Here is a 230686-nt window from a genome sequence, read left to right as displayed (position 1 = left end):
GGTGCGCAAAGTCTCCGACCGTACGTTCCTGCTGCACCTCGGCGGCAAGATCGAAGTAACGCCGAAGGTCGCGCTGCGCACCCGTGACGAGCTGTCCCGGGCCTACACGCCGGGCGTCGCCCGGGTCTGCCTGGCGATCGCCGAGAACCCCGACGACGCCCGACGCCTGACGATCAAGCGCAACACCGTCGCGGTCGTCACGGACGGCACGGCCGTCCTGGGCCTGGGCAACCTGGGCCCGGCCGCCGCGCTGCCGGTGATGGAGGGTAAGGCCGCCCTGTTCAAGCGGTTCGCCGGGGTCGACGCCTGGCCGGTCGTGCTCGACACCCAGGACACCGACGAGATCGTCAACATCGTGAAGGCGATCGCGCCGGCGTACGGCGGCATCAACCTCGAAGACATCGCCGCGCCGCGCTGCTTCGAGATCGAGGCCCGGCTGCGCGAGATGCTCGACATCCCGGTCTTCCACGACGACCAGCACGGCACCGCGATCTGTGTGCTCGCCGCGCTCACCAACGCCCTGCGGGTGGTCGGCAAGAAGCTGGCCGACGTACGCGTGGTGGTGTCCGGCGCGGGCGCCGCCGGCACAGCGATCATGAAGCTGCTGCTCCGGCAGGGCGTGGGCGACCTGATCGCGACCGACCGGCCGGGCGCCCTGTACCGGGGCATGCCGGGGCTGAACGAGTCGTGGCAGTGGCTCGCCGACAACACCAACCGCGAAAACTTCAGCGGCGACCTGCGCGGCGCGGTCCGGGGCGCCGACGTGTTCATCGGCGTGAGCGCACCCAACCTGCTCACCGGCGACGACATCGCCACGATGGCGCCCGACTCGATCGTGTTCGCCCTCGCCAACCCCGACCCCGAGGTGGACCCGCGCGCCGCCCGCGAGCACGCCGCGATCGTCGCCACCGGCCGCTCCGACCAGCCCAACCAGATCAACAACGTACTGGCGTTCCCGGGCGTGTTCCGCGGCATGCTCGACGCGCAGGCGCGCGCGTTCACCGACGAGATGGCGCTCGCGGCGGCCCGGGCCATCGCCGACACCGTCGGCGCGGACAAGCTCAACGCCAGCGTCATCGTGCCCAGCGTGTTCGACGCGCGGGTGGCGCCGGCGGTCGCGGCGGCCGTGCGCGCCGTGGCCAAGGGCGAGGAGACCGTACGGCCGGGCGAGGGCCTGGGCGCCGAGGACGGGTTCCCGACCGACGGGTACCACGCGAACGCGGCGGCCGACATCCTGCGGACCACCGTCGACGCGCCGCCGCTGCTGCCGGACCCGTCGGCGCAGTGACGCCGACCGGGGGCGGGGCGACGCAGGCGCCGCCCCGCCCCCGGTGAGCTACTTCACCCCGGCCCCGGTGAGCTACTTCGCCCCGGCCCCGGCCACGCCGACCGGCCGCGAGCCGTCCGGCCCGGGCAGCCGTACGTCGAGCGCCTCGGTGTCCACCGTCCCGTTCGCCACGATCACCGCGGGACCTGCCAGCCAGCACGTCTCCTCGTCGAGCACGACGGTGAGGCGGCCGCCCGGCACGTCGACGGCGACCGTCCCGGCGCTCAGGCCGGCGTCGGCCAGCGCCACGGCCGCCACCGCGCACGCGCCCGATCCGCACGACAGCGTCTCCCCGGAGCCGCGCTCGTACACGCGCATCCGCACGTGCGCGTGTGCGCCCGGGACCGCCACCACGCCCGGCGCCGAGAACTCGACGTTGACGCCGGACGGGAAGTCCGCGTCGCTGAACTCCGGCGAGGTGGACAGGTCGAGACCGGCCAGCTCCCTGGTGCCGGCCACCCGGCAGACCAGGTGCGGATTGCCCACGTCGACGGCCGCGCCGTCGTACCGGCGGCCCTCCACCCTCGCCACGCTCTGCCCGTACACGCGGGGTTTGGACAGGCCGGCGGCGACCTCGTCGGCGGTGACCACCGCGCGCACCACCCCGGCGCGGGTCGCGATTGTCAGCTCGCCGCCGGCCGCGTAGCCGGCCTCGGTGAGGTAGCGCGCGAACACCCGCACGCCGTTGCCGCACATCTCCGCGTACGTGCCGTCGGCGTTCCAGTAGTCCATGAACCACTCGGCAGCGCCGGCGTACCGGACGGCCTCGGGGTGGGCGCCCGCCCGGACGACCCGCAGCACGCCGTCGGCGCCGATGCCCCGGCGGCGGTCGCACAGCGCGGCGACCAGCCTGGGCGTCAGTGGCAGCAGCCCGTCCGGGTCGGGGAGGATGACGAAGTCGTTGCCGGTGCCATGCCCTTTGGCGTAGGTGATCGCCATGCCGTTTCCTAACACGTCGACATCATGACACCGCGGCGAACGCTTGCGCCCCGGCATCATCGCGCTGCGATGAAAGCTGCCGCTTCGGCAGACGCCGCCGGGACGAAGTCCGGCGCCGCGGCGTCGAGCCACCGGATCCGCGGATCGCGCCGGAACCAGGACCGCTGACGCCGTACGAAGCGACGGGTCGCCCTGATCGTCTCCGCGTGCGCCTCGGCCTCGGCGTACTCGCCCGCGAGGAACCGCAGGACCTGCTGGTAGCCCAGGGCCCGGCTGGCGGTGCGCCCCTCCCGCAGGCCGCGGCGCTCGAGCTCGCGCACCTCGTCGACCAGCCCCGCGGCCCACATGTGGTCGACGCGGGTCGCGATCCGCTCGTCGAGCAGCTGCGAATCCAGGTCGACGCCGACCTGGCAGGCGCGGTAGTACGGTCTGGGCTGCTCCGGCAGGGCGGCGGTGAACCGCCCGCCGGTGAGTTCGATCACCTCCAGGGCCCGCACGATGCGCCGGCCGTTGGTGGGCAGGATCCGCGCCGCCGCGGCCGGATCCGCCGCCGTGAGCCGGGCGTACAGCGGCGCCGGCCCGTGGGCGGCCAGTTCGCGCTCCAGGTCGGCGCGCAGGGCCGGGTCCGTGCCGGGGAACTCGAACTCCTCCAGCACCGCCCGCACGTACAGACCCGACCCGCCGACCAGCAGCGGAACCCGGCCGCGGGCGAGCACGTCGTCGATCGCGGCGCGCGCCAGCCGCTGGTAGACCGCGACGCTGGCCGGCTCGGTGACGTCCCAGATGTCCAGGACGTGGTGCGGTACGCCCGCGCGCTCGGCCGGAGTGAGCTTGGCCGTGCCGATGTCCATCCCCCGGTACAGCTGCATCGAGTCGGCGTTCACCACCTCCCCGCCGAGCGCGTGCGCGAGCGCGAGGCTCAACGCGGACTTGCCGGCGGCGGTCGGCCCGACGACGGCGATCACCGGTCCGGACAGGTGCGTCATGGCCGGTCCGCCGGGAAAATCGGTCCGGTGAGCGCGGAGGCCCCCCTGTTCGCGGTCAAATACCCGGGTGACGACGCCCACAAGACCGACCGGGCGCGGTACGGTGACGACAACTCCGGTGTCCGGTGTCCGACGCCGAGCGCCGGGAACCGTGTACGGGTCGCCCGTGACCGCGCCGCTCCGGGGTCACCTGTGATCCGCCGAGTGTTGATTTCGGCGGCGACACCGGGGATTGGGAGCGTCCGGTTCGGGCAGACGGCGACAACGAGGGGCACGCCAAAACGGTATCGGGTGTCTTCACCCGGTCCGTCCCGCACTGGGCGAAAACTTCAGGTGACAGCGCGACGGCAAGGTCACGGTTCGGCTGCGGCCGCTCGACGCGGATGGGGGCGGACCTGTGAGAATGAGGCCCTGAACGAGTGAATACTGCTGTGCGCTGGCGGCGGCATCGGGGTTACCCGAACCCTGCGGACGCCGGGAAGACGAGGATGGGCAAATGAGCGAGCGAAGCGAGCGAATCGGGGGGCTCAGCGCGGTAGAGCCTCATGCCGAGCTGAGCGAGGTGGCGGCATGAGCGACCCGACGGCATTCGGTCGAATCGACGCGGACGGCACGGTGTACCTGAAGACGGCGGCGGGTGAACGCGTTGTCGGATCGTGGCAGGCCGGTACCCCGGAGGAGGGGTTGGCGCACTTCGCCCGACGTTTCGCCGACGTTGTTACCGAAGTGGACTTGATCGAGGCCCGCCTCGGCAGCGGCACCGCCGACCCGTCGCACTCCCTCAGCACCATCCGCCGCCTGCGGAGCAGCCTCGACACCGCGCACGTCATCGGCGACGTCGACGGCCTCGCCGCGCGCCTCGACAAGCTCGCCGCGATCGCCGAGGAGAAGGCGGGCGCCGCCCGGACCGCCCGGGACGCGGCCCGCGCGGATGCGATCGCCCGCAAGACCGCCCTCGTCGAGGAGGCCGAGCAGATCGCGACCGAGGCGACCGGCTGGAAGGCCGCCGGCGACCGGCTCAAGGAGATCCTCGACGAGTGGAAGACCATCCACGGCGTCGACAAGAAGACCGACGGCGAGCTGTGGAAGCGGTACGCGGCGGCCCGGGACGGGTTCACCCGCCGCCGCGGCGCCCACTTCGCCATCCTTGACGCGTCCCGCAAGCAGGCGCAGGCCCGCAAGGAGGAGCTGGTCGCCGAGGCCGAAAGCCTGTCCGACTCCACCGAGTGGAACGCCACGGCCGCCCAGCTCAAGGAGCTGATGAGCGAGTGGAAGGCCGCGCCGCGCGCTTCCAAGGAGGCCGAGCAGAAGCTGTGGGAGCGGTTCCGGGCGGCCCAGGACGCGTTCTTCAGTCGCCGTAGCGAGGTCTTCTCCGCCCGGGACGCCGAGCTGAGGGGCAACCTGGATCGCAAGCAGGAGCTGCTGTCGCAGGCCGAGGCGCTCGACATCGACGCCGACCCGAAGACCGCGCAGGCCAAGCTGCGCGAGATCCAGGGCCAGTGGCACGACATCGGCCGGGTTCCACGCGACGCGGCGGGCGGCCTGGACCGGCGGCTGCGCGCCATCGAAGACCGCGTCAAGCACGCCATGGACGCCGCGTGGCGGCGGACCCCGCCGGAGGCGAGCCCGCTGCTGGCCCAGATGCGCGAGCAGGTCGCCGAGGCCGAGCAGCGGCTGGCGAAGGCGCAGGCGGCGGGCGACGCCAGGCGGATCCGGGAGGCCCAGCAGGCGCTGGAGTCCAAGCGCAGGTTCCTGGAGCTCGCCGAGCAGAGCAGCTGACCGGACCAGCCCCTGTCCCGGCCGCGGGGCCGGGACAGGGGCGACCGGACCGCGAGCGGGGTCGGGACAGCGCGGGCGGGCGGACCCCACCGGGCCGGACACACCTTGGCCGGACGCGATACGGTCGGAAACCGTGACCACCGTCGACCGCGTCATCCCGTTCTCGACCGTCTTCAACTTCCGCGACCTCGGCGGCTACCCGGCCGCCGCGGGGAGCACCGTCCGCTGGAGCCGGCTGTACCGCTCGGACGGGCTGCACCGGCTGACGCCGGTCGACTTCGAAGACTTCGCGGCCCTCGGCGTGCGCACCGTGCTCGACCTGCGGCGGCCCGACGAACTCGAGGCCGACGGCCGGGTGGCGGAATCGTTGGGGCTCGCCTACCACAATCTCAACTTCCACGCCGACCTGTGGCCGCAGTTCACGCTCGGCGCCGCGTTGCCGCGCTACCTGGCCGACCGTTACGCGGAGATGGCCGAGGGCGGTCTCACCGGCCGCAACGCCGTGGCCGCGTCGCTGCGGCTGATCGCCGACTCCGACTCGACCCCGCTGGTGTTCCACTGCGCCGCGGGCAAGGACCGCACCGGGGTCCTCGCCGCGCTGACCCTGAGCCTGCTCGGGGTGGCCGACGACGACATCGCGGCCGACTACGCCCTCAGCGCCGAGTCCGAGCGCCGCTTCCGCGAGTGGCGCCGCAGCCTCGCCGCCGACCGGCCGGAAGAGGACGGCCACTCACCCTGGCAGGTCGACCCGTGCCCGCGGGACGCGATGCACCTGTTCCTGGTCGAGCTACGCGAGCGGCACGGCTCGGTGGAGGGGTACGCGCGGCGCGCCGGCATCACCGACGCCCAGATCGAGCGGCTGCGCGAGCACATGCTCGACTGACCGGGTACCTCTCGTCAGTCGCAGCCGCACGCCGCCGCCGGGGCGCTCGCGGCCGGGGCCGGCGCGCCGATCGTCGGCATTCCGAGCGACACCCCGGGGGTACGCACGGCCTGGCCGGCCGCCCACACGTCGCCGGCCCGGGTGCGCCGGTGGGAGACCAGCGGCTCGTCGGCGTTGAGGTGGTGCGGTGCGGCGTACGTGATCGTGGTGTGCACGATGTCGCCCGGGCGCACGTCGGGAGCGCCCACGAAGTGGACCAGTCGCCCGTCGCGGGCCCGCCCGGACATCCGGCCGGTGGCGCCGTCCTTGCGCCCCTCCCCGGTGGCCACCAGGACCTCGACGGTCTGCCCGACGAGCTTCTTGTTCTCCGCCCAGGTGATCTCTTCCAGACAGGCGACCAGCCGGTCGTACCGGTCCTGGACGACCTCCTTGGGCACCTGCTCGTCCATGGTCGCGGCGGGCGTACCGGGGCGCTTGGAGTACTGGAACGTGAAGGCGCTGGCGAACCGGGCCTGCCGGACCACATCGAGGGTGCCCTGGAAGTCCTCCTCGGTCTCGCCCGGGAACCCGACGATGATGTCGGTGGTGATCGCCGCGTCCGGCATCGCCGCACGGACCCGGTCGATGATGCCCAGGTAGCGGTCGGTGCGGTAGGAGCGACGCATCGCCTTGAGGATGCGGTCGGAGCCCGACTGCAGCGGCATGTGCAGCTGGTGACAGACGTTCGGGGTCTCGGCCATCGCCGCGATCACGTCGTCGGTGAAGGCCGCGGGGTGCGGCGACGTGAAGCGCACCCGCTCCAGCCCTTCGACGCCCCCGCACGAGCGCAGCAGCTTGCCGAACGCGTACCGGTCACCGAACTCGACGCCGTACGTGTTGACGTTCTGCCCGAGCAGGGTCACCTCGAGGATCCCCTCGGCCACCAGCGCCTCGACCTCGGCCAGGATCTCGCCGGGCCGGCGGTCCTTCTCCTTGCCGCGCAGCGACGGCACGATGCAGAAGGTGCAGGTGTTGTTGCAGCCGACCGAGATCGACACCCAGCCGGCGTACGTCGACTCACGGCGGGTCGGCAGCGTCGACGGGAAGACCTCGAGCGACTCGAGGATCTCGACCTCGGCCGCGGCGTTGTGCCGGGCCCGCTCCAGCAGCGTGGGGAGCGAGCCGATGTTGTGGGTGCCGAAGACGACGTCCACCCAGGGTGCCCGCTTGACGATCTCGCCGCGGTCCTTCTGGGCCAGGCAGCCGCCGACGGCGATCTGCATGCCCGGGTGGGCCTTCTTGACGGGGTGCAGGTGTCCGAGGTTGCCGTAGAGCCGGTTGTCGGCGTTTTCGCGCACCGCGCACGTGTTGAACACGACCACGTCGGGCTGCTCGTCGCCGGCGGCCGGGACGTACCCGGCGTTCTCCAGCAGGCCGGAGATGCGCTCGGAGTCGTGCGCGTTCATCTGGCAGCCGTAAGTGCGCACCTGGTAGGTGCGTGGCCGGTCGGAGGCGCTGGCTGGCGCGGTCATGTTACTCATGTCGGTTGTACAGCGTATCCGTACCGGTCGGGAGACGAGAATGTGCCGCAGCATCAAGACGCTCCGCCCACCGTTCACCGCTGAGGTGAGTCAGGCCGACATCGAGGCGGCGGCGCTCCAGTACGTCCGCAAGATCTCCGGCTACCGCAAGCCTTCTGTCCGCAATTCAGCAGCTTTCGACCAAGCTGTCGCAAAGGTCGCGGAGGCCACCCGTAACCTGCTCACCGAGCTCGACATACACGGTGTTACCCGGATGTGATCTCTGGGTACGACGATCGATGCGAACGCACAGCACGAAGGCGGGGTTCATGACAACGACGTCGTCAGGTCAGCCACTGATCGTGATGGACCGGGTCAACAAGCATTTCGGCTCGCTGCACGTGCTCCGCGACGTGGACCTGACCGTCGACCGCGGCGAGGTGGTCGTCGTCATCGGCCCGTCCGGATCCGGCAAGTCGACCCTGTGTCGTTCGATCAACCGGCTCGAGCCGATCGACTCCGGCGAGATCCGCTTCGACGGGCAGCCCCTGCCGGCGGAGGGCCGCGCGCTCGCCCGGCTGCGCAGCGAGGTCGGGATGGTGTTCCAGTCGTTCAACCTCTTCGCACACCGGACCGTCCTGGAAAACGTCATGCTGGGCCCGGTCAAGGTACGCAAGGAGAAGCCCGCGGCCGTCCGCGAGCGGGCCCTCGCGCTGCTGGAGCGGGTCGGCATCGCCAACCAGGCCGACAAGTACCCGGCACAGCTGTCCGGCGGGCAGCAGCAGCGGGCGGCGATCGCCCGCGCGCTCGCCATGCAGCCCAAGGCGATGCTGTTCGACGAGCCGACGAGCGCCCTCGACCCCGAGATGGTCGGCGAGGTGCTCGACGTGATGACCTCGCTCGCCGCCGACGGCATGACCATGATCGTGGTGACCCACGAGATGGGGTTCGCGCGGCACGCCGCCAACCGGGTCGTCTTCATGGCTGACGGCCAACTCGTGGAGCAGGCCCCGCCGGCGGAGTTTTTCACCAATCCCCGAAGCGACCGGGCCAAGGACTTCCTGTCCAAGATTCTTACGCACTGACACCATCCCGGCTCAGTGCCGTTCAGCTGAGGGGCCGACCCCGGATCGGCCCTCTCAACAAGAGGAGTTGATAGATGCGACTGACCCGTTTCGCGGCGCTCGCGGCGTCTGCCGCGCTCATGTTGGGCGCGGCGGCCTGTGGTGGCGGCGGCAGCAGCGGCGGCTCCGGCTCTGACGTCAAGAAGGACGTCAAGTTCGACGCCGGCACCACGATGGAGGCCCTCAACAAGGCCCAGAAGATCAAGATCGGCACCAAGTTCGACCAGCCACTGTTCGGCCTGAAGGGCCTGGACGGCAAGCCGGCCGGGTTTGACGTGGAGATCGCCAAGATCATCGCAGGCGAACTGGGCATCCCGGCCGACAAGATCGAATGGGTCGAGACCCCGTCGAAGGTCCGTGAGGAGTACATCGAGCAGGCCAAGGTCGACATGGTGGTCGCCACGTACACCATCAACGACGCCCGCAAGCAGCGGATCGACTTCGCCGGCCCGTACTACGTCGCCGGGCAGCAGATCCTGACGCGCAAGGACGACAACTCCATCAGCGGCCCCGACTCCTTCAAGGACGGCACCAAGAAGGTCTGCTCGGTGACCGGGTCGACACCGGCGAAGACCATCGAGCAGTACCTGAAGGACAAGGCGACCCAACTGGTCCTGTTCGACACCTATGCCAAGTGCGCGGACGCGGTGAAGAACAAGCAGGTCGACGCACTGACGACGGACAACGTCATCCTGTCGGGCTTCGTCTCGCAGAGCCCCAACGACTTCAAGCTCGTCGGCTCGAAGTTCACGCAGGAGCCGTACGGCATCGGCGTGAAGAAGGGCGACACCAAGTTCCGTGCCTTCATCAACGATGTCCTGGAGAAGATCGCCAAGGACGGGCGCTACGAGAAGGCGTGGAAGGACACGGTCGGCAAGGTCGACTCGAACACGCCGAGCGCACCGGCCGTCGACCGGTACTGAGCTGACGTCGTAGATCTGGAGGGTGAGCGGTGAACGTACTGGTCGACCGGTTTGACGTCTTTGCCGGTGGCTTCTGGCTCACCCTCCAGATCTGCATACTCGCCGGCATCGGGGCGCTGCTGATCGGCACGATCATGGCGGTGCTGCGGATCTCGCCGGTGGCGCCACTGCGCGCGGTCGGCACCGCCTACGTGACCGTGTTCCGCAACGTGCCACTGACGGTCGTGCTGTTCTTCTCCGCGTTTGGACTGCCCGCCCTGGGCTCCAACGCTCGCTTCCTGGATGTTCCCGGCCTCAACGTGGTGTTCAGCCGCCTGGGCACCGATCTTCCGTACTTCCGGTTCGCGGTGCTGGGCCTGTGTCTGTACACCGGCGCCTTCGTCTGTGAGGCGCTGCGCAGCGGCGTGAACGCGGTGGCGCCGGGCCAGGCCGAGGCCGCCCGCGCGATCGGTCTGACGTTCACCCAGAGCCTGCGGTACGTGATCCTGCCGCAGGCCTGGAAGTCCGCGGTCGTCCCGCTGGGCAGCGTGATCATCGCAATGATCAAAAACTCTGCCCTCGCCGGGTTCTTCGGCGTCGTCGGTGATCTCTCCCAGACCGCTGACTCGCTCGTGTCCGCCGACGGACTTCCCCTGATCCCGGTCTTCATCGGCATCTCGATCGGATACTTGATCATGACGGTTCCGCTGGGCATACTCCTCGACCGCGTCGAGCGACGGGTGGCGACGCGATGACCGCCACCCCGACGACCCCCGCGGGGACCGCCGCTAAGCGCCCGCCACGCCGCCTGACCACGCCGCAGACCAGCGTCCTGTACGACGCGCCGGGTCCACGAGCCAAGCGGATCACCCTGGTCGCCAGCGTCGTCATCGGCATCGCGATCATCGCCGGGGCCTGGCTCTTCGTGATCGAACCGCTGCGCGACAAGGGACAGTTCAGCGCGGAACTGTGGGGACCGCTGATCGACCCGTCGAACGCGAGTTTCACCCTACTCTGGCAGCGGCTGGGTCAGGGCGCACAGGCCACTCTGGCGGCAGCGGTGCTGTCGATCCTCAGCTCGCTGATCTTCGGTACTCTCCTGGCCGTCGTCCGGATCCAGCTCAAGGAGCTCGCTCAGCGCCGGTACGTCGGACTGCCGGCCCCGGCGGCGCTGGTCCTGCGCGCGCTGACCTGGGTGCTCAACGTCGTGACCCGGGTGTGCGTGGAGATCTTCCGCGGCCTGCCGGTCGTCATCACGATCTTCTTCGTCGGCCGCGGCCTGCCCGGATTCGGGCTCGACTTCAGCAACCCGCTCTGGTACCTGGTGATCGGCCTCACCATTTACAACATGGTGGTGATCGCGGAGATCCTGCGCTCGGGCATGGAGGGGTTGCCCATCGGGCAACGCGAGGCGGCCGCCTCGATCGGCCTGACGCCGACGCAGACCACCCGACTGGTGCTGCTCCCCCAGGCATTCCGCATCATGTTGCCGGCCTTGATCAGTCAGCTCGTGGTGGTCCTCAAGGACACGTCACTGGCGTTCATCATCAGCTATGAGGAACTGCTCAACGTCGCCAAGCAGGCAACCCAACTCCTCCACAACCCGATTCAGCTGTACTTCGTGGTGGGCCTCTTTTTCATCCTGGTCAACTACTCGTTGTCCAAGCTCGCCGGGTATGTCCAGCGGCGGCTGAGCCGGCGCGGCTCGTCAATCAGCGCTTCCGAGGACGCGGCGACCACCGAGGCCGTCGCCGTGCCGGGAAGTGTCACGTAGTCGGTAGCCTGAACGACCGACCCGCGGAGATCGCCGGGCGTTTCAGCGGGCGATCTCGGTGACGCGCGACTCCCGCACCACCGTCACCCGGATCTGACCGGGGTAGGTCAGCTCCTCCTCGATCTGCTTGGCCACGTCGCGGGCCAGCACCGCGGCGCCGATGTCGTCGACGTCGTCCGGGCGCACCATCACCCGGATCTCGCGCCCGGCCTGCATCGCGAAGACCTTCTCCACGCCGGCCTTGCCGCCGGCGATCTCCTCGATACGCTCCAGGCGCTTCACGTACGCTTCGAGGCTCTCGCGCCGCGCCCCGGGCCGGCCGCCGGAGCAGGCGTCGGCGGCCTGTGTCAGCACAGCCTCGATGGTCTGCGGCAGGACTTCGTTGTGGTGCGCCTCGATGGCGTGGACGACCTCGTCGGACTCACCGTACTTGCGGGCCAGGTCGGCGCCGATGAGGGCGTGGCTGCCCTCGACCTCGTGGGTCAGCGCCTTTCCGATGTCGTGCAGGAAGGCGCAGCGCTTGATGATCGCCGGTTCCAGCCTCAGCTCGGCGGCCATGATGCCGGCGATGTGCGCGGTCTCCACCAGGTGCTTGAGGACGTTCTGCCCGTAGCTGGTCCGGTACCGCAACCGCCCGAGGAGCGTCATCAGTTCCGGATGCAGGTCGGTGATGCCGACCTCGACGAGGGCGTCTTCGGCGGCCCGCTGGCACAGCCGCTCGACCTCGTGTTTCGCGAGGTCGAACACCTCCTCGATCCGGTGCGGATGGATCCGGCCGTCGAGAACGAGTTTCTCCAGCGTCAGCCGGCCGATCTCCCTGCGTACCGGGTCGAAGCAGGACAGCAGCACGGCCTCCGGCGTGTCGTCGATGATCAGGTTCACCCCGGTCACCGACTCGAAGGCGCGGATGTTGCGGCCTTCGCGGCCGATGATCCGGCCCTTCATCTCATCGCTGGGCAGATGGAGGACGCTTACGACACTCTCGGCCGTCTGTTCGCTCGCGACCCGCTGGATGGCGTCGACGACGATGTGCCGGGCGCGCTGTTCCGCGGTGGCACGGGCGTCGTGTTCGATGTCGCGGACCAGCAGCGCGGCCTCACGCTTGGCCTGGGCTTCGATGGACTCGATGAGCTCGGCTCGCGCGACCTCCGCCGTCAGGCCGGCGATCCGCTCCAGTTCGCGGCGACGGCTCTCCTCGGCGTCGGCCAGGGCCGCTTCCCGCTCGACGAGCGCGTTCTCGCGGCCGGACAGGTCGGCCTCGGTGACGGTGATGCGCCGGTCCCGTTCGGCCAGCCGCTCGGCGTCCTCCGCGAGCAGGCGCTCCCGCTCGTCGAGGCGCCGCTGACGCCGTTCGGCGTCCTGGGTCTGCTCCTTCGCCGCGGCGGTGAGCTGGGCCACCTCGCGTTCGCCGGCGCGGCGGGCGGCGGCGCGCGCCTCTTCGGCGTCGTGCTCGGCCTGCCGGTGTGCGCGTTCGAGTACCGCCTCGGACTCGGCACGCGCGGCGTCGAGGATGCGGCGCGCCTCCGCGCGGGCGGCGCTCGCCTCCGCCTTCGCCGCCGCGGCTTCGGTACGCGCCGCGGCAGCCGCGGCACGCGCCTCGTCGACTGCCCTGGCCGCCTCTTCCGCGGTGTCCCGCAGAGATGCGAGCGAGTTCTCGTGCCGGTCTTTCTCGACCAGGTACGCGGCGTCCGGCTCGCCGGAGGTCAAGGGCTTCGGAGTGTCCTGCAGCCGCCGCATCAGCCGCAGCCCGACAAAGATGAGAATGATCAGGAGGATGGCTACGATGGCGACGAAGAACGCAAGCGCGATCTCTGCCGGTTGCATGGCCTCCCCCTCCCCGTCAGCGCCGGCAAAGCGGCGCGGCCGTGTTACCGGTTTAGGAGATGCCCGGATTCGCGGTGGGGGCCGACGTCAGATCCGCCCCACGGCGCCTGGCGGGCGTCGCGAGTGGCGACAGGTATCAACAGGCGGCGACGCGGCCACGTCGGACCTGCCGGAGCTAGCCGTACAGCTAGCAAAAAGTTGCTGATCTGTAACGCGATCTATGTTGTGCGGTTGAATCCGCGGTGGTGGGCGTTCTCCTCCAGTAAGGCGAGGCTAGGTCGTAGAGGGCGCTTCGGTCAAGGAGTCATGATCAGACCCGGAGCGGGATGTACGGTGCGGGTAACAGCCCGATGACCGCCTGTCCTGCTCAGACTGCGATGCCGGGATGCACGGCAGCCTGAAATTGGTGCGTAATAGCGCATTCACGTCTGACGATGAAGGAAATCGCGGCCCGGACGTAGGTTAGATCACTTACCGGCGCGTAGCATCGCCGGCCGAACGCCTGGGGTGTCGTTACCCCGAGGCTTCGTTACCCGGAGCCTCATCACTCCCCCGGGCCGGCCGCCTCAGCGAGCGCGTCGGGGTCGATGCCGTCGGCGAACTCCGCGGTCTCCGCCTCGGCGGCGAGCGCGTCCTTCACCACTCGGATCGCCAGTCCGGCCGGGTAACCCTTGCGGGCCAGCATGCCGACCAACCTCCGGAAGGCAGCGTCCGGTGCGGCGTTTCGCTCGACCCGCATCCGGCGGGCGACGAGCACCCGGGCAGTCTCCTCCTCCGTCTGCGGATCCAGCTCGTCGAGGGCCTCGTCGACCGCCTCGGCGTCGACGCCCTTGCGCCGCAGCTCGCCCGCGAGGGCCCTGCGGGCCAGCCCTTTGCCGTGGTGGCGGCTGGTGACCCAGGCCCGGGCGAACGCCTCGTCGTTGATGATGCCGACCTCGTCATAGCGGTCGAGCACCTGGTCGATGACGTCCTCGGCGATACCGCGCCGGTGCAGCGCCGTGGCCAGCTCGGCGCGGGTACGCGGTCGCACAGCGAGCTGCCGCAGGCAGATCTCCCGCGCCAGCTCGGCCGGGTCACGGTTGGGGTCGGCGGCCGGAGCGCCCCGGCCACGACTGGTGGACCGTGCGGCCGGAACGTCCCGCTGAGACGAATCAGCGGAGCCCCGGCCGCCTCGGTAGCGACGACCTGCCACAGATCAGCCGAGACTCAGAAGTCCACCGACTCGATGTCGACCGGGCCACCGGCCGCGTCGCCCGCGCCCGCGCCGACGCCGAGCTTCTCCAGGATCTTCTTCTCGATCTCTGCCGCCACGTCCGGGTTTTCCTTGAGGAAGTTGCGGGCGTTCTCCTTGCCCTGCCCGAGCTGGTCGCCCTCGTACGTGTACCAGGCGCCGGACTTGCGGATGATGTTCTGCTCCACGCCGACGTCGATGAGCGATCCCTCACGGGAGATGCCCTTGCCGTACATGATGTCGAACTCAGCCTGCTTGAACGGCGAGGCCACCTTGTTCTTCACCACCTTGACGCGGGTGCGGTTACCCACGACCTCGGTGCCGTCCTTGAGGCTCTCGATGCGGCGCACGTCCAGCCGCACCGAGGCGTAGAACTTCAGCGCCCGACCACCGGTGGTGGTCTCGGGGCTGCCGAACATGACACCGATCTTCTCGCGCAGCTGGTTGATGAAGATCGCCGTGGTGCCGGAGTTGTTGAGGGCGCCGGTGATCTTCCGCAGCGCCTGGCTCATCAGGCGGGCCTGCAGACCGACATGGCTGTCGCCCATCTCGCCCTCGATCTCGGCGCGCGGCACCAGCGCGGCGACCGAGTCGATGACGATGATGTCCAGCGCGCCGGAGCGCACCAGCATGTCGGCGATCTCGAGGGCCTGCTCACCGGTGTCGGGCTGGGAGACCAGCAGCGCGTCGGTGTCGACGCCCAGCGCCTTCGCGTACTCGGGGTCGAGCGCGTGCTCGGCGTCGATGAACGCCGCGATACCACCCTCACGCTGGGCGCTGGCGATCGCGTGGAGCGCCACGGTGGTCTTACCGCTCGACTCCGGGCCGTAGATCTCGATGACCCGGCCGCGGGGCAGGCCGCCGATACCCAGCGCGACGTCGAGGGCGATCGAGCCGGTCGGGATCACCGCGGTCTGCGTGATCGGACGCTCGCCCAGTCGCATGACCGAGCCCTTGCCGAACTGCTTGTCGATCTGCGCGAGGGCGAGGCCCAGCGCCTTCTCGCGGTCTGGCATCGCTGCCATGTTCGTCACCCCTGTATTGGCCGTCTTCGCGGATGTGGTCGGTCGCTTCGTCACCTGGCACACGCTAGGCCCTGGGTCCGACAAAAACGCGCCGGCAGGCCGTGGCTGTGGATAGAGCGTCCGACGTACCGCTGTGGACAATACCCGTACAAGTGTTCGAGGCAAGTACCGACACCCCCGCCTCGGTCCGGAGTTTTTACCGCGCACAGGACAAAACGGCGGTTCGGGTAGCGGGGCCCTGACCGGTCGGCCGAGCCCGACCGGAACGAACGAGCCCGGTCGGCCGAGCCCGACCGGAACGAACGAGCCCGGCCGGAACGAGGCTGCCACTCAGAGATCTTGGGGAGTTTGACAGCGCATGGCGGGCCCATACGGTGCCAAACTCCCCAAGATCCAGAAGTGACGCTCAGCGGAGCTTGGCCGGCACCCGGTCCGGATAGGCCGCGACGACCGCCCGCCACACCTTGTGGGTCTCCTCGCCGGCGGCCAGGGCCTCCTCGATCGTGCGCCCGCCGAGCTGCGAGAGGACCTGGTCATGGGCGACGCTGCGCGAGTACCCGGGCCCGAAGACCTGCTCGAGCCGCTCCCAGAAGTCCGTCAACCGCACCCTCTAGCTCCCTTCCGACATCGCCAATGCCGGCACCGTCCGGCTGGCCAGCGCGATCAGCGGCACAGTCGCGATCGCGGCCAGAAGGGTCAACGTCGGATAGCTCGACCAGGAGACGACGAGCCCGGAAAGTGCGCCGGCAACGGCGCCGGCCAGTCCCATCGCCAGGTCCGACAGGCCCTGCACGGCCGGCCGGACCACCGTACCCACTGACTCCGACAGTAACGTCGATCCCGCCACCATGGTCGCGGACCAGCCCAGCCCCAGGAGCGCCAGCCCGGTGGCGAGCCGCGCCGTGTGGTGCCCCGCCGTGCCGGCCACCGCGCACGCGAGGAGCAGGGTGGCGACACCGCCGAGGATCACCGGACGGCGGCCCAGCCGGTCGGTCAGCCAGCCCACGACGGGCGACAGCGCGTACATGCCACCGATGTGCAGGCTCAGCACGAGCCCGACCACACGCAGCACGTCGCCGTGGACGTAGCCACCGATGTGCACCGGGGTCATGGACATGACGGCCACCATCACCACGTGCCCGACCGCCACCGCGGAGATGCCCAGCCGCGCCGCCGGCTCCGAACGGACCGCGCGCACCGCGTCCCGCAGCCCGGCCGAGGCTACGGACGACGCCTCGCCCGCGGTCCCGCGCGCCACGAGCAGCGGGTCGGGCCGGAGCACGACCATGATCGCGAGCGCGACGACCCCGAACGCGAGGGCGCTGAACACGAACGGCCCGGTGTACTCGGGTAGGCCCGAGCGGCGGGCGTACCGGTCGGCCAGCGGAGCGACGTTGGGGCCGGCGACCGCGCCGATCGTGGTGGCCCACACGATCAACGACAGCTGCCGGCCACGCCGGGCGGGCGCGGCGAGGTCGACGGCGGCGTAGCGGGCCTGGAGGTTGGCGGTGTTACCGCCGCCGAACAGGGCCATGCCGGCGAACAGCAGCGCCACCGAACCGATCTTCACGGCCGTGACCACGACCATCGCCCCGAGCACGCCGCACGTGTACGCGAACACCAGGCCCGGCCGTCGGCCCCGGTGACGGATGAGGCGGGTGGCCGGGATCGCCAGCAGCGCTGCGCCCACGACCGAACTGCTGGAGGCGAGGCCGGAGATTCCGGTACCGCCCATCGACGCGGCGAGCAGCGCGCCGACGGCGATGCCGATCGCCACGCCGATCCCACCGATGATCTGGGTTGCGAACAGCAGGGACAGGGTGCGGCGCTGTACAGCGGGGATGTCGACGACGTTCACAGGCCGAGCGACCGTCCGATGATCTCCTTCATGATCTCGGTGGTGCCGCCGTAGATCGTCTGGATCCGGCTGTCCAGCCACGCCCGGGCGATCGGGTACTCGCGCATGTAGCCGTACCCGCCGTGCAGCTGCACGCAGCGGTCGGCGACCTTGTTCTGCAGCTCCGTGGTCCACCACTTCGCCTTGGCCGCGTCGACGGCGGTCAGCCGGCCGGCGTTGTACTCGGTCACACAGTGGTTGACGAACGTGCGCGCGATCGTCACCTCGGTGTCGAGCTCGGCCAGGAGGAACCGGTTGTGCTGGAACTCCCCGATCGGCTGGCCGAACGCCTTCCGGTCCCGCGCGTACGCCAGGGTCAGCGCCAGCATCCGCTCGCAGGCGGCGACCGCGGAGACGGCGATGCTGAGGCGTTCGCGGGGCAGGTTGCCCATGAGGTGGTAGAAGCCGCGGTTCTCGGTACCGATGAGGTTGTCGACCGGCACCCGGCAGTCATCGAAGAACAGCTCGGCGGTGTCGTTGCCCTTCAGGCCCACCTTGTCCAGCCGGCGCCCGCGGGTGAAGCCGGGCGCGCCGCGCTCCACCACGATGAGGCTCACGCCGCGCGCACCGCGGTCCGGGTCGGTCTTCGCCACGACGATCACCAGGTCGGCGTGCTCGCCGTTGGTGATGAACGTCTTCTGGCCGTTGATGACGTACTCGTCGCCGTCGCGCACGGCGGTGGTCCGCACGCCGGCGAGGTCGGAGCCGGCGCCCGGCTCGGTCATCGCGATCGCCGTGATCAGCTCGCCGGAGCAGAAGCCGGGCAGCCAGCGCTTGCGCTGGTCCGGTGTGGTCAGCTCGGTCAGGTAGGGTGCCACGACGTCGTTGTGGAGCCCGAACCCGAGGCCGGTCAGCCCGGCGCCGACGATCTCCTCGTCCAGCACCGCGTTGTACCGGAAGTCACGCTGGCCGCCCCCGCCGTACTCGGCGTCGACGTCCATGCCGAGCAGGCCGGCCGCCCCGGCCTTGCGCCAGACGTCGCGGTCGACGATCCCGGCCCGCTCCCACTCGTCGTGGTGCGGCACCGCCTCGCGGGCGAGGAACTGTCGGCAGAGCTGCCGGAAATCTTCGTGGTCGGGCTCGTACAGGTGCTGGTGCATGTGTTCCGTCCGGTGGGGTGAGACCGGCCGGCCCGGGGGTGCGCTGCGGGCCGGCCGGGTTGTCGCGTGGGTCAGGCGCCCACAGCGCCGTAGATGCTCTCCGGCGCCTCGGTGACCTCGGACGGCGCCGGCTTGGCGACCGTCACCTTCGTACCGAAGTCGGAGAACGTGGTGTGCTGCTTGATGGGGGTGCCGTTGACGGTCATGGTGGTGTCCATGCTGGACAGGTAACCGTTGTCGTCGACGGTGGCCTCGAAGGGCACGGCCTTGGCCGAGTCACCCAGCGTCGACCCCAGCTTGGAGTTGCCCGCGAACGCCGGCGTCTTCGTGAGGTCCAGCGTGCCCTTGTAGTGCTTGTCGGAGACCTTCTGCACCGAGGTGGCGCCCTTGAGGTTGTTGTAGGCACCGCCCGGGTCGCCCGGATCCTGGATGCCGAGCTTGCCGGCCGCGAACTTCGCGGCGTCCACGTGCAGCCACTTGCCGTCACCACCGAGGGCGCCGGCGCCGGGCAGGTTCGCGGGAAGCTTCAGGTAGATCTGCCCGTCGACCATGAGGACCGTCATCCCCATCGCGGCGTCCATGGTGACCACCTTGTTCGCCGGGTCGGCGGCCCCCTGCACGGCGAACCCACCGCCGTCGGTCGAGAACTTGTACCTGGTGGTGCGCAGCTTGTCGGCCGCCGCGATCACCTCGTCGGCGGCGCTCGTCGACTTCGCCGCCGTCATCGCGCCGCCCGACGACGACGCGGCCGGGCTCGCCGTGTCACCGGCCTTGCAGCCGGCCGTCATCAGGGCGCAGCCGGTGAGCGCGAGCGCCGCGAGCCAGGTCCGGTTCCGCATCGATCCTCCCCGAATGACGTGGAACCGGCATGCTATCGCCCGGCGGCCAGCCTTTCGGTCACAACCCGCAGGTCGTCGACGAGCCCCCGATAGGCGGCATCGCGGTCGTCGGCGCGGAGCACCGCCGAGGGGTGGATCGTGGCCAGCACGAACGCGTCGTCGTGGGCCTCACCCGCGAAATCCTCCGGACGGTAGGCCGACTCCGGCCACGGCATGGGCACACCGCGCTGCTTCGTCACCCGGAAGGACGGGCCGAGCAGGCCCTTGGCCGCGACCGCGCCGAGCGCGATCACGGCGCGCGGGTGCAGCAGGCTGAACTCCGCCACCAGCCACGGCCGGCAGGCCATGATCTCGATCCGGTCGGGGCTGGAGTGGATGCGCCGCTTGCCCGGCGCCGCGGGCTTGTGCTTGAAGTGTTTGACCGCGTTGGTGACATAGGTGCGGGAGCGGTCCAGTCCGGCGTCCGTGATGGCCCGGTCGAGCAGCTTGCCGGCGGGCCCGACGAAGGGATGGCCCCGCCGGTCCTCGATGTCGCCCGGCTGCTCGCCGACCATCACGACCTCGGCGTCGGGCGGCCCCTCGCCGAACACCGTCTGGCTGGCGTCCTTGTACAGGTCGCAGCCCCGGCACCCCTGCGCGGCCGCGCGCAGCCGATCGAGGTCTTCGGTCGCCGGCACGAACGGCGCGGCGGTCGGGACGGTGTCGGTCATGACGCCGTTCTACCCGTGGGCTACGACAGCTATGCGGATCGAGCGCCCGGCTCGGGGTGGACCGCCCGCAGCACGGCGTCCGCGAGCGGCTCCACCTGTGCCAGGTCGAGCGGGCTGATGGTGATCCGCAACCCCGGCGGCGTGTCGACGCGAAACGCCGACCCGGGCGCCACGGCGTACCCGTCGTCGCGGAGCCGGGCGAGCGCGGCGGTCTCGTCGCCGACCGGCACCCACACGTTGATCCCGGTCCGGCCCGCCGCCGCCAGTCCGCGCGAGCGCAGCGCGGCGAGCAGCGCCTCGCGCCGGGCGGCGTAGCTGTCGGCCGCCGCGCGGATGAGCGCCGGCATCGACGGATCCCGCCACAGCTCCAGGACGAGGCGCTGCAGGACAGTCGAGACCCAGCCGGCGCCGACCCGCATCCGCCCTTCGATGCGCGCCACGGTCGCCTCGTCTCCGGCGACGACGGCCAGCCGCAGATCGGGCCCGTACGGCTTGGACACCGAGCGGATGAACACCCACGAGCCGGTCGCCCCGGCGAGCGGATGCAGGCCGACCGGGGACAGCTCGGCCGCGTGGTCGTCCTCGACCACGAGGACGTCCGGGTACCGCCCCAGCAGCGCGCGAAGCGCGGCGGCCCGCTCCTGACCGACGGCGGCACCGGTCGGGTTCTGCGCGCGGGTGGTGACGACGACGGCGCCGACCCCGCTCGCCAGGGCGGCCCCCAGCCGGGCTGGCGTCGGGCCGTCGTCGTCGACGGACACCGGCACCGGCGACAGGCCGAGGGCGGCGATGAGATCGAGCAGGTTGGCCCAGCCGGGATCCTCGACGGCGACCCGGTCGCCGGGGCGCAGGTGGGCGGTGAGCGCGCGCTCGATTCCGTCGAGGGCCCCACCGGTGATGGTCAGCGCGGGCGCGGTGACCGGCGCGAGCCGCTCGCGGGCCAGGTTGAGCAGTTCGGGTAGCGGACCGCTCGCGGCGTACCCGACGGGATCGCCGTTGACGCGACTCAGGGCGGCCCGCAGTGACGGCAGCAGGCGCGGGTCGGGCTCACCGGCCGACAGGTCGAGCACGCCGGCGGGTACCGGCGGCCGGCGGGCGTGGCGCGGCTGCAGCGGTGGGCGGGCGCGGACCCGGGTACCGGCGCGGCCGGCCGTCTCGATCACGCCGCGCTCCCGCAGCGTCCGGTACGCCGCCGCGACCGTCGCCGGGCTCACGCCGAGCGTGGCGGCGAGGCCGCGCACCGGGGGCAGCGCGGCACCTGCCTCCAGGTGCCCGCCGCGCACCCCGGCCTCGACGCTGACGGCAATTTCCGCCGCGGTCGATCCGGCGATCTGATAATGTGCTGACACAGATCAGAGATTGTACTAGTACATAGGAGCGTACGCAATGTACCCGGCCACTCCCCGCACGACCGCGCTGCGCCACCGCGACCGGCTGACCTACGACGAGGACGTCGTGCACGCGATCCTCGACGAGGCGCTCGTCTGCGACCTGGCCTTCGTCGTCGACGGCGCGCCCCGGGTGCTGCCCACCCTGCACGTACGCCTGGACGACACGCTCTACCTGCACGGCTCGACGGGCAGCCGGCCGCTGCTGGCCGCCCGCGACCCCGAGGGCCTGCCGGTCTGTGTCGCGGTGACCCTCCTCGACGGCCTCGTACTGGCCCGCTCCCAGTTCAACCACTCGGCCAACTACCGGTCGGTGATCGCGCACGGGGCCGCGCGCCTGGTGACCGACGAGACCGAGAAGCGACGTGTGCTGACCGCGCTCGCCGACAAGGTCGCCGTCGGCCGGGCCGCCGACAGCCGGCCGCCCACCGACAAGGAGTCGGCGCAGACGGCGGTGCTGGCGCTACCGCTGACGGAGGTGTCGGCGAAGGTCCGCACGGGCGGGGTCAACGACGACCCGGAGGACTACGCGCTACCCCACTGGGCCGGCGTCCTGCCGTTGCGGCTGACGCCGGGCATTCCGCAGCCGGACACTGGCGTGACCGTACCCGTGCCGGACTATCTGCGGCCCACGCGGTCGCCGTGGCACACTCCCGCGACCATGCGGGGCCGCCACGTCACGCTCGAACCGCTCGATCAGTCCCACGTGGACGGTCTGTTCGCGGCCACCGCCGACGACGAGGTGTGGCGCTGGCTGTCGACCCGGCGCCCGGCGGACCGCGACGCGATGGCCGCGTACGTCGCCACCGCGCTGGAGATGGCGCACACCGGCGCCCGGGTGCCGTGGGTACAGCGGGACACGGCCACCGGCGCGGTCATCGGCTCGACGTCGTACTACGCGATCGACCCCGCGAACCGGGCGGTGGCGATCGGCCACACCTTCATCGGCCGGCAGTGGTGGCGTACCGGCGTCAACACCGAGGCGAAGCTGATGCTGCTGCGCCGGGCGTTCGAGGACCTGGGCGCGGAGCGCGTGGAGTGGCACACCGACATCCGCAACGAGCGCTCCCAACGGGCCATCGAGCGCCTCGGCGCGGTCCGGGAAGGCGTCCAGCGCCGGCACCGGCTGCGCCCCGACGGCTCCTGGCGCGACACCGTCCTGTACTCGATGACCGCGCAGGAGTGGCCGGGCGCCCGGGACCGGCTGACCGCCCGGCTCGCCGAACTGTCATAGCGCCGCACCGCTGGCGGCCGGCCACGCGCGTACGCCGAGATCCGCTACCGGCCGCCGGCCAGTTCCCTGAAGAAGTCCTCGTCCGGCCCCTGCCCGAGCACCTCGACCGCCGCGCCGGTCCGCTCGGCGTACTCGGTACGGGGGAACATCGCGCCCAGGCGGGGAAAGCGGCGGGCCACCTCGGCGGGGTCGTCGAAGTCCCACCGCTCCCCGGTCGGCTCGGGCGACAGCGCGCTGTCGTGCCCCCGCGCCTCCAGCGCGTCGTCGAAGCTTTCGTCATCGCCGGCCACCTGCGCGTACGCCCGGCCCGCGACGTAGTCCAGCGACTCCCACTCCGGCCACTCGTCCTCGGCCCAGCTGTCCACCGGCCGCCCGGCGAGGCGAACCACCTGCGGCACGTCGACCAGGGCGTCCGGGTCGACGATCACCCGCTCGAACAGATCACGTCCCAGCCCCACCAGCCACGCCTGGAAATACCAGAAGCCATCAACCGAACACAGTCCGTCACATATCTGATAAGCGGCGCCCCACATGTGCCAACTGTCGGCCCAGCGGTGAAGCCGGTCGAGCCACACCTGAAAGTCCACAATCTCGGCCTGTGGAAGCCGGCTGAGCTGCAGCGTCAGCCACTCCAGCCGCTCATCGGGGTCGGCGGTGTGCCGCCAGGATCCCTCGATGAGGTGCCAGAACGAGTCCATCTCCATGGGAGGGAACCCTGGCATACGGCCACAACCAGCCAGACAGCGGCCGGCTAATACGTGTTTAACGACGTGAATCAGTGCTCGACAAAGCGATTTCCGCCGCGCGACCGCACCTGGAGGGCCTCGGCCGTGTCGTCCGGCGGCCTGGCCGGTCCGGGCACCGCCACGCCGGGGACGCCCCGCCGTACCGGCCCACCCTCGGCCTGCTGCAGCCGCGCCTCCAGCTCGGTCAACCGGGTGTGGAACTCGACCAGCCACGCCTCGGTCTCGGTGCGGACGGTGTCGTTGACGGCCGCGGCGAAGGTCCGGACGAAGTCGATCAGCCGTACCGCGTCGGTACGGTCGGGTTCCCGGGCCGCCATCGCGACCATCTCCCTGGCCCACGCCGCCTGGTACTCGACCAGCTGAGCGCGCAGCGAGGTCGCCGTGGCCATGTAGCGCTGCCAGGACGACGAGAACCCGAAGGACCTGTCGTACGCGACGCAGCCACCCGCGAGCGCCAGCAGCAGGAAGCCCCAGTTACCGGCGACGGGCCGGGCGGCGGCGAGCGCGACGGCCGGGACCGCGGCTCCGGCCGTGGCCAGGACCACAGCGACCGTACGGAGGGCCCGCGACCAGCGCGCCTTGGTCCGCTTCTCGGACAGGTACCACTCGATGGCATCGGTCGCCAGGCGCTCGCCCCACCCGTACAGCTCGTCGAGGCTGTGCCGGATCTCGGTACGTGACCAGGTCAGCGGCGGGAACTCGGTGAGGTAGAGGTCGACGCCGTGCCGCGGCTTCGGCGGGTCGTCGTCCGGCCTGGCCGGCAGGGGCTGCTCCGGTTGGGCTGATGCCTCTGTCACACAGCGGACTGTAGCCAGCTGAAGACCCGTTGCGGGTTCGCGATCGAGTCAGGTTTCCGACCGCGCACCCCCGTCGATCTGTTCCGCGCGGCTGTCACCGCGACCACCACGCGTTCTCGTCGCGCCCGCCGCGCAGGTACGCCGCCTCGGGAGGCCGGAGGTCCGGGCGTACCCGCGCCACGCGCTCGAGTACCGCGTTGACCTCATCGTCCGGTCCGGCCCGCCACAGCAGTTCACGGAGCTGGCGGAAGACCGCGGGCAGTTCACCGGCGAGGCTGTCGGCGTGGTTCACGAGCCAGGCCGCCAGTGGATGGCGAAGGTTGACCGGGTAGCCCTGCCACATCAGCACCTCCTCCGGGCCGGCGTAGGGCAGGAAGAACAGCGGCGGGAACCGGAGGAGTCCGGGGGGCAGCGGCGGACGTTCGACCGAACGGAACCGGAACCAGACCGCGTGGCCGGTCCCACCGTCGGGCGGCACCTCGAGGTCCAGTTCGGTCTGGACCAACGCGCGGGTCACGAGTTCGTAGAAGCTGAACTCATACTCCCTGCGTCCGAAGTCCTGCCACTTCATAGGGTACAGATAATTGCTCGGCAGGGGCCCGGACCGGTGCGCGCTGACCTGCCACCGCTTGCCGACCGCCGCCGACGCCCTCAGCGCGGCAGCCGAGACCCGACCGGCAGGGGTGGCGATGACGGCCTCGTCACGCCACTCGCCCTGCGTGACCAGCGGATCGTCCAGCATCTCGCGGAGCGACGGACTCACGGCCGGCGCTGCAGAGAGCTCGGTGACCATCAGCTCGGACACGATGTCGGCCGGCAGCGATGCCGGTGACCGCAGCACCGCCCGGCGTACCGCCAGATGGAGCGCTGAATTGAGGGCGAAGGGCAGCGCCAGGATCCGCTCCCGGGCCACGTCGAGATCGGGGCGCAACCGGTCGGTCAATCCGACCGCACCGGTGAGCGACAAGGTCACACCGGACGGCGAGTCCCCCACGCGCTGGAAGCTCGGAGCTGGCAGCGCGATGCCGTTGTGGCCCCAGGCGGTCGCGTTGTACCTCTGCCGCATCGCCGCCAGGAAGGACCGCACCTCCGGCCCGTCCAGTTCACATGGTGAGATGTACCCCGGGTATGCGTCCGGCCGGAGTTCCAAGCCCGACAGGAGCTCCAGCAGGAAGGTTCTCCAATCGACGACCCCGTCGCGCCCGGGCCGATAGGAACCGGACGGGCGGTCGCTCCCCGACCCGCGCGGTCGGTTCAGGTCGGCCCGGTCAACGTACTCCGGCATCAGCGCTCTGACCCTGTCGAGGAGCTCCCGATCCAGGTCCCGAGTGACTCGCACCTTGAGCGGAGTGGCCATCCAAAAGGGGTCGAAGGTCAGCCAGTAGCCCCGCACGCATCGCCCGAGCAGTGCCCGGATCTCGGGATCCACCTCACTGATGACGTCCGCCGGCCAACCCGCCAGGAGATCCGAGTAGGCGTCGTTGTCCGGCTCCTGCGGCACCGTCGCAACGACGGCGACGAGTTGACCGGACAACAGCGGCGTCGCGCTCGCCGACGTCAGGTCGAGCGGCAGGGCGACCAACCGGACCGGCCCGAGGTAGCGCAGGTCGGCGGCCATCTCCGGCTGGCCGTGCGTGCACACCTCCACCGGCCGGTCGAGTGACGGCCGCCGCAGCACGTCGGTGGTCGCCCGGGACAGCCGGTCACCGTTGGCGAAGACGGGAACGGGCGGTGCGAACAGGTACCCGTCGAGGCGCGGCACCAGCTCCGCCGCCTCCACCACGGATCGCCCCGGATCCACCCGGACGGCGATGCTCGTACCCGGACGGTCGCGGTAGCCCTTCTCCCAGCCGAATCGGGACGGCATCGGATCCGGGGCCATCTCGCCCTTCTGCAGCACGAAGAACTCGTCGTCGCGCTTGATCGACAACCGCACCGGCTCACCGACCGCGCCGCCGGCACCGGCCCGCAGCGTCGACACCTCCACCGCGTCACCGACGAGGAAACAGGACAGCACGCCGATGCCGAACCGGCTGATCGGCGTGAACCCGGACGCCCGCCCGCCGGCCCGCAGAACCTCGGCCCGGAACTCCGGCGAGCGGTAGTAGGAGCGGCCGACCTTGAGGAAGAACCGGCGTACCGCGTCCTCGTCCATGCCCATACCGGAGTCGTCGAAGCGCACCCAGAGGTAGCCGGCCTCGTCCTCCCAGTACGTCACGTCGATGCGGGGCTCGTCGCCGGCCGGCGGTTGACCGTGCAGCTCGCCGCACAGGCGCACCGCGTCGATGGCGTTCTGGAGCAGCTCGCGCAGGAAGGCGTACGGGTTGCTGTAGAGCTGTTCGCCCATGAACAGGTCGAGCACGGCCTCCCGGTCGAGCTCGAAGCGGAACTGCCCGTACACGTACCCTTCGCCGTGGATGTTGGCGCGGTCCACACCCGCTGGCAGGTCCAGCTCCCGCCACTGCGGACAGAAGCCGAGCAGGACCCGGCAGCGCTGCAACTCCTCCTCGACGACGTCCAGGAACGCGCGCACGGCGTGCTCCACAGCGGGCCTGTCCGGGTGTGCGCTGAAGCCCAGCTGATAGTTCGGCCGGCGGGGATCGGGGAAGTGGAATCCACCCGCGCTCAGATGCTTGAGCCATTCGTCGTCGCTGACCGCCCGGTGCGACGTCTCCCGCCGGGCCAGCCCGAGATGGTCGTAGACGCTGCGCGGCGACCGGGTGGCGTCGAAGTCGAGGATGTCGGCCAGCCGGAGCAGGACTGCGCAAAAGCGCAGATCGCAGTGATCATTGAACGAGATCGGATCGAACTCCGGCCCGCGTAGCTCGGCCGCGTCCAGGTTGTGGCTGCGGCACAGCCGGATCAACGGCTCTCGCAGGCTGAAGCCGTTCCACCGCAACCGGTCGTCGGGGACGCGGGCGAGCATGTCGCGTACCCGGTCGGCGTGCCGCCACCGGCAGTACCACTCCAGCACCGCCGGGGTGGGGCCGTCACCGTTCTCGCGGTACGCGACATACGCCTCGGGCTCGGCGGCGAGGAAGCTCTCGAACTCCTTCTCCGCCGTGACGGCGTCGAGCTCCGCGGGGGTGTACACCATGCCGAGGTCGTGGAAGTGCGCGGCGAGGATCAGCATCGCCGCCTCCAGCTGCGAGACCTTGGCCAGCTGGTCACCGAGCAGCTTCTCCATCAGTACGCGTACGTTCTCGGCGTGCCGCCGGTCGTGCAGCGTATAGGTCGGAAACGTCTCTACGACCCGCGCGAGCAGCGGGTCGGCGTGCGCGACCAGGTGTTCGACCGTGGCGAGGTTCGCCGCGGAGGCGCCCTTGAGAACATCCCACAGCGTCCGAGATCCACGTCGTGCGGCCACCCGGCGGACAGTAGTGACGGTCACGCGGCTTGGCGATCGTCGAGTCGAGTCGCCTATCCGATATCCCGGGCCGGATGATCGCGAGGCTTTTCCCTGGCTGTCATACCCGCGAGGCAGGATTGGGGCCATGAACGTGCTGGAACGGTTCGGGGCGGCGACCCGCGCCTGGTTCGAGTCGGCCTTCGCCGAGCCCACGCCGGCCCAGGCCGGCGCGTGGAGTGTGATCTCGGCCGGCCGGCACGCTCTCGTGGTCGCGCCCACCGGCTCGGGCAAGACGCTCGCCGCTTTCCTGTGGTCGCTCGACCGGCTGGCCGCGACGCCGCCGGCAGAGCCGGCTCCGCCGGCCCGCTCGGCCCAGCCCGCTCCGCCGGCCCGCTCGGCCCAGCCCGCCGCCCGGCGGTGCCGGGTGCTCTACGTCAGTCCGCTCAAGGCGCTCGCGGTCGACGTGGAGCGCAACCTGCGCACGCCGCTCGCCGGCATCCGGCAGGCCGCAGCCCGCCTCGGGCTCGAACCACCCGACATCACCGTCGGCATGCGCACCGGTGACACCCCGGCCGACGAGCGCCGGGCGTTCACCCGCCGGCCGCCCGACATCCTCATCACCACCCCCGAGTCGCTGTTCCTGCTGCTCACGTCGGCGGCCCGGGAGGCGCTGCGCGGGGTCGAGACAGTAATCATCGACGAGGTGCACGCGGTGTGCTCGACCAAGCGGGGCGCCCACCTGGCGCTGTCGCTGGAGCGGCTCGACGCGCTCCTGGACCGGCCGGCGCAGCGGATCGGGCTGTCGGCCACGGTCCGCCCGATCTCCGAGACCGCCCGCTTCCTCGGCGGCGCCGCAGACGTGGAGATCGTGCAGCCCCGCACCGCCAAGACGATCGAGGTGAGCGTCGAGGTCCCGGTGGAGGACATGACCCGCCTCGACGAGGTGGTCGAGGACGCCGACCCCGACGGGCCGCGCCGGGCGTCGATCTGGCCGGCCGTCGAGGAGCGCGTTCTCGACCTGATCGAGGCGCACCGCTCCACGATCGTGTTCACCAACTCCCGGCGCGGCGCCGAACGACTGTGTGCCCGCCTCAACGAACTGGCGGCGCAGCGGCACGGCGAGCCGGCGCCGCTGCCCCCTGGCCGGATGCCGGCCGAGGTCATGGCGCAGTCGGGCCTCGCGACCGGCGCGCCGCCGGTCGTGGCGCGGGCCCACCACGGCAGCGTCTCGCGCGAGGAGCGCCGTCAGATCGAGGAGGCGCTCAAGTCCGGCCAGCTGCCCGCCGTCGTGGCCACGTCCAGCCTCGAGCTCGGCATCGACATGGGCTCGGTCGACCTGGTGGTGCAGATAGAGTCCCCGCCGAGCGTCGCCGCCGGCCTGCAGCGCATCGGCCGCGCCGGCCACCAGGTGGGCGCGGTGTCGCGCGGCGTGGTGTTCCCGAAGCACCGCGGCGACCTGGTGTCCTGCGCGGTGGTCGGGGAGCGGATGACCGAGGGCGCGATCGAGGAGCTGCGCTACCCCCGCAACCCGCTCGACGTGCTCGCCCAGCAGATCGTGGCGATGGTCGCGATGGATCCCTGGCCGGTGCCCGAGCTGGCCGCCGTGGTGCGCCGCGCCGCCCCGTTCGCCGAGCTGCCGGAGTCGGCGCTCACCGGCGTGCTCGACATGCTCTCCGGGCGCTACCCGTCCACCGCCTTCGCCGAGCTGCGCCCCCGGCTCGTCTGGGACCGCGCCGCCGACCTGCTCACCGGCCGTCCGGGTGCGCAGCGGCTGGCGGTCACCAGCGGCGGCACCATCCCCGACCGGGGAATGTTCGGCGTCTTCCTGGCCGGCGCAGAGTCCGGAAAGCGGGTGGGCGAGCTCGACGAGGAGATGGTGTACGAGTCGCGCGTCGGCGACGTGTTCCTGCTCGGCTCGACGTCGTGGCGGATCGAGGACATCACCCCCGACCGGGTGCTCGTCTCCCCCGCGCCGGGCTCGGCCGCGCGCATGCCGTTCTGGAAGGGCGACTCGCCGGGTCGCCCGATCGAGCTGGGCCGGGCGATCGGCGCCCGGCTGCGCGAACTGACCCGGCTGGGCGATGAGGCGGCCCGGGCCAACCTGCGGGCCGGCGGACTGGACGACTGGGCGGCCGGCAACCTGCTGGCCTACCTGGCCGAGCAGCGCGAGGCCACCCGGCACCTGCCCGACGACCGCACCGTGGTGGTGGAGCGGTTCCGCGACGAGCTGGGCGACTGGCGGCTCGCCGTGCACTGCGTGCTCGGCGCGCGCGTCAACGCACCGTGGGCGCTGGCCATCGGCCGGCGGCTGGCCGAGCGGTACGGCGTCGACGGGCAGGTCCTGCCCAGCGACGACGGCATCGTCGTACGGCTACCCGACATCGTTGATGAGCCGCCGGGGGCGGATCTGGTGGCGTTCGACCCCGAGGAGATCGCCCAGATCGTCGAGGAGACCGTCGGCACCTCGGCGATGTTCGCCGCCCGGTTCCGCGAGTGCGCCGCCCGCGCGCTGCTGCTGCCGCGCCGCGACCCGCGCCGCCGCCAGCCGCTGTGGCAGCAGCGGCAGCGCTCGGCGCAGCTGCTCGACGTGGCGCGCGACTACCCCGACTTCCCGATCACGCTCGAGGCGGCGCGGGAGTGCCTGCAGGACGTCTTCGACGTGCCGGGGCTGGTGGCCGTGATGCACCAGCTGAGCAGCCGCAAGGTCCGCATGGTCGAGGTGGAGACGCCGCGGCCGTCCCCGTTCGCGCGGTCGCTGCTGTTCGGGTACGTCGGCGCGTTCCTGTACGAGGGCGACGCGCCGCTCGCCGAGCGCCGGGCGGCCGCCCTGGCGTTGGATGCCACCCTGCTCGGCGAGCTGCTCGGCCGGGTCGAGCTGCGCGACCTGCTCGACCCCACGGTCGTGGTGGAGACCGAGCGCCGGCTGCAGTGGCTGACGGCCGAACGGGCGCCGCGCGACGCCGAGGACGCCGCCGAACTGCTGCGCCTCCTGGGTGACCTGACCCCAGCCCAGGCGGCGGAGCGCGGCGTCCGGGCCGACTGGCTCGCCGAGCTGGCGACGGCGCGGCGGGCCATCCGGGTACGCATCGCCGGCGAGGAGCGCTGGCTCGCCGTCGAGGACGCCGGGCGGGTACGCGACGCGCTCGGCGTCGCGCTGCCGGTCGGGCTGCCGCTGGCCTACCTCGAACCCGTCGCCGACCCGCTCGGCGATCTCGTCGCCCGGTACGCGCGTACCCACGGCCCGTTCACCGCCGCGGCCGCCGCCGCGCGCTTCGGACTGGGCGTGTTCGTGGTCGAGCAGGCGCTCAAACGGCTGGCGGCGGCCGGACGGGCGGTCGCCGGCGAGTTCTCCCCGGGCGGCGCCGGTTCGGAGTGGTGCGACGCGGAGGTGCTGCGGCTGCTTCGGCGGCGCTCGCTGGCCGCGCTGCGCCGGGAGATCGAGCCGGTGCCGCCCCGCACCCTCGCCCGCTTCCTCCCCCGCTGGCAGCACATCGGCGGCGAGCGCGCCCGCGGCATCGACGCCGTCGCCGCGGCCGTCGAACAGCTGCAGGGCGTCCCGGTGCCCGCCTCCGCGCTGGAACGGCTCGTGCTGCCGGCGCGGGTACGCGACTACACGCCCGCCCACCTCGACGAGCTGACCGCTGCGGGCGAGGTGGTGTGGGCCGGCGCCGGTTCGATCCCCGGCGGTGACGGCTGGGTCACGCTCGCGTTCGCCGACGCCGCCCCGCTGCTGCTCGCGCCGCCCGACCCGGACGCCGCGACCTCGCCGCTGCACGAGGCGGTGCTCGACGCCTTCGACGGCGGCCAGGCGCTGTTCTTCCGCTCCCTGGCCGAGCGCGTCGGCGGCGTGGACGACGACGATCTGCTCGCCGCCGTGTGGGATCTCGTATGGGCCGGCCACCTCGCCAACGACACCCTCGTGCCGCTGCGGGCCCGCCTGTCCGGTGGCGGGGCGCACCGGTCCCGACCGGCGGCCGCGGCCCGCTCGCGGTACCGGCGACCGGGCCGGGCGTCGCTGTCCGTGCTGCGGTCAGGTCCGCCGACGGCGGCCGGCCGCTGGTACCGGCTGCCGGAGCGGGACACCGACCCGACCCGGCGGGCCGCGGCGGCCGCGGACGCGCTGCTGGAACGCCACGGCGTGGTCACCCGGGGCGCGGTCGCGGCCGAGGGGATGCCCGGCGGCTTCGCCGGGGTGTACCCGGTGCTCGCCGCGCTGGAGGAGCGGGGGGCGGCCCGGCGCGGGTACTTCGTCGAGGGGCTCGGCGCGGCGCAGTTCGCCCTGCCCGGTGCCGTCGACCGGTTGCGCTCGCTGGACACCGACGGCGACCCGGACGCGCTGGTGCTCGCGGCGACCGATCCGGCCAACCCGTACGGGGCGGCGCTGCCCTGGCCGGAGCGGGTGGTCGACGCCGGCGACGGCGAGAGCGGCGGCCACCGGCCGGGGCGTAAGGCGGGCGCGTTGACCGTCCTTGTAGACGGCGACCTGGTGCTGTACGTGGAGCGCGGCGGGCGGACCCTGCTGTCCTTCGTGGACGCTCCTGAGGTGCTGGCGGTGGCCGCGAAGGCACTGGCCGAGGCGGTGCACGCGGGGGCGCTCGGCGCGCTGTCGGTGGAGCGGGCCGACGGCGCGGGGATCCATTCGTCCCCGCTGCGTGACGCGCTCGCGGCGGCCGGCTTCCGGGCCACCCCGCGCGGTCTGCGCCTGCGCTCTTCGCCGTGATCACGGAAAGTTCAGGTCGCGGTAGCGACACCGGGTATCCGTGATCATGAACGAGCTCGGGTGGTCGTCGAGCTCGATGGCCGCGTCGCCCACGCGGACGAGGCGCGCTGGCGGGACATGCGCCGCCACAACGCATCCCTCGCCGACGGATGACGCGTGCTGCGGTACGGCTGGGCCGATGTGACCAGGGATCCGTGCGCGGTGGCCGCCCAGGTGGCTGCGCTGCTGCACATGGCCGGCTGGCGAGGCGCAGCGCGTCCATGCCGATCCGGCTGCCCCGTACAGGACGGCCCTCATGATCGCGGAAGTATCAGGTAGCCATAGCCACGCGACGCTTCCGTGATCATGAAAGGCGCGTGTGACAGGGTGAAGTGATGCGACTTGTCATCTTCATCGAGCCTCAACGGGGCGCCTCGTACGCCGACCAGCTCCGAGTCGCCCGGCACGCTGAGGAGCTGGGATTCGACGGCTTCTTCCGCTCCGACCACTATCTGGTGGTGGGCGAGAGCGACGGGTTGCCCGGCCCGACCGACTCCTGGGTCACGCTCGGCGCACTGGCGGTCCAGACGTCCCGGATCAGGCTGGGGACGCTGGTCACGTCCGCGACGTTCCGGTACCCCGGCGTGCTGGCGATCAGCGTCGCGCAGGTCGACGAGATGAGCGCTGGCCGGGTCGAGCTGGGGCTGGGCACCGGCTGGTTCGAGGCCGAGCACAAGGCGTACGGCATCCCGTTCCCGTCGCTGAAGGACCGCTTCGACCGGCTCGAGGAACAGCTCGCGATCGTGACCGGGCTGTGGACCACGCCGGTGGGTGACCGCTTCGCCTTCCGGGGCGAGCACTACGAGATCGAAGACTCGCCGGCCCTGCCGAAACCGGCGCAGAGCCCGCGTCCACCGATCATCATCGGGGGGACCGGCGCCCGGCGCACCCCGGCGCTCGCGGCCCGGTACGCCGACGAGTTCAACGTGCCGTTCTCGTCCGTGGAGGAGACGGCGCAGATGTACGAGCGGGTCACGGCGGCGTGTGAGCGCGCGGGCCGGGACAGCCTGCCGGTGTTCTCGGCCGCCCAGACGATCGCCTGCGGGCGTACCGAGGCGGAGGCGCGCAAGCGGGCCGAGGCGATCGGCCGCACCCCGCCGCTGTACGGCACTCCGGCCCAGGTCGTCGACCAGATCGGCCGGTTCGTCGACCGCGGGGCCACCCGGCTGTTCCTGCAGGTCCTCGACCTCGCCGACCTCGACCACCTCGACGTGATCGCGTCGGAGATCGCGCCACAGCTCGCCTGACCTCTCGCAGATCTTGGACAACGACCAGTCTGGCCCGCGGGCTTCGCCGGGCGGCCCAGACCAGTCGCGACCAGTCTGGCCCGCGGGCTTCGCCGGGCGGCCCAGACCAGTCGCTTGGCGGGCCTGTGACCCCGCCAAGTGTCCAAGATTGCGAAGAGCTAGGTACCGCCGTTGGCGATGGCGGCGCTCGGCGCGTTGAAGTTGCGTACCGGCTGGTTGCGCAGCGCGTCCGCCATGGTCTTGGCGACCGCCGCGTCCACCGACGACGCCACGCCACCGCCCACGGCGTCCTGCGGATTGTCGGGGTTGCAGGCGATGGCGGCGGCGGCGACCTGTGGGGTGAAGCCGACGAAGCTCTCGGTGCTCTCACCGTCGGAGGTACCGGTCTTGCCCGCCACCGGCCGGCCGACGATGGTGTTGACCTCCTCGCCGGTGCCGCCGTTGCACTTGCCGAAGAACGACTGCTGCCCGACCGGGCACCGGGCCGCGTCCGTCGCCGCGCGCGCGATGTCCTCGCTCACCACCCGCTGGCACGTCGGGTTCGCCTGGGGCAGGGACCGGCCGTCCGGACCGGTGATCGATACGACCGGCAGCGGCGGACAGTACATGCCCTCGGCCGCCACCGTCGCGTACGCGTTGGCCAGGTCCAGCGGGGTGGTCTGGGACACGCCGAGGGTGAACGGCCCCCAGTCGTCCGGCGTGTCCGAGGCGATCTCGGCGTCCAGGTCCGCGCGGAACTTGATGCCGAGCCGCTGGGCCATCGCGACCGCCTTGCCGGCGCCGATCTGCTCCTCCAGCCAGACCCAGTACGTGTTGACCGAGCGGCCGAACCCGTCCCACATCGAGCGCGGTCCGTCCATCCAGGCGGGGTTGGCGTTGGGCGGGCAGTAGTGGCCGCCGCAGGCGGCGCCGCCCCCGGGCCAGTGCGTGACGATCGCCGCCGGCGCGTTGAACATGGTGTTCAGCGGCTTGCCGAGCTCCAGCGCCGCGAGCATCGTGAACATCTTGAACGTCGACCCGGCCTGGTAACCGGCCAGGCCGTCGTCGCCCGCGACGTACTGGTTGACGGAGTTCGGGTACGGCGCGTCGTCGGGGTTGGGCTGCAGGCTGTAGCGGCGGTTGACGGCCATGGCGAGCACCCGACCGGTGCCGGGCTGGACCGCGGCGATCGGCAGCGCCTTGGCGTTGCCGTACTGGTAGACGTTCAGCGACTCGCGCAGCGCGCTCGCCTGGATGTCGGGATCCAGCGACGAAATGATCTTGTATCCGCCCCGCTTGAGGTTGAACTCGCGGATCGCCGTCGAGGCGCCGAACGCCTGCTGGGTGTCCCACCACTGGTGGAAGTAGTCGCAGAAGAAGCCCCAGTCGGCGTGCTCCTCGGCCACGGACACGCACTTGTTCGGCGGGGGCGGGCCCTGGTGCAGGCCGAGCGGCCGGTCATTGGCCTGCTTGGCCTGCTTGGCGCTGATATACCTCAGCTTCACCATGGAGTCCAGCACGTACGAGCGGCGCTCCATCGCCAGCTTGGGGTCGCCGTTGATCGGGTTGTCCACCTCGGGCGACTGCACAAGCCCGGCGATCATCGCTGATTCGGTCAGCGTCAACTGCTTGGCCGGCTTGTTGAAGTAGATCCGGGCGGCGGCCTCGACGCCGTACGCTCCCGCGCCGAAGTACGCGATGTTCAGGTACCGGCGGAGGATCTCCTTCTTGGACATCTTCTTCTCGAGCGCGACCGCATACCGCATCTCCTGCACCTTGCGTGAGGTGTCCTCGATGGTCGCCAGCCGCCGCTGCTCCGGCGTCAGGTTCGGATCGCTCTTGAGGACGTTGCGCACGTACTGCATCGTCAGCGTCGACGCGCCCTGCTTGACCTGGCCGCTGCCCTGGTTGGCCACCAGCGCCCGCAGCACACCCTTCAGGTCGACGCCGTGGTGCTGGTAGTAGCGGCTGTCCTCGGCCGCGACGATCGCCTTCTGCATGACGGGTGAGATCTCCGCCAGCTTCACGTCGGTCCGGTACTCCTCGTAGAACGAGGTGATCAGCGTCTTGCCGTCGTTGGCGTACAGATACGACACCTGGGACGGCGGCGGCGTGCTCAGGTTCTGCGGCAGCTTCTCGTACGCGTCGACGGCTGTCTTGGTCACCAGTCCGGCGCCCAGCGCGGCGGGCAGGATGGCGCAGGCCAGGATGACCGCGAACGTGACGGCCTGCACGAGGACCGTCACGATCTTGAAGAACCAATACCCGATCACGAGCGGGCGCTACCGCTACCCGGAGACGAATCGCCTACGCGGTCAAGACTGTCGGCAATCTCACGGACGACTCCAAGCGTGTTCCCAGATTGGCAACGCGAAGCGGCACGCGCAGCCCACCGGATAGGCTCTTGGTCCATGCCCGGGTACGACTGGATCAGCTTCACGACGGACTACGGCCTGTCGGACGGGTTCGTCGCGGCGTGTCACGGCGTGATCGCGCGGATCGCGCCCGCCGTACGGGTCATCGACGTGACGCACCAGGTGCCGCCGTCCGACGTGTCGCGGGGCGCCGCCGTGCTCGCCCAGACCGTGCCACACCTGCCGCCGGCGGTCCACGTCGCGGTCGTCGACCCGGGGGTGGGCACCGCCCGCCGGGGCGTGGCGATCGAGGCCGCGCAGGGCCTGCTCGTCGGCCCGGACAACGGCCTCCTCCCCGCCGCCGCGGAGGCGCTGGGCGGCATCCGCGGGGTGGTGAGCCTCGACGACCCGGAGTGGTTCGCCAGCCCGGTCTCCCCCACCTTCCACGGCCGGGACATCTTCGCCCCCGTCGCCGCCCGCCTCGCGACCGGAACCGCACTGTACGACGCCGGCGCGGAGGTCGACCCGGCGACGCTCGTACGGCTGCCGGAGCCGGCCGTCATGGTGGGCGAGGACTGGCTGGAGGCGGAGGTGACGACGGTCGACCGGTTCGGCAACGTGCAGTTGGCGGCGCCGGGCGAGACGCTCGACCGCCTCGGCGAGCGCGTACGCATCGGCGGTCTGCACGCGCGGCGGGCCGTCACGTTCGGCGACGCGCCGCCGGGCGCGCTGGTCGTGTACGTGGACTCCGCCGACCGGGTGGCGATCGCGATCAACGGGGGTCGGGCGGTCGTGGCGCTCGGTGTGGCACCGGGTGACCTCGTTCACCTGACCACGGCGTAGGAGCGGCAGAGAGACCACCCGGTTCGGGTGAAGCCGCCTCCCGATCCCGTCTGACACGGTTCCGACAGCGGGTGACCCGCACCCGAAGGGAACCGACATGGCCGCTCCAGACGTGAAAACGCGCCGCCCGACCCCCGCCGACCCGATGCCCGGCGCCGGCCCCGATCTCAGCTACCTGGACGACGAGGTCCGCGAACTGCCACCCGAGCTCGGCCAGGACGCGCTCGCGGTGCTCGAAGGCCGCAGCTTCATGTACTCCGACTCGGTCGGTGACGTGCCACCCGGCTCGATCGGGGGGCTGGTCAGCGCCGACACCCGGCTGCTGGACAAGTGGGTGCTCACGGTCAACGACGCGCGGCTGCTCACCCTGCGCTCCAGTACCGTCGAGCACTACTACGCGGCGTTCTACCTGACCAACCCCGATATGCCCGGCCTCGGCGCGAACACCCTCGGCGTGCGCCGGGAGCGGGTCATGGGCGGCGGCATGGCCGAGCGGATCGAGATCCGCAGCTTTGCGACCGGTCCGCGCCAGCTCGAGGTGCGGCTGGCCGTCGCGAGCGACTTCGCCGACCTGTTCGAGATCAAGGAGTGTGTGCGCAACCGGAGCTCGCAGATCCGCCACGAGCACGCGTCCGACGGGTCGCGGCTGTCGCTGGTGTACCGCAACGACGACTTCACAGCCCGCACGGATGTGTTCGCCACGCCGCCGGCCACCCGTATCGAGGGCGACGACCTGGTCTGGCAGGTCGAGCTGCCCCCGGGCGGCGAATGGAAATGCGACCTGTACATCCCGTTCGCACACAAATTCGACACCGGCGAGATCGCGCCGACGCGGCATGACTTCCACACCTTCATCAGCCGGACCGGCGACCCGATCACCGAGTGGCGCCGCAACGTGGCCCGGGTGGAGAGCGATTGCCACGAACTCGAGTTGATCTACGACACGACCCGGCGCGACCTGGCGGCGCTGCGGATCCCGACCCGGGCCGGCGACGAGAGGGCGGTCCTGCCGGCCGCCGGACTGCCCTGGTTCCTCACGCTCTTCGGTCGCGACACCATCATCACCGCGTACCAGACGCTCACCGTCGGTCCCTCGCTCGCCCGGGGGGCCCTGGTCGAGCTGGCGGCGTTCCAGGGCACCGAGTGCAACGACTTCAAGGACGAGGAGCCCGGCAAGATCCTGCACGAGGTGCGTACCGGCGAGCTGACCCAGCTCGGGCTGCGCCCGCACAATCCCTACTACGGCACCGCCGACGCCACGCCGCTGTGGCTGATCCTGCTGTCGGAGTACTGGCGCTGGACCGGCGACGACGCTCTGGTCCGGGAGCTGCGCGACAACGTGCAGGCCGCGCTGGACTGGATCGACCTGCACGGCGACCGCGACGGCGACGGCTACGTCGAGTACCAGACCCGCTCGCCGCAGGGGCTGGGCAACCAGTGCTGGCGCGACTCGTGGGACGGGGTGCTGTACTCCGACGGCACGATGCCGCCGCTGCCGATCGCCACCTGCGAGATCCAGGGGTACGTGTACGACGCCAAGCTGCGCGTCGCGGAGTTGGCGGACGGCCCGCTGGGTAATCCGGCGCTCGCCAGGGCGCTGCGCGAGGAGGCCGAGCAGCTGCGCATCCGCTTCAACGAGGACTTCTGGATCGACAAGCGGGGCGGCTACTACGCGCTGGGCCTCGACGGCGACAAGCGCCCGATCGACTCGATGACCTCCGACATGGGCCACCTGCTGTGGTCGGGCATCGTCCCCGACGACCGGGCCGGCATCGTCGTCGGGCAGCTGATGTCCGACCAGATGTTCTCCGACTGGGGCATCCGTACCCTGGCCACCACGGACAAGGCCTACTGCCCGATCGGCTACCACCGCGGCACGGTCTGGCCGCACGACAACTCGCTGATCGCCATGGGCATGCTCCGGTACGGTCACCGGGACGCCGCCAACCGCCTGTCGATGGCGCAGATCAACGCGGCGTGCATCTCGGGCAACCGGCTGCCGGAGGCGTTCTCCGGTTACAGCCGCGCCTACGCGGAGTTCCCCGTGCCGTACCCGACGGCCTGCAACCCGCAGGCCTGGGCCTCCGGCGCGCCGCTGCTGTACCTGCGCTCGATGCTCGGCCTGGAGCCGGTGGACCGGGAGGTGACGTTGAACCCGGACGTGCCGGACGAGATCGGCCGGATTGCGATCAAGGGTCTCAAGGCGTTCGGTACCCGCTGGGACGTCGAAGCCATCGGTCGTAAGTGCCACGTGCGACTGGCCCGTTGACGAGCTCGTCCCGACAAGGATGTGAGTGAACTAACGGTGCCCCGGCGGACCTTGCCGGGAATCATCGACTGACTTGTGGGGAATCACAGAGAGCGAAGCCGGTCGAGGTTCGCCCTCTTCGCAGCACCCTACGTCTGCCCGAGTCATCCTCGCCGGCCGCCGGATGACCCGACAGACGGAGATTGATGTGGCAGATCCGACCGGCGTGGTGAAGCGGCCGAGAAGGCTTGCCCCGCTCGATGGCCTTCGACTGGTCGCGGCCCTGACGGTGGTCTTCTACCACTACATCGGCCAGGGCACCCGGGCCTGGGGCGCGGACACGTCGCACCTGTTCCCCCGCGCCCATCCGATCGTGTCGTACGGCTGGACCGGCGTGCAGCTCTTCTTCCTCATCAGCGGCTTCGTCATCTGCATGAGCGGCTGGGGCCGCACGGTCGGTGACTTCGCCGTGTCCCGGGTGGTGCGGCTGTACCCGGCGTACATCGCCGGCGTCCTGCTCACCTCAGCGGTGATCACCGCCCTGCCCCTGGTGACGGAGCGGCCGACGCCCGGCCGGGTCCTGGTCAACCTGACGATGCTGCAGGAGGCTTTCGGGGTCCAGCACATCGACTCGGTCTACTGGACGCTCTGGGCCGAGCTCCGGTTCTACCTGGTGTTCTCATTGCTCGTCTGGTGCGGCCTCACCTACCGGCGCGCCGTGCTCTTCTGCGTGTTGGGCGTCGCCGCCACGATCCTCGCCGACCATAGTGACAACCGGTGGGTGCTCATGGTGGTCCAGCCCGAGAACCTGCCCTTCTTCATCGGCGGCATCGCCATCTACCTGATGTACCGGTTCGGGGCCAACGCGCTGCTCTGGGCCATCGTCGCGGCCTGCTACGTGCTGGGACAGCGACAGATGATCGACAGGCTGGACGTCATGGCCGACGCGACCGGGGCGCACGGGTCGGCCTGGGTGGCCGGCGGCCTTCTCCTCGCCTTCTACCTGCTGATCATCGCCGTCGCGTTCGGTGCGTTCTCCTGGGCAAACTGGGGCTGGCTGACCGCCGCGGGAGGCCTCACCTACCCGCTGTACCTCCTGCACGAGTACATCGGCTGGACCCTGATCAAGCGGTTCCAGCAGGCCCTGCCACGCCAGGTGCTCCTGCTCGCCGTCGTGACCGGGATGCTGGCGCTGTCCTGGCTGGTGCACCGGATGATCGAGCGGCCCCTGGCGCCGCGCCTGAAACGGTGGCTGAAGGGTGTCCTGCACGCATTCCGCCGGGATCACGCCGAGCGGACCGCCTTGCCGGGTCAGCCAGCGGCGCCGGGTCAGGCGACGGCGCCGGGGCAGCCGACGGCGCCGGGTCAGGCGCCGCTGCCGCAACGGCAGCCGGCGGCGCCGCGGATCGCCCGTCAGAGGTCGCCGATCGCCGCGCGAACCGGCGCACCCGGCGTCGGGTGCCTCACAGCTCCTGCTCCAGCTGAACACTCTGCGGGGTGAACCCGTTGCGGGCGTAGAACGCCAGCGCCCGCTCGTTCGCGGCGTAGGCGGTGACCGCGGCGAGCTTCGCGCCCCGGCCGCGCGCCCACGCCATGAACTCGGCGACCAGCGCGGCGCCGACGCCCGCGCTGCGGTACTCCGGTCGCACGTACATGCTCTCCAGCTCGGCCACCCGCGCCGGCCGCACGGTGGTCTCCCGTTTGATCCGGCCGATCAGCGAACCGGCCACCTTGCCGTCGACCTCCGCCAGCCAGCACCGCGTGGTCGGCCCCGTGAGCAGACCGCCGAAGTACTCGTGGCCCTCCCGGCGCGGCCAGCCGAGATCGGTGTACGGGTCACGCTGCCCGGCGTCCTCTGCGAACAGCTCCGCTGACAGCTCCACGACCTCGTCGAGATCCCGCCTGGTAGCGGTCCGAATCGTCACACCCACGTAGTCGATCGTAGAGTCGGATGCTGTGCCCGAGGGTGACACGGTATGGAACACCGCGCGGGCCGTGGACCGGGCACTGACCGGACAACGGATCCAGCGCGGCGAGTTCCGCGTGCCGACGCTCGCCACGGCGAACGTCAGTGGCTGGACCGTGGTGGGCTCGGCGAGCCGCGGCAAGCACCTGCTGCTGCGCTTGAGCACGCCGGACGACGAGCGGTACACGCTGCACTCGCACCTGCGCATGGACGGCGCGTGGCGGATCTACGCGCCCGGTGAGCGGTGGCGCGGCCGCACCCACACCGTCCGGGTCGTCCTGCACACCGCGACGCACGTAGCCGTCGGCTTCCACCTGCACGAGCTGGCCCTCGTGCCGACCGCCGACGAGCAACGGCTGGTCGGCCACCTCGGCCCCGACCTGCTGGGCGCGGACTGGGACGCGGCCGAGGCGGTCCGCCGGCTGCGGCTGCGGCCTGAGCGGGCCATCGCCGACGCGCTGCTGGATCAGCGCAACCTGGCCGGCATCGGCAACCTGTACAAGGCCGAGACGCTGTTCCTGCGCGGCCTGTCGCCGTGGACTCCGGTGTCGGAGGTACCCGACCCGGAGGGCCTCGTGGAGCTGGCGCGGCGCCTGATGACGGCCAACCTCGGCCGCTGGGACCAGGCCACCACCGGCTCGCTGCGCCGGGGCGAGAAGCAGTGGGTGTTCGAGCGGGCCGGATCACCGTGCCGGCGCTGCGGCACGACGATCCGCCGGGCCAGCGAGGGCGACTACGAGCGGATCACGTACTGGTGCCCGACGTGCCAGCCCGGCCCGGCCCCGGCCGGCGGGACCCGGCCCACGCTCGCCCGCGACTAGAGCGCAGGCCCGGTCGACTGAGCGCCGGCCCGGTCGACTGAGCGCAGGCCCGGTCACGGCACGGTCGGTCCGGCGGTACGCAGTTCGGACAGCCCGATCGCGATACCGCGCAGCAGGTCGGTCGCTTCGCGCAGCCGGCCGACGGCCGCGTTCCCGGCCACCGGCCGGCCCTCCTCGGCGACGTACCCGGCGGCGGCCGCCACGAGCTGCTCGTACGCGCTGACCCCCTCCTCGAGCTGGGCCACCAGCGCCGCGTGGCTGCGGGTGAGCTGCTCGTCGGGTGCCAGCCGGAACGCCCGCTCGACGCTGGCGGCCCGCTCGGCCAGGTCGCGCAGGGCCTTCTCGGCGGCTGCGGCCTCCGCGAGCGCCGGCTCGGCCGGGCCGCCCAGCCGGCCCGCCAGCCCGGCGAGGGCCGCGGCGGCCCGGTCCAGTCGCTGCCACGCGGAGACGACGGCGGTGCCCCGTAGCCGTACCCGCTCACGCTGCCGGTACAGCTCCCCGAGCACGCCGTCGCCGCCGGGCAGCCGGCGTACCACCGCTTCGAGCCGCCGCCGCGTACGGTCGGCGGCGAGCGCCGGATCGGGCGGAGGCGGCGGTGACGCGGCGAGCGCGCGGGCGTCGGTCCAGCGCAGGCCGGCCATGGCCACCGAGCCACCGGCGGCGGCCGCCCAGAGCACGTCGGGCAGCCCGAGCCCGTGGTACGGCAGGAGGACGGCAGCCGCGCCGGTGAAGATGCCGGCGCGGACGGTCCAGCCCCGCGCCGAGCGGCGCAGACGGCGCAGCCGCCGGTCGTACGTGGCTCGGGGATCGCCTGTCACTGCCGTCCTCCTCCGATCACATGGCGCGGATCAGCCAGCCGAGGCGGCGTCGCCGGTCGGCTTGTCCTTGGCCATGCTGGCCCGGATCTCGTCCAGCCGGGAGACCCCGGCGTCCTTGGCCCCGGACCCTTCCACCGCCTGCCGCTGGGGCGCGCCGGCGAGCTGCTCCCCGGCCATGCTGGCGCGGATCTGGTCCAGCCGCGACGCGCCCGCCATGTCGAGCGAGGACTTCTGCACCTCGAGCATGCGCCCTTCGACGGAGTTGGACGCGAGCTCGGCGCGCCCCATCGCGTTGGCGTAGCGGCGCTCGATCTTCTCGCGGACCTCTTCCAGCGAAGGCGTGTTGCCGGGCGCGGCGAGCGAGCTCATCGACTCCAGCGACTTCGCGACGGTCTCCTGCATCTTGGCCTGCTCGAGCTGGCTGAGCAGCCGCGTACGCTCGGCGATCTTCTGCTGCAGGATCATCGCGTTGTTCTCCACCGCCTGGCGGGCCTGCGTGGCGGCGTTGAGCGCCTGGTCGTGGAGGGTCTTGAGGTCCTCCATCGACTGCTCGGCGGCGACAAGCTGGGTGGCGAAGGTCTGCGCGGTGTTCTCGTAGCGCGCAGCCTCCTGCTCGTTGCCCTCGGCGCGCGCCTTGTCGGCCAGTACCAGCGCCTGGCGGGCCGAGCCCTGCAGCTTCTCCACCTCGGCCATCTGCCGGGACAGCTTCATCTCCAGCTGGCGCTGGTTGCCGATGACGGCAGCGGCCTGCTGGACGAGAGCCTGATGCTGGCGCTGCGCATCCTCGATCGCCTGCTGGATCTGCACCTTGGGATCGGCGTACTCGTCGATCTTGGCGCCGAACAGCGCCATCAGGTATCGCCAACCCTTAGCGAACGGATTCGCCATGTCTCATGGTTCCTCTCTGCGGCTATGTCTCGCCGTGGTGCATCGCGGTCGGCGACGACCGCCGTGACGGGGCGGTCGCGGGCGGCCACCCCGGGCAGGGAGGCCGGTGACGACCGCCGTGACGCGGCGCCGGCTGTGTCTAAACGGACGTGCCTCCATCGTCGCAGGCGAGCGCTAGACCGTCACGGGCCCTCCGGGGGATCCCCGACAACAATTCCGGCATTTCACCTCGGTTGGGCCTCATCGGCCTCCCCGAGGGCCGATCGGGACACCCGTTCCGCCTCCGCCAGCCCTGCCCGCATACCCTCCAGATCACCGGTCAACTCGGCCAGCCGGCTGGTGGCCAGCGACCCGCCGCCCGTCGTGGCGTGCAGCGCCAGCAGTTCGGCCACCCGCGTCACGAGGCCCTCCAGGCCGAGGGCGGCCGACTCGATCCGCGCCAGCAAGGTCTCCCGCGCCTCCCCCAACCTGCCCGCCACGGCAAGCTGATCGGCGACGGCCCGCAGCGCCCGCTGCCGCTCCTCGCGGATCGGGCCGGCCGGAAGCGAGCGGAGTTCGCGCTCGATCGCGCCCTGGTCGCGGCGCAGCCGGTCCACCGGGATGGTCGACAGGGTCTGTTCGAGCAGCGTCACCTGACCGGCGAAGCGCCGCAGATCAGCCAGCACCCCGGCGGCCTGGTCGTCGACGTCGGAGACCTGGGCGCGCAGCGCCGCGTCCCACGGGGACTCGGTCTGCCGACGCAGCGTGCCGACAGCCTGCTCGGCCCGGCGCAGCCAGCGCTCCGCGTCGCTGCCGCGCGGCGGCGACGGCAGCCGCGGGTCCACGTCGGCCACCTCCGCGCCCCGCCCGGCCCGGTCGACCAGCGCGCCGAGCCCCACCCGTACCCCGTAGACCAGGCCCGCCACCCCCAGGCCGACGGGTACGCCGACCGGCAGCCCGGCCGGGGACAGCGCGCCCACGACGGCCGCGCCCACCCCGCCGAGCAGCCCCGCGGCGACGATGCCCCACGGCTCGGTCAGTTGCTGCCTGATGCCCATGCGCCGTCCGTCTAGAAGTTGCTGACCACGTTGACGAGGACGTCGTCGATGCTGGACGGGTCGCGGGCGTCGTACGCGGCGGCCCGCGACGACGACGAGATCCGCTTCAGCGTGCCCAGATCGGCCTGGTCCCCGTACGCGATCGTGAACACCCGTACCGAGTTCTCCAGGTTGGCGGCGTCGAGGTCGCGCAGCAGGCCGTCCAGGTCGTTGTCCCTGGGGTACTCGTTCTTGCCGTCGGTGAGCAGCACGACCGCGTTGATCCGGTCCGGCGTCGCGGCGGCCAGCAGTTTCTGCTGCGCCGCGCGGGTCGTCGCGTACAGGGCGGTGCCGCCCTCGGCGTGCATGCCGGCGATGACCTGCTTGATTCGGGCGGCGTTGCCGGAGACCGCGCCCATCGGCACCTGCTCGGTGTACGGCGTGCCCGCCCCGCGCTGCTCGGTGGAGAAGGTCCACAGCCCGACCTCGTCGTCCGGCGCGAACAGGTCGATCGACCGCAGCGCCGCCTGCTTGGCGACCTCCAGCCTGGACTTGCCGCTCGCGGTCAGGTCGGCCATCGAGCCGGACACGTCGAGTACGAGCAGCACGCGCGCCCGCTTGCGCTGCCGGTCCCAGGTGTCGAGCGCCTTCGTCAACACCACCGGGGCGGGCGGGTCGAGCACGTTCACCCGCTGGCCCGGCAGCAACCCGTTAGCCTGCGACAGCGCGCTGCCGGCCGTCCCGTCGAAGCCGCGGAACGCCGCGTCCTTGAACCGCTTCTGCTGCGCGGGCGCCTGCAGGTACGCCAGGAAGTCGCCGGCGGCGGCCTTCTCCTCGTCGCTGGCGGTCGCGAGCACCACGTACGGGTTGTCCGAGACCAGGGTGCCTTCCTTCGGGTAGACCGCGACCAGCGGTACCCGCGGCTTGTGCCCCTTGCCGGCGAGCTTCGGGTCGCCGGTCGGGTTGCCCTGGTTGTAGTCGTAGACCGACTTCTCCTCGACGGCCACCGCGCTGATGTAGTTCATCCCCCGGCCGTGCGCGTCCGCGTCGGCGAGGTTGGCCAGGAACGTCAGCGTCGTGTCGCCGTAGTGGACGACGCCGCCCTCCACGCCCTTGACGAAGTCTCCGACCTTCGGGTCGGCCAGGTCCGCCTCGGTCAGGTCGCCCGAGCGGCCCGTCGCCGCGAAGTACGACCCGACGGTGGCGTTGAGCCCCGACGTGGAGAAGTGCGGGTTGGTCTTACCCAGCCGGAAGCTGCCCCACTCGGGGTGGCCCACGGCGCCCCAGCCGCGCGGATCGTTGGTCAGCCCCAGGACGTCCGACCAGCCCAGCGGCTTGGCCGGCCAGCCGAGCGCCTCCGCCATCGGCTTCGGCATGGCGAGTACCAGGGGTGTCTGGGCGATGGACGCCGGCTTGGCGTCGCCGAGGACGCTGCCCTTGTCGGTGGTCGCCACGCGCTGGCGCAGCAGCGACACCCACGACGAAGCGGCCGGGGTCCACACCTGCGGCTCGGGCCCGCCGTCACGCCGGGCGTCCCAGCCGGCGGCGAGCGCCTCCATAGCGGCACCGGACGCCTTGCTCACGACCCGCACGTCGGCGCACTTTCCGTCGAACCTGCGGCCGCTGGCGTTGTAGCCGGCCGCCAACTGGCCCAGCAGGGCGGACTTCTCGCTGGACGCGACGACGGTGAGCGGGATGCAGCCGGCGCGGGCCGCGCCGGACCCGCCGCCATGGCCACGGGCCGGTCGGAGCGCCAGGTAGATCCCGACGATCACCACCAGGCCGATAACAACGGCAGCGACGAGCGACACTGAGCTTCGCCGCCGCGTCGAGGTGTCAAGCACCACCATTGCCTCCGGGGGAACCTGGCCGGCGTGTGCCGGCTAAAGGAACCCTCAGTGTCGCAGGTGGCTGCGAAAAAGTTGATCTCAGGCGGCGCAGACGACGTCGCGATCGGCGGACTGTCGACCGGCGCGGGTCGCCCGCAGCGTGGTCTTCAGCGGGCCGTCGTGACGCACAGCGACCGAAACCTGGCCGTCGGTGAGCTGGGGCGCATGCGCCGCAGCCGCCGCGGTGCTCTTGGCGGCACCGGTCGCGGTCTCGGCGCTCGAAGCGGCCGGCTCGCCGACCGGGATGCTCTCCATCTGCTCCGCCAGCGCCATCGTGTCGCTGACCTCGCGCAGCACCTCCGAAAGCTGGGCGCCGAGGGCGTCGCAGATCGAGGAGAGCAGCTCGCTCGACGCTTCCTTCTGACCGCGCTCGATCTCGGACAGGTAACCGAGGCTGACGTTGGCTGCGGTCGACACTTCGCGGAGGGTGCGCTGCTGTGACTGGCGCCGCGCCCGGAGCGCATCGCCGATCACCCGACGGAGCAGGACCATCGCACCCCCTTCATCGACGACCCGAGAATTTGCAAACGGACCTGGTCATGCAACGGTACCCGCTTTGTGAGCGAACGACACCCTCCATTGCCAAGCCTCACCGGAAAGGGCAGTCCCGGTCAGCCGGCGGCACCCAGCGCCTCCGCCAGCAGCTCCAGGGCCGCGGCGACCGCACCGGCCCGGATCCGCGGCCGGTCGCCATCGAGCGTCATGCCGCGCACCTCTCCCCCGTGCGGCCCGCGGCAGGCCAGGTAGAGCGTGCCGACCGGCAGCCCGCCCTGCGACTCCGGACCGGCCACTCCCGTGGTCGCCACGCCCCAGTCCGCGCCGCACACCCGACGCGCGCCGTCGGCGAGCGCCAGCACCACGTCGGGATCGACCGGCCCGCGCTCGGCCAGCAGGTCCCCCGGCACCCCGGCGAGGCTGCGCTTGAGGTCGGTCGCGTACACGACGAGGCCACCGCGGAACACGGTGCTGGCGCCGGGCACGTCCACGATCGTCGCGGCGAGCAGCCCGCCGGTCAGCGACTCCGCCACCGCAAGGGTCTGCCGCCGCTCCCGCAGCAGCCGCAGCACCGGTTCGGCCAGCTCCGTCACGGCACCTGCTCCTCCATCGTGTCTGTCGCCCCGGTCAGCTCCTCGACGCTCGCCCCGGGGGCGGCGCGCCGCAGCCGCAGCGCCCGCAGCACATAGTCGGCGCCGGTGACCAGGGTGACCACCACCGCGAGCCACATGACCCAGCCGCCGATCCGCGCCGCCGACGGGGGCAACGGCAGCAGGTACCAGGCGATCGCCAGGATCTGCAGGGCCGTCTTGACCTTGCCGCCCCGGCTGGCCGGGATCACGCCCCGGCGGATCACCCAGAACCGCAGGGCGGTCACGCCCACCTCGCGTACTGCGATGATGGCCGTCGCCCACCAGCTGAGCCGGCCGTACATCGACAGCAGCACCAGCGCGGTGCCGGTCAGCGCCTTGTCCGCGATCGGATCGGCGACCTTGCCGAACGACGTCACCAGATCCCAGGTGCGCGCGATCCAGCCGTCCGCGAAGTCGGTCAGCGACGCCACGCTGAACGTCACGCAGGCGGCGACCCGCCAGCCCGGCCGGCTCATGTCGGACGCGACGGCGAACACGGCGAAGACCGGGATGAGCACGATCCGCAGGGCCGTCAGGGCGTTGGCGACGTTCAGCAGTGGCACGCGGCGGGCCGGCGCGGACGGCGGCACCGTCACGACCGGCTCGCCGACGACAACACCTTCTCGGGTACGGCCACGAGGTCCACGCCGGCGCTGCCGGTGACCCGGGCGGCCACGAGATCCCCGGGACGCAGGGTCGCCAGCTCCACGCCGCCCTCAACCAGGGTGGTGGAGCCATCCACCTCCGGCGCCTGATGGGCGGCGCGGCCCTCGACCTCGCCGTCTTCGCATGCGTCGACCAGCACCTCGACCACCGAGCCGACCCGGTCGTCGGCGCGCTGGGCGCACAACTGCTCCACCAGGTCGGTGATCCGCTGGTACCGGCGCTGCACCGTGTCGGCGCGGACCTTGCCCGGCAGGCTCGCCGCCTCCGTGCCGTCCTCGTCGCTGTAGGCGAAGACGCCGACCGCGTCCAGCCGTGCGGACTCAAGGAAGCGCGCCAGCTCGTCGACATCGGCGCGGGTCTCGCCCGGGAAGCCCACGATGAAGTTCGACCTGGCACCGGCGTCGGGGGAAAGCGTACGGACCGAGGCGAGCAGATCCAGGAACCGCTCGGTCGAGCCGAAGCGCCGCATCCGGCGCAGCACCGGCTCGCTGGCGTGCTGGAACGACAGGTCGAAGTAGGGCGCGACGCCGGGCGTGGTGGCCAGCACCTCGACCAGGCCGGGGCGCGTCTCCGCCGGCTGGAGGTAGGACGCGCGCACCCGCACGATGCCGTCGACCGCCGCGAGCTGCGGCAGCAGCTTCTCCAGCAGCCGGGGGTCGCCCAGGTCCTTGCCGTACGAGGTCGAGTTTTCGCTGACCAGGACCAGCTCCCGCACCCCGGAGCGGGCCAGCCACTCGGCCTCGGCGAGGATCTCCTCCGGCGTACGCGACACGAAGGCGCCCCGGAAGCTCGGGATCGCGCAGAACGCGCAGCGCCGGTCGCAGCCGGAGGCGAGCTTGAGCGAGGCCACCGGGCCGCCGTCGAGGCGCCGACGCAGCACCCCGCGCAGGTGTGCCGGGGTGTGCTCGTCGACGGTCAGGTGCCCGGGCACCACCACGTCGGCAGCGCGCCGCTCGACCGGGGTCAGCGGCAGGAGGGTGCGCCGGTCGCGGGGCACGTGGGACTCGATCTTCTTCCCGTCGAGCACCTCGGACAGCCGCGCCGAGATCTCCGGGTAGTGGTCGAAGCCCAGCACCGCGTCGGCCTCCGGCAGGCTGTCGGCCAGCTCCCGGCCGTACCGCTCGGCCATGCAGCCGGTCGCGACCACCTTCGCGCCGGTGTCGGTGGCCGCCAGCAGCGTGTCGATGGAGTCCTGCTTGGCCTGCGCCACGAACCCGCAGGTGTTGACGAGCACCACGTCGGCACCGGCCGCGTCGGTGCTCACCTGCCAACCGTCGCCGGCCAGCCGGGCGGCCAACTCCTCCGAGTCGACCTCGTTACGGGCACAGCCCAGAGTGAGCAGGGCCACCCGACGGTCGCCGGTAGGAGGTTTTTGCATGCTCCGAGGGTACCGATGTCAGCCCAGGCCCATCGAACCCGACTCATCGTGATCGCGGAAACACTCCGCTGTCGTCACGATCAGGACTCATCGCCGCCGCGCAGGCTGTCCAGGATCTCGGCCAGCTCGTCGGGCTTGACGAGCACCTCGCGCGCCTTCGAGCCCTCCGACGGGCCCACGACCCCGCGCGTCTCCATGAGGTCCATGAGCCGGCCGGCCTTGGCGAACCCAACCCGCAGCTTGCGCTGCAGCATCGACGTCGAGCCGAACTGCGACGTGACCACCAGCTCGATCGCCTGGAGCAGCAGCTCGAGGTCGTCGCCGATGTCCTCGTCGACCTTCTTCTTGTCGCTCTCCTTCGGGGCCGTCACGTCCGGGCGGAACTCGGGCTCCCGCTGGTTCTTGCAGAACTTGACGACCGCGTTGATCTCTCGCTCGTCGACCCAGGCGCCCTGTACCCGGATCGGCTTGGACGCGCCCATCGGCAGGAACAGGCCGTCGCCGCGGCCGATCAACTTCTCCGCTCCGGGCTGGTCGAGGATGACCCGCGAGTCGGCGAGGCTGGAGGTGGCGAACGCCAGCCGGGACGGCACGTTCGCCTTGATCAGGCCGGTGACGACGTCGACGCTGGGCCGCTGGGTCGCCAGCACCAGGTGGATACCGGCGGCCCGGGCCAGCTGGGTGATCCGGACGATCGAGTCTTCGACGTCGCGCGGCGCCACCATCATGAGGTCGGCGAGCTCATCGACGATGACGATCAGGTACGGGTACGGCCGCATCACCCGCTCGCTGCCCGGCGGGGCGGTGATCTGGCCGGCGCGCACCTTCCGGTTGAAGTCGTCGATGTGGCGTACGCCGTTGGCGGCCAGGTCGTCGTAGCGCATGTCCATCTCGCGTACGACCCAGTCGAGAGCGTCGGCCGCCTTCTTCGGGTTGGTCACGATCGGGGTGACGAGGTGCGGGATCCCCTCGTACGCGGTCAGCTCGACCCGCTTCGGGTCGACCAGCAGCAGCCGTACCTCGTCCGGGGTGGCCCGGGTCAGCAGCGACACCAGCAGCGAGTTGATGCACGACGACTTACCGGCACCGGTCGCGCCGGCGATGAGCAGGTGCGGCATCCTGGCCAGGTTGGCGGTGACGTACCCGCCCTCGATGTCCTTGCCGAGGCCGACCACCAGCGGGTGGTGGTCGGAGGTGGCCACCGCCGAGCGCAGCACGTCGCCGAGCGTGACGTTCTCCCGGTCGAGGTTGGGGATCTCGATGCCGACCGCGCTCTTGCCCGGGATCGGGCTCATGATCCGCACGTCGGGCGACTTCACCGCGTACGCGATGTTGCGGGTCAGGGTGGTGATCCGCTCGACCTTCACGCCCGGGCCGACCTCGACCTCGTACCGGGTGACCGTCGGTCCCCGGGTGAAGCCGGTGACGGCGGCGTCGACGTTGAACTGCTCGAACACCGCCTGCAACGAGTTGATGACCTCGTCGTTGGCCCGGGTGCGGGCCTTCGGCGCGTCGCCCTTGGCCAGCAGGTTGGGTGGCGGCAGCTTGTAGTCGGCGTCGGTGAGCGCCAACTGCTCGGCGCGGGTCGGCGGCGGGGTGTGCTCCGGCGGCGGCTTCGGCTGCTTCTGCTTGGCCTTCTCGGCCTGCACCGCCGACCGGGACAGCACGACCGTCTCGTAGGCGGCGAAGTCGTCGTCGCTCTGCGCCTCGGGCTCGGCCATGCTGGCGTCGAGGGCCGCCTCGGCCAGCAGCGGATCCCCGCTCTTGGCCTGCCGGCGGCGCGACGACCGCCGCAGACCCCGCCCCGTCTCCTCGGCAGCAGCCGCGGGACCCTCGCCGTGCAGATCGTCCTCGATCATCTCGTCGGCCGGCGAGACGCCCATCGCGAGGTCGCGTAGCTGCCGCAGCCGCTGCGGGATCTGGTTGACGGGCGTCGCGCTGACCACGAGCACGCCGAACAGGCACAGCATGATCAGCAACGGCACGGCCACCCAGGCGCTCACCGCCGAAGCGAGCAGCCCGCCGGCCAGCCGACCGAGCAGGCCACCCGCCTTGTCCATCTGCGCCGGGGCGGTCGGACGGCCGAACCCGAGGTGGAACAGGCCCGCGGCGCCCAGGAACAGCGCGGTCCAACCCACGACGAGGCGGCCCTGGCTGCCCTCCTCGGCCGGCGTGCGCATGAACCGGATGCCGCCCACGACGAGCAGCAGCGGGAACGTGATCGAAACCGAGCCGAAGAACATCCGGGTGACGTCGGACAGCCACTGCCCGACCGGCCCGCCCGAGTTGCCCCAGATCGCCACGCCCAGCACCAGCGCCAGGCCGATCAGGGCCAGCCCGGCGCCGTCGCGGCGGTGCTCCTCGTCCAACTCCCGGGCGCTGGCGGCCTGCCGGCCCACCCCGCGGGCCACCCAGCCGATCATGTGGGCCAGGCCCATCCACAGGCCCATGAGCGCCCGCGCGATCAGGCCGAACCCGCTCGCGTACACCCCCGGCCGACGGGCCGCGCTGCGCTGGCGCGCCACCGGCTGCCGGGCCTGCGACGCCCGTCCGGAACGCGCCGTCGAGGCGCGGGTGGACTTCGCGGCGGCGGTACGCGCGGACGACCCGCGCGTGGAGGTGCTCGCGCGGCGCTTCGTCTGAGGGGTACGGCTCGCCACACTGCCACCGTAACGGCGGCGGTCCATGGATGGGGCTAGGCGCGCCGGGGACGTCCGGTCCGCACCGCGCCTTCGCCGCGTCTTCGCCGCGTCTTCGCCGCGTCTTCGCCGCGCGAACCGGCCCGCCGCGGTGCATACTCCCCCGGGGGGAGGGAGCAGCCATGGCGGCACCGGTACGGCATCCTGGGTGGCCAAGGCCACCGTTCACCGTGGACACCCTGTTCACGCTGCCCGACAGCGGGCTGCGTTACCAGGTGCTCGAAGGTGACCTGATCGTCTCGTCCGCCGCGCAGCCGCGGCACAACCTGGCCGCCGACCGGCTGCGGGCCGCCATCGCGGCCGCCCTGCCGCCCGACGCCGAGGTGATCCGCAACAGCGCGGTACGGCTGCCCAACGGCGACGGCCCGATACCGGACCTCCTGGTCACCACGGCCGATCCCGACGAGTCCCCGCACGGCATCCCCGCCGCGCTCATCCACACGGTCGTCGAGGTCGCCTGTCCACAGGCGACTCCGGCCAACCGGGTGACCAAGCAGTGGCTCTACTCGGCAGCGGGCATTCCCTGCTACTGGCGGGTGGAGCTGCGACCGTGGTGGGAGGACATGTGCCCGGCGCCGGCGATCGTCGTCCGGATGCTCGGCGAGGACGGCGACTGGCGGACCACCCTGCACCCCGCCGGTGAGACGGCGGCCCTGCCGCTCCTGGTCGGCCGCAGCCGGCTGCTCACCGTCGAACTGGACCCGGCCACCCTCGTCGGCCGCCGGGCGTCGACACCGACCGGCCCGTCCGCGCCGCGGACCCCGGCGCAGGCGTGGGCGGTCCGCACGTGAGGAGAGGCCTTAAACCTCCACGACGGTCGGCACGATCATCGGGCGGCGCCGGTACTTCTCGTTGACCCAGCGGCCGACCGTACGGCGCACGATCTGCTGAAGCTGGTGCGGATCGGTGATGCCGTCCTGCGCGGCGCGGTCGAGCGCGTCCGTGACCAGCGGCAGCACCTCCTCGAAGATCGCCGGGTCCTCGGAGAAGCCCTTCGCCGACACCGTCGGGCCGCCCACGACCTTGCCGTTGACCGAGTCGACGATGACCGTGGCGGCGATGAAGCCGCCGTCGCCCAGGATGCGCCGCTCGGTCAGGAGCGACTCCCCCACGTCGCCGACCGCGAGGCCGTCGACGTAGACGTACCGCGACTTCACGTGGCCGACGAGCCGCGCCTGGCCGTCGACGAGGTCGACCACGTCGCCGTCCTCGCACAGCACGACCCGGTCGGCGGGCACGCCGGAGTCGATCGCCAGACGCGCGTGCGCCCGCAGGTGCCGCCACTCCCCGTGTACGGGCATGAAGTTGCGCGGTTTGACGACGTTGAGCAGGATCAGCAGCTCACCGGCTGCCGAGTGGCCGGACACGTGGACCTTGGCGACGTCTTTGTGGATGACCGTGGCGCCGGCGCGCGACAGCTGGTTGATCACTCGGTACACGGCGGTCTCGTTGCCCGGCACCAGCGACGACGCGAGGACGATGGTGTCGCCCGCCTCGATCGTGATGTGCCGGTGGTCGCCGGTGGCCATCCGCCCGAGCGCGCTCATCGGCTCGCCCTGCGATCCGGTCGACATGAAGACGATCTCGTCATGGGGCAGGGTGGTCGCCTCGTCCAGCCCGACCACGAGCCCGGCCGGGATGCGCAGCAGGCCCAGGTCGCGGGCGATGCCCATGTTGCGCACCATCGACCGGCCGATGAAGGCGACCTTGCGGTCGTGCGCGACGGCCGCGTCGAGCACCTGCTGTACCCGGTGCACGTGGGAGGCGAACGACGCGACGATGATCCGGCCGCGGGCGGAGTCGAAGATGGTGTCGATGACCGGGCCGATCTCGCGCTCCGGCGTGACCACGCCCGGGACCTCGGCGTTGGTGGAGTCCGACAGCAGCAGGTCGACACCCTGCGCCCCCAGCCGCCCGAAGCCGGCCAGGTCGGTCAGGCGGCCGTCGAGGGGCAGCTGGTCCATCTTGAAGTCGCCGGTGTGCAGCACGGTGCCGGCCGGGGTGGTGATGGCGACCGCGAGCGCGTCCGGGATCGAGTGGTTGACCGCGAAGAACTCCAGGTCGAAGTGGCCGAGCCGCTCTTTGCGCCCCTCGGCGACGGTCAGCGAGTACGGGGTGATGCGCCGCTCGGCGAGCTTCGCCTCGACCAGTGCCAGCGTGAACTGCGAGCCGACCAGCGGGATGTCGGACTTGTGCGCGAGCAGGTAGGGCACCGCGCCGATGTGGTCCTCGTGGCCGTGGGTGAGCACGATCGCCTGAATGTCGCCGAGGCGGTCGAGGATCGACTCGAAGTCGGGCAGGATCAGGTCGACGCCGGGCTGGTCGACGTCGGGGAAGAGCACGCCACAGTCGACGACGAGGAGCTGGCCGTCGTACTCGAACAGGGTCATGTTGCGACCGATCGCGCCGAGGCCGCCGAGCGGCGTGACGCGCAGCGCCCCCTTCGCCAGCGGTGGTGGCGGTGCCAGGTCGCGGTTTTGCTCGGTCACTCGGTCGCTCCCAGGTGGTGCGTCGACAGCGCGTGGGACTCGATCGCGGCGGCGGTCACCGCGTCGCCCAGCGTCAGCCCGGCGGCGGCGCAGTCCTCGCGCAGCCGGGCGATCTCGGCCGGGCTCGCCTCGCACAACGGCGGGCGGACCGGGCCGGCCGGCAGCCCCTGCAGCATGAGCGCCGCCTTGGTGAGGATGACCCCCTGGGTACGGAAGAAGCCCTCGAACACCGGCAGCAGCTTGTGGTGCAGTTCGAGCGCCCGGGCGGCGTCGCCCGCCTCGTACGCGGAGATCATGTCCTTGGTGGCGCTGCCGAACAGGTGGGTCGGCACGCCGACCACCCCGACGGCACCGATCGACAGCAGGGGCAGCGTCAGCTTGTCGTCTCCGGAGTAGACGGCGAGGTCGCAGCGCTTGGTGACCCAGGCTGTCTCCACCAGGTCACCCTTGGCGTCCTTGACGGCCACGATCCGCTCGTGCTCCGCCAGCCGCACCATCGTCTCGGTCTCGATCGCCACCCCGGTGCGCCCCGGGATGTCGTAGACCATCATCGGCAGGCCGCACTGGTCGGCCACGGTCGCGAAGTGGTACTGCACGCCGCTCTGCGGCGGCTTGTTGTAGTAGGGGGTGACCACGAGGATGCCATGGGCCCCGGCCTTCTCCGCCGCGCGGGCCAGGTCGACGGTGTGCCGGGTGTCGTTCGTGCCCACCCCGGCGATCACGTGCGCCCGGTCACCGACGGCTTCGAGGACGGCACGCAGCGTGGCGTCCTTCTCCGCGTCGGTGGTCGTGGCCGACTCGCCCGTGGTGCCGTTGACCACGATGCCGTCATTGTTCTGCTCGTCGACCAGGTAGGTCGCCAGCCGCGCCGCGCCGTCGGTGTCCAGGGAGCCGTCCGGCTTGAAGGGCGTGACCATCGCGGTGAGGAGTCGTCCGAACGGTCGGCGCGGGTCGAGAGAACTAGCGGTCATAGCTCACAACCTAGCGTGCGGGCGTCGCCCTCGATTTCTGCCCTCAAGATCCGCATCGGATCACGCCTCCCACGCGTACGGGCTCGCCGCGATCTCCGTGCCGTCGGCGAGCGTGGAAATGGCAAAGTCCCCGAACGCGTTCGGCGCCACCCGCTGCAGCTCGCGCAGGCAGGCCACCGCGACCTGCCGCATCTCCACGTCGGCGTGCTCCGTGGCGCGCACCGCGACGAAGTGGCGCCACGCGCGGTAGTTGCCCGTCACCACGATGCGTGTCTCGGTGGCACCGGGAAGCACCGCCCGCGCCGCCTGCCGGGCCTGCTTGCGGAGCAGCGTGACCGCCTGCCCGTCCGGGAGCTTGCGCTCCAGCCCCTCCAGAATCTCATGGTAGGCGCGCACGCTCGCCTCCGCCGCCGCCACGAACTTCTTGTGCAGTTCGGGGTCGGCGGCGATGACGTCCGGCTCCACGATCTCGGCGTCGGGTTCGCCGAGGTAGCGGGGCGACAGCTCGGAGAACGACAGGTGTCGGTGGCGTACCAGCTGCTGGCTCAGGGCCCGGGAGACGCCGGTGAGGTAGAAGGTGGCGACGCCGTGCTCGAGTACCGACAGGTGGCCCACCTCGATGAGGTGCCGCAGGTAGCCGGCGTTCGTCGCGGTCGCCGGCACCGGCTTGGACCAGGACTGGTAGCAGGACCGGCCGGCGAACTCCGCGAGCGCCTGCCCACCGTCGGCGTCGGTGGACCAGGGCACGTCCTCGGGCGGCTCGAAGTGCGTCCACCCGATCATCCGTACCCGCGGAGCTACGACCTGAGCCACGGTTGCCTCCTTCGTACGACGGGATCAGGCTAGTCGCCCGGCCGGCGACGCACTCATGATGTCTTCTAGACGCTTGACTGACGTCATTTGTGACGTCATAGTGAAGGCATGGATCTGACGCCATACCTCGAAACCCTCCGCCGGGACCTGGCCTCGGCGGCCGCCCCCGGCGGTCCCGACGTCGCCCGCGCCGCCGACCTGCTCGCGGGCTCGCTGGAGGCCTCCGTCCGGCTGTGCCTGCTGGAGGTGCTGTCCGACGCGACCGCGGAGATCACGACCCAGCTGGACGCCGCGAACGTCGAGGTACGGCTACGCGGCCGCGAGGCCGACCTCGTCGTCACGGAGACTCCCCACCTCACCGCTCCGACCCCACCCCCGCCACCGTCCGGCGAGACGGGCGACCTCGCCCGCATCACGCTCCGGATGCCCGAGCCGCTCAAGGAGCAGGTCGAGCAGGCCGCCACCGCCGAAGGGGTCTCGGTCAACGCCTGGCTGGTGCGCGCCATCACCGCAGCGCTGTACGCCGGCCCGCACCGGCCCCCCGTCCCGCCCATGCCGCCCATGCCACCCGCGCCGCCGCGATCACCCCGCGGGCAGCGCGGCCGCCGCATCACCGGCTTCGCCCAGTCCTGAGCCAGCCCGAGGAGACCACGATGTACGAGTTCGACTGCCCCGCGCCGGTCACGCTGTCGTTGCGGATGGCCGCCGGCAACGCCGAGATCTCAGCCTCCGACCGCCGCACCGCCACGGTCGAGGTCAGCCCCGCCGACTCGAGCGAAGCCTCCCGCGACGCCGCCGCCCGCACCCGGGTGGAGCTGCGTGACGGCACGCTGCACGTCGAGGCGCCGGAGTGGACCGGTTGGCTGTTCCGCCGCGGCCCCCGGCTGCGGGTCGAGGTGCGCCTGCCGCAGGACGGCGACCTGACCGTGAAGACCGCCTCGGCCGACGTCCACGCGACCGGCCGCTACCGCCGCGCGACCGTGGCCAGCGCCTCCGGCGACACCTCCGTCGAGCACGTCACCGGCGACGCCGCCCTGAACGCCGCCAGCGGCGACCTCCAGGCCGCGCGGGTCGACGGAAACCTGAAGCTCAACTGCGCCTCCGGCGACATCACCGTCGGGTACGTGGGCGGCGACACGTACGCCCACTCCGCCAGCGGAGACGTCGCCATCACGCACGCGGGCGGGTCACTGCGGGCCACAACCGCCTCGGGCGACATCCGCGTAGGTACGGTCACCGCCGGCACCGTGCGCGCGAACTCCGCCTCCGGCGACGTCGCCATCGGGGTCGCCGCCGGCATCGGCGTGTGGCTGGACCTGTCGTCGATCTCCGGCGACACCCGCACCGACCTGACGATGCCGGCAGGCCACGGCGACGCGTCGGCCGCCGCGCTCAACCTGCAGGTGCGCACCGTCAGCGGCGACATCGACGTGCACCGGGCGATCGAGCACGCCGCCGCATGACGACGGCGTGCCGCTGACGGCCGGCCCGCCGGCCGTCAGCGGGGTCGGTGGCACAGCTCAGACGTAGAACCAGGTGAACGGCGCGAACGGTAGGTTGCGCAGCACCGAGAAGACCAGCCACGCGCCGAGGAACACCGGCAGCGTCAATGGCGGGATCCGCAGCGCGGGCAGCACGTCCCGCTTGAAGATCAGCTTGGCCGACCAGGCTATGTAGACGTACAGCAGGAACGGCACCGCGAACACGAACAGCGCATGGTTGCGGGCGGCCTGTGGCAGGTTGCCGTGCAGCAGGTACCAGAACGCGCGGGTGCCACCGCAGCCCGGGCAGTCGAAGCCGGTCGTGAGCTTGAGTAGGCAGGTGGGCGAGGCGTACGCGCCGGGCGTGGTCGGATTGTTGACCAGCACGTAGCCCACCGCGCCGGCGAAGCACGTGGCGATCGCGGCCGGAGCGGCCCAGGCCGGAGAGCGTGCGGCGACCTTGACGACCAGCCGGCTGACCCGTCCGGGCGGCGGCAGGGTGTAGGCCGGCCCCGGCGGACAGCTCTCGACGTGCTCGGTGGTCGGGCTCATGACTGCCTCGCCAGAGGTCGAAGGGCCGGTCTGCGGTGAAGGATCGACTTCACGGTACACCGACGGCCTCCTACCCAGCGGCCTCGCCCGTGCGGAGCGCGGCGGCCAGCTGCGCGGCGAAGTCGCCGCCCTCCGGCGCCGCGACCGCGTCCAGCTCCAGCCACCCGGCCAGCCGGCGCAGCTCGGCGGCCAGCGCCTCGGCCACCTCGCCGGGGCGCGGGTGGCCTCGGCCCGCCCGGCCCGTCGGCGTCGGCTCGATCCAGGCGGCGGGCACCCGCAACACCCCCGCCGGCCGGTCAGCCTTGAGGTCGACCCGGGCCACCAGACGGTCACCGAACAGGAACGGGAGCACGTAGTAGCCGTGGACGCGCTGGGCGGCCGGCACGTAGATCTCGATCCGGTAGCGGAAGCCGAACAGCCGCTCCGTGCGCCCCCGCTCCCACACCAGCGGATCGAACGGGCTGACCAGGGTCGCCGCGTGGACCCGGCGCGGCAGCCGAGCCTCCGGGTGCAGGTAGGCGGGCTGCTGCCAGCCCTCGACGGTGACCGGCAGCAGCTCGCCCGCCTCGACCAGCTCGCCGATCGCGGTCCTGGCGGCCGCCACCGGCAGCCGGAAGTAGTCACGGAGGTCCTTCTCAGCCGCCACGCCCAGGGCCCGGGCCGCGACCCGGACGAGGTCGCGCTGCGCGTCGGCGGGCGCCGGGGTCGGGGCCTCCAGCACCGCGCGCGGCAGCACCCGCTCCGGCACGTCGTAGACGCGCGCCCACGCGCCGTTGCGCCGTGCGGCCATCACCTCGCCGGACCAGAACAGCGCCTCCAGCGCCGTCTTCACGTCCGACCAGTTCCACCCCCAGTGCTCCCGCCGGACCGGGGCGTCATCCTCGATCTCGGCGGCGGTCAACGGCCCCCTCGTACGCACCTCGTCGAGCACCCAGCGAACCAGGTCCGGGCGCTCCCGGCTGATCCGGGACACGCCGCCCCACGCGTGGCCGCCCGCCATCCGCCAGCGCAGCGCGGGCTGCAGGGAGACCGGTATCAGCGACGCCTCGTGCCCCCAGTACTCGAACAGCTCGCGCGGCGGCCGGTAGGCAGCCCGGTCGAGCAGGTCCCGCGGGTAGGGGCCGAGCCGGCTGTACAGCGGCATGTAGTGGGCCCGCATCAGCACGTTGACCGAGTCCATCTGCAGCAGGCCGACGCGGCGCACCACCCGGCGCAGATGACGCAGGTCGATCGTGCCGGTCGGCCGGCGGTCGGCGAACCCCTGCGCCGCGAGGGCGATCCGCCGCGCCTGCGCCAGGGAGAGCGAGGTCGGAGTGGGGACGGCGGACAGCGGCGCCGGCTCCGCCGGCGCGGTCGCATCCGAGATCGTTTCGAGCACCATCGACGCCGAGAATATCCACCCGGTCCGACGAAACCCGGTGGACCGGGCGGGCCGGCCGGAGCTACAAACGCCGGTATGACGCCGATGTCGGTCCGGCCCGCCACCGTCGACGACGCACAGGCGATCGCCGGCCTGCACGTCCGGTCGTGGCAGGCCGCCTACCGCGGCCACATGCCGGACAAGCTGCTCGACAACCTCGACCCGGCCGTGTGGACGGCCCGGTGGCGCCGCGGGCTGGAGCACCCCCGCCCGGCCGAGACGACCTTCGTCGCGATGGCCGGCGCCCGCATCGTCGGCTTCGCGACCGCCGTTGACGCGGAGAACGGCGAAGGCGCGGTCTCCGCCATCTACGTGGACCCTCCGTCGTGGGGCACCGGGGCGGGGCGGCTCCTGATGGACGCGGCCGTCGCCCACCTCACCGGCGGGGCGCGGCCGCGCGTCGTCCGCCTGTGGGCGCTCGACGGCAACGAACGGGCCCGCCGGTTCTACGAGCGGTACGGGTTCACGATCGACGGCGCCCGGGGAAGCCACACCGTCGGCGGCGCGTTCGAGGTGCCGACCGTGCGCTACACCCTCCAGCCCGGCTGAGCCGGCGTACCGGCCCGTCCGTACGCTGTCCAACCGTGGCACTGGGGTACGTCCGGCCCGCGCGCCCAGACGAGGCCGGCGAGATCGCGCGCATTCAGCTCACCACCTGGCAGGTGGCCTACCGCAGGCTCATCCCGCGCCAGGTGCTCGATGAGCTGGACGCCGGCTGGCTCGCCGAGCGGTGGCGTGAAGCGATCACCGCACCGCCGTCACCCCGGCACCGGGTACTGATCGCCATCGAGCAGGCCGAGGACTCGAGCCAGGCGACCGCTCATCCGGTCGGATTCCTCGCCGCCGGTCCGGCGGACGAAGCGGCGCTCGCACCGGGCGAGGAGCCGCTGGCCGTCGACGTGGTGGCCGTGACCGACCTGCTCGTCGAGCCCAGGTGGGGCCGGCGCGGGCACGGCAGCCGGCTGCTGGCGGCGGCCGTCGACCTGTGGCGCTCCGACGGATTCCAGACCGCGGTGGCCTGGGCCTACGACCGCGATCCGGCCACCCGCGGCTTCCTCGGCTCGGCCGGGTGGGAACCCGACGGCGCGCGTCGGGCCCTCGACGTCGACGACCTTCTGGTGCCGCAGTTGCGGCTGCACGTGGACCTCACTCCGGAGCCGGCGGAGCCCAACGCCGGGTAGCTACCGGGCGCCGAACACCGAACGCCGAACACCGCACAGCAATGTGCGCAACATTGCGGCCTCACAGCGATCGGAGGCCGCAATGTTGCGCACATTGCGCGGATCTTGAGGGCGCGGATCTTGAGGGCGCGGAAGGCTAGTCGAGCAGCGGGCCGAGGCCGACGGTCAGGCCGGGGCGCTCGATCACCTTGCGTACGGCCAGCAGCACGCCCGGCATGAAGGACTTGCGGTCGTACGAGTCGTGGCGGATCGTCAGCGTCTCGCCCGCGGTGCCCAGCAGCACCTCCTGGTGGGCGGTCAGGCCGGTGGCCCGGATGGAGTGGATCCGTACGCCCTCGACCAGCGAGCCGCGGGCACCGGCCATCTCCTCCTTGGTGGCGTCGGGCATCGCCGGCATCCCGGCCCGGGCCTCGGCGATCATCTCGGCGGTGCGCACCGCCGTGCCGCTGGGCGCGTCGATCTTGTTCGGGTGGTGCATCTCGACGATCTCGACCGACTCGAAGTGCCGCGCCGCGCGGGCGGCGAAGTCCATCATGAGCACCGCGCCGACGGCGAAGTTGGGCGCGATGACCACACCGAGGTCGGGCTTGTGCGTGAGCCACGACCGCACGCGGCTCAGGCGTGACTCCGAGAAGCCGGAGGTGCCGACGACCACGTTGATGTTCTGGTCGATGCACCAGTGCAGGTTGTCCATCACGACATCGGGAGTGGTGAAGTCGACCACCACGTCGGCGCCCGCGTCGGAGACGTTGAACAGCCAGTCACCGTCGTCGACCATCGCGACGAGTTCCATGTCGCCGGCGGCGTCGACCGCCTTGCACACCTCGGTGCCCATACGGCCCCGGGCGCCCAGTACGCCTACTCGGATAGGTTCACGCTCGTCGTCCACGGAGCCCAACTTAGTGCACGCGGCGCTTGCGGACCTATACGACAACGCCCGAGAAGTCGTGATCGTCGAACGGACCGATCACGGCCAGCGACGCGGGATTGACGAGGACCTCGGCCGCGACCGCCCGGACATCGTCCGGCGTCACCGCGTCGATGCGCGTGAGCAGTTCGTCCACGGTGAGCATCTCCGGATAGAGCAGCTCCCCCTTGCCCAGCCGGCTCATCCGCGAACCGGTGTCCTCCAGCCCCAGCACGAGCGAGCCCTTGAGCATGCCCTTGCCCCGGGCGACCTCGGCGTCGGTGACGCCGTCGGCCGCGACCTTCGCCAACTCGTCGCGCACGATCGCCAGCACCTCGTCGACCTTGCCCGGCGCACAGCCGGCGTAGACGGCGAACAGCCCCGAGTCGGCGAACTGCGAGGTGTACGAGTAGACCGAGTACGCGAGCCCCCGCCGCTCCCGGATCTGCTGGAACAGCCGGCTGGACATGCCGCCGCCGAGCACGTTGTTGAGCGCGCCCAGCGCGAACCGCCGCTCGTCGTCCCGGGTCAGCCCACGGCAGCCGAGCACCACATGCGCCTGCTCGGTGTCCTTGTTCTGCACCTTCACCTGGCGCCCGGCCACGGGTACGAACGGGGCGCGCGGCCGCCCGAGGGCCGGGACCCCCGACCCGTCGAAGGAGCGGCTGCGGGCGAAGGCGGCCGCGACCCGGTCGACGACCTCGGCGTGGTCGAGGTTGCCGGCGGCGGCCACGACGATGGTGGGCGCGCCGTACCGGCCGCGGTAGAACGCGTTTATCTGATCGCGGGTCAGCGCCGAAATCGTCTCAACCGTTCCCGAGATGCGCCGCCCGAGCGGGTGGTCGCCGTACACGGCGTCGGAGAACAGGTCGTGCACCTCGTCGCCGGGCTCGTCGTCGACCATCGCGATCTCTTCGAGGATCACGCCGCGCTCGGTCTCCACGTCGGGCTCGGCGAGCACCGAGTCCGCGACGAGGTCACACATCACGTCGATGGCCAGCGGCAGGTCACTGTCGAGCACCCGCGCGTAGTAGCACGTGTACTCCTTGGCGGTGAACGCGTTGGTCTCGCCACCGACCGCCTCGATCTCCGCGGAGATGTCCAGCGCGCTGCGCGTACTCGTGCCCTTGAAGAGCAGGTGCTCCAGGAAGTGGGAAGCGCCGGAGAGCTCCGGCGCCTCGTCACGTGAGCCGATCGACACCCAGATGCCGAACGACACGCTGCGCATCGCGGGGATCGCTTCGGTCAGGATGCGCAGACCGCTGGGCAGCACGGTACGACGTACCGTGCCGCCCAGCGCATCCGCCACAGGCGTGTGCGCCATCTCGTCGGTGATCAGCTGTGCCGCTGGCGCCGACGCCGCGGCTCGCCACCCTCGCCGGGCTGGTCGCCGGCGGAACCCTCGCGCTGCGGGCGGTCACCGCGCTCGCGGCTGGGGCCGCGGTCGGCGCGCTCGCCGCGGTCGCGCGGACCCCGGTCGCCCCGGTCGCGACCGGCCGGACGCTCGCCACCCTCGGCCGCGGCCGGCGCCTCTTCGCCCTCCGGCCGCACCTTGTCCAGGTAGATCTTGCCGCGCTGGTCGATTTCGGCGATCTGGACCTCGACCTTGTCGCCGACGTTGAGGTAGTCCTCGACCTTCTCGACCCGCTTGCCGTCGCCGACCTTCGAGATGTGCAGCAGGCCGTCCCTGCCGGGCAGCAGCGAGACGAACGCCCCGAACGGCGCGGTCTTGACGACCGTGCCGAGGAAGCGGTCGCCGACCTTGGGCAGCGTCGGGTTGGCGATCGCGTTGATGCGCTCGACCGCGGCCTCGGCGGCGGGGCCGTTGGTGGCGCCCACGTAGATGGTGCCGTCGTCCTCGATGGTGATGTCGGCGCCGGTCTCGTCCTGGATCGCGTTGATCATCTGACCCTTCGGGCCGATGACCGCGCCGATCTTGTCGACCGGGATCCGGATCGTGGTGACCCGCGGCGCGAACTCCGACATGCCGGCCGGGGCGGCGATCGCCTCGTCCATGACGTCGAGGATCGTGTGCCGGGCGTCGTGCGCCTGCTGGAGCGCGCCGGCCAACACGTCCGACGGGATGCCGTTGAGCTTGGTGTCCAGCTGGAGCGCGGTCACGAAGTCACGGGTACCGGCGACCTTGAAGTCCATGTCGCCGTACGCGTCCTCGGCGCCGAGGATGTCGGTGAGCGTCACGTACTGGGTCTTGCCGTCGACCTCGTCGGAGATCAGACCCATCGCGACGCCGCCGACCTGGGCCTTCAGCGGCACACCGGCGGACAGCAGCGCCATGCTGGACGCGCAGACCGAGCCCATCGACGTGGAGCCGTTGGAGCCGAGCGCCTCCGAGACCTGACGGATCGCGTACGGGAACTCCTCGCGCGACGGCAGCACCGGGATGAGGGCGCGCTCGGCGAGCGCGCCGTGGCCGATCTCGCGCCGCTTCGGCGAGCCGACGCGGCCGGTCTCACCGGTCGAGTACGGCGGGAAGTTGTAGTTGTGCATGTAGCGCTTGGTCTTGGCCAGGCCCAGCGTGTCGAGGGTCTGCTCCATGCGCAGCATGTTGAGGGTGGTGACGCCCAGGATCTGGGTCTCGCCCCGCTCGAAGAGCGCCGAGCCGTGCACCCGCGGCAGCACGCCGATCTGGGCGGAGAGCTGACGGATGTCCTTCGGCCCGCGGCCGTCGATGCGCACCTGGTCGCGCAGGACCCGGGTACGCACCTCCTGCTTGATCAGCGAGCGCAGCGCCGGGCCGATCTCCTTCTCGCGCCCCTCGAAGCGGGACGCCACGGCCTCGAAGGCCTTCTCCTTGATGCGGTCGAGCGCGTCCTCCCGCTCGGCCTTGCCCGCGATCCGCAGGGCCTCGGCGACGTCGTCGCGCACGGCCTCGGCGACCGCCGCGAAGACGTCGTCGGAGTACTCCAGGAAGACCGGGAACTCGGCCACCGGCTTCGCCGCGACGGCGGCCAGCTCGTCCTGGGCCCGGCACAGCTCGCGGATCGCCGGCTTGGCGGCCTCCAGGCCGCTCGCCACGACCTCCTCGGTCGGCGCCGTCGCGCCGGCGGCGACCAGGGCGACGGTGTGCTCGGTGGCCTCCGCCTCGACCATCATGATCGCGACGTCACCGTCGGGCAGCGTGCGCCCGGCGACGACCATGTCGAAGGTGGCCCGCTCCAGCTCCTCGTTGGTCGGGAACGCCACCCACTGCCCGTCGATGTAGGCGATCCGGGTGGCGCCGATCGGGCCACTGAACGGCAGGCCGGACAGCTTGGTCGACAACGACGCGGCGTTGATCGCCACCACGTCGTACGGGTGGGAGGGGTCGAGCGCGAGCACCGTCTCGACCACCTGGACCTCGTTGCGCAGGCCCTTGACGAAGCTGGGGCGCAGCGGCCGGTCGATCAGGCGGCAGGTGAGGATGGCGTCCTCGCTGGGGCGCCCCTCACGGCGGAAGAACGAGCCGGGGATGCGACCCGCGGCGTACATCCGCTCCTCGACGTCGACGGTGAGGGGGAAGAAGTCGAACTGTTCCTTCGGCTGCTTGCTGGCGGTCGTCGCGGAGAGCACGACGGTGTCGCCCAGCTGAGCGATGGCGGACCCGGCGGCCTGGCGTGCGAGCCGGCCGGTGGAGAAGGTGATCTCCCGAGTCCCGAAGCTGCCGTTGTCGATGACGGCGCGGCTGCTCTGCGTGCCGAGGTTGCTACCTTCGGTCATGGTGAGCTTTCACTCCTTAGAGGGTCTTCGGTACACCCGCTAGGGAGCCGGTCCGCGGCCGGTCTTCGATCGAAGCTCTCGGGTGGGTTGTGCGTGTTCCTCCCGGAAGCCACTACCGAGGACCGGTGCGCGATACCCCCCGGCGGCTTTCGTACCAGTCTGACATTACGCGTAAGGGGAGCGACCGGTAAGAACACGGGCCGCTCCCCCTCACGAGGTACTACCGACGGAGTCCGAGGCGCTCGATCAGCGAGCGGTAACGGGCGATGTCGGTCTTCTGCAGGTAGTTGAGCAGCCGACGACGGCGGCCGACCAGCAGCAGCAGGCCGCGCCGGCTGTGGTGGTCGTGCTTGTGCGTCTTCAGGTGCTCGGTGAGGTCGGCGATGCGCCTGGTGAGCATCGCAACCTGGACCTCGGGCGACCCGGTGTCACCCTCGGCGGTCGCGTACTCGGTCATGATCTGCTGCTTCACAGCGGCTTCGAGCGCCATGATCTCCCTTACTGTTCGGGCGTTGACGGTCCGCACCCACGGCGTCGTGCAGGCACGCGGACCCACGCCAGTTACCCGGCGTGATCTCAAGCCTAACAAACTCCGGGACAGAACCTGACGTCAGCCATTGACGCGCGGCGTCATCCGGCGACGATCCGGACAAACCACCCACCGGTCCGGCTAAGCCGGCGCGTCCGCCAAGCGGGGCGGACGCGCCGCCCGTGACCGCGCGGAGCGCCACAGCGGCCAGCCGACGGCGACCGCGACGATCACCGCGGAGAGGTGCCCCACTGAAGTGACGTCCAGCGCCGGCAGGCCGAGAAACGCGTTCGGGGCGAACAGCGCGAAGCCGGCGGCGGCCGGTAGCCGCTGCGCGCCGAGCCCGTAGAGGGCGCCGGCGACGAGCGCGCCGGCGACGACGTACGAGGGGCCGACGTCGACGATGTACCGGTCACCGGCTGGCGCCCGGCCGCCGGCGATCCGGTACGCGAGGATGCCCTGGCTGATCAGCGTGCCACCCACGTGCGCGGCCACGACGAGCGCGGCGGTCCGCCAGTTCCCCAGCGCCCAGTTCGTCACGCCGAGCCCGATCAGCGCCGTCAGTGCCCAGCCGGCCAGGCCGCCCTCGGTGAACAGCCCCGACACGACCAGGGCCGGCAGCGGATGGTGGCGGAGGTTGTCCAGGTTGGTGCTGGTCCACCCGAGCCAGGCCTGGCGGCCGTCGGGCGAGCGGGTACGGAAGGCCAGCGTCGTCGCGACGAGCGCGACGACGTAGGCCAGCGCCATCCCGGCGCGGGCCGGTACCTGGCGGACCAGCCCGCCCAGGGCGGGCCTCATCCCGCAAGCGCCTCGCGCGTCTGCGCCACGTCCTCGTCGATCTGCGCCACCAGCGGCTCGATGGCGGAGTACGTGCGCTGCTCGCGCAGGCGCACCACGAAGTCGAGCGCCAGCCGCTCACCGTAGAGGTCGCCGTCGAAGTCCAGCACGTACGCCTCGACCCGGCGCTCACGGCCGGAGAAGGTCGGGTTGGTGCCGATCGACACGGCGGCCGGCAGCCGCTCGCCGCGCCCGCGCACCAGCCACGCGGCGTACACGCCTTCCGCCGGCACCGCGGCGTGCTCGCTGGTGAGCAGGTTCGCGGTGGGGAAGCCCAGCTCCCGGCCGCGCCGGTCACCGCGGACCACGACCCCCTCGACGCGGTGCGGTCGGCCGAGCGCCCGGGCCGCCGCCTCGACGTCCCCCGCGTCCACGCACGCGCGGACGTAGGTCGACGAGAACACCGTGGAGCCGTCGGCGAGCAGGGGCGCCGCCTCGACCCCGAAACCGAAGGTCCGGCCCAGCCGCCGCAGCAGCTCGATGTCGCCGGCCGCGCGGTGGCCGAAGCGGAAGTTGTCCCCCACCACGACGAGCGCCGCGTGCAGGTGGGTCACCAGGACGTCGTGGACGAACTCCTCGGCCGGCAGCCGGGAGAAGTCCAGCGTGAACGGCTGCACGCAGAGCGCGTCGACCCCGAGCTGCTCGATCAGCTCGGCCTTGCGGGCCGGCTCGGTGAGGACCGGCGGGTGCGAGCCGGGCCGTACGACCTCCGACGGGTGCGGGTCGAACGTCACGACCACCGACTGAACGCCCAGTTCCTTCGCCCGCTTGACCGCGTGCCCGATCGTCTCCTGATGACCGCGGTGCACGCCGTCGAAGACCCCGATCGTGACGACCGAGCGCCCCCAGCCGGGTGGCGCCGCGTCGTACCCCCTCCATCGCTGCATGGCGGAAAGACTAACCGGCCGGGCTGAGTACGATCTCAGCCTTCGCCCGGCCGTCGCGCTCCGACACGATCGCGATCACTTCGCCGTCGGGTCCGAACACCGCGTACGGGCCGGCGATCCCGATCGCCTCCAGCGGGCCGCCGTGGCCGAGAACCCTGGCTTCGTCGGCGTCGGCGTCGCGGCGGGGGAAGAACCGGGCCGCGGCGGCCGACATCGGCAACGTGACCGGGTTGTCCCGCTCCGCCAGCGCCTCCAGCGTGTCGGCCTCCGCGATCGTGAAGCCGCCGACGGCGGTGCGCCGCAGGGCCGTGAGGTGCCCGCCGACGCCGAGGGCGGCGCCGAGATCGCGGGCGATCGCCCGGATGTAGGTGCCCGACGAGCACTCCACGTCGATGTCGAGGTCGAGCCGGTCGCTGTCGGTGCGGCGCAGGTCGCCGAGCACCAGCCGGGACACGGTCACCCGGCGCGGCGCGAGCTCCACCTCCTCGCCGGCGCGTACCCGCTTGTACGCGCGCTGCCCGTTGATCTTGATCGCGCTGACGGCGCTCGGCACCTGCTCGATGTCGCCGGTCAGGTTGACCAGCTCAGCCCGTACCCGGTCCTCGGTGACGCCGGCGGCGGACGCGGTGGCGGTCACGTCACCCTCGGCGTCGTCGGTGACGGTGGCCTCGCCCAGCCGGATGGTCGCGCTGTAACGCTTGGTGCTGCCGATGACGTACGTGAGCAGGCGAGTGGCCCGCTCCACGCCGACGACGAGCACTCCGGTCGCCATCGGATCAAGGGTGCCGCCGTGCCCCACCCGCCTGGTGTGAGCCAGGCGCCGCACGCGGGCGACGACGTCGTGAGAGGTCATCCCACCCGGCTTGTCGACGATGACCAGGCCCCCCGGGCCCGGTGGCGCTTGCTTCCTCACGGGGACCAAGCTTCGCAGATCGGTTAACGCACCACACCGACGACCGCCCACCGGTCCGAACGGGTCCGCGCCAGCAGCGCCACGAGCCGGATCACGATGAACAGGGTCAGGCCGGCCCACACCCCGGGCAGTCCGAGCCGCAGCCAGTACGCCAGCCAGATCGCGGGCAGGAAGCCGCCGAGGGCGGCCACCATGGTCAGGTTGCGCATGTACCGGACGTCGCCCGCGCCGATCAACACCCCGTCGAGGGCGAACACCACGCCGGCGAGCGGCTGCATGCAGACGAACCAGGGCCAGGCGAGCATCGCCTGGGCGAAGACCTGCGGGTCGCCGGAGAACAGCCGGGGCAGGACGCCCGCGCCGGCCCCGATCACCACGGCGAACCCCGCGCCGGAGGCGAGCCCGATGCCGGCGATGCGGCGGGCCAGGCTCCTGGCCTCGGTAACCTCGCCGCTGCCGAGCGCGGCGCCGACCAGCGACTGCGCGGCGATGGCGACCGCGTCGAGCGCCATCGAGCAGAACATCCACAGCTGCAGGGCGACCTGGTGCGCCGCGAGCGCCGCGGAGCCGAACCGCGCGGCCACCGTCGCCGCGGAGATGAAGCAGGCCTGGAAGGCGGCGCCGCGCACGAGCAGGTCGCGCCCGAGGACGAGCTGGCGGTACAGCACCGACGGGCGCGGCCGCAGCGACACCCGCTCGGCGACGAGTGCGCGTACGAACAGCGCGCCGGACAGCGTCTGCGCCGTCGCGTTGGCGATGGCCGACCCGATCAGCCCCACGCCGAACCCGTAGACGAGGACCGGGCAGAGCACCGCCGACAGCAGGTTTGCGCCGAGGACGTAGTACATCGGCCGTCGGGTGTCCTGCACGCCGCGCAGCCACCCGTTGCCCGCGGTGGCGAGCAGCAGCCCGGGCGCGCCGAGCGCGGCGACACGCAGCCACCGGGCCGCGCCGGCGGCCACGTCGGCGTTGTCACCGGCGAGGGCGTGCGCGACGGGGCCGGCGAGCAGTTGCGCGCAGACGGCCATCAGCAGGCCGGCGGCGAACGCGAGCCAGGACGCCTGCGCCCCTTCGGCGACGGCGCCGGCACGGTCGCCGGCTCCGTACCGGCGGGCGGACCGGCCGGTGGTGCCATAGGCGAGGACGGTGCCCAGCCAGGCGGCGACCGACAGGACGTTGCCGCCGATGGCAAGCGACGCGAGCGGCGTACGGCCGAGGTGGCCGACGACCGCGGTGTCGACGAGGACGTAGAGCGGCTCGGCGGCGAGGACGACGAGCGCCGGCAGGGCGAGCGCGGCGACCCGACGGAAGCTGGCGGTGGTGCTGGCTGGGGCGGTCATCGCCCCGGATACTGACACGGCCTAGGTAAGGCCGACAAGCCAGATCATTACTTACAGGTACTCCACCGGGGGGACGCCGCGGTCACCGATGCACCGCGGCGCCACGCGGGCGGACGGTCAGCCCCGCCGGTCCATCGACATCTGCAGCGCGGCGCGGGCCTGCTCCCGGATGTCCTTGGTGGTGGCCTGCGGTTTGGGCTGGGCCTTCTGCTGCTCAGACATGACAGGTCTCCTCGAACGTCGTATTCACGGCTGATGCGCCGGACCTCGCCTGGCCGGGGTCGCCGGCCGCGGGCGTCGCCCCGCGGGAGCCGAGTCGACGGGGTGGGTCGACCCTCACAAACCGAGTGCTGTGGTGCGCGCGCTGCCGCGCCTCCGGCTTCATCGGCCGGGTCGACCCGGGTGGGGCCGCCTCCGCTGCGATGACGACGGGACACGTCGAGCGGTACATCGTCTAAGCTAACGTTAAGTTTCACATCGTGCGCCGACTTCCCGCCATCCGGGACGACTGTGGGCAACACAACAAAGGGCTCGCAGGGTACGAACCCTGCGAGCCCTTTGTGATCGTGAACTGGTTTCCGCGCTAGCAGCCGAGCACCTGCCGGCGCCCCGGACGGGCCGGCCGTCAGCCCTCAGCCGTGGTCTCGGCTGGCGAGAGCGTCCTCGTCTTCGTCTTCGTCGGCACCCTCGTCGATCCGGTACGGCTGGGGGTCACCGGCGTACTTCGCCCCTGCCGCCCGACGCTGCACCTCGGCGTCGGCGCTGCGCGCGGCGGCCAGCAGCTCGTCGATGTGCTTGGCCTGGTCCTGCACCTTGTCGAGGATGAACGTCAGGGTCGGCGAGTGGCGAAGCCCCAGCGCCTTGCCCACCGTGCTACGAAGCATGCCCTTGGCGCTCTCGAGCGCGGCCGCGGTGCCCGCCTCGGCGGCGGCGTCACCCAGGACCGTGTAGTAGACGGTCGCCTCACGCAGGTCCGCGGTGATCCGCGCGTCGGTGATCGTGATCATGCCGAGCCGCGGGTCCTTGATCTGGGTACGCACCACCGACGCAACCAGTTCCCGTACTCGCTCGGCATGCCGGCGCAGCCGTGCCGGATCCGTCATGTCGCTCACCTCCGCGTGTCGACCAACGTGTCGACACTACCTGGGACGGGTCAGTCGTCGTCGCCGTGCAGACGCCGACGCACCGACAGCAACTCGATCTCCGGACGGCGCACGACGGCCTTCTCGCACGAGTCGAGAACCTCCGCCACGTGGCGGACCTCGGCGGCCACCACACCGACCCCGATCTCCGCTCGCCCGTGCAGGTCGAGCGCGCCCACCTCGGCCGCCGAAACCTCGAACTTTCGGAGCGCCGCGATGATCGGCCGCACGTACGACCGCTTGGCCTTCAGCGAACGCGAGTCGTCCGGCAGCAGCATGTCGAAGACGGCGGTTCCGGTGTACACGATCAAATTCTAGATTTCAGATCCGCCAGGGTCGAACGGGTTATGAACGCGAACGGCCCCGGGGCGCGAAGCCCCGGAGCCGTTCACCGTTGACATCGGTCAGCTGCGCGGCTTCTCGCGCATCTCGAACGTCTCGATGACGTCGCCGACCTGGATGTTGTTGAAACCACCCAGCGTGACACCGCACTCGAAGCCCTCACGGACCTCGGTCGCGTCGTCCTTGAACCGGCGCAGCGAGGCGATCGACGCGTTCTCCGCCACGACCGCGCCGTCGCGGACGACCCGCGCCTTGGCGTTGCGCCGGATCAGGCCCGACCGGACGATGCAGCCGGCGATGATGCCGACCTTCGAGGAGCGGAACACCTCGCGCACCTCGGCCGTGCCGAGCTGCACCTCCTCGTACTCCGGCTTGAGCAGACCCTTGAGCGCGGCCTCGATCTCCTCGATGGCCTGGTAGATGACGGTGTAGTACCGCATCTCCACGCCCTCGCGCTCGGCCAGCTCGCGGACCCGCTCGGCGTGCCGCACGTTGAACCCGATGATGATCGCGTCCGACGCGCTCGCCAGGTTGACGTCGTCCTGGGTGATCGCACCGACACCACGGTGGATGATCTTGAGCTGCACCTCGTCGGATACGTCGATCTTGACGAGGGCGTCCTCCAGAGCCTCCACCGAACCGGACACGTCGCCCTTGATGATGAGGGCCAGCGAGGTCTTCTCGCCCTCCTTCATCTGCTCGAACAGCGTCTCCAGCGTCGCCCGGCCGCGCGAGTTCGCCATCTGCGCCGCACGGCGGCGAGCCTGCCGCTGCTCGGCGATCTGGCGGACCGTCCGGTCGTCGTCGGCGGCCAGGAAGTTGTCGCCAGCTCCCGGCACCGCGGTCAGACCGAGCACCAGCACCGGACGGGACGGACCCGCCTCGGACACCGGCTGCATGTTCTCGTCGAGCATGGCCCGGACCCGGCCGTACGCGTTGCCCGCGACGATCGAGTCACCGACGTGCAGCGTGCCCTTCTGGACCAGCACCGTGGCGACGGGGCCCCGACCGCGGTCGAGGTGAGCCTCGATCGCGACACCCTGGGCGTGCCCGTCGATCGGCGCCCGCAGCTCCAGCGAGGCGTCCGCGGTGAGCAGGACGGCCTCGAGCAGCTGGTCGATGCCGATCCCCGGCTTCGCCGCGACGTTGACGAACATCGTGTCGCCGCCGTACTCCTCGGCGACCAGGCCGTACTCGGTGAGCTGCTGACGCACCTTGTCCGGGTTGGCCTCCGGCTTGTCGATCTTGTTGACCGCGACCACGATCGGCACCTCGGCCGCCTTGGCGTGGTTGAGCGCCTCGATCGTCTGCGGCATCACGCCGTCGTCAGCCGCGACCACGAGCACGACAATGTCGGTCACCTGCGCACCACGGGCACGCATGGCGGTGAACGCCTCGTGACCCGGGGTGTCGATGAAGGTGATCGCCCGCTCCTCACCCTCGTGCTCGACGTGCACCTGGTACGCGCCGATGTGCTGGGTGATGCCACCGGCCTCGCCCTCGACCACGTTCGCGTGCCGGATCGCGTCCAGCAGCTTGGTCTTACCGTGGTCGACATGGCCCATGACGGTGACCACCGGCGGCCGTACGACCAACCGCTCCTCGTCGATCTCGGCGTCGAGGTCGATGTTGAACTGCGCGAGCAGCTCACGGTCCTCGTCCTCGGGGCTCACGATCTGCACGTCGAAGCCCAGGTGCTCGCCGAGCAGCAGCAGCGTGTCGTCGGAGCACGACTGCGTCGCCGTCACCATCTCGCCCAGGTTGAACATCTCCTGGACCAGCGAGCCGGGGTTCGCGTTGATCTTGTCAGCGAAGTCGGAGAGCGAAGCACCACGCGACAGCCGGACAACCTGACCCTGACCGCGCGGAGCGCCCGAGCTCATCTGCGGAGCAGACAGGTTGTCGAACTCTTGACGCCGCTGCTTCTTCGACTTGCGGCCACGCGTCGGCCGACCACCGGGGCGTCCGAACGCACCGGCTGTGCCACCGCCACGACCACGGCCACCGCCACCGGGACGACCCGCGACACCGGCACCCGCGCCGGGACCACCACCGCCGGGTCCACCCCGGAAGCCGCCGCCACCGCCGCCGCCACCGCCGGGTCCACCCCGGAAGCCGCCACCGCCGCCGCCACCGCCGGGTCCACCCCGGAAACCGCCGCCACCGCCGCCACCGCCACGGAAGCCGCCGCCACCACCGGGACGACCGGCGCCACCACCGGGACCGCCCGGACGTGCCGGCCGCTGGCTGGGCATCTGGGACGGGTTGGGCCGTGGGCCGCCCATGGAGGCCGGGCTGGGCCGCGGCGGCATGTTGGCCGGGTTGGGCCGGGGCGGCATGTTGGCCGGGTTGGGCCGGGGCATGCCGGCCGGCGTCGGCCGCTGACCGCCGCCGACCCCGAACGGGTTGTTACCGCCGCTACGAGCCGGTGCACGACCACCCGGGCGCGGAGCCCCGGGCGTAGGGGTCGCCGGCGGCGGGCCCGGGCGGGGGCCCGGACGCGGACCGGGCGTGGTACCGCCGGCCGGGGGCTCCCGGCGCACGGTCTCACGCTGCCTGGCGGCCTGCTGGGCGGCCTTGACCTGGGCCTCCTGCTCGGCCTTGAGCGCGGCGGCACGGGCTTCCGCCGCCGCCACCTCGATGTCGTGCGCGCTCGCCGGCTGGACCACCGGCGCCTGCGGGCGAGGAGGTCCGGGGACCGGTCCCCGCTTCACCGGGGGGACCGGCTGCGCCGCGCGCTTCGGGGGTGCCGGACGAGCCGACACCTTGGGCTCACCGGCGGGCGCGGCCTTGGCCGGCGCCGCCGGAGCAGCGGGGGCGGCCGGCGCCGCCGGCGCCGCTCCTCCCGCTTCGAAGGCCGCGCGCAGACGGCGGGCGACGGGCGCCTCCACCGTGCTGGACGCGGACTTCACAAACTCGCCCATCTCCTTGAGCTTGGCGAGTACGTTCTTGCTTTCGACCCCGAGCTCTTTGGCGAGCTCGTGTACGCGGGCCTTGCCTGCCACTGCACTCCTCACTCCGAGGCCGGCGGCGGCAAACCCGCGCCGACCTCACTCGTGCACTTGAAGCCTGGTCATCTCAGGGACTTCATCGTGTGCTCATGTCGGTCGTCCTACCTTGCTGGTCCGGGTGGGGCGGGACGCGCCCACCATCGGCGAATCCGAGCGGATCGGCGTGGCACAGACGGTTTCGACCAGCGGACCGGTGTCCAGGACACCGGTGACACGAAGCGCGCGCCCGAAGGCGCGGCGACGTTCCGCCAGCGCGAGACACGCCGGGTCGGGATGAACATGAGCGCCCCGGCCCAGCCGTCTGCGTGCCGGATCGGGCACGAGGCTGAACGCGTCAGCACCCTGTTCGATCGCGACTACCCGCAGCAACTCGGAGGCTGGCACGCGCTTCCGGCAACCCACACAGGTGCGAAACGGCCGAGCAAGCTCGACCGTCGCCGAAAGTGCGCGACGTGCCACTGAGCCAGTCTACCCTCTGGTTCGACCTCGTCGTCAGCCCGCCTCGCCAGCACGATGTGACACTGATTGCGGCACGGTCTCCGTGTCCGGCCGGATGTCGATACGCCATCCGGTCAACCGGGCGGCGAGCCGGGCGTTCTGCCCCTCCCGGCCGATCGCGAGGGAGAGCTGGAAGTCGGGCACGGTCACCCGGGCCGCCCGGTTGACCGGGTCGACGACCTCCACCCGGAGCGCCTTCGCCGGCGACAGCGCGTTCCCGACGAACATGGCCGGGTCGTCCGACCAGTCGATGATGTCGATCTTCTCACCGTGCAGCTCGCTCATGACCGCACGGACCCGGCTGCCCATCGGCCCGATGCAGGCGCCCTTCGCGTTCACTCCGGGCACGGTCGGACGTACCGCGATCTTGGTCCGGTGGCCGGCCTCCCGTGCGATCGCCGCGATCTCCACGGTGCCGTCGGCGATCTCCGGGACCTCCAACGCGAACAGCTTCTTGACCAGAGCCGGGTGGGAACGCGACAGGGTGATCTGCGGTCCCCGGAAACCCTTGGCCACGTGTACGACCACGCACCGGATCCGCTGGCCGTGCTCGTAGACCTCGCCGGGCACCTGCTCGGCAGGTGGCAGGCTGGCCTCCAGCTTGCCCAGGTCGATCGTCACGATGCCCTTCTCGGCCCGGGCCTCGTGCGCCTGGATCACACCCGTTACCAAGTCGCCGTCACGCCCGGCGTATTCCCCGAAGTGGGCCTCGTCGGTGGCCTCGCGCAGCCGCTGCAGGATGACCTGCTTGGCGGTCATCGCCGCGATCCGGCCGAAGTCGTGCGGGGTGTCATCGTATTCGCGCACCACGCCGCCATCCGGGTCGATCTCCTGGGCGTACACGGTCGCGGCGCCGGTCTTACGGTCGATCTCGACCCTGGCGTGCGGGTTCGCCCCATCGGTGTGCCGGTAGGCGGTCAGTAGCGCGGTCTCGATCGCGGCGAGGATCGTGTCGAACGGAATCTCCCGCTCGCGTTCCAGGGCGCGGAGAGCCGCGAGGTCGATGTTCACTCCTCGTCGCCTCCTTCCTCGTCGTCGATCTCGTCGAGCTCATCGTCTGAGAGCTCCGTGATGCGGTTGAACTCGATCTGTACCCGTCCGGGGCCGAGCTCTTCGTACGTCAGCCGGCGCAGCTCGTCGTCGATCTCGAACTCCACGCCGTCGTCGGCGGCGGCCTTGACCCGGCCGACCACGGAGCGGTCGGCCACGGTCACCTTCACCAGGCGTCCGACATTGCGCCGCCAGTGGCGCGGCAACGTCAGCGGCCGGTCGATGCCCGGCGAGCTGACCTCCAGCTCGTACTCCCCCGGCACGAGGTCGCCGCCGGACTCCTCGGCCTCGTCGAGGGCGGCCGAGATGTCGCGGGACAGCTCGGCGACCGCGTCGAGGTTGACGCCCTCGTCGCTGTCGACGATCACGCGTACCTGGTGGCGGCGACCCACCCGCTTGAGTGACAGCGCTTCCAGGTCGTAGCCTGCCGCAGACACCACCGGCTCCACGACCGACCGCACGCGGGAGCGCTGGCCGGCGAGGTCCGTGGCGACGGCCGGCTGCCGCGGCGGCCGGGCACCCGCCCGCTCGCCGGCATGGCGGCGCCGCTGCTGTGGCATGTCCGCGCACCTCCCGCAATCGTCTACCCGAGCCCTGGCGGCCAGCGCCGTCAGACATCTGCAGGCAGCTGAGCCTCCACCCACGTCGAAAACGCGGGTGGTCTGAGGCCTGAGCGTAACGCGTGACCGCGCCGCGCGTAGCGGTACCGCTGCATTCGGCCGACTTTCCCCGCCGTCCGGGCCCGGCTGACGGCCGTGGCTGGCCCGGATGGTGTTGACTATGGGCCGTGCGGACGGGCGAGAAGGGCCGGGTACACAGCCGGCGGGCTGTGTTGGCGGCGGCGGTCGGCCTGGCCGGCGTCGCCGCGACCGGTGCCTGCGACGACCCCGGGTCGGCGGCCTCGCACCCGGTGCCCCCGGACCCCCTGAACCCCTTCTACCGCGACACCGCGGCGCTCCTGGGCCGCTACGAGGCGACCATCGCCGCCCAGCCCGGCCTCGCCGGACGCCTCGGCCCGATCCGCGACGCGCACCGGGCGCACCTGCAGGCCCTCGCCCGCGAGATCGGCCCCGGCCTCGACGCACAGTCCTCGGCTGCGCCGTCCGCCGGGGCCTCCGGTGACAGCACCGGGCCGCAGCCGGCCCCCCTCACCAGTCTGCTGGCCGCCGAGAAACAGGCGGCCTCGGCGGCGAGATCCGTCTGCCTCACCGCCCCCTCGTACCGGGCCGCGCTGCTGGGCTCCATCGCCGCCGCCCGGGCCACCCACGTGGTGGTGCTGTCGTGAACTGCGGGCACGACAACCGCGGGCGGGGCGCCGGAGCGGCCCGGTGACGGCGGAACGGCTCGCGGACGCGCTGCGCGCCGAGCACGCCGCGATCTACGCGTACGGGGTGCTCGGCGCCCGCCTCGACGCGGCCACGCTGCCGGTGGCCACGGCGGCCGAGGCGGCCCATCGCCAGCGCCGCGACGCCCTGATCCTGCGCCTGAACGCGCTGCACGCCACGGCGCCGCCGGCGGAGCCCGCGTACGCCCTGCCCGCGCCGGTGACCGATCGGGCCTCCGCGTTGACGCTCATGATCGGCGTCGAGGAGCGCTGCGCGGGGGTCTGGGGCCAGGCGCTGGCCGCTGTGAGCGGCGACGACCGGCAGTTGGCCGTGGATGCCCTGACCGACTGCGCCGTCCGGGCGACCAGGGCGCGCACGCTCGCCGGGGTGACGCCGGCAACGGTGCCCTTCCCCGGCCGCTGACGATCACTCTTCGGGGTGTCGCACGCGCGGCGATTTGCCATGGCCATACTCGGTATACATACTCGGTAGCCATGTCGATCAAGTTCGGCCTACTCGCGCTGCTCGAACGCGGAGCGATGTACGGCTACCAGCTACGCGCCGCGTTCGAGGAGTCCACCGGAGGCACCTGGCCACTCAACATCGGGCAGGTCTACACGACCCTCACCCGCCTGGAACGGGACGGCCAGGTGCGCTCGCTGCCGGAGTCGGACGCCGGACAGCGGCCGTACGAGATCACCGAGGCCGGCCGCGCGGAGCTGGCGATGTGGTTCGCCACCCCGATCAGCCGTACCGACCGGCCACGGGACGAGCTGGCGATCAAACTCGCGCTCGCGCTCACCACGCCCGGTGTGGACGTCCGCGCGGTGGTGCAGACGCAGCGCGCGGCGACCATGCGCACCCTGCAGGAGTACACCCGGCTCAAGGCGAAGTCCGACGCGTCGACCGACCTGCCCTGGCGGCTGGTGCTCGACGCGATGCTGTTCCAGGCCGAGGCCGAGATGCGGTGGCTGGACCACTGCGAGGCCAGCCTGGTCCGGCACCGGCCCGCCCCGGCGACCACCCGGCCGGAGTCCGCCCCGGCGACCACTCAGCCGGCGCCCGCCCCGTCCGAGGAGGAGGCGCGTCAGCGATGAACGTGCTGGAACTTCGTGACGTCCACCGCACCCACGGCACCGGCGACACCGCTGTGCACGCGCTGCGCGGACTTTCCCTTCAGGTGCGCCCCGGTGAGCTGATCGCGGTCATGGGACCGTCCGGCTCGGGCAAGTCCACCCTGCTCAACCTGGCCGGTGGGCTCGACCGCCCCACCCGGGGCGAGGTACGCGTCGAGGGGCGGGTACTCGCCGAACTGTCGCACCGCGGGCTGGCCGAGGCGCGCCGGCGCGGCATCGGATACGTCTTCCAGGCGTTCAACCTCCTGCCCAGCCTCACCGCCGTGGAGAACGTCGCGCTGCCGCTGGAGCTCGACGGCGTATCGGTACGCAAGGCCCGACGGGAGGCGCTGCGGTCGCTGGCCGACCTTGAGCTCACCCACCTGGCCGACCGGTTCCCCGACCAGATGTCCGGCGGCCAGCAGCAGCGGGTGGCCATCGCCCGCGCCCTGGTCGGACCGCGCCGGCTGGTCCTCGCCGACGAACCCACCGGCGCGCTCGACTCCGAGACCGGAGAGGCCGTCCTGCGCCTGCTGCGGACCCGGGTCGACGCCGGCGCGGCGGGAGTGCTGGTCACCCACGAGGCGCGCCATGCCGCGTGGGCCGACCGGGTGATCTTCCTACGCGACGGGGTGGTCGTCGACTCCTCCGGCCCGCTCGCGCAGCCGGAACAGCTCCTCGCCGTGCCCGGGGCCGGCGCGTGAGCCGGTTGTGGAGCGGATGGCACGCCGCGCTACGGGTCGCCCGCCGCGAGGCCCGGCGCAGCAAGGGCCGGTCGACGCTGGTCATCGCCATGATCGGGCTGCCGGTCGCCGCACTCGCCTTCGCCGCGGTCACGGTGGACATGTTCACGCTGCGGCCGATGGAGAAGCTGGAGCGCATGGCGGGAGCCGCAGACGCTGTGGTGATCCAGGCCGCCGACGGGCCGGTACACCAGGAGCCGGACCGGCTGATCTGGGCCCGGGACAATGGCGAGGAGCCCCCGCCGGCCGACCTGGACGCGGCCGCGGCCCGGGACGCCGTGCGGGCGGCACTGCCGCCGGGAAGCCGGATAGTCCCTGACGTCACGTTCGCCGTGCAGGTCGACACCGCGACCGGGGTCGGCGAAATAGAGGGGCGAGCCCTCGACCTGACCAACCCGATCACGCGGGGCATGGCCGTGCTGCGCGGTGGACGGGCACCGCACGGCCCCGGCGAGGTGGCGCTGTCGCGGCAGGCGGTCACCCGCACCGGCGCCGGCGTGGGCGGCACGCTGCGCCTGCCCGACGGGCAGCGGTACCGGGTCGTCGGCGTCGTCGAGTTCCCCGACCGGCTCCGCGAGCTCGCGCTGTTCGATCCGGCTCATCCACCGTCCGGCAAAGCGGTCTCGAACGCCGGTGAACGCCTGCTGGTGGACACCCCCGCTCCCCTGCGCTGGTCCGACGTCAAGCGGCTCAACCAGCGCGGCGTGGTGGCCCTGTCGCGGGACGTGGTGCGCCATCCGCCCGCCGCGAGCGAGGTCGTCCCGGTTGTACAGGGCGGCTCGGTGACGACGGAGAACGTGTCGCTGGGGGCGCTCGTCGTCGGCATGGCGGTACTGGAGATCGTCCTGCTGGCCGGGCCGGCGTTCGCCGTCGGTGCCCGGCGCCGCCAGCGGGACCTGGCGTTGCTGGCCGCGAACGGCGCGACCCCCGCGCACCTGCGCCGGGTGGTGCTCGCCGACGGGGTGGTGCTGGGCGGCGCCGGCGCAATCGCCGGGATCGTCGTCGGCATCGCGGTCGCCTTCGCCGCCCGATGGCCGGTGGAGGAGTACCTGGCCCACTCCCGTGCGGGTGGGTACCGGGTCTTCCCCCTGGCGCTCGCCGGAATCGCGGCGTTCGCGGTGACCACAGCGCTGCTCGCGGCCACGGTACCGGCTTTCGTGGCGGCCCGGCAGGACGTGGTCGCCGCGCTCGCCGGCCGCCGGGGCGCCACCCGGTCCCGCAAGCGGTGGCTCGTCCTCGGCACCGTACTGGCGGCATCCGGCGCGGCCCTCGGCGACCTCGGCGCCTGGCGGGTCTCGACGCCGCTCATCCTCGCCGGGCTGGTCGTCGCCGAGTTCGGCCTGGTGCTGTGTACTCCGGCACTCGTCGGACTTGTCGCCCGGATGGCTCGGATCCTGCCGCTCTCAGCGCGGATCGCGCTGCGCGACACCGCGCGCAACCGCGCCGCCGCGGCCCCGGCGATCTCCGCGGTGATGGCCGCGGTCGCCGGCAGCGTGGCGCTCGCCACCTACCAGGGCGGCGTCGACCTTCAGCAGCGGGGCCAGTACGAACCGTCCCTGCCGCACGGGTACGCGAGCGTGCGGTTCGACGACCCCTCGGGCGACGCGGCCACCTCGTCACCACCCGTCGGCGCGGCGGCCGAACTGCTGCGCACGAGCCTCGCCACCCGCGAGGTCGTGCCCGTGGTCGGTGCCGAGTGCCGGCCCGCCGAGTCCGAGGCGGCCTGCGAGCCCCGACTGAGCATGCCCACCGCCCGGCGCTGCCCGTACCTGGACCAGGACGAGGCTCGGCAACTGACCATCGCCGAGCAGCGGGCCGCCGCCCACGACCCGCGCTGCCGCACCAAGGCCTCATGGTCGTACGGCGTCGTCGACGTGCCGTTCGTGGTGGACGACGGCACCCGCCTGGCGACGCTCACCGGCGCCAGCGGCGACGAACTCCACCGCGCGGTCGAGACGCTGCGCGCCGGCGGCGTCGTGGTCTTCGACCACCGCTACGTCGACAACGACGAGGTCACGATCGAGCTCGCGATCCACCCGCTCGCCGGGGCCGTGCCGGGGCCACCCGCGCTGCGGACGTCGGTGCGGGCGCGCGGGTACGCCCTCGACGGCGGGACGGCCACCGCCCAGGCGATCATCTCCCCCACGATCGCCCGGCAAACGGGCCTGGAGCAGCAGGTCAAAGGGCTCGTAGCGGCGACGGTCCACGTGCCGACGCAGGCCGAGCGGGACCGGCTGGCCGCCGGCCTGCACCGCCTCGACGGGCATTACGCGTGGTCGGTGGAGGACGGGCCGGCCAAGGGTAGCGGTCTCATCATGACGGTCCTGAGCGTCGCGGCGGCGGTCATCGCGCTCGGCGCGGCCGGCATCGCGACCGGGCTGGCCGCCGCCGACAGCCGCCCGGACCTGGCCACCCTCGCGGCGGTCGGCGCTTCGCCGGGCGTGCGGCGGCGGCTCTCGCTGAGCCAGAGCGGGGTGATCGCCGGGCTGGGTTCGGTACTCGGGGCCGGGGCCGGTCTGGGCGCCGCCGTCGCGGTGCTGGCCGCGCTGAACCACCGCTACGCCGACACCTGGCCGGCCCCGCCGCCATACCCGATCACGGTGCCCTGGTTGAACCTGACGGTCGCGCTGCTGGTCGTACCCGCGATTGCGATGCTCGGCGCCGGCCTTCTCACCCGCTCGCGCCTACCGGTTGAGCGGCGTCTGTGAGACCCGCGGTGGCCGGGGCTGGTCCCCGGCCACCCGCCGACCCCAGACTGAACGCCATGAATGCATACACGTCCCTGATCAGGCGACTGGGCCACCAGGCGTGGTTCGCGGCCACCGCCCGCCGGCTCGTGCCCGTCGACCGCTGGCTCGCGCGGCGCACCGGCGGCCGCTGGTCGGCGATCGGCCGCCACGGGCTGCCGTCGCTGCTGCTGACGACCACCGGCCGCAAGAGCGGCCAGCCGCGCACCCAGCCCCTGTTGTACGCCCGCGACGGCGATGCGTTCGTCGTCATCGGCTCCAACTGGGGACAGGCACACCACCCGGCCTGGTCGGCGAACCTGCTCGCCGACCCTGACGCCATCGCGAGCGTCGACGGCACCCCGATCCCGGTACGCGCGACGCTCGTCACCGACGCCGAGCGGGACCGGCTGTGGCGGCTGGCGCTTTCGACCTGGCCGGCGTACCGCACGTACGAGCGGCGCGCGGGCGGCCGGGACCTGCGGATCTTCCGGCTGGAGCCGCGGTAGTCGGCGACCCCGGCCCCGGGACACCGTCAGCCGACGCTCGCGCCCACCGCCCGGCCGATGCCGTATGTGACCCCGGCCGCGGCGATGCCCAGCACGAACTGGCGCAGGCCGCTGCTCCACCACGGCCGGTTGGTGAACCGGGCGGTGAGCGCACCGGCGACGAAGAGCCCGATCGCGCCCGCGACCAGCGCCAGCCACAGCGCGTGCGACCCGAACAGGTAGGGCAGCAGCGGCACCAGCGCGCCGGCCGAGAAGCACACGAACGACGAGACCGCCGCGACCCACGGGCTGGGCGTGTCGTGGGGGTCGATGCCCAGCTCCTCCTGCGCGTGCACCCGCAGCGCCTGGTCGACGTCGTGGCTGAGGGCGGTCGCCACCTCGTGGGCGAGCTCCGGCGGCAGGCCCCGCTTGATCCACACCTCGGCCAGCTCCTTGGCCTCGGCCACCGGGTTGCGCTCCAGCTCGCGGCGCTCCTTGGCGACCTCGTGCTCGACCTGCTCGTTCTGCGTGCGCACACTCGTGTACTCGCCCAGGCCCATCGAGATCGCGCCGGCCACCAGGCCGGCCACGCCGGTCAGCACGATGCTGTGCGGGCTGACCCCGCCACCGCCCACGCCGGCGATCAGCGAGATGTTGGTGACCAGGCCGTCCATGGCGCCGAAGACCGCCGGCCGCAGCCAGCCGCCCGACACGTCCGTGTGGTGCGCCTCGTCGTGGGCCGCCGGGCTGGCGTCCCGGTCGGTCCTCGTGCCGCGCGTCCCCGCCGGGGCGGTATTAGCCTTCTGTACCGTTTCGTCGCTCGTGTGCGTCACGCCGACGATCCTACGGAAGAGTCAGGATCTCCGACCCGTCTTCGGTCACCACCAGCGTGTGCTCGAACTGCGCGGTCCACTTCCGGTCCCGGGTCACCACGGTCCAGCCGTCGCGCCACATCTCGTACTCGTGCGTGCCGAGCGTGATCATCGGCTCGATGGTGAACGTCATCCCGGGCTCGATGACCGTCGTCAGCGCCGGGTTGTCGTAGTGCGGGATGTACAGGCCCGAGTGGAACGTCTCGCCGATTCCGTGCCCGGTGAAGTCGCGGACCACGCCGTACCCGAAGCGCTTGGCGTACGACTCGATGACCCGGCCGATCACGTTGATCGGCCGGCCCGGCGCGACCGCTTTGATGCCGCGCATCATCGCCTCGTGGGTGCGCTCCACGAGCAGGCGCGCCTCCTCGGAGACGTTGCCGACGCAGAAGGTCGCGTCGGTGTCGCCGTGCACGCCGTGGATGTACGCGGTCACGTCGACGTTGATGATGTCGCCGTCCTCGAGCACCGTCGAGTCCGGGATGCCGTGACAGATCACCTCGTTGAGCGAGGTGCAGCAGGACTTGGGGAAGCCCCTGTACCCGAGCGTCGAGGGGTACGCACCGTGGTCGCACAGGAACTCGTGGACGACGCGATCGATCTCGTCCGTGGTGACACCGGGCTTGCAGTACTCACCCGCCAACTGCGTGGCCTGCGCCGCGAGCCGCCCGGCGATGCGCATCTTCTCGATCGTTTCCGGGGTCTGGACATCGGATCCCCGGTTGGGCCGGGGCCCCTTGCGTCCCACGTACTCCGGGCGCTCGATGTGCGGCGGCACCTGCCGCCAGGGGGTCTGCTTTCCAGGCTTCAGGGGGGCACGGACGGTCATGCACCCAGCGTAGCCGCCTACAACGGCATCGACGGCACGCCATCCGTGGGCCGGTCGGCGGCAACGGCCCGCCGGGCGGCCGCCGCGGCCGTCAGCGCCGCGAACATCCGCAGGTCGGAGGTCTCCTCCGGATGCCACTGCACGCCGACGACGAACGTCCGCTCCGGGTCCTCCACCGTTTCGATCAGCTCGTCCTCGGGGCACCACCCGGTGGGCGTCAACCGCCCCGGATCCTGCACGCCCTGGTGGTGCAGCGAGTTGACCATGACCGTGTCACCCAGGATGCGGTGGCAGGCGCTGCCCGCGGCGAGGCGCACCGGGTGCGTGCCGTACTTCGGACCGGTGGCGGGCCGGTGGTTGTCGTGGCCCAGGAGGTCGGGCAGGTGCTGGTGCAGCCGACCGCCGTACGCGACGGTCAGCAGCTGCATGCCACGGCAGATGCCCAGCACCGGCAGGTCGGCGGCGACCGCCGCGTGCACCAGTAGCAGCTCGGCGGCGTCCCGCTCCGGCCGGACGTAGGTGGCCGGGTGGGGCGGCTCCCCGTAGAGAGCCGGCCCCAGATCCGAACCGCCGGTGAAGATGATCGCGTCCAGCCCGTCGAGCGCGTCGACGTCGGGGGCATCCGGGGTGATCAGCACGGCCCGACCGCCGCTGGCGTGCACGGATCGTACGTACGACATCGGCAGGACCGCGGCGACGGTCTCGTTGTGCCCGAACCGGGCCTCCTCCGCGTACGTGGTCAGGCCGATGACGGGCCTCTTACCGTCGCTCACAGCGGCGTGACGTACGCGCCGGTGATGCCGCCGTCCACGACGAACGCCGACGCGGTCATGAACGACGCGTCGTCGCTGGCCAGGAACGCCACCGCGGCCGCGATCTCCTCGGGCTCGGCGAACCGGCCCATCGGTACGTGCACCAGCCGGCGGGCGGCCCGCTCCGGGTCCTTGGCGAACAGCTCCTGCAGCAGCGGCGTGGACACCGGTCCGGGGCACAGGGCGTTGACCCGGATCCCCTCGCGGGCGAACTGGACGCCCAGCTCGCGGGTCATCGCGAGGACCCCGCCCTTGCTCGCCGTGTACGCGATCTGGGAGGTCGCCGCACCCATCAGCGCCACGAAGCTCGCGGTATTGATGATCGATCCCTTGCCCTGCCGCTGCATGTGGGGCAGGGCGTACTTGCAGCACAGGTAGACGCTGGTGAGGTTGACCCGGTTGACCCGCTCCCAGGCGTCCAGCCCGGTGGTGAGGATCGAGTCGTCGTCGGGCGGGGAGATGCCGGCGTTGTTGAACGCGATGTCCACCCGGCCGTGGCGGTCGACCACGCCGTCGAAGAGTTCGGCGACCGACTGCTCGGCCGACACGTCACAGGCGACGAACTCGCCGCCCACCTCCTTGGCCGCCGCCGCACCGGCGTCCGGGTTGAGGTCGACCACGACCACCTTCGCGCCCTCGGCGGCGAACCGCCGCGCGGTGGCGAGGCCGATGCCGCTGCCGCCCCCGGTGACTACCGCGACGCGGTCCCGCAACCTGTCCACTTACTTCTCCCCTATCAGATCATGACTGCTGAGTGCTGATGAAGACGTTCTTGATGTCCGTAAAGGAGGAGAGGGCGTCGGGGCCCAGCTCACGGCCGAGGCCGGACTGCTTCATCCCGCCGAACGGGGTCCAGTACCGCACCGAGGAGTGCGAGTTGACGCTCAGGTTGCCCGAGTCGACGCCCCGCGCCACCCGGATCGCCCGGCCGACGTCGCGGGTCCAGATCGAGCCGGACAGGCCGTACTCGGTGTCGTTGGCGATGGCGAGCGCCTCCGCCTCGTCGGTGAAGGGCAGCACGGACACGACCGGACCGAAGACCTCCTCGCGCCAGTGCCGCTCGCGGCCGTCGCGGGCCAGCAGGACCGTCGGCGGGTACCAGAACCCCGCGCCGGACGGGCAGTCACCCCGGAAGGCGACGTCGGCACCGTCCACGTAGGAGCTGACGACCTCCCGCTGCTTGGCCGAGATCAGCGGGCCCATCTGCGCCGACTCGTCGGCCGGGTCGGTGCACCGGAACGCCTTGACGGCCGGCTCGAGCAGCTCCAGGAACCGGTCGTACACGGAGGCCTCGACCAGGATGCGCGAGCGCGCGCAGCAGTCCTGCCCCGCGTTGTCGAACACCCCGCCGGGCGCGGCGGCCGCGGCGGCCTCCAGGTCGGCGTCGGCGAACACGATGTTGGCGCTCTTGCCGCCCAGCTCCAGGGTCACCCGCTTCACCTGGTCGGCGCAGCCCGCCATGATCTGCTTGCCGACCGAGGTCGAACCGGTGAAGCAGACCTTGCGTACCGCCGGGTGGGTGACGAAGCGCTGCCCCACCACCGAGCCCTTGCCCGGCAGTACCGTGAAGACGCCCTGCGGGATGCCGGCCTCGCACGCCAGCTCGGCCAGCCGGATCGCGGTCAGCGGGGTCAGCTCCGCCGGCTTGAGCACGACAGTGTTACCGGCGGCGAGGGCCGGGGCGAAGCCCCAGCCGGCGATCGGCATGGGGAAGTTCCACGGCACGATCACGCCGACCACCCCGAGCGGCTCGTGGAACGTCACGTCCAGGCCACCGGGTACCGGGATCTGCCGGCCGGTCAGCCGCTCCGGCGCCCCCGCGTAGTAGTCGAGCACGTCGCGGACGTTGCCGGCCTCCCACCGGGCGTTGCCGATGGTGTGCCCGGAGTTGCGCACCTCCAGGTCGGCCAGCTCGTCGATGTGCTGGTCGACCAGGGCCGCGAACCGGCGCAGCAGCCGGGCCCGGTCGCCGGGCGCCACCGCCCGCCAGGCCGGGAAGGTGGCTGCCGCGCGCTCGATCGCCGCGTCGGTCTCCGCCAGGCCCGCCGCCTCGACGTCCGCGACGACCTCCTCGGTCGCCGGATTGATCACCTGCATGCTCTACAACCTCTCGAAACCGCGGTACAGCTCCCAGTCGGTGACGGCGGCGTCGAACGCCGCCAGCTCGACCCGGGCGTAGTTGGCGTAGTGGTCGACCACCTCGGCACCGAAGGCCTCCCGGGCGACCGCCGAGGACTCCCAGCGCTCCGCCGCCTCGCGCAGGGTCCCGGCCACGCGGGGCGCGCTCGCGTCGGCGTACGCGTTGCCGGTGCACGGGTCCTCGAGCTCGAGTGCGTTCTCGATGCCGTACAGCGCGCCGGCCGCCATCGCCGCGATCGCCAGGTACGGGTTGACGTCGCCGCCGGGCACCCGGTTCTCGAAACGCAGCGCGTCCGCCGAATGCCCAACCACGCGCAGCGCGCAGGTCCGGTTGTCGGTGCCCCAGCGCACCGCGGTCGGGGCGAACGAGCCCGGCTGGTAGCGCTTGTACGAGTTGATGTTCGGCGCGTACAGGAGGGTGAACTCGGGCATGGTCGCGAGTACCCCGGCCAGTGCCTGGCGCATCAGCGTCGACATACCGTGGCCGTCGCCTTCTCCGAAGACCGCTTCTCCGCTGTCGGAGCGCAGCGAGAAGTGGATGTGACAGGAGTTGCCCTCCCGCTGGTTGGGCTTGGCCATGAAGGTGAGCGCCATGCCCTCCTGGGCGGCGATCTCCTTGGCGCCGTTCTTGTAGACGGAGTGGTTGTCGGCGCAGGCGAGGGCGTCGGCGAAGCGGAACGCGATCTCGTGCTGGCCGAGGTTGCACTCGCCCTTGGCGCTCTCCGGTTGCAGCCCCGCGTCGGCCATCTCGTTGCGGATGCGGCGCAGCAGCGGCTCGACGCGGGCGGTGCCGAGCAGCGAGTAGTCGACGTTGTACAGGTTGACCGGCGTGAGGTCGCGGTACCCGCGCCGCCAGGCGCCCTCGTAGGAGTCCCGGTAGACGATGAACTCCAGCTCGGTGCCGGCGTACGCGACGAGCCCGCGCTCACCCAGCCGCTCCAGCTGGCGGCGCAGGATCTGGCGCGGCGACGCGACGACCGGCGCGCCGTCGAGCGAGGCGAGGTCGGCGAGCACGAGCGCGGTGCCCGGCTGCCACGGGGTGCGCCGCAGGGTGTCCAGATCGGGCACCATGGCGAAGTCGCCGTACCCGCTCGCCCAGCTCGACATCGCGTACCCGTCGACGGTGTTCATGTCGACGTCGACGGCGAGCAGGTAGTTGCAGCCCTCGGTGCCGTTCTTGACCACCTCGTCGAGGAAGTGACGGGCGTGGAACCGCTTGCCCTGCAATCTGCCCTGCATGTCGGCTATCGCGAGGACGACCGTGTCGATCGTGCCCGCGGCCACCGCCGTGCGCAGCTCATCCAGCGTCAGCATCCGGCCTCTTCCCTACCAAAGGACTAATAGCGAACCATTAACCGAGCAGACCGCGCAAGAGCTGTGCGGTCGCGTCGCAGTGCTCCTCCATCGCCGTACGCGCGCCGGCCGCGTCGCCGGCCAGGATCGCCTCGACGATGCGCGCGTGCTGGGCGTCGGAGTGGTCGAGGTTGCGCCGCAGCACCGGGATGGCCGCGAGCAGCTGATCGAGGCGAAGCTGCACGTCGGCGATGGCCTGCGCGACCGAGGCCGATCCGCTGGCCACGGCGATCGCCAAGTGCAGCCGGGAATCACCCGTGCGGCGTACGGCCGGGTCGCGCTCCCGGGAGGCGGCCAGGCTGGCGACGAGGTACGCCCGGTCGGCCGCCGACAGCGTCCGGCTCGCCGCGAGCGCCGCCGCGCCGGGCTCGAGCACCTGCCGGAAGTCCAACGCGTCGTGCAGCGTCTCGCCCATCTCGCGCGCGAGCGTGGCCGCGTCCGGGCGCTCGTCGGCCGAACCGGAGGCCGGGCCGGACGAGACCACGAAGGTCCCGCCGGCCCGGCCGCGCCGCGATTCCAGGTAGCCGGCCTCGCGCAACGCCCCGATCGCCTGCCGCAGCGTCACCCGGCTCACGCGCAGCTTCTCGGCCAGCTCCCGCTCCGCCGGCAACCGCTCGCCCGCGGTGACCATGCCCAGCTTGATCGCCTGGACCAGCCGGGCCACCGTGATCTCGAACGCGTTGCCGCCGCGTACCGGCCGCCACATCGGCATCCCAGCCTGCTGGTGGTTGTCGGCCGGCATCGGCCTCCCCCTTACGGCTCGTCGACCACGTGCCGCGGTCCGGTGAACCATTTCCGCGCGCTCAGGATCCACCACAGCCACGCGCCGAGCGCGACCACCCCGACCGCGACGATCGTGTAGTTGAAGTTGGACAGCGTGATCGGGCTGGCCGTCGGCAGGACGAACAGGATGCAGATGAGCACGACCCAGACGATCGCGGTCCCGCCCACCAGGCCGCTCCACCGGCCCAGGTTCCACGGGCCGGGCCGGAAGTCCGGGTTGCGCAGCCGCAGGTACACCGGTGCGACGTAGGCGATGTACAGGCCGATGACGGCGATCGACGTCACCGCCAGGTAGGCGGTGGTGTTCACCAGCGACGGCAGCACCAGGATCGTCGAGCAGGTCACGCACAGCCAGATCGAGTTGGTCGGCGTACCGGTGCGCGGGTTGACCTTCTTCCACAGCCGCGAACCGGGCAGCGCGCCGTCCCGGGCGAACGCGTACGACATGCGCGAGTTGGCCGTCACCGAGGCCATACCGCAGAAGAACTGCGCGACGACGCAGATGAAGAGCAGCAGCTTGCCCAGCCCCGAGCCGGCGGCGTCGATGAAGATCTGCGCCGGCGGCAGGCCGAGGGCGGTCGCCGCCTCCTTGTCGTAGCTCTGGATCGACCAGGTGATCGCGAACAGCAGGAAGAAGCCGGCGATCACCGACACGACCACGGACATGACGATGCCGCGGGGCGCGCTGCGCGCGGCGTTGTGGGTCTCCTCCGCGACGTGCGCGCTGGCGTCGTAGCCGGTGTACGTGTACTGGGCCATCAGCAGACCAATGAGCACCGCGTACGCGGTCGCGCCGCCGAAGCCGAACCCGGTGGTGTTCTTTACCTCGAAGAACACCTGGGAGAGGGGCTTGTGGTGGTCGGGCACGACCGCCAGCACCACGACGATGACCGCCACACCCACCAGGTGCCACCAGGCGCTGACGTCCGACAGCACCTTCACCAGGTTCACGCCGAACGTGTTGAGCAGGCCGTGCGCAATGATGATCACCAGGAACGTGCCGAAGAGGTTCCATTTGTTGACCTCGACGCCGGCGGTCATGCTCACGAACGCCATGGTCGTGGTGGCGGCGCCGAAGTCGATGGCGGCGGTCACGGCGACCTCGCCCAGGAAGTTGAACCAGCCGACGAACCAGGCCCAGGCGGCCCGGTTGCGGCGCGCGAGCGCGCTCGTCCACCAGTAGAGCGCGCCGGCGGTCGGGTACGCCGAGCAGATCTCGGCCATGGCGAGGGCGACCAGGGTGACCATGCCACCCACGAACAGCCAGCCGATCGTGATCGAGAGCGGGCCGCCCGCGTTCATGGCGATGCCGTACGAGGTGATCGCACCGGCGAGGATCGAGATGATCGAGAACGAGACGGCGAAGTTGGAGAAGGTGGACAGTCGGCGCCGAAGCTCCTGCTGGTATCCGAGTCGGGCGAGTAGCGACTCGTCGGAGTCGTCGGAGTCGTCGGCCGGCGTGACGGCCGGCTTCGGGGTCGTGGCGCTCATCGGTGTCTCCTCGTCAGGTGCGGTGAAGACAGTGGCGCAGGTCACTGTGCGCCCGATGATTCGCCTGGCTAACAACGCTGTCAATGGATCTCCACCAAATGGTGGATCTGAAACAGACCTTTTACGGCGACTTTACGACGGCCCGACCGGGGAGATCGCTAGAAGAGCACGGTCGCGAAGGTCCCGACCCGCCGGAACCCGCAGCGGGCGTACACCCGGCGGGCCGGCGCGTTGAAATCGTTGACGTACAGCGTGACCGTGGGCGCCACCCGGCGCAGGGCGTCGGCCACGACGGCGGCCATGCCGGCGGTCGCGAGCCCGCACCCGCGCCACTGCGGGGCGGTCCACACGCCCTGCACCTGTGCGGTGTGCCGCGTAATCACTGCCAGCTCCGCCTTGAAGGCCACCTGCCCGTCGATGAACCGGGCGTACGCCCGGCCGCCACGGACCAGATCGGCCACCCGGTCGCGGTACCCGGTGTCGCCGTCGACGACCGGCGACACGCCCACCTCCTCGGTGTACATGGCCACCGAAGCGGGGTAGAGCAGGCCGACCTCGTTCGGGCGGACGAGCCGTACGGCCGGGTCGGCGGCCACCATCGGGGCCGTTTCCGCGGCGAGCAGCGGCTGGCACTCCCGCACGTCGCGGGCCCGCCCCCAGACCGGGCGCAGCCGCTCCCACAACGGCAGCACCGCGGTCGCGTCACCCACGATGGACGAACAGATCCGCGTCTCCGAGCCGATCAGGTCGGCGAACGCGGCAACCGCCGCCGAGCCGGCCCGTACCGGGATGAGGTTGGCGCCGAGCCAGCACAGCGACTCCAGGTGACCACGGCTGCCGTACCCGAAGATCCGGGCGTCCTGCCTACGGCGGGACAGCCCGGCGGCGGCGATGCGTTCAGCGACCTGTGCGCCCGTGTAGGGCTCGAGGTCGAGCAGCCGTTCGACACTGGCGCGATCGGTGTCGCCGAGCAGCCGGACAGGCGCCGTGAGCATGCCTTCCAGCCTGCCAGATGCGCCCGCCCGACAGGAGAGCACCGGTCAGTTTTCGCGCCCTGCACGCCCGGACGGTGGAGTTCCGCCGGGCAGCGGTGGGCAAAGTGGCCGGTGCCGCTTACCGAACGGTCACGCTCGGGCCCAGCCCGCGTAGCTCCTCGGGCAGGTCGGCGCCCATCTCCTCGGCCAGCCGGACCGCCTCTTCGATCAGCGTCTCGACGATCTGCGACTCCGGCACCGTCTTGATGACCTGGCCCTTGACGAAGATCTGGCCCTTGCCGTTGCCGGACGCCACGCCCAGGTCGGCCTCGCGCGCCTCACCGGGCCCGTTGACCACGCAGCCCATGACAGCGACCCGCAGCGGCACCGGCAGGCCCTGAAGCCCGGCGGTGACCTCCTCGGCGAGGGTGTACACGTCGACCTGCGCCCGCCCGCACGACGGGCAGGAGACGATCTCCAGTCCGCGCTCGCGCAGACCCAGCGCCTCCAGGATCGCCGATCCGACCTTGACCTCCTCGACCGGCGGGGCGGACAGCGACACCCGGATGGTGTCGCCGATGCCCTCGGCCAGCAGCGCGCCGAACGCGACCGCCGACTTGATGGTCCCCTGGAAGGCCGGGCCGGCCTCGGTCACGCCGAGGTGCAGCGGGTAGTCGCACTGCTCGGCCAGCAGCCGGTACGCCCGGATCATCACGACCGGGTCGTTGTGCTTGACCGAGATCTTGATGTCGCGGAACCCGTGCTCCTCGAACAGCGAGCACTCCCACAGCGCGCTCTCCACGAGCGCCTCGGCCGTGGCCTTGCCGTACTTCTCCAGCAGGCGTTTGTCCAGCGACCCGGCGTTGACGCCGATGCGGATCGGCACCCCGGCGTCGGACGCCGCGCGCGCGATCTCCTTCACCTTGTCGTCGAACTTCTTGATGTTGCCCGGGTTGACCCGGACGGCGGCGCAACCGGCGTCGATCGCGGCGAATACGTACTTGGGCTGGAAGTGGATGTCGGCGATGACCGGGATCTGTGACTTCTTCGCGATCGCCGGCAGCGCTTCGACGTCGTCCTGGCTGGGCACGGCGACGCGGACGATCTGGCAGCCGGACGCCGTGAGTTCGGCGATCTGCTGCAGCGTCGCGTTGACGTCGGCGGTGAGCGTCGTGGTCATCGACTGGACGCTGACCGGCGCGCCGCCGCCGACCGGTACCGAGCCGACCATGATCTGCCGGCTCTTCCGCCGCGGGGCGAGTGGCTGCGGCGGAGCCGCTGGAATACCGAGATTTATCGCGGTCACAGGACTCTCACTTGGGAAGGGTGATTGGGTTGACGACGTCGGCGGTCATGGTCAGCACCACGAACACGCCGAGAACCGAGATCACCGCGAGGGTGATCGGTGTCAGCTTCACGTAGTCGACGCGGCCGGGATCGGGACGACCCCGGCGCGCGGCGATCCAGGAACGGATCCGCTCGAACCAGGCGATCGCGATATGGCCGCCGTCCATCGGTAGCAACGGCAACAGGTTGAAGATGCCGAAGAACAGGTTGAGCACGGCGAACAGGCTGAGCACGCTGGTCCAGTCGCCGACCGAGATCAGCTCACCGCCGATCCGGCTGGCGCCGACCACGCTGACCGGCGTGTTGGGGTCACGCTGACCACCGGTGATCGCGGTGACCAGAGCGGGGATCTTGCCGGGGATCTGCTTGAGCGACTCGAACGTCAGCACGACGACGTTGCCCATCTGCTTCCCCGTGAGCGCCACACTATGCACCGGGCCGGTGGTCGTCAGCGGCATCTTCGCCGAGACGCCGAGGATGCCGACCCGCTCCAGGTCGGTGTCCCGGATCTGGTCGGCCGGCTTGACGACGTTCTCCTTGAGCCGCTGGATCTCCGGGATGCGCACCGTCGCGGTGCGACTGGCGCCGTGCCGGGTGTACGTGATCGTGGCGTCCTTGTCGCCGAGGTTCTGCACCGTCTGGCGCATCTCGCCGTACGTCGAGATCGGCGTCCCGTTGATGGCGGTGATCAGGTCACCGGGCCGCAACCCGGCCTTGGCGGCGGGGCTGGCCTGGTCGGTGCCCGGCCTGCAGGCCGCCTCCTGCTTGGTCGCAGGATCGATCTTGAAGTCGGCGACGCAGGGCGCCACGCTGCCGACCGTCGCCGGAGACGTATTGACCTTGCCGGGGTCGGGCACGCCGATGAACGCGAAGAGCACCCACAGCGCCACGAACGAGAGGACGAAGTGGGCGAACGAGCCGGCGGACATGACGATCGTGCGCTTCCAGACCGGGAAGCGCCACATCGCCCGGTGCTCCTCGCCGGGCTCGACATCGTCGTCCTGCGGCGTCATCCCGACGATCTTCACGAATCCGCCCAATGGCAGGGCTTTCACCCCGTACTCGGTCTCACCCCGCCGGAACGAGAACAACGTCGGCCCGAAGCCGACGAAGTACCGGGTGACCTTCATGCCGAAGGACTTGGCCGCGCCCATGTGGCCGGCCTCGTGCAGACAAACCGAGATCAGGATACCGAGAGCGAAGACGACGATCCCGAATACCAGCGCCATCAGGCTCCTTTCACCCCCGCGATGATGTCACGGGCACGCGAACGCGCCCACGACTCCGCCGCGAGCACGTCCTCGACGGTACCCGGTTCCGCGAAATCCGGAGAATCACCGAGTACCTGCTCGATCGTGTCCACGATCGCGAGGAACGGCAGCCGGTGCGCCACGAACGCGGCCACGCACTCCTCGTTGGCCGCGTTGTAGATCGCCGGTCGGCAGCCGCCGGCCCGGCCGGCCGCCTTCGCGAGCGCGACCGCCGGGAAGGCGTCGGAGTCGAGCGGCCGCAGCTCCCAGGTGTGGGCCTGCGTCCAGTCGACCGCGGGCGCCGCCTGCGGCACCCGGTCGGGCCAGCCGAGGGCGAGGCCGATCGGCAGCCGCATGTCCGGCGGGCTGCACTGGGCGAGGGTGGAGCCGTCGGTGAACTCCACCATCGAGTGGATCACCGACTGCGGGTGGACCATGACCTCGATCCGGTCGTACCCGACACCGAAAAGCTCGTGGGCCTCGATCACCTCGAGGGCCTTGTTGACCATGGTCGCGCTGTTGATCGTGACGACCGGCCCCATGGTCCAGGTGGGGTGGGCGAGCGCCTCCTCCGGAGTGACGCCGACCAGCTCCGCACGCCGCCGGCCGCGGAACGCTCCCCCGCTCGCGGTCAGGATCAGCCGCGACACCTCGTCGGCGCGGCCGCCGCGCAGGCACTGCGCGAGCGCGGAGTGCTCGGAGTCGACCGGCACGATCTGCCCCGGTGCGGCGACCTTCCGCACGAGCGGGCCGCCGGCGACGAGGGACTCCTTGTTGGCCAGGGCCAGGGTACGGCCGGAGCGCAGCGCGGCCAGGGTCGGCGCGAGGCCGAGCGAGCCGACGACACCGTTGAGCACGACGTCACACGGCCACTCGGCGAGCTCGGTCATGGCGTCCGGCCCGCCGAGGATCTTCGGGATGCGGAAGTCGCCGGTCGCGTACCCCCGCTTGCTGGCCTCGGCGTAGAACGCGAGCTGCAGGTCCTGCACGGCGCTCGCCTTCGCCACCCCGACGACCTCGACCCCGAGCTCCAGGGCCTGGGCCGCGAGCGCGGCGACGTTGCCGCCGCCCGCGCCGATGCCGACCACCCGGAACCGGTCGGGATTGCGCCGGACGATGTCGATGGCCTGGGTGCCGATCGAGCCGGTGGAGCCGAGCAGGATGATGTCGCGGACAGTCACCCGATCATTCTCCCCGATCGGTCGCCGCGAGCCGGAACGCCTCCACCTCGACGCCGTACCAGCGGGTGGTGCGGCCGAGCGGATCCATGCCCAGCCGCCGGCAGACCGCGATCGACGCCGCGTTGTCCGGGCGGACCACGGCGTACACTTCGGGCAGGCCGGCGGCGAACCCGCGCTCGATCGCACCCCGGGCGGCCTCGGTGGCGTACCCGTGCCCCCACGAGTCGGGGTGCAGGTGCCAGCCGACCTCGACCTCACCGTCACCGTTGGGCAGCGGCTTGAACAGTGCGGAGCCCGCCACCACTCCGGTGTCGCGCACCTCGACGGCCCAGCAGCCGTACCGGTCGTCGCGCGCGTTGAACTCGGCCCAGCGCCGGACCGCGGTCAACGCCTCCGCACGGTCGGCCATCGCTCGCGGCTGCGCGCCGAGCCAGCGGGCGACCTCCCAGCGGGAGTAGATCGAATAGGCCCGGTCGAGGTCGGCCGGATCATCGGTCCACGGCCGGACGTCCAGCCGCGGCGTCGCGTACACGGGTTTCACCCGGGCGCCCCGTCCGGGCCGTCGCCCCGGGCGTCGCGGGCGTCGAGCGCCGCGGCGTCCTCCGGCGTCGGCGCCGAGCCACCGAGGTGGGCCGGCTGCCACCAGCCGTCCGCGGACCCCTCCGGCTTCTCCGGGTACTCCGACTGCGCCCGGTCCAGCAGGGCCGACATCCTGGCCCGCAGCTGCGCCGTGACGTCGTCGCCGTCGTCGCGGGGACCGGGCCGGAGCGGTTCGCCGATCAGGATGGAGATCGGGGTGTGCCGGCGGGTGAGCGTACGCGGCAGGTCCTTGGTCCACAGCCGCTGCGTGCCCCACACGACCATGGGGACGAGCGGCACCCGGGCGGCGGCCGCCAGGCGCGCCGCGCCGTTCTTCATCTCCTTGATCACGAACGACCGGCTGATCGTGGCCTCCGGAAAGACGCCGACGACCTCGCCGCCCTTCAGCGCCGCCAGCGCTTGACGGTAGGAGGCCAGGCCGGCCTTGCGGTCCACCGGGATGTGCTTCATGCCCCGCATGAGGGGGCCGGAGATCCGGTTCCGGAAGACCGACTCCTTGGCCATGAACCGGACGAGCCGGCCGGACGGCTGCGCTCCGAGGCCGGCGAAGATGAAGTCGAGATAGCTGACGTGGTTGCAGGCCAGGACCGCGCCGCCGGTGCGCGGCACATTCTCGGTCCCCTCCACCCGAATCCGGAGATCGAGCAGCCGAAACATGGCCTTGGCCGCGAGAATGACCGGCGGGTACACGAGCTCCGGCATGGCTTGACGCTACCGTCCCTGTCCAGCAGCGGCCACTCGGGCGGCTGCGATACGGAATTGGCGTGGACCTACACACAGCGGGCCGCGCATTGGCGCGGCCCGCTGGACGAAAAGGGAAAAGTCAGATCAGGCGGATGTTTTCGGCCTGCGGACCCTTACGCCCCTGGCCCACCTCGAACTCGACCCGCTGGTTCTCCTCGAGCGAACGGAAACCGCTGGCCGCGATCGCCGAGAAGTGGGCGAAGAGGTCCGCCCCGCCGTCGTCCGGCACGATGAAACCGAAGCCCTTGTCCGCGTTGAACCACTTGACAGTACCTACAGCCATGTCTTTCTCCTTCACGGGCTGATGACGGAATCCGCACCTTGCGGAAACCGGCGTGCCGAAATTGCGCACCCGATCCGGAAAAGCCCGGGTAAACCAAAAGCGCCCGCCGGTGCCGGTAACACCGCAGACGCTTACACAGTTTCTGGGGAACCACAATTGCAACGTCGGCAACGGTAGCACGGCCGTCGACGGCACGGTGGGTGTGACGGGGTACATCACACCACCGTGCCGGAGGTCGCTGTGCGGGCGGTGCCGGCCCGATCGCTACGACGCCGATTCCGCCGGCTCGCCGGCCTTGCGGGCACGCACCTTGTGGCCGACGCTCGTCAGGCACTTCCCGCTGGCCAGGTCGAACTTCCAGCCGTGCAGTTGGCAGGTCAGCACCCCGTCGTCGACCATGCCGAAGCGGGTCAGGTCGGCCTTGAGGTGGGGGCAGCGCCGCTGCACCACCCAGTCTCCGAGCGTGATGTCCTCGGCATCGGTGGTGCGCTCGTGCTCGTCGTACCAGCCTTCGGCGTACTGCAGGCGCTCCTCGGTCAGGCACTTGAAGAAGGCGTAGATGAACTCGTTGTACTGGCCGATGCGGGCAGCGGAGAACCGGCACGACAGGAACAGGGAGTTCACCCAGTCCCCCTCGTCGATGTAGATCAGGTGCTCGATCAACTCCCGCTGGGTGCGGAAGCGGTAGCGGACCTTCTCGTCGGCGTACGGCCGGACCTCCTTGCCCGGGAAGTCCACGACGATGGATTCGACCGACTCGCCGTCGTAACCAACGAGGTCGAAGCGCACCGGGCCACCCACGCCCTTGGCCATGTAGATGGACTCCTCGAGCAGCGGCTCGATGCGGCGCTTCAGCTCGGCCAGCACGTCGATCTCCGGGTGCCGCCAGGTCGCCTTCTCCGCCTCGATGATCGGGCGCTTACGCTCCCGCATCTGTTCGAGGTACGGCTTCTTGTCGGCGAAGAACTCCCGCACGTCCGGCACCGGGTGGGTGACCTTGCAGTCGTCGGCGGTCAGCTCGGCGACAGTGCCCGGCAGCAGGATCACCTCGTTGTCGCGGCCCAGCTCACGGTAGTGGTCGGCGAACCACTGCTGGTCGGGGAAGATGTTGCCCTCGTCGCCGAAGATGTCGTTGAACTGCCACAGCTCGTCGTCGAGGAAGCACGGGGGCCCGGCGATCGGGAACACCCAGGACGCCTTCAGGTCGTCGATGTAGCGGATCGTCCGGTCGAACTGGCGGTCGCGCTTCTGCTTGCCGAACGCACGCTTGGCGGACTCTGGCAGCTCGTACACCATCGGGTACCAGATCGCGCCGGAGAACTGCAGCAGGTGCGCGTGCACGTGGCCCAGCTCGGCGAAGATCGACAGGTCGGTCGGGCGGGCGTCGTTCTGGTTGAGCACCCGGACCCCGTCGTACTCCACCCACAGCGACGAGTCGCCGATCGGGCCGTCGGTCGGCGAGATCAGCGCCTGGATCATGATGTTCAGGCCGCCGTCGAGGGCGTGCACCTCATTGCTCTTCGTCTTGATGAAGCTGGTGAAGCCGAGGTCACGCAGTTCGTCCTCGAGCTGGCTGGTCGGGTACTCCGGCAGCAGGACGGTCGCCTTCTTGGTGACGAACCGCTTCAGGTGCGCGGCGTCGAAATGGTCCCGGTGCAGGTGGGACACGTACAGGTAGTCGACGTCACCCAGCGTCTCCCAGTCGAGCTGGGAGTTGTCCGGGAAGGGGAACCAGGAGGCGAAGTACGCCGGGTTGACCCATGGGTCGCACAGGATACTGCCCGCCGGGGTATCGATGCGCATACTCGCGTGGCCAGTCCCGGTCAGTCGCACCGCACGTCCCTCCTGTCACCGATCTGCCTTTCCGGCCCCGACGCTACCCGAGAAGTGACCGGCAAACCGAGACAGGGTTGCCCGCGCCGTACACCCCGCGCGGGTCGGCAACCCGGGCGTGCCAAACTAATCGCGAACAACCGAGTGGAAGGACCACCAACGTGGCTGGGAACGAGCCGGTTCTCTCTCCCGATCAGCTCAAGCCGACCAACCCGCGGAAAGCCCGGATCGGCGCGGTCGCCGCGATCGTGATCCTGCTGCTCATGACCATCGGTAACCACAAGGGCAACACCGAGAACTACTTCCTGATCGGTCTGGCCGCCCTCATCGTGGTCATGCTCGTCGGCGACTGGGTGCTGCGCCGCAACGGCCTGCGCGGCTGAACGACCCGCGCGTCAACGGTTCGGGGCCGCCGACGCGCTCGCGGTCGGCGGCACCCGGCCCGGCGGCAGCGCCCAGCCCACCTCGCCGTCCATGTGCACCTGCCAGCCGGCCGGCGCCGCATTGCGGCACGCCGCCTCGGAACCCGCGCACACCACGGCGTCGAGCCGGGAGTAGGACGGCGGGTGGTGCGGCAGCATCGAGGTCAACGCGATCAGCTTGCGGCCGGGTAACAGCAGCCACCACGGGTACTCCCAGGTGTCGTTCTGCTGGATGATCCCGACGTTCCGGGCACCGGAGGCGCGCACCACGGCCGCCACGGCGGTGTACTCGTCGGCCCACGCCGGACGCGTGACGAAGCGGGCGTGCCACCGGTCGAGCGCGAACACCGACTGCGACCCGACGAGCCGCCGCGGCCACCCGTACGCCACCGACAGCCCACCCGCCACGCCACCCACCACGAGGACCGCGGTCACGAAGCCCGCGAGCGCCGCCCGGGCGCGCGGGCGCCGCACGGGCGTGTGTTCCTGCCGCTCGGGCGTGTTTGCCTGCCGCTCGGCCGTGTGTGCCTGCCGCTCGGGCGTGTGTGCCTGCCGCTCTCCGGCCGCCTTGAGCACCGCGGCCAGCATCAGCCCGGCTGGCGGCGCCGCCAGGACCACCAGGTACAGGAACAGCCGGTTACCCCACGGCTGCCACTTCAGCATCGACGCGTGCAGCGCGAGGCCGGCCAGCACGACCAGGGCGTACGCCCGGCGCCGTCCGGCCGCCGCGCGGACGCCACCGAGCGCCGGCCGGACGAGGCAGACCGCCACCCCGACCATCATGATCAAGGCCTGTACCGGGTACGCCGCCTTGTCCTCCGACGGGTACCACGCCGCGACCGGGAACTGCGTGTCGTCGAAGGTGATCGCCGGGTCCGACGGGTTCACGCCCAGCCGGCGTGACACCGCCTCCACGCCGGCCGCCGTCGCCCGGCTCACGACGGGCACGGGCGTGTCGAGCAGCGTCTGCGCCTGCCGCAGCCCGTTGACGACGACCGCCGCCGGGTCGTGCCGCTGCATCGTGATCGAGGTCCGGAGGTAGTCCGGGCCGAGCGGGTTGCCGAACTCGGTGTAGACGCGCCACACGTACGACCCGGTGATCGCCGTCGTGAGGGCCAGGATGACCAGCGTGGCCGCGGCGAGGCCGGCGACCGCCCGGCCCCATCGGCCGGCGTCGGCGCCCCGGCGCAGCCCGGCCAGCCCCCACCAGAGCAGCAGCGGCGCGGCCGCGAACAGGCCGGTCTGCTTCGTCAGCGCGATCAACCCAGTGGCGACACCGAGCAGCACCACCGTCGCCGGCCCGGCCAGCCGCGTCGGCGCTGCTTTCGCCGCTTTCGCCGGGTGGCCGCCGACACCGTCGAGCGCCAGCGTCGCGAGGCACGCCACCCAGCCGGCCACGACGAGGTCGGTCTGCGTACTGCTCGCTTCGAGTACCAGCGCCGGGGTGCTGGCCAGTACGAACGCCGCCAGTAGCTGGGCGCGACGGCCGCCGCCGAGCTGCGCGGTGAGCCGGGTGACGGCGAGGACCGCGATCACCCCGGCCGACCACTGAAGCAGGCCGTACAGGGCGTCGCCGCCGGTGAGCAGGCGAAGGTGCAGCAGCACGTACTCCGCGCCCGGCGCGTAGGTGACCTGGCGATGGATCCGCACCGGGTAGAACGCCACGTCCTGGTCGGCCACCCAATGCTCGATCTTGGGCAGGTGGTAGGTCTGCGCGTCGAACGTGTTGGGCGGCGAGACGAGCGCGAGCGCCAGCTCGCCCAGCAGCAGGCAGCCGACGGCGATGGCGACCCAGCGCTCGGCGCGGGTCAGCCCCCGCCAGCGGTCCCCCAACGGAGTGCGCGGCTCGCCGCCGCCCGGGCGGTCACCGCGGCGCCGCCACCCGGCTGCCAGGCCCGTCAGAAGCAGGGCCAGTACCCAGGCGGACGCCACCCCGGCCGTCGTCAGCCGGTGCAGCGCGGACAGCGCCTCGACGCTCCCCACCGTGTAGCCACCGGCCAGCACGGCGGTACGTACGAGCGTCAGCCGGCCGGGCGCGACCACCCGGGTACGCGGCCGCACCGCGTACCCGAGAAGGACGATCGTGCCCGCCGGCAGCAGCACCAGCGGGAAGAGGAGCGGGTTCACCGGTCAGCGGCGGCGGCCCAGGATGTCCCGTACCTCCTTGAGCGCCGCGTCCACCTCGGCCTCGAAGTAGCCGCCCGGCACGAGGCTGAACTGCGACGGATCCAGCTCGGCTTCACTCAGCGCGACCGGCCCGCGACCCGACGCCATCGCGCTCACGATGTTCTCGAACAGCCGATCGACCTGCACCCGGTCGTACCCGCTGCCGAACCGGCGCAGCTGGAACGTCCGGCGCAGCTGGTCGATGTGGGCGACCTCCGGCGGCAGGGACATGTTCGGCGTGCTGACCGGGGTGGGCGGGCCGGCGGGGGTGGGTGGCGGACCGGCAGGCGCGTACGGCCGGCCGAACCCGCTGTCGGGTATCCGGATCTCGGTGGTCATCTCGCTCTTGCCGTGCCGGCCGGGCTCGAACGGGTTGTCGTAGCCGCCGCTGAACCGGGTGGGCTCGTCGTACGGGTCGAAGCCGCCGGGCGGCGGTCCGGCCGGCGCGGGCGCGACGGGCCGCGGCGCCATCGGAGGCGGCGTCATGGGCGGATTCATGGGCGGCGCCATCGGCGGAGGCGGCATCATCCGGTCGTCGCGCATCATGGGCGGCGCCATGCGCTCTGCCGGGGCCATCCGGTCCGGCGGAGCCATCCGCTCGCTGGGCTGCGGAGCCCGCTGCTCGCGCCCGTAGGCCGCGGTGCGCTCCTCCAGCTCGGCGAGCTGCCGCTCGACCCGGTCGAGGTGCAGGTCCACCTGCCACTCGTCGTATCCGCCGAACCGCACGCGGAAGACGACGTCGTGCACCTCCTGGGCGGAGACCGGGACGCCACCGGGCGGGTCACCTGCGAGCGTGGCCTCCACCCGGTCGAGGAACGCGTCCACCTCGTCGACCTTGTACCCGCGACGCAGCGCCTTACGCCGGAAGCGCTGACCCTGACTCGTCACCGTGTCTCCTCGCTAGCTGCGCCGAGCTGCCCCGTGCTCATTACAACCCTGTATTCGCGACTGCGGGGCCCGCTTCGCTCTACGGTCACGCTCACTGTCCCACTCCCGAAGCCGCGAGTTGTCCACACGCTCCATCGATTTCGCGGCCCCGGGTGTCACGGACGGTGGTCGGAACTCCGGCCGCCCGAAGCCGCCGGACGAATTCACGCTCGACCGGCTTCGGACTCGCGTCCCACCTGCTTCCCGGAGTCGGGTTCAGCGGAATGAGATTGACATGAGCGAGCCGGCCCGACAAGAGTTCTCCGAGGAGATCTGCCCGCCAGGGTTGATCATTCACGTCTCTGATCATGGCGTACTCGATCGACACACGGCGGCCGGTTTGCTCGGCGTACGCCCACGCCGTGTCGAGCACTTCGGCGACCTTCCACCGCTGGTTGACCGGCACGAGTTCGTCGCGCAGCTCATCGTCGGGGGCGTGCAGCGACAGCGCCAGCGTCACGGACAGCCCCTCCGCGGTCAGCCGACGGATCGCCGGCACCAGGCCGACGGTCGAGACGGTGATGTGGCGCTGGGACAGGCCGAGACCATCCGGAGCGGGATCGGTCAGGCGCCGCACCGCGTTGATCACACGCGGGTAGTTGGCCAGCGGCTCCCCCATGCCCATGAACACCACGTGGGACAGCCGGGCCGGCGAGCCGGGGATCGCGCCGCTCGCGGCGATGGCCGCGAACGAGACGACCTGGTCGACGATCTCGGCCGTTGAGAGGTTGCGGGTCAGTCCCGCCTGGCCGGTGGCGCAGAACGGGCACGCCATGCCGCAGCCGGCCTGGCTGGAGACGCAGACCGTGACCCGGTCGGGGTAACCCATCAGGACGCTCTCGACCAGCGAGCCGTCGTGCAGCCGCCACAGCGTCTTGCGGGTGGCGCCGTCGTCGCAGGTCAGCTCCCGCACAGGAGTCAGCAACGAGGGCAGCATGGACTCGGCCAGCCGGGCGCGCGTGGCGGCGGGCAGGTCGGTCATGGCGGCCGGGTCACGGACGAGCCGACCGAAGTAATGGGTCGACAACTGGCCAGCGCGGAACTCGCGCTCCCCCAGGTCAGCGACGGCGGCTCGGCGTTCGGCGGGATCGAGATCGGCAAGATGGCGCGGTGGCATGGCAGCTCGCCGCCGCGCAGGCGGGTTGGCCTGCGACGCGGAGCTGTCAATGATCGGGAGAGCTGTCATGGCCTCTCCAGTGTTCCATGCCGCGGGCCAGTTCGGCGGCGGCAGGCGCGCACCATGCCGGAAAGACTCGCGGCCCTGCCCGGCCGGCCGATTCGTCCATCCTTCACGTCGTGACCGGCGCCACGAGCGCCAGCACGGCGACGGCCGTCGGTACGGCGAACAGGATCGAGTCCAGCCGGTCCATGAGCCCACCGTGCCCGGGCAGCAGGCTGCTCATGTCCTTGATGCCCAGGTCACGCTTGATGAGCGACTCCGCCAGGTCGCCGAGCACGCCCGCCACGGCCACGGCCAGACCGAAGAGCGCTCCGTGCCACCAGGGCACGTCGACCATGAAGTGCAGCATCAGCGCGCCGCCGACCGCGGCGGCGAGCAGTGATCCGGCCGTACCCTCCCAGGACTTCTTCGGACTCACCGACGGCGCCATGGGCCGCTTGCCGAAGAAGACACCGGCGACATAACCGCCGGTATCGGACAGCACGACGGCGGCGAGCGTGGCCAGTACGCGAAGGCTGCCGCTGTCCGGACGCGCCAGCAGTACGGCGAAGCCGCCGAGGAACGGCACGTACACGGCGATGAGCACGGCCGCCACGACGTCACGGTGATAACCGGCCGGACCGTCCGCCAGCCGCCATACGAGGGCCGCGACCGCCGTGGCGATCAGCCCGAGGATGAGCGCCTCGGCCCCGCCGTACCAGGCCAGACCGGCCATCGCCATGCCACCGGCGACCAGCGGGACCATCGGCGGCCGCAGGCCCCCGGAGCGCACCGCCCGGACCATTTCCCAGGTGGCGACGATCATGGCGACAGCGGCGACCGCCACGAACGCGGGCCGCCACAGGAACAGCGACGCCACGACGATGCCTCCGAGCGTCACGCCCACCCCGATCGCGGCGGGGAGGTTGCGCCCGGCCCGGCCGCCCTTCTTGACGGGCGCGGGGGTGGGCGACGCCTCGGAGATGCCGGCCGCCTCCACCTGGCCGACCTCGTCCCCACCCTCGATGTTGTCGTCGGTCACAGCGGCGAACTCGGCCGTGGCGTCCTGGGGCGCCGCGAACTCGGCCGTGGCGCCCTGGGGCGCCGCGAACTCGGCAGTGGCGTCCTGAGCCGGCGCGAACTCGGCCGTGGCGGACGGGTCCCCCCAGACCAGGTCGGGACCGGCCGGCCGGAGCCCGGCCGTCGGCACGTCGTCGACGGTCTCCGCCGCCGCGTGCCGGCCGCGCTCCCGCGGCGGGTCGGCGTCGAGCCGGAGGCGGAAGCCGGTCTCTGCGTCATGGCTGCCGTTCGACCACGATTGCGGGTACGCGTCGGGCGCGGCATCGGCGTGCCGCGCCCGCTGTCGGCCCAGGCGGGGATCATCGTGGCCCGGATCCGTCGGATCGGGCCAGCCCGGGGAGTCGAGGTGCGCCATCAGACCTCGAGGAGCTCGGCTTCCTTGTGCCGGACGACCTCGTCGACGTTGGCCACGTACTTGTGGGTGAGGTCGTCGAGCTCCTTCTCGGCCCTGCGTACCTCATCCTCACCCGCCTCGCCGTCCTTGATCAGGCGTTCGAGCTCTTCCTTGGCCTTGCGCCGAACGTTGCGGATGGCCACCTTGGCCTCTTCGCCCTTGTGCCGCGCAACCTTGATCATGTCGCGGCGACGCTCTTCGGTCATCTGCGGCAGCAGAATGCGAAGCTGGGTTCCCTCGTTGTTCGGATTTACACCGAGGTCCGAGTCGCGGATCGCCTTCTCCATGGCGTGCAGCTGCGAGTTGTCGTACGGCTTGATAATCGCCATGCGCGGCTCCGGCACGGCGATGGAGGCCATCTGGGGAAGCGCCGTCGGCGTGCCGTAGTAGTCAATCATGATCTTGGCGAACATCGCCGGCGTGGCACGGCCGGTCCGGATCGTCGCGAACTCCTCCTTGGCGAAAGCGATCGCCCGGTCCATCTTCTCCTCGGCCTCGAAGAGTGTCTCGTCGATCACGTACTCCGTCGCCTCCTTTAGTCTGTGGGCCCTCAACAGCCCGTGGGGCCTACCGGCCTCACGCCGCCGTGATGAGCGTCCCGATCCTCTCACCAATAACGGCACGAATGATGGTGTCCGCACCCTCGGCCCCAAAAACGAGCATGGGCAGGCGGTTGTCCATGCACAAGCTGAAGGCGGCCGCGTCCGCCACCCGCAGTCCCCGTCGAAGCGCCTCCTCGAACGTCACCGTGTCGAGCTTGGTCGCGGTCGGATCGGTACGCGGATCGGCGGTGTAGACGCCGTCGACACCGTTCTTGCTCATGAGGACCGCGTCGGCGTGGATCTCGAGGGCCCGCTGGGCAGCAACCGTGTCGGTGGAAAAATACGGCATTCCGGCGCCCGCGCCGAAGATCACCACGCGGCTCTTTTCCAGGTGGCGGATGGCACGGCGCGGAATGTACGGCTCGGCGACCTGTGCCATGTTGATCGCCGACTGCACCCGGGTCTCGATGCCCTCCTTCTCCAGGAAGTCCTGGAGCGCCAGGCAGTTCATCACGGTGCCGAGCATGCCCATGTAGTCGGCGCGGGCCCGGTCCATGCCGTGGCGCTGCAGCTCGGCCCCGCGGAAGAAGTTTCCACCGCCGACCACGACCGCGACCTGGACGCCCTTGCGCACGACCGTGGCGATCTGACTGGCTATCTGCTGGACGACGTTGGGATCGACACCGACCGCGCCACCTCCGAAGACCTCCCCGGACAGTTTCAACACCACCCGGCGGGCGCGTGCGTGCTCGCCCGCCATGGATGCGGGTACGGCCAACTCGGCGGTGTTCGTCATCGGGAGCCCCTCCGTCGTGTGTCTGGTTCTACGGCGTCCGGCGGACGACCGGTGCGTCGACTGTTCGTCTACACCGCGGTCCTCTGTTTATGACAAGGGGGCCGCGGCGGTCCTGCACGGACACCGGCGACCCCCTTGTTATGGCGACTGTCGGCCGTCAGGCCTGGCCCACCTCGAAACGGACGAACCGGCTGACGGTGATGCCCGCCTCATCCAGGATCTGGCGGACCGTCTTCTTCTGGTCGGTGACCGAGGGCTGCTCGACGAGGACGAAGTCCTTGAAGAAGGCGTTGACCCGACCCTCGATGATCTTCGGCAGCGCCTGCTCCGGCTTGCCCTCCTCGCGGGCGGTCTGCTCGGCGATGCGCCGCTCGGACTCGACCACGTCGGCGGGCACCTCGTCACGGGTGAGGTACTTCGGCCGCATCGCGGCGATCTGCATGGCGACGCCCCGGGCGTCGTCGATCCGCGCCTCGTCGGACGCGCCGCCCGTGCCGGCGAACTCGACGGCGACGCCGACCTGCGGCGGCAGGTCCGGGCTCTTGCGGTGCATGTAGACCGCGATCTGACCGTCGAGCACCGCGAAGCGGTTCACCACGAGCTTCTCACCGATCTTGGCGGACTCGGCCTCGACGGTCTCCCCGACCGTGCGCCCGTCGCCCAGCTTGGAGTTGAGCAGCGCGTCGAGGTCGGCCGGCCGGGCCGCGTCGATGTGGCCGACGATACGGTCGGCCAGCGCGATGAAGTCAGCGTTCTTGGCGACGAAGTCGGTCTCGCAGTTGAGCTCCAGCAGCGCCTTGCCAGCGTGGGCGATCAGGCCCTGCGCAGTGGTGCGGCCGGCCCGCTTGCCGACGTCCTTGGCACCCTTGATGCGCAGGAACTCGACAGCCTTGTCGAAGTCGCCCTCAGCCTCCTGCAGGGCCTTCTTGCAGTCCATCATGCCGGCGCCGGTGAGGTCGCGGAGCCGCTTGACGTCTGCGGCGGTGAAGTTGGACATGACTCTCTCTCGGTTAAGACGTGGGTGGGCGACGATTCTCAGCCTTCTCCGGCCCCCACTCGCGCGACGCCGCGCTGCGAACGGGACCGGGCGCCGTCGCGCATCACCTCACGGGTGATGCGCGACGGCTGCCGATCAGGATTGCGCGGACTCGGCGGGCGCCGCCGGCGCGGCGTCGGTGGCCGCAGCGGCGTCGGAGCCCTGCAGCAGCTCGCGCTCCCACTCAGCCAGCGGCTCGTCGGCACCCACCGCGCCGGCCTCCGGCTTCTCGTCCGCCCGGCGGGCCTTGCCGGAGCGGGCGATCAGACCGTCGGCGACGGCGTCGGCGATCACGCGGGTGAGCAGTGCGGCGGAGCGGATCGCGTCGTCGTTGCCCGGGATCGGGAAGTCGACCTCGTCCGGGTCGCAGTTGGTGTCGAGCACGGCGATGACCGGGATGCCCAGCTTGCGAGCCTCGTCGACGGCGATGTGCTCCTTCTTGGTGTCGACGATCCAGACCGCGGACGGCGTCTTCTGCATGTCACGCAGGCCACCCAGGGTGCGGGTGAGCTTGACCTTCTCGCGCGACAGCTGCAGGGTCTCCTTCTTCGTGAAGCCCTGGGCCTGACCGGACTGCTCGATCGACTCGAGCTCCTTCATGCGCTGCAGACGCTTGTACACCGTCTGGAAGTTGGTCAGCATGCCGCCCAGCCAGCGGTGGTTGACGTAGGGCATGCCCACGCGCGACGCCTGCTCGGCGATCGCCTCCTGGGCCTGCTTCTTCGTGCCGACGAACAGCACGGTGCCGCCCTCGGCGACCGTGGTGCGGACGAATTCGTACGCCTTCTCGATGTAGTCGAGCGTCTGGCGCAGGTCGATGATGTAGATCCCGTTACGCTCCGTGAAAATGAAGCGCTTCATCTTCGGGTTCCAGCGGCGGGTCTGGTGCCCGAAGTGGACACCGCTCTCCAGCAGCTGGCGCATGGTCACGACGGCCATGTGTGATACTCCTCGGTTTGCCCTGGTTGTTGCGACGGGCCGGGTGGTCCGCCGCCCTGGCGCCGGTCGACGGCCGCGACTCACCCGGCATCAGTTGGGTGCCGGGACCAGGACGGCCGCCGCCTCGGACCGGTCGACGCACGTGTGGCCGAGCGGTGAGGAGGGCGCGCGAGGTCGACCACGCGAGGTGGTCGCCACCGTCGAGTGTACGCCGGGTCGCGACGGCTCCCCGTGCCACCCACCCAATCGCGTCAATCCCTCGCCGACCGGGCACCTGTCAGCGCGGACACCGTGGAGTTTTTCGCCGGATTCGCCCCATACGTTTGTTAATAGCGCCACTCCCCCGCCCGGCTGCGGAGATCTTGGGGACTTTGACACCGTATGCGGTGTCAAAGTCCCCAAGATTCGAAGTGATGCCGTCAGCTGGCCGCCAGCCCGGCGCAGACGAACAGGACCAGCCCGACCGGCAGGTACACCAGAGGCGCGCGCAACCAGACCCGCGCGCCGGCGCCTGGAGCGGCTGCGGCACCGCTGAGCAGCCCGTACAGGCCGAGGCCGAACATCGGCAGCCCGATCACCAGGAACGAACTCGCGATCGAGCCGCCCACCTGCACCGTCGAGCCCAGGAACGCCGCGACCAGCAGGCGCAGCGCCACCAGCTCGAACAGCACGGTGACCACCGCGATGGCGACGGCCGTACCGGGTCGACGCGAGCGATAGACGCCGTCACCGAGCCGACCGGGGCCTCCGGGCTGCCTCCGGAGCGCGGACCGGTCCAGGGGCTCGGTGGAGTGCCGCACCACCTGTGTCTCCTCATCGCGGCCGGCCGCGCTCCAGCCGGAGCCTGTCGTTCCTGAGCTCGGCGGGGCGGAGCTCGGCCCGGAGTACGGGCCGGCGGCGCCCGGCACGCTCGAGCCCGGCGCGGAGCCCGGCCCAGCGGCATTCGGCGGAGCGGAGCTGGAACCGGAGTAGGGGCCGGCGGCGTTCGGCGCGGCGGAGCGGGCCTCGCCAGCCGACGACTGACGGCCGGCCACCGGACCGCCACCAGAGACGGCGGAGGCGCCCTCACCGGAGACGTAGGGAAGGCTCGAGGTGGGCGCGGTGGTGGCCGGCCCCGGCGTCACCGGGGACTGCGACCCGTAGGAGGACGCGTACGAGGGCTCGGGCGTGAATCCAGGAGGAGCGGGCGGAGACTGTGGTGCGACCGCCGCCGCGTACCCGCCCTGCTGCTCAGCCGGCCGAGCGACGTCGCGGTAGCCCGAGTCGAAGCCGTGCCGCTGCTCCGGCGGCGTGTACCCGGTCGGAGCGCCGTATCCCAGGCCCGCGGACGGGTCGACGGGCACTGACGCGTAACCGGCCTCACCCGCGTAACCGGCCTCACCCGCGTAACCGGCCTCACCCGCGTAACCGGCCCCACCCGGGTAACCGGCCTCGCCGTCCGGCCGGTCCAGACTCGGCCCCGGGTTGCCCCGTTCCGGCTGATAGCCCGGTCCGTCCGCTTCGTCTGGCGCGTAACTGCGATGCGATTCCACAACCGGGCACCGTAGGCGACGGAGACAACCCGGCGCCAGACCCGGTACCGATCGGCCCGGCCAGCTACCCGGCTGGCCCTACGCTCATGCCATGGTCACCGACCCTCTCGTCGCCCGGATGCGTCCGTTCGGCACCACGATCTTCGCCGAGATGTCCGCGCTCGCCACGCGTACCGGCGCGGTCAACCTCGGGCAGGGCTTCCCCGACACCGACGGGCCGCCGGAGATGCTCGAGGCGGCGGTACGCGCGATCCGCGACGGGCGCAACCAGTACCCGCCTGGCCCGGGCATCCCTGAGCTCCGGGCCGCGATCGCCGCGCACCAGCGCGACTTCTGGGGCCTCGAGTACGACCCGGACGGTGAGGTGCTCGTCACCGCGGGCGCCACCGAAGCGATCGCCGCGGCGATCCTGGCGATGTGTGAAGCAGGCGACGAGGTGGTGTGCTTCGAGCCGTACTACGACTCGTACGCCGCCTCGATCGCACTCGCCGGCGCCGTCCGGCGGCCGGTCACGCTGCGCCCTTCCGATGGTGGTTATTCCTTCGACCCCGACGAGCTGCGCGCCGCGTTCGGCCCCCGTACCCGGCTGGTGCTGCTGAACTCGCCCCACAACCCGACCGGCAAGGTCTTCACCGCCGAGGAGCTGGCGCTGATCGCCGGGCTGTGCCTGGAGCACGACGCGGTCGCGGTCACCGACGAGGTGTACGAACACCTGGTCTTCGACGGCGCCCACGTCCCGCTCGCCGGCCTGCCCGGCATGCGGGACCGCACGGTGCAGATCTCCTCGGCCGGAAAGACCTTCTCGTGTACGGGCTGGAAGGTCGGCTGGGTGTGCGGCCCGGCTGCGCTGGTGTCGGCCGTGCTGCGGGTCAAGCAGTTCCTCACGTTCGTCAACGCCGCCCCGCAGCAGCCGGCGGTGGCGGTCGCCCTCGGGCTGCCGCGCTCCTACTTCACCGGCTTCCGGGACTCACTGCGCGACAAGCGCGACCGGCTGTGCGCCGGCCTGGCCGACGCCGGCTTCGGCGTGCTGCGCCCGGCCGGGACCTACTTCGTCACCGCCGACATCACCCCGCTCGGCGGCTCCGACGGTGTCGAGTTCTGCCGGTCCCTGCCCGAGCGGTGCGGCGTCGTGGCGGTGCCGACCCAGGTCTTCTACGACGACGTGGCGGCCGGCCGGCGCCTGATCCGGTTCGCGTTCTGCAAGCGGGACGAGGTACTCGACGAAGCAGTCGCCCGCCTGCGGAAACTCTCCGCCGCATAACAGATCGCCGGGTTGCACGCGACCCCGTCCACAGCCACCCTCGTCGTCCACATCTTGATCTTCGCTGATTGCTGGGCGCCCCCACCTCGGCCAAGGTCTTGCCTCATGACGCGAGCGACGGACGCGGTCGGGGCGTACGGGGAACGGGTGGCGTGCGCGCACCTGATCGAACAGGGCATGGTCGTGCTCGACCGCAACTGGCGGTGCCGGGCCGGCGAGATCGACCTGATCCTCCGGGACGGAGGCGACCTGGTCTTTTGTGAAGTCAAAACCCGCCGCAGCGACCGGTTCGGCGCGCCGGCGGAGGCGGTCGACACGGCGAAGGCGCGCCGGCTGCGACGCCTCGCCGCACAGTGGCTGGCGCAGGCCGGGCTGCGCCCGCACACGGTCCGCTTCGACGTGGTCAGTGTGCTGCCGCAACCGGTCGGGGCGGCCCGCGTCGAGCACCTGCGCGGGGCGTTCTGATGGGGTACGCCAAGGTCCACTCCGTCGCGCTGCTCGGCGTCGCCGGCGAGGTCGTCGTCGTGGAGGCGCACCTGGCCACCGGGCTGCCCGGCATGGTCGTCTCCGGCCTGCCCGACGCCGCGCTCGTCGAGGCGCGCGACCGGGTGCGGTCGGCCGTCGTCAACTCCGGGGAATCCTGGCCACAGCGGCGCATCACGGTCAACCTGCTGCCAGCCCACCTGCCCAAACACGGCTCCGGCTTCGACCTGGCGGTCGCCGTGGCGGTGCTCGCCGGCGCCGGTGCCGTCCCGGTCGACCTGCTGCGCCGCGCGGCCCTGCTCGGCGAGCTCGGCCTGGACGGCACTGTACGGCCGACGCGGGGTGTGCTGCCGGCGGTCCTGGCGGCGGCCCGCGCCGGCCTCGAACAGGTGGTCGTACCGCTCGCCAACGCCGCCGAGGCCGATCTCGTGCCCGGTGTGACCGTGCGGGCCACCAGGTCGCTGCGGGAGCTCATCGAATTCGCCCGGGAGGGCGTGCCGCTGCGTCCGCCCCCGCCCCTGACGGCCGCCCCGCCGCCGAGCGGGCCGGACCTCGCCGACATCCTGGGCCAGGAGCGCGGCCGCCGCGCGATCGAGGTGGCGGCCGCCGGCGGGCACCATCTGGCGCTGTTCGGTCCGCCGGGCGCCGGCAAGACGATGCTGGCGCAGCGCCTGCCGTCGATCCTGCCGGCGCTCGACGACGAGGCGGCGCTGGAGGTGACCGCCGTGCACTCGATCGCCGGGACGCTGCCGCCCGGCAGCCCGCTAATCCGCCGGCCACCGTTCCAGGCACCGCACCACACCGCCTCGATGGCCGCCCTGGTCGGTGGCGGTTCGGGCGTGGCCCGGCCGGGTGCGCTGAGCCTCGCTCACCGGGGCGTCCTCCTCCTCGACGAGGCGCCGGAGTTCAGCCGCCGGGCCCTCGACTCCCTGCGGCAGCCCCTGGAGGACGGAGAGATACGGCTGCGGCGCTCCGGCGGGGAGACCAGCTACCCGGCGCGGGTCCAGCTCGTCCTCGCGGCGAACCCGTGCCCGTGCGCCAGCCCGGAGGGAGACCGGAAGTGCGACTGCAGCCGGCTGGTCCGCCGGCGCTATCTGGGCCGGCTGTCCGGCCCGCTGCTCGACCGGATCGACCTGCAGGTGACCTTGCTGCCCGTCACAGCCGCAGCGCTCGTAGCCGATCAGCCGGCTATGGAGTCGTCGGCGGTGGTGGCGGCGCGGGTCGCGCGGGCCCGGGCCGCGGCGGCGGCCCGGTGGGCCGGCGTACGCGTCGCCCGTAACGCCGACGTGACGGCAACGACACTGCGCGACCACCGCTGGCGACTGCCCCGGTCGGTGACCGGCGCGCTGATCAGGGCGCTCGACCAGGGCCACCTCTCCGCCCGGGGCCACGACCGGGTGATCAAGGTGGCCTGGTCGCTGGCCGACCTGGACGGCCGGGACCGGCCCGATGCCGGTGACGTGACCGAAGCTCTCGAACTGCGGAAGGGGACCGCGCTGTGACCGATACCGACGAGGTTCGCCTGGCCCGGGTAGCGCTGGGCTGCCTGGCTGAGCCCGGCAATCGGGAGCTGGGCGTACTGGTACGACAGGTCGGGCCGGTCGACGCGCTCGACCGGCTGCTGAAGGGGTACGTGTCCGAACGGCTGCACGACACGGCACGGCTCCGGCTTGCCGACGAGCCCGATGCGCACCGGCTGGCAGGCTCTCTTGTGGACTCGGCAGACCGGCTCGGCGCGAGGATCGTCACTCCGGAAGACGACGAATGGCCGCCACAGCTCGACGACCTGGCCCATCTCAGCCGCGCGGCGGATGGACGCGCGGTCGAACGCGACACCGACCCGCCGCAGTGTCTCTGGGTTCGCGGCCACCCGGCGCTCGACGCGGTGTTCGACCGGTCCGTCGCGGTCGTCGGCGCTCGCGCCGCCAGCAACTACGGCACCTACGTCGCGACCGAGCTGGCGCACGGCCTGGCCGAACGCGACTGGACGGTGGTCTCCGGCGGCGCCTTCGGCATCGACGCCGCCGCGCACCGCGCGGCCCTCGCCGCCGGTGGGCTGACCGCCGCCGTACTCGCCTGCGGCGTCGACCGCCCCTACCCGCTCGGCCACGCGAACCTCTTTGACCGGATCGGTGAGGCCGGCCTGCTCATCAGCGAATGGCCACTCGGCGCCGCTCCCCACCGGCTACGGTTTCTGATCCGCAACCGCGTCATCGCGGCCCTCACGCGCGGCACGGTGGTGGTCGAGGCCGCCGGCCGCAGCGGTGCGCGCCAGACGCTCGGCCGGGCCCGGGCGCTGGGCCGGGCCGCCATGGCGGTGCCCGGCCCGGTCACCAGCGCGATGTCGGTCGGTTGCCACGCCGAGCTACGCGAGGTGGGCACCAGACTGGTCAACAACTACCGGGAGGTTCTCGAGGAGGTCGGCCGGATCGGCGACGACCTGGCGCCGATGCCGCGCGGACTGGACCGTCCACATGACACCCTCGATCCGATCGCCGCGCAGCTGCTCGATGCCGTGCCGCCGCGCCGGGCGAGTTCCGCCGAGGAGATCGCCGCGACGGCGGGAGTGAGCGGTCGGGACGCACGTCGCACCCTGCCCTCGCTGGTGGCTGCCGGCTTCGTGGTCGAGCACGACAACGGCTACCGGCTGGCGCCGAGGCCGTCCTGACCGGACGAACGGGCCGGGTGCCCGCGCCGTAACGGGCCGGATTTCCGCGCCGTGACGGGCCGGGTGCCCGCGCCGCGACGGGCCGGTTTCCTGCCCCGCACTGGTCCTCGGCCACGACAAGCTCATCTCGCCGGCGGGTTTCACCACAAACGATGGAGCTAGGACGTTTTCCGGCCACATCCACGGGTAGAGCCCGTTCACCTCAATCCACGAGGAGGCCGGTGGTAATGAACTCCTTCGTCGTTGTCCGCCTCGACGGTGCCGCACTCGTCTGGACCGACTGGACGCTCAACGGCACTGTCGCGCCCGAGCTGTACCGCGTCCTGCAGGAACTGTTGGACGCCGGCACCAGGCCCGTGGTCGTCGACCTCGTCGAAGTACCGTCCATCGACAACTCCGGCGTCGCGGTGCTCGCCGCAGCGGCCGTACGCGCGGGCCAGCTCGGCTTCGGGCTGGAGCTGCGCCTGCCGGGGGGCCATGCGATGGCGGTGCGCGACGCCGCTCAACTGCGCAGCGCACTCATGCTGGCCTACCCCACCGCCGCCTGAGTGGAGTCCGCGGCCTGAGCGTCAGGCGCGGCGCGCGGCTCACGCCGCACGCAGCCTCTCACGCCGTACGCAGCCTCACGCCGTACGCACGCATACCGTGTACGACTGTGCCACCGCCTCGACCGGCTCCCACGGACGACGCAGCCGCGCCCGCAGGATCCCGGGCTCGTGGACCCGCAGCACGAACAGCCGACACCCGGCCGCACCAGGACGCTCCGGCGACGGCGGCAGGTGACGGTCCTCCACGACCGTCAACCCGTCTGCCAGCTCCAACTCCCAGCGGTAGCCGGTGGAAGCGTTCTGCGGCAGCACGACTTCGAGGGTGTCGCCAGATGAGACGACGACGGTTGAGCCACCGTCGTCCAGACCGACCCGGACCGTCACGGTCCCATCATCCCCCGACCCGCCGCGGCGGGTCGGGGGCCGGCTTGTGGCAGCCGGTCGGGAGGCTGCCACGCGGCTTGCCGGCGAGGCCGGATCACACCGACCTCGCCGGCGTTCGCCGATCGGCGCCGGCTACTTCACGCCACCGGCGGTCAGGCCTTCCACGATCCTGCGCTGGAACAGCAGCACCGCGATGACCAGCGGAATCGTGACCACCACACCGGCGGCCATCTGCGTGCCGAAGGGCTGGTCGAACTGGTACTGGCCGGTGAACTGGGACACGATCACGTTCGCGGTCTTGTACTCGCTCTTGTTGACCACGCTGACCGCGATGATGAACTCGTTCCACGCCGAGATGAAGACCAGGATCGCGGTGGTGAACACACCCGGGGCCGCGATCGGCAGGATGATCCGACGGAACGCCTGGGACGGCGTGCAGCCGTCGATCTGGGCGGCCTCCTCGAGCTCGAACGGCATCTGCCGGAAGAACGCGGTGAGCAGCCAGATCGACAACGGCAGGGCGAAGCTCAAGCTCGGCAGGACCATCGCCTGGTAGGTGTTGATCCAGTTGATGTTGACGAAGAGCTGCCGGATCGGCACGACCACCGCGATGCCCGGGAACATCGACGTCGCGATGATGACCGACAGGAGGAAGCCCTTGCCCCGGAAGTCCAACCGCGCCAGGGCGTACGCGGCCGAAATGCCCAGGACGAGGGTGACCACCGTGGTGGCCCCGGCGACGATGACGCTGTTGAGCAGCGCGCGGCCGAAACCGTTGGTGGATGAGAACGCCGCCTCGAGGTTCTTGAGCGACAGCGGCATCGGCAGCGGCGCGTTGGAGAACTGGTCGTTCGGGCGCCGCAGCGCCGAGACGACCATCCAGTAGAACGGCGCCAGGCAGTACACGACGATCGCGGCGATGCCGACGTAGTACAGCCAGCTCGCCCCTCGCCTGCGTCGACGCTGGCCACCTCCGATGGCGGCGTTGCGCGCGACCGGTGCGGTCGCGACCGCCGCGGCCGGTGTCGTCTGGCTCACTTGGTCCTCCCCCCCTACACCACGGCCGACGATGTCGGCGCCGAGAAGCCTCACGAAGACGTACGCGACGATCGCGACGTAGAGGAACAGCACGGTCGCGTACGCCGCGGCGGGGCCGAAGTGCAGGTTGTCCATCTCGTTGTAGGCGAGGATCGACAGCGTGTCGGTCGACGACTTGCCCCTACCGATCAGCACGAACGGCAGGTCGAACATCCGCAGCACATCCAGCATGCGGAACAGCACGGCGACCACAAGCGCGGGCTTGACCAGCGGCAACGTGATCCGCCAGAACGTCACCCACGGGGTCGCGCCGTCCATCTTGGCCGCTTCGTACACCTCCGCGGGGATGATCTGCAGGCCGGCGAGCACGAGCAGGCCGATGAACGGCGCGGTCTTCCAGGTGTCGGCGATGACCACGGCCAGCCATGACTGGATCCCCTCCGTGGTCCACAGCACGTGAGCGTGGAGCACGTCGTTGGCGACGCCCTGAGCGGTGAAGATCCACCGCCAGAGCAGGCCGGAGATCGCCGTCGGGATGGCCCAGGGAACGAGGATGCTGGCCCGTACCAGACCACGGCCGCGGAACGCGTTGTTCATGATCAGCGCCATGCAGATGCCGACCACCGTTTCAATCGCGACCGTGACGACCGTGAACGTCGTGGTGTTCCAGAACGCGTTCCAGAACAGGTCACCGGACTCGCCCTTGAAGATGTTCGTGTAGTTGTCGAGCGAGAAGGACGACGTCCGGGTGATGAGCCCCGTGTTCGGGTCGATCCCTTCTGTGGACTTGATGAACGACAGCCGCAGCGCCGACACGATGGGGTACCCGATCACCAGGAGCAGCACGAGCACCGACGGGGACAGCAGGAGCATGGCCAGCCTGCCGACACCGACGCGGCGGCCCATCGACCGTCGTCGTGGCCCACGGGGCAGCGCGGTCGGCACCGGTGCCGAGGTCGTCGCGGTCACGGGTGGACCTCCTTCCGCGAAGGGGCGCCGGGCCGGGGCATCGCTGCCCCGGCCCGGCGTACCGCACGTACTTACTTTTTGGTGATCTCAGTCAGCTTCGACTGCAGATCCTTGAGCGCCTGATCGGACGACTTCGTACCGGTCAGCGCGGCGTAGGCGGCGTCCTGGATGGCGGTGGTGGCTTCGCCGTACTTGACGGCCTTCGGCCGCGGCGCGGCGTTGCTGACGGCCTCCTTGAGCGTCGGCAGGTACGGGAACTGCTTGACCAGCTCCGGGTCGTCGTACAGCGCGGCGTAGACCGGCGCCTCCGACGTCTTGAGCAGGTGCGCCTTCTCCTCGTCCTGGCTGGTGAGGAACTTGATGAAGTCCAGCGCGCTGGCCTTGTTCTTGGCGAACTTGCTGACCGCCAGGTTGTGACCACCGAGCGTGGCCTTGCCGGGACCGGTCAGACCGGGGATCGGCGCGACCGCGAACTTGCCGGCCACCTTGCTCGAACCGTCGGTGGCGTTGGCCTTCGCGTACATGTACGGCCACTGCCGCTCGAAGATCAGCTTGCCGTCCTGGAAGGCCCGCCGGGCCTCCTCCTCCTTGTACGTGATGGCTTCCTTCGGGATCGTGCCGTCCTGGAAGCTCTTGACCAGGAAGTCCAGCCCCTGCTTGGCCTGGGCGCTGTCCACCACCGGCTTGCCGGAGTCATCGATCACCTGGCCGCCCGCGGAGTCGATCGCCTCGCTGAAGTTGCAGGTCAGGCCCTCGTACTTTTCGAACTGGCCGGCGAAGCAGCTCGCGCCACCCGACTGCGGCGCGACCTTCTGGCAGTCCGCCTTCATCTCGTCCCACGTCTTGGGCGGCGACGCGATGCCGGCGGCGTCGAGCAGGTCCTTGCGGTAGTACAGGAGCCCGGCGTCGGTGAGGTAGGGCGCCGCGTACAGCTTGCCGAAGTACTTCGCGGTGTCGACCGCGCCCTTGAGCATCTTGTCCAGCGCGAACTGGTCTTCGGGAAGCTGCTCGATCCAGCCGTTCGCGGCGAACTCCGCCGTCCACACCACGTCCGTGTTGAGGATGGTGTACGCGTCCGACTTCGTCTGCGCATTCTGGATCATCTGCTGCCGCTGCTGGTCGGCGCTCTCCGGCAGCTCGATCAGCGTGGCCTTCTCGTTGGGGTGAGCGGAGTTCCAGTTGTTGAGCGCAGTCTGCAGGTAACCGGACGTGTCCTTACCGGTCGCGAGGGTAATCGGCCCCCGACCCTCGAACGCGCCCGCTTTGGTCGGTGGCGTGGTTGTCTTACTGCTACTACTACATGCCGAAAGGCCGACGACAAGCGCCAGCGCGCCGAGCGCGGCGACTGGCGCCATTAGTCCAAGTCGTCCTCGCATTGCAGCTCCCATCCGCATAGCTAATGCGCCGCAACGGCGTCAGCCCCGGCCTGGTGGACCTTGACTGATTCCCATCCGTTCACGGCGTTGGATGCTCGATCGTGTCGATATCCAATCCCTTCAACGGCAAAGGTGCAACGGCCGTTATCGCACTGTCATCTGCCGTTTTCCACTTCCTGATCTTCGAATGCCATGGATGACCGCCATTTCACGGGCCACGTAACCGCAGGCGGCGCGGCGACTTGACGAGTCGGTGCCCGCGCGGTGACCGTCGGTGTCGTGAGCGCGCGCGGAACCGAGGAGACCTACGCCAACCTGCCCGAAGCCATGCGGGACGCGGTCGATGCGTTCGCCCGGCACCTGGCGGGTGAGCGCAACCGTTCCCCGAACACCGTCCGTGCGTACGTCATCGACGTCGTGTCACTACTCGACCACGCCGCCCGCATGGGAGCGCGCACTCCGGCCGATGTGGACCTCGTGGTTCTGCGCAGCTGGCTCGCTCGGCTGCGGACGGCCGGCGCGGCGCGCACGACGCTCGCGAGACGAGGTGCCGCCGCCCGTACCTTCTGCACCTGGGCGTTTCGGGAAAAACTCACCCCGACCGACGCCGGTCAGCGCCTCGCCAGCCCGAAAGCCCGCCGGGAGTTGCCGGGTGTGCTGCGGGCCGACCAGGCCGCGGCGCTCGTGACCACGCAGACCCGCGACCCGGACGACACCCCGCTCATCCTGCGTGACCGGCTCGTCCTCGAACTGCTCTACGCCACCGGGATCCGGGTCGGCGAGCTGTGCGGCCTCGACCTGGGCGACGTCGACCGGGGTCGTCGGGTGGTACGCGTGTTCGGCAAGGGCGCCAAGGAGCGCACCGTGCCGTACGGCGCCCCGGCTGAGCAGGCGCTGGACGCGTACCTGCGGCGGGGTCGCCCGGCCCTGGTCAGTCCGCGCAGCGGCTCGGCCCTGCTGCTCGGCGCCCGGGGCGGTCGGCTGGTCGAGACCGCGGCGCGGCGGATCGTGTCGGCCGCCGCGACGGCCGCCGGGCTGCCGCACGTCTCACCGCACGGGCTGCGCCACTCCGCCGCGACGCATCTGGTCGAAGGCGGGGCCGACCTGCGCGCCGTCCAGGAGATCCTCGGACACGCGTCGCTGTCGAGCACCCAGATCTACACCCACGTGTCCATGGAACGGCTCCGCGCGGCGTACCGGCAGGCGCATCCGAGAGCGTGAGCCGCCCGACTTGTCCTCACGCACCCGACCGGCGGGTCGATGTCGCAAGCATGCCCGAGCCGAGTCACCCTACCGACCCGATCCGCTCTATAAGGTTGCTGTCGTGCCAGGGCGGATGATCGAGGGCGTGTACGTCGGGTGGGAAGCCGTCCGGGAATGCTTCTCGCTCGACCCGGCGGTCGCCTACCTCAACCACGGCGCGTTCGGCGCGGTGCCGCTCAGCGTGCAACGAGCCCAGCAGCGGCTGCGCGACGAGGTGGAGGCCGACCCGGTGCGCTTCTACTCGGTGGGCCTGACCGAGCGGGTCGCGCACACCCGCCGCCACCTCGCCACCTTTCTCGGCGCCGATCCGGACGCAAGCGCCCTCGTGGGCAACACGACGATCGGCGTCGCCACCGTGCTCAACTCCCTCGACCTGCGCGAAGGCGACGAGATCGTAACGACCGAGCACGGGTACGGCGCGGTCCGGTTGGCGGTCGAGGCGGTCTGCGCCCGTACCGGCGCGCGGCACCGCACGGTGCCGCTTCCACTGGCGCCCACCGACGACGAGGTGGTCGCCGGAATCACCGAAGCGGTGACGGGACGCACCCGGCTGGTGATCGTCGACCAGATCACCTCGCCCACCGCCCGTCTCTTCCCGGTCGCCCGGGTCGTGGCCGCGCTGCGGCCCGCGGATGTGCCGGTCCTGGTCGACGCGGCGCACGTGCCCGGTCAGATACCCGTCGACGTCACCGCCCTCGACGCCGCCTTCTGGACCGGCAACCTGCACAAGTGGGCGTTCGCTCCGCGCGGTACCGCGCTCCTCGCCGTGTCACCCGAATGGCGCGAGCGGATCCGGCCGCTCGTGGTGTCGTGGGAGCAGCCGGCGGGATTCCCGGCCAACGTCGAGTGGCAGGGCACCCTCGACTACACGGCCTGGCTGGCAGCGCCTACCGCCCTGTTCACGCTTCGGACGCTGGGCGTGGAGGTGGTCCGGGCCCACAACGCGGAACTCGCCGGCTACGGACAGCGGGCCGTCGCAGCGGCGCTCGGGGGCGACGCGCCGACCGGCGCGCCGGGACTGGCGATGCGGATCGTGCCGCTGCCCGGAGGGCTGGCGGGCGATCTGGCCGGCGCGGCGCGACTGCGCCAACGCATCGCCGACGAGTTGGGCGTGGAGGTGGCCGTGAACCCGTACCGGGATCGGGGGCTGCTCCGACTGTCGGCGCAGGTCTACAACCGCGCCGAGGAGTACGACCGGCTGGCCCAGCGGCTGCCGGGCTTGATCGCGACTCTCGCCTGATCGCGGATGTTCATCCGTGTCCCGGCACAGACGAATATCCGCGATCATGGCGTGTTCGTGGCCAGCGGGAGCAGGCGTACCCTCGCCACGCCGACGAGCGCCAGCGGGTCCAGGTAGGTCGCGCCCAGCCGCAGGCCCCAGTGCAGGCAGTAGACGGCCGGACAGCCGGGATGGTCGCCGTCCAGCTTGCCGATCACATCTCCGGCCCGCACCTGCTGGCCCGCCACGACGACGGGCGTGACCGGCTCGTACGTGGTGCGCAGGCCGTTCGGATGGTCGACGCTCACCACCCCCCGCCCGGCAAGCATGCCGGCGAACCGGACGACGCCGGGTCCGGCCGCGTAGACCGGCGCTCCCGCCTCCGCTGACAGGTCGACGCCTCGATGGCCGGGCAGCCACGGCTGCGGCGGGGGCGCGAAACGGCGTACGACCGATGGGCGGCCGTCCAGCGGCCAGCGGAAGCGCGCCCCGACGGGGGAACCGGGGGTACCGGGCGAGCTAGGCGACCTTGACGAGGCGGACGACCTTGGCAAGGCGGGTGGCATCGCTGCGCCCGGAGAGATGGGCGCGGCGGGCCGGGCCGGTGCGGCAGCCACCGGCCGAGCTCCGCCCGGCGCGCCGGGGCCGCCGACCATGAGCGCCAGCAGGGCGACCGTCAACACGATCGGCCGGACACGGGATGCAACCGGTACGCGGAAAGCGAGGGGCATGCCCGGTAGCGTCGGCCGGCAACGCCGGTACCCGCAACGGCCGAGCCCGCGGCTGTGGACAGCGAGGGTGGGTGTGGACGGGGCTGCGTAGCCCGAATGGATCTGCTACCGGGCCGCTCAGCCGGTGAAGCCGCTGTCGGGCAGCGAGATGTCCGGCTTCTCCAACTCCTCCACGTTGACGTCCTTGAAGGTCATCACGCGTACGTTCTTGACGAAGCGGGCCGGACGGTACATGTCCCAGACCCACGCATCGTGCATCTCGACCTCGAAGTAGACCTCACCGTCGGCGTTGCGTACGTGCAGGTCGACCTGATTGGCGAGGTAGAAGCGACGTTCCGTCTCCACCACGTAGGAGAACTGGCGGACGATGTCGCGGTACTCCCGGTAGAGCTGAAGCTCCATCTCGGTCTCGTACTTTTCGAGATCTTCGGCGCTCATCGCAATCCGCCTTCCATGCAGACATTGTCGCCCACCGCCACCGTTTCCGGTGCGGCCATGCCGGACGCCACGCCGACGGTACTCCGCGGCGCGCCCCGGTCCGCCACCGCCGCGACGTTGGCGTACGAGAACCGGTGCACCCGACACGGTCCGTGTCGATGCAATGCCGCAGAGTGCTCGGCCGTCGCATACCCCTTGTGAACCGCGAACCCGTACCCGGGCCAGGCGCGGTCCAGCTCCACCATGATCCTGTCCCTGGTGACCTTCGCCACGACGCTCGCCGCCGCCACGCACGCCGCCACCTGGTCCCCCTTCCACACAGCCAGCCCCGGAACGTCCAGGCCGTCGACCGAGAACCCGTCGGTGAGCACGTACTCCGGCCGCTGCGCCAACTGTGCGAGGGCGCGCCGCATGCCCGCCAGGTTGCACACGTGCAGCCCCATGCTGTCAATTTCGCCCGGTGGAATTACCACGACCGAGTGCGCCATGGCACGCACCATGATCTCTTCGTAGATCCGCTCGCGGGCGGCCGGGGTCAGCAGCTTGGAGTCGGTCAGACCGTCGATCTCGCCGCGCCGGCCGGCGGGCAGGACCACCGCGGCCACGACGAGCGGCCCGGCGCAGGCGCCGCGCCCGGCCTCGTCGGCGCCGGCCACGAACGTGAAGCCGCGCCGCTGAAGCGCCCGCTCGAGCGCGTACAGGCCGGCGCCGCGGTGGACCACGGTGCGAGGCGGGGTCAGCACGGTAGCTCCTCCCCTGACAGGGCACCGATCAGGTCCGGCAGGGACGGCGGGTAGAACGGCTCGTCGCTGGCGCGCAGCTCGTCGGCCGTCCACCACCGGTGCGCGTCGACGGTGGCCCGCTCGATCTCGTTGAAGCCGGCGACGTCGACCTCCCAGGAGTCGACCCGTAGCACGAAGTAGTCCTGCTCCTGCCGGTACCAGCGGCCGTCGAAGGGGAACTCGACGACGTCGCGGTGGACCGGCTCGCCGAGGGCCTCGGGGCCCACTCGCAGGCCGGTCTCCTCGAACAGTTCCCGGACCGCGCCCTGCGCGGGCGTCTCGCCGGAGTCCAGGCCGCCACCGACCGTGAACCAGTACCGGTGGTGCGGGCGGGCCGGGTCACAGCCGCGGAGCATCAGCACCCGCCAGGATGCGTCGACCAGCAGCACGCGGGCCGCCCGGCGAGGTGTCGCGTCGGGTCGAGTCATGGCATGCCCAGCCTACGACCGGCGTACCTCGCGTCTGCGGCCGCCACCCGGGACCGGAGGCTCACGCCTTCGGCGGGTCGGGTACCCGGTCGAAGGTGCCCGGCACGGTCAGCCACGTCCACCGCTGAAGCGGCCAGAAGACCACGAAGGCCCGCCCCACCACCGACGGGTACGGGATCGTGGCGGCGCTGGTGTCATGAGTGCGCAGGTACTGCTCCCGGGAGTCGCCGGAGTGCGACCGGTGGTCTCCCATCACCCACAGGCGGCCCTTGGGCACGACCACGTCGAACGGCTCGTCGCTGGGCAGGTCGGCCGTACCGTCGGAGTCGTGGTACAGGTACGGCTCGTCGAGGGCCTGACCGTTGACCGTCAGCCGGTGCTTGGCGTCGCAGCAGACCACGTGGTCGCCGCCGACGGCGATGACGCGCTTGATGAAGTCGACCTCGGTCGGGTCACTGCGCCACGAGGCGGGCGACTTGAAGACCACGATCTCGCCGCGGTGCGGCGAGCGCAGGTCGTAGATGACTTTGTTGACCAGCACCCGGTCGTTGATGTTGAGCGTGTGCTCCATCGACTCCGACGGGATGAAGAAGGTCTGCAGTACGAACACGCGTACCAGGAGTGCGACGACGAACGCCACGACGACGAGAACCGGTAGCTCGCGCCAGAACGAATTCGATCGCTTGTTGGTCTGCTCGTCAATCACGCGAGGAGCCTACGTCCTCGCCCGCGCCCGGTGCGTCGGGAACGCGCCGTAAAGGCGGAAGACGCGAGGATTGGCGCGGTTACCACCAGTTCCGGCACACCGTTCGCGGGCGCTGGTGCGACCGGAACGTGTCCGGGCGCCGCGGCGGCGACCGGCCTGGGCACCTTGTCGAATGTGGGCGGCACCCCGAGCCCGGACCAGTGGCTGCCCGGCCACACGATCACGAACGCCCGTCCGATCGCGTTTGCGATCGGCACCGCGCCCTGGCAGCGCGAGTCCTGGGACACCAACCTGTGGTCACCCATGACGAACATCTGGCCCTGCTCGACCTTGATCGGCCCGAACCGTCTGGACTGGCAGACCTTGGCGTTCGGCGGGGCGTCCAGCGGCGAGTTGTCGGTGACGTACGGCTCGTCGAGCGGGAAGCCGTTGACCGTGACGCGCCCGTTGGCGTCGCAGCACGCCACCGTGTCACCGGGCAGGCCGATGACGCGCTTGATGAAGTCCTTCTCCCCCGGCTGGCTCACGCCGACCAGGTCGCCGATCGTGCGGCCGAGCTTGGCGAAGAAGCCGCCGTTGGTGTCGACCTGGTTTTCCGGAGCCCAGTTGTCGGTGCCCCGGAACACGACGATCTCACCATGGTTCGGCTGACGTACGTCGTAGACGACCTTATTGACGAGCACCCGGTCGCCGACGAGGAGCCGTGGCTCCATCGAGCCGGATGGGATGAAGAATGCCTGCACCAAAAACGTGCGTACCAGCACGGCGAGGCAGAAGGCGACGATCAGCAGCAGCGGCAGCTCCTGCCAGAGCGGCATCTCCTTGCGTCGCCGGCGCACGCGGTCACCCCACGTCGCCCCGTCACCCGGGTCGGCGTCGAACTCGCGTCGAGACCCACCCGGCCGGCCGCGCTCCGTACCGTAGCCACGGCCTGAGCCATAGCCACGGTCCGCGCCGTAGACGCGGGAGGAGCGCCCGTATCCGGTGCTGGGGTCGACGCGGTCGCGCGGATCCCGTTGATAGGGCGAGTCGTCGTCGAGGGGCTCCCGGTACATCACTGCCGCAAGCCTAGATGGCCGACGCCACTTTGGGGATCCCGCGGGCTCGCGTCAGCTCGCCTGCTTCTCGCGCTTTTCCTTGATCTTGGCGGCCTTGCCCCGCAGCTCGCGCAGGTAGTACAGCTTCGCCCGGCGGACGTCACCGCGGGTGAGAACCTCGATGCGGTCCAGCGCCGGGCTGTTGACCGGGTAGGTCCGCTCGACGCCGACACCGAAGCTGACCTTACGGACCGTGAAGGTCTCCCGCAGGCCGGTCCCCTGGCGGGCGATGACGACACCCTGGAAGACCTGGATACGGGACCGGTTACCTTCGACCACCCGCGCGTGCACCTTGAGCGTGTCACCGGCGCGGAAGGCCGGGATGTCGGTCCGCTGCGACTGGGCGTCGAGAGCGTCCAGCATGTTCATCGCTGCTACATCCTCATGGCTCAAGGCGCACCGCAACGCGGTGCGCGGCTGAGATAAACCTGATCCGCCAGCGGACAACGGCCCGCGGCAACCCCACTACTTTGCCATATCGGAGGCCGGTATCTGAAATCCGGCCTCTGTCAGAAGCGCCACGTCACGTTTGTCCAGTTTTTCCGGCGGCACCGCGGCCAGCAGATCCGGCCGGCGGACCGCCGTCCGCAACAGCGCCTGATCGCGCCGCCAGCGCGCGATCCGACCGTGGTCACCCGATCGAAGGATCTCCGGCACCTCGTGCCCGCGCCAGGTCGAGGGCTTGGTGTAGACCGGCGCCTCCAGCAGCCCGCCCGTGTGTGACTCCTCCAGCAAGGAGTCGGCGTTGCCCAGCACGCCCGGCAGCAGCCGTACGACCGCCTCCAGGATGACCAGGACCGCCACCTCGCCGCCGAAGAGCACATAGTCACCGAGGGAGACCTCGGTGACCGGCATCCGGGTCGCCGCCTCGTCGATCACCCGCTGATCGATTCCCTCGTACCGGCCACAGGCGAACACCAGGTGCTCGGCTTCGGCCAACTCCTGCGCGGCGGCCTGCGTGAAAGGGCTCCCCGCCGGGGTCGGTACGACGAGGCGGGCACCGGGCGTGGCGACCGCGTCGAGCCCCTCGCCCCACGGCTCCGGGCGCATGACCATACCGGCGCCGCCCCCGTACGGGGTGTCGTCGACCGTACGGTGCACATCGTGCGTCCAGTTGCGCAGATCGTGAACGGCGACGTCGAGCAGCCCGGATGTGCGGGCCCGCCCGATGAGCGACAGGTCGAGCGGCGCGAAGTACTCGGGGAAGATCGTGACGATGTCGACTTTCATAATCTTCTCCCCGATCTTGGACAGTAACGCGACCTATAGGTGACACAAGTGTCCAAGATCGCGAAACGGTCAAAGGTCGAACAGGCCCTCAGGCGGGGTCAGCACGACCCGACCGCCCGCCACGTCGACCTCGGGCACGATCGCCTTGACGAACGGCACCAGCGCGCTGCGGCCGTCGGGGCGACGCAGGACCAGCAGGTCGGAGGCGGGGGCGTGGTCGACCCGGATCACCTCGCCGAGCGGCTCACCCTCACGAGTGACGGCGGCCAGGCCGACCAGTTCGAAGTCGCTGAACTCGTCCGGATCCTCGCTGGGCGGCAGAGTCTCGCTGTCGACGCACAACAGCACGCCGCGCAGGTTTTCGGCGATGTCCCGGTCGTAGACGCTGTCGAAGACGATGAGCAGCCGGCCCTGGTGCGGCCGGACGGTCTCGACCGTGAGGGTCGGGGGAACCTGAGGTGCGACCCGCTTACCCGGGTCGGTGACCAGCACCGACCCGGGTGCGAAGCGTTCGGCGGGATCGTCGGTGCGCACGTTGACGACGACCTCACCGAGGATGCCGTGCGGGCGCACGATCTGTCCGACGACGAGCAGCATCTGCGACTAGTACGAATCGACGATCTCGACGCGGACGCCGCGCCCGCCGATCGACGTGATCACCTGTCGCAGCGCCTTCGCGGTGCGCCCACCCCGCCCGATGACCGTTCCCAGGTCCTCGGGGTGGACACGCACCTCTAGGCGCTGACCACGCCGGGAGTCGACCATCCGGACGCGCACGTCGTCCGGGTGGTCGACGATGCCCTTGACCAGGTGCTCGAGCGCCGGGCGCAAGGCGTCAGGCCGTTTCGCCGGCGCCGGCACCAGCCTGCTCCTCCGCCTGCTCGGCCGCGGGCGCCTCGGCCTTCTCAGCCGCGGGCGCCTCGGCCTTCTCAGCCGCGGGCGCCTCGGCCTTCTTGGCCGCGGTCTTCTTCGCCGGCTTGGGCTCAGCAGCGGCCACACCGGCCGCCGCCTGGGCCTCGGCCTCGTACAGCGCGCGCCGGTCGGCCCGCGCGGGAGCGACCTTCAGCGGCTCGGGTGCCGGCAGACCCTTGAACTTCTGCCAGTCACCGGTCTTGGACAGGATCGCCTGCACGGCCTCGCTCGGCTGGGCGCCGACGCTCAGCCAGTGCTGGACACGCTCGGAGTTGACCTCGATCCGCGAGGGCTCCTCCTTCGGGTGGTAGATCCCTAGGAATTCGATCGCCCGACCGTCGCGCTTGGTGCGCGAGTCGGCGACGACGATGCGGTATTGCGGGTTGCGGATCTTGCCCATCCGCAGAAGCCGGATACGTACGGCCACTGTCTGCTCGCTCCTGGATTCGTGATTGAGATCCTCGCCGACCACACGCGGTGGGGATCGCGCGAACGGCAGCTCGGTGGACTGGTGACGTGCCCGGGTTAGAGGGCGCCGGACACGCACCGGGTACCAGTCGACCATTGTGCCAGATCCATCGGCGGTTCGCCGACACACCCCGTACCGTCCGGGTTCAGCCGGCCGCGACGGCTCCCATCAGCGCGAGCAGTTCGCCGGTGTCGAGCACCCGGCCGAAGTGGCCGTCCAGGTTCACCGCGGTCGCGGCCATGAGCTGCTCGGCCGGGATGCCGTCCTCGTCGAAGGTGAACGTGGCGTCGAGGGCGTACAGCACGTCGTACCCGAGATCGCCGGCCATCCGGGCGGTGGTCTCGCAGCAGCGGTTGGTCTGTATGCCGCAGATCACCACCTGGTGGATGCCGGCCGCGGTCAGCCAGGCGTGCAGGTCCGGGGTGCCGTAAAAGGACGAGTGCACGCTCTTGACGATCTCCAGCGCCGGCTCGAGGTCCGCGACGACCGACTTGAAGGCGTGCCCGGGCGCCGACGCCGCCAGCGGTGACCGGGGATTCGTCGACGCGTGGCGGACCCGCACGATCGGCCGGCCGGTCGCGGTCCACGCGGAGATCAGGCGGCCGATGTTCTCCTCGGCCGCGGGGTTGGAGCGGCGGCCCCAGTACGGGTCGTCGAAGCCGGTCTGTACGTCGATCACGATGAGAGCCGCGTCGGGCTCGATGTGGCTGGTCATGCCGTTAATCATCGGGGCGCGAAGCCCGATTCGACAGTGGCAGGAATGACGTCCATACGCTGATTACTGTCATGATCGTTGTGGCATGATGGCGGGATGCGCACCGTGGCAGTCCTCCTCCATCACGCGGTCCGACTGTTCGACTACGGCGTCATCCACGAGGTCTTCGGGGTCGACCGCAGCGACGACGGGGTGCCGCGGTTCGACCTGCGCCGCTGCTCACCCGGCCGCCGTCCGGTAACCCTGGCCGGCGGGGTGACCCTGTCGGCCGATCACGGCCTGTCCGCGCTCACCGAGGCCGACCTCGTCCTCGTGCCCGGCGCCGAGCCGGCGCCCCCCGCCGCGACCGAATCGGAGCGGCGGGCGCTGCGGGCCGCGCACGATGCCGGCGTGCCGATCGCGGCCCTGTGCAGCGGCGCGTTCCTCCTCGCCGACGCCGGACTGCTCGACGGGCGCCGGGCGACCACCCACTGGCGGCTCGTCGACGACCTCGCCGACCGGCACCCGTCGGTGGCGGTCGCGAACGGCCCCCTCTGGGTCCACGACGGGCCGCTGTGGACCTCCGCGGGCACCGCGGCCGGCATCGACCTGTGCCTGCACCTCGTACGGGAGGCCCACGGCGCCACCGTGGCGGCCGCCATCGCCCGGCGGATGGTCACTCCCCCGCACCGCGACGGCGACCAGGCGCAGTACCTGCCCCGCGTGGTCGTCGAGCCGCTGCCCGACGAGCTCGCCGCCGTGTTGAGCTGGGCACGTGAGCACCTCGACCGCCCGCTCACCGTCACCGAACTGGCCCGCCGGGCCCACCAGTCACCGCGCACGTTCGCCCGGCGGTTCGTGGAGACCACCGGCACCACGCCGCTGCGGTGGCTGCACCACCAGCGCGTACAACTCGCCCAGGAGCTGCTGGAGAGCAGCGACCTGACCGTGGAGGAGGTGGCCCGGCGGGCCGGGTTCGGCACCACGGCGGTGCTGCGCCGGCACTTCGGGCGTGACCTGGGCACGACCCCGACGGCCTACCGGACCCGCTTCGCCGCCGCGTAACGCACACGACGAGGCGGGACACCGCGCTACCCCAGCGGGCCCGGCAACGTCACCCGTGGTGCGAGCCCCGGTCCGGTCACGTCGCCCGGCGACTGGCCCGGGCACAGCGTGTCGCGTTCCGGCAGCTCGCCGCGCGCCAGGAACGCCGTGGCCAGGTCGTTCGCGCAGGTCGACCGGGTGAACAGGTACACCCCGTGCCCGCCCTGGTCGACGCTGACGAAGCCGGCGCGCCGGCCGAACGCCTGGCGCAGGCCGTACCCGCTGAACCAGGGCGTCGCGGGGTCGCGCAGGTTCTGCAGGATCAGGACGTTGCGTGGACCGTTGTCCGTCACGGCGACCGGCGGCTGTGCCGGCCGGTACTTCCAGAACGCGCACGGCCAGGCGTTGGACGGCATGCCGGCGGCGGCCGGGTACAGGCGGCGGTCGACCGCCACGTTCGCCGCGTAGGTGGCGAGGTCGCGCGGCCACGCCACGTCGTCGCAGAGGACCGCGTACTGAGCCGACCGCAGGTTGTCCGCCGGGACAGCAGCCTCGTCCGCGAGCGTCCTGAGCGCGGCCGTGGCGGGCCGCGCGGCCGTAACAGGCGGTGCGGCCGCGGCGGGCGGCGCGGCCGCGGCGGGCGGCGCTCCCGCGCCGGTGGCCGACGCGACCTGCTGCCAGATCCCAGCCAGCTCCGGGAACCGGAAGTCGAAGTAGAGGCGGTCGAAGGTGACCAGGCGCAGGACGTTGCCGGTGAACGGGTACCCGTCCGCCGGCAGCGGGTCGCGGTCGAGCCGCGCGGCGAGGTCGTAGTAGGTCTTCTCGACGGCCTCCGGCGTGGCGCCGAGGTGATAGGAGGCGTCCCGCGCGGCGGCCCACGCCGTGAAGTCCGGCAGCCGCAGCGCGATCCCCGGCCCCCAGGCCCGCCACTGGTCGTACCACACGAGCTTCGGGTCGACGGCGCTGTCCAGGAGGATCCGATCCCCGCGCTGCGGGAACAGCGCGGCGTACACCGCGCCCAGGTACGAACCGTAGGAGAGCCCGAAGTACGACAGCTTCCGCTCCCCCAGCGCGACCCTGATCCGGTCCATGTCCCGGGCGGTGTTGGCCGTGGTGATGTACGGCAGCAGGGCGCCGGAGTGCCGGGCGCACCCGTCGGCGGTGGCGCGGGCGAAGGCGACGTTCCGGTCGATCGAGCCGTCGGCAGCCGGATAGGGCAGGAGCAGGTCCGGGGCCGTGTCGGCGGGGATACCGCAGGTGACCGGCGTGCTGTGGCCGACGCCGCGGGGGTCGAAGCCGATCAGGTCGAAGCGGTCGCTGACGGCCGCGGGGAGGGCCGGCAGGAGCTGACCGGGGAAGTCGAGCCCGGCACCGCCCGGGCCACCCGGATTGAACAGCAGGATCCCGCGCCGCAGCCCGGGCTTGGCGGTCGTGATCCGGGACACCGCGATGTCGATCTGCCGGCCGCCCGGCTGCCGGTAGTCCAGCGGTACCCGCAGCGTGGCGCACTCCTGCCGAGGGTCACGCTGGATCCCGGGCGGCGCGGCCGGGCAGGCTCCCCAGGTCGGTGCCGGCGCGCCGGCTGCCGCGTACCCCGACCTCGCCGGCGTGAGCACCGCCGTCAGCGCGGTGACCGCCACCAACGCGAGGACCCGCCATCGCATCGATGTACCTCCATCCGTCCGGTACCTCACGGCACCCTAGGCGGATGGAGCAACCCCTGTGACCACTCGCGATCAGTTCTCCGACATGCCGGGTATACGGACATCCGGGTATGCACGGGCCCGGTCCCAGCCCGCCGGCAGCGCGGGTGGCGTGAGCCAGGCCGGCTGGGGCTCGAAGTCGCACCACGTACCGTCGAACGGGAACAGGCCCGCCTCGATGTCGGGTATGACGCGTCGGCCCTCCGCCCACACCGCGTCGGCGTCGCGTACCCAGTAGTGGTCCGGGAAGCGCAGCCGCTCGGTCAGCTCGTGCTCGTCCTTCCACAGCCACGACCGGTTCGGCTCGACGCAGATGTCGAGGTCCTGATCGACGATGTCGAGGCCGGCGAGGTCACCGTCGTCCCAGCGCACGGCCGGCTCCTCGAGGTTGACGTACCAGCCGGCGAACGCGCCCGCGTCGTCCCAGAACCACCACACCGAGTGCGCCGCGCCCGGGCGGATCAACTTGAGGATGCCGGGCCCCTCCCAGTTGCCGGCCGCGAGCACGGGCCGGCGCGTGATCCACTCCGCGAACGGCATGGACCGCAGCGTGCGGCCGTCGTCGGCGCGCAGGCTCCGCGTCGGGCTGCCGGGCGCGATCCACAGCAGCAGGCCGCGGTCGTCGTCGCTCACCACGCGCATGACGCGGACCCAGGCCAGCCGGTCCCGCTGGAAGTGGCGATGCACCACCACCCGGCCGGGCGTGAAGCGCATCAGTACGCGCGGGCCAGGTAGGCGACGAGGTCGGGTTCGTCCTCGGACCGGGGCACCGAGCCATCCGCGCGGGTCAGGCAGCGCACGGTGACGCCTTCGGCGTTGGCCTTGGCCTCGCCCTCGGTGCCGACGGCCGCCCACGGAACCCGGGCCCAGCCGGTGGCCGCCGCCTCGATCGCCTCGTCCACGCTCGACACGTCCGCGGTGAGCGACTGCCGGCGGGCCAGCGCCTCGTCGTACAGCGCCTGCTGGTCGGCTTCGAGGGCCGCGGTGACCGCCGAGACCGCGTCGGCGACCGGCGTGGGCGTCTTCGTCCCCGGGATGCGCCGGACGACGACGACGTTGCCCTCCGCGAGATCGCGCGGCCCCACCTCGATGCGCACCGGGTAGCCCTTGAGCTCGGCGTCGACCGCGCGGCGCCCGAACGGGGTGTCCACGCGGTCGTCGAAGCCCACCCGGATGCCGGCGTCGCGCAGCGCGTCGCGCAGCTTCGCGGCGGCACTGACGACGTCGCCGGCCGGGTCGGCCTTGACGATCATCACGTGCGCCTGGATCGGCGCGATCCGTGGCGGCACCCGAAGGCCGTTGTCGTCGCCGTGGCACATGATCAGACCGCCGAGCATCCGGGTCGAGGTGCCCCATGACGTCGTCCAGGCGTGCTCCTGGCGCCCCTCGGCCGACGAGTACACGATGTCGAACGCCTTGGCGAAGTTCTGCCCCAGCTCGTGGCTGGTGCCCATCTGCAGCGCCTTGGCGTCACCCATCATGCCTTCGAGGGTGTACGTGCTGGTCGCGCCCGCGAAGCGCTCCCGGACCGTCTTGCGCCCCACCACGACCGGTATCGCCAGCATCTGGCGCATGAAGTCCTCGTACACGTCGTGCAGGATGCCCCGCGCGTAGGCGTGCGCGTCGGCCTCGCTGGCGTGCGCGGTGTGCCCCTCCTGCCACAGGAACTCGCTGGTGCGCAGGAAGAGCCGGGGGCGCAGCTCCCAGCGCACGACGTTGGCCCACTGGTTGAGCAGCAGCGGCAGGTCGCGGTAGGAGCTGATCCACTTGGCCATGAACTCGCCGATCACGGTCTCCGACGTCGGCCGGACCACGATCGGCTCGGCGAGCTGCTTGCCGCCGCCGTGGGTGACCACCGCCAGCTCCGGGGAGAAGCCCTCGACGTGCTCGGCCTCGCGGCGCAGGTAGTTCTCCGGGATGAACAGCGGGAAGTACGCGTTCTGCGCGCCGGCCGCCTTGATCCGGTTGTCCATGTCGGACTGCATCCGCTCCCAGATCGCATACCCGGCCGGCCGGATCACCATGGTGCCGCGGACCGGGCCGTTGTCGGCCAGCTCCGCCTTGGCGATCACGTCCTGATACCAGCGGGGGAAGTCCTCGGACCTGGGTGTGAGCACACGCGCCATGACCGGTCATCCTAGGCGCTGCGCGTACCCGCCCGCCGGCCGACCGCCGTACCCCGCCCGGTTCTTCCGTAATGGAGGGCGAAGTCCTATGCAACGACCCGCCCGCGCAGGATGATCCGCCGTGGCGCGGCCAGCACCCGCAGGTCCCGCCGAGGGTCGGAGTCGTAGACCACCAGGTCGGCGAGGCCGCCCTCGACCAGCCCGGGGAAGCCCAGCCACTCACGGGCGCCCCACGACCCGGCGCGCAGCACGTCCAGCGCGGGCATGCCGGCGACCGCGTGCAGCCGCAGCATCTCCTCGGCCGCCAACCCGTGGTTGATCCCGCCGCCGGCGTCGGTGCCGACGTAGATCGGCACTCCCGCCTCGTACGCCGCCGCGACCACGGACGGGAACCGGTCGCCCAGCGCCCGCATGTGCGTCGCGTACGTCGGGAACTTCCCGTCCGCCCGCGCCGCGATGTCGCCGAACGTCGCGATGTTGATCATTGTCGGGACGAGGGCCGTGCCGCGGCGCGCCATCTCGGCGATGTCGTCGTCGGACAGCCCGGTGCCGTGCTCGACGGAGTCGACCCCGGCGCGCACCAGCGCCGCCACCGACTCCTCGGCGAACGTGTGCACGGCGACCCGGGCGCCCGCCTCGTGGGCGGCCTTGACCGCCGCCGCCATGTCCGCCGGGTCCCAGGCGGGCGCCAGGTCACCGGTGCCCCGGTCGATCCAGTCCCCGACGAGCTTGACCCAGCCGTTGCCGGCCGCCGCCTGCCGCGCCGCCTCCCCGGGCAGGTCCTCGGCGGCCACCTCCACCCCGATGTCGCGCAGGTAGCGGCGCGGTGGCGCGACGTGCCGGCCGGCCCGGCGCAGTCGCGGCATGTCCGGGTCGTCGTCGAGCTGCGGGTACGGGTACGGGGAGCCGGCGTCGCGGATCGCGAGCACCCCGGCGTCCCGGTCGATCGTGGCGAGTGCCCGGGCCTCGTCCAGCCCGCTGATCGGGGTGCCACCGCGCGCGATCCCGATGTGGCAGTGCGCGTCGACCAGGCCCGGCAGCACGTACCCGCCGTCGGCGACGGTCTCGGCACCCGCCACCGGGCGCAGCGTCACCCGGTCCCCGACCAGGTACAGATCGCGGACCTCGTCGTCGGGCAGCACCACGCCCCGTACATGCAGCGTCATGCGCCTCAACCTACCGGTCGGGTCATCTGCCGTACGCGAGCCGTGAGCTGGGTTGCGGGAAGTCGATCGCGGGCTTGCCGGCCATGGCGTCGCGCAGCGTCTCCGCGACCGACTGGTCCACGTGGTTGTGGTCGGCGCTCGCGTCGGCCTGCCAGTCCGGGTCGGCCTCGATCCCGGCAACCGTGACCTGCTTCGTCGAGGCGACCAGCGTCGCCGACTCGTTGGTGTCGGTCGTACCGGTCTTACCGAACACCGGCTTCCCGACGGTCGCCGCCACCCCGCGCGCGGTGGAGGCGTCGTGGCACTGGTTGAGGCCACCGTGGTCGCCGACCGGGCAGCGGGCGGCGTCGATGGCGGCGTGGGCGACGTCGGCGCTGACCCCGTTGGTGCACTGCGGCTTTCCGACGTCCAGCGGCTTGCCGTTGGCGTCGCGGATCTCGGTGATCGGGGTCGGCGCGCAGTGCGCGCCGTCGTTGGCCAGGCTCGCGTACGCCCCTGCCAGGTCGAGCGGCGTGGTCGCCGAGACGCCCAGGGTGAACGGACCCCAGTAGTGGGCGCCCTTGGCGTTTTCCTGGTCGCTCTGGGCCCGGAACTGGATCCCCAGACGCTGGGCCACGGCCACCGCGTTCTCCGCGCCGGCCCGCTCCTCCAGCGGCACGAAGAAGGTGTTGACCGACTTGCCGAAGCCGGTCCACATGTTGAAGGTGCCGGCCTCGGACGCGCTCGCGTTCTTCGGGCACCAGTCCTGGGTGCCTGGGCAGTTGGTGCCCTTCGTCGGGTAGTGCGAGTGGTACACCGCCGGAGCGTCGATCGTCGTGCTGAGCGGCATGCCCTTCTCGAGTGCGGCGAGCATCGTGAACATCTTGAACGTGGAGCCCGCCTGGTAGCCGTTGACGCCGCCGCCCCCGGAGATCAGCGGGTTGGTGGTGTTGGGGAAGCTGCCCGGCCCGCTGATGGCCCGGTTCGGGTTGGGCAGGTTGCCGCTGGTGTCGAGGCTGAAGTTGCGGTTGGTGGCCATCGCCAGCACCCGGCCGGTGGACGGCTCGACGGCGCTGAGCATGAGCGCCCGCCGGTCGGTGGCCTTGATCTTCGAGTCGATGTTGCGCTTCATCGCCTGCTGGATGCCTATGTCCAGCGAGCTGATGATGGTGTACCCGCCGCTGCGCAGCCGGTTTTCGCGTTCGTAGGCGTCGGCGCCGAACGCCGGCTGTTCCAGCCACCAGCGGTACAGGTAGTCGCAGAAGAACCCGGCGCCGAGGCTCGCGTACGGCACCGAGACGCAGCCCTGCGACGGGTGCTGGTCGGTGATCTGCAGCGGCGCCTTGCGCGCCTCCGCGGCCTGCTGGGCGGTGATGTTGTGCGCCCGGACCATCTGGTCGAAGACGTGCTCACGCCGTTTGAGCGCCGCGGGGAGCTTCGCCGGGTCGGCCGGGTCGTACGACGACGGCGCCTGCACCAGGCCCGCGAGCAGCGCCGCTTCCGGCAGCGTGAGGTCCTTCGGGTCCTTGCCGAAGTACACGTGGCTCGCGGCGTAGATGCCCCAGGCGCCGTGGCCGAACGGCGCGATGTTGAGGTACCGCTCCAGGATCTGCTTCTTGTTGAGCTTCTCCTCCAGCGCCATGGCGAGCTTCATCTCGCGGATCTTGCGAGCCTTGGTCTTCTCGCTCGCCGCGACCACCTCCTCGGGGGTCTTGGCCGAGTAGATGGCGCTCTGGCGCACGTACTGCATGGTCAGAGTGGAGGCGCCCTGCGAGTCGCCGCCGTTGTCGGCGACCAGCGCGCGGGCCACACCCTTGAAGTCGACGCCGTGGTGGGAGTAGAAGCGGACGTCCTCGGAGGCGACGATCGCCTGCTGCATCACCGGTGCCACGTCCGAAAGCGGGACGTCGCGCCGGTTTTCGTCGTAGAGCATCGCCAGCAGGGTCTTGCCGTCCGAGGCGTAGATGAACGAGCTCTGCGGGGCGGGCACCGTCGTGAAGTCGGCCGGAAGGCTGTCGAACGCGTCCACGCCTGCGGTGGTCAACGCCCCGGTCATCGCGGCAGCGGGCAGCGCCGCCGCCGCGACGACCACGCCCGCGACCACCCCGCACCCGACCAGCGACAGGATCTTCCTGATCCCACCATCGGACAGCAACTTCCTGAGCTTGCGCTCCCGCATGCACCGCCCCCAATAGGCACCACGTCGCTCGCCGACCCGGGTCGGGTGGCGCGGCCAGTAGACGCCGTACCCGGTAAGCCGGGTCACGGCGCGCATCGAAGCTGTTGTCTACGTCACAGTGACGATGACGAACGCTCAGCCGATTATCGCCTACCCGGTCCACCCGGCCGTGACCGCGTGCCGGAGCGCGCGGCATGCGGTACCGCGCAGCAGGTCAGCAGGTGTCCTAAGTGGATTACCTATCGTCGCGCTTGTTCAACTTCGAAAAGTCGATCTTCGGGGGCTTGAATCCGCCCTGCCCGCCGCCCGCGTCGAGCATGCCGGGGTCGAGGCCGGGAGGCAGCGCCGGCATCCCACCCGGGAAGCCGCCGGGCAGGCCGGCCGGCATGCCGCCGGTACGGGGCCGCCCGCCGCCCTTGCCGCCCTTGCGCTTGTTCTTGGGCGACTTGGTCGCCTTGCGCCGCATGCCGGGCAGGCCCATCATGCCGCCCATCTGCTTCATGATCTTCTGCGCCTCGGTGAAGCGGTTGAGCAGCTGGTTGACCTCCATGACGGTCACGCCCGAGCCGTTGGCGATGCGCAGCCGCCGCGACGCGTTGATGACCTTGGGGTTCTCCCGCTCGCCCGGCGTCATCGAGCGGATGATCGCGGTGATGCGGTCGAAGTGCTTGTCATCGACCTCAGCCAGCTGGTCCTTCATCTGCCCCATGCCGGGCATCATCGACAGGATGTTCGCGATCGGCCCCATCCGCCGCACCGCGACGATCTGCTCCAGGAAGTCCTCGAGCGTGAACTGCTGACCGCCGAGGAGCTTGGCGGTCATGCGCTCCTTCTGGTCGTCCTCGAACGCCGCTTCGGCCTGCTCGATCAGGGTGAGCACGTCGCCCATGCCGAGGATGCGGGAGGCCATCCGGTCGGGGTGGAAGACGTCGAAGTCCTCGAGCTTCTCGCCGGTGGAGGCGAACAGGATCGGCTCACCGGTGACGTGCCGCACCGACAGCGCCGCGCCACCGCGGGCGTCGCCGTCCAGCTTCGACAGCACCACGCCGCTGATGCCGACGCCGTCGCGGAACGCCTCGGCCGTCGCGACCGCGTCCTGACCGACCATCGCGTCGATGACGAACAGCACCTCGTCGGGGTCGACCGCGTCGCGGATCGCCGCGGCCTGCGCCATCATCTCGGCGTCGATACCGAGCCGGCCGGCGGTGTCGACGATGACGATGTCGCGCATGTGGCGGCGGGCGTGCTCGACCGAGGCGTGGGCCACGGCCACGGGGTCGCCGACGCCGTTGCCCGGCTCCGGCGCGAACACCTCGACGCCGGCGCGGCCGCCGAGCACCTGGAGCTGGTTGACGGCGTTCGGGCGCTGCAGGTCGGCGGCGACCAGCAGCGGCTGGTGCCCCTGTGCCTTGAGGTGGAGGGCGAGCTTGCCGGCGAGGGTCGTCTTACCCGAACCCTGCAGGCCGGCCAGCATGATGACGCTCGGCGGCTGCTTGGCCAGCCGGAGACGCCGGCTCTCACCGCCGAGGACCTCCACCAGCTCCTCGTGGACGATCTTGATGACCTGCTGGGCCGGGTTGAGCGCCTGCGAGACCTCCGCGCCCCGGGCCCGCTCCTTGAGCCGGGCGATGAACGCCTTGACGACGGGCAGCGCGACATCGGCCTCGAGCAGCGCGAGACGGATCTCACGCGCGGTGGCGTCGATGTCGGCGTCGGTGAGCCGCCCCTTGCTTCGCAGCTTGGAGAAGATCCCGGATAGCCGGTCGCTTAGCGTGTCAAACACGGCGATACATCCCTGATGTCGGATTCGTGCGGGCAGTGGGGCCAGCGCCCCGAGGCAAGGGTATCGGGCCGGAGCGCTCTGCCGAGTGCTCACCCGTATGCCCGCGCGCCGGACGCGGAGTCGCCGCCGGCGCACCTGCCCGGGCGGGGATCACCCCGAAGAGCCGAACGGTGTCAGGGTCACCGTCATTCCCGTCGGCGCCGTGTCCTGGATGAACGAGGCGAAGTCGACCACGTCGTCGAAGGCGAACCCGTACGCCTTGCCGTCCACCGAACTGGCGTGCATCGCGGCCGAGTACCGGTTGGCCACCGCGCCCTGGTAGAACCGGGCCGGATCTCCGACGGGCTGGTCAGGGCTGTCGAGCAGGGTCGCCCGATTGAAACCGGCCCCCAGCATCGCGGCGACCGGGCCGGTCACCCCGTCGTTGGGCGCGGCGAGCGCGCCGTCGCAGAAGAACACGTCCTTGGTGGTGGGCTTGCGGAACGGCGCCACGCCGGCGTCGAAGACGAGCTGATCGCCGGTGACCCGCCCCGTGAAGACCCTGCCGTTGGCGGTGATCCGGAGGTCGGTCGTCCGGTACCTGGCCCAGACGGCGTCGATGTAAGAGTCGTAGAAGGTCGACGGGAACAGGCCCGCCTCGATTCCGTGACCCGGAGCGATCACCCGCAGGTTGTCGCCGACGACCAGGCGGGCGAACTCGGGGACGGCGCGCAGCGCGGCGAAGATCTTGTCCCGGCCGCCGTCCACCAGCGCGCCGGCGATCTGCGTCTTCGCGCCGGTAAGCGTGATCGACATCGGGATGCTGAACATGTCGACCATGGTCGTGTTGCAGAACATTCCGGCGTCGCTGAACGTGAACTCGACACAGTCGTGCAGCACCGGGAAGCTCGGGTCGCTCGCGACCCATCCGGCGGGGAACTGCAGCGCGGGTCGACCGGCGCCGTCCGGCACCACCTTGAACTTGATCTTGTCGTTCACCGAGAAGTAGATCCGGCCGGACATCTTCGGCAGGACGACGGTCGTCGGCCCGCTCGCCGCGAGCGGGATCGCGAGGTCGGCGAAGCCGTCCGGCCCGTTATCGGACAGCTGCGCCGGCGTCAGCCGGGCGGACGAGCGCACGAAGCCCTGCTGGCCCGATGCGGGGTCGGTGCCGACGATGTACATGAAGATCTCGGTGTTGGCGAAGCGGCCGGTGTTGTTGACCACCGTGACCGGCAGTCCGTCCGCGGCCTGCGCCGCGGAGAAGAGCGCGGAAACGGCCAGGGGTCCGCCGATTCCGGCAGCGATGGCGCCGCCCAGGATGGCTCTTCTGGAAACCATGAGGTAAGACTCCCGTCACTCGGAGAGAGCGCTCTCTAAACAAAGTGAACTGATGGTGCGCGCTCATCCGACGGGCAATCAATTGATTACCTTCAAAATAACGGTGGGTTAAGCAAGAACTCAGAAACCGCACGGGCCGAGCCGGGGACGGATCACCCGCCCGCGCGCTACCCCGCGCTCGGCAAGGCCGCGCCGTCGCTATCCCGCGCTCGGCAAGGCCGCGCCGTCGCTATCCCGCGCTCGGCAAGGCCGCGCCGTCGCTACCCCGCGCTCGGCAAGGCCGCGCCGAGCACCGCAGCCTCGACCGCGGCCCGCGCCCGCGCGTCATCCCACGCGCCCACCAGGTAGAACGCGTCGACGGCGGCACCGCCCAGCGTCGAGATCCGGGCGGCCCGCACCCGCACGCCGGCCGCGGCCAGCGCCCTCGCCACCCGGTAGAGCAGCCCCGGCGAGTCGGCCGCGCGCAGTTCGAGGACGGCGGCGCCGGTGGCGGGCTGCCAGACGACCCGCGGCGCGGCCGCACCGACCGGCCCGCGCGTCGACCGCTCCCGGGCCGCGAGCCGGGCCGCCACGTCCAGCTCCCCGGCCACCGCGCGGCGCAGGTCACGGCCGAGCAGGTCAGGATCGGGCGTGCCGCCGTAACGCGGCTGCACGCCGCACATCACCCGCGCGACCCCGTCGAACGCGTGGACGTCGGCGGCGACGACGTCCAGCCGGTGCAGCGACAGACAACCGGCCACCGCCGCGAGCAGCCCCGGACTGTCCGGCGCGGTCACCGTGACGCGATCTCCGTCCAGGCGTACGCGGGGAAGCGGGCCGACCGCGATCGGCGGGGCGGCCGGCGGCATTCGGGGTACCCGGCCGGTGTCCAGCGCGTGCTCCACCCGGTCGACCAGCTGCGCGACGAGGCGCCCCTTCCACGACGACCAGGCGGCCGGACCCGTTGCCGCGGCGTCGGCGCGGGTGAGCGCGTACAGCAGCGCGAGCGTGTCGGTGTCGCCCACGGCGTCCGCCACCGCCCGGACGGTCACCGGGTCGCCCAGGTCCCGGCGGGTCGCGGTCTCCGGCAGCAGCAGGTGCAGGCGTACCACCCGCTCGACCACGGCGCAGTCGGCTTCCGCCAGCCCGATGCGGGCGGCGACGGCGGCGGCCATGGGCGCTCCGACGATGCTGTGGTCGCCCGGCGCGCCCTTGCCGAGGTCGTGCAGCAGCGCGCACAGCATCAGCAGGTCGGGACGGGGCACCTCGCGCACGTACGTGGCGGCCGCCCGGGCGGTCTCCACGAGGTGCCGGTCCACGGTGAACCGGTGGACCGGGTTGTGCTGCGGCAGGCTGCGTACCCGGGACCACTCCGGCAGCCAGGCGGTGACCAGGCCGTACCGGTCGCACGCCTCCCAGGTGGCCACCAGCGGGTCGCCCGCGCCCAGCAGGGTCAGGAGCGCGTCGCGGGCGGCCGCCGGCCACGGGCTGGGCAGCGGCGCCGAGAACTGGGCCAGCCACTCCAACGTCGGCCGGGCGATGGGCAGCCCGGACCGGGCGGCCGCGGCGGCGACCCGCAGGGCGAGGCTCGGGTCCGGGATGGGCGTGACGGCCGCCCGCGCCAGCACCGCCTCCCCGTCCTGCTCCACGACGTCGCGGGCGATCGGGGTACGCGTGGGGCGGCGGCCCCGCGACGATCCGCCCGGCCGCCAGCGACCCACGGCGCGCCAGGCGTCGTCGAGGGCGTACGTGACGGTACGGGCGGCGTCGGTGACCCGCCGCAGCACCTCGTCACCGGACCCGAGGTCGAGCAGCCCGGCCAGCTCGGCCCGGTCCTGGGCGAGCAGCCGGTCGACCCGCCGGCCGGCGACGGTGTGGAGGGCGTCGCGGACGTCGAGCAGCCACCGCTGCGCGGCCCGGACCGCCGGCCGGCCGGCGTCGGCCACCCCCGCGTACCCGATGCCGCGCAGCACCCCGAGGTCGCGCAGGCCGCCCCGGGCCTCCTTGAGGTCGCCTTCCAGCAGGAACGCCAGCTCGCCATGCGCGGACCAGCGCTGCTGGCACAGTTCGTGCAGCTGCAGCAGCGTCCGCGCCGCGCCGCGCCGCCACTGCGCGGTGACCCGCTCCCGCAGCCGCGCGAGCAGCGCCGCGTCGCCGGCGATCAGCCGCGCGTCCAGCATGCCGAGGGCCGCCTTGACGTCGGTACCCGCGATCTCGACGGCCTCGTCGACGGTGCGTACCGAGTGGTCCAGCGACAGCCGGGCGTCCCAGATCGGGTACCAGATCTCCTCGGCGACCGCTTCGATGTCGGCCGTGCCGGTGTGCAGCAGGACGAGGTCGAGGTCGCCGTACGGTGCGCACTCGCGGCGGGCCAGCCCGCCCACGGCTACCAGCGCGAGGTCGTCCCCGGCCGGCAGCAGGCAGGCCAGCCAGGCGTCGAGGGCGCGCGACCGGTCCTCCCGCGCCGCGGCGCCGACCCCCACAGGTACCTCGATGGCCTGCGACCGGTCCGGCCCGCGCGGCTTCGCGCTGCGGCCCGGACCGGTCGTCGGCACCGCCTCTCGGACGTTCATCTACAGGGCGTCGAGCCCACGCTCGCCGGTGCGGACCCGGACCACGTCCTCCACGGGCGTGACCCAGACCTTGCCGTCGCCGATCTTCCCGGTGCGGGCCGCCCGGACGATCGAGTCGACGATCTTGTCGGCGTCCATCTCGTCGATCAGGACCTCGACTCGGATCTTGGGTACGAAGTCCACCGTGTACTCGGCGCCCCGGTACACCTCGGTGTGGCCCTTCTGCCGCCCGTACCCCTGGACCTCGCTGACGGTCAGGCCGGACACGCCCAGTGACTGCAGCGCCTCCTTGACGGCGTCGAGCTGGTACGGCTTGACGACCGCGGTCACGAGTTTCATGGCAATTCCCTCCACCCCTGCACGCTAACCGGGGATCCGCTCGCTGACCGACGTGGGCTCGCCGTCCGGGGCCTCGGCCGCCCGGTCGGCGCTCGGCCGGCCGGAGCCGACCCGGGCGATCGTGAAGGCGCCGCCGGTACCGGAGACGGGCAGGAAGTCGTACGCGCTCTCCGCGTGCTCGGCGGTGTCGATGCCCTCGATCTCGGCCTCCCTGGTGACCCGGAACCCGATGGTCTTCTGGATGACCCAGCCGATCGCGTACGCGAGGACGAAGGAGTACACCGCGACCGCGACCACGGCGAGCGCCTGCCTGCCCAACTGGCCGAACCCGCCGCCGTAGAGCAGGCCCGCAACCCCGCCGGTGCCCGCGATGAACGGCGCCGCCAGCAGGCCGATGAGCAGGGCGCCCGTCGCGCCGCCGACCATGTGCACCCCGACCACGTCGAGCGAGTCGTCGAAGCCGAGCCGGTACTTCAGGCCGACCGCCAGGGCGCAAACGGCGCCGGCGATCAGACCGAGCGCGATCGCGCCGAGCGGTTCGATCGTGGCGCAGGCGGGGGTGACCGCGACCAGGCCGGCCACCGCGCCGGACGCGCCGCCCAGCGCGGTCGGCCTGCCGTCGCGCAGCCACTCCACGATGATCCAGCCCAGTAGCGCGGCGCCCGTGGCGACCTGGGTGTTCATGAACGCGATCGCGGACAGGCCGTTGGCGGCCAGGGCGGAGCCGGCGTTGAAGCCGAACCAGCCGAACCACAGCAGGCCGGCGCCGAGCAGGACCATGGGCACGTTGTGCGGCTTGAACCGCTCCTGCGGCCAGCCGACCCGCTTGCCGAGGACGAGCGTCAGGGCGAGCGCCGCCGCGCCGGCGTTGACGTGGACGGCGGTTCCGCCCGCGAAGTCGAACGCCTTGAGCCGGTCGGCGATCCACCCGCCGTGGCCGTTGTCGAAGAAGAAGACCCAGTGCGCGACCGGGAAGTACACCACCGTCGTCCACACCGCGACGAAGATCAGCCAGGACCTGAACCTGACCCGGTCGGCGATCGCGCCGCTGATGAGCGCCGGCGTGATGATCGCGAACATCAGTTGGAACCCGGAGAACGCCAGCACGGGGATCCTGTCGCCGTCGGCTCCGGTCAGAGCGTCGAACGTGCCCCGCAGGCCGTAGGCGTCAGAGCCGCCGATCAGCCCGTGGAAGGAGTCGGTGGTGAACGACCACGCGTAGCCGTACGCCACCCACAACACGCTGACCACGGCGATCGTGGCGAAGTTCATCATGAGCATGTTCAGCACGCTCTTGGTCCGCACCATGCCGCCGTAGAACAGGGCCAGGCCCGGCGTCATGAGCAGTACGAGCGCACTGGAAGCGAGCACCCAGGCGGTGTCGCCGTAGTTGATCGGCGGCACGCAGGCCTCCTCTCGGTCCGTATTCCTGCCTCCCGGCCGATCGGGGCAGCGCCGCCCACCAGGTGCCGGATGGCGAAAGAATGGCGAACCCCTGTTTCCGGCTTTGGCGCATCGCGGTTTCGACCGCGTGACCGTCTGTTTCGTACGTGTGAAGACAAGCGCCGAGCCGCCCGGACGGCGGGGGCTAGAAACCGGTGGAGACCAGGAAGTACAGGTAGATCAACGCCAGCACGGCGCCGGCGACGATGCCGGTGACGGCCAGCCGCATCCCGCGCTGGTCGTAGCGGCGGATCTGGCGCAGCGCCAGCAGACCGAGGACGAGCGGGATCGGCGTCCAGGTCAGGATGGCCACCACGGACGCGATGGCCAGCGCGTTCCAGCGGGAGACCGCGAAACTGTCGCGGGACCGCCGGCCGGCCCGGTCCGGCTGCGGCTCGGCACCACCGGACGTACTGCCGGGCCGCGGGTCGGCGGGGCCCGGCGCGTCATCGGCGCCCGGCGCGTCCCAGGCGGGCGCGGAGGACGGCGCGAAGGAGTCGGACGCGGTGAAGAAGCCCTCCGCGGCGAAGGCGGAGGCGGCCCGGAACGGGTCGTTCCGGGCGGACGGTCCGGGCGGCGGAGTGACGAACGTCGGCCGGATCGGCTCCTCGGGTCCGTCTGAGCCGTACCGGTCGTCGGTGGCGTCGGCGGTCGCGAACACCGTCCGCCGGGACTGCTCGCCGCGCAGGTCGTAGTAGCCGTCGCGGCGCAGCGGGTCGAGCAGGAGGTCGGCCGCGGCGGTGATCAGCTGGGTGCGGCGCAGGTCGCCGCTGGGCATGTCCGGGTGGTACCGGCGCAGCAGGCGCTTGCGGGCGGCGCGGATGTCGGCGTCGGGCGCGCCCGGCGGCAGTTCGAGGATCTCGTACGGGTCCTGCCCGTCGAGCTCACCGAACGATGGCTGGCTCACAGGCCTTCGACTCCCTCCCGGTGACCGCCGACCGCCACCCGTACGCACCGATCCGCCGGCCGGGCTCCCGCCAGCCCGGCCGTGCATCTCCTGACCGCCGGCACCCTACCGCAGTTAATCGGCGGGCTCGGATAGCGTCCGCGCCGCCGGCTGCGGGTTAGCGCAGCGCGTGCTCCAGCAACAGCCGCTCATGGTCGATCAGCCGCAGGTCACGTGCGGGGCGGCGGAGGTGGCCCTGGCGCACGATGCGGACGAACGCCGGCTCCCCCGCGGCGGCCATCCGTCGAATGCCTTCGACATGGTCGACGATCCGCCGGCGGACCGTACCCAACAGCCGCTGCCGGTCGCGCGGGGTCAGCCCGTACGCGTCGGCGAACAGGCGCAGCCGCCGCGGCCGGCTCGGCCGCGTCCAGCCCAGCGTGTACGAGTCACGGTCGGTGAACAGCGGCACCCAGGTCCACGCCGCGTACGCCACGTCGTACAGCCGGGTGCCCGGCGAGGCCAGGTCGAAGTCGATCATCGCGAGCGTTCCGTCCGGCCGCCAGATGACGTTGTGCGGCGCCGCGTCGTGGTGGCAGATCACCTCGGTGTCGGGTGGCGGCGGCCCGAACGACCGCCAGACCGCGCCGCGGGCCGGGCGGAACCCGTACTGCGCGTCGTGGAACATGCGCAGCATCCGCGCGACCGCGACCAGCGCCTCGTCGGTGACCCAGTGCGGGGCCAGCGGGTACTCGCCGCACTCCCCTTCGAGGTAGGACAGCACCTCCCGCCCCCGCTCGTCGATGCCGAGCGCGTGCGGTGCTCCGGTGAAGCCGACGTACTCGAGGTGGCGCAGCAGCGCGTGCACCGACGGCGTCCACGGCCCGGCGTTGCGGCGTACCGTCGCGCCGACCCGCACGACCGTGGAGGTGTTCCCACCCAGCAGGGGGATCTCCGGTTGTGACACGCTCAGGGACTCCTCGGGCATCCTTGGCGTAGCGGCAACTGGGGCGTCGCGGGCGCGCCGGCATCCATGTCCGTGCGCGCCCGGTACCTATGCCTCTGCCCCCAGCAGCGCGTCCACAAACTGCGCCGGTTCGAAGGGCGCCAGGTCGTCCGCCCCCTCGCCGAGCCCGACCAGTTTGACGGGGATGCCGAGTTTGCGCTGCACGGCGATCACGATGCCGCCCTTGGCGGTGCCGTCGAGCTTGGTCAGCACCACCCCGGTCACGTCCACCACCTCGGTGAACACCCGCGCCTGTTCGAGGCCGTTCTGCCCGGTCGTGGCGTCGAGGATCAGCAGCGTCTCGTCGACCGGACCGTGCCGCTCGATCACGCGCTTGACCTTGCCGAGCTCGTCCATCAGGCCGACCTTGTTCTGCAGGCGGCCGGCAGTGTCGATCAGGACGCTGTCGACACCGGTCTCCGTACCGCGCTTGACCGCGTCGAACGCGACGGCGGCCGGGTCGCCCCCTTCGGGGCCGCGTACGACCTCGGCGCCGACCCGGCCGGCCCACGTCGCGAGCTGGTCGGCCGCGGCGGCCCGGAACGTGTCGGCCGCGCCGAGCAGCACCGAATGGCCGTCCGCGATCAGTACCCGCGCGATCTTTCCGCAGGTGGTGGTCTTGCCGGCGCCGTTGACGCCGACGACGAGCACGACGGCGGGCCGGCCGTCGTGCGGGCTGGCCTTGAGGGCGCGGTCCATGTCCGGCTCGAGCGCCGTGGTCAGCTCGTCGGCCAGCAGCTTGCGCAGCTCGCTCGTGGACGACGTGCCGAGCACCCGGGCGCGCTCGCGCAGCCGCTCGACGATCTCGGTGGTGGCCGCGACGCCGACGTCCGCGCCGATCAGGGTCTCCTCGACCTCGTCCCAGGTGTCGTCGTCGAGCTTGTCGCGCGACAGCAGGGCGAGCATCGTCTTGCCGAACACGTTCTGCGAGCGGGCCAGCCGCGAGCGCAGGCGGACCAGGCGGCCGGCGGTCGGCGCCGGGACCTCGACGACGGGCGCGACTTCGACGGGCGGTACCACCACCTCCGCGGGCGGGGCCATCGGCACCGGCGGCACGGTCGGCGCGGGCGGCGCCTTCTCGACCCGTGGCTTCTCGACGGGTGGCTTCTCGACGGGTGGCTTCTCGATCGGTGGGGCCGTCGCGGTCGGCGGCAGTTTCTGCTCCGGCGGGGCTTCGATCGTCGGAGCCCCCGGGCGCTGCGGTGCCTGTGGCGGCGCCGGCGGCGGGCCCGGCCGCCGGCGGAACCGCCTCGGCGCGAGCAGCGCGCCGGCGAGCGCGAGCAGCAGGACGATCACGACGATGCCGAAGGCTACGTACTTGTCCACTCCCAAATCGTGTCAGACGCCCGGCGCGCCGGCCTGCCGGGTCACGCCGCCGGCGACCGATCGGCGGTTGGCGGCGGCCGCCGGGCCAGGCATCATCGGTTCGCCCCCCGACCCTTGGAGCCGCGCATGCCCGACGCCGACGCCGCCGACCTCGTCCTCGGCCCGATCCTGCGGCGGGTCGCCGGCTCCCGCGCCACGGTGTGGGTGCAGACCGCCCGGCCGGCGACGGTGGAGATCCGCACGGCCAGCGGCGCTGCCGGCGCGGAGCGCACGTTCAGCGCGTACGGGCGGCATTACGCGCTGGTTGTCGTGGAGGGGCTGCGGCCGGCCGGCGTGGACGCGTACCGGGTGCTGCTCGACGGCGAGCAGGTGTGGCCGCCGCCGGACTATCCGTATCCCGCCCCGGCGATCCACACCCGTGACCCGCACGACCCGGTACGGCTGGTCTACGGCTCGTGCCGGCAGGGCAGCCCGCACGCGGGCGACCGGCATCCGCCGGACGCCCTGGACGCGTACGCGGTGCGCCTCGCGGACGCCGTCCGGGCCGGCGGCGACCGGGCGGCCGACTGGCCGGACGCGCTGATGCTGCTGGGCGACCAGGTGTACGCCGACGAGACCTCGCCGGCGGTCCGCGGCTGGCTGCGCCGTCGCCGGCGGCGGCCGGACGCGCCGGCGACCCAGGTGGTCGACTTCGCCGAGTACACCCGGCTGTACCTGGAGTCGTGGACCGACCCGGACGTGCGCTGGCTGCTGTCGACGGTGCCGAGCATGATGATCTTCGACGACCACGAGATCATCGACGACTGGAACACCTCCGAGTCCTGGCGGCGTGACCAGCAGGCGCATCCCTGGTGGGCCGAGCGGATCGCGGCCGGCCTGTCGTCGTACTGGGTCTACCAGCACCTGGGCAACCTCCCGCCGGACGAGCTGGCGGCCGACCCGGTCTACCGCGCGGTCCGCGCCGCCGGTGACGCCACGGAGGTCCTCACCGACTTCGGGGCCCGCGCCGACAGCGCCCGCGGCGAGTACCGGTGGAGCTACGCCCTCGACCTCGGGCGTACCCGGATCGCGGTGCTCGACAACCGGGCCGGCCGCCAACTGGAGCCCGGCAAGCGGGCGATGCTGCCGGACGGCGAGTGGGACTGGCTGGTCGGCGCCGTCCGTGGCGGCGACTACGACCACCTGGTGCTGGGCTCGTCGCTGCCGTGGCTGATGCCGCCGGCGGTGCACCACGTCGAGGCGATGAACGAGCGGATGTGCGAGTCACCGCGACCCTGGGTGGCCGGGCCGGCCGAGAAGATCCGGCGGGTACTGGACCTGGAGCACTGGGCGGCGTTCGGCCGCTCGTTCGACGCGCTCGCGGCGCTGCTGGGACAGCTCGGGTCCGGGCCCGGCGCGCCCGCCACGATCAGCGTGCTCTCCGGGGACGTGCACCACTCGTACGCGGCCCGCGCCCACCTCGGCCCCGAGGTCACCAGCGCGGTGCACCAGCTCACCTGCTCCCCGGTGCACAACGGGCTGCCCGGCGCGATCCGGATCGCCGCCGGGGTGGGCTGGACCGGCGGCGCCGGCCGGTTCGCGCGCGGCCTGGCCAGGCTTGCCGGCACTCCCGCCCCGAGCCTGCGCTGGGAGCTGACGGCCGGACCGTTCTTCGGCAACGCGATCAGCACCCTGCTGCTGCGCGGCCGGGAGGCGTACGCGCTGGTGGAGGGGACGGACCCGCAGGCACGGCTGAACCGGCTCGGCACGGTCCGCCTACACGACCGGCGATCGTGAGGCGCCCGACTCGGCCAGCGCGCGCCGAAACGACGGACCCCCGGAGGTCGTCCCCGGGGTCTCGGTCTGGGCGGGATCAGAGGTCGAACTCCCCGCCCTTCGCTCCGTCCAGGAAGGCGGCCCACTCCCCCGACGTGAACGCCAGGACCGGGCCGTCCGGGTCCTTACTGTCGCGGACCTCGACCCGCCCGCCGAGGGTCCGGACCTCGACGCATTGGCCTTGGTTACCACTCCTCGTGGACTTCCGCCACGTCTCATCTAGCGCGCTCATGCGCGGTCCCTCTCTCATCGCTCGCTACGCCAGGGCCTCCGCCGCCTCTTCGATCATGCGGAGCGACTCGGCATAGGAGGCCCCGGCCGCTGACAGGCCGTCGAAGAGCACGCTATAGCGCGCCGTCGCATCGCCCTCCACGAAGGTGTCCCCGGTGAGGCCCTCGACGTAGACGACATCTGGGTCGGCATGCTCCGGGAAGGACAGGATCGTGAAGGAGCCGATCATCCCGGGCCACTCCGCGCCGCCCGCGAACGGAACGACCTGGAGCCGAACGTTCGGTCGCCGGGCCTCCTCGGCGAGGCGCTTCAACTGCTCGCGCATGACGTGCCGGCCGCCGACCACTCTCCGAATGACGGCCTCGTCAATGATCGCCCGGATCTCCAGCGGGGCCTCCCCGCGTAGCCGTTGCTGACGTTCCATGCGGACCCGGACCCGTTGCTCCACGACATCGCCTGGGAGGTCCGGGAGCCCGACCGGCTGGACCGTGGCCCGCGCGTATGCCTCCGTCTGGAGGAGCCCGGGGACCACGAGGGCCTCATAGTCGCGGACCTCCCGCGCGTCGGCTTCGAGGCCGATGTACGTCGCGTATCCGGAGTTCACGGCGGAGGCGTACTGGCTCCACCATCCTTGCCTGGAGCCGGCCCGCGCGTGTCCCTCCAGCTCTTCGCGGAGGCCCTCGTCGGCGACGCCGTAGAGGTCGAGCATGGCCCGGACGACGAAGAGGCGGACGCCGGTCCGGCCGGCTTCGATGCGGCTGATCGTGGGGACGGACATCCCCAGGACGCCGGCGACCTCGTCTCGCGATTTCCCGGCCTCCTCGCGGAGCCGCTTCAACTCCGACCCGAGGCGTCGTCGCCGGACCGTTGGGCTACCCGTCGCCATCGTGACCTCCCCGAATACGTCGGCCTAGTCTCCGCTCGACTTTGCCGCCCGGGCAAGCTGATAGCGACGGAGTGCACTGCACCGCTTGCATGTGCAATCCGTTCTGTGCAAGCGTGGTGTAACCGGCCGGGGCGGGGAGTGACTGCCCAGGAGCGGATGGCGGTCCCTCCTTTCGCCGTCGCTGCATCCCGGCCGGGCCGCTCCCATTGACGGGGGCGCGACGGTTGTGGGGCCGGGCTACAGGTCGTCGTCCCTCCGACCCGGCGGACCGGCCGTCGCGCCCCTCCCCGTCGAGGCCGAGGAGGGCCGTCGGATGTGGGCATGGATGAGACGCCGTCGTAGGCCCCGAACCGGACCGTTTCCTGGCCCGACGCCGGCTCCGGCGCCTGGCCCTCGACGGCCGTCCGGGGCCGAGTGGGAACCCTTCGACCCCACCCGTCACGCGGTCCGGGAGTGCGAAGGCTGATCCCCCGCGAGCACCGTGGCCAAGGTTCTATACGTCACCGCCCTGGCCGGCCCGAACGTGACGGTATCGCCGGCCCTCGCCCGCGTCAGGGCGAGCGGAGCAGTCGTGGTCACCTCACAGGCCGAGGGCGGCCCGCAGGTACGGGAAGTCTTGGGGCCCGTTGTACCGGTAGGCCGACAGGCGGGCGGCGCGGGCGGCGCGCACGTCCCGGTCGTCGTCGTCGACGAACAGGCACCGCTCGGGCGGCGTCTCGATGGCCAGGCACGCCCGCGTGAAGAACTCCGGGGCGGGCTTGTGGATGCCGATCGCCGACGAGTTGACGATCACGTCGAAGTGATCGGTCAGGCCGTACCGGGCGAGCACTGCGTCGAAGTCGTCCATCGCGTTGGCGGCGAGCCCGACCCGGCGGCCGGCGGCGCGCACCTCGTCGACGAACGCGAGCACCTCCGGCACGATCTCGCCGTCGTGGGCGTGCGCCTCGGCGGCCAGCGTACGGGCGGCGTCGAGGCCGCCGACGCGGTCGGCCAGGGCGTGCGCGATCCCGTCGAGCCACTCGGCGCGGGTGACCTCCCCGGCGAGGGCCTGCCGCAGCCGGCCCCACTGGGCGCCGAGGTCGGTGACCGTGCCCGGCGGCAGGCCGTGGCGCTCCTCGACGGCGGCGCTCGCCGACGGGTCCCGCCGGTACACCACCCCGGCAAAGTCGATCAACAACGCGGTCGCCGGCTGCCGGGGACCGCGCATGGTCTGGATCGTCACGCCGCCTCGTCCTGTCGTAGCCGCTGGCTGATCACTTCGGTCACACCGCTGCGCATGGTCACGCCGTACAGCGCGTCGGCGACCTCCATCGTGCGCTTCTGGTGCGTGATGATGATCAGCTGGCTCTTCTCCCGGAGCTGCTCGAACAGCGTGATCAGCCGGCCCAGGTTGACGTCGTCGAGGGCCGCCTCGACCTCGTCCATGATGTAGAACGGGCTGGGGCGGGCCCGGAAGATCGCGCAGAGCATGGCGACCGCCGTGAGCGAGCGCTCACCACCCGACAGCAGCGACAGCCGCTTGATCTTCTTGCCCGGCGGGCGGGCCTCCACCTCGACGCCGGTGGTGAGCATGTCGTCGGGGTCGGTGAGGATCAGGCGGCCCTCACCGCCCGGGAAGAGCACGCTGAAGACCTGCTGGAACTCGCGCGCGGTGTCGTGGAACGCCTCGGTGAAGACCTCGAGGATCCGGTCGTCGACGTCCTTGACGACGGTCAGCAGGTCGCGCCGGCTCTTCTTCAGGTCTTCGAGCTGGTCGGACAGGAACTTGTAGCGCTCCTCCAGCGCGGCGAACTCCTCCAGGGCCAGCGGGTTGACCTTGCCGAGCAGGGCCAGGTCGCGCTCGCCCTTGGCCGCGCGCTTCTCCTGCGTCGCCCGGTCGTAGGGCACCGGCTCCGGCTCGGGCTTGTCCGCGGCTGCCGCGGCGGCGATCTCGGCCTGCGTCGGCGGTACGAGCACGTCCGGCCCGTACTCGGCGACCAGAGTGTCCGGGTCGAGCCCGAACTCCTCGCCCGACCTGGCCTCCAGCTGCTCGATGCGCAGCCGCTGCTCGGCGCGGGCGACCTCGTCGCGGTGCACGGCGCTGGTCAGCCGCTCCAGCTCGGCGCGCAGCTGGCCGGCGTGCTCGCGTACCCCGGTCAGCTCCTCCTCGCGGGTGGCCCTGGTCTCGGCGACGGTGTCGCGGTGTGCGGCCGCCTCCTCCAGCGACCGCGCGATCGCCGCGAGCGCCTGCTCGGCGCCCATCACGACGGAGCGGGCGACGGCGGCGCCACGGGCGCGGGCGGCGCGGCGGGCAGCCGCCTTCTCCCGGGCCGCGCGCTCGGCGGCGGCCTGGCGGGCGAGGGCGTCGGCGCGCCCGGCGATCGCCGCGACCCGCTCCTCCGCGGTCCGCACGGCCAGCCGTACGTCCATTTCGCGCTGGCGCGCCTGCGGCACGGCGACCGCCAGCTCGTCGCGCTCCGCGGTGGACGGGTCGTCGTCTACGGGCGTGTCCTCGGCGAGTCGCAGCCGCTCCTCGAGCTCATCGAGCTTCATGAGGGCCTCTTCGCGGGCGGCCTCGGCCTTGGCCTTGCCGGCGGCCAACCGGTCGGCCTCGGCCCGGGCCGACTTGGCCGCGGCGCCGAGCTCGGCGAGCTTGCGCGCGGCGAGGTTGCGCTCGCTCTCGGCCTGACGCTTCGCCGCGGCGGCGGCGTCCACGCGCTCCTTGGCCTCGGCGACCACCTCGCGGGCGCTCTCCAGCTCACCGCTCAGCTGGATGACCCGCGACTCGGCGTCGACCTTCTTCTGCCGGGCCTCCTCGACGGCCGCCTGCACCTCGATGAAGCTGGGCGCCTTGGCCGATCCGCCGGCCGCGGCGTACGCGCCGACCACGTCACCGTCGGGCGTGACGGCGCGCAGGGCCGGGGCGTACCCGACGATCCGCTTCGCGGTCTCGGTGTCGGGGGCGAAGACCACGTTGTTGAGCGCCCGTTTCAGCGCCGGGAGCAGCTGTTCGGGCGCCTCCACCAGGTCGAGCGCGAAGTGCGCGCCGGACGGCAGTGGCGGGCGCTCGGTACGCAGCCCGTCCTGGTCGGTGTCGGCGGAGGCGACCAGCAGGGCGGCCCGGCCGGCGTCCTCGGTCTTGAGGGTCTCGACCGCGGCGACCGCGCCGTCGACGCTCTCGACGACGACGGCGTCGGCGAGCGCGCCCAGCGCGGCGGCCAGCGCCGCCTCGTGCCCCGCTTCGACCGACAGCAACGCGGCGACGCTGCCCAGCAGGCCGGGCACCCGATCGGCGCGGGCCAGCAGGGCGCCGGCGCCGTCCTTGCGGCGCAGGCCCATGGCGAGCGCTTCCTCGCGGGCCTTCCACTGGGTGGCCTCGCGCTCGGCCGCCCGCTCGGCGTCGCTGAGCTGCTTGACCGTCGCGGCCGCCGCCTCGTGGATACGGACCGCTTCGCTGTGGCGCAGCTCAAACTCGGCGTCGTCGCGGTCGGCCTCGGTGGCGCCGGCTGCCTGTGCGTCGTAGGCCTCCTGGGCGGTGTCCGCGCGGGCCTGCGCCTCGGCCAGGCCGGCGGCGAGCCGGGCGATCTCGTCGCCGGCGGCGATCGTGCGGCTGCGGGCCGACTCGACCTGGCCGGCGAGCTTGGCGAGGCCTTCACGCCGGTCGGCGATCGCCTTGTGCGCGGCGACGAGGGCCTTCTCCGCCTCGGCCAGGCGCCGTTCGAGGTGCTGACGGTCCTCGACCGCCTCGGCCAGCCGGTCCTGCGCGCTCTCCAGCGCCGCCCGCAGCTGGGCCTCCTGCTCGCGGACCCGCTGCGACTCGGTTTCGAGCTGCTGCGGGTCACGCCCGGTCCGCTCGTCCTCGGTGTTCGACGACAGGTTGCGCAGCCGCTCGCTGGCGATCTGGTGGATGGAGCGGAACCGCTCCTGGAACGCCGACAGCCGGTACCAGGTCTCCTGCGCCCGGGCGAGCACGGGGGCGTCGGCGGCGTGGGCCGCTTCGAGGGCGGCCAGCCGCTGCCCGACCGAGGTCGCCTCCCGCTCGATCTGCTCACGCCGCTCGCGCAGCGCCGTCTCGTCGGCGATCTCCTTGTTCAGGGTGTCCCGCAGGGTCGACAGGTCGTCGGCGAGCAGCCGTAGCCGGGCGTCGCGGAGGTCGGCCTGGATGGTGGCGGCGCGGCGGGCCACCTCCGCCTGCTTGCCCAGCGGCTTGAGCTGGCGGCGCAGCTCGGTGGTGAGGTCGGACAGGCGGTTGAGGTTGGTTGCCATCGCCTCGAGCTTGCGCAGCGCCTTTTCCTTGCGCTTGCGGTGCTTGAGCACGCCCGCCGCCTCTTCGATGAACGCGCGGCGGTCCTCCGGCTTGGCGTGCAGCATGCTGTCCAGGCGCCCCTGGCCCACGATGATGTGCATCTCGCGGCCGATGCCGGAGTCCGACAGCAGCTCCTGGATGTCGAGCAACCGGCAGTGGTTGCCGTTGATCTCGTACTCGCTCTCACCGGAGCGGAACATCCGGCGGGTGATCGACACCTCGGTGTAGTCGATCGGGAGGGCGCCGTCGGTGTTGTCGATCGTGAGCGTCACCTCGGCGCGGCCGAGCGGCGCGCGGCCTGAGGTGCCGGCGAAGATGACGTCTTCCATCTTGCCGCCGCGGAGGGCTTTGGCGCCCTGTTCACCGAGGACCCAGGCGATGGCGTCGACGACGTTCGACTTACCCGAGCCGTTCGGGCCGACCACGCAGGTGATCCCCGGCTCGAGCCTCATCGTCGTGGTGGAGGCGAAGGATTTGAAGCCCTTCACCGTCAGGGTCTTGAGGTGCACGGGTCTCCGGTCGGTGGCGAACTGGCGGTTATCCCGCGAGGGTACCGTGCCGTCGGCGCCCGCTCGGGCAGCGGCACAGCGTCAGATGCGGTCGCGTCGCACGCGCGTCACGCCGGTATTGGCGGATCCGGGCGGAACGGCCCCGAACACGGCTGCGCGCCGACCGCCTCCGGGGGGCGTCGGCGCGCTCTGTGTCGCGGTGCCGATTCGGGCTTCGGCACTGGCCCGCGCGGCGGGGGAGGTTCGTCCCGCTCGATCAGGCCATCGCCGGTTCGGGCAGACGCAGCAGGTCGTCGTCGGAAACCGCGGCGCTGAGCCGGTCGTTTTCCGCTCGCAGTCTCGCTACCTCGAACTCAAGTGCCCGTACCTTGGCACGCAGTTGAGTGACCTCGTCGAGCAGACGCCGGTCAGGCGCGCTGCCAACGTGGCCGAAGAGGGCCTTCGCCATATCGTCTCCTTGTGATGCGCAGCGTAATGCGCAGCCATCGGCCGGCCAAAGCGTGCGCCCAGTTGGTTTCGCGGCCACTGCACCAAGGCAGGTTTGGGCGCGACTGGTGACACCTCTATAGTCCGTCGCCGAGGCACCCTCGTCAAGCTCGGCCTCAACCAGCGCAAACACGCACATCGGCGAGGCGTGGAGCAGCGGTCGCCATGGTAACTCAGATCATGGACCAACGCATCCCCACTTGTCAATAGCGACACAACACCCACGGTTCGAAGACCGTCAGCACATCCATCGGCACTCGTCGTATCGATGCTGACCGCACAGTTGTCACCGGCCTTGGCGCGCGCGTACGGTCGGCCGCACCGGATCCCCGAAGCCCGGAGGCGACACGTGTCAAGGAAGCGTGGCCCCGCGCCAGATGAAACGGCTCACCCGTATCCGTCGGACCCGTGGGCGGACACCGCACCGCTGATGGACGAGCCGGATCCGAGGTTTCCGGCTCCCCGGCCCCGCCCCCGGTATCGCAGTCCCGGCCCGTATGCGAGCACCCGCCCCTACGGCGCCGGCCCCTACCACGGCCCTTATGACGAAGATCTCACCGACGCGTACGACGGGGAGCCCGTGGACGCCCCGGGCACCGGACGGCGGATGCGACCGCTGGCGGTGGCCGGCACGGTCAGCGCGATCCTGATCTCCATCGGCCTGGTGGTCGTCCTGCTGACCTCCGTGTTCCCCGGTCGGTCGACGCCGACCGCCGCACCCAACCTGCCCGGCCTCCTCGAGCAGCCTCCGGCCGCCACGCTCGCCCCCCAGCCCACCCCCGAGGTGCCGACCCCCACCGACACCCCCGCCGCCGGGTCGGGCCCGTCGGCGGACGCCACGGGTGACGGCGCAGCCACGGGCGACGGTGCCGTGACAGGCAACGCCGCCGTGGAGAACGCGGTCGTCGCCCTCGTCAACAGCGTGCGGCGACAGGTCCGCTGCGACCCGGTGGACAACGACCCGCGGCTGCGTCGCGCCGCCCGGCTGCACAGTGCCGACATGGCCGCCGGCGGCTTCCTCAGCCACACCGGCAGCGACGGCAGCTCGGCCGACGACCGGATGAAGGCCGCGGGCTTCGACGCTCCGCTGTCGGAGAATCTGGCGCGCGGGTTCGGTTCGGCGCGCGAGGTCGTGCAGGGCTGGCTCGGCAGCCGCGAGCAGCGCCGGAACATCCTCGACTGCGACGCCCGCGCCATCGGCGTCGGCGTGGCCGTGGGCCCCGACGGCAGGCCCTACTGGACCCAGGATTTCGGTCAATAAACCCCGGAACTTACGCAAAGCACGACACCCGACGCGACGCGCGGTCGTTGTGTCCGTCGTGACGACGCTGCTCCGCCTGGAGGCGCACCCGCTGACCGCTCGGCACGTCTGGGATGCCGTGACCGAGTACGGCGCCGCGCACCCGGACACGCTCACGGTCGTCGTCAGCGTCGCCGGTGGGCCGGGCAACGGCCGCGACCCGTCCTACACCGCCGCCACGGCCCGACTGCGGGCCGCCGGCGTACGCCTGCTCGGCTACGTCGACCTGGGCTTCGCCACCCGTCCGGTCTCCCGGATCCTCGCCGACGTCGACCGGTGGGCCGGCTACCCCGTACACGGGGTGTTTCTCGACCGGGCCCCCGCCAGCCCCTTCTCCATCGGCCCGGCGGCGGTGGCCATCGGCGCGGCGCGCCGCGCCGACCTGCGCGACACCGTGCTCAACCCCGGGATGCCGCCGGACCCCAGCTACCGGGCCCTCGGCGCGGAGATCTGCGTCTTCGACGGCCCGTGGGAGCGGTACGCGCGCTGGGACGGCGCGGGCGCCGAGCCCGGCGACGGGCATCTGGTCCACTCCGTACCGCCAGGCGAACTGGACAACGCGTGGCTGTTGCAGGCCACCCGCAGCGCCGGCTTCGGCATGGTCACCGACCACGCGCCGCCCCGGGCGTACACGGACCTGCCGGCCTGGCTGGCGGCGGTGACCCCGCTGCCGGTCTAGGGATGTGCCCGCCGCGGCCGGGGCTGGCAGCGCGGGCACGAGTACGACGAACGGTTCATGAACGGCTCCCGGCGCACCGGGGAGCCGCAGCGCGGGCAGGGCAGCCCGCCGCGGCCGTACACGGCCAGCGACCGGTCGAAGTACCCGCTCTCGCCGTTGACGTTGACGTACAACGCGTCGAAGCTCGTGCCGCCCTGTCCGATCGCCTCGTTGAGCACGTCGCGTACGTGCGCCAGCAGCGTGCGGGCCTGCGGCCGGCTGAGCGTCTCGGTCGGGCGCGCCCAGTGCAGCCCGGCCCGCCACAGCGCCTCGTCGGCGTAGATGTTGCCCACACCCGAGATCAACGTCTGGTCTAGCAGCGCCCGCTTCACCCCGGTCCGCTTGCGCCGCAGCGCGTCGACGAACTCCTCGTCCACAAAGGATGGGTCAACCGGGTCGAGCGCGATGTGGGAGATCTCCGGCGGCAGCTCCGCGCCGCCCGGCGACAGCCACACCCCGCCGAACGTACGCTGATCGACGAAGCGCAGCTCAGCGCCGTCGTCGTCGAACCGGAACCGGACCCGCAGGTGGACCTCGTCGCCGGCCCCCACCGGCTGCAGCAGCAGCTGGCCCGACATGCCGAGGTGGCCGACGATCGCGGCGCCGTCATCGAGGGGCAGCCACAGGTACTTGCCGCGGCGGCACACCCCGGTGACCGTCCGGTCGGCCAGCGCCGCGGCGAAGTCGTCCGGCCCGGCCACGTGTCGACGCACCGCACGCGGGTGGAGCACCTCCGCGCTCTTGACCCGGCGACCGGTGACCCACCGGTCCAGACCGCGCCGAACGGTCTCGACCTCGGGCAGCTCAGGCACGGTCCCCTCCCTAGATGGCGAAACGCCAGACAGTGATCATGTAAGCGCCGTACCACAGACCGAACAGTCCATAGCCGGCCAGGACGAGGGCCGCGGTGCGGGTACGGGCCCGGCCCAGGGCCAGCGCCGGTGGCACGAGGACGACCAGCGCGGGTACCAGCAGCCGGGGCTTGGAGTGGTAGAAGCCGCTCTGGCCGACCACGAGCGCGAGCACGATCAGCCCGTACACCAGCAGGGGTGGCCAGATCCGGCGGGTGACCGCGACGACGGCCAGGACCACGGCGGCGATCAGCAGCAGCGCGACGCTGACCTGGACCCAGCCGTCGCCGGACCGCAGCGCGTCCAGGACGAACTTCCCCGCGCCGAGTCCGAAGTCGAACGTCGTGCCCCACCCGGCCGTCTGGATGTCGAACCAGGCGTGCCAGTTGCCCGCCCGCTGGCCAACCCACGCCAGGTACGCGGGCACGCCGAGCAGCGCGGCGCCGGCCGCCCCGACCGTCCCCCAGCGACCGGGCCGGCGCTCCCGCAGTTCGCTCGCCGCCGCGACGGCGAGCGCGACCGCGACCGCCGCCCCGGTCGGCCGGGTCAGCGCCGCGCCCAGCCCGAGCAGCGCCGCGCCCGGCCAGGACCGTCGATGGACGGCCAGGAGCGCGCCGGCGACGAACGCGACGAACAGGCTCTCCGAGTACCCCATCGACAGCACGACCGACATCGGCTGCGCGAAGAACAGCACGGTCAGGATCGTCGCCACCCGGGTGCCGTACAGCCGCCGGCCGAGGGCGAACAGGAGGATCGACGCCGCGGCGGCCGCGATCCACGACACCACCAGCGCGGCCAACCCGAAGTCGAGACGGGTGAGGTCGTGGACGTACCGGACCAGCAGCGGGTAGCCCGGGAAGAACGCGAGACCGCCGTCGGCGTCGGGGTTCACCGGCCCGGTCAGCGGGCCGCGCGGATACCCGTCACGGGCGACCCGGACGAACCAGCCGGAGTCCCAGGACAGCAGCCGGGAGCGCACGGTCGCGCCGGCCGGCAGCAGCCACGCGATGAGGGCGAGCTGGAGCAGCCGGGTGCCGGCGAAGATGCCCAACGGGATCGCGAGCCAGGACCATCGGCCCGGGCCCGGCGCGGTGGGTCGGGAGCCGGCCGCCGTCCCGCTCTCGACCTGGGCACGGTCGATCGCCATGGGTCACACGGCCGGGTTCGGATCCGACGGCGGACGGGTACCGGCCTGCCGCGCCGTCGGCCGGGGCTTGACCGCCCCGCCCTTCGCCGCGCGCCCCGCTTCCGCCGCGCTGCCCGGCTCGGCGGCGTCCTGCGCCACCGCGGTGGCGGTGGCGCGCTCGGCCCGGGCCGACAGCTCGAGCCAGGCCGCCTCGGCGGCCCGCTGCTCGGCCTCCTTCTTGCTGCGGCCCTCGGCGCCGCCGTACCGCTCGCCGGCCACCACGGCCCACGCCGTGAACGTCTTCGCGTGGTCGGGTCCGGACTCGTCGATGCGGTACTCGGGCACACCCAGGCCCAGCCCCGCGGTCAGCTCCTGCAGGCTGGTCTTCCAGTCGAGGGCCGCGCCCCGACCGGCGGCGTCGGCCATCAGCGGATCGAACAGCCGGTGGATGACCTCGGTGGCGGTCTCCAGCCCGTGCTCGAGGTAGATGGCCCCGAGGAGCGCCTCGAGGGTGTCGGCAAGGATGCTGGCCTTGTTACGGCCGCCGGTTGTCTCCTCGCCCTTGCCCAGCAGCAGGTACGGCCCGATCCCCTCCGGGCCGAGCCCTCGTGCCACGTCAGCCAGCGCACGCATGTTCACCACACTCGCACGAAGCTTGGCCAACTGCCCCTCGGGCAGGTCCGGATGGTTGTGGAACAGCGCGGTCGTGATGACAACCCCCAGCACCGAGTCGCCGAGGAACTCCAGGCGCTCGTTGGTGGGCAGGCCGCCGTTCTCGTACGCGTAGGACCGGTGGGTCAGCGCCCGGCGCAGAAGTTCGGGGTCGAACGTCACCCCGAACGCGGCCTCCAGGTGGGCAACGGGAGGACGGCTCCTCACCTGCTCACTGCTCATGTCGTCACCTCACCCAAGGTTGCGGCCGTGGCCGACGAGACGGACCGGGCGACCCGGTCGGCCGCGCCCGTGCGATGCAGCCGGGCGGCCAGCGCGATGCCGGAGGCGACGTCGGCGCCGGTGGCACGCCCGTGGCAGACCACGACCGTACCCGGTACGCCCAGCAGCGCGGCCGCCCGTGCCACGGTCGGCGGCGGCGCGCCGCCGGCGAGCGCGTACGCCCCTTCGACGCCCTTGAGCAGGACGTTGCCGGTGAAGCCGTCGGTCACCACGACGTCGGCCGGGCCTCCCAGCGGCACGTCGTACCCCTCCACCAGGCCGACGTACACCGCGTCGCCGGACAGCGCGTCCGGCGCCGCGAGCAGGTCGGCCGCGGCCCGCCTGGCCCGGTCGCCCCGATCGGGCTCCGTACCGGTGGACAGCAGGCCGACACGCGGGGCGGCGATGCCGTACAGAGCCTGGGCGTACGCGACGCCGAGCGCCGCGTGCTGCGCCAGCACCTTCGCGTGCGCTTCGGTGGTGGCGCCGACGTCGAGCAGCACGACAGGCCCGGACACTCCGGGCAGGGTCGCCGCCAGCGCCGGCCGGCGGATGCCGCGCAGCCGGCCCAGGGCGTGTACGGCCGCGGTGACGGCTGCGCCGCTGTGCCCGGCGGAGACGACGGCGTCCACGCGCCCGTCGGCGAGCGCGCCGGTCGCGGCCCGTACCGAGGTGTCGGCGCGGACGGCGCGCATCGGCGGGTCGGCCATGCCGACGACGCCGTCGACGGGATGGACGGCCACGCGGTCACGGTCGGCGTCCGGAAGCATGGCGATGATCTCCTCGGCGACCGCGTGCGGTCCGACGAGGAGAAGGTGAAGCTGGGCGTCGGCGCTGCAAGCGCGCAGAGCGCCGTCAACCACGACGGCGGGAGCGTGGTCCCCGCCGAGGAGGTCGACGGCGATCCGGGCGACGCCGGCTGCGGGAGCCGGGCGTCGGGGCCCCTCGATCGGGGCCGCCGACGGACTCTGAGCCGGCTGGAAGTGCAGCTGCCTCTCGGATCGTGTCAACCCGACGGCCGTTGGTCAGACCTCGATGACCTGGCGGCCGTTGTACGTCCCGCACACCGTGCAGGCCGCGTGCGGCAGCTTCGGGGAACGGCACTGCGGGCACGCCACGGTCACCACCGGCGTGGTCTTCCACTGCGCCCGGCGCGAGCGGGTGTTGCTGCGCGACATCTTCCGCTTGGGAACGGCCACGGGTCTTACTCCTCGGTCTTCGTCGTCAGTTCTCTGAGAGCCACCCAGCGGGCGTCGATCTGCTCGTGACGGTGATCGTCCGGCAGCTCGTCCCACCGCACCCCGCATTCGGGGCACAGCCCTGGGCAGTCCTCGCGGCACAGCGGATTGGTCGGCAGTGCGAGCACCACCGCGTCCCGCAGCGCCGGCTCCAGGTCGATCAGGTCGCCCTGCAGCCGACCCACCTCGTCTTCGTCTGTCGTCTCGTCCGTGGTGCTGTTCTCATAGGCGAACAGCTCCTGGATGTCGACGGTCAGCGTGTCGCTGATCGGGCCCAGGCACCGTCCGCACTCCCCCTCCACCCGGCCGGTGACCGTGCCGGAGACGAGGACGCCTTCGGAAACGGACTCCAGCCGCAGGCTGAGAGTGAGGTCGGATCGGGCTGTTATCCCGATCAACTCCAGACCGAGGCCGTCGGGCGCGGGCACCGTCCGCTCGACCATACGCATAGCCCCCGGACGGCGCGGCAGGTCCTTGGTGTCAAGGACTAGCGGCGACCGAGGGTTGAGTTGGTTCGCTGTCTGATGCTGCATCGTAGGCTCCGGCCAAGGAGAGGCCGTCGGGCAAGGTTACCCGAACGGCCGGGCGGGCGTCGAATCGGGTACGCACGCTGCGACTCTAGAACGGCAGCGGACGTTCGTCCTCCTCGACCTGGAAAGAGCCGATTTCGCGCAGTGCGTGCATCTTGTCGCGCCCGCGCTCGATGGCAGCCAGCGAGCGGGTGAGCAGTTGTTCGAAGTTGGCCAACGCGGTGTCGACATAGTCGTCCACCTCCTCGCGCAGCCGCTGCCCTTCGGCCCGCGCCTCGCCGACGATTCGGCCCGCCTCATGCTCGGCCGAGACCACGATCTCGTTGATGGAGACCAACCGGGCGTGCTCGGCCTCCCCTTCGGCGATGATCCGTTCCGCCTCGCGCTGGCCCGCCTCTATGATCTTGTCCCGCTCCTCCAGCAGGGCGCCGGCCCGGCGCAGCTCCGCCGGCAACTCGACGCGTAGCTGCTCGAGCAGGCCGATCACCTCGCCCCGGTCGACGATGCAGTTGCGCGACATGGGTACCGACCGCGCGGCCTCGAGCAGCGCGATGATCTCGTCGATGCGGTCGAGCGGATCCACCTAGGTCACTCCTGTCAGCGATCGACCACCAGGATCGATGCGGTCGCACACCATAATGCCGTCCGCACGCCCACCGCGCGCGTCAGGCATGCCGCCGTCCGGATCGGCCCGGCTGACCGACCGGCTGGTCGACGGTCACCCGATACGCCCGGTTTCATGCACCGCGTTACCAAGGTCGGTCGGCCACGCCGCAACAGTGTGCCGGGTCGGTCCTCGTATAAGCCCCCAATTCCGGCAAAATACCCCCGTTTCGGGGGCCCGGCCCGCCCTAGTCGGACTTCTTGCCCAGGCGCTCGTACAGCCGGTCGGCGATCAGTTCGGGCACGTGCTGCCGCACGTCTCCGCCCCACTTCGCCACGTCCTTGATGAGACTCGACGACAGGAACGAGTACTGCGGGTTGGTCGCCATGAACAGGGTTTCGACACCCGCGAGGCCGAGGTTCATCTGGGCCATCTGCAGTTCGTAGTCGAAGTCGCTGACCGCGCGCAGGCCCTTGAGCACGATGGGGATGTCGTTCGCCTTGCAGAAATCTACCAGAAGGCCCTGAAATGCTTCGATCCGGACATTCGGGTATCCTGCGGTGACCGCGCGCAGCATCTCCAGCCGCTCATCGATCGTGAAAAGGCCCGCCTTCGACGGGTTGACGAGCACGGCGACGACAACCTCGTCGTAGATTCGCGCCGCGCGGCCGATGATGTCGAGGTGACCGTTGGTGGCCGGATCGAAGGATCCCGGGCAGACCACACGTCTCATGATCGACGACCGTACCAAAGCATGGTTTCGCCGTAACGGCGACTGCGCAGACCAGTGATGCCCTCCACCCATCGCACGGGCGCATCCCTGCTCGACCGCTCCACCACGACCACCGCGTCCTCCGCCAGCCAGCCCCGCTCCACGAGCGCGGTCAGCATCGCATCGATCGCCTCGCCCGGCACGGCGTACGGCGGATCAGCGAAGATCACGTCGAAGGGCTCGTCGGGCGGCTCGGCCAGGATCTGTTCGACCTTCGCCGCGGCCACCCGAACGACCTCGCGCATCCCCAGCGCCGCGACGTTGTCCCGGGCCACCCGGGCGGCGCGCGCATCGGCCTCGACCAGCAGGACGTGCGCAGCGCCGCGGGAGGCCGCCTCCAGGCCGACGGCGCCGGAGCCCGCATACAGGTCGGCCACCCGGGCCCCGGACAGCTCCACCAGGGTGTCGAGGGCGCTGAACAGCGCCTCCCGTACCCGGTCGGAGGTGGGCCGGGTGCCGCGCCCGGGCGGCGCGTTCAGCCGCCGACCGCCGAGAACGCCGGCGACGATTCGGCTCACCGGGCCGGCCCGATCCGGCGCCGGCCCCACATCGTCGGGGGTGCGCCCTGCCCGGTCCGACACCCACCCACGGGGCCGGACGCAACGCGGAGGTGCGGGATGCGCATGCCGGTGACGGTACTCCGGGCCGCTCCCCGCGAACCCGCTGGTGTCGGCAGCCATGCAAGCGGGTCCGCTGGCACACAGGGCCGCGCCACAAAGGCCGACGGCAGAAGCGGGCCGCCCAGGCGATTACTCACCGATATCGCATCGCCACATTCCAATGCGTGAAGTAGGTCACTTCATCACTCGGCACCATCCCGCTTCGGACTCGATTTGGTCTCGGCCGCGTGAACGAACGACGTCCCCGAGGGGCGGGAGAGCACTCCGCCGACGCCCCTCCACCGCAGTTTGTCCACAATAGATTGACGGTCGGGCAAATCCGACCAAGGTCACTCATCAGATAAAAGACGTTCGATGAATAGGTACAGAGCTGACATCTCGCCCGGCCAACCGCGATCGGATCAGGAGTGATCGCGACGCCGGCCCTTACTCATCGATTGAAGCCACTCCGCCTCATCACCATTAATTTCAATGCGTGACTGACCGATCACCCAAAATTGTTGTGGCTACTGGACTTCTCATGGTCACGAAGAGCGTCTTATGCTTCGCTCCGTCATCAACGAGGCCCTGCCCGTGATGCGACGCGCTTGGGGAGCGCATCGAGCTACGTCATTGCACTGTCGGTGACGTAGCACCCACGCTTTGCACCACCACCACCCTTCCCGGACCCGATTTTTGGGGGTACCACTTGCGACGCTTCATGCCGTCCACCCAAAGGCTCACCACTCTCACCGGCGCCACATTCGCCGGCGTCGTCGCCACCGCCCTGTTCGCCGCGCCCGCCATGGCCTGCTCCGCCGACATCAAGGTCCACGGCAACCCCGACTGCGACACCACGACCGGCACGTTCAGCGTGACCTGGCAGCTGCGCAACCACGACGGCATCACCGCGACGCTGGACAACGCCACGTTCGAGGTCAAGCAGAACGGCACCTGGGGCCCGGGAACCGGCTCCCTCGTCACGACCACCGTGCCCGCCAGCAAGCAGGGCCAGTACGTCGACATCGCCACCCAGACCGGCATTCCCTCCGGCGCCAAGGCCAAGTTCACGGTCCACGTCGTCTGGCGCTGGGACAGCGACGGTCGGGGCCACAAGGCCGGCGACAAGGCGGGCGAGCAGACGGTCAGGAGCTCCGAGACCCTCTGCGGTAAGTGCGACAAGGTGACGCCGACGCCGACGGAGACCGAGTCGCAGAGCCCGACGCCGACGCCGACGGAGACCCAGTCGCAGAGCCCGACGCCGACGCCGACGGAGACCCAGTCGCAGAGCCCCTCGACCAGCCCCTCGGCTAGCCCGTCGGCCACCCCCTCAGCCAGTGGTGGCGCCGGCGGTGGCCCGGTCAGCCCCTCGCCCTCGAAGTCCGCGACCTCGCCGGCGCTGCCGGTGACCGGTTCGCAGACCGGCCTGTACGCGGGTGGCGCGGCCACCCTCCTCGGCGCCGGCGCCGGCCTGTTCTTCCTGGCCCGCCGCCGTCGCCTCAAGTTCGAGGTCTGAACCCCCCTCAGGCCGACGTAAGAAACTGACCCCCCGGTCAGGCTGAGCAGAACGACCGATCCCCCCCGGTCAGACTGCCGGAAGCTGACGGTGCGGGCCGACCCCGGTGGTCGACCCGCACCGTCAGCCCTTTTCGAGGTACTCCGCCCGGTCGGCGTCCACGAGCTGGTGGACCGTCGCCGCGAGCGCGGGATGCTTCGCCAGCTCGGGATCGGCGGCGATCAGCGCCATCGCGTCGGTACGGGCGTCGCGGATCAGATCCGCGTCCCGCAGCAGCGACAACAGCCGCAGGTGCGAACGCCGGCCCGACTGCGCCGCGCCGAGCACGTCCCCCTCGCGCCGCTGCTCCAGATCCAGCTCGGCCAGCTTGAATCCGTCTACCGTGGAGGCCACCGCGTCGAGCCGCTCCCGTGCCGGGGTGCCCTCGGCGGCCTCGGTGACGAGCAGACACAGGCCGGGCGCGCTGCCGCGGCCGACCCGGCCGCGCAACTGGTGCAGCTGCGAGACACCGAACCGGTCGGCGTCGAGCACCATCATCATGGTGGCGTTCGGGACGTTCACACCGACCTCGATGACGGTGGTCGCCACCAGGACGTCCAGCTTGCCCGCCGCGAAGTCGCGCATCACCGCGTCCTTCTCGTCGGCGGGCAGCTTGCCGTGCAGCACGCCGATCCGCAGGCCGTGCAGCGGACCGTCGGCGAGCAGCGGCGCCACCTCCAGGACCGCCAGCGGTGGCCGGCGCTCGCTCGCGTCCTCGGGCGGCGGCGCCTCCTCGTCCTCGTCGCCGGTCACGGCCTCACCGATGCGGGGACAGACGATGTACGCCTGGTGCCCCGCCGCCACCTCCTCGCGCAGCCGCCTCCACGCCCGGTCGAGGAACGCCGGCTTCTCGGCCGCCGGTACGACGTGGGACGCGATCGGCGACCGGCCACGCGGCAACTGCGACAGCACCGAGGTCTCGAGGTCCCCGTACACGGTCATGGCGACGGTCCGCGGGATCGGGGTCGCCGTCATCACGAGGACGTGCGGTGGCTGATCCGCCTTGGCGCGCAGCGCGTCGCGCTGCTCGACCCCGAACCGGTGCTGTTCGTCGACGACGATCAGGCCCAGGTCGGCGAAGTCCACGCCTTCGTAGAGCAGCGCGTGCGTGCCGACGACGATGCCGGCGGCGCCCGACGCGACCTCGGCGAGGGCGGCCCGCCTGGCGGCCGCCCCCATCGAACCGGTCACCAACGCCACCCGCGTCGCCTCCGCCGCCGAGCCGAGCTCACCGGCGCGCGCCATCGGACCGAGCAGCTCGAGAATGCTTCGGTAATGCTGGGCGGCGAGCACCTCGGTGGGCGCGAGCATGGCCGCCTGCCCGCCCGCGTCGACCACCTGCAGCATGGCCCGCAGCGCGCACAGCGTCTTGCCCGAGCCGACCTCGCCCTGCAGCAGCCGGTGCATCGGATGCGGCGCGGCCAGGTCAGCTGCGACCTCTTCGCCCACCCGCCGTTGGCCGTCGGTCAGCTCGTACGGCAGGGACACGTCGAACGCGGCCAGCAGGCCGTCGTCGCGGCACGGCCGGGGCCTGGCCGGCCAGTCGGCCGCCCGGTGCTTGCGCTGGGCGAGGGTGAGCTGGACGGCGAAGGCCTCGTCCCATTTCAGCCGTCGGCGGGCACGCGCGAGGGACTCCCGCGATCCCGGCCGGTGGATCTCACGAAGGGCGCTGTCGAGCCCCATCAGGCCCCGCTCGGCGCGTACCGACGCGGGCAGTGGGTCGTCCGGAGGGGCGAGCGTGTCGAGAACGACCCGGACGCACCGGGCGATCACCCAGGTCGGCACGGCCGCGGCGGCCGGGTACACCGGGATCAGGGCACCCGCGAACTCCTCGACCTCACTGGTGGCCGTCTCGTCGTCGAGCAGCACGTAGTCGGGGCTGTTGAGCTGGCGCTTGCCCCGGAACTCGGTGACCTTTCCCGCGAACAGGCCCCACCGGCCCGGCTTGAGATCCCGCTCCCGCCAGGGCTGGCTGAAGAACGTGAGCGTCAAGGTGCCGCCGGTGCCGTCGCCGACGGTCACCTCCAGCAGTTGGCCGCGTCGCTGGCGCATCGGCCGCACCGTCGTCCGCTGCACCTGGGCCATGACGGTGACCTGCTCACCGACCTCCAGCGCCCGGATGTCGGTGTGCTCGCCGCGCTCGTCGTAGCGGCGGGGGAAGTGGTAGATGAGGTCGCCGGCGGTGTGCAGGTCGAGATGTGACGCCAGCGCCTTGGCCGTCTTGTCCCCCACCAGCCCCTTGAGCGGCGTCTCGAAGGTCGTCGTCACTCCACCCCCACCAACAGCGGATAGTGCGGCTGGCCGCCGCGGTAGCAGTGCACCTCCACGAACGGCCACTCCCGGCCGACATGTTCGGTGAGGATGCCCACCAGGTCCTCGGGCACCCGGTCGCCGGTCAGCAGGGTGACCATCTCACCGCCGGCGGCCAGCAGCCGGTCGAGCAGCCGCCGGCAGGTGTCGACGAGATCCTGCCCGATCAGGGTCACCTCGCCCTGGACGAGCGCGAGCACGTCGCCGCGCCGGCAGAGGCCGGCGACCGTCAGGGCGTCCCGGCTCGCGGTCGTGACCTCCGCGTACCGGCAGGCGCCGGCCGACTCGGCCATCGCGATGATGTCGTCTTCGAACCGGCGATCGGGATCGCGCACGGCGAGCGCCGCGAGCGCCTGCACCGGGGACCGGGTGGGCACGACGCCCGCGCGGATCCCTTCGGCGCGCGCCTCCTCGGCGGCGGCCGTGGCGGCGGCGATCACATTGGGGTCGTTGGGCATGACGACGACGCTGCCCGCCCCGGTGGCACGGATCGTGTCGAGGATCTCGCCGGTCGACGGGGCGGCGCCGTCGGGATGCCGGCGTACGACGGTGGCGCCCTCGGCGGCGAACAGTTCCGCGCTGCCGTCGCCGTCGCAGACCACGACCACCGCCCGGCCCGACTGCGGCGGGCGCTCGTCGGCCGGACCGACCGGGTCGATCAGGGGAACCGGCAGGACCGCGTCCACCTCCGCGGCCATGTCGACCGCCGCCACGGGCGTCGGAGCCGGCGCGGGTGCCTTCCGCATCTCGTCGTGCCGCATTCCGTCGGGCCGCATCTCGTCGTGCCGCATTCCGTCGTGCCGCATTCCGTCGTGCCGCATTCCGTCGGGCCGCATCTGGTCGTCGAAGCGGAGCACCGAGATGCGGTATGGCCGACCGGCCTCGATGCCGGCCTCGATGGCGGCGCCGACGTCGTTGACGTGCACGTGCACGTTCCAGGTCCGATCGGTGGTCTCCCCGGCCGGTGCGCCGACCACGACCACCGAGTCGCCGAGCCGGCCGAGGACATGGCGCAGCCGGTCGACCGCTTCGGCCGGCGCGTCGAGCAGGTACTGCACCTCGTAGTCGTACTCGCCGGAGCCGGTCTCCCGCTGCGCCGCCGTCCGTGCCGGAGCCATCGGCGGCGCGGGCACGGTGTCGGCCGCACCGGGATCGGGCCGCGCGCCACCGGTCACCACCTCGACGAGCGCGTCGAGCAGGACCACGAGCCCCCGCCCACCGGCGTCCACGACGCCGGCGCGGGCCAGCGCGGGCAACTGCTGCGGGGTCCGGGCCAGCGCCTCCCGGGCCGACTCCCGCGCGGCACGCGCGACGGCCACGACGTCGTCACCGTCGACGGCCAGCGCCGCGTCGGCCGCGGCCCGCGCGACGGTGAGGATCGTCCCCTCCACCGGCTCGGACACCGCCGCCCGCGCGGAGACCGCCGCCCGGTCCAGCGCGGCCGCCAGGGCGCGGCCCCCCGCGTCGGACGCCTGCGCGAGGGACTCGGCCATGCCGCCGAACATCTGGGACAGGATGACCCCCGAGTTGCCCCGGGCGCCGAGCAGCGCACCGCGGGCCAGCGACCGCAGGATCCGGCCGAGCGGCGCCGCCGACGCGGTGGCCCCGTCCAGCGCGCCGGAGAGCGCCGCGGCCCCGTCGGCGTCGGCGAGCGCGGTGTATCCAGCCGCTACGGTGAGCACCAGGTTGGTGCCCGTGTCCCCGTCGGGGACGGGGTAGACGTTGAGCGCGTCGATCTCGTGCTGGTGCTGGCGCAGCCGCTCCAGACCGGCGGCGCACCAGTCTCGTACGACCGCGGCATCGAGGGTCTCCGGCACGTCCGGAAAGCCTAGTGCCGCCGTGCGACATCCGCCCCACCGTGTGGCGACGCCGGGCCGGTCCCGTGCCCGTTTGGTCGGCTCGATCGGCGTCAGGTACTCTCGTCAGGTTGCCCGCGGCGTCCAGTGGGCGACCTATCGCGATCAACCCAGGAGACTGCAGTGGCTAGCGTGTGCGACGTCTGTGGCAAGGGGCCGGGCTTCGGCCACAACGTATCCCACTCGCACCGGCGGACCAACCGCCGCTGGAACCCCAACATCCAGACGGTGCGCACCCCAGCCGGTGGCGGCACGACCCGTCGTATGCAGGTGTGCACGTCCTGCCTGAAGGCCGGCAAGGTCGTCCGGGCCTAATCGCCCGCTCTGCTCGCTGACCGCCGGGCCGCCGTGAGGCGACCCGGCGGTTGCGCGTACCCGCAAGCTCGCGCTACCCCGGTCGACGCGGACCGCCGGGGCCCCTCAGAGCAGCCGGCCTCAGAGCAGCCGGCCCTCAGAGCACCCGCCCGAAGCACAGGCTGCCCGGGTAGTCCTTGTAGTAGCCGAAGTTGGGCACCCGCTCGTACCCGAGCTTGCGGTACAGCGCGATCGCCTCCGGCTGGCGCGCACCGGTCTCCAGCACCGTCCGCTTCTTGCCCGCGTCGCGGGCGCTCTCCTCGATCGCCCGCAGCACGGCCGACGCCACGCCCCGCCCCCGCCAGACCGGGTCGGTGTACATCCGCTTGATCTCGGCGACCTCGTCGTCCTCGGCGAAGGTTCGCCAGCCACCGCAGCCCGCGGGCACCCCGCCCACCCACGCCACCAGGAAACGGCCCACCGGCGGCTCGAACTCACTCGCGTCGACGGGGGTGTCGTCACCATTTCCGCCGTAACGCGCGCCGAGGTCGGCCAGCGCGGCGTTGACCATCGTGCGGGCCACCGGGTCGTCGAATCGGGTCGTGCGCAGGTCGATCGCTATCACGCGTAAAGGGTACGGGGTGTCTCGGCCCTTACCGGAAATGGTCCCACCCGGCCGCGCCCCGGTACGGCGCGCCGTCCACGGTCACGCCCGCACCGTCGCCGACCGCTCCGATCACGGCCCAGCCGGCCGGCAGCGCGACGTCGGCCGGGAACGTCGCGGCGAGCGCGTGGTCGTCTCCACCGCCGAGAATCCAGTCGTACGGGTCGACGCTGAGCGCCAGCGCCGCGTCGCGGATCTGGCCCGGCACGGCGAACGCCTCCCGCTTCAGGTCGATGGCGACCCCGCTCGCGGTCGCGATGTGACCGAGGTCGGCGAGCAGGCCGTCCGACACGTCGATCATGGCGGTGGCCCCGAGCCGGGCCGCTTCCGGACCGGCCGCATACGGCACCTCGGGCCGCCGGAACGCCTCCACGAGCAGTTTCGGCGTGCGGAACCCGCGACTGAGGACGGTGTAGCCGGCGGCGGCGTACCCGAGCCGGCCGTTGACCGCCACGACATCGCCGGGGCGGGCGCCGGACCGGACGACGGGCGGCCGGCCGCCCAGATCGCCGAGCGCGGTCACGGCGATGGTCAGCGTCGGGCTCGCCGACATGTCGCCGCCCACGATGCTCGCGCCGACCCGGGCCGCCTCCGCGGCCAGCCCCTCGGACAGCTCCTCCGCCCAGCGCACGTCGAGGTTGGGCGGGGCGCACAACGCGACCAGCAGCGCCGTCGGGACGCCGCCCATCGCGGCGATGTCGGCGAGGTTTGCCGCCGCCGCCCGGTGACCGACATCACGGGCGCTCGACCAGTCGCGGCGGAAGTGGCGACCCTCGACGAGCACGTCGGTGGAGGCGGCGACCCGGGCGTCGGGCGCGGCCACCACCGCCGCGTCGTCACCCGGGCCCAGCAGGCACGCCTGGCCGTGGCGCAGCCGCGCGGTCACCCGGGCGATCAGGCCGAACTCGCCGGTGTCCGCCACCCTCATGTCGCGTTCCTCCCCGCTTCCTGACGTACCTTGCACCGCCGCACCGTCGCGCCGCCAGTACCAACACGGTTGCCGATCCGGCAGCGGATCAAAGCGCGCCTCACGGACCCCGCGCCGCTTGCGGTAGTTTCACCTGCAAGCCGCGCGCGGGGCGGCATGGAAGGAGTCATGTCGTGGTCCAGGCGTACATCCTCATCCAGACCGAGGTCGGCAAAGCCCGCGAGGTGGCCACGACGATCGGTGGTATCGCCGGCGTGGTGCGCGTCGACGCGGTGACCGGACCCTACGACGTCGTGGTGCTGACCGAGGCGCACAACGTCGACGAGCTGGGCAAGATGATCGTCAGCAAGGTCCAGTTGGTGCCGGGGATCACCCGCACCCTGACCTGCTCGGTGGTTCACCTTTAGACCATGGCAGCAGGCACCACCAGCCCGGCACGGCTGGCGACGCTGATCGCCCTGCCGATCGCCGTGATCGTCGGGATCGCGTCGTTCTGGCTGCTCGGCGGGTTCCGCGGCACCGGCTCCACCCGGCCACGTCCACAGTCGACAGCGCCCGTCGCGATGTCCGCGCCGTCCCTGGCGCCGGCCCAGGCCACCGCGTGCCGGGGCCTGGTCACCCGCCTGCCCGGCGCGCTGCGGGACCGGCCCCGACGGCCGGTCACCGCCGGAACGGATCAGAACGCGGCGTACGGGGACCCGCCGATCACCCTCGCATGCGGCGTCCCGCCGGCCTCCGTGCCGCAGACCGCCGACGTGTACGTACTGTCCGGAGTGTGCTGGTACCCGCAGCCCGGCAACGGCGGCACCGTCTGGACCACCGCCGACCGGGAACCGGCGGTACGGGTGACGGTCCCCGCCTCCTACTCCGCACCGGGGCAGTGGGTGATCGAGTTCTCCGGGCCGGTCGCGGCGACGCTCAGCCGCACCGCGACCGCACCCGCAGGCTGCCAGCCGCCGACGCCCAGCAGCTCCTAGCCGGGTCAGCGCAGACCGGTGCCGCGGCGCAGGGCCGTGCGCACCAGCCGGGAGACCAGCTTCGGGTACTCCAGGCCCGACGCCGCCCACATCCGCGGGAACATCGAGATCGGCGTGAAGCCGGGCATCGTGTTGATCTCGTTGAGGATCACGTCGAGCTCGGGGGTGACGAAGAAGTCGACCCGCGCCAGGCCCGCGCAGTCGAGCGCCGTGAACGTGCGGCACGCGTACTCGCGGACCTTCTCGATCACGTGGGCGGGCAGCTGCGGCGGGATGTCGAACTCGCACGCGTCGTCGAGGTACTTCGCTTCGAAGTCGTAGAAGGCGTGGTCGCGCACGACCCGGATCTCGGCGGGAAGGCTCGCCTCGGGCGCGCCGCCGTACTCCCCTTCGAGGACGCCGCACTCGACCTCACGCCCGATGATCGCGGCCTCGACGAGGACCTTCGGGTCGATCTCCCGGGCGAGCGCGACGGCCGCGTCCAGCTCGCTCCAGTCGTCGACCTTCGTGATGCCCATGCTCGAGCCGGCCCGGCTGGGCTTGACGAAGACCGGCAGGCCGAGCCGCTCCTTGTCGGCCTCGGACAGCGACTGGCCGGCGCGCAGCACCGCGTACGGCCCGACCGGGATGCCCTCGGCAGCCGCGAGCTTCTTGGTGAACTCCTTGTCCATGCCGGCGGCCGAGGCGAACACCCCCGCGCCGACGTACGGCAGGCCCGCCATCTCGAACAGGCCCTGGATGGTGCCGTCCTCGCCGTAGGCGCCGTGCAGCACCGGGAAGACGACGTCGATGTCGCCCAGCCCGCTGACCGCGTCGCGGGCGTCCAGCTCCCGCGTGGTCGGGTCGGGCGCGAGCACGACGGCCGAACCCGAGCCGTCGGTAACCTCAGGCAGGCGGCGTCCCTCGATCGCCAGTGACTTTCCGTCACCACCCGTGAGCACCCAGCGCCCCTCGCGGGTGATGCCGATCGGCACGACGTCGAACTCGTCGGGGTCGAGTGCACTGAGGACGCTGCCGGCGCTGACCGCCGAGATCCCGTGCTCGGTGCTGCGACCGCCGAATACAACGGCAACGCGGATCTTGCGAGGCGTAGTCACGCGCCAGACCTTACCGTGCGTGCACCACCCTCGCCTCCCAGCCGTCGGGGCACCGCGACGGTCAGGCCGTGCCGATCGGGCCGCGCGGCGGTCAGACCCAGCGGATCGGCGGCGCGCCGGCGTCGGCGAGCGCCTTGTCGATCTGGGAGAACGGGCGGCTGCCGAGAAAACCTCGCATGTTCATCGGGCTCGGATGGCCCGCTTCCAGCACGACGTGGTGCGGCCGCGTCACCAGCGCCGCCTTCTTGCGCGCGTACCCGCCCCACAGCACGAACACGACCCGGCTGTCCTTGGCGTCCAGCGCCTTGATCGCGGCGTCGGTGAAGTGCTCCCAGCCGCGGCCGGCGTGCGAGGTCGGCGCTCCACCGCGGACGGTCAGCACCGCGTTGAGCAGCAGCACACCCTGCTCCGCCCAGCCGGTCAGGTCACCGTGCGCGGGTGGCTGCACGCCGAGGTCGTCACGCAGCTCCTTGAAGACGTTGCGCAGCGAGGGTGGCACCGCCACGCCCTGCCGGACGCTGAAGCTCAGGCCGTGCGCCTGCCCGGCCTTGTGGTACGGGTCCTGGCCCAGGATCAGCACGCGCGCGGCGGCGAACGGGCACAGCCGGAACGCGCTGAACAGGTCGGGCAGGGGCGGGTAGACCGGGTGCGACGCGTACTCGCCCTCGACGAACTCGCTCAGCGCGGCCACCGTGCCGGGGTCGAGGTACGGCCGCATCACGTCACGCCAGTCGGGCGGCAGCAGCCGCATCAGGTCCAGGGCCATACGACGACCCTATTGGGTGGCCGTGGCGCCCCTATTGGGTGGCTGTGGCGTCGAGCGCCGCGGCCACGTCGGCGAGGAGATCCGCGGTGTCCTCCACCCCGCACGACAGGCGTACCAGACCCTCGGGCGCGTCGTCGCCCCACTGCGCCCGCCGGTCCGCCGTCGTGTGCAGGCCGCCGAACGACGTCGCGGCGGCGATCAGCCGGGACGCCGTCAGGAACGCGTCGACGTGCGCCTTGGACGGCAGGGTGAACGTGACGACGCCGGGGATGCGTCGCATCTGGCGGCTGGCGACCTCGTACGCCGGGTCGTACTCACGGCCCGGCCAGCGCACCGACCCGACCTCGGGCCGGGCGGCCAGCAGTTCGGCCACCGCGGCCGCGTTCTCCGACTGCCGGGCCAGGCGCAGATCCAGGGTGCCCAGCGAGCGGTGCGCCAGCCACGCCTCGAACGGACCCGGCACGCCGCCCGTACGGGCCCGCCACGTACGTAGTTCCGCCGCGAGCTCCGGCGAGGTGGCGCACGCGTACCCGAGGATCAGGTCGGAGTGGCCGGTGAGCGCCTTGCTCGCGGAGGCGACGACGAGGTCGGCGCCCAGCTCCAACGGGCGCTGGCCGAGCGGGGTGGCCGTGGTGTTGTCGACGGCGAGCAGGGCGCCCGCCCGGCGCGCCCGGTCGGCGAGCGCCGCGATGTCACAGACGTCGAGGCCGGGGTTGGCGGGCGTCTCCAGCAGCACCAGCCGCACCCCGTCGAACGACGGGTACGGCCCGGCGGTGGGCACGAACTCGACCTTCACCCCCGGCAGCGACTCCTGCGCGAACGCGCGGGCCAGGAAGTACCCGTCGGAGGGCAGGACGAGGGTGTCACCGGGGCGCAGTTGGGTCAACAGCGCCGCCGACACCGCGGCCATGCCCGACGGGAACGCGACGCACTCGCCGCCCTCCAGCTCGCCGATCGCGGCTTCGAGCCCCCGCCACGTCGCGTTGTCGGTACGCCCGTACCCGTCGACGCCGGGCTGCGGCCCGGCGACCGGATCGAGGTGGTAGGGCGCGGCGAACACCGGGCCGGCCAGGAACGGCTCGCCCGGACGGGCTGCGTCCGGCCGGCCGGCGCGCACGCACCTGGTGCTGTCCCCAAATTGAGATGTCACTCGGATTTCGGTTCCCTGCTCATCAACGTGCCGACCGCCACGCGCGGGTCGAGCCCTTCGTGGCAGACCCGCTCCACCTGCTCGGTGATCGGCATCTCCACGCCGTGCTTGTTGGCCAGGTCCCGGATCGCCAGGCAGCTCTTGACGCCTTCGGCGGTGTACCGGGTGGCGGCCTGCGCCTGTTCGAGCGTCTCGCCGCGGCCGAGGTGCTCGCCGAACGTACGGTTGCGCGACAGCGGCGACGAGCAGGTGGCAACGAGATCGCCGAGCCCCGCGAGGCCGGCGAAGGTCAGCGGGTCGGCGCCGAGAGCCACCCCGAGCCGGGCCGTCTCGGCGAGCCCGCGCGTGATCAACGTGGCCTTGGTGTTGTCGCCGAAGCCGAGGGCGTCGGCCATCCCGCAGGCCAGCGCGATCGCGTTCTTCACCGCCCCACCCAGCTCGCAGCCGATGACGTCGTCGTTGGTGTACGGCCGCAGGTACCGCGTCGCGATCGCCTTCTGCACCCGCGTCGCCCGGTCGGTGTCGGTGCACGCGACCACCGTGGCGGCCGGCTGCTCGGCGGCGATCTCGGGCGCGAGGTTGGGCCCGGTCACCACCGCGACCCGCTCCGGCTCGACGCCGGCCGCCTCGGCGATCACCTCGCTCATCCGCTTGAGCGTGCCGAGCTCGACGCCCTTCATCAGGCTGACCAGCGTCGCATCGGGCTTGAGGTAGCGGGCCCACTCACCGAGGTTGAGCCGCAGCGTCTGGGACGGGATCGCGATGACGACCAGCTCCGCCTCGTCGAGCGCCTCGCGCGGATCGACCGTGGCCGTGACGGCGGTGGGCAACCGGAGCGCGGGCAGATAGTCGGGGTTGCCGTGCCGTTCCCGGATCGCCGCCGCCACCGCCGGCCGGCGCGCCCACAGCGTCACGTCGTTGCCGGCGTCGGCCAGGACCTTCGCGAACGCGGTCCCCCACGAGCCCGCGCCCAGCACCGCCGCGCGGCTCATCGTCCGCCCTCGCTTCGCTCCGCCGGCCGATGAGACACCAAGACGCTGAGCCACCCCGTTCGCTCGCTCCGCTCGCTCATCGTCCGCCCTCGCTTCGCTCCGCCGGCCGATGAGACACCAAGACGCTGAGCCACCCCGTTCGCTCGCTCCGCTCGCTCACCTGCCGCCTCCGGTCTCCGTACGCTTCGGGGTGTTGGGGTAGAGCGGGGGCGGGGTCGCGCCCCGGACCTCGGCCAGCATGTCCCGCAGGTGCAGCATGATCGCCTCAGTGATCTCGTTCAGGACGGTGGCGGTGGGTGCCGCCCCCTGCCACTCTGACAGGTCGAGCGGCGGCCCGGCGACCACGGTCACCGGCGTCCGCGGACGCAGCCGCAGCTTCCCGGTACGCGGATCGAAGATCTGCTGCGGGCCCTCCATCACGACGGGGATGACCGGGGCGCCCGTCGAAAGCCAGAGCCGGGCCACCCCGGTCTTGCCCCGCATCGGCCACAGCTCCGGTTCCCGCGTGGTCGTGCCCTCCGGGTAGATGATGACCGTCTCGCCGTCCTTGACCGCGGCCACCGCGGCATCGAGCGCCTTGACCGCGTCGGCGGTGCCCCGGTACACCGGGATCTGGCGCACCGCGTACAGGAACGGCCCGAGCAGCGGGATGTGGAACAGGCTCGACTTGGCCAGGAACTGCGGCCAGCGCCCGGCGTCGTACACGTAGTGCCCCACGATCAGCGGGTCGGCGTGTGACAGGTGGTTGGCTGCGAAGATCACACCGCCGCTGGTGGGCACATGCTCCATGCCCGTCCACGTCCGGTGCGTCAACAACGTCAGCAGCGGTTTCGCGACGCTCACCGCCAACCGGCGCCAGAAACCCAGTCTTCGTCGCGCCACGGCCCCTCCTCGCTGCCCCGCCCGTAGCCATCCGCTCCCGCATCATGCCTGGCCCGGCGGTCATCAGGCCAGACAGGGTCGCCCCGGCCGCACCCGTGGCGTCACATGTACGCAAGGATGCCGGATGTGGCGGGCACGGGATGGATCGCGGTGATGCCGATCAAACGGCTGGAGTTGGCCAAGACGCGGCTGCGCGGCGCCATCCCCGGCATCGAGCACGACCGGCTCGTGCTGGCGATGGTCCGCGACACCCTCACGGCCGTGCGGTCCTGCCCGGTCGTGCGTCGCGCACTGGTCGTCACCGACGAGCCGGCCATGGTGGCGGCAGCCGCCGACCTGGGTGCCGAGCGCGTACCCGACCAGCCCGACGCCGGGCTCAACGCCGCGTTCGCGCGCGGCGCCGCGACGGCCGCCGGCTCCCCGGTGGTCGCGCTCACCGGTGACCTGCCGGCGCTGCGGCCGCACGAGCTGGCCGCGGCACTCACCGCACTCGGGCGCCACCCGCGCGGGTACGTTCCGGACGCCACGGGCACCGGTACGTCCATGCTCGCGGCAGCGGCCGGGGTCGACCTGGACCCGCGATTCGGGCCGGGCTCGGCGGCCGCGCACGAGGCGTCGGGCGCGGTACGGCTCGACGGGGACTGGCCGTCGCTTCGTCAGGACGTCGACACCGTGGCCGACCTCGCCGCCGCCACCGCGCTGGGCCTGGGGCGGTACACCGCCGAACTGGTCGCCGTCGCGCAGTATGGTGGCGGCCGACCGAGGTGAAGGGACGGCACATGCAGGGGACCGTGGCGACGTTCGACGAGCAGAGCCAGGCCGGCACCGTCCTCCTCGACGACGGAACGGAGGTGGCGTTCCCGGCGGAGGCGTTCACCGCCTCGGGCCTGCGGCTGCTGCGGATCGGCCAGCGGGTACGCCTCGATCGCGACGAGGCCGGCCGGGTGACGAGGGTAACGCTGCCCACACTCCCGTAACGGTGCCGCCGACCCGTTGGCCGTCCCCGTTTTTCGGGTCATGATGATCTGGTGACCGCCAGCCCGAGTCCGCGATCATCCCGGCGTACCGGCACGTCCGCGCGTTCGGCCGAGGTCTCCCCGGCCGAGCTCAACGGCGCGAAGAGAGCCGCCCGGAGCGGTCGCCTGGCCCGGCACACCGAGCCACGCACGTCGCAACCGCCCCGGTCAGCGGCGCCGGCCGAGCCCACCGCCGAACCCGACATCGCCGCGCCGGCCGTCGACGCGCTGCCCGACGACCGCTACCTCAACCGCGAGCTGTCCTGGCTCGACTTCAACGCCCGGGTGCTCGCCCTCGCCGAGGACCCGCGGACGCCGCTGCTCGAACGCGCAAAATTCCTCGCGATCTTCGCCGGCAACCTCGACGAGTTCTACATGGTCCGGGTCGCCGGGCTGAAACGCCGCCAGCAGACCGGCCTCGCCGTACGCGGCACCGACGGGCTGTTCCCCCGCGAGCAGCTGCAGCGCATCGCCGAGCGGGCCACCGAGCTGGTGTCCCGGCACGCCCGCTGCTTCGCCGGGGAGGTCCAGCCGGCGCTCGCGGCCGCCAACATCCGGATCGTGCGCTGGGCCGAACTGGAGCCGCCGGAGCGCGAGCGGATGCGGGCGTACTTCCGCGAGCACGTCTTCCCGGTGCTCACTCCCCTCGCGGTCGACCCGGCGCATCCGTTCCCGTACATCTCCGGGCTGTCGCTGAACCTCGCGGTGGTCGTGCGTGATCCGGACGGCGGCCCGGAGCTGTTCGCGCGGGTGAAGGTGCCCAACAACGTGCCACGGTTCGTCGCGGTCGAGCGGGAACCGGGCATCTCCTCCCGCGAGGGCGGCGCACCGACCGTGTACCTGCCGGTGGAGGACCTGATCGCCGCGCACCTCGGTCAGCTGTTCTCCGGCATGCAGGTGGTCGAGCACCACCTGTTCCGGGTGACCCGCAACGCCGACTTCGAACTCGACGAGGACCGCGACGAAGACCTGCTGCAGGCCCTCGAACGCGAGCTGGCGCGCCGGCGGTTCGGACCCGCCGTACGCCTGGAGGTCGCCGCCTCGATCTCCGACCACGTCCTCGATCTGCTGGTGCGCGAGCTGGACATGGACGCGCACGACGTGATCCGGGTGCCGGGCCTGCTCGACCTGTCGTCGCTGTGGCAGGTCTACAACGACACCGACCGGCCGGACCTCAAGGACCCGCCTTTCGTGCCGGCCACCCACCCCAAGTTCGCCGAGGGCGAGATTCCCCGCAGCGTGTTCAACCGCCTGCGTGAGGGCGACATCCTCGTGCACCACCCGTACCACTCGTTCTCCACGAGCGTGCAGCGCTTCATCGAGCAGGCGGCGGCCGACCCGAACGTACTGGCGATCAAGCAGACGCTCTACCGCACCAGCGGCGACTCCCCCATCGTCGACGCGCTCATCTCCGCCGCGGAGGCCGGCAAGCAGGTGGTCGTCCTGGTGGAGGTGAAGGCGCGCTTCGACGAGCAGGCCAACATCGGCTGGGCGCGGATGCTCGAGCGCGCCGGCTGCCACGTCGTGTACGGCCTGGTGGGCTTGAAGACCCACTGCAAGACCGCGCTCGTGGTGCGCCAGGAGGGCAACCAGATCCGGCGGTACTGCCACATCGGCACCGGCAACTACCACCCGAAGACGGCGCGGCTGTACGAGGACTTCGGTCTGCTCACCGCCGACCCGGAGGTGGGCGCCGACCTCACCGATCTGTTCAACGTGCTCACCGGCTACAGCCGGCAGACCGCCTACCGGCGGCTGCTCATCGCGCCGCACGGGGTGCGCAGCGGCATCATCGAGCGCATCGAGCGGGAGATCGAGCACGTCCGCGCCGGCCGGCCGGGCCTGGTCCAGATCAAGGTGAACGCACTGGTCGACGAGGAGCTCATCGACGCGCTCTACCGGGCCAGCCGGGCGGGGGTGGACGTGGACCTCGTCATCCGCGGCATCTGCACGCTCAAGCCGGGCGTACCGGGGCTGTCCGAGCGGATCCGGGTGCGTTCGATCGTGGGCCGCTTCCTGGAGCACTCGCGCGTCTTCCGCTTCGGTGACGGCGCGGTCCCGGCCCGCGGGAGCGAGGCGGAGCCCGCCGACGGAGCGGCAGCCGTGCCCGGCGGCGAGTTCTGGATCGGGTCGGCCGACCTGATGCACCGCAACCTCGATCGGCGGGTCGAGGCGCTCGTACGGGTCGTCGACCCGGCGGCGCGCGCGGAGCTCGACCGGGTGATGCGGATCGCCATGGACGAGCGCACCGCGGCGTTCGAACTGACCGCCGACGGCACCTGGCACCGCCGCTCGGCAAGCGAGGGCGAACCGCTGGTCGATCCGCAGGAAGCCCTGCTGCGGCGCATCGTCGGCAAGGTGGAGTGAGCGGGTGCGTGCGACACGCCGATCGTGATAGCGACCCGATTTTCGGGTACGGGCAGCACGTGCTGCTCCGCGAACCCGGCCCGACCGGGCGGTTGCCGTCATGACCCGGGTGGTCCGGGCCGCCGGCGGTGTCGTCTCCCGGGGCGGCGTCTCCCCAGGCGGCTCCCCAGACGGCTCCCGCGGCGATGACGACCACGAGGTGCTGCTGGTACACCGGCCCCGCTACGACGACTGGTCGCTGCCGAAGGGCAAGCTCGATCCCGGCGAACATCCCCTGCTCGGCGCCGTACGGGAGGTGCACGAGGAGACCGGCGTACGCGCGGCGCCGCGGCTGCGCGTGCACACGACGCGGTACCTCACCGGTGATCCGGACGTGGAGAAGTGCGTGGACTACTGGTCGATGGTCTGCCGCCACAGCGACTCGTTCGTCTCCAACGACGAGGTCGACGAGGTGCGGTGGCTACCTCTGGCGGAGGCGGCCAGGCTGCTGACGTACGCGCACGACCGGGGCGTCCTCGCGGCGTACCAACCGCTGTGTCGGGTCGACGGGCTCGTGATACTGCTGCGGCACGCCTCCGCCGGTGACCGTGACGACTGGGAGGGCGACGACGACGACCGCCCGCTCGACGAACGGGGCCGCACGGTCGCCCGGAATCTGGCGCCGGTGCTGGCCGTGTACGGCCCGACGCGGATCATCAGCGCCGGGCGGGACCGGTGCACGCAGACGGTCGAGCCGGTGGCGGCCGTGACGGGGTTGCCGATCGAGGTGGACGACCATTTCGACGAGTCCGCCGACGCCGCAGCGGCCGCGGCCGCCATTCAGCGGCTGGCCTCCGACGACGGCGTAACCGTGATCTGCAGCCAGGGCGGGTTGATTCCCGACGTGGTGGCCACGCTGTCCCGACGGGATCCCGACCGTTACCGCACGCCGAAGGGTTCGGCCTGGGCCCTCGGCTTCGCGGGCGCGGACTTTGTCGCGGCCGACCGGCTGGACGTGGAACGTCCGTCAATGTAGGAAAAGTGGCTTGAATCAACGAACAAAGAAGGCCGGGCAACTCTGCCCGGCCTTCTTCTCGCGGTATCGGTTAGCGCTTCTTCGCCGCAGCCCTTTTCGTGGCCGGCGCCGCCTTGGCGACGGTGGCACGAGCGGTCGTCGACTTACGCGGCGACGTCGCCGCAGCCGCCTTGGTGGCCTTGGTGGCCTTGGTGACCTTGGTCGCCTTGGTCGCCGTCTTGGCCGGAGCGGCCTTGGCGGCGGTCTTGGTGGCGGTCTTCTTGGCCGGAGCCGCCTTGGTGGCAGCAGCCGTCTTGGTCGCCTTGGCGGCCGTCTTGGCCGGAGCGGCCTTGGCGGCGGTCTTGGTGGCGGCCTTCTTGGCCGGAGCCGCCTTGGTGGCAGCAGCCGTCTTGGTCGCCTTGGCGGCCGTCTTGGCCGGAGCGGCCTTGGCAGCCGTCTTGGTCGCCGGAGCCGCCTTGGTGGCAGCAGCGGTCTTGGTGGCCTTGGCGGCCGGCTTGGCCGGAGCAGCCTTGGTGACCTTGGCCGCCTTCGGCAGCTTGCCGCTGGCAACCAGTTCCTTGAAACCGGCGCCCGGGCGGAACGCCGGAACCGAGGTCTTCTTGACCTTTACCGGCTCACCCGTACGCGGGTTGCGAGCGGTTCTGGCGGCCCGCGCCTTCTTTTCGAAGACGCCGAAGCCGGTGATGGCGACCTTGTCGCCCTTGGTCACGGCGTTCTGGATTTCCGACAACACGGCGTCCAGCGCCTGCGTCGCGGCCTTCTTGTCACCCAGACGGGCCGAGAGCGCATCGATGAGCTCCGCCTTGTTCACGATTTCCTCCTGTACGTGGAGACTGCGCGACTCCATCTACGCGCAACATCGGTCTCAACTGTCAGGATACAAATACTTTCCGAAAAAGAAATCATTGCCCTACAACAGGTTTGGCCGGCGGCCCAAATGGACCACCGGCCAAACTGCCTGTCAGATCTAGATTACAGCCGGCATCCACTCCGGACGCCGCGCCTCATAGGCCGTCACGTCGGCCTCGTGGCGAAGCGTCAGCGCAATGTCGTCGAGCCCTTCCAGCAGCCGCCAACGGCTGAAATCGTCCAGCGGGAACGCCCATACGTTGGCGCCGGCGCGAACTTCGCGCTTCTCGAGGTCGACCGTGACCGCAAGCGCTGGGTCCGCCTCCACGGCGTCCCAGAGCGCTTCCACCGCCTCCAGTTCGAGCTCGACCGGCAGCAGGCCGTCCTTGAGAGCGTTGCCCCGGAAGATATCCCCGAATCGGGGGGCGATAACCGTCCGGAATCCCCAGTCACGCAAGGCCCACACCGCGTGCTCGCGGGATGATCCGGTGCCGAACTCCGGGCCGGCGACCAGGACCGAGGCGCCGGCGTACGCCGGATTGTTGAGCACGAAGTCCGGGTCGGCCCGCCAGGCGTTGAACAGGCCGTCGGCGAATCCGGTCTTGGTGACCCGCTTCAGGTACACCGCGGGGATGATCTGGTCGGTGTCCACATTGGAACGACGCAGCGGCACGGCGGTGCCGGTGTGAACGGTGAACTTGTCCATTTCCCTTACCTCAGTTCAGATCGGCGGGCGCGGTCAGGCGTCCCGTTACCGCGGTCGCCGCCGCGACGGGCGGGGAGACCAGGTGGGTACGGCCGCCGCGGCCCTGCCGGCCCTCGAAATTGCGGTTCGAGGTCGAGGCCGAGCGCTGACCGGGCTTGAGGGTGTCCGGGTTCATGCCCAGGCACATCGAGCATCCAGCAAAGCGCCACTCGGCGCCGGCCGCCGTGAAGATCTCGTGCAGGCCCTCGGCCTCGGCCGCCTCGCGCACCGCCGCCGAACCGGGGACGACGAGCATCCGCACCCCGTCGGCGACCTTGTGGCCGCGCAGCACCTCCGCGGCGGCCCGCAGGTCCTCGATCCGGCCGTTGGTGCAGGATCCGAGGAACACCACGTCCACGCCGACGTCCCGCAGCGCGGTTCCGGGCCGCAGGTCCATGTACTGGAGCGCCTTCTCGGCCGCGGTGCGCTCGACCTCGCTGTCGAAGCTCGACGGGTCGGGCACGACCCCGTCCAGCGGCACGCCCTGACCCGGGTTGGTACCCCACGTCACGAACGGGGTCAGCGTGCTCGCGTCGAGCGTCACCTCGGTGTCGAACCGGGCGCCCTCGTCGGTGCGCAGGGACCGCCAGTACTCCACGGCGCGGTCCCAGTCGGCGCCCTTGGGCGCGTGCGGACGGCCCTTGAGGTAGGCGAACGTGGTCTCGTCGGGCGCGATCAGACCGGCCTTGGCGCCCCACTCGATGGACATGTTCGAGATGGTCATCCGGCCTTCCATCGACAGCTTCTCGATGGCGGGCCCGCGGTACTCGACGATGTGGCCACGCCCGCCGCCGGTGCCGACCTTGGCGATGAGCGCGAGGATCAGGTCCTTGGCGGTGACGCCGAACGGAAGCTCACCGGTGACGTTGACCGCCATGGTCTTCGGCTTGTGCTGCGGCAGGGTCTGGGTCGCCAGCACGTGTTCGACCTCACTGGTGCCGATGCCGAACGCCAGCGCGCCGAACGCGCCGTGGGTCGCGGTGTGCGAATCGCCACAGACGATGGTCATACCCGGCTGGGTGACCCCCAACTGCGGGCCGATCACGTGCACGATGCCCTGCTGAGCGTCACCGAGCGGGTGCAGCCGGAGGCCGAACTCCGCGCAGTTCTTGCGCAGCGTCTCGATCTGGGTCCGGCTCACCGGGTCGGAGATCGTGATCAGGTTGTCGGTCGGCGTGTTGTGGTCCTCGGTGGCGAGCGTGAGATCGGGCCGGCGGACCGGGCGTCCGGCCAGCCGAAGGCCGTCGAACGCCTGCGGGCTCGTCACCTCGTGCAGCAGGTGCAGATCGATGTACAGAAGATCGGGCTCGCCGTCTGCCGACCGGACGACGTGCGCGTCCCAGACCTTCTCGGACAGGGTGCGTGGTGCTTCTCCCAGCATCTGGACATCCTAAAGTTTGGGAGGTATGTTTCGGTTCGTGGGACACAGTATGAGCGGTGTGGGCGTACTCGACAAGGCGGTGGTCATCCTCTCCGCCTGCGTTGATGGTGCTAGCCTGGCCGAACTTGTCGAGCGCACCAAACTTCCGCGGGCCACCGCACACCGGTTGGCGCAGGCCCTGGAGATCCACCGGATGTTGGTCCGCGACACCCAGGGACGCTGGCGGCCCGGCCCGCGCCTCGGCGAGCTCGCCAACTCCGCGCCCGATGTCCTCCTGACCGCCGCCGAGCCGATGCTCGCCGCGCTGCGCGACGCCACCGGCGAAAGCGCCCAGCTCTACCTGCGCCGCGCCGACGAACGGCTCTGCGTCGCGGCCGCCGAGCGGTCGAGCGGCCTGCGCGACACCGTCCCGGTCGGGTCCGCGCTGCCGATGACGGCCGGTTCTGCCGCGCAGGTGCTGCTCGCCTGGGAGCCGCCCGAGGCCGTCATGCCGCTGCTGCCCCGCTGCAAGTTCACCGGCCGGACCCTCGCTGAGGTACGCCGTCGCGGCTGGGCCCAGAGCGTGGCCGAACGGGAGCTGGGTGTGGCGAGCGTCTCCGCCCCGATCCGGGACCGCACCGGCCGGGTGATCGCGGCGATCAGCATCTCCGGCCCGATCGAGCGCCTGGGCCGCCGCCCCGGAGACCGCCACGCGATGGCCGTGGTCCGCGCCGGCCAGCGCCTCTCAGGCCTGTAGGCGGCCTCCCGCTACACACGCCCGCCCACCGCGCCCAGGATCCGCGCAAGGTGTCACACACTGCGGCCATCCCGAGCCGGGATACCGCAAAGAGTCACACCGTGCGCGGATAAGGCGAGCAGCGCACACGAAAAAGCGCCCCGGAGTTTCCTCCGGAGCGCTTTTCGCTGTAGCCCCGACCGGATTCGAACCGGCGCTACCGCCTTGAGAGGGCGGCGTCCTGGGCCGCTAGACGACGGGGCCAGGCACCGATGCAGAGCATCGATAAAGCTGGGGTACCAGGACTCGAACCTAGACTAACGGAGCCAGAATCCGTTGGGCTGCCAATTACCCCATACCCCATCGGTGCTCGTTGCACCGGGGAGAACTGTACCTGAGCCGATCTGCACCGCCAAATCGGATCCCCGCACCGGCGTGGCGCGGCCGCGTTACTCCAGCGCCAGGACCCGGTTGGTCAGCGTCCCGACCTGCGCAATCCGCACGCTGACGGTGTCGCCCTCGACCATCGGGCCGACGCCGGCGGGCGTTCCGGTGAGCAGCACGTCGCCGGGCAGCAACGTCATCACGTGTGACACGTACGACACCAGGGTCACCGGGTCGAAGATCATGTCCCGGGTGCTGCCGAGCTGCCGCACCTCGGCCTCGGTACCGGCCGGCGCGTTCGCCGGGAGCACCTCACAGCGCACCTCCAGGTCGGCGGCGTCGATCCCGGTCACGATCCACGGCCCGAGCGGGCAGAACGAGTCGAACCCCTTGGCCCTGGTGAACTGGACGTCGCTGCGCTGAAGGTCCCGCGCGGTCACGTCGTTGGCGCACGTGTACCCGAAGATCGCCTTGGCCGCCGCGGCCTTGTCCGCGCGACGCGCGCCGGGCGGACCGATCACGACGGCCAGTTCGGCCTCGTGCTCGACCTGCTTGGACTGCGGAGGCAGCCGTACCACGTCGTCGGGGCCGATCACCGAGGTCGACGGCTTGAGGAACATCAGCGGCTCGGCGGGGACCTCGCTGCCCATCTCGGCCGCGTGCTCGGCGTAGTTGCGGCCGATGGCCACCACCTTGCTGGGCAGGATCGGCGACAGCAGGCGTACGTCGGCGAGCGCCCAGCGCTCTCCGGTGAATCGGATCTCCCCGAACGGGTGGCCCTCGATCTGCGCGACCGTCAGGCCCTCCGCGCCGGCTTCCGGCTCACCCTCGACGACTCCGAACGACATCCCACCAGCGTGGGCGAAACGAGCGATACGCATCCGGCAAACTTATCCCTCCCGGTGATCAGCGGCACTCGTCGGCCTCGCGCACGGCCAGCGCCGTCACCGGTCGCCACACCTGCTGCCACACTGAAACGGTGATCGTGACCGTGGAGATCCTCGAGCCCGCCGCCTGGCGGCGCCGGATGACGGCACACGAACACCGGGTGGACGGATGGATCACGCCGCATCTGGCGCGCCGCCGGGCCGGTGTGAAGCACCCGGTCGAGGACTTCCTGTTCACGTACTACTCGTACCGGCCGGCTCAGCTGCGGCGCTGGCATCCCGGCGCCGGCGTGGCCCTGGCGGAAGCCGGAGACCTCGGCCCGGACTACCGGGCCACCCCGGACGGCACGACGGTGGATGTCGAGGCGTTTCTGGCGCGGCGCGGGCGGTCGGTCGCCTGGATCCGCGACCTGCTCGCCGCGACGGCGTCGCGTCCGGCGCACCTCGGCTGCTTCGGGCTGCACGAGTGGGCCATGGTCTACCGGCAGTCCCAGGACCAGGTGCGGCACAACGCCTGGCCGCTGCGCCTGTCCCCCGCCGAGACCGCCGCCGTGGTCGAGGAGCGCGGCGTACGGTGCAGCCACTTCGACGCCTTCCGGTTCTTCACCGCGCCCGCCCGTCCGCTGAACCTCCTCCAGCCCACGCGGGAGACTCAGCGCGACAACGAGCAGCCCGGCTGCCTGCACGCCAACATGGATCTCTACAAGTGGGCGTACAAGCTCAGCCCGCTCGCGTCGAGCGAACTCGTCGCCGACTGCTTCGCCCTCGCCCGCGACATCCGCGCCCTCGACATGCGCGCCAGCCCGTACGACCTGGCCGACCTCGGGTACCCGCCGGTGCGCATCGAGACGGCCGAGGGCCGCGCGGAGTACGCCGCCGCCCAGCGGGCGTTCGCCGGTCGGGCGGAGCCGTTGCGCGCCCGACTGGTCGCGCTGACCGAGGCCGTACTCGGCGGGTCCGTGCGGCCGGTCCCCGGGCAGGTCGATGGACGGTATGCGCAAAGTTGCTCTACGTGACAGAAGGCGGCGGTTACGAGCGAGGATCCGCAGGTCAGAAGCGCTGGTGACAACTGTCACGCGGCGGTCATCGGCCGGTCGTACGGGGTGCACGAGCGTCGCATCCGAATAGGCTCGGGCGCATGTCACCGGCTGGGGGGTCGGGCGCGGTCGTCGGACGCGACTCCGAACTGGAGGTTGTGCGCTCCGCGCTGGCCGACGTCGCCGCCGGCCGGGGCGGCGTCGTCCTGGTCGAAGGTGAACCGGGCATCGGCAAGTCGGCGCTGCTGCGTGGGGGGCTCGCCGACGCGGCCGACCTCGGCTGCCAGGTCGGCTGGACAGCCGCCGACGAGCTGAGCCCGCGCTTCCCGCTGCGGTTGCTGCTCGACTGCCTGGACAGCGAGCGGGCCCGGGCCGACCGGGACCCGGCCGGCGTCCCGGCCGCGCTCATCGGCCACCGGCCGCGCTCAGCGGCCACCGGCGGGGATCCGCTGGCCGCCGCGGTCGACCGCGCGCTCACCATCGTGGCCAAGAGGTGCACGGACTCCCCCGTCGTCCTCGTCGCCGACGACCTGCAGTGGGCCGACGAGACGAGCCTGCTCGCCTGGCACCGGCTGGCCCGGACGGCCGATCAGGTTCCGCTGCTGCTGGTCGGGGCGTACCGGCCGGTACCGCACCGCGCCGAACTGGATGCGCTACGCGCCGACGCCGTCGCGCGCGGCGCACTGATCCGGCTCCGCCCGCTGCCGGCCGGGGCGGTGGCCGCGGTGGTGGCGGTTCTGGCCGGCGCACCGGCCGGCGCCGGGCTGAGGTCGCTCGCCGAGCAGGCCGCCGGCAACCCGCTCTACCTGCGGGAGCTGGTCGACGCGCTGAAGCGCGAAGGCGCGGTGACGGTGGAGGACGGGCAGGCGGAGCTGGTCGACGGCTGGACCCGGCGCGCCCCGGCGTCGCTGACCGCGGCGATCGCCGGCCGGCTGGGCTTCCTGTCCCACAACGCGACCACGGCGCTGCGGGTGGGCACGCTCCTGGGCCCGGAGTTCTCCGTCGAGGACGTCGCCACCGTGCTGCAACTGCCGCCGAGCGCCCTGAACGGCGTCTTCAGCGAGGCGACGGCCGCCGGGGTGGTCACCGCCGGCGACCGGCTGTCGTTCCGGCACCCGCTCATCCGGCACGCGCTCTACGGGGAGATGCCCGCAGCCGTACGCTCCGCGCTGCACCGGCACGCGGCGCAGACCCTCGCGGCCGCCGGCGCCTCGGTGGAGCGGGTCGCCGCGCAGCTGCTTCCGGCCGGGCCGGCGGTCGACGGCTGGGTCACCGGCTGGCTCGTACGCGCCGCCCCGGAGCTGTCCGACCGGGCCCCGGCCGCGGCCGCCGACCTGCTGGAGCGGGCCAGCGGCCAGGTTGCCGTGGGCGCGGCGACGTGGGCGGAGCTGACCGGCGCGCTGGCGCGGGTACGGTTCCGGCTCGGTTGCGACGCCGAAGCACCGGCCCGGCGGGTGCTCACCCACACCGACGATCCGGTCCTGGCGGCCGAGATGCGGTGGATCATCGCCGAGCGGCTGCTGCGCGCCGGCCGGTACCGTGACGCGCTGCGCGTCGCGGAGCAGGGACAGGAGCAGCCGGAAGTACCGGTCGTCTGGCGCGCCCGGCTGGCGGCGATGTCGGCGCGGATCCTGTCCACCACCGCCGACGACCTGGACGCCGCGGACGAGACGGCGCAGGTGTCGCTGGCGTCCGCGCGCGCCTGCGACGACCGGGTGGCGATCGGGTACAGCCTGCTCAGCCTGTCGACGATCGCGCTGATGCGACGCGACCAGGCGGCACGGCTGTCCCACCTCGACGACGGGCTGGAGCTGCTCGCCGACGACCTGGAGCAGCTGGAGCTACGGCTGCTGCTGCTGGGCAACCGGACGCTCGCGCTGTCGATCCTCGACCGCTTCGGCGAGGCCGAGCAGACCCTCGCCGCCGCCCGCGACCTCGTCGACCGGCGGACCGGGTACGCGGGGCTGGCCCGCTTCCACGCGCCCGCGGCGGTCCTGCACTTCTGGACGGGCCGCTGGGACGAGGCCCTCGCCGAACTCGACGCGGCGCGGGATCTGCCCGACAACCCCCGGGTCGCGCCGATCGCGGCCGGGATCGTCTCGCTCATCGCCTGCCACCGCGACGACCGGGCCACCGCGTCCGCCCGGCTGGCCAAGTACCGGGACGAGCCGAGCGCGCCCGCGTTCGACGTGGCCAACCGCGGTTTCCTGATCGGCGCCCGGGCGGCCCTGGCCGAACGCGACGGGCAGCCCGCGCAGGCTCTGCGGGCCTGGCGCGAGGTTCTCCAGCCGCGGTACGCCCAGATGGAACGGCACATCCTCATGCCGGCGGTGGTACGGGCTGCGCTGGCCGTGGCCGACCTCGACACCGCGCGCGAAGCCGCCGAACTGTGCGAGCGGGACCCGGGACGGGTGACGCCCGGCCGGGCCGCTGCGGTGGCGCACTGTCGCGGCCTGCTCACCGGAGATCTCGACCTGCTGGCGAGCGCCGGGTGCTACCTGCGGACCGCCGGGCGGGTCGTCGAGTACGCCGGTAACTGCGAAGACGTGGCGGTCCTGCTCGCGCAGCGGGGCGAGCGCGCGGCTGCGAAGTCCGCGCTGGCCCCCGCCATGGAGGTGTACGCCCGGCTGGGCGCGCAGTGGGACCTGCGCCGGGCCGCCGCCCGGGTCCGCGCCTTCGGCGTCCGCTGGGGCGCCCGCGGGCCTCGCCGGCGCCCCGCGTCCGGCTGGGCCGCGCTGTCGCCGACCGAGGTCACCATCGCGCGGCTGGTGGCACAGGGCAGGTCCAATCCGGACATCGCGGCCGAGCTGCTGCTGTCACCGCGGACCGTCCAGTCCCACGTGTCCAACATTCTCGGCAAGCTCAAGGCGCAGTCGCGGGTGGAGATCGCCCGCGCGGTGCTCATCCACGGGTAGGGATCAGATGCGGGCAGCCGTGTTCGGCCGGGGCGACGAGCTCGGGCGCGTACGTGAGCTGGTCCACCGGGCGGCCTCCGGATACGGCGCGACGGTTCTGGTCGAGGGCGAGCCGGGGATCGGCAAGAGCACCCTGCTGGCGGCTGCCGCGGCCGAAGGGCGCCGGCTGGGCGCCAGGGTGCTGCGCGCCGACGGCGTGGCCGGCCAGCAGGGGTCGTTCGCGGCGGTCCGGTCGTGGCTCGCGGCGGACCCGCCCATCGACCCCGTCGTCACGCGCCAGCCCGGCGCCGACGGCGACCTGGTGGTCACCGAACTGGCCGACCGCGACCTGGCGGTCACCGAACTGGTGGTCAACCGGATCGAGGCGTGGTGCGCGGCGGGACCGGTGGTGGCGGTCGTCGACGACCTCCAGTGGGTGGATCCGGCGAGCCTGCTCCTTCTCGGCCGCCTGCACCGCAGCGTCGCCCAGCTCCCGCTCCTGCTCGTCGCGGCATACCAGCCGACGCCATCCGACGCCCGGCTGGACGTGCTGCTGCGAGCGCTGCACGGGCGCGGCGCGGTCCCGATGACGCTCGCGCCGCTGCCCGAGGACGAGATCGCCGCGCTGGCGCAGTCGCTGCTCGGCGCGCCTGCGGGCCCGGAGCTGCGCGAGCTGCTCGCCCGGGCCGGGGGCAACCCCCTGTACGCGATCCACCTGCTCGGCGCGCTGGCGCGCACCGGCGGCATCCGGGTCGCCGGCGGCTACGCGACGCCGCGTCGAGGCGGGGCGGCGGCGGTACCGGGCACGCTGATCGGCCTGATCCAGCGCCGCCTCGACCGGCTCAGCGACCCGACTGTCGAGCTGCTGCGGGCCGCCGCCGTCCTGGGGGCCGGCTTCGACCTGACCGAGCTCGCGGCCGTCCTCGACACCCCCGTGATCTCGCTCTGGGAACCGGCCAGCGAGGCGGTGACGGCGGGGCTGCTGGTCGAAGCCGGCGACCAGCTCGTGTTCCGGCACGAGCTGGTCCGCCAGGTGCTCGCCGACAACCTGTCCGGCGGCGCGGCCGACGCGCTGCGGCTGCGCGCCGGGCGGGCACTCGCGACGGCCGGCGCCCGGGTCGAGCGGGTCGCACGGCATCTCACGGCCGCCACGGGGTTGGCGCCGGACCTGGTCGACTGGCTGGCACGGGCCGCGGAGGCGCTGGTCGTACGCGCCCCGGACCTGGCCACGCCGCTGCTCGAGCGGACGTTACGGCAACGGCGCGGCGAGGTCCCGGAGACCCTGCGGCTGCAGTACGCGCGGGCGCTGCTGTGGGCGGGGCGCCCGGCGGACGCGACGGAGGCCGTCCAGGCGGCGTTGTCGGCGGAGCCGAAGCCGGGGGTGGCGCTGCGTTGGCTGCTGGCGCAGTCGCGCCTGCAGAGCGGTGAGCTGGACGCGGCACTCGCCGTGGCCGAGAAGGTGCTGGCCGACGAGGGGCTGAGCGACGAGGACGCGGCCCGCTTCCACGCGCTCGCCGCGCAGTGCCTGCTGTTGACGGGGCGCGCCAAGGCCGCCGAGGCCGCCGCCGCGCCGGCCGTCGCCGGGTCCGACGACTACGTCAACGCATGCGCGCTGACGGCGCTGGCCGGTGTCCGGCTGGTACGGCAGCGCCCGGCCGACGGGCTCGACCTCGCCGACCGGGCGCTCGCGGCGCTGGGCGGCGACCAGGTCCAGCCGGACCATCCGTTCGCGCCGCATCTCGTACGCGGCTTCTGCCTGCTCGAACTCGGCCGGTTCGATGAGGCCGACGCCGCGTTCGGGCAAGGGCGTACCCGGGGCGACCGGGCGTTCCTCGCCTGGCACCGCCTCGGCAGCGCACGGGTGCGGTACCTGGAGGGCCGGTGGGACGACGCGCTCACCGAGATCCGGGCCGGGCTCGAGGCGACCGACCACCTCGGTGTGGCACCGGCGCTGCGCAGCCAGGCCACGCTGATCGGGCTGCACCGCGGCGACGGCCCGGATCCGGACGTACGCGAGCACGACGACCCGAGCCCGTACTGGGGATGGCTGCGCGCGTCGGCGCGGGCGCTGTCGGCCGAACGCGACGGCGACCGCGACCGGGCGTTGCGGACGCTGTCGGACGCGTGGGGCCGGGGCCCGGCCCTGGCCTGCCTGGCGGCCGAGCTCGCCCGGGTGGCCGGCTGCGGCGGGCGGCGCTCGCAGGTGCGCGGGGTCGCGGAGCCCCTGTACCGGGTCGCCGTGCACCACGGCGGTCCGCAGGTGCGCGCCGCCGCCCTGCTCTGCCGGGGCATCGTCGAGGCGGACGCGGCGGTGCTGCTCACCGCGGCGCAGACCTTCAACGAGGCCCGCCGGCCGCTGTACGAGGGCTACGCGTACGAGGAGGCCGCCGACGTCCTCGCCACCACCGGAGCCCGGGCGCGCGCCCGGGCGGCCCTGGACGCGGCGCTCGGCTGCTACGACCGGATCGGGGCGGCCTGGGATCTCGAACGCGCGCAGGCGCGGCTGCGGGAGGCCGGCGTGCGGCACCGCAGCGGCCGGCAGCGACCGACGACGGGCTGGGAGGCGCTGACCCGGACCGAGCGCCGGATCGTCGAACTCGTGGTGGCGGGCCGGTCCAACCCGGACATCGCCGCGGAGCTGTACCTGTCACCGCGAACGGTCCGCAACCACGTCTCGCACATCCTCGCCAAGCTGGGGCTCAGCTCGCGCGTCGAGCTCGCGGTCAGCGCGTACGAGCAGGGGGCGCGCTGACGCGGCGGCGTGGCGGGAGCCCGCCGCAATGCCCGCCGGACGGACCCGGTAAACGGTTGTCCTGTCCCGTTCCGCGTCGACACTGTGGGCTGGCGTCGTACGTACCGACCGTGACTACTCGGGTCATATGGCGGTTGTTTCACCGACTCGCGAGGACGAATGTACGACTGACAGCAGTTGTCGTTCGATGTCCCGCACGGGCTTAGCCAGGAAGAGTCCGCTGATGACCATCGCGCCCAACTCCCCTCATGAACTCGGCAACCGAATCGCCATCGCGAAGGTGACGCTCGCGGTGCATCGCATCCATACCGGTACCGGCCGCTGCGAGGCCTGCGGACATTTGTGCCCCTGCGACGCCGCCAACAGCGCCGCGAACACGATCGCCGCGTACGGCCTGCCGGTGGTCGAAGCCGCGTCCGCGATGCGGTTGCCCAACCAGCGCCGGTTCCTGCGCGCCCGGAAGACCTCAACCTGATCTGGTACCGCCGGAACTCCGTGAAGATGTCGTGAGGACCGGCCGGACGCGGGGCAGCCGTTGCGCATGACGGCTACGTTCACGGACGTGGTGATCTCCCCCGTGTCCCCGGCGGTCCGCACCGCCGCACCCGCCATGCTGTGGGTTGCGGCCGGCGGCTGCGCCGCGTGGGCCGTGGTGCGGGTGTTCGGGCTCGACCGGGCCGGGGGGCCGCTGGTGCAGCTGATCGCCTTCACGCCGTACGTGGCGGCCGGCAGCATCGTGGTGCTCGGCGTCACGGCAGGTTTCCGGATGTGGTGGGCCGCCGGGGTGGCGGCCGTCGCGGCGATCGCGCTCGTGGTGTGCGTGCTTCCCCGGTCGTGGGCGGACGGCGCGAGCACCGGCGACGGTTCCCGGCTACGCGTGCTGACCGCCAACATGATGGTCGGCGGCGCCGACGCGCGCGCCATCGTCGATCTGGTGCGCCGCCACGACGTGCAGGTCCTCGCGCTGCAGGAGCTGACCCCGGACGCGGTACGGGCGCTGACGGCCGCCGGTCTGCCGGGCCTGCTGCCCTACCGCGCCACGTACCCGCAGCCCGGCGGCTGGGGCTCCGGGCTGTACAGCCGGTTCCCCCTGCGCGACGCCGGCCTGCGCCCCTTCTCGTCCGGCTTCACCCAGGCCACGGCGACGATCGAGGTACCGGACGGGCCCGCGGTCGCCGTCGAGTCGGTCCACCCGTGCGCGCCGATCTCGCCGGGCGCCGCGCAGTGCTGGCGTACCGACCTGGCCGGCGAGCCACCCGCCCGCCCGGACGGCGTCGTACGGGTGCTCGCCGGCGACTTCAACGCCACGCTCGACCACGCGGCGCTGCGGCGGTTCATCGCGACCGGGTACCGCGACGCCGCCGACGCACGGGGCCGGGGGCTCGCCGCGACCTGGCCGTACGACGAGAAGTGGTGGATACCCGGGGTGACGCTCGACCACGTGCTGGCCGACCGCCGGGTGGGCGTGGCGGGGTACGACGTGTACCGCATCCCCCGGTCCGACCACCGGGCGGTCTTCGCCGAGCTCGTCCTGCCGTAGCGGGGCGGTCAGGCGGGCAGCTGCTGCCCGGCCAGTCCGTAGCTGAGCGCGTCGACGAGCGCGTGCCAGCTCGCCTCGACGACGTTGTGGTGCACACCGACCGTGGTCCAGTCGCCGTTCTTGCCGGCCGTCTCCAGCAGTACCCGGGTCACCGCGCCGGTGCCGTGGCTGCCTTCGAGGATGCGCACCTTGAAGTCGGCCAGCTCGAACGTGGCGAGCCCCGGGTAGTGCTTCGCCAGCGCGACCCGCAGCGCCTCATCGAGGGCGTTGACCGGGCCGTTGCCCTCGGCCGTCGCGATCACCCGCTCCCCGCGTACCCGCACCTTGACCGTGGCCTCGCTGACCACCGCGCCGTCCTCGCGGTGCTCGACCTGGACCCGGTAGCTCTCCAGGGCGAACGGGCGGGCCAGCCCGCCGTCGAGCTCCTCGCGTACCAGCAGCTCGAACGAGGCGTCGGCGGCCTCGAACGACCAGCCGGCCGCCTCCAGCTCCTTGATCCGGGCGGTCACCCGGGAGACCGCCTCGGGGTGGGCACCGAGATCGATGCCCAGCTCTCGGGCTTTCAGCTCGACACTGGCGCGCCCGGCCATCTCGGTGACCAGGATGCGCATGTCGTTGCCGACGACCTCCGGCTCCACGTGGTTGTACAGCAGGGGGTCGACCTTGATCGCGCTCGCGTGCAGCCCCGCCTTGTGGGCGAAGGACGACGACCCGACGTAGGCCTGGTGGGTGTCGGGGGCGATGTTGGCGATCTCGGCGATGGCGTGCGAGACGCGCACCATCTGGTCCAGGCAGCCGTCCGGTAGGACGGGCAGCCCGAGCTTGAGCTGGAGGTTGCCGACGACGGCGAAGAGGTCGGCGTTCCCGGCGCGCTCGCCGTACCCGTTGGCGGTGCACTGGAAGTGCGGTACGCCCGCCTCGACGGCGGCGACCGTGTTGGCCACGGCGCACCCGGTGTCGTTCTGGCAGTGGATGCCGAGCCGGGCCACCGCCTCGTCGGCGCTGACGCCGAGCTGGTCGGCGAGCCGGTCGCGGACCTCACCCACCACCCGGGTCACGCGTGACGGGAGCATGCCGCCGTTGGTGTCGCACAGGACCGCCGCCTCGGCGCCGGCCTCCAGGGCGGCCGCGGCCACCGCCGTGGCGTACTTCGGGTCCACCGCGTACCCGTCGAAGAAGTGCTCGCAGTCGAGAAACACTCGTCGGCCCTCGGCGACGAAGAAGGCGACCGTGTCCCGGACCATCGCCAGGTTCTCGTCCAGCGTCGTGCGCAGGGCCCGCTCGACGTGCCGCACGTCCGACTTCGCGACCAGCGTCACGACCGGGGTCTCGGCGTCGAGCAGCGCCCGTACCTGCGGATCGACGTCGACGGCGGTGTCGGCCTTGCGGGTGGCGCCGAACGCGACGAAGAGCGCGTGCTTGAGGTTGAGCTCGGTGCGCGCCCGCCGGAAGAACTCCGTGTCCTTCGGAAGCGCCCCCGGCCAGCCACCCTCGATGAAGCTGACGCCGAAGTCGTCGAGCAGCCGCGCCACCGCGAGCTTGTCGACCACCGAGTAGGTGATGCCTTCGCGCTGGGCCCCGTCGCGCAGCGTGGTGTCGTAAACCTGCATTGATCTTCCAGCCTCTCCACAACGAAAAAGACCCCCCGCGAATGCGAGAGGTCTGCGCGCCCAGCGTCGAGTGCTGGCGCGCTAGGGGCCAATAATCAGTACGGTGCGGACTGCGGTCACGCATAGTACAGTGCCACGCACGTCCGACATCCTGGAAGCACTTTCCGCATTCCGGGACCAGTAGTGCGTGAAGTCACAGGTTTGGCCTGGTCATTGCGGTCCTGATTACCACCGTAGCCGACGAGGCAGCAGAACTCAGCCGGCCTCTCCCGATCCAGAACTCAGCCGGCCTCTCCCGATCCAGGCTCGTCCGGTCCGCTGTCCTGGCCTCCCGGCCGCGGATCGACCCTCTCGGACGGCGCGCCGGCCGGCGGCGGCGCCAACCGGGCTGTCAGCGTCAGCGTGGCCAGTGGCAGGGCGGTGAAAGAGGCCGTCGGCACGGGGACCTCCCAGCACAGAGCGACAGGTGCCGGTTGGACGCGCGGCGCGCCCGGACGGTTCCCGGCGGCCGACGGGTGACGCTACGGTTCCCGGCCACGGGGCGCCCGGACGGTTCCCGGCGGCCGACGCGCTGGGCTAACGGGGCCGGCGCGCCGAGCCCACGGGGCCGGCGCGCCGGTCTTCAACGGCGATCAGATGACGCGGCGCACCCAGCCGTGGGTGTCGGCGACGTGGCCGCGCTGGATGTCGACCAGGGTCTGGCGCAGCCGACCGGTAACCTCACCGGTGCTGCCGTCGCCGACGGTGAACTCGCCGTCCGCCGACCGGACGGTCCCGATCGGGGTCAGCACCGCAGCCGTACCGCAGGCGAACACCTCGCGCAGCCGGCCGCTGGCGGCGTCGGCGCGCCACTGGTCGATCGAGTACGGCTCCTCGCGGACCTCGTGCCCCTGCTCGCGGGCCAGCGCGATCACCGCGTCCCGGGTGATGCCGGGCAGGATCGTGCCGAGCGGCGGCGTGACCAGGCTGCCGTCGTCGAAGACGAAGAAGATGTTCATGCCGCCGAGCTCGTCGACGTACCGGCGCTCGACCGCGTCGAGGAACACCACCTGCTCGCAGCCGTGCTCGATCCCCTCGGCCTGCGCCGCCAGGCTGGTGGCGTAGTTACCGCCACACTTGGCCGCACCGGTGCCACCGGGCGCGGCCCGCGTGTACTCGGTCGACACCCACACGGTCACCGGCGCCACGCCGCCCTTGAAGTACGGGCCGACCGGCGAGGCGATCACGACGTACAGGTACTCCGCGGACGGCTTGACGCCGAGGAACACCTCGCTCGCGAACATGAACGGGCGCAGGTACAGGCTGCCGTCAGGGTCGTCGGGCACCCAGTCGCGGTCGATCCGGACGAGCTCGGCGAGCGAGTCGAGGAACAGCTGCTCAGGAAGCTCCGCCATGGCCATACGCCGGGCCGACTCCTGGAACCGCCGCGCGTTGGCGTCGGGCCGGAACATGGTCAGGCCACCGTCATCGGTTCGGTAGGCCTTCAGCCCCTCGAAGATCTCCTGGGCGTAGTGCAGGACAGCCGTCGCGGGGTCCATCTGGATCGGCGCACGAGCCTCGACCCGGGGGTCGTACCAGCCCTTGCCCTCGGCGTATCGAATGGTGACCATGTGGTCGGTGAAGATCCGGCCGAATCCGGGGTTGGCCAGCAGAGCGGCCCGCTCCGCGGCGGGTACCGCCGCCGGATTCGGATGAATCTCGAACTCGAGGCTCTCACCGCCGCTCATACATGTCCTCCGCAAATCTTCTCGGTGGGGTGCCGGGCCGTACCGGCCGTGCCTGCAACTTACCCCCGAACGCTCGTTAAAGTGAGGACGTCCGGCGGGGTCGAACGGGTCAATCGCGTCGATCAAGGAAAAGTGGCGTTGATTTGCCCCGGTTCGCCGTCGTCGTTGTCGCCGATCGACGCGCAGATCCGGGGCCCGAAGGCGTGAGGCCCGCCGGTCAGGCGGATACCGCCGCCGCGAGCCGGTCGCCGACCTCGTCGGTGCGCAGCGGGGCGCCAGGTGTGCGCCCGGCGAGCTCCGCGGCCACGGCGTCGGTGACCCGCCGAGCGGCCTCGGGGTGACCGAGGTGCTCGAGCAGGAGCCCCACCGAGAGCACGGCGGCGGCCGGGTCGGCCAGACCCTTGCCGGCGATGTCCGGAGCGGAGCCGTGCACCGGCTCGAACATCGAGGGGTACCGCCGGTCGGGGTTGATGTTTCCGCTCGCGGCCAGGCCGATTCCGCCGGTGATGGCAGCGGCGACGTCGGTGAGGATGTCACCGAAGAGGTTGTCGGTGACGATCACGTCGTAGCGCTGCGGCTGGGTCACCAGGAACATCGCGGCGGCGTCGACGTGCTGGTACTCGGTCGCGATGTCCGGGTACTCCGCCGCCACCTCGTTGAAGGTCCGCGCCCACAGGTCGCCGGCGTGGGTCAGCACGTTGTTCTTGTGGACCAGGGTCAGCTTGCGGCGGGGCCGGGCGGCGGCGCGGGCGAAGGCGTCGCGGACGACCCGCTCGACGCCGTGCCGGGTGTTGAGGCTCTCCTCCGTGGCCACCTCGGCCGGGGTGCCCTTGTGCAGGTTGCCGCCGGCGCCGGCGTACAGGCTCTCGGTGCCCTCGCGCACCACCACGAGGTCGATCTCGCCCGGCTTGGCGTTCGCCAGGGGGCTCGTGGTGCCCGGCCACAGCCGGGACGGGCGCAGGTTGACGTACTGATCGAACGCGAAGCGCAGCTTCAGCAGCAGCCCCCGCTCCAGCACCCCGGACGGCACCGACGGGTCGCCGACCGCGCCGAGCAGGATCGCGTCGTGCTGGCCCAGTTCGTCCAGCACGCTGTCGGGAAGGACCTCACCGGTGCGGTGGTAGCGGGCCGCGCCCAGGTCGTACTCGGTCGCCTCGATACCGGGCAGGACGGTTTCGAGCACCTTGCGCGCCTGCGCGACGACCTCGGGTCCGATACCGTCACCGGCCACCACCGCGATTCGCGCCACCGTCATGTCCGTTCTCTCGCTTTCGTACGGTCTAAGGAACGTTAAGGCATCGTCCTAGGTATCGGTACACCAGGTCCACCATCTGGACGCCCCGTTCCATGATCCTGAAGGATTTTCCGTGTCCTGACGCGGAAAATCCTTCACGATCATGGGATGTCAACCGGGCGGCGCGTATTGACAGCCGCCGGCCAGAGTTGTTGGCTCGAAACAAGCTCGTCGATCCGACAGGATCGGTGGGAGTGCTCGGGCGCCGGGGCGAAGGTGGCCGCCCCGGCGCCCGGGATCACACCCGCGCGCTTCGCGCGCGGGTCAGGCCGTCTCGGTGCTATGCCGTCTCAGTAATCGGCCGGTCCACCCAGCTCATCATGTCGCGCAGCTTGCGGCCGGTGACCTCGAGCGGGTGCTGGGCAGCCTGCTCGCGGTACTTGTTGAAGTTGGGGCGACCCGCGTCCTCCTCCGCAATCAGCTCGCGGGCGAAGGTGCCGTCCTGGATCTCGGCCAGGATCTTGCGCATCTCCTCCTTGGTCTGCTCGTTGACCACGCGCGGACCACGGGTGTAGTCGCCGAACTCGGCCGTGTCCGAGATGCTGTAGCGCATCCGGGCGATGCCACCCTCGTACATGAGGTCGACGATCAGCTTCAGCTCGTGCAGGCACTCGAAGTAGGCGATCTCCGGGGCGTACCCGGCCTCGGTCAGCACCTCGAAGCCCGTCTGCACCAGCGCCGACGCGCCGCCACAGAGCACCGCCTGCTCGCCGAACAGGTCGGTCTCGGTCTCCTCCTTGAAGGTGGTCTTGATCGCGCCGGCGCGGGTGCCGCCGATCGCCTTGGCGTACGAGAGCGCCAGGGCGAAGGCGTTGCCGGTGGCGTCCTGCTCCACGGCGACCAGGCAGGGCACGCCCTTGCCGTCGACGAACTGACGGCGTACGAGGTGACCGGGGCCCTTCGGCGCCACCATGGCGACGTCCACGTCGGCCGGAGGCTCGATCAGCCCGTACCGGATGTTGAGGCCGTGGCCGAAGAACAGCGCCTTCCCCGCGCTCAGGTTCGGGGCGATCGAGTCGGCGTAGATGTGGCGCTGGGCGGTGTCCGGCGCGAGAATCATGATCAGGTCAGCCTCGGCGGCGGCCTCGGCCGGCGTCACGACGCGAAGCCCCTGCTCCTCGGCCTTGGCCCGGCTCTTCGAGCCCTCGGGCAGACCGATCCGCACATCGACACCGGAGTCGCGCAGCGACAGGGCGTGGGCATGACCCTGGCTGCCGTATCCGATCACCGCCACCTTGCGGCCCTGGATCACCGACAGGTCGGCGTCATCGTCGTAGTACACCTCGGCGGTCATGTAATCCCTTTCAGCTAGCGGCCCGGAGGGCTGGTCCCGCCGTGATCGATCGCGAGCCGCGACCGATGGCGACCATGCCGGACTGCACCATTTCCTTAATCCCGTACGGCTCCAGATCGCGGATCAACGCGTCCAACTTCTCGGCCGTGCCGGTGGCTTCAATCGTCAGCGCGTCGGGGGCGACGTCGACCACGCGCGCTCGGAACAGTTGTACGGTCTCGAGCACCTGCGAGCGGACCGGTCGGTCGGCGCGCACCTTGATCAGTATCAGCTCCCGCTGCACCGACGCATTGTGCTCCAACTCGACAATCTTGAGCACGTTGACCAGCTTGTTGAGCTGCTTCGTCACCTGCTCCAGTGGAGACGCGTCGGCGTTGACCACGATGGTAATCCGCGACACCTCGGGGTGTTCGGTCTCCCCCACCGCCAGCGAGTCGATATTGAAACCGCGCCGGGAGAACAGCCCCGAGACGCGGGCCAGGACACCGGGCTTGTTCTCCACGAGAACCGAGAGGGTGTGCGTGTTCATCAGATGTCGTCCTCGTCGAAGCGCGGCCGCACGCCGCGGGCGAACATGATCTCGTCGTTGCTCGTGCCGGCCGCGACCATCGGCCACACCATCGCGTCCTTGCCCACGACGAAGTCGATGACCACCGGCTGGTCGGTGACGGCCATCGCCGCGGCGATCGTGTTGTCCAGGTCGCTGACGGTCTCGCAGCGCAGGCCCACGCAGCCGAGCGCGTCGGCCAGCTTGACGAAGTCGGGGATGCGGTGCTTGTGGGTACCGAGGTCGGTGTTGGAGTAGCGCTCGTCGTAGAAGAGCGTCTGCCACTGCCGCACCATGCCGAGGTTGCCGTTGTTGATGACGGCCACCTTGATCGGAATACCTTCCAGAGCGCAGGTCGCCAGCTCCTGGTTGGTCATCTGGAAGCAGCCGTCCCCGTCGATGGCCCAGACCACCTTGTCGGGGGCGCCGGCCTTCGCGCCCATCGCCGCGGGCACGGCGTAGCCCATCGTGCCGAGCCCGCCCGAGTTCAGCCAGGTGGCCGGGTTCTCGTACTTGATGAACTGTGCGGCCCACATCTGGTGCTGGCCCACGCCTGCGACGTAGATTGCGTCCGGCCCGACGATCTCACCCAGCCGCTTGATCACCTGCTGCGGCGCGAGGGTGCCGTCCGCCGGGTCCTCCCAGCCCAGGGGGTACCGGTCACGGAGGTCGTCGAGCTGGCTCCACCAGTCGGCGAGCCGCTCGCGCCCGGCCGGCCCGTCGCTCGCCTCGGCGGAGACCGCGGCGATCAGCTCGTCGATGACGTACCGGGCATCACCGACGATCGGCACGTCGGCCGCCCGGTTCTTGCCGATCTCGGCCGGGTCGATGTCGGCGTGCACGATCGTCGCGTTGGGCGCGAACGAGTCGAGCTTGCCGGTGACCCGGTCGTCGAAGCGGGCGCCGAGCGCCACGATCAGGTCGGCGCGCTGGAGCGCGTAGACGGCCGAGACCGTGCCGTGCATGCCGGGCATGCCCAGGTGCTGCGGGTGCGAGTCGGGGAACGCGCCCCGCGCCATGAGCGTCGTCACCACCGGCACGCCGGTCAGCTCCGCGAGCTTGCGCAGGCCGGCCGAGGCGCCGGCCTTGAGGACGCCGCCGCCGACGTAGAACACCGGCCGCTTGGCCGAGGCGATCAGCCGGGCCGCCTCCCGGATCTGCTTGCCGTGCGGGTGCATCGTCGGGTGGTAGCCGGGCAGCTCCAGCGTCGGCGGCCAGGTGAACATGGTCTGCCCCTGGAGCACGTCCTTGGGGATGTCGACCAGCACCGGGCCCGGGCGCCCGGTGGCGGCGAGGTGGAACGCCTCGGCGAGGATGCGCGGCAGCTCCTCGCCGGTCTGGACCAGGTAGTTGTGCTTGGTGATCGGGAGCGTGATCCCCTGGATGTCGGCTTCCTGGAACGCGTCGGTACCGATCGCGCTCTTCGCCACCTGTCCGGTGATCGCGACCATGGGCACCGAGTCCATGTACGCGTCCGCGATCGGCGTCACCAGGTTGGTCGCGCCCGGCCCGGAGGTGGCCATGCAGACGCCGACCCGGCCGGTGGCCTGCGCGTACCCGGTGGCCGCGTGGCCGGCGCCCTGCTCGTGGCGGACCAGGATGTGGCGCACCTTCTTGGAGTCGAACAGCGGGTCGTAGGCCGGCAGGATCGCACCGCCCGGGATACCGAAGACGATGTCTACGCCGAGCTCCTCGAGTGAACGGACAAGAGCGCTGGCGCCGTTCATCGGACCCTCGGTGATCTGCGCCACGGGGTTCGACGGGGTGGTCTGGGCGGCGTGCGCGGCAGGTCGGTGGGCGAGAACTTCTGGCGTTGGTCTGCTCATCGGATCGCCTTCGGTTGAACGGTAACGGGCTCGCGGGTGGCTTCGATCACATCGGCCCCGGGGGCCGGCGGGAGCGGGGGGCATGGACGCCGGGCATGAAAAAAGCCCGCGTGCGAGGTGCACGGGGGCTAGCGCGCCGACAGTCAGCTCAGCGCGCTAGGTGATAAGTACTCGGCGAGGCGTGGTCGACATGGCGCTAACTTTGCCTCATCTCACGCGCTGAGTCAACCTGTCCCACGTTTTGGACCTTGGAACCATCGTCAGCGTCCGATCCGGGCTCGTACGGCGGAAGCGGATCCGCCCGGAACAGCGCCTCCACGCGCTCGGCCGGCATCGGGCGTCCGAACAGGTCACCCTGGGCGTACGGGCAGCCGGCCTCCTCGAGGATCCGCCGCTGGGCCGCCTCGGTGATCCCCTCCGCGACAACGTCCAGACCGAGCCGGTTGCCCAATTGCACAACGACGTCGGCGAGCGGCGGCGCGAACCGCACCGCGGACGGCCGCGGCGACTCGATCAAGGTCTTGTCGATTTTGAGGATGTCGACCGGCAGCGTGCGCAGCTGGCCCAGCGACGAGTACCCGGAGCCGAAATCGTCGAGCGCCACCCGTACCCCGGCCGCGCGCAGCGCCGTGAGCCGGTCGACCAGCTGCTGCACGTCCTGCGCCACGGCGTGCTCGGTCACCTCGATGACCAGGCGCTCCGGTGGCACCCGGTGCCGCCGCAGCACCTCGGCAACCTGCCTGGCGTACTCGGGGTCGTGCAGCTCGCGTACGGACACGTTCACGGCGAGGTAGACCTCGTGGCCGTCGGCGATCCAACGCGACAGCTGGTGGCACGCCTCGTGGAGGACGAACTCGCCCAGCCCGTGGATCAGCCCCGCGTCCTCGGCGAGCGGGATGAACTCGTCGGGCGGCACGGTCCCCAGCCGCGGGTGGTGCCAGCGCAGCAGCGTCTCCACCCCGGCCACCCGGCCGTCGGGCAGGTGCGCCACCGGCTGGTACACCAGCATCAGCTCACCGCGGTCGACCGCGCCGCGCAGTTCGTGCTCCAGCTCGGTGCGGCGGCGCAGCCACCGGTCGTACGCCAGGTCGTACTGCTCCACCCGCTGCTTGCCGCGCTGCTTGGCGAAGCGCAGGGCGACGTCGGCGTCGCGCATGAGGCCCTCGATCGTGTCGGCCGTGGCTGCCGAGGCCAGCCCGATGCTCGCCGACAGGAACACGGTCACGCCGTCGACCTCGTACGGGCGGCACAGCACGGCCAGCAGCCGCTCGGCGACCGCCGTCGCCTCGACCGCCGACGCCCGCATCAGCACGGCGAACTCGTCGCCGCCCAGGCGTACCGGAAGATCGCCCGGGCGCAGGTTGCTCCGCAGCCGCGCGGCGACGTCGACGAGCACGAGGTCACCCACGTCGTGCCCGCGCGTGTCGTTGATGTTCTTGAACCCGTCGAGGTCGATCGCGAGCAGGACCTGGGACGGGCCGCCGACGCCCTCCTCCTGCAGCGCGTTGAGCAGCTGCCGCCGGTTGGCCAGCCCCGTGAGCGCGTCGGTGTGCGCCATCATCCGGAAATGCGCCTCGCTGTGCGCCAGCCGGTCGGCGGTGCGGCGGAGGTCGATGCGGGCCAGCGCCTGCTGCGCGGCGAGCGCCCCGCCGACGACGATGGCGGCGCCGACGCTGATCTGGTCGATCGAGCCGTCGAGGAACAGCAGGTGGACCACGCAGGCCACCGCGGCGACGACGACGAGCGCGAGTGACACGGCGAGGCCGTCCGGCGACCGGCTGACCGACCGCGCCGGCACCGGCGCCGTCCGGACGGCGTACGTCAGGACGAGCGCGCCGAGCCCGTATCCGAGGACGGCCACCGCCGTCAACACGCCGTTGGCGAAGAACACGGCCATCGGCAACAGCGACGCCGCCAGGCACGGTACGGCGGCGCCCAGGCACAGCCGGCGGACCGGCGGCGACTTGAGCCCCGCGGCCACGAGCACGCCGGTCGCGACGAGCCCGACCAGGATCGGACCGGACACCACGACGCAGGAGGCCTGCAGCCGCTGCGGCGTCGGGTCTCCGCCGTGGTGGCGGTGCAGTGGCTCGCCCACCAGCGTCCAGCCGGCGTAGAACACGCTGACGCCGATGACCAGGCCGTCGAGGACGTGGCGCAGCAGCGCCCGCCGGCTGGTGACGATGCCCAGCCCACCGAGCGCGCCGGCCAGGATCAACGGCGTCGACAGCACCGACGTGGCCGCCGCCTCCGCGCCCAGCCGCAGCCCCGACGGTTCGGTGGCCACCATCACGTCGAGGAGCACGGCCACCGGCCCGAGCGCGCCGAGCGGTAGCGCCAGCGCCAGGATCAGGCAGGCCCGCCGGCGGTCCTCCCGAATCGTCCGGTCGTCGCGAACCGTCCGGTCTGCCTGGTCCGTCCGGTCCTCGCGCTCCTCCCAGCCCTCGCGGGCGCGCTCACCGGGGATCGCGTCGCCGGCCCTGGCCACTCTGACCAGCACGGTCGCGCAGAGCACGACGGCGACGGCACAGGCCGCCGCCGGCGCGAGACCGTAGATGACAGGCACGACCTCCACTGTGCCGCACGTCCCGGCTCCTGTCCCGCCCGTCGCCCTATTCGTCTGGCCCGTTTTCCTATCCGGGGCCGGATTCGCGTCCCGCCTCGTGGACGTCGCCCGACCTGGGCCTCCCCGATCGCGGCCACCGGTGCCAAACTTGGCTCATGCCCGAACTGAGGTCGAAGACATCCACCCACGGTCGAAACATGGCCGGCGCGCGCGCCCTGTGGCGCGCCACCGGGATGACGGACAGCGACTTCGGCAAGCCGATCGTCGCCATCGCCAACAGCTTCACCCAGTTCGTACCCGGGCATGTGCACCTTCGTAACCTCGGCGCGCTGGTGGCGGAGGCGGTGGCCGAGGCCGGCGGCGTCGCCAAGGAGTTCAACACGATCGCCGTCGACGACGGCATCGCGATGGGCCACGGCGGCATGCTGTACTCGCTGCCCAGCCGCGAGCTGATCGCCGACTCCGTGGAGTACATGGTCAACGCGCACTGCGCGGACGCCCTGGTCTGCATCTCCAACTGCGACAAGATCACGCCGGGCATGCTCATGGCCGCCCTGCGGCTCAACATCCCGACCGTCTTCGTCTCCGGCGGCCCGATGGAGGCCGGCAAGACGATCGCGATCGAGGGCATCGTCCACCCCAAGATCGACCTGATCGACGCGATGATCGCGTCGGCCAACGAGGCGGTCACCGACGACCAGCTCGGCCAGATCGAGCGGTCCGCGTGCCCGACCTGCGGGTCGTGCTCGGGCATGTTCACCGCCAACTCGATGAACTGCCTCACCGAGGCGATCGGCCTGTCGCTGCCGGGCAACGGCTCGACGCTCGCCACCCACGCGGCGCGGCGTCAGCTCTTCCTCGACGCCGGGCGGATCGTAGTGGACCTGGCCCGCCGCTACTACGGCGAAGACGACGAGAGCGTCCTGCCCCGGTCGATCGCCTCGCGCGCGGCGTTCGAGAACGCCATGGCCCTCGACGTCGCCATGGGCGGGTCGACCAACACCGTGCTGCACCTGCTCGCTGCCGCCCGCGAGGCCGGCCTGGACTTCTCGGTCACCGACATCGACGCCGTCTCGCGCCGGGTGCCGTGCCTGTGCAAGGTCGCGCCGAACACCCCGCAGTACCACATGGAGGACGTGCACCGGGCCGGCGGCATCCCCGCCATCCTCGGTGAGCTCAACCGGGCCGGGCTGCTCCACAAGGACGTGCACTCGGTGCACGCCGAGTCGCTGGACACCTGGCTGGCGGACTGGGACGTGCGCAGCGGCAGCGCGAAGCCGGAAGCGATCGAACTGTTCCACGCCGCGCCCGGCGGGGTGCGGACCACGGAGCCGTTCTCGACCGACAACCGCTGGTCGAGCCTTGACACCGACGCCGCCGAAGGCTGCATCCGGGACGCGGCGAACGCCTACTCCGCCGACGGCGGCCTCGCGATCCTGTTCGGCAACCTCGCGCCCGACGGCTGCGTCGTCAAGACCGCCGGCGTCCCGGCCGAGTGCCTGGAGTTCCGCGGCCCCGCCCGGGTCTTCGAGTCCCAGGAGGACGCCGTCGCCGGCATCCTCGACAAGACCGTCCAGCCCGGCGACGTCGTGGTCATCCGGTACGAGGGGCCGCGCGGCGGCCCGGGCATGCAGGAGATGCTCTACCCGACCTCGTTCCTCAAGGGCCGCGGGCTCGGCCGGGCCTGCGCGCTGATCACCGACGGGCGCTTCTCCGGCGGCACGTCCGGGCTGTCCATCGGGCACATCTCGCCCGAGGCGGCCGGTGGCGGCCTGATCGCGCTGGTCGAGGACGGCGACGAGATCGCTATCGACATCCCGGCCAGGTCGCTGGTGCTCAACGTGCCCGACGACGTCCTGGAGGCCCGCCGGATCGCGCAGGACAAGCGCGACCGCCCGTACACGCCGGCCGACCGGGACCGCCCGGTCTCGGCGGCGCTGCGGGCGTACGCGTCGATGGCGACCAGCGCCAGCGACGGCGCGTACCGCCGCGTCCCGGAGTGACCTCAGGAGGCCGACGGTTCCTGGCCGACCGGCGGTTTCCGGCCGGCCGGCGGCGCGTCGGCCGGGTCGGGCGCGACGAAGATCGGTAGGTGCTCGCCGAGCCGCTCGGTGAGCACCACATCCAGCCGGTACGGCTCAGCCGCCAGGTAGTCGCCGGCCACCGCCATGAACTCCGCGGCGGTGACCAGCCGTACGCCGCCGGTCCGCGGCCGGTCCAGGTCGACGCGGTCACCTGGACGGTCGCTGGCCGGGTGTACGACGAGAAAGCCCGTGACGGCGGAGGCCGCCGACCCGGTCCGCTCGGCCCAGCGTCGGGCCTCGGTGATGGCGGCCCGGAGTTCGGCCGAGCCCTGGGCGAAGCCGCGGCCGTCGCGGTGGACCTCGCCCGCCTCCGTGATCGTGTACTCGCCGGGCGGCCACACGGTGCCCCGGATCAGCGCCACTCGCCGGCCGGCCGTGACGAGATGCGGGTACGGGCCGGTCGGAAGCTGGAAGAACCGCGCCGACGGGATCGCCTCGAGCTCGGCGATGCCCGGCTCGGCGTCGGGTACGTCGGCACTGCCCCACCAGCGCCGGCCCTCCACCGCCGCGCGGACCCGGTCCCGCGCCGATCCCACCGCGTCCAGCCAGGTGGTCAGCCCGTACGCGATCAGCAGCGGCACCGCGTACAGCGCGTTCAGCGCTATGAGCTGGAGATCACCGACGACGTCGGACAGCGACTCCGGTACCTCGCCGCCGGTGGTCATGCCCCAGGCCGCCGCACCGACGAGCACCGGCGCCAGCCCGACGGCCGAGCGGCCCTGCAGTCCGAGGGCGAGCGCGCCGACTCCCGCGGCCAGCGCGATCAGCCCCCACAGCAGGTCGAGGCGCACGACGCCGTACGCAACCACGGCGAGCCAGCAGAGCGCCACCACCGCGGTCAACGCCAGCGGCCGCGCGAGCCCCGGCAGGACGCGTTCCCGGCGGGTGAAGCCGGCCGGGGCGCGGCCGGCCGGCTGGCCGTGAACCCGGGCCGCATCGCCCTCCGGCAGCGGCTCGCGCGCCGTCGCTGTCCGCGGCTCGCGCGCCAGGTCCGCCTGCGGCTCCCACTCCGGCCCGGATACCGGCTCGGATGCCGGCTCCGCCACCGGCTCGAATGCCGGCTCCCACTCCGGCAGCACCACCGGCCCGGGCAGCGGCGGAGGCTGAGGCTGCGGCTGCGGCTGCGGCTGCGGCGCGGGATCCCCGGTGGTCTCCGGCTGCTCGGCGTCCCCGTCCGCCATCACCCTGGGCGACCACGTCTGCGTGAGCGCCGCTGCCCAGGCCTCCGTCTCGGCCGGCGGCGGTTGCCGCGCCGCGGCACGGTCCTCCCGCTCGTCGGCGTCGTCGCCTGACGGCGGGTGCTCGCGGTCTCCCCGCAGGTAGGACCAGTAGTCGTCTTCGCCGAGCTCCTCGGCTCGCGGCACCGGCCCGGCCCGCAGCGCCGAGGGGCTGAGATCACGCCAACGGGCACGGCGGCGTTCCCGCTCGTCGGGGGCGGGCTGTTCCTCGCCGCCGCCGATCTGTTGCCCGGCTCCGGGCCGTCCAGCGCTGCGAGTCCAGCTCTCTCCGCTGCTCACGCCGACTACCTTGGCAGCATCGCGCCACTGCCGGCAACACGAGGGATCCCGCGGTCCAGCCGCCGCGAGCCGCTCATGTCCATGAATGTATGCCTTCGCACCCACGCCCGGGTCGGCCGTGCCCGCCGGCCCCGGAGCTGTCGCCGGGCGGCCACCCGCCCCGGCGCGATCCGGCCCTACCGAGAACGGCGCCCGCGCCGGGATGGGACGATGACCCCGTGCGTCAACAAAAGTTCCGGTACAACGCCGCCATCACCGTCGCCGCCGTCGTCGCGTTCTTCGGCGCTATGCCGCTTGCCACGTCGCACATCTACCTGTCGCCGATCGCGCTGGTACCGATCCTCGTCGGGGTGTGGGGCTGGCGGGCCGGCACCGATGTGGGCCCCGAGGGCGTACGCATCCGGGCCCTGTTCGGCTCGCGGTTCATCCCCTGGTCGCAGATCACCGCGCTGGTGCCCGCCGACCGCAGGCGGGCCTATGCGATCCTGACGACCGGCAGCCAGGTGCGGCTGCCCGCCGTCGGCGCAGCCGACCTGGCGACGCTCGGGGACGCGGTCGTGGAGAAGACCGCGGAGCCGGACGGGACGCCGGATGGCCCGCACCCGACCGACGACCCGCACGACGCCACCCAGCAGCGGGAGAGCCACCCCGGGCGGGCTCAGTAGCCGTCGGTCACCACGTTCTTCAGCGGCTGCCCGGCGGCGAATCGGCGGATCTGGTCGCCGGCGAGACGGTACGTCCGCGGCCGAAATCCCTGTACGGATCCCCCGACATGCGGCGTGAGCAGCAGGTTCGGCATGTCCCACAACGGGTGGTCGGCCGGTAGCGGCTCGGGGTCGGTCACGTCGACGGCCGCCGCGATGCGCCCGGTCGCGAGCTCGGCGGTGAGCGCCGCGGTGTCCACGACGGGGCCACGGGCCGCGTTCACGAGCAGTGATCCGTCGGGCATCGCGGCGAGGAACGCGGCGTCGACCAGGCCTGTGGTCTCGCGCGTGAGCGGCACGACGAGCACCACCACGTCGGCGTACGGCAGCAGCCGGGGCAGCTCGTCGACGCCGTGGACGCCGTCGCGGGCGGTACGGGCGACCAGCGTCAGCGACACCTCGAAGGGCTCCAGCCGGCGGGCGATGGCCCGGCCGATCGAACCGGCGCCGACGATGAGCACGCGCTTGCCGGCCAGTTCGTCGGTCACGCCGTACGCCCATTCCCGCCGTTCCTGGGCACGGACGAACCTCGGGAACTCCCGCAGGTACGACAGCATCGCGCCGACCACCCACTCGGAGGTCGAGGAGTCGTGTACGCCCTGGGCGTCGCAGAGCGTGACCCCGGCCGGGATCCGGTCGACCCACGCGTCCGCGCCGGCCGACAGCAGTTGCACCACGCGCAGCCGGGGCATCCCGGCGAACAGTTCGGCGGCGGCGCTCGTCGACAGGAACGGCGGCGACCAGAACTCGACCGTCGCCGGGTCGGACGGCGGCGCGCCGTCGCCGGCGAACACCTCCACCGTCGTCTCCGTGGGCAGATCGCCGAGCAGCGACCGTCCGATCTCGTCGGGAATCCAGACCTTCACGATCATCTACCGTATCCGGCCTCGTGACCGACGGTCGCCATCGGGTCGCCCGGCACTCGTCCCCGTCCGCGCGTCCCCAAGGCGGGCGGCGCGGTCCGGTTAGGCTGGACGGCGTGATCGCCCCCGCCCCTGAGCGCTCCATCGACGGCGGACTTCGCGCAGACGCCCGGGCCGCCGTCCGCGCGGTGGTCGGGACCTTGGTCGCGGGCCTGCTCGTCGCGGGCTGCTCCTTCGGTCCGCCCCCTCCCGACCAGGCGGGCTCGCCTCCCAACCTGCCGACGCCGTCGTCTTCGGCCAGCTCAGGCGGTGACGATCTGAGCGTGGTCACCACGGTGCTGGCCAAACACCTGGACGTGCCCTGGGAGGTCGCCTTCCTGCCCGACGGCGCGGCGCTGGTCACCGAACGCAACAGCAGGCGGATCCTAAAGCTCGGTCCGGACAGCGACGCGAGCGGCCTCACGGTCACCACGGCGCAGACCATCGACGACGCCGTCCCCAACGGGGAGGGCGGCCTGCTGGGGCTCGCGGTGTCCCCCGCCTACGCCACCGACAAGACGATCTTCGTGTACTACACGACCGCGACCGACAACCGCATCGCGAAGCTGACGCTCGGGGCCAAGCCGCAGCCGATCGTCACCGGTATCCCGGCCGCCGCCAACCACGACGGCGGGCGGCTGGCGTTCGGCCCGGACGGGTTCCTCTACGCCAGCACCGGCGACGCCGGCCAGCGCAGCCTCGCGCAGGACACCACCAGCCTGGCTGGGAAGATCCTGCGCATGACCCCGGACGGCAAGCCGGCCCCGGGCAACCCGTTCAACAACCTGGTCTATTCGTACGGGCATCGCAACGTACAGGGGCTGGCCTGGGATCCGGCCAAGCACCTGTACGCCACCGAGTTCGGCCAGGACACCTGGGACGAGGTCAACGTCATCGAGGCGGGAAAGAACTACGGCTGGCCCGTGGCGGAGGGCGTCGCGCGCGACAGCCGGTTCGTCGACCCGATCGTTTCGTGGAAGCCGTCCGAGGCGTCCTGCTCGGGGGCGGCGGTCGTGGCGGGCAAGGTGCTGGCCACCGCCTGCCTGAAAGGCCAACGGCTGTGGCTGATGCAGCTCACCGCGGCGGGCGGTCTTTTCGGCGCGCCCGCCCCGCTCCTGGTCGGAACGTACGGCCGGCTACGCGCGGCCACCGTGGCACCCGACGGTTCGCTGTGGATCTCCACCTCCAACCGGGACGGCAGGGGCACGCCCAAGCCGGACGACGACCAGATCATCCGGGTGGTCATCTCCGGTGCCGGAGGCGCGGACCGCAGCTGATTGTCGGGCACTATGGATTCTGTGTCCCCGAACGATGATCTGTCGCGCCGTGGCCGGCTCGCCGCTGCCGGGCGTCGCCTGTACGCCGGTCTACGGGTGGTGAGCGCCGCCCTGGCGCCCGGCGTGCGGGTTCTGCGCCACCGCCACGTCCGGCGCGCCGGCTGGCTGCTCGGCCTGCTCGCCGTGACGGCGGTCGGCATGGTCGTCGGTGTCCTGATAGCCGGGCGGGTCTCCGCCGACGTGGGGCCGTTCCACGCAAGGTTCGCCGTCACCCCGGCGCTGAACGGTGGCACGGATGTCGGCATCCCACCGCTCGGTTCGCTGCACCTGGCCAGTCACTCCGGCCCGGCGCACCTGTCGGTGCAGCTCACCGCGCTCGACCAGCAGCGCGCGAAGGCGCTGGTCACCAACCCGGCAGCGCTCGAGAAGGCCAGTGGCGGCGCGGTCGACGACCTACGCGACGGGGTGCTGCGGCTGGTCTTCCAGGTCGCCGGGGTATCCGTACTCGGTGCGATGGTCCTCACCGCGCTGCTGTACCGCTCGGTGCGGCGGGTGGCCGCGTCCGGTGGCCTGTCGCTGGCCATCCTCGCCGGCACGGCGGTCGTCTCGGTCGCCACGTTCCGGCCCGCCGCCATCGAGGAGCCACGGTACGAGGGTCTGCTGGTCAACGCCCCGGCCGTCGTCGGCGACGCCCGGCAGATCGCCGGCCGGTACTCGGCGTACCGGGCCGAGCTACAGCGGCTGGTCGGAAACGTCGGCAAGCTGTACGACACGATCTCCACGCTGCCGGTGTACGAGCCGGACAACTCCACGATCCGGGTCCTGCACATCTCCGACATGCACCTCAACCCGGCCGCCTGGTCGGTCGTACGGACGGTCGCACAGCAGTTCAACGTCAATCTGATCATCGATACCGGCGACATGACCGACTGGGGCAGCGAGCCGGAGGCGTCGTACGTGTCGTCGATCGCCTCGCTGAAGGTGCCGTACGTGTTCGTCCGCGGCAACCACGACTCCATGAACACTCAGGCGGCGGTGGCCCGGCAGCCCAATGCGAAGGTCCTCGACGGCGGAGCGGTCACCATCGACGGACTCACGATCACCGGTATCGGCGACCCGCAGTTCACCCCGGACAAGTCTTCGCCGAACAACGCCCCCGGCGCCGCCCAGGACAAGGGCGTACAGCAGGAGATCAACGCCGGGCAGCTGCTGGCCAACTCGATCCTGGAGATGCAGCACGCCCCGGACATCGCGCTCGTGCACGACCCGACGGCCGCGATGCCGCTGGCCGGCCGGGTACCGCTGGTGCTCTCCGGCCACCTGCACCAGCGCGAGGTCCGGCGGCTGGCCAACCCGGGCGGCACCGCCCCGGGCACGGCGCGGACCCTGCTGATGGTCGAAGGCTCGACCGGCGGGGCCGGCCTGCGGGGCCTGGAGGGCAAGGAGCCGCTGCCGCTGGCGCTGTCGGTGCTGTACTTCGACGCGAAGAAGCACACGCTGCAGGCCTACGACGACATCTCGGTGGGCGGCACCGGGCAGACCGAGGTGACGCTGCAGCGGCACCTCGTCAAGGACGACCAGACCGGGGACGCCGCACCGACACCGTCGCCCAGCGCCTCATAGCGATCTTGGACACTTGGCGGGCCTATGGCACCGCCAAGTGTCCAAGATCTGCGAGTCAGGCGGCGCCGAGCCGCGAAAGGATCAGTTCGCGTACCGTCTTGGCGTCGGCCTGGCCCTTGGTGGCCTTCATGACCGCGCCGACCAGCGCACCGGCCGCGGCGACCTTGCCGTCGCGGACCTTCTGCGCCACGTCCGGGTTGGCGGCGATCGCCTCGTCCACGGCCGCGGTGAGCGCGCCGGTGTCCGACACGACCTCCAGCCCGCGCGCGGCGACGACCTCGCTCGGGCTGCCCTCGCCGGCCACCACGCCTTCCAGGACGGTACGGGCCAGCTTGTCGGTCAGCTTGCCCTCGTCGACGAGGCGCTGCAGCTCGGCGACGTGCGCCGGGGTGGCGCCCACTTCGGCCAGCTCGACTCCGGTCTCGTTGGCGCGCCGCGCCAGCTCGCCGAGCCACCACTTGCGGGCCGCGTCGGGCGAGGCGCCCTCGGCGACGGTCGCCTCGATCAGCTCCACCGCGCCGGCGTTGATGATCGACTGCATGTCGTGCTCGGAGACGCCCCACTGCTCGCGCAGCCGCTCGCGGTGCACCCGGGGCGGCTCGGGCAGGGCCGCCTTCAGCTCCTCGACCCACGCCGGATCGGGCGCGAGCGGCACCAGGTCGGGGTCCGGGAAGTACCGGTAGTCGGTCGCCGTCTCCTTGCTGCGGCCGGACGTGGTCTCGCCGGTGTCCTCGTGGAAGTGCCGCGTCTCCTGGGTGATCTTGCCCCCGGCGTCGAGCACCGCCGCCTGGCGCAGCATCTCCGAGCGGACCGCCCGCTCGACCGAGCGCAGCGAGTTGACGTTCTTGGTCTCGGTACGGGTGCCCCACTCCTCACCGGGCCGGTTGAGCGAGGTGTTGACGTCGCAGCGCAGCGAGCCCTGCTCCATCCGGACATCGGAGACGCCCAGCGAGCGGATGATGTCGCGCAGCTCCGTCACGTATGCCCGGGCCACGGCCGGCGCGAGCGCACCGGTGCCGGCGACCGGCTTGGTGACGATCTCGACCAGCGGGATGCCGGCCCGGTTGTAGTCGACCAGCGACTCGGTCGCCCCGTGGATGCGCCCGGTCGCGCCGCCGATGTGCAGCGTCTTGCCGGTGTCCTCCTCCAGGTGCACCCGCTCGATGCCGACCCGTACGGTCTGCCCCTCGACCTCGACGTCCAGGTAGCCGTCGACGCACAGCGGCTCGTCGTACTGGCTGATCTGGTAGTCCTTGGGCATGTCCGGGTAGAAGTAGTTCTTGCGGGCGAACCGGCACCAGGTCGCGATCGAGCAGTTGAGCGCCAGACCGATGCGGATCGTCGCCTCGATCGCCGCCTTGTTGGCGACCGGGAGGCTGCCGGGCAGGCCGAGGCAGACCGGGCAGACCTGGGTGTTGGGCTCGGCGCCGAACTCGGTGGGGCAGCCGCAGAACATCTTCGTGCGGGTACCCAGCTCGACGTGGGTCTCCAGGCCGATCACCGGCTCGTAGCGGGTAATGACCTCTTCGACGGTCGACGGGGCGGTCGTGGTCATGCGTTGCTCCCAGACAGGGTGGGCGGCGTCAGCGTGGGGATCGCGGTCTCGCACGCGGCCGCGACCCGGTACATCCGGTCGTCGGCCATGGTCGGGGCCATGATCTGCAGGCCGACCGGCATCCCGCCGGACAGACCGGCGGGCACGGAGATCGCCGGGCCGCCGTACAGGTTGGACGGGATCGTGTACAGGTCGGCGAGGTACATCTGGTACGGGTCGGAGGTACGCGCGCCGAACGGGAACGCCACGAACGGCGTGGTCGGCGCGACCAGCACGTCGACCTGCTCGAACGCGGCCTTGAAGTCGTTCGTGATCAGGGTGCGCACCTTCTGCGCCTGGCCGTAGTAGGCGTCGTAGTAGCCGGCCGACAGCGCGTACGTGCCGAGGATGATCCGGCGCTTCACCTCGGGGCCGAAGCCGGCCTCGCGGGTCAGCGACATGACCTCTTCGAGCGAGCGCTGGCCGTCGTCGCCGACGCGCAGCCCGTAGCGGACGCTGTCGAAGCGGGCCAGGTTGGACGAGGCCTCGCTCGGCGCGATCAGGTAGTAGGCCGGCAGGGCGTACTCGAAGTGCGGGCAGGACACCTCGACGACCTCGGCGCCGAGCTTGACCAGCGCGTCGATCGCGTCCCGGACCGCGGCCGCGACTCCCGGCTCGGCGCCCTCGCCGGTGAACTCGCGCACCAGGCCGAGCCGTACGCCGGTCAGGTCGCCGGTCGCGCCGCGGCGGGCCGCCTCGACGACGGGCGGCACGGGCGCCGGGATCGACGTCGAGTCGCGCGGGTCGTGCCCGCCGATGACCTCGTGCAGCAGCGCCGCGTCGAGCACGTTGCGCGACACCGGGCCGGGGGTGTCCAGCGACGAGGAGAAGGCGACGAGCCCGTACCGGGAGGTGCCGCCGTACGTCGGCTTGGAGCCGACGGTGCCGGTGACCGCGCCGGGCTGGCGGATCGAACCACCGGTATCGGTGCCGATCGCGAGCGGCGCCTCGTACGCGGCGACCGCGGCCGCCGAGCCGCCACCCGAGCCGCCCGGAATCCGGTCGAGGTCCCACGGGTTGCGGGTGACGCCGTACGCCGAGTACTCCGTCGACGAGCCCATCGCGAACTCGTCCATGTTGGTCTTGCCGAGCATCACCATGCCGGCGGCGTGGATCCGCTCCATGATCGTGGCGTCGTAGGGCGGCCGCCACCCCTCAAGGATCTTGGACGCGCAGGTCGTCGGTACGCCCTTGGTGGCGATCACGTCCTTGATCGCGATCGGCACGCCGGCGAGGGGGCCGAGCTGCTCCCCCCGGGCACGGGCGGCGTCGACCGCGCGCGCCGCGGCGATCGCCCCTTCGGCGTCGACGTGCAGGAACGCGTGCACCCGGTCGTCGACCTCGGCGATGCGGTCGAGGTGGGCGCGGGTGACCTCCTCGGCGGAGACCTCCCCGGAGCCGATGAGCCGACCCAGCTCGGCGGCGGTCGCCCTGGTTACGTCAGTCACGGCGGTCAGGCCTCCTCGTCCAGAATCCGGGGTACCCGGAACCGGTCCTCGGCGACGTCCGGCGCACCGGACAGCGCCTCGTCGCGGGTCAGGCCCGGCGTCACGACGTCCTCGCGCAGCACGTTCGTCAACGGCACCGAGTGCGAGGTCGGCGGAATGTCCGCGGCGGTCACCTCGCCCACCCGAGCGACGGCCTGGAGGATCACGTCGAGCTGCCCGGCGAACGTGTCCAGCTCCGCATCGTTTACGGCGAGCCGCGCGAGGTGCGCCAGATGCGCGACCTCCTCGCGGGAAATGGCAGCCATCGGGTGCCCCTTTTCGATCTGAGATGTCCCGGACCCTGAGAGTCTATTTGGCCCGCCCGCAAGCCGATGAAGGATATGCCGTATCGGCCCTGCGCTGCCAATTCATTGGCGACGGACGGCGCCGCACCACCACAATGACGCGGTGGATGACAGGCGGCCGACGGCGGCACTCCCCGACATCGACGAGCGCCTGGCCCGGCGACTGATCGACAGCCAGTTCCCGCAGTGGGCCAACCTGCTCGTCAAGCGTGTCGAGGCCGACGGTCATGACAACCGGACCTTCCGCCTCGGCGACGAGTTCACCGTACGGCTGCCCAGCGGCGAGGAGTACGCCCTCCAGGTGGCCAAGGAGCAGCGGTGGCTGCCGGTCCTTGCTCCCCGACTCCCCCTGCCCGTACCAACGCCGGTGGCTGAGGGCGCGCCGGGACACGGCTTCCCGTACCCCTGGTCGGTTTACCGCTGGCTCGACGGCGTACCGGCGACGCACGGCCGGATCCGCGACCTGACCGGCTTCGCGACCGACCTCGCGGCGTTCCTGGTCGCGCTACGGCAGGTCGACCCGACCGACGGTCCGAAGCCCGGTCCGCACAACGGCTTCCGCGGCGGCCCGCTCACCACGTACGCGGACGAGACGCTCGACGCCGTCGCCGCGCTGGGCGACGAGATCCCCCGCGACGCGGTCCTCAGGGCGTGGGACGACGCGGTCGAGGCCGGCTGGCACGGCGAACCCGTCTGGTTCCACGGCGACGTCTGGGCGGGGAACCTGCTCGTACGCGACGGGAAGCTGGCCGCGGTGATCGACTTCGGCAGCTGCGGCGTCGGCGATCCGGCCTGCGACGTGGTCATCGCCTGGGCGCTGCTGTACGGGCGGAGCCGGGACGCGTTCCGTCACGTCCTCGCCGTCGACCCTGCCACCTGGGCGCGCGGTCGCGGTTGGGCGCTGTGGAAGTCGCTGATCACGCTTGTCGGCCACCTCGAGCGCGGTAGTTCGGAGGCTGCGGTACCCCGGCACGTCATCCAGGAGGTCCTCGCCGACCACTCGCTGGAGGGGTGAGCCGGGTGGGCACCGGTGACGAGCGCGACCTGGTCCGGCGGGGCTACGACGCGCTCTCCTACCGGTACCGCAGCGACGACGCCGACGACGGCCAGTACGGTCCGTGGCTGGCCGAGCTGGATCGTCTGCTTCCCGAGAGCGCGGCCGTACTCGACCTCGGCTGCGGCTGCGGTGTGCCCGTCGCCCGGCTGCTGACCAGGGCCGGTCACACGGTGACCGGCGCCGACATCAGCGAGGTGCAGATCCGACGCGCGCGGCGCCTGGTTCCAGACGCTACCTTCGTCTGTGCGGACGCCACCGAGCTGGACTTCCCGCTCGCCACCTTCGACGCGGTCGTCTGCTTCTACGCCCTCATCCACATGCCGCTCACCGCACAGCCGGATCTGATCCGCCGCATCGCCGGCTGGCTCCGCCCGGGTGGGTGGCTGGTCGCCACCGTCGGCGACACGGCCTGGACCGGTAGGGAGGAGAACTGGCTGGGCGGCCCCGCCACCATGTGGTGGAGCCAGGCCGACGCCTCCACCTACCGGATGTGGTTGCACCAGGCTGAGCTCAGCGTCGAAGCTCAGGAGCGCATCCCGGAGGGCACCAGCGCACACACCCTCTTCTGGGCGCAGCGTCCGCCTGCGCTCTGAACCTCAATGATCACGGAGCATTCTTGTCGCTGCGGCAACGCGAACGCTCCGCGATCATGGCCATGTCCGCGGGACGGCTCACCGACGCCGGCCCGCCTTGCCACCGCCTCCGTTACCGCCGTTGGCGTTGCTGCCGTTGTTGCCGTTGGCGTTGCTGCCGTTGTTGCCGTTGGCGTTGTTGCCACCGTTGCCGAGCGGGACCATCGTGACGACAAAGGTACCCACGTTCTCGCCGTTACCGTTGTTGGACAGCTTGTCGAACGGCGCCTTGGACAGCTTTACGCACACGCTGTTGGGGTCCACTCCGTCGTTGTTGCCGGCGTTGCCGTTGTTGTTGCCGGCGTTGCCATTGTTGTTGCCGGCGTTGCCGTTGGCGTTGTTGTTCGCGTTGTTGCCGGCGTTGTTGTTCGCGTTGGCGCCGTTGTTCCCCTTGTTCCGGCGCGCGCTCCTCCTGCTGTTCCCACCGTTGGCGCTGTTGCCGTCGGCAGCGTTGGCATCGCCCGCGTTGGCGTTGTCAGCGTTGGCGTTGGCGTTGGCGTTGGCGTTGGCGTTGTCAGCGTTGCCGTTGGCGTTGCCGGCGTTGGCGCCGTTGTTCGCGGCGCCATCGTTGTTGCCCCGGTTCCGGCGCACCTTCCTCTTGTTGTTCCCGCCGTTGGCGTCGGCGTTGTTGCCACCGTTGGCGTTCGCGTTGTTCCCGCCGTTGGCGTTGTTGCCATTACCGTTGCCGTTGGCATTGCCGTTGCCGTTGCCGTTGGCATTGCCGTTGAGCCCGCCGCTGACCACGACGTTGACCGTCTGGAGTCCGCTGCTGACGCGCAGCTTGGTGCCCGGGGTGAACAGGTCCGTTGCGGCCGTGGACGCGCCGGCCTGCGCGTTCGCATCGACCTCGGTTATGCACGTCACCGACCCCGCGTTCGCCGAACCACCGGACCGCTGCGCGCCACGAACTCTTTGCACAGCAATGGGATCCCCGGTTGAGGCGAGGCTGACTCCGGTGCCGAGCCCTACCAACCCGACGGCGGTTGCAGCCGTTGCGATCTTGACTGACCGGCGTGGGCCGGTGACGTTAGAACGCTTCATCGTCGTTCACTGCTCCCTACCCGAGGTGACGATTTCAGTAGCACTGAAGTGGCGACGCGGAGTCGGCCACGCGCATCCAGGCGCGTGTGGCCGACGGGCACGCGGGCGCATCCGGCACGAAACGGGCCAACGGTGCACCGCATCCGGCGCCTCCCTTCCCCGCGCCTTCGGCGGCAGGGCGGATCGGACTTCTAACACCGGTACGGCAGACGCCGACGAATGGTTCATGCGTCCACATCGATCGGCCCCTGGCAGTACTGCTGCTCGCATGACCGGTCGCGGGTGCCGACATGACGAGGGCGGCTCGACGCTTCGTCGTTGATCCTGAAGGGTTCGCGGTGCCAGGGCACCGCGAACCCTTCAGGATCATGGAATCGGGGTGTCCCAGCCGTGCAGCGAGAAGGCCGTACCTCGCTGGATCTGCGCAACGGCGGCCGCCGGGTAGGCGATCACATCGTCGGGCAGCGCGTCCGGGTCGACCCACACCAGCTCGGAGCACTTATCCGGCTCCCGGTTGACCGGCTCCCCCGCCCACCGGTCCGCTTCGAAGAAGAAGCCCACGCGGTCGTAACCGGTTGGGTCGTTGCGGTGCATGACGTGGCGGCACCGCAGCGCTTCCGGCGCCACGACCACCCCGATCTCCTCGTACGTCTCCCGGATCACGCCCGTGACGACCGACTCGCCACGCTCCAGGTGGCCGCTCGGCAGGTGCAGCAGACCGTCGCCGTAGCCGGTGTTGGCGCGCCGGCCCATCAGGATCTTCCCGTCGCAGCGCAGGATCAGGTGTACGTCGACGATGCTCCGGTGCCGCTCGGCCACTACCCCTCCGGCGTGGTGGCGACCGCCCGCGCCGCTTCCGGGCCGTCGGCGAGCAGGACCCGCAGCCCGTCCTCGTCGAGGATCGGCACCTTCAGAGCCACCGCCTTGTCGTACTTCGAGCCCGGCGTCTCCCCCACGACGACGAAGTCCGTCTTCTTCGACACCGAGCCGGTGACCTTGCCGCCCAGCGTCGTGACGGCCTCGGTCGCCTCGTCCCGCGAATACGTCGGCAACGAGCCGGTGATGACCACCGTGACACCTTCCAGTGGCCGCGGGCCCGTCTCGACGTGCTCCTCGGCCATGCGTACCCCGGCCGCGCGCCACTTCTGCACCACCTCGCGGTGCCAGTCGACGGTGAACCACTCCTTGACCGACTCGGCGATGGTCGGTCCGACCCCTTCGACCGCGGCCAGCTCCTCGACACCCGCGGCCTCGATCGCGTCGATCGAACCGAACGCCGCTGCCAGCGCCTGCGCGGCGGTCGGGCCGACGTGGCGGATCGACAGCGACACCAGCACCCGCCACAGCGGCCGGCTCTTGGCCTCCTCCAGGTTGGCCAGCAACCGGGTGGCGTTGCTGCCCAGCGACCCGTTCTTGTTGACGAAGAACGGCGCCTGGGCCAGCTTCTCGGCGTCGAGCGCGAACAGGTCGCCCTCGTCGGTGATGACGTGCGAGTCGAGCAGCGCGATCGCCGCCTTGTAGCCCAGCACCTCGATGTCGAAGCCACCCCGTCCGGCGAGGTGGAACACCCGCTCACGCAGCTGCGCCGGGCAGGTACGGCTGTTGGGGCAGCGGATGTCGACGTCACCCTCCTTGGCCGGGGCCAGCGGCGAGCCGCACTCCGGGCAGTGGGTGGGCATGACGAACGCGCGCTCGGAGCCGTCGCGCTTGTCGACGACCGGCCCGAGCACCTCCGGGATCACCTCACCGGCGCGCCGGATCATCACGGTGTCGCCGATCAGCACCCCCTTGCGGACGACCTCCTGCGCGTTGTGCAGGGTCGCGGTGGTGACGGTGACCCCGCCGACGTAGACCGGCTCGAGCACCGCGTACGGCGTGACGCGGCCGGTGCGGCCCACGTTGACCCGGATGTCGACCAGCCGGGTCATCGCCTCCTCGGGCGGGTACTTGTACGCGATCGCCCAGCGCGGGACCTTGCTGGTCGCGCCGAGCCGGCGCTGCACGGAAACCTGGTCGACCTTGACGACCACGCCGTCGATCTCGTGCTCGACCTCGTGCCGGTGGTCGGCGTAGAAGTCGATGTACTCCCGGACGCCGGCCATGCCGGGGACCGCACGCCAGCGCGTGCTGGTCGGCAACCCCCACTTCTTCAGCGACTCGTACGACTCGGACTGGGTCTGTGGTTCGAACCCGCGCCGGGCACCGATGCCGTGCACGACCATCCGCAGCGGTCGTCCGGCGGTGATCCGCGGGTCCTTCTGGCGCAGCGAACCGGACGCGGCGTTGCGCGGGTTGGCGAACGGCTTGTCCCCGGCGGCGACCAGGGCGGCGTTGAGGTCGGCGAACGCCTCGATCGGGAAGTAGATCTCGCCGCGCACCTCCAGCAGCTCGGGCACGTCGTCGCCGGACAGCCGCTCGGGCACGTCGTCGATCGTGCGCACGTTGAGAGTGACGTCCTCGCCGACCCGCCCGTCTCCGCGGGTCGCCGCGCGCACCAGGCGCCCCTGCTCGTACACGAGGTCGATGGCCACACCGTCGACCTTCGGCTCGCACAGGTAGCCCACGGGGCCACCGGCGTCCCGCTCGACCCGCTCCGCCCACGCCGACAGCTCGTCGGCGTCGAACGCGTTGTCCAGGCTGAGCATCCGCTCCACGTGGGTGACCGGCGTGAACAGCGTCGAATACGTGCCACCGACGCGCTGGCTGGGCGACTCGGGCGTGCGCAGCGACGGGTACCGCTCCTCGATCGCCTCCAGCTCGCGCATCATGCGGTCGTAGGTGGCGTCGTCGACGGTGGTGGAGCTGAGCACGTAGTACCGGTACTGGTGCTCATTGAGCTCCTCGGACAGCGTGGCGTGCCGCTCCCGTACGTCCGGGGGCGGCTCCCCACCGGCGGCCGCCTCCTGCGCCGGGGTGACGGTGCCCACGACTTCGCCGATCTCGTCCTCGCTCATGCGATCACCTCGCTCGCACGGTAGCCCGCCGGTCCGACATTCGCCGGGAGCGACCTGCCGGTCGGCCCCTGATCGGCCGATCAAGATCCACCGTACCCGTGCCGGTGGGACGGTCAGCCGCGCACCGCCGTTGCGACATCGTCGACGGTGCCCGCGGGCTCGACCGTGCGGCCCATCGGGTCGGCCTCGCACCGGATGGCGGTGACCCCGTCGGGAAAAATCCCGCGCCCGGTGTCGCCGACGGTCACGAGGGTGGCCCCGGCCGGCAAGGCGACGGGTGCGGCCTCGTCGCCCTCGCGGATGCCGAACCGCCGCCACACCGCTGCCAGCGGACGGGGCAACCACCAGTTGGCGCGGCCCATCAGCCGCATGGTCGCCGGTACGAGCAACGCGCGGACGATGGTGGCGTCGACGACGATGGCGACCACCATCCCGACCCCGACCATCTTGATGATCGAGATACCGCCGGTGGCGAACGCGCCGATGACGACGACGAGCAGGACTGCCGCGCTGGTGATGATGCGGCCGGTACGTTGCAGCCCGGTGGCGACGGCGAGGGTGTTGTCCCCGGTCCGGTCCCACTGCTCACGGACCCGGCTGAGCAGGAACACCTCGTAGTCCATGGACAGGCCGAACGCGATCGCCAGGATCAGGATCGGCTGGGTGGCCTCCACCGTCCCGGTCGACGTGAACCCGAGCAGGCCGGACAGGTGACCGTCCTGGAAGATCCACACCAGTGCGCCGAACGACGCGGTGAGCGACAGCATGTTCATCACGATCGCCTTCAGCGGCAGCAGCAGCGACCCGAAAGCGAGGAACAGCAGCACGAACGTCGCGCTGAACACCCACAGCGCCATCCACGGCAGCTTCGCGCCGAGGGTGTGCAGCAGGTCCATCAGGTTCGCGGTCGTACCGCCCACCTCGACGTGGGCGCCGGGCGGCGGCGGCAGGTGACGGACCTCGGTCACCAGCGAACGGGCCTGCGACGAGTACGCGTCGAGGCCCTGCGCGACGTCGACGACCGCGCGGTCGCCCGACGCCGACGAGCCGGTGACAGCGGCGCCGTTGACGCCCGGCAGCGCCTTCAGCTCACCGACGTACCGCTCGAGCCCGGTCGGGCTGGCGCCGTCCACGACGACCCGGATCTTCTCGCCGCCGCCGGGGAAGTCCGCCACGATCCGCTCAGCGACCTGACGGCTCTCGGCCTTGGTGGGCAGCGCCCGGTAGTCGACGCCGCCGAACTGCACCCGCAGGAACGGCGAGCCGGCCAGCAGCAGGATCGGGACGATCACCGCCACGTACACGACGGGTCGGCGCATCACGCTCTGCGCGATCCGGTACCACAGACCCCGGCCCGAGGTGATCCGCTCGCGCCGCCGCAGACCCGGCAGGCGGAGCGCGTCGACCCGGTGCCCGAGCAGGGCGAGCAGCGCCGGAAGCGCGGTCAGCGAGGCGAGCACGGCCACGCCGACGGCGGCGACGCCGCCGAGCGCCATGGAGCGGAAGAACACCTGGGGGAACAGCAGCAGTGACGACAGCGACACCCCGACGGTGACCGCCGAGACGGCGATGGTGCGGCCGGCGGTGGACATCGTCGTGACGAGGGCCTGTTCGACGTCGCTGCCGGACCGCAGTTCCTCGCGGAACCGGCTGACGACGAACAGGGCGTAGTCGATGGCCAGGCCGAGCCCGAGCATGGTCACGATGTTGATCGCGAAGACCGACACCGAGGTGAACCCGGTCATGACCCGGAGCACGGTGAAGGCGCCGAGGATCGCGACACCGCCGACGGCGAGCGGCAGGCTCGCGGCCACCAGGCCACCGAACACCACCACGAGGAGGGCCAGCACGACGGGGAACGACAGCCCCTCGGCCCGGCCGATGTCCTTGCTGACCTGGTGGTTGATGTCCTGGTTGAGCGGCACGTTCCCGCCCTTGTCGACCGTGAAGCCGGCGGGAGCGTGGATCCTGGGTGCGACCCGCTTGTACACGTCGCCCGCGTGGTCGGCGCTGCCGGCGAAGCGGATGGCCACGTAGGTCTCGTGGCGATCGTGGGAAACCATCGCGGGCGACGCGGTGGACCAGTAGGTGGCTACGGTGTCGGCGTCTCCGGACGGAATCGAGTCCACGACGTCCTGCACCGCAACCTGGAACGCCTGGTCGTCCACGGTCAAGCGGGGATTGGAGATCAGCAGCACGGCGTCGGGGTCGCGCCCGAGGACCGCCTGGGCCGCCGCCGACGCCCGGTAGGACTCACTGTGCGTGTCGTTGAAACCGTCACCGCTCAGCTTGCCGAACACCCCGGTTCCCCATACCGCCGCGAAGACGGTGAGCAGCACTGTCGCCGCCAGGAACCAGCGCCGGTAACGGAAGCTGGCCCTACCCAACGCTGCGAACACTTAACTCCCTTGCGCGGACGACGTACTGGCCCGGCAACCGTACGTCGTAACTGTGTGTATGCACACAAAATCCGAGAGAGAGGAGATGACTACCACAAAGGGCTTGACCAGGCGTATCACCTAAGCTCGCCGGCAGACGTTCGGGAGGTCGGCGGGTGCGTACGACGGCGGTGGCATGGCTGGCGGCCCTCATCGTGGCGGCCGCGCTGGCGTGGTGGCTGTGGCGGCGACGCCGGGTCCGGCCACGGCTGCGTGCCGCGCCGCCGGACGAGTCCTGGCGCGGGCGCCCGCAGCCCGGCGAGATCTGGTGGGCGGACGTGCCCTTCTCCGACGGCACCGGCCACAAGGTGCGCCCGTGCCTGGTCCTGCGCACGCACCAGCGCCAGGTCGAGGTACTGAAGATCACCAGCCAGGACCGCAGCGCCCGCCGCGACCACATCGAGATCCCCACCGGCGCGTGGGATCGCCGGGCGACCCACAACAGCTACCTCGACCTGTCGGACCCGTTCCGGTTGCGCGACTCGGCCTTCAGCCGCAAGGCGGGCACGGTCGACGACCGGACCTGGAGCACGGTCCGGCGGCTGCACGCCACCGGCTGGGTGGCGTGACCGGTCAGGTGTCCCAGCACAGACAGAACGGGTGCCCGGCCGGGTCTGCGTAGACCCGGAAGTCGTCGCCCTCCCCCGGCAGCCGCTTCGCCCCCAGCGCCAGCACCTTCGCCTCCGCCGCGTCCACGTCGTCGACGGTCACGTCGATGTGGAACTGCTGCGGCCGCTCCGGGTCGGGCCAGCGGGGCTCCCGCAGGTCGGGCGCACGCTGGAAAGAGATCCTCCTGGTGTCGTCACCGATGGTGACCCAGTCACTCTCGGTGCTCCGCCGCGACAGACCCAGCAGCTCCTCGTAGAACCGGGCCAGCGCCTCCGGGTCGGGACAGTCGATGACCACTGCGCGAAGACTTCCAATCATGGCCTTCACTGTGCCCACTGGGTACGACAGGAAACCTCACTCCTCGGCGAGCCGCCGTCCGGCGTCCCGGCACGCGGCGATGACCGCCCGCGCGTACTCCGGCGACGCCCCGGCGAGCCCGCACGCCGGGGCGACCACGACCTGCTCGGGCAGCCGGCTGGCCGGGAAGCCCAGCCGGCCCCACAGCTCACGGACGCGGGAGGCGACCTGGGCCGACGACGGCGTACGACCGTTCGCCTGCGGGCGGGTGTCAACCGCCCCGGCGATCAGACCCAGTCCGGCGTCGAGCGTTTCACCCAGCGCGTCCAGGTCCTCGACCAGCCCGAGGTCGAGCGCCACCCCGGCCGCGCCGGCGCGGCGCACCAGGTCGACCGGGACGTCCCGGGCGCAGCAGTGCACGACGACGGGTACGCCGGCGGCCTCGATGATCTCGGACAGCGCCGACCGGGCGACCGACTCCTCCACCCGGCGCAACGTGCCGAAGCCGCTCTCGGTCGGCACCCGGCCGGCCAGCGCCGCCGGCAGCGACGGCTCGTCGAGCTGCAGCAGGAGCCGGGCGCCGGGCAGCCGGGCGGCCAGGTCGGCGAGGTGACCGCGCAGGCCCTCGGCGAGGGAGGCTACGAGGTCGCGTACCGCGCCGGGGTCGCGCAGCAGCGGACCACCGGTCGCGAGCTCGATCGCGGCGGCGAGCGTGAACGGTCCGGCGGCCTGCACCTTGAACGTCCCGGTGTAGCCGGCCGCCTGCTCGGTCACCGCGTCCAGATCCCGCTCCATCAGGTCCCGGGCGACGCGCAGATCGTGGCCCGGCCGCGACGCGATGCGCCAGCGGTTGGCGTACACCTCGACCGGCAGCTCCACCAGCAGCCCGGCGCCGCGTCCGACAAGGTCGGCGCCCGGCCCCCGGTCCGGTAGCTCGGGTAGGTACGGCAGGTCCGGCAGCTCGCCGAGGATCGTGCGGACGGCCTCGACGATGTCGGTGCCCGGCAGCGAGCCGATGCCGGTGGCGGCGCCCAGTGGCCAGGGCCAGGAAGTGGTCACGTCACGGAAGGCTACCGCCGGACCCGGCGGCTCAGGCCGGCACGCCCGCCCGCTCGGTGGTGGCGATCGTGGCCGATCCGAGCACGACGTCCCCGGCCGGGTCCGGACGGTACGCCACGACCGCCTGACCGGCGGCGACGCCGCGTACCGGCCGGTGCAGCGACGCGACGAGGCCGTCGGCGTCCACGCGTACGGTCGCCGGCACCGGCTCCCCGTGCGCCCGAAGCTGCACCTCGCACTCCACCTCACCGGCGGGCAGCGGGCCGGCCGTCCAGACCGGGCGCTCGCCGGACACCCGGGACACCTCCAGGGCCTCGGCCGGCCCGACGGTCACCGTGTTGGTCACCGGGGTGATCGACAGTACGTACCGGGGGCGGCCGTCCGGCGCCGGGCGGCGCAGGTCCAGGCCGCGCCGCTGGCCGATCGTGTACGCGTACGCGCCCTCGTGTGCGCCCAGCACCTCGCCGGTCTCCGCGTCGACGATGTCGCCCGGCGTCGCGCCGAGCCGCTCGTGCAGGAAGCCACGGGTGTCGCCGTCGGCGATGAAGCAGATGTCGTGGCTGTCGGGCTTGTCGGCCACGGAGAGGCCGCGGCGGGCCGCCTCGGCCCGCACCTCGGCCTTGGTGGAGTCGCCGAGCGGGAAGATCGAGTGGTCGAGCTGTTCGCGGGTGAGGACCGCCAGGACGTACGACTGGTCCTTGCCGAGGTCGACGGAGCGCCGCAGCAGCCCGTCGGTCCCCTTGCGGGCGTGGTGGCCGGTCACCACGGCGTCGAAGCCGAGGGCCAGGGCCCGGTCGAGCACCGCCGCGAACTTGATCTTTTCGTTGCAGCGCAGGCACGGGTTGGGGGTACGGCCGGCCGCGTACTCGGCGACGAAGTCGTCGACCACGTCCTCATGGAACCGGTCGGCCATGTCCCACACGTAGAACGGGATACCGATCACGTCGGCCGCGCGGCGGGCGTCCCGGGCGTCTTCGAGCGTGCAGCAGCCCCGAGCGCCGGACCGGTACGTCTGCGGGTTGCGCGACAGGGCCAGGTGCACGCCCGTCACGTCGTACCCGACCTCGGCCGCCCGGGCGGCCGCCACCGCCGAGTCGACCCCGCCCGACATCGCCGCAAGAACCTTCACGAGTCGAGGTTAACCGGTGTCGGACGTACGGGCGCCGCGCGGCCCGGTCGATCCTGGTCAGGCGCGGGCGGCCCGCACGGCCCCGGCGCGCCTGGCCCGTTCCACGGCGGCGGGGAGCGCCGCAACCAGTGCTTCGACATCGGAACGGGTCGAGGTGTGGCCGAGGGTGAAGCGCAGCGACGAGCGGGCACGGTCGTCATCGGCGCCCATCGCCAGCAGGACGTGGGAGGGCTGGGCGACCCCGGCCGAGCACGCCGAGCCGGTCGAGCAGGCGATGCCCTGCGCGTCGAGCAGCAGCAGGAGCGCGTCGCCCTCGCAGCCGGGGAACGAGAAGTGCGCGTTGCCGGGCAGCCGGTTGGTCGGGTCGCCGTTGAGGACGGCGTCCGGCACGGCCGCGCGTACCCCGGCGACCAGGGCGTCGCGGATCTCGCTCAGCCGGGCCGCGTACTCGGCCCGCGCCTTCACCGCTGCCTCGACCGCGGTGGCGAACGCGACGATGCCGGGGACGTCCAGAGTGCCGGAGCGCACGTCGCGTTCCTGGCCGCCGCCGTGCAGGAGCGGGGTGCACGCGACGTCCCGGCCGAGTAGGAGCGCGCCGACCCCGACCGGACCACCCAGCTTGTGACCGGTGACGGTGAGCGCCGCGACGCCGCTGCCGGCGAAGTCGACGGGTACCTGGCTGACCGCCTGCACCGCGTCGGTGTGCAGCGGCACCTCGTGGGCCACGCACAGCGACGCCAGGTCGGCGATCGGCTGTACCGTGCCGACCTCGTTGTTGGCCCACATGACGGTGGTCAGCGCCACCTCGTCGCCGTACTCGTCGAGGGCCGCGCGCAGCGCGTCCACCTCGACGCGCCCGCGGTCGTCGACCGGCAGCCAGGTGACCCGTGCGCCTTCCGCGCGGACCAGCCACTCCACCGAGTCGAGCACCGCGTGGTGCTCGACGGCGGACCCGATGATCCGGCTCCGCCGGGGCTCGTCGGCGCGGCGTGCCCAGAAGATGCCCTTAACGGCGAGGTTGTCGCTTTCAGTGCCCCCGCTGGTGAAAATCACCTCGGACGGACGGGCGCCCAGCGCCGCGGCGATCCGCTCCCGCGACTCCTCCACCCGACGACGGGCGTGCCGGCCGGGAGCGTGCAGAGACGAAGCGTTGCCCAGCTCACGCGCGGTCGCCGCGTAAGCATCCAACGCCTCGGGCAGCATCGGCGTGGTGGCGGCATGATCGAGGTAGGCCATCGCATCCAGCCTATCGGCCTGCTTCCGGCGCTTGTCGGGGGCCGTTGGCCGGGCCGGGAGGCGCTTGTCGCGGGCCACTGGCCGGGCCGGGAGGCGCTTGTCGCGGGCCACTGGCCGGGCCGGGAGGCGCTTGTCGCGGGCCGTTGGCCGCAGCGGTCCGTGACATTCTGCCGGTCAACGCGATCGGGGGTGGGCGCAGCCGCGCCCACCCCCGATCCTGTCGAGCCAGTCGGTCAGCCCTTGCGCTTGCGGATCTCCTCGATCGCCTGCGGCGTGACCTTGAACAGGTCGCCGACCACGCCGTAGTCGGCCAGCTCGAAGATCGGGGCCTCGTCGTCCTTGTTGACCGCGACGATGGTCTTGGACGTCTGCATGCCGGCG

204 protein-coding genes, 2 tRNA genes and 2 pseudogenes (1 of these 208 cut by a window edge) are annotated in these 230686 nt (G+C 71.7%); 60 read left to right on the top strand and 148 right to left on the bottom strand.

Annotation, left to right across the window (positions count from 1 at the left end; translation table 11 throughout):
- A protein-coding gene (locus tag HC031_RS01035) for an NAD-dependent malic enzyme (RefSeq protein WP_167923203.1) crosses the window boundary here: on the top strand, positions 1-1288 show its 3' portion. Its footprint begins 242 nt before the window's first position; only the last 1288 of its 1530 coding nucleotides appear in the window; the start codon falls outside the window, past its left edge; the stop codon is at positions 1286-1288.
- 72 nt (positions 1289-1360) lie between these two features.
- Here HC031_RS01035 and dapF read toward each other — a convergent pair whose 3' ends face one another.
- On the bottom strand, positions 1361-2260 hold the full coding sequence (dapF, locus tag HC031_RS01030) for a diaminopimelate epimerase (protein ID WP_167923525.1): 900 nt from the start codon (positions 2258-2260) through the stop codon (positions 1361-1363).
- A 62-nt stretch (positions 2261-2322) separates the two neighbouring features.
- Complete coding sequence (miaA, locus tag HC031_RS01025) at positions 2323-3252, bottom strand: tRNA (adenosine(37)-N6)-dimethylallyltransferase MiaA (RefSeq protein ID WP_167923202.1); 930 nt, start codon at positions 3250-3252, stop codon at positions 2323-2325.
- A 570-nt stretch (positions 3253-3822) separates the two neighbouring features.
- Between miaA and HC031_RS01020 the strand changes: the two genes are divergently transcribed.
- A complete protein-coding gene (locus HC031_RS01020) occupies positions 3823-5031 on the top strand; it encodes a DUF349 domain-containing protein (RefSeq protein ID WP_167923201.1) in 1209 nt (402 codons plus the stop codon).
- Positions 5032-5164: 133 nt separating this feature from the next.
- The gene (locus HC031_RS01015; protein ID WP_338090421.1) at positions 5165-5914 is read left to right on the top strand and encodes a tyrosine-protein phosphatase; all 750 of its coding nucleotides are present in this window, start codon (positions 5165-5167) and stop codon (positions 5912-5914) included.
- Positions 5915-5928: 14 nt separating this feature from the next.
- On the opposite strand, the gene miaB is transcribed toward HC031_RS01015, so the two are convergent.
- Complete coding sequence (gene miaB / locus HC031_RS01010; RefSeq protein WP_167923523.1) at positions 5929-7425, bottom strand: tRNA (N6-isopentenyl adenosine(37)-C2)-methylthiotransferase MiaB; 1497 nt, start codon at positions 7423-7425, stop codon at positions 5929-5931.
- Between the two features lie 49 nt (positions 7426-7474).
- On the opposite strand from miaB, the gene HC031_RS01005 reads away from it, so the two are divergent.
- The 5 genes from HC031_RS01005 to HC031_RS00985 all read left to right on the top strand — a co-directional run bounded on the left by HC031_RS01005 (position 7475) and on the right by HC031_RS00985 (position 11213).
- Positions 7475-7693, top strand: a complete 219-nt coding sequence (locus tag HC031_RS01005) for a DUF2277 domain-containing protein (protein ID WP_167923200.1) — start codon at positions 7475-7477, stop codon at positions 7691-7693.
- A 49-nt stretch (positions 7694-7742) separates the two neighbouring features.
- Positions 7743-8498 carry an amino acid ABC transporter ATP-binding protein gene (locus tag HC031_RS01000; protein ID WP_167923199.1) on the top strand — a complete coding sequence of 252 codons (756 nt, stop codon included), beginning with the start codon at positions 7743-7745 and terminating at the stop codon, positions 8496-8498.
- Positions 8499-8572: 74 nt separating this feature from the next.
- The gene (locus tag HC031_RS00995; protein ID WP_167923198.1) at positions 8573-9460 is read left to right on the top strand and encodes a glutamate ABC transporter substrate-binding protein; all 888 of its coding nucleotides are present in this window, start codon (positions 8573-8575) and stop codon (positions 9458-9460) included.
- A 29-nt stretch (positions 9461-9489) separates the two neighbouring features.
- Positions 9490-10194 carry an ABC transporter permease subunit gene (locus tag HC031_RS00990; RefSeq protein ID WP_167923197.1) on the top strand — a complete coding sequence of 235 codons (705 nt, stop codon included), beginning with the start codon at positions 9490-9492 and terminating at the stop codon, positions 10192-10194.
- Positions 10191-11213 (top strand): amino acid ABC transporter permease, encoded by a 1023-nt coding sequence (locus tag HC031_RS00985; RefSeq protein WP_167923196.1) that lies wholly within the window; start codon positions 10191-10193, stop codon positions 11211-11213. The genes HC031_RS00990 and HC031_RS00985 overlap by 4 nt, the downstream gene beginning before the upstream one ends.
- 42 nt (positions 11214-11255) lie before the next feature.
- Here the strand turns inward: HC031_RS00985 and rny are convergent, their stop codons facing one another.
- From rny to HC031_RS00940, 9 genes are all read right to left on the bottom strand, one after another.
- Positions 11256-12950 carry a ribonuclease Y gene (gene rny, locus HC031_RS00980; RefSeq protein ID WP_420813586.1) on the bottom strand — a complete coding sequence of 565 codons (1695 nt, stop codon included), beginning with the start codon at positions 12948-12950 and terminating at the stop codon, positions 11256-11258.
- A gap of 631 nt (positions 12951-13581) precedes the next feature.
- A complete protein-coding gene (locus HC031_RS00975) occupies positions 13582-14229 on the bottom strand; it encodes a regulatory protein RecX (RefSeq protein WP_420813580.1) in 648 nt (215 codons plus the stop codon).
- 14 nt (positions 14230-14243) lie between these two features.
- Positions 14244-15293: a recombinase RecA gene (recA, locus tag HC031_RS00970; RefSeq protein WP_167923194.1), complete on the bottom strand. Its 1050-nt coding sequence runs from the start codon at positions 15291-15293 to the stop codon at positions 14244-14246.
- A gap of 406 nt (positions 15294-15699) precedes the next feature.
- Positions 15700-15900: a DUF3046 domain-containing protein gene (locus HC031_RS00965; RefSeq protein WP_167923193.1), complete on the bottom strand. Its 201-nt coding sequence runs from the start codon at positions 15898-15900 to the stop codon at positions 15700-15702.
- A gap of 3 nt (positions 15901-15903) precedes the next feature.
- On the bottom strand, positions 15904-17151 hold the full coding sequence (locus HC031_RS00960; protein ID WP_167923192.1) for an MFS transporter: 1248 nt from the start codon (positions 17149-17151) through the stop codon (positions 15904-15906).
- The gene (locus HC031_RS00955) at positions 17148-18290 is read right to left on the bottom strand and encodes an acyl-CoA dehydrogenase family protein (RefSeq protein ID WP_167923191.1); all 1143 of its coding nucleotides are present in this window, start codon (positions 18288-18290) and stop codon (positions 17148-17150) included. The genes HC031_RS00960 and HC031_RS00955 overlap by 4 nt, the downstream gene beginning before the upstream one ends.
- A 71-nt stretch (positions 18291-18361) precedes the next feature.
- Positions 18362-19129, bottom strand: a complete 768-nt coding sequence (locus HC031_RS00950) for a hypothetical protein (protein ID WP_167923190.1) — start codon at positions 19127-19129, stop codon at positions 18362-18364.
- A 32-nt stretch (positions 19130-19161) separates the two neighbouring features.
- Positions 19162-19839: a UdgX family uracil-DNA binding protein gene (locus HC031_RS00945; RefSeq protein ID WP_167923189.1), complete on the bottom strand. Its 678-nt coding sequence runs from the start codon at positions 19837-19839 to the stop codon at positions 19162-19164.
- A 29-nt stretch (positions 19840-19868) separates the two neighbouring features.
- A complete protein-coding gene (locus tag HC031_RS00940) occupies positions 19869-21188 on the bottom strand; it encodes an aminotransferase class I/II-fold pyridoxal phosphate-dependent enzyme (RefSeq protein ID WP_167923188.1) in 1320 nt (439 codons plus the stop codon).
- A gap of 37 nt (positions 21189-21225) precedes the next feature.
- Here HC031_RS00940 and HC031_RS00935 point away from each other — a divergent pair, with 37 nt between their 5' ends.
- Complete coding sequence (locus tag HC031_RS00935; protein ID WP_167923187.1) at positions 21226-22461, top strand: bifunctional pyridoxamine 5'-phosphate oxidase family protein/GNAT family N-acetyltransferase; 1236 nt, start codon at positions 21226-21228, stop codon at positions 22459-22461.
- Between the two features lie 44 nt (positions 22462-22505).
- Here HC031_RS00935 and HC031_RS00930 read toward each other — a convergent pair whose 3' ends face one another.
- From HC031_RS00930 to HC031_RS00920, 3 genes are all read right to left on the bottom strand, one after another.
- Positions 22506-23165, bottom strand: a complete 660-nt coding sequence (locus HC031_RS00930) for a DUF4240 domain-containing protein (RefSeq protein WP_167923186.1) — start codon at positions 23163-23165, stop codon at positions 22506-22508.
- Positions 23166-23236: 71 nt separating this feature from the next.
- Positions 23237-24004 (bottom strand): DUF4231 domain-containing protein, encoded by a 768-nt coding sequence (locus HC031_RS00925; RefSeq protein WP_167923185.1) that lies wholly within the window; start codon positions 24002-24004, stop codon positions 23237-23239.
- Positions 24005-24098: 94 nt separating this feature from the next.
- Positions 24099-27371, bottom strand: coding sequence for an HD domain-containing protein (locus tag HC031_RS00920; RefSeq protein WP_167923184.1), 3273 nt, complete (start codon positions 27369-27371; stop codon positions 24099-24101).
- Between the two features lie 136 nt (positions 27372-27507).
- Here HC031_RS00920 and HC031_RS00915 point away from each other — a divergent pair.
- Together HC031_RS00915 and HC031_RS00910 are read left to right on the top strand one after the other, a co-directional pair.
- Positions 27508-32073: pseudogene (locus tag HC031_RS00915) on the top strand (ATP-dependent helicase); the annotation flags it as partial.
- 374 nt (positions 32074-32447) lie between these two features.
- Positions 32448-33359: an LLM class F420-dependent oxidoreductase gene (locus HC031_RS00910; RefSeq protein ID WP_167923182.1), complete on the top strand. Its 912-nt coding sequence runs from the start codon at positions 32448-32450 to the stop codon at positions 33357-33359.
- Between the two features lie 158 nt (positions 33360-33517).
- On the opposite strand, the gene HC031_RS00905 is transcribed toward HC031_RS00910, so the two are convergent.
- A complete protein-coding gene (locus HC031_RS00905) occupies positions 33518-35611 on the bottom strand; it encodes a transglycosylase domain-containing protein (protein ID WP_167923181.1) in 2094 nt (697 codons plus the stop codon).
- A gap of 138 nt (positions 35612-35749) precedes the next feature.
- Here HC031_RS00905 and HC031_RS00900 point away from each other — a divergent pair, with 138 nt between their 5' ends.
- From HC031_RS00900 to HC031_RS00890, 3 genes are all read left to right on the top strand, one after another.
- Positions 35750-36535 carry an SAM hydrolase/SAM-dependent halogenase family protein gene (locus tag HC031_RS00900; RefSeq protein ID WP_167923180.1) on the top strand — a complete coding sequence of 262 codons (786 nt, stop codon included), beginning with the start codon at positions 35750-35752 and terminating at the stop codon, positions 36533-36535.
- 97 nt (positions 36536-36632) lie between these two features.
- Entirely contained in the window at positions 36633-38804 is a 2172-nt protein-coding gene (locus HC031_RS00895) for an amylo-alpha-1,6-glucosidase (RefSeq protein WP_240941973.1), read from the top strand.
- A 187-nt stretch (positions 38805-38991) separates the two neighbouring features.
- On the top strand, positions 38992-40284 hold the full coding sequence (locus HC031_RS00890) for an acyltransferase family protein (protein ID WP_167923179.1): 1293 nt from the start codon (positions 38992-38994) through the stop codon (positions 40282-40284).
- Here the strand turns inward: HC031_RS00890 and HC031_RS00885 are convergent.
- Positions 40247-40714, bottom strand: a complete 468-nt coding sequence (locus tag HC031_RS00885; RefSeq protein WP_205862083.1) for a GNAT family N-acetyltransferase — start codon at positions 40712-40714, stop codon at positions 40247-40249. The two genes, HC031_RS00890 and HC031_RS00885, sit on opposite strands and share 38 nt — an antisense overlap.
- A 25-nt stretch (positions 40715-40739) precedes the next feature.
- Between HC031_RS00885 and HC031_RS00880 the strand changes: the two genes are divergently transcribed.
- Positions 40740-41570: a DNA-formamidopyrimidine glycosylase family protein gene (locus HC031_RS00880; RefSeq protein WP_167923178.1), complete on the top strand. Its 831-nt coding sequence runs from the start codon at positions 40740-40742 to the stop codon at positions 41568-41570.
- Positions 41571-41623: 53 nt separating this feature from the next.
- Here the strand turns inward: HC031_RS00880 and pspM are convergent, their stop codons facing one another.
- From pspM to HC031_RS00835, 9 genes are all read right to left on the bottom strand, one after another.
- Positions 41624-42388 carry a phage shock envelope stress response protein PspM gene (gene pspM, locus HC031_RS00875; protein WP_167923177.1) on the bottom strand — a complete coding sequence of 255 codons (765 nt, stop codon included), beginning with the start codon at positions 42386-42388 and terminating at the stop codon, positions 41624-41626.
- A gap of 30 nt (positions 42389-42418) precedes the next feature.
- Complete coding sequence (locus HC031_RS00870; protein ID WP_167923176.1) at positions 42419-43276, bottom strand: PspA/IM30 family protein; 858 nt, start codon at positions 43274-43276, stop codon at positions 42419-42421.
- A gap of 224 nt (positions 43277-43500) precedes the next feature.
- Complete coding sequence (locus HC031_RS00865) at positions 43501-44313, bottom strand: hypothetical protein (RefSeq protein ID WP_167923175.1); 813 nt, start codon at positions 44311-44313, stop codon at positions 43501-43503.
- 11 nt (positions 44314-44324) lie between these two features.
- On the bottom strand, positions 44325-46103 hold the full coding sequence (locus HC031_RS00860) for a substrate-binding domain-containing protein (protein WP_205862082.1): 1779 nt from the start codon (positions 46101-46103) through the stop codon (positions 44325-44327).
- 117 nt (positions 46104-46220) lie between these two features.
- The gene (locus HC031_RS00855) at positions 46221-46673 is read right to left on the bottom strand and encodes a helix-turn-helix domain-containing protein (protein ID WP_167923173.1); all 453 of its coding nucleotides are present in this window, start codon (positions 46671-46673) and stop codon (positions 46221-46223) included.
- A gap of 119 nt (positions 46674-46792) precedes the next feature.
- Entirely contained in the window at positions 46793-47269 is a 477-nt protein-coding gene (locus HC031_RS00850) for a CinA family protein (RefSeq protein WP_338090420.1), read from the bottom strand.
- Positions 47266-47904, bottom strand: a complete 639-nt coding sequence (gene pgsA, locus HC031_RS00845) for a CDP-diacylglycerol--glycerol-3-phosphate 3-phosphatidyltransferase (protein WP_167923172.1) — start codon at positions 47902-47904, stop codon at positions 47266-47268. Before pgsA ends, HC031_RS00850 begins: the two co-directional genes overlap by 4 nt.
- Positions 47901-49352 carry a 30S ribosomal protein S12 methylthiotransferase RimO gene (gene rimO / locus HC031_RS00840; protein WP_167923171.1) on the bottom strand — a complete coding sequence of 484 codons (1452 nt, stop codon included), beginning with the start codon at positions 49350-49352 and terminating at the stop codon, positions 47901-47903. The genes pgsA and rimO overlap by 4 nt, the downstream gene beginning before the upstream one ends.
- 80 nt (positions 49353-49432) lie before the next feature.
- The gene (locus HC031_RS00835) at positions 49433-51790 is read right to left on the bottom strand and encodes an FtsK/SpoIIIE family DNA translocase (protein WP_338090419.1); all 2358 of its coding nucleotides are present in this window, start codon (positions 51788-51790) and stop codon (positions 49433-49435) included.
- A gap of 10 nt (positions 51791-51800) precedes the next feature.
- Here HC031_RS00835 and HC031_RS32770 point away from each other — a divergent pair, with 10 nt between their 5' ends.
- Together HC031_RS32770 and HC031_RS00830 are read left to right on the top strand one after the other, a co-directional pair.
- On the top strand, positions 51801-51995 hold the full coding sequence (locus HC031_RS32770; protein WP_240941971.1) for a hypothetical protein: 195 nt from the start codon (positions 51801-51803) through the stop codon (positions 51993-51995).
- Positions 51996-52221: 226 nt separating this feature from the next.
- Entirely contained in the window at positions 52222-52842 is a 621-nt protein-coding gene (locus HC031_RS00830; RefSeq protein ID WP_167923169.1) for a Uma2 family endonuclease, read from the top strand.
- Between the two features lie 9 nt (positions 52843-52851).
- Here the strand turns inward: HC031_RS00830 and HC031_RS00825 are convergent, their stop codons facing one another.
- From HC031_RS00825 to thyX, 3 genes are read right to left on the bottom strand one after another with little or no spacing between them, the layout of a single operon-like run.
- Positions 52852-54540, bottom strand: a complete 1689-nt coding sequence (locus HC031_RS00825) for an RNase J family beta-CASP ribonuclease (RefSeq protein ID WP_167923168.1) — start codon at positions 54538-54540, stop codon at positions 52852-52854.
- The gene (gene dapA / locus HC031_RS00820; protein ID WP_167923167.1) at positions 54537-55511 is read right to left on the bottom strand and encodes a 4-hydroxy-tetrahydrodipicolinate synthase; all 975 of its coding nucleotides are present in this window, start codon (positions 55509-55511) and stop codon (positions 54537-54539) included. Before dapA ends, HC031_RS00825 begins: the two co-directional genes overlap by 4 nt.
- A gap of 60 nt (positions 55512-55571) precedes the next feature.
- Positions 55572-56294 carry an FAD-dependent thymidylate synthase gene (thyX, locus tag HC031_RS00815; RefSeq protein WP_205862151.1) on the bottom strand — a complete coding sequence of 241 codons (723 nt, stop codon included), beginning with the start codon at positions 56292-56294 and terminating at the stop codon, positions 55572-55574.
- Positions 56295-56432: 138 nt separating this feature from the next.
- On the opposite strand from thyX, the gene HC031_RS00810 reads away from it, so the two are divergent.
- Together HC031_RS00810 and HC031_RS00805 are read left to right on the top strand one after the other, a co-directional pair.
- Positions 56433-56957, top strand: coding sequence for a toxin-antitoxin system HicB family antitoxin (locus HC031_RS00810; protein ID WP_167923165.1), 525 nt, complete (start codon positions 56433-56435; stop codon positions 56955-56957).
- Positions 56958-56977: 20 nt separating this feature from the next.
- Positions 56978-57787: a DUF4097 family beta strand repeat-containing protein gene (locus tag HC031_RS00805; RefSeq protein ID WP_167923164.1), complete on the top strand. Its 810-nt coding sequence runs from the start codon at positions 56978-56980 to the stop codon at positions 57785-57787.
- Between the two features lie 57 nt (positions 57788-57844).
- Here the strand turns inward: HC031_RS00805 and HC031_RS00800 are convergent, their stop codons facing one another.
- Positions 57845-58357, bottom strand: a complete 513-nt coding sequence (locus HC031_RS00800) for a DUF2752 domain-containing protein (RefSeq protein ID WP_167923163.1) — start codon at positions 58355-58357, stop codon at positions 57845-57847.
- A gap of 70 nt (positions 58358-58427) precedes the next feature.
- The gene (locus tag HC031_RS00795) at positions 58428-59738 is read right to left on the bottom strand and encodes a winged helix-turn-helix domain-containing protein (RefSeq protein WP_167923162.1); all 1311 of its coding nucleotides are present in this window, start codon (positions 59736-59738) and stop codon (positions 58428-58430) included.
- A 75-nt stretch (positions 59739-59813) separates the two neighbouring features.
- On the opposite strand from HC031_RS00795, the gene HC031_RS00790 reads away from it, so the two are divergent.
- The gene (locus HC031_RS00790; RefSeq protein ID WP_167923161.1) at positions 59814-60326 is read left to right on the top strand and encodes a GNAT family N-acetyltransferase; all 513 of its coding nucleotides are present in this window, start codon (positions 59814-59816) and stop codon (positions 60324-60326) included.
- Positions 60327-60361: 35 nt separating this feature from the next.
- Positions 60362-60958: a GNAT family N-acetyltransferase gene (locus HC031_RS00785; RefSeq protein ID WP_167923160.1), complete on the top strand. Its 597-nt coding sequence runs from the start codon at positions 60362-60364 to the stop codon at positions 60956-60958.
- A gap of 136 nt (positions 60959-61094) precedes the next feature.
- Here HC031_RS00785 and dapB read toward each other — a convergent pair whose 3' ends face one another.
- From dapB to rimP, 14 genes are all read right to left on the bottom strand, one after another.
- Positions 61095-61856, bottom strand: a complete 762-nt coding sequence (gene dapB / locus HC031_RS00780) for a 4-hydroxy-tetrahydrodipicolinate reductase (RefSeq protein ID WP_277349594.1) — start codon at positions 61854-61856, stop codon at positions 61095-61097.
- A 25-nt stretch (positions 61857-61881) separates the two neighbouring features.
- A complete protein-coding gene (locus HC031_RS00775; protein WP_167923158.1) occupies positions 61882-63189 on the bottom strand; it encodes a M16 family metallopeptidase in 1308 nt (435 codons plus the stop codon).
- Between the two features lie 11 nt (positions 63190-63200).
- The gene (locus HC031_RS00770) at positions 63201-65582 is read right to left on the bottom strand and encodes a polyribonucleotide nucleotidyltransferase (protein WP_167923157.1); all 2382 of its coding nucleotides are present in this window, start codon (positions 65580-65582) and stop codon (positions 63201-63203) included.
- A gap of 220 nt (positions 65583-65802) precedes the next feature.
- The gene (gene rpsO, locus HC031_RS00765) at positions 65803-66072 is read right to left on the bottom strand and encodes a 30S ribosomal protein S15 (RefSeq protein ID WP_167923518.1); all 270 of its coding nucleotides are present in this window, start codon (positions 66070-66072) and stop codon (positions 65803-65805) included.
- A 180-nt stretch (positions 66073-66252) separates the two neighbouring features.
- A complete protein-coding gene (locus HC031_RS00760) occupies positions 66253-66909 on the bottom strand; it encodes a rhomboid-like protein (RefSeq protein WP_167923156.1) in 657 nt (218 codons plus the stop codon).
- Positions 66906-67835: a bifunctional riboflavin kinase/FAD synthetase gene (locus HC031_RS00755; RefSeq protein WP_167923155.1), complete on the bottom strand. Its 930-nt coding sequence runs from the start codon at positions 67833-67835 to the stop codon at positions 66906-66908. Before HC031_RS00755 ends, HC031_RS00760 begins: the two co-directional genes overlap by 4 nt.
- A gap of 10 nt (positions 67836-67845) precedes the next feature.
- Positions 67846-68757, bottom strand: coding sequence for a tRNA pseudouridine(55) synthase TruB (gene truB, locus HC031_RS00750; protein WP_420813576.1), 912 nt, complete (start codon positions 68755-68757; stop codon positions 67846-67848).
- A gap of 14 nt (positions 68758-68771) precedes the next feature.
- Positions 68772-70088, bottom strand: coding sequence for an MATE family efflux transporter (locus tag HC031_RS00745; RefSeq protein WP_167923154.1), 1317 nt, complete (start codon positions 70086-70088; stop codon positions 68772-68774).
- Between the two features lie 632 nt (positions 70089-70720).
- Entirely contained in the window at positions 70721-71191 is a 471-nt protein-coding gene (gene rbfA, locus HC031_RS00740; protein ID WP_167923153.1) for a 30S ribosome-binding factor RbfA, read from the bottom strand.
- 50 nt (positions 71192-71241) lie between these two features.
- Positions 71242-71535, bottom strand: a complete 294-nt coding sequence (locus tag HC031_RS00735) for a DUF503 family protein (protein ID WP_167923152.1) — start codon at positions 71533-71535, stop codon at positions 71242-71244.
- 99 nt (positions 71536-71634) lie between these two features.
- Positions 71635-74577 (bottom strand): translation initiation factor IF-2, encoded by a 2943-nt coding sequence (infB, locus tag HC031_RS00730; RefSeq protein ID WP_167923151.1) that lies wholly within the window; start codon positions 74575-74577, stop codon positions 71635-71637.
- A gap of 93 nt (positions 74578-74670) precedes the next feature.
- Positions 74671-75042 (bottom strand): DUF448 domain-containing protein, encoded by a 372-nt coding sequence (locus HC031_RS00725; RefSeq protein WP_167923150.1) that lies wholly within the window; start codon positions 75040-75042, stop codon positions 74671-74673.
- 33 nt (positions 75043-75075) lie between these two features.
- On the bottom strand, positions 75076-76092 hold the full coding sequence (nusA, locus tag HC031_RS00720; protein WP_167923149.1) for a transcription termination factor NusA: 1017 nt from the start codon (positions 76090-76092) through the stop codon (positions 75076-75078).
- Entirely contained in the window at positions 76089-76691 is a 603-nt protein-coding gene (gene rimP / locus HC031_RS00715) for a ribosome maturation factor RimP (protein ID WP_167923148.1), read from the bottom strand. The genes nusA and rimP overlap by 4 nt, the downstream gene beginning before the upstream one ends.
- 227 nt (positions 76692-76918) lie before the next feature.
- Here rimP and HC031_RS00710 point away from each other — a divergent pair, with 227 nt between their 5' ends.
- The 6 genes from HC031_RS00710 to HC031_RS00685 all read left to right on the top strand — a co-directional run bounded on the left by HC031_RS00710 (position 76919) and on the right by HC031_RS00685 (position 82549).
- Entirely contained in the window at positions 76919-77416 is a 498-nt protein-coding gene (locus tag HC031_RS00710; RefSeq protein ID WP_167923147.1) for a hypothetical protein, read from the top strand.
- Between the two features lie 43 nt (positions 77417-77459).
- Positions 77460-77879 carry a DUF4439 domain-containing protein gene (locus HC031_RS00705; protein WP_167923146.1) on the top strand — a complete coding sequence of 140 codons (420 nt, stop codon included), beginning with the start codon at positions 77460-77462 and terminating at the stop codon, positions 77877-77879.
- A 71-nt stretch (positions 77880-77950) separates the two neighbouring features.
- The gene (locus HC031_RS00700; RefSeq protein WP_167923145.1) at positions 77951-78553 is read left to right on the top strand and encodes a PadR family transcriptional regulator; all 603 of its coding nucleotides are present in this window, start codon (positions 77951-77953) and stop codon (positions 78551-78553) included.
- Complete coding sequence (locus tag HC031_RS00695) at positions 78550-79275, top strand: ABC transporter ATP-binding protein (protein ID WP_167923144.1); 726 nt, start codon at positions 78550-78552, stop codon at positions 79273-79275. Before HC031_RS00700 ends, HC031_RS00695 begins: the two co-directional genes overlap by 4 nt.
- Positions 79272-82022: an ABC transporter permease gene (locus tag HC031_RS00690; protein WP_167923143.1), complete on the top strand. Its 2751-nt coding sequence runs from the start codon at positions 79272-79274 to the stop codon at positions 82020-82022. The genes HC031_RS00695 and HC031_RS00690 overlap by 4 nt, the downstream gene beginning before the upstream one ends.
- A gap of 56 nt (positions 82023-82078) precedes the next feature.
- Positions 82079-82549, top strand: coding sequence for a nitroreductase/quinone reductase family protein (locus HC031_RS00685; protein WP_167923142.1), 471 nt, complete (start codon positions 82079-82081; stop codon positions 82547-82549).
- Between the two features lie 26 nt (positions 82550-82575).
- On the opposite strand, the gene HC031_RS00680 is transcribed toward HC031_RS00685, so the two are convergent.
- The 16 genes from HC031_RS00680 to HC031_RS00605 all read right to left on the bottom strand — a co-directional run bounded on the left by HC031_RS00680 (position 82576) and on the right by HC031_RS00605 (position 99019).
- Positions 82576-83241, bottom strand: a complete 666-nt coding sequence (locus tag HC031_RS00680; RefSeq protein ID WP_338090450.1) for a VIT1/CCC1 transporter family protein — start codon at positions 83239-83241, stop codon at positions 82576-82578.
- A 130-nt stretch (positions 83242-83371) separates the two neighbouring features.
- Positions 83372-84229, bottom strand: a complete 858-nt coding sequence (gene map / locus HC031_RS00675) for a type I methionyl aminopeptidase (protein ID WP_167923141.1) — start codon at positions 84227-84229, stop codon at positions 83372-83374.
- Positions 84230-84246: 17 nt separating this feature from the next.
- The gene (locus HC031_RS00670; protein ID WP_167923140.1) at positions 84247-85002 is read right to left on the bottom strand and encodes a gamma-glutamyl-gamma-aminobutyrate hydrolase family protein; all 756 of its coding nucleotides are present in this window, start codon (positions 85000-85002) and stop codon (positions 84247-84249) included.
- Positions 84999-85763 (bottom strand): 3-oxoacyl-ACP reductase, encoded by a 765-nt coding sequence (locus tag HC031_RS00665; protein ID WP_167923139.1) that lies wholly within the window; start codon positions 85761-85763, stop codon positions 84999-85001. The genes HC031_RS00670 and HC031_RS00665 overlap by 4 nt, the downstream gene beginning before the upstream one ends.
- Positions 85764-85782: 19 nt before the next feature.
- Positions 85783-87138 carry an aldehyde dehydrogenase family protein gene (locus tag HC031_RS00660; RefSeq protein WP_167923138.1) on the bottom strand — a complete coding sequence of 452 codons (1356 nt, stop codon included), beginning with the start codon at positions 87136-87138 and terminating at the stop codon, positions 85783-85785.
- Between the two features lie 3 nt (positions 87139-87141).
- A complete protein-coding gene (locus tag HC031_RS00655) occupies positions 87142-88494 on the bottom strand; it encodes a glutamine synthetase family protein (RefSeq protein WP_167923137.1) in 1353 nt (450 codons plus the stop codon).
- A 37-nt stretch (positions 88495-88531) separates the two neighbouring features.
- On the bottom strand, positions 88532-89275 hold the full coding sequence (locus HC031_RS00650; protein ID WP_167923136.1) for a FadR/GntR family transcriptional regulator: 744 nt from the start codon (positions 89273-89275) through the stop codon (positions 88532-88534).
- An 11-nt stretch (positions 89276-89286) separates the two neighbouring features.
- Positions 89287-90807: an amino acid permease gene (locus tag HC031_RS00645; protein WP_167923135.1), complete on the bottom strand. Its 1521-nt coding sequence runs from the start codon at positions 90805-90807 to the stop codon at positions 89287-89289.
- Between the two features lie 158 nt (positions 90808-90965).
- Positions 90966-91802: a GNAT family N-acetyltransferase gene (locus HC031_RS00640; protein WP_167923134.1), complete on the bottom strand. Its 837-nt coding sequence runs from the start codon at positions 91800-91802 to the stop codon at positions 90966-90968.
- 118 nt (positions 91803-91920) lie between these two features.
- Positions 91921-93087 carry a flavodoxin-dependent (E)-4-hydroxy-3-methylbut-2-enyl-diphosphate synthase gene (gene ispG, locus HC031_RS00635; protein ID WP_167923133.1) on the bottom strand — a complete coding sequence of 389 codons (1167 nt, stop codon included), beginning with the start codon at positions 93085-93087 and terminating at the stop codon, positions 91921-91923.
- A gap of 7 nt (positions 93088-93094) precedes the next feature.
- Positions 93095-94357: a M50 family metallopeptidase gene (locus tag HC031_RS00630; RefSeq protein WP_167923132.1), complete on the bottom strand. Its 1263-nt coding sequence runs from the start codon at positions 94355-94357 to the stop codon at positions 93095-93097.
- Complete coding sequence (dxr, locus tag HC031_RS00625; RefSeq protein ID WP_167923515.1) at positions 94357-95541, bottom strand: 1-deoxy-D-xylulose-5-phosphate reductoisomerase; 1185 nt, start codon at positions 95539-95541, stop codon at positions 94357-94359. The genes HC031_RS00630 and dxr overlap by 1 nt, the downstream gene beginning before the upstream one ends.
- Before the next feature lie 22 nt (positions 95542-95563).
- Positions 95564-96100, bottom strand: a complete 537-nt coding sequence (locus tag HC031_RS00620) for a GNAT family N-acetyltransferase (protein ID WP_167923131.1) — start codon at positions 96098-96100, stop codon at positions 95564-95566.
- A complete protein-coding gene (locus HC031_RS00615) occupies positions 96097-96861 on the bottom strand; it encodes a lysophospholipid acyltransferase family protein (RefSeq protein ID WP_167923130.1) in 765 nt (254 codons plus the stop codon). The genes HC031_RS00620 and HC031_RS00615 overlap by 4 nt, the downstream gene beginning before the upstream one ends.
- 121 nt (positions 96862-96982) lie before the next feature.
- Positions 96983-97186: a cold-shock protein gene (locus tag HC031_RS00610; RefSeq protein WP_167923129.1), complete on the bottom strand. Its 204-nt coding sequence runs from the start codon at positions 97184-97186 to the stop codon at positions 96983-96985.
- Positions 97187-97450: 264 nt separating this feature from the next.
- Positions 97451-99019: a Rieske 2Fe-2S domain-containing protein gene (locus tag HC031_RS00605; protein WP_167923128.1), complete on the bottom strand. Its 1569-nt coding sequence runs from the start codon at positions 99017-99019 to the stop codon at positions 97451-97453.
- 161 nt (positions 99020-99180) lie between these two features.
- Between HC031_RS00605 and HC031_RS32765 the strand changes: the two genes are divergently transcribed.
- Positions 99181-99402, top strand: coding sequence for a DUF2631 domain-containing protein (locus HC031_RS32765; protein WP_338090416.1), 222 nt, complete (start codon positions 99181-99183; stop codon positions 99400-99402).
- A gap of 12 nt (positions 99403-99414) precedes the next feature.
- Here HC031_RS32765 and HC031_RS00595 read toward each other — a convergent pair whose 3' ends face one another.
- From HC031_RS00595 to HC031_RS00555, 9 genes are all read right to left on the bottom strand, one after another.
- Positions 99415-101568: a hypothetical protein gene (locus HC031_RS00595; protein WP_167923126.1), complete on the bottom strand. Its 2154-nt coding sequence runs from the start codon at positions 101566-101568 to the stop codon at positions 99415-99417.
- 3 nt (positions 101569-101571) lie between these two features.
- Entirely contained in the window at positions 101572-102495 is a 924-nt protein-coding gene (locus HC031_RS00590; protein ID WP_167923125.1) for a DivIVA domain-containing protein, read from the bottom strand.
- A 91-nt stretch (positions 102496-102586) separates the two neighbouring features.
- Entirely contained in the window at positions 102587-103720 is a 1134-nt protein-coding gene (rlmN, locus tag HC031_RS00585; protein WP_167923124.1) for a dual-specificity RNA methyltransferase RlmN, read from the bottom strand.
- Between the two features lie 103 nt (positions 103721-103823).
- On the bottom strand, positions 103824-105128 hold the full coding sequence (locus tag HC031_RS00580) for a phosphatidate cytidylyltransferase (RefSeq protein WP_167923123.1): 1305 nt from the start codon (positions 105126-105128) through the stop codon (positions 103824-103826).
- Complete coding sequence (gene frr / locus HC031_RS00575) at positions 105128-105685, bottom strand: ribosome recycling factor (protein WP_167923122.1); 558 nt, start codon at positions 105683-105685, stop codon at positions 105128-105130. The genes HC031_RS00580 and frr overlap by 1 nt, the downstream gene beginning before the upstream one ends.
- Before the next feature lie 58 nt (positions 105686-105743).
- Positions 105744-106469: a UMP kinase gene (pyrH, locus tag HC031_RS00570; protein ID WP_205862135.1), complete on the bottom strand. Its 726-nt coding sequence runs from the start codon at positions 106467-106469 to the stop codon at positions 105744-105746.
- 193 nt (positions 106470-106662) lie between these two features.
- The gene (gene tsf, locus HC031_RS00565; RefSeq protein ID WP_167923120.1) at positions 106663-107502 is read right to left on the bottom strand and encodes a translation elongation factor Ts; all 840 of its coding nucleotides are present in this window, start codon (positions 107500-107502) and stop codon (positions 106663-106665) included.
- Between the two features lie 135 nt (positions 107503-107637).
- Positions 107638-108480: a 30S ribosomal protein S2 gene (gene rpsB, locus HC031_RS00560; protein WP_167923119.1), complete on the bottom strand. Its 843-nt coding sequence runs from the start codon at positions 108478-108480 to the stop codon at positions 107638-107640.
- 419 nt (positions 108481-108899) lie between these two features.
- Positions 108900-110012, bottom strand: coding sequence for a hypothetical protein (locus HC031_RS00555; RefSeq protein WP_167923118.1), 1113 nt, complete (start codon positions 110010-110012; stop codon positions 108900-108902).
- 91 nt (positions 110013-110103) lie between these two features.
- Here HC031_RS00555 and HC031_RS00550 point away from each other — a divergent pair, with 91 nt between their 5' ends.
- The 5 genes from HC031_RS00550 to HC031_RS00530 all read left to right on the top strand — a co-directional run bounded on the left by HC031_RS00550 (position 110104) and on the right by HC031_RS00530 (position 114972).
- A complete protein-coding gene (locus HC031_RS00550; RefSeq protein ID WP_167923117.1) occupies positions 110104-111273 on the top strand; it encodes a pyridoxal phosphate-dependent aminotransferase in 1170 nt (389 codons plus the stop codon).
- A gap of 105 nt (positions 111274-111378) precedes the next feature.
- Positions 111379-111738 (top strand): YraN family protein, encoded by a 360-nt coding sequence (locus tag HC031_RS00545; protein WP_167923116.1) that lies wholly within the window; start codon positions 111379-111381, stop codon positions 111736-111738.
- Positions 111738-113258 carry a YifB family Mg chelatase-like AAA ATPase gene (locus tag HC031_RS00540; RefSeq protein WP_167923115.1) on the top strand — a complete coding sequence of 507 codons (1521 nt, stop codon included), beginning with the start codon at positions 111738-111740 and terminating at the stop codon, positions 113256-113258. The genes HC031_RS00545 and HC031_RS00540 overlap by 1 nt, the downstream gene beginning before the upstream one ends.
- Positions 113255-114424, top strand: coding sequence for a DNA-processing protein DprA (dprA, locus tag HC031_RS00535; protein WP_167923114.1), 1170 nt, complete (start codon positions 113255-113257; stop codon positions 114422-114424). The genes HC031_RS00540 and dprA overlap by 4 nt, the downstream gene beginning before the upstream one ends.
- A 227-nt stretch (positions 114425-114651) precedes the next feature.
- Positions 114652-114972: an STAS domain-containing protein gene (locus HC031_RS00530; RefSeq protein ID WP_167923113.1), complete on the top strand. Its 321-nt coding sequence runs from the start codon at positions 114652-114654 to the stop codon at positions 114970-114972.
- Between the two features lie 75 nt (positions 114973-115047).
- Here HC031_RS00530 and HC031_RS00525 read toward each other — a convergent pair whose 3' ends face one another.
- The 3 genes from HC031_RS00525 to HC031_RS00515 form a co-directional block, all read right to left on the bottom strand.
- The gene (locus HC031_RS00525) at positions 115048-115356 is read right to left on the bottom strand and encodes a protease inhibitor I42 family protein (RefSeq protein ID WP_167923112.1); all 309 of its coding nucleotides are present in this window, start codon (positions 115354-115356) and stop codon (positions 115048-115050) included.
- A gap of 132 nt (positions 115357-115488) precedes the next feature.
- A complete protein-coding gene (locus HC031_RS00520) occupies positions 115489-117363 on the bottom strand; it encodes an ABC transporter permease subunit (RefSeq protein WP_205862081.1) in 1875 nt (624 codons plus the stop codon).
- A gap of 71 nt (positions 117364-117434) precedes the next feature.
- Positions 117435-118718 carry an ABC transporter substrate-binding protein gene (locus HC031_RS00515; protein WP_167923111.1) on the bottom strand — a complete coding sequence of 428 codons (1284 nt, stop codon included), beginning with the start codon at positions 118716-118718 and terminating at the stop codon, positions 117435-117437.
- Between the two features lie 348 nt (positions 118719-119066).
- Between HC031_RS00515 and HC031_RS00510 the strand changes: the two genes are divergently transcribed.
- The gene (locus HC031_RS00510; RefSeq protein ID WP_167923513.1) at positions 119067-119960 is read left to right on the top strand and encodes a tyrosine recombinase XerC; all 894 of its coding nucleotides are present in this window, start codon (positions 119067-119069) and stop codon (positions 119958-119960) included.
- A gap of 115 nt (positions 119961-120075) precedes the next feature.
- Positions 120076-121242, top strand: coding sequence for an aminotransferase class V-fold PLP-dependent enzyme (locus HC031_RS00505; RefSeq protein WP_167923511.1), 1167 nt, complete (start codon positions 120076-120078; stop codon positions 121240-121242).
- A 44-nt stretch (positions 121243-121286) separates the two neighbouring features.
- Here HC031_RS00505 and HC031_RS00500 read toward each other — a convergent pair whose 3' ends face one another.
- From HC031_RS00500 to HC031_RS00445, 12 genes are all read right to left on the bottom strand, one after another.
- On the bottom strand, positions 121287-121952 hold the full coding sequence (locus HC031_RS00500; RefSeq protein ID WP_240941969.1) for a murein hydrolase activator EnvC family protein: 666 nt from the start codon (positions 121950-121952) through the stop codon (positions 121287-121289).
- A gap of 117 nt (positions 121953-122069) precedes the next feature.
- Entirely contained in the window at positions 122070-122390 is a 321-nt protein-coding gene (locus HC031_RS00495) for a DUF2469 domain-containing protein (protein WP_167923110.1), read from the bottom strand.
- On the bottom strand, positions 122387-123133 hold the full coding sequence (locus tag HC031_RS00490; RefSeq protein ID WP_167923109.1) for a ribonuclease HII: 747 nt from the start codon (positions 123131-123133) through the stop codon (positions 122387-122389). Before HC031_RS00490 ends, HC031_RS00495 begins: the two co-directional genes overlap by 4 nt.
- A complete protein-coding gene (locus HC031_RS00485) occupies positions 123127-123600 on the bottom strand; it encodes an NUDIX hydrolase (protein ID WP_167923108.1) in 474 nt (157 codons plus the stop codon). Before HC031_RS00485 ends, HC031_RS00490 begins: the two co-directional genes overlap by 7 nt.
- A gap of 61 nt (positions 123601-123661) precedes the next feature.
- Positions 123662-124306 carry a signal peptidase I gene (gene lepB, locus HC031_RS00480; protein WP_167923107.1) on the bottom strand — a complete coding sequence of 215 codons (645 nt, stop codon included), beginning with the start codon at positions 124304-124306 and terminating at the stop codon, positions 123662-123664.
- On the bottom strand, positions 124303-125124 hold the full coding sequence (lepB, locus tag HC031_RS00475) for a signal peptidase I (protein ID WP_167923510.1): 822 nt from the start codon (positions 125122-125124) through the stop codon (positions 124303-124305). The genes lepB (HC031_RS00480) and lepB (HC031_RS00475) overlap by 4 nt, the downstream gene beginning before the upstream one ends.
- A 291-nt stretch (positions 125125-125415) precedes the next feature.
- Complete coding sequence (rplS, locus tag HC031_RS00470) at positions 125416-125772, bottom strand: 50S ribosomal protein L19 (protein WP_167923106.1); 357 nt, start codon at positions 125770-125772, stop codon at positions 125416-125418.
- Between the two features lie 96 nt (positions 125773-125868).
- Positions 125869-126633, bottom strand: a complete 765-nt coding sequence (trmD, locus tag HC031_RS00465) for a tRNA (guanosine(37)-N1)-methyltransferase TrmD (RefSeq protein ID WP_167923105.1) — start codon at positions 126631-126633, stop codon at positions 125869-125871.
- 69 nt (positions 126634-126702) lie between these two features.
- Positions 126703-127227, bottom strand: coding sequence for a ribosome maturation factor RimM (rimM, locus tag HC031_RS00460; protein ID WP_205862131.1), 525 nt, complete (start codon positions 127225-127227; stop codon positions 126703-126705).
- A 9-nt stretch (positions 127228-127236) separates the two neighbouring features.
- Entirely contained in the window at positions 127237-127494 is a 258-nt protein-coding gene (locus tag HC031_RS00455) for an RNA-binding protein (RefSeq protein WP_167923103.1), read from the bottom strand.
- A complete protein-coding gene (gene rpsP / locus HC031_RS00450; protein WP_167923509.1) occupies positions 127469-127972 on the bottom strand; it encodes a 30S ribosomal protein S16 in 504 nt (167 codons plus the stop codon). The genes HC031_RS00455 and rpsP overlap by 26 nt, the downstream gene beginning before the upstream one ends.
- A gap of 187 nt (positions 127973-128159) precedes the next feature.
- The gene (locus HC031_RS00445; protein ID WP_167923102.1) at positions 128160-128729 is read right to left on the bottom strand and encodes a cysteine hydrolase family protein; all 570 of its coding nucleotides are present in this window, start codon (positions 128727-128729) and stop codon (positions 128160-128162) included.
- A gap of 96 nt (positions 128730-128825) precedes the next feature.
- On the opposite strand from HC031_RS00445, the gene HC031_RS00440 reads away from it, so the two are divergent.
- A complete protein-coding gene (locus HC031_RS00440; protein ID WP_167923101.1) occupies positions 128826-129773 on the top strand; it encodes a GlxA family transcriptional regulator in 948 nt (315 codons plus the stop codon).
- 26 nt (positions 129774-129799) lie between these two features.
- Here HC031_RS00440 and HC031_RS00435 read toward each other — a convergent pair whose 3' ends face one another.
- From HC031_RS00435 to ftsY, 13 genes are all read right to left on the bottom strand, one after another.
- Entirely contained in the window at positions 129800-131416 is a 1617-nt protein-coding gene (locus HC031_RS00435; RefSeq protein WP_167923100.1) for an alpha/beta fold hydrolase, read from the bottom strand.
- A 72-nt stretch (positions 131417-131488) separates the two neighbouring features.
- Positions 131489-132169 (bottom strand): ribonuclease FAU-1 family protein, encoded by a 681-nt coding sequence (locus HC031_RS00430; RefSeq protein WP_167923099.1) that lies wholly within the window; start codon positions 132167-132169, stop codon positions 131489-131491.
- Positions 132169-133581 (bottom strand): proline--tRNA ligase, encoded by a 1413-nt coding sequence (gene proS, locus HC031_RS00425; protein ID WP_167923098.1) that lies wholly within the window; start codon positions 133579-133581, stop codon positions 132169-132171. The genes HC031_RS00430 and proS overlap by 1 nt, the downstream gene beginning before the upstream one ends.
- A gap of 86 nt (positions 133582-133667) precedes the next feature.
- Positions 133668-134747 carry an amidohydrolase family protein gene (locus HC031_RS00420; protein ID WP_167923097.1) on the bottom strand — a complete coding sequence of 360 codons (1080 nt, stop codon included), beginning with the start codon at positions 134745-134747 and terminating at the stop codon, positions 133668-133670.
- 22 nt (positions 134748-134769) lie between these two features.
- On the bottom strand, positions 134770-137001 hold the full coding sequence (locus HC031_RS00415) for a transglycosylase domain-containing protein (RefSeq protein ID WP_240941968.1): 2232 nt from the start codon (positions 136999-137001) through the stop codon (positions 134770-134772).
- 139 nt (positions 137002-137140) lie between these two features.
- Positions 137141-138688 carry a signal recognition particle protein gene (ffh, locus tag HC031_RS00410; RefSeq protein ID WP_167923096.1) on the bottom strand — a complete coding sequence of 516 codons (1548 nt, stop codon included), beginning with the start codon at positions 138686-138688 and terminating at the stop codon, positions 137141-137143.
- A 150-nt stretch (positions 138689-138838) separates the two neighbouring features.
- Positions 138839-140008: a beta-1,3-glucanase family protein gene (locus HC031_RS00405; RefSeq protein WP_167923095.1), complete on the bottom strand. Its 1170-nt coding sequence runs from the start codon at positions 140006-140008 to the stop codon at positions 138839-138841.
- Between the two features lie 260 nt (positions 140009-140268).
- Positions 140269-142560, bottom strand: a complete 2292-nt coding sequence (locus tag HC031_RS00400) for a [protein-PII] uridylyltransferase (protein ID WP_167923094.1) — start codon at positions 142558-142560, stop codon at positions 140269-140271.
- On the bottom strand, positions 142561-142899 hold the full coding sequence (locus tag HC031_RS00395) for a P-II family nitrogen regulator (RefSeq protein WP_167923093.1): 339 nt from the start codon (positions 142897-142899) through the stop codon (positions 142561-142563).
- A gap of 24 nt (positions 142900-142923) precedes the next feature.
- Positions 142924-144303: an ammonium transporter gene (locus HC031_RS00390; protein ID WP_338090414.1), complete on the bottom strand. Its 1380-nt coding sequence runs from the start codon at positions 144301-144303 to the stop codon at positions 142924-142926.
- Positions 144304-144487: 184 nt separating this feature from the next.
- Entirely contained in the window at positions 144488-145249 is a 762-nt protein-coding gene (locus HC031_RS00385; RefSeq protein ID WP_167923092.1) for a DUF4190 domain-containing protein, read from the bottom strand.
- A 157-nt stretch (positions 145250-145406) separates the two neighbouring features.
- Positions 145407-146216, bottom strand: a complete 810-nt coding sequence (locus HC031_RS00380; RefSeq protein ID WP_167923091.1) for an aminoglycoside phosphotransferase family protein — start codon at positions 146214-146216, stop codon at positions 145407-145409.
- Positions 146217-146282: 66 nt separating this feature from the next.
- A complete protein-coding gene (gene ftsY / locus HC031_RS00375; protein WP_167923090.1) occupies positions 146283-147560 on the bottom strand; it encodes a signal recognition particle-docking protein FtsY in 1278 nt (425 codons plus the stop codon).
- A 126-nt stretch (positions 147561-147686) separates the two neighbouring features.
- Here ftsY and HC031_RS00370 point away from each other — a divergent pair, with 126 nt between their 5' ends.
- Entirely contained in the window at positions 147687-149336 is a 1650-nt protein-coding gene (locus HC031_RS00370; protein WP_167923089.1) for an alkaline phosphatase D family protein, read from the top strand.
- 76 nt (positions 149337-149412) lie between these two features.
- Here HC031_RS00370 and HC031_RS00365 read toward each other — a convergent pair whose 3' ends face one another.
- The 5 genes from HC031_RS00365 to HC031_RS00345 all read right to left on the bottom strand — a co-directional run bounded on the left by HC031_RS00365 (position 149413) and on the right by HC031_RS00345 (position 155734).
- Positions 149413-149607, bottom strand: a complete 195-nt coding sequence (locus tag HC031_RS00365) for a DUF397 domain-containing protein (protein ID WP_167923088.1) — start codon at positions 149605-149607, stop codon at positions 149413-149415.
- Positions 149608-149631: 24 nt separating this feature from the next.
- Positions 149632-150492 (bottom strand): helix-turn-helix domain-containing protein, encoded by an 861-nt coding sequence (locus HC031_RS00360; RefSeq protein WP_167923087.1) that lies wholly within the window; start codon positions 150490-150492, stop codon positions 149632-149634.
- A 580-nt stretch (positions 150493-151072) separates the two neighbouring features.
- Positions 151073-151714 (bottom strand): HAD family hydrolase, encoded by a 642-nt coding sequence (locus HC031_RS00355; RefSeq protein ID WP_420813575.1) that lies wholly within the window; start codon positions 151712-151714, stop codon positions 151073-151075.
- Positions 151711-155286 carry a chromosome segregation protein SMC gene (gene smc, locus HC031_RS00350; protein ID WP_167923086.1) on the bottom strand — a complete coding sequence of 1192 codons (3576 nt, stop codon included), beginning with the start codon at positions 155284-155286 and terminating at the stop codon, positions 151711-151713. The genes HC031_RS00355 and smc overlap by 4 nt, the downstream gene beginning before the upstream one ends.
- Positions 155287-155542: 256 nt before the next feature.
- On the bottom strand, positions 155543-155734 hold the full coding sequence (locus HC031_RS00345; RefSeq protein WP_167923085.1) for a hypothetical protein: 192 nt from the start codon (positions 155732-155734) through the stop codon (positions 155543-155545).
- Between the two features lie 468 nt (positions 155735-156202).
- Here HC031_RS00345 and HC031_RS00340 point away from each other — a divergent pair, with 468 nt between their 5' ends.
- Together HC031_RS00340 and HC031_RS00335 are read left to right on the top strand one after the other, a co-directional pair.
- Positions 156203-157033, top strand: coding sequence for a CAP domain-containing protein (locus HC031_RS00340; RefSeq protein ID WP_167923084.1), 831 nt, complete (start codon positions 156203-156205; stop codon positions 157031-157033).
- Between the two features lie 58 nt (positions 157034-157091).
- Positions 157092-157751 (top strand): spherulation-specific family 4 protein, encoded by a 660-nt coding sequence (locus tag HC031_RS00335; protein ID WP_167923083.1) that lies wholly within the window; start codon positions 157092-157094, stop codon positions 157749-157751.
- On the opposite strand, the gene mutM is transcribed toward HC031_RS00335, so the two are convergent.
- From mutM to rsmD, 9 genes are all read right to left on the bottom strand, one after another.
- Positions 157748-158602 (bottom strand): bifunctional DNA-formamidopyrimidine glycosylase/DNA-(apurinic or apyrimidinic site) lyase, encoded by an 855-nt coding sequence (gene mutM, locus HC031_RS00330; RefSeq protein WP_167923082.1) that lies wholly within the window; start codon positions 158600-158602, stop codon positions 157748-157750. The genes HC031_RS00335 and mutM overlap by 4 nt on opposite strands.
- Positions 158603-158612: 10 nt before the next feature.
- The gene (locus tag HC031_RS00325) at positions 158613-159788 is read right to left on the bottom strand and encodes a mannosyltransferase family protein (protein WP_167923081.1); all 1176 of its coding nucleotides are present in this window, start codon (positions 159786-159788) and stop codon (positions 158613-158615) included.
- 3 nt (positions 159789-159791) lie between these two features.
- On the bottom strand, positions 159792-160661 hold the full coding sequence (rnc, locus tag HC031_RS00320; protein WP_167923080.1) for a ribonuclease III: 870 nt from the start codon (positions 160659-160661) through the stop codon (positions 159792-159794).
- Complete coding sequence (locus tag HC031_RS00315) at positions 160658-161650, bottom strand: phosphate acyltransferase PlsX (RefSeq protein ID WP_167923505.1); 993 nt, start codon at positions 161648-161650, stop codon at positions 160658-160660. The genes rnc and HC031_RS00315 overlap by 4 nt, the downstream gene beginning before the upstream one ends.
- 75 nt (positions 161651-161725) lie before the next feature.
- Complete coding sequence (rpmF, locus tag HC031_RS32760; RefSeq protein WP_167923079.1) at positions 161726-161899, bottom strand: 50S ribosomal protein L32; 174 nt, start codon at positions 161897-161899, stop codon at positions 161726-161728.
- A gap of 5 nt (positions 161900-161904) precedes the next feature.
- Positions 161905-162471 carry a YceD family protein gene (locus HC031_RS00305; protein ID WP_167923078.1) on the bottom strand — a complete coding sequence of 189 codons (567 nt, stop codon included), beginning with the start codon at positions 162469-162471 and terminating at the stop codon, positions 161905-161907.
- Positions 162472-162556: 85 nt separating this feature from the next.
- A complete protein-coding gene (locus HC031_RS00300; RefSeq protein WP_167923077.1) occupies positions 162557-163051 on the bottom strand; it encodes a hypothetical protein in 495 nt (164 codons plus the stop codon).
- A 268-nt stretch (positions 163052-163319) separates the two neighbouring features.
- Positions 163320-163805, bottom strand: a complete 486-nt coding sequence (coaD, locus tag HC031_RS00295) for a pantetheine-phosphate adenylyltransferase (protein WP_167923076.1) — start codon at positions 163803-163805, stop codon at positions 163320-163322.
- The gene (gene rsmD / locus HC031_RS00290; RefSeq protein ID WP_167923075.1) at positions 163802-164362 is read right to left on the bottom strand and encodes a 16S rRNA (guanine(966)-N(2))-methyltransferase RsmD; all 561 of its coding nucleotides are present in this window, start codon (positions 164360-164362) and stop codon (positions 163802-163804) included. Before rsmD ends, coaD begins: the two co-directional genes overlap by 4 nt.
- Before the next feature lie 802 nt (positions 164363-165164).
- On the opposite strand from rsmD, the gene HC031_RS32390 reads away from it, so the two are divergent.
- Entirely contained in the window at positions 165165-165959 is a 795-nt protein-coding gene (locus HC031_RS32390; protein ID WP_205862077.1) for an LPXTG cell wall anchor domain-containing protein, read from the top strand.
- A gap of 123 nt (positions 165960-166082) precedes the next feature.
- Here the strand turns inward: HC031_RS32390 and recG are convergent, their stop codons facing one another.
- Together recG and HC031_RS00275 are read right to left on the bottom strand one after the other, a co-directional pair.
- Positions 166083-168266: an ATP-dependent DNA helicase RecG gene (gene recG / locus HC031_RS00280; RefSeq protein WP_167923074.1), complete on the bottom strand. Its 2184-nt coding sequence runs from the start codon at positions 168264-168266 to the stop codon at positions 166083-166085.
- Positions 168263-170125, bottom strand: a complete 1863-nt coding sequence (locus HC031_RS00275; RefSeq protein ID WP_167923073.1) for a DAK2 domain-containing protein — start codon at positions 170123-170125, stop codon at positions 168263-168265. Before HC031_RS00275 ends, recG begins: the two co-directional genes overlap by 4 nt.
- Before the next feature lie 162 nt (positions 170126-170287).
- Between HC031_RS00275 and rpmB the strand changes: the two genes are divergently transcribed.
- On the top strand, positions 170288-170479 hold the full coding sequence (gene rpmB, locus HC031_RS00270; protein ID WP_167923072.1) for a 50S ribosomal protein L28: 192 nt from the start codon (positions 170288-170290) through the stop codon (positions 170477-170479).
- Positions 170480-170615: 136 nt separating this feature from the next.
- Here rpmB and HC031_RS00265 read toward each other — a convergent pair whose 3' ends face one another.
- Positions 170616-171029: a GNAT family N-acetyltransferase gene (locus HC031_RS00265; RefSeq protein ID WP_167923504.1), complete on the bottom strand. Its 414-nt coding sequence runs from the start codon at positions 171027-171029 to the stop codon at positions 170616-170618.
- A gap of 82 nt (positions 171030-171111) precedes the next feature.
- A complete protein-coding gene (locus HC031_RS00260; RefSeq protein WP_167923071.1) occupies positions 171112-172050 on the bottom strand; it encodes a thiamine-phosphate kinase in 939 nt (312 codons plus the stop codon).
- A 173-nt stretch (positions 172051-172223) separates the two neighbouring features.
- Between HC031_RS00260 and HC031_RS32755 the strand changes: the two genes are divergently transcribed.
- Positions 172224-172457, top strand: coding sequence for an Lrp/AsnC ligand binding domain-containing protein (locus tag HC031_RS32755; RefSeq protein ID WP_167923070.1), 234 nt, complete (start codon positions 172224-172226; stop codon positions 172455-172457).
- A 3-nt stretch (positions 172458-172460) separates the two neighbouring features.
- A complete protein-coding gene (locus HC031_RS00250) occupies positions 172461-173027 on the top strand; it encodes a DUF3515 domain-containing protein (protein WP_167923069.1) in 567 nt (188 codons plus the stop codon).
- Between the two features lie 5 nt (positions 173028-173032).
- On the opposite strand, the gene HC031_RS00245 is transcribed toward HC031_RS00250, so the two are convergent.
- The 5 genes from HC031_RS00245 to HC031_RS00225 form a co-directional block, all read right to left on the bottom strand.
- Positions 173033-174124: a D-alanine--D-alanine ligase gene (locus tag HC031_RS00245; protein WP_167923068.1), complete on the bottom strand. Its 1092-nt coding sequence runs from the start codon at positions 174122-174124 to the stop codon at positions 173033-173035.
- A gap of 91 nt (positions 174125-174215) precedes the next feature.
- Complete coding sequence (locus HC031_RS00240; protein WP_167923067.1) at positions 174216-174890, bottom strand: uracil-DNA glycosylase; 675 nt, start codon at positions 174888-174890, stop codon at positions 174216-174218.
- A 31-nt stretch (positions 174891-174921) separates the two neighbouring features.
- Complete coding sequence (locus HC031_RS00235) at positions 174922-176040, bottom strand: cystathionine gamma-lyase (protein WP_167923066.1); 1119 nt, start codon at positions 176038-176040, stop codon at positions 174922-174924.
- Positions 176037-177032, bottom strand: coding sequence for an NAD(P)H-dependent glycerol-3-phosphate dehydrogenase (locus HC031_RS00230; protein WP_167923065.1), 996 nt, complete (start codon positions 177030-177032; stop codon positions 176037-176039). Before HC031_RS00230 ends, HC031_RS00235 begins: the two co-directional genes overlap by 4 nt.
- A 156-nt stretch (positions 177033-177188) precedes the next feature.
- On the bottom strand, positions 177189-177914 hold the full coding sequence (locus HC031_RS00225; RefSeq protein ID WP_167923064.1) for a 1-acyl-sn-glycerol-3-phosphate acyltransferase: 726 nt from the start codon (positions 177912-177914) through the stop codon (positions 177189-177191).
- Positions 177915-178067: 153 nt separating this feature from the next.
- Here HC031_RS00225 and cofC point away from each other — a divergent pair, with 153 nt between their 5' ends.
- From cofC to HC031_RS00205, 4 genes are all read left to right on the top strand, one after another.
- Entirely contained in the window at positions 178068-178682 is a 615-nt protein-coding gene (cofC, locus tag HC031_RS00220; protein ID WP_240942000.1) for a 2-phospho-L-lactate guanylyltransferase, read from the top strand.
- An 11-nt stretch (positions 178683-178693) separates the two neighbouring features.
- Entirely contained in the window at positions 178694-178891 is a 198-nt protein-coding gene (locus tag HC031_RS00215; protein ID WP_167923062.1) for a cold-shock protein, read from the top strand.
- A 51-nt stretch (positions 178892-178942) separates the two neighbouring features.
- Positions 178943-181297: an RNA degradosome polyphosphate kinase gene (locus HC031_RS00210; RefSeq protein ID WP_338090413.1), complete on the top strand. Its 2355-nt coding sequence runs from the start codon at positions 178943-178945 to the stop codon at positions 181295-181297.
- A gap of 100 nt (positions 181298-181397) precedes the next feature.
- Positions 181398-182312: an NUDIX hydrolase gene (locus HC031_RS00205; protein WP_167923061.1), complete on the top strand. Its 915-nt coding sequence runs from the start codon at positions 181398-181400 to the stop codon at positions 182310-182312.
- Positions 182313-182382: 70 nt separating this feature from the next.
- On the opposite strand, the gene HC031_RS00200 is transcribed toward HC031_RS00205, so the two are convergent.
- From HC031_RS00200 to leuC, 3 genes are all read right to left on the bottom strand, one after another.
- A complete protein-coding gene (locus HC031_RS00200; protein WP_338090412.1) occupies positions 182383-183123 on the bottom strand; it encodes an HU family DNA-binding protein in 741 nt (246 codons plus the stop codon).
- A gap of 156 nt (positions 183124-183279) precedes the next feature.
- Positions 183280-183867 (bottom strand): 3-isopropylmalate dehydratase small subunit, encoded by a 588-nt coding sequence (leuD, locus tag HC031_RS00195; RefSeq protein ID WP_167923059.1) that lies wholly within the window; start codon positions 183865-183867, stop codon positions 183280-183282.
- A gap of 10 nt (positions 183868-183877) precedes the next feature.
- Positions 183878-185287, bottom strand: a complete 1410-nt coding sequence (leuC, locus tag HC031_RS00190; RefSeq protein ID WP_167923058.1) for a 3-isopropylmalate dehydratase large subunit — start codon at positions 185285-185287, stop codon at positions 183878-183880.
- Positions 185288-185336: 49 nt separating this feature from the next.
- Between leuC and HC031_RS00185 the strand changes: the two genes are divergently transcribed.
- Positions 185337-186023, top strand: a complete 687-nt coding sequence (locus tag HC031_RS00185; RefSeq protein WP_167923502.1) for an IclR family transcriptional regulator — start codon at positions 185337-185339, stop codon at positions 186021-186023.
- A 170-nt stretch (positions 186024-186193) separates the two neighbouring features.
- Here the strand turns inward: HC031_RS00185 and HC031_RS00180 are convergent.
- The 3 genes from HC031_RS00180 to HC031_RS00170 all read right to left on the bottom strand — a co-directional run bounded on the left by HC031_RS00180 (position 186194) and on the right by HC031_RS00170 (position 187267).
- A tRNA-Glu gene (locus HC031_RS00180) sits at positions 186194-186266 on the bottom strand.
- A gap of 27 nt (positions 186267-186293) precedes the next feature.
- Positions 186294-186365: transfer RNA gene (locus tag HC031_RS00175), tRNA-Gln, on the bottom strand.
- Between the two features lie 86 nt (positions 186366-186451).
- Positions 186452-187267 carry a fumarylacetoacetate hydrolase family protein gene (locus HC031_RS00170; RefSeq protein ID WP_167923057.1) on the bottom strand — a complete coding sequence of 272 codons (816 nt, stop codon included), beginning with the start codon at positions 187265-187267 and terminating at the stop codon, positions 186452-186454.
- 146 nt (positions 187268-187413) lie between these two features.
- Between HC031_RS00170 and HC031_RS00165 the strand changes: the two genes are divergently transcribed.
- From HC031_RS00165 to HC031_RS00145, 5 genes are all read left to right on the top strand, one after another.
- Entirely contained in the window at positions 187414-188289 is an 876-nt protein-coding gene (locus tag HC031_RS00165; protein WP_240941999.1) for a 3-methyladenine DNA glycosylase, read from the top strand.
- 122 nt (positions 188290-188411) lie between these two features.
- Positions 188412-191225 (top strand): ATP-binding protein, encoded by a 2814-nt coding sequence (locus HC031_RS00160; RefSeq protein WP_167923056.1) that lies wholly within the window; start codon positions 188412-188414, stop codon positions 191223-191225.
- Positions 191226-191232: 7 nt separating this feature from the next.
- Positions 191233-193956, top strand: coding sequence for an ATP-binding protein (locus HC031_RS00155; RefSeq protein ID WP_167923055.1), 2724 nt, complete (start codon positions 191233-191235; stop codon positions 193954-193956).
- 223 nt (positions 193957-194179) lie between these two features.
- Positions 194180-194431 carry a hypothetical protein gene (locus HC031_RS00150; RefSeq protein WP_167923054.1) on the top strand — a complete coding sequence of 84 codons (252 nt, stop codon included), beginning with the start codon at positions 194180-194182 and terminating at the stop codon, positions 194429-194431.
- 135 nt (positions 194432-194566) lie between these two features.
- The gene (locus HC031_RS00145; RefSeq protein WP_167923501.1) at positions 194567-195496 is read left to right on the top strand and encodes an endonuclease/exonuclease/phosphatase family protein; all 930 of its coding nucleotides are present in this window, start codon (positions 194567-194569) and stop codon (positions 195494-195496) included.
- An 8-nt stretch (positions 195497-195504) separates the two neighbouring features.
- Here HC031_RS00145 and cimA read toward each other — a convergent pair whose 3' ends face one another.
- From cimA to HC031_RS34205, 7 genes are all read right to left on the bottom strand, one after another.
- Complete coding sequence (gene cimA, locus HC031_RS00140) at positions 195505-197106, bottom strand: citramalate synthase (RefSeq protein ID WP_167923053.1); 1602 nt, start codon at positions 197104-197106, stop codon at positions 195505-195507.
- 632 nt (positions 197107-197738) lie between these two features.
- Positions 197739-198833, bottom strand: a complete 1095-nt coding sequence (locus tag HC031_RS00135) for a branched-chain amino acid aminotransferase (RefSeq protein ID WP_167923052.1) — start codon at positions 198831-198833, stop codon at positions 197739-197741.
- Positions 198834-199050: 217 nt separating this feature from the next.
- Positions 199051-200082: a 3-isopropylmalate dehydrogenase gene (locus HC031_RS00130; protein WP_167923500.1), complete on the bottom strand. Its 1032-nt coding sequence runs from the start codon at positions 200080-200082 to the stop codon at positions 199051-199053.
- Positions 200083-200407: 325 nt separating this feature from the next.
- Positions 200408-201421, bottom strand: coding sequence for a ketol-acid reductoisomerase (gene ilvC, locus HC031_RS00125; RefSeq protein WP_167923051.1), 1014 nt, complete (start codon positions 201419-201421; stop codon positions 200408-200410).
- A gap of 10 nt (positions 201422-201431) precedes the next feature.
- Positions 201432-201950: an acetolactate synthase small subunit gene (gene ilvN / locus HC031_RS00120; protein ID WP_167923050.1), complete on the bottom strand. Its 519-nt coding sequence runs from the start codon at positions 201948-201950 to the stop codon at positions 201432-201434.
- Positions 201950-203794 carry an acetolactate synthase large subunit gene (locus tag HC031_RS00115; protein ID WP_167923049.1) on the bottom strand — a complete coding sequence of 615 codons (1845 nt, stop codon included), beginning with the start codon at positions 203792-203794 and terminating at the stop codon, positions 201950-201952. The genes ilvN and HC031_RS00115 overlap by 1 nt, the downstream gene beginning before the upstream one ends.
- 196 nt (positions 203795-203990) lie before the next feature.
- Positions 203991-206360, bottom strand: coding sequence for an EAL domain-containing protein (locus HC031_RS34205; RefSeq protein ID WP_167923048.1), 2370 nt, complete (start codon positions 206358-206360; stop codon positions 203991-203993).
- A gap of 155 nt (positions 206361-206515) precedes the next feature.
- On the opposite strand from HC031_RS34205, the gene ilvD reads away from it, so the two are divergent.
- A complete protein-coding gene (gene ilvD / locus HC031_RS00105; protein ID WP_167923047.1) occupies positions 206516-208363 on the top strand; it encodes a dihydroxy-acid dehydratase in 1848 nt (615 codons plus the stop codon).
- A 2-nt stretch (positions 208364-208365) separates the two neighbouring features.
- On the opposite strand, the gene HC031_RS00100 is transcribed toward ilvD, so the two are convergent.
- Complete coding sequence (locus HC031_RS00100) at positions 208366-209961, bottom strand: hypothetical protein (protein ID WP_167923046.1); 1596 nt, start codon at positions 209959-209961, stop codon at positions 208366-208368.
- A gap of 218 nt (positions 209962-210179) precedes the next feature.
- Between HC031_RS00100 and HC031_RS00095 the strand changes: the two genes are divergently transcribed.
- Positions 210180-210626 (top strand): PH domain-containing protein, encoded by a 447-nt coding sequence (locus HC031_RS00095; RefSeq protein WP_338090411.1) that lies wholly within the window; start codon positions 210180-210182, stop codon positions 210624-210626.
- Here the strand turns inward: HC031_RS00095 and HC031_RS00090 are convergent.
- On the bottom strand, positions 210620-211531 hold the full coding sequence (locus HC031_RS00090) for an NAD(P)-dependent oxidoreductase (RefSeq protein ID WP_167923044.1): 912 nt from the start codon (positions 211529-211531) through the stop codon (positions 210620-210622). The genes HC031_RS00095 and HC031_RS00090 overlap by 7 nt on opposite strands.
- 140 nt (positions 211532-211671) lie before the next feature.
- On the opposite strand from HC031_RS00090, the gene HC031_RS00085 reads away from it, so the two are divergent.
- Entirely contained in the window at positions 211672-212844 is a 1173-nt protein-coding gene (locus HC031_RS00085; protein WP_167923499.1) for a PQQ-dependent sugar dehydrogenase, read from the top strand.
- A gap of 21 nt (positions 212845-212865) precedes the next feature.
- Positions 212866-214467 carry a metallophosphoesterase gene (locus HC031_RS32745; RefSeq protein ID WP_167923043.1) on the top strand — a complete coding sequence of 534 codons (1602 nt, stop codon included), beginning with the start codon at positions 212866-212868 and terminating at the stop codon, positions 214465-214467.
- Between the two features lie 55 nt (positions 214468-214522).
- On the opposite strand, the gene gatB is transcribed toward HC031_RS32745, so the two are convergent.
- From gatB to gatC, 3 genes are read right to left on the bottom strand one after another with little or no spacing between them, the layout of a single operon-like run.
- Positions 214523-216022, bottom strand: coding sequence for an Asp-tRNA(Asn)/Glu-tRNA(Gln) amidotransferase subunit GatB (gene gatB, locus HC031_RS00075; protein WP_167923042.1), 1500 nt, complete (start codon positions 216020-216022; stop codon positions 214523-214525).
- Entirely contained in the window at positions 216019-217509 is a 1491-nt protein-coding gene (gene gatA / locus HC031_RS00070; RefSeq protein ID WP_167923041.1) for an Asp-tRNA(Asn)/Glu-tRNA(Gln) amidotransferase subunit GatA, read from the bottom strand. Before gatA ends, gatB begins: the two co-directional genes overlap by 4 nt.
- A 5-nt stretch (positions 217510-217514) precedes the next feature.
- Positions 217515-217814 (bottom strand): Asp-tRNA(Asn)/Glu-tRNA(Gln) amidotransferase subunit GatC, encoded by a 300-nt coding sequence (gatC, locus tag HC031_RS00065; RefSeq protein ID WP_167923040.1) that lies wholly within the window; start codon positions 217812-217814, stop codon positions 217515-217517.
- 142 nt (positions 217815-217956) lie between these two features.
- Between gatC and HC031_RS00060 the strand changes: the two genes are divergently transcribed.
- Complete coding sequence (locus tag HC031_RS00060; RefSeq protein ID WP_167923039.1) at positions 217957-218868, top strand: phosphotransferase; 912 nt, start codon at positions 217957-217959, stop codon at positions 218866-218868.
- A 5-nt stretch (positions 218869-218873) separates the two neighbouring features.
- A complete protein-coding gene (locus HC031_RS00055) occupies positions 218874-219503 on the top strand; it encodes a methyltransferase domain-containing protein (protein WP_167923038.1) in 630 nt (209 codons plus the stop codon).
- 78 nt (positions 219504-219581) lie between these two features.
- On the opposite strand, the gene HC031_RS00050 is transcribed toward HC031_RS00055, so the two are convergent.
- The 4 genes from HC031_RS00050 to HC031_RS00035 form a co-directional block, all read right to left on the bottom strand.
- The gene (locus HC031_RS00050; protein WP_167923037.1) at positions 219582-220583 is read right to left on the bottom strand and encodes a hypothetical protein; all 1002 of its coding nucleotides are present in this window, start codon (positions 220581-220583) and stop codon (positions 219582-219584) included.
- A 366-nt stretch (positions 220584-220949) separates the two neighbouring features.
- Positions 220950-221402, bottom strand: a complete 453-nt coding sequence (locus tag HC031_RS00045; RefSeq protein WP_167923036.1) for an NUDIX domain-containing protein — start codon at positions 221400-221402, stop codon at positions 220950-220952.
- Positions 221402-223537: an NAD-dependent DNA ligase LigA gene (ligA, locus tag HC031_RS00040; protein WP_167923035.1), complete on the bottom strand. Its 2136-nt coding sequence runs from the start codon at positions 223535-223537 to the stop codon at positions 221402-221404. The genes HC031_RS00045 and ligA overlap by 1 nt, the downstream gene beginning before the upstream one ends.
- Positions 223538-223650: 113 nt before the next feature.
- A complete protein-coding gene (locus tag HC031_RS00035; RefSeq protein WP_167923034.1) occupies positions 223651-225936 on the bottom strand; it encodes an MMPL family transporter in 2286 nt (761 codons plus the stop codon).
- Between the two features lie 155 nt (positions 225937-226091).
- Here HC031_RS00035 and HC031_RS00030 point away from each other — a divergent pair, with 155 nt between their 5' ends.
- On the top strand, positions 226092-226544 hold the full coding sequence (locus HC031_RS00030; protein WP_338090410.1) for a type II toxin-antitoxin system PemK/MazF family toxin: 453 nt from the start codon (positions 226092-226094) through the stop codon (positions 226542-226544).
- A 4-nt stretch (positions 226545-226548) separates the two neighbouring features.
- Here HC031_RS00030 and HC031_RS00025 read toward each other — a convergent pair whose 3' ends face one another.
- From HC031_RS00025 to HC031_RS00005, 5 genes and pseudogenes are all read right to left on the bottom strand, one after another.
- Entirely contained in the window at positions 226549-226902 is a 354-nt protein-coding gene (locus HC031_RS00025; protein WP_205862074.1) for a VOC family protein, read from the bottom strand.
- Positions 226903-226938: 36 nt separating this feature from the next.
- Positions 226939-227940, bottom strand: a complete 1002-nt coding sequence (locus tag HC031_RS00020; RefSeq protein WP_338090409.1) for a methionine synthase — start codon at positions 227938-227940, stop codon at positions 226939-226941.
- 31 nt (positions 227941-227971) lie between these two features.
- On the bottom strand, positions 227972-229069 hold the full coding sequence (mnmA, locus tag HC031_RS00015) for a tRNA 2-thiouridine(34) synthase MnmA (protein WP_338090408.1): 1098 nt from the start codon (positions 229067-229069) through the stop codon (positions 227972-227974).
- Between the two features lie 57 nt (positions 229070-229126).
- The gene (locus HC031_RS00010) at positions 229127-230305 is read right to left on the bottom strand and encodes a cysteine desulfurase family protein (RefSeq protein ID WP_167923032.1); all 1179 of its coding nucleotides are present in this window, start codon (positions 230303-230305) and stop codon (positions 229127-229129) included.
- Positions 230306-230538: 233 nt separating this feature from the next.
- Positions 230539-230686 (bottom strand): annotated as a pseudogene (locus tag HC031_RS00005) (electron transfer flavoprotein subunit alpha/FixB family protein); the annotation flags it as partial.

Origin of the sequence: Planosporangium thailandense (genome assembly GCF_011947195.1) — a bacterium.
GTDB classification, from domain to species: domain Bacteria; phylum Actinomycetota; class Actinomycetes; order Mycobacteriales; family Micromonosporaceae; genus Planosporangium; species Planosporangium thailandense.
The sequence above is the reverse complement of the archived record's forward strand: the minus strand, read 5'-3'. Positions and strand labels throughout refer to the sequence as shown.

Excerpts from the sequence above, each read along its gene's own strand:
- HC031_RS00695 (WP_167923144.1), top strand. The coding sequence starts at position 78,550 with ATGAACGTGCTGGAACTTCGTGACGTCCACCGCACCCACGGCACCGGC.
- leuD (WP_167923059.1), bottom strand. The coding sequence starts at position 183,867 with ATGGACAAGTTCACCGTTCACACCGGCACCGCCGTGCCGCTGCGTCGT.
- rpsO (WP_167923518.1), bottom strand. The coding sequence starts at position 66,072 with ATGGCGCTCGAAGCCGCTGTGAAGCAGCAGATCATGACCGAGTACGCG.
- HC031_RS00400 (WP_167923094.1), bottom strand. The coding sequence starts at position 142,560 with ATGAACGTCCGAGAGGCGGTGCCGACGACCGGTCCGGGCCGCAGCGCG.
- leuC (WP_167923058.1), bottom strand. The coding sequence starts at position 185,287 with ATGCTGGGAGAAGCACCACGCACCCTGTCCGAGAAGGTCTGGGACGCG.
- HC031_RS00685 (WP_167923142.1), top strand. The coding sequence starts at position 82,079 with ATGAATGCATACACGTCCCTGATCAGGCGACTGGGCCACCAGGCGTGG.
- HC031_RS00485 (WP_167923108.1), bottom strand. The coding sequence starts at position 123,600 with ATGACTCGACCCGACGCGACACCTCGCCGGGCGGCCCGCGTGCTGCTG.
- HC031_RS00935 (WP_167923187.1), top strand. The coding sequence starts at position 21,226 with ATGTACCCGGCCACTCCCCGCACGACCGCGCTGCGCCACCGCGACCGG.
- HC031_RS00650 (WP_167923136.1), bottom strand. The coding sequence starts at position 89,275 with ATGCCGGCCGACAACCACCAGCAGGCTGGGATGCCGATGTGGCGGCCG.
- ilvD (WP_167923047.1), top strand. The coding sequence starts at position 206,516 with ATGCCCGAACTGAGGTCGAAGACATCCACCCACGGTCGAAACATGGCC.
- recA (WP_167923194.1), bottom strand. The coding sequence starts at position 15,293 with ATGGCAGCGATGCCAGACCGCGAGAAGGCGCTGGGCCTCGCCCTCGCG.
- HC031_RS01000 (WP_167923199.1), top strand. The coding sequence starts at position 7,743 with ATGACAACGACGTCGTCAGGTCAGCCACTGATCGTGATGGACCGGGTC.
- HC031_RS00910 (WP_167923182.1), top strand. The coding sequence starts at position 32,448 with ATGCGACTTGTCATCTTCATCGAGCCTCAACGGGGCGCCTCGTACGCC.
- HC031_RS00770 (WP_167923157.1), bottom strand. The coding sequence starts at position 65,582 with ATGACCGAAGGTAGCAACCTCGGCACGCAGAGCAGCCGCGCCGTCATC.
- HC031_RS00445 (WP_167923102.1), bottom strand. The coding sequence starts at position 128,729 with ATGACCAGCCACATCGAGCCCGACGCGGCTCTCATCGTGATCGACGTA.
- HC031_RS00790 (WP_167923161.1), top strand. The coding sequence starts at position 59,814 with ATGACGCCGATGTCGGTCCGGCCCGCCACCGTCGACGACGCACAGGCG.
- HC031_RS00395 (WP_167923093.1), bottom strand. The coding sequence starts at position 142,899 with ATGAAACTCGTGACCGCGGTCGTCAAGCCGTACCAGCTCGACGCCGTC.
- HC031_RS00420 (WP_167923097.1), bottom strand. The coding sequence starts at position 134,747 with ATGACGCTGCATGTACGGGGCGTGGTGCTGCCCGACGACGAGGTCCGC.
- HC031_RS00160 (WP_167923056.1), top strand. The coding sequence starts at position 188,412 with ATGTCACCGGCTGGGGGGTCGGGCGCGGTCGTCGGACGCGACTCCGAA.
- tsf (WP_167923120.1), bottom strand. The coding sequence starts at position 107,502 with ATGTCCAACTTCACCGCCGCAGACGTCAAGCGGCTCCGCGACCTCACC.
- HC031_RS00870 (WP_167923176.1), bottom strand. The coding sequence starts at position 43,276 with ATGGCGAATCCGTTCGCTAAGGGTTGGCGATACCTGATGGCGCTGTTC.
- HC031_RS00325 (WP_167923081.1), bottom strand. The coding sequence starts at position 159,788 with ATGGCGATCGACCGTGCCCAGGTCGAGAGCGGGACGGCGGCCGGCTCC.
- HC031_RS00810 (WP_167923165.1), top strand. The coding sequence starts at position 56,433 with ATGGATCTGACGCCATACCTCGAAACCCTCCGCCGGGACCTGGCCTCG.
- HC031_RS00150 (WP_167923054.1), top strand. The coding sequence starts at position 194,180 with ATGACCATCGCGCCCAACTCCCCTCATGAACTCGGCAACCGAATCGCC.
- HC031_RS00265 (WP_167923504.1), bottom strand. The coding sequence starts at position 171,029 with ATGGTCAACGCCGCGCTGGCCGACCTCGGCGCGCGTTACGGCGGAAAT.
- HC031_RS00610 (WP_167923129.1), bottom strand. The coding sequence starts at position 97,186 with ATGGCTGTAGGTACTGTCAAGTGGTTCAACGCGGACAAGGGCTTCGGT.
- HC031_RS00050 (WP_167923037.1), bottom strand. The coding sequence starts at position 220,583 with ATGAAGCGTTCTAACGTCACCGGCCCACGCCGGTCAGTCAAGATCGCA.
- HC031_RS00615 (WP_167923130.1), bottom strand. The coding sequence starts at position 96,861 with ATGCCGGAGCTCGTGTACCCGCCGGTCATTCTCGCGGCCAAGGCCATG.
- HC031_RS00530 (WP_167923113.1), top strand. The coding sequence starts at position 114,652 with ATGAACTCCTTCGTCGTTGTCCGCCTCGACGGTGCCGCACTCGTCTGG.
- HC031_RS00010 (WP_167923032.1), bottom strand. The coding sequence starts at position 230,305 with ATGGCCTACCTCGATCATGCCGCCACCACGCCGATGCTGCCCGAGGCG.
- pyrH (WP_205862135.1), bottom strand. The coding sequence starts at position 106,469 with ATGGCGGGCGAGCACGCACGCGCCCGCCGGGTGGTGTTGAAACTGTCC.
- HC031_RS00855 (WP_167923173.1), bottom strand. The coding sequence starts at position 46,673 with ATGGTCCTGCTCCGTCGGGTGATCGGCGATGCGCTCCGGGCGCGGCGC.
- coaD (WP_167923076.1), bottom strand. The coding sequence starts at position 163,805 with ATGAGACGTGTGGTCTGCCCGGGATCCTTCGATCCGGCCACCAACGGT.
- HC031_RS01020 (WP_167923201.1), top strand. The coding sequence starts at position 3,823 with ATGAGCGACCCGACGGCATTCGGTCGAATCGACGCGGACGGCACGGTG.
- rplS (WP_167923106.1), bottom strand. The coding sequence starts at position 125,772 with ATGAACATGCTGGACGCTCTCGACGCCCAGTCGCAGCGGACCGACATC.
- cofC (WP_240942000.1), top strand. The coding sequence starts at position 178,068 with ATGCCGATCAAACGGCTGGAGTTGGCCAAGACGCGGCTGCGCGGCGCC.
- HC031_RS00655 (WP_167923137.1), bottom strand. The coding sequence starts at position 88,494 with ATGCTGACGCTGGATGAGCTGCGCACGGCGGTGGCCGCGGGCACGATC.
- HC031_RS00950 (WP_167923190.1), bottom strand. The coding sequence starts at position 19,129 with ATGCGGAACCGGACCTGGCTCGCGGCGCTCGCGCTCACCGGCTGCGCC.
- HC031_RS00985 (WP_167923196.1), top strand. The coding sequence starts at position 10,191 with ATGACCGCCACCCCGACGACCCCCGCGGGGACCGCCGCTAAGCGCCCG.
- HC031_RS00405 (WP_167923095.1), bottom strand. The coding sequence starts at position 140,008 with ATGGTTTCCAGAAGAGCCATCCTGGGCGGCGCCATCGCTGCCGGAATC.
- HC031_RS00430 (WP_167923099.1), bottom strand. The coding sequence starts at position 132,169 with ATGCGCTTCACGCCCGGCCGGGTGGTGGTGCATCGCCACTTCCAGCGG.
- ligA (WP_167923035.1), bottom strand. The coding sequence starts at position 223,537 with ATGAGCGAGGACGAGATCGGCGAAGTCGTGGGCACCGTCACCCCGGCG.
- HC031_RS00155 (WP_167923055.1), top strand. The coding sequence starts at position 191,233 with ATGCGGGCAGCCGTGTTCGGCCGGGGCGACGAGCTCGGGCGCGTACGT.
- rimO (WP_167923171.1), bottom strand. The coding sequence starts at position 49,352 with ATGCAAAAACCTCCTACCGGCGACCGTCGGGTGGCCCTGCTCACTCTG.
- rnc (WP_167923080.1), bottom strand. The coding sequence starts at position 160,661 with ATGAGCAGTGAGCAGGTGAGGAGCCGTCCTCCCGTTGCCCACCTGGAG.
- HC031_RS32390 (WP_205862077.1), top strand. The coding sequence starts at position 165,165 with ATGCCGTCCACCCAAAGGCTCACCACTCTCACCGGCGCCACATTCGCC.
- rpsB (WP_167923119.1), bottom strand. The coding sequence starts at position 108,480 with ATGGCCGTCGTGACCATGCGCCAGCTGCTGGAGAGCGGTGTCCACTTC.
- HC031_RS00135 (WP_167923052.1), bottom strand. The coding sequence starts at position 198,833 with ATGAGCGGCGGTGAGAGCCTCGAGTTCGAGATTCATCCGAATCCGGCG.
- HC031_RS00995 (WP_167923198.1), top strand. The coding sequence starts at position 8,573 with ATGCGACTGACCCGTTTCGCGGCGCTCGCGGCGTCTGCCGCGCTCATG.
- HC031_RS00930 (WP_167923186.1), bottom strand. The coding sequence starts at position 23,165 with ATGGAGATGGACTCGTTCTGGCACCTCATCGAGGGATCCTGGCGGCAC.
- HC031_RS00760 (WP_167923156.1), bottom strand. The coding sequence starts at position 66,909 with ATGAGGCCCGCCCTGGGCGGGCTGGTCCGCCAGGTACCGGCCCGCGCC.
- map (WP_167923141.1), bottom strand. The coding sequence starts at position 84,229 with ATGACCGTCCGTGCCCCCCTGAAGCCTGGAAAGCAGACCCCCTGGCGG.
- HC031_RS00495 (WP_167923110.1), bottom strand. The coding sequence starts at position 122,390 with ATGAGCGCCGAAGATCTCGAAAAGTACGAGACCGAGATGGAGCTTCAG.
- miaB (WP_167923523.1), bottom strand. The coding sequence starts at position 7,425 with ATGACCGCGCCAGCCAGCGCCTCCGACCGGCCACGCACCTACCAGGTG.
- HC031_RS00745 (WP_167923154.1), bottom strand. The coding sequence starts at position 70,088 with ATGACCGCCCCAGCCAGCACCACCGCCAGCTTCCGTCGGGTCGCCGCG.
- HC031_RS00240 (WP_167923067.1), bottom strand. The coding sequence starts at position 174,890 with ATGGCCCTGGACCTGATGCGGCTGCTGCCGCCCGACTGGCGTGACGTG.
- HC031_RS00755 (WP_167923155.1), bottom strand. The coding sequence starts at position 67,835 with ATGCAGCGATGGAGGGGGTACGACGCGGCGCCACCCGGCTGGGGGCGC.
- HC031_RS00115 (WP_167923049.1), bottom strand. The coding sequence starts at position 203,794 with ATGAGCAGACCAACGCCAGAAGTTCTCGCCCACCGACCTGCCGCGCAC.
- rny (WP_420813586.1), bottom strand. The coding sequence starts at position 12,950 with ATGCGGCGGCTGCAGGACACTCCGAAGCCCTTGACCTCCGGCGAGCCG.
- HC031_RS00415 (WP_240941968.1), bottom strand. The coding sequence starts at position 137,001 with ATGCGCGCCGTGACCCGGCTTACCGGGTACGGCGTCTACTGGCCGCGC.
- HC031_RS00360 (WP_167923087.1), bottom strand. The coding sequence starts at position 150,492 with ATGGCGACGGGTAGCCCAACGGTCCGGCGACGACGCCTCGGGTCGGAG.
- HC031_RS00580 (WP_167923123.1), bottom strand. The coding sequence starts at position 105,128 with ATGGCGCACCTCGACTCCCCGGGCTGGCCCGATCCGACGGATCCGGGC.
- HC031_RS00340 (WP_167923084.1), top strand. The coding sequence starts at position 156,203 with ATGGACGAGCCGGATCCGAGGTTTCCGGCTCCCCGGCCCCGCCCCCGG.
- HC031_RS00170 (WP_167923057.1), bottom strand. The coding sequence starts at position 187,267 with ATGCGTATCGCTCGTTTCGCCCACGCTGGTGGGATGTCGTTCGGAGTC.
- HC031_RS32770 (WP_240941971.1), top strand. The coding sequence starts at position 51,801 with ATGAGCGCCCGCGCGATCAGGCCGAACCCGCTCGCGTACACCCCCGGC.
- HC031_RS00795 (WP_167923162.1), bottom strand. The coding sequence starts at position 59,738 with ATGGTGCTCGAAACGATCTCGGATGCGACCGCGCCGGCGGAGCCGGCG.
- HC031_RS00510 (WP_167923513.1), top strand. The coding sequence starts at position 119,067 with ATGCGGGACGCGGTCGATGCGTTCGCCCGGCACCTGGCGGGTGAGCGC.
- HC031_RS00165 (WP_240941999.1), top strand. The coding sequence starts at position 187,414 with ATGACGGCACACGAACACCGGGTGGACGGATGGATCACGCCGCATCTG.
- HC031_RS00775 (WP_167923158.1), bottom strand. The coding sequence starts at position 63,189 with ATGGCGCACACGCCTGTGGCGGATGCGCTGGGCGGCACGGTACGTCGT.
- proS (WP_167923098.1), bottom strand. The coding sequence starts at position 133,581 with ATGGCGCGTGTGCTCACACCCAGGTCCGAGGACTTCCCCCGCTGGTAT.
- rbfA (WP_167923153.1), bottom strand. The coding sequence starts at position 71,191 with ATGACGGATCCGGCACGGCTGCGCCGGCATGCCGAGCGAGTACGGGAA.
- HC031_RS00440 (WP_167923101.1), top strand. The coding sequence starts at position 128,826 with ATGCGCACCGTGGCAGTCCTCCTCCATCACGCGGTCCGACTGTTCGAC.
- HC031_RS00205 (WP_167923061.1), top strand. The coding sequence starts at position 181,398 with ATGACCCGGGTGGTCCGGGCCGCCGGCGGTGTCGTCTCCCGGGGCGGC.
- HC031_RS00540 (WP_167923115.1), top strand. The coding sequence starts at position 111,738 with ATGGGGTACGCCAAGGTCCACTCCGTCGCGCTGCTCGGCGTCGCCGGC.
- HC031_RS00835 (WP_338090419.1), bottom strand. The coding sequence starts at position 51,790 with ATGGGCCTGGCCCACATGATCGGCTGGGTGGCCCGCGGGGTGGGCCGG.
- HC031_RS00305 (WP_167923078.1), bottom strand. The coding sequence starts at position 162,471 with ATGCAGCATCAGACAGCGAACCAACTCAACCCTCGGTCGCCGCTAGTC.
- HC031_RS00435 (WP_167923100.1), bottom strand. The coding sequence starts at position 131,416 with ATGCGATGGCGGGTCCTCGCGTTGGTGGCGGTCACCGCGCTGACGGCG.
- HC031_RS00345 (WP_167923085.1), bottom strand. The coding sequence starts at position 155,734 with ATGGCGAAGGCCCTCTTCGGCCACGTTGGCAGCGCGCCTGACCGGCGT.
- HC031_RS00895 (WP_240941973.1), top strand. The coding sequence starts at position 36,633 with ATGGCCGCTCCAGACGTGAAAACGCGCCGCCCGACCCCCGCCGACCCG.
- dapA (WP_167923167.1), bottom strand. The coding sequence starts at position 55,511 with ATGACCGCTAGTTCTCTCGACCCGCGCCGACCGTTCGGACGACTCCTC.
- HC031_RS00660 (WP_167923138.1), bottom strand. The coding sequence starts at position 87,138 with ATGCAGGTGATCAATCCGGCGACCGAGGAGGTCGTCGCGGACGTCGAG.
- miaA (WP_167923202.1), bottom strand. The coding sequence starts at position 3,252 with ATGACGCACCTGTCCGGACCGGTGATCGCCGTCGTCGGGCCGACCGCC.
- ilvC (WP_167923051.1), bottom strand. The coding sequence starts at position 201,421 with ATGACCGCCGAGGTGTACTACGACGATGACGCCGACCTGTCGGTGATC.
- HC031_RS00500 (WP_240941969.1), bottom strand. The coding sequence starts at position 121,952 with ATGCCCCTCGCTTTCCGCGTACCGGTTGCATCCCGTGTCCGGCCGATC.
- lepB (WP_167923510.1), bottom strand. The coding sequence starts at position 125,124 with ATGCCGCTCTGGCAGGAGCTGCCGCTGCTGCTGATCGTCGCCTTCTGC.
- HC031_RS00250 (WP_167923069.1), top strand. The coding sequence starts at position 172,461 with ATGGCAGCAGGCACCACCAGCCCGGCACGGCTGGCGACGCTGATCGCC.
- HC031_RS00640 (WP_167923134.1), bottom strand. The coding sequence starts at position 91,802 with ATGCTCACGGCGCCTGTCCGGCTGCTCGGCGACACCGATCGCGCCAGT.
- HC031_RS00025 (WP_205862074.1), bottom strand. The coding sequence starts at position 226,902 with ATGATTGGAAGTCTTCGCGCAGTGGTCATCGACTGTCCCGACCCGGAG.
- HC031_RS00865 (WP_167923175.1), bottom strand. The coding sequence starts at position 44,313 with ATGGGCATCAGGCAGCAACTGACCGAGCCGTGGGGCATCGTCGCCGCG.
- HC031_RS00185 (WP_167923502.1), top strand. The coding sequence starts at position 185,337 with ATGAGCGGTGTGGGCGTACTCGACAAGGCGGTGGTCATCCTCTCCGCC.
- HC031_RS00215 (WP_167923062.1), top strand. The coding sequence starts at position 178,694 with ATGCAGGGGACCGTGGCGACGTTCGACGAGCAGAGCCAGGCCGGCACC.
- HC031_RS00230 (WP_167923065.1), bottom strand. The coding sequence starts at position 177,032 with ATGAGCCGCGCGGCGGTGCTGGGCGCGGGCTCGTGGGGGACCGCGTTC.
- HC031_RS01005 (WP_167923200.1), top strand. The coding sequence starts at position 7,475 with ATGTGCCGCAGCATCAAGACGCTCCGCCCACCGTTCACCGCTGAGGTG.
- HC031_RS00945 (WP_167923189.1), bottom strand. The coding sequence starts at position 19,839 with ATGACCGACACCGTCCCGACCGCCGCGCCGTTCGTGCCGGCGACCGAA.
- HC031_RS00380 (WP_167923091.1), bottom strand. The coding sequence starts at position 146,216 with ATGCCCGAGGAGTCCCTGAGCGTGTCACAACCGGAGATCCCCCTGCTG.
- HC031_RS00700 (WP_167923145.1), top strand. The coding sequence starts at position 77,951 with ATGTCGATCAAGTTCGGCCTACTCGCGCTGCTCGAACGCGGAGCGATG.
- ilvN (WP_167923050.1), bottom strand. The coding sequence starts at position 201,950 with ATGAACACGCACACCCTCTCGGTTCTCGTGGAGAACAAGCCCGGTGTC.
- HC031_RS00955 (WP_167923191.1), bottom strand. The coding sequence starts at position 18,290 with ATGCACCAGCACCTGTACGAGCCCGACCACGAAGATTTCCGGCAGCTC.
- HC031_RS00645 (WP_167923135.1), bottom strand. The coding sequence starts at position 90,807 with ATGAGCGCCACGACCCCGAAGCCGGCCGTCACGCCGGCCGACGACTCC.
- HC031_RS00260 (WP_167923071.1), bottom strand. The coding sequence starts at position 172,050 with ATGAGGGTGGCGGACACCGGCGAGTTCGGCCTGATCGCCCGGGTGACC.
- HC031_RS00900 (WP_167923180.1), top strand. The coding sequence starts at position 35,750 with ATGCCCGGGTACGACTGGATCAGCTTCACGACGGACTACGGCCTGTCG.
- cimA (WP_167923053.1), bottom strand. The coding sequence starts at position 197,106 with ATGCAGGTTTACGACACCACGCTGCGCGACGGGGCCCAGCGCGAAGGC.
- HC031_RS00550 (WP_167923117.1), top strand. The coding sequence starts at position 110,104 with ATGGTCACCGACCCTCTCGTCGCCCGGATGCGTCCGTTCGGCACCACG.
- thyX (WP_205862151.1), bottom strand. The coding sequence starts at position 56,294 with ATGATCGGGTGGACGCACTTCGAGCCGCCCGAGGACGTGCCCTGGTCC.
- rimP (WP_167923148.1), bottom strand. The coding sequence starts at position 76,691 with ATGCCACAGCAGCGGCGCCGCCATGCCGGCGAGCGGGCGGGTGCCCGG.
- HC031_RS00515 (WP_167923111.1), bottom strand. The coding sequence starts at position 118,718 with ATGGCGCCAGTCGCCGCGCTCGGCGCGCTGGCGCTTGTCGTCGGCCTT.
- HC031_RS00545 (WP_167923116.1), top strand. The coding sequence starts at position 111,379 with ATGACGCGAGCGACGGACGCGGTCGGGGCGTACGGGGAACGGGTGGCG.
- HC031_RS00365 (WP_167923088.1), bottom strand. The coding sequence starts at position 149,607 with ATGAGCGCGCTAGATGAGACGTGGCGGAAGTCCACGAGGAGTGGTAAC.
- HC031_RS00800 (WP_167923163.1), bottom strand. The coding sequence starts at position 58,357 with ATGAGCCCGACCACCGAGCACGTCGAGAGCTGTCCGCCGGGGCCGGCC.
- trmD (WP_167923105.1), bottom strand. The coding sequence starts at position 126,633 with ATGAAAGTCGACATCGTCACGATCTTCCCCGAGTACTTCGCGCCGCTC.
- gatC (WP_167923040.1), bottom strand. The coding sequence starts at position 217,814 with ATGGCTGCCATTTCCCGCGAGGAGGTCGCGCATCTGGCGCACCTCGCG.
- HC031_RS00370 (WP_167923089.1), top strand. The coding sequence starts at position 147,687 with ATGCCCGACGCCGACGCCGCCGACCTCGTCCTCGGCCCGATCCTGCGG.
- gatB (WP_167923042.1), bottom strand. The coding sequence starts at position 216,022 with ATGACCACGACCGCCCCGTCGACCGTCGAAGAGGTCATTACCCGCTAC.
- HC031_RS00805 (WP_167923164.1), top strand. The coding sequence starts at position 56,978 with ATGTACGAGTTCGACTGCCCCGCGCCGGTCACGCTGTCGTTGCGGATG.
- rlmN (WP_167923124.1), bottom strand. The coding sequence starts at position 103,720 with ATGACAGCTCTCCCGATCATTGACAGCTCCGCGTCGCAGGCCAACCCG.
- HC031_RS00145 (WP_167923501.1), top strand. The coding sequence starts at position 194,567 with ATGCTGTGGGTTGCGGCCGGCGGCTGCGCCGCGTGGGCCGTGGTGCGG.
- HC031_RS00505 (WP_167923511.1), top strand. The coding sequence starts at position 120,076 with ATGATCGAGGGCGTGTACGTCGGGTGGGAAGCCGTCCGGGAATGCTTC.
- HC031_RS00630 (WP_167923132.1), bottom strand. The coding sequence starts at position 94,357 with ATGGCGCTGGTATTCGGGATCGTCGTCTTCGCTCTCGGTATCCTGATC.